The organism is Streptomyces sp. NBC_00207 (assembly GCF_045160965.1).
Taxonomy (GTDB): Bacteria; Actinomycetota; Actinomycetes; order Streptomycetales; family Streptomycetaceae; genus Streptomyces.
Map to the genome: position 1 here is coordinate 393693 of NZ_CP130715.1, position 223422 is coordinate 617114.

225 protein-coding genes, 1 tRNA gene and 17 pseudogenes (1 of these 243 cut by a window edge) are annotated in these 223422 nt (G+C 70.1%); 119 read left to right on the forward strand and 124 right to left on the reverse strand.

Annotated elements, in window-relative coordinates; genetic code table 11:
* Positions 1-17 precede the first annotated feature (17 nt).
* The 3 genes from OG472_RS02025 to OG472_RS02035 are packed head-to-tail and all read left to right on the forward strand — an operon-like array spanning position 18 to position 930.
* On the forward strand, positions 18-269 hold the full coding sequence (locus OG472_RS02025; protein ID WP_405940745.1) for a hypothetical protein: 252 nt from the start codon (positions 18-20) through the stop codon (positions 267-269).
* Positions 266-436 (forward strand): hypothetical protein, encoded by a 171-nt coding sequence (locus OG472_RS02030; RefSeq protein WP_405940746.1) that lies wholly within the window; start codon positions 266-268, stop codon positions 434-436. The genes OG472_RS02025 and OG472_RS02030 overlap by 4 nt, the downstream gene beginning before the upstream one ends.
* Before the next feature lie 2 nt (positions 437-438).
* Positions 439-930, forward strand: coding sequence for a DUF6233 domain-containing protein (locus tag OG472_RS02035; RefSeq protein WP_405940747.1), 492 nt, complete (start codon positions 439-441; stop codon positions 928-930).
* A 7-nt stretch (positions 931-937) separates the two neighbouring features.
* Here OG472_RS02035 and OG472_RS02040 read toward each other — a convergent pair whose 3' ends face one another.
* Both OG472_RS02040 and OG472_RS02045 read right to left on the reverse strand, forming a co-directional pair.
* Positions 938-1468 (reverse strand): hypothetical protein, encoded by a 531-nt coding sequence (locus OG472_RS02040; RefSeq protein WP_405940748.1) that lies wholly within the window; start codon positions 1466-1468, stop codon positions 938-940.
* A 96-nt stretch (positions 1469-1564) separates the two neighbouring features.
* Positions 1565-1858 (reverse strand): hypothetical protein, encoded by a 294-nt coding sequence (locus tag OG472_RS02045; RefSeq protein ID WP_405827280.1) that lies wholly within the window; start codon positions 1856-1858, stop codon positions 1565-1567.
* A gap of 439 nt (positions 1859-2297) precedes the next feature.
* Between OG472_RS02045 and OG472_RS02050 the strand changes: the two genes are divergently transcribed.
* Both OG472_RS02050 and OG472_RS02055 read left to right on the forward strand, forming a co-directional pair.
* Positions 2298-3245, forward strand: coding sequence for a hypothetical protein (locus OG472_RS02050; RefSeq protein WP_405827282.1), 948 nt, complete (start codon positions 2298-2300; stop codon positions 3243-3245).
* A 147-nt stretch (positions 3246-3392) separates the two neighbouring features.
* Positions 3393-3572, forward strand: coding sequence for a hypothetical protein (locus OG472_RS02055; protein WP_405827284.1), 180 nt, complete (start codon positions 3393-3395; stop codon positions 3570-3572).
* On the opposite strand, the gene OG472_RS02060 is transcribed toward OG472_RS02055, so the two are convergent.
* Positions 3569-3973 (reverse strand): hypothetical protein, encoded by a 405-nt coding sequence (locus OG472_RS02060; RefSeq protein ID WP_405827286.1) that lies wholly within the window; start codon positions 3971-3973, stop codon positions 3569-3571. The two genes, OG472_RS02055 and OG472_RS02060, sit on opposite strands and share 4 nt — an antisense overlap.
* A gap of 302 nt (positions 3974-4275) precedes the next feature.
* Here OG472_RS02060 and OG472_RS02065 point away from each other — a divergent pair, with 302 nt between their 5' ends.
* The 3 genes from OG472_RS02065 to OG472_RS02075 all read left to right on the forward strand — a co-directional run bounded on the left by OG472_RS02065 (position 4276) and on the right by OG472_RS02075 (position 8241).
* A complete protein-coding gene (locus OG472_RS02065; RefSeq protein WP_405827288.1) occupies positions 4276-6012 on the forward strand; it encodes a LuxR C-terminal-related transcriptional regulator in 1737 nt (578 codons plus the stop codon).
* Between the two features lie 153 nt (positions 6013-6165).
* Positions 6166-7545 (forward strand): FAD-binding oxidoreductase, encoded by a 1380-nt coding sequence (locus tag OG472_RS02070; protein WP_405827289.1) that lies wholly within the window; start codon positions 6166-6168, stop codon positions 7543-7545.
* Positions 7546-7926: 381 nt separating this feature from the next.
* Positions 7927-8241 (forward strand): hypothetical protein, encoded by a 315-nt coding sequence (locus tag OG472_RS02075; protein ID WP_405827291.1) that lies wholly within the window; start codon positions 7927-7929, stop codon positions 8239-8241.
* 202 nt (positions 8242-8443) lie between these two features.
* Here the strand turns inward: OG472_RS02075 and OG472_RS02080 are convergent, their stop codons facing one another.
* Both OG472_RS02080 and OG472_RS02085 read right to left on the reverse strand, forming a co-directional pair.
* Positions 8444-8995 (reverse strand): hypothetical protein, encoded by a 552-nt coding sequence (locus OG472_RS02080; protein WP_327260190.1) that lies wholly within the window; start codon positions 8993-8995, stop codon positions 8444-8446.
* Positions 8996-9006: 11 nt separating this feature from the next.
* A pseudogene (locus OG472_RS02085) lies at positions 9007-9450 on the reverse strand (IS5 family transposase); the annotation flags it as partial.
* 355 nt (positions 9451-9805) lie between these two features.
* Between OG472_RS02085 and OG472_RS02090 the strand changes: the two are divergent.
* The 3 genes from OG472_RS02090 (at position 9806) to OG472_RS02100 (ending at position 12237) form a co-directional block, all read left to right on the forward strand.
* Positions 9806-10069 (forward strand): hypothetical protein, encoded by a 264-nt coding sequence (locus OG472_RS02090; protein ID WP_405827295.1) that lies wholly within the window; start codon positions 9806-9808, stop codon positions 10067-10069.
* Positions 10066-10431, forward strand: coding sequence for a hypothetical protein (locus OG472_RS02095; RefSeq protein ID WP_405827297.1), 366 nt, complete (start codon positions 10066-10068; stop codon positions 10429-10431). Before OG472_RS02090 ends, OG472_RS02095 begins: the two co-directional genes overlap by 4 nt.
* A gap of 144 nt (positions 10432-10575) precedes the next feature.
* On the forward strand, positions 10576-12237 hold the full coding sequence (locus OG472_RS02100; protein ID WP_405940749.1) for a cytochrome bc complex cytochrome b subunit: 1662 nt from the start codon (positions 10576-10578) through the stop codon (positions 12235-12237).
* 11 nt (positions 12238-12248) lie between these two features.
* On the opposite strand, the gene OG472_RS02105 is transcribed toward OG472_RS02100, so the two are convergent.
* Together OG472_RS02105 and ctaD are read right to left on the reverse strand one after the other, a co-directional pair.
* Complete coding sequence (locus tag OG472_RS02105; protein WP_405827301.1) at positions 12249-12638, reverse strand: cytochrome c oxidase subunit 4; 390 nt, start codon at positions 12636-12638, stop codon at positions 12249-12251.
* Entirely contained in the window at positions 12635-14311 is a 1677-nt protein-coding gene (gene ctaD / locus OG472_RS02110; protein ID WP_405827302.1) for a cytochrome c oxidase subunit I, read from the reverse strand. Before ctaD ends, OG472_RS02105 begins: the two co-directional genes overlap by 4 nt.
* Positions 14312-14618: 307 nt before the next feature.
* Between ctaD and OG472_RS02115 the strand changes: the two genes are divergently transcribed.
* The 3 genes from OG472_RS02115 to ppk2 all read left to right on the forward strand — a co-directional run bounded on the left by OG472_RS02115 (position 14619) and on the right by ppk2 (position 16471).
* On the forward strand, positions 14619-14936 hold the full coding sequence (locus OG472_RS02115) for a hypothetical protein (protein ID WP_405940750.1): 318 nt from the start codon (positions 14619-14621) through the stop codon (positions 14934-14936).
* A 79-nt stretch (positions 14937-15015) separates the two neighbouring features.
* On the forward strand, positions 15016-15318 hold the full coding sequence (locus OG472_RS02120) for a hypothetical protein (protein WP_405940751.1): 303 nt from the start codon (positions 15016-15018) through the stop codon (positions 15316-15318).
* Between the two features lie 199 nt (positions 15319-15517).
* Positions 15518-16471, forward strand: a complete 954-nt coding sequence (ppk2, locus tag OG472_RS02125; protein WP_405943129.1) for a polyphosphate kinase 2 — start codon at positions 15518-15520, stop codon at positions 16469-16471.
* Positions 16472-16615: 144 nt separating this feature from the next.
* On the opposite strand, the gene OG472_RS02130 is transcribed toward ppk2, so the two are convergent.
* Positions 16616-16858: a hypothetical protein gene (locus OG472_RS02130; RefSeq protein WP_405940752.1), complete on the reverse strand. Its 243-nt coding sequence runs from the start codon at positions 16856-16858 to the stop codon at positions 16616-16618.
* Positions 16859-17202: 344 nt separating this feature from the next.
* Entirely contained in the window at positions 17203-17799 is a 597-nt protein-coding gene (locus tag OG472_RS02135) for a hypothetical protein (RefSeq protein WP_405940753.1), read from the reverse strand.
* A gap of 303 nt (positions 17800-18102) precedes the next feature.
* Here OG472_RS02135 and OG472_RS02140 point away from each other — a divergent pair, with 303 nt between their 5' ends.
* Both OG472_RS02140 and OG472_RS02145 read left to right on the forward strand, forming a co-directional pair.
* Positions 18103-18561, forward strand: a complete 459-nt coding sequence (locus OG472_RS02140) for an STAS domain-containing protein (protein ID WP_405940754.1) — start codon at positions 18103-18105, stop codon at positions 18559-18561.
* Entirely contained in the window at positions 18546-18734 is a 189-nt protein-coding gene (locus tag OG472_RS02145) for a hypothetical protein (protein ID WP_405940755.1), read from the forward strand. The genes OG472_RS02140 and OG472_RS02145 overlap by 16 nt, the downstream gene beginning before the upstream one ends.
* A gap of 47 nt (positions 18735-18781) precedes the next feature.
* On the opposite strand, the gene OG472_RS02150 is transcribed toward OG472_RS02145, so the two are convergent.
* A complete protein-coding gene (locus OG472_RS02150) occupies positions 18782-19186 on the reverse strand; it encodes an STAS domain-containing protein (RefSeq protein WP_405940756.1) in 405 nt (134 codons plus the stop codon).
* Positions 19187-19497: 311 nt separating this feature from the next.
* Here OG472_RS02150 and OG472_RS02155 point away from each other — a divergent pair, with 311 nt between their 5' ends.
* Positions 19498-19794, forward strand: coding sequence for a DUF2188 domain-containing protein (locus OG472_RS02155; RefSeq protein ID WP_405940757.1), 297 nt, complete (start codon positions 19498-19500; stop codon positions 19792-19794).
* 91 nt (positions 19795-19885) lie between these two features.
* Here OG472_RS02155 and OG472_RS02160 read toward each other — a convergent pair.
* A pseudogene (locus OG472_RS02160) lies at positions 19886-20410 on the reverse strand (relaxase domain-containing protein); the annotation flags it as partial.
* 385 nt (positions 20411-20795) lie between these two features.
* On the reverse strand, positions 20796-21683 hold the full coding sequence (locus tag OG472_RS02165) for a beta-propeller fold lactonase family protein (RefSeq protein ID WP_405940758.1): 888 nt from the start codon (positions 21681-21683) through the stop codon (positions 20796-20798).
* A 202-nt stretch (positions 21684-21885) separates the two neighbouring features.
* Between OG472_RS02165 and OG472_RS02170 the strand changes: the two genes are divergently transcribed.
* A complete protein-coding gene (locus OG472_RS02170; protein WP_405940759.1) occupies positions 21886-22122 on the forward strand; it encodes a hypothetical protein in 237 nt (78 codons plus the stop codon).
* A gap of 202 nt (positions 22123-22324) precedes the next feature.
* Here OG472_RS02170 and OG472_RS02175 read toward each other — a convergent pair whose 3' ends face one another.
* Together OG472_RS02175 and OG472_RS02180 are read right to left on the reverse strand one after the other, a co-directional pair.
* A complete protein-coding gene (locus OG472_RS02175) occupies positions 22325-22588 on the reverse strand; it encodes a hypothetical protein (protein ID WP_405940760.1) in 264 nt (87 codons plus the stop codon).
* A 92-nt stretch (positions 22589-22680) separates the two neighbouring features.
* Positions 22681-22875 carry a hypothetical protein gene (locus tag OG472_RS02180; RefSeq protein ID WP_405940761.1) on the reverse strand — a complete coding sequence of 65 codons (195 nt, stop codon included), beginning with the start codon at positions 22873-22875 and terminating at the stop codon, positions 22681-22683.
* A gap of 777 nt (positions 22876-23652) precedes the next feature.
* On the opposite strand from OG472_RS02180, the gene OG472_RS02185 reads away from it, so the two are divergent.
* A complete protein-coding gene (locus tag OG472_RS02185) occupies positions 23653-23853 on the forward strand; it encodes a hypothetical protein (protein ID WP_405940762.1) in 201 nt (66 codons plus the stop codon).
* Positions 23854-24027: 174 nt separating this feature from the next.
* On the opposite strand, the gene OG472_RS02190 is transcribed toward OG472_RS02185, so the two are convergent.
* From OG472_RS02190 to OG472_RS02205, 4 genes and pseudogenes are all read right to left on the reverse strand, one after another.
* Entirely contained in the window at positions 24028-25392 is a 1365-nt protein-coding gene (locus OG472_RS02190) for an NAD(P)/FAD-dependent oxidoreductase (RefSeq protein ID WP_405940763.1), read from the reverse strand.
* Positions 25393-25555: 163 nt separating this feature from the next.
* Positions 25556-26425: pseudogene (locus OG472_RS02195) on the reverse strand (iron-containing redox enzyme family protein); the annotation flags it as partial.
* A gap of 263 nt (positions 26426-26688) precedes the next feature.
* Positions 26689-27015, reverse strand: a pseudogene (locus OG472_RS02200) (DUF6766 family protein); the annotation flags it as partial.
* Between the two features lie 90 nt (positions 27016-27105).
* Complete coding sequence (locus OG472_RS02205; RefSeq protein WP_405940764.1) at positions 27106-27561, reverse strand: hypothetical protein; 456 nt, start codon at positions 27559-27561, stop codon at positions 27106-27108.
* 229 nt (positions 27562-27790) lie between these two features.
* On the opposite strand from OG472_RS02205, the gene OG472_RS02210 reads away from it, so the two are divergent.
* Together OG472_RS02210 and OG472_RS02215 are read left to right on the forward strand one after the other, a co-directional pair.
* Positions 27791-28066, forward strand: a complete 276-nt coding sequence (locus tag OG472_RS02210; protein WP_405940765.1) for an isoamylase early set domain-containing protein — start codon at positions 27791-27793, stop codon at positions 28064-28066.
* Between the two features lie 120 nt (positions 28067-28186).
* The gene (locus OG472_RS02215; RefSeq protein WP_405940766.1) at positions 28187-28717 is read left to right on the forward strand and encodes a cofilin family protein; all 531 of its coding nucleotides are present in this window, start codon (positions 28187-28189) and stop codon (positions 28715-28717) included.
* Here the strand turns inward: OG472_RS02215 and OG472_RS02220 are convergent.
* From OG472_RS02220 to OG472_RS02235, 4 genes and pseudogenes are all read right to left on the reverse strand, one after another.
* Positions 28647-28907: an ATP-binding protein gene (locus OG472_RS02220; protein WP_405940767.1), complete on the reverse strand. Its 261-nt coding sequence runs from the start codon at positions 28905-28907 to the stop codon at positions 28647-28649. The genes OG472_RS02215 and OG472_RS02220 overlap by 71 nt on opposite strands.
* Positions 28908-29028: 121 nt before the next feature.
* Positions 29029-29259: pseudogene (locus OG472_RS02225) on the reverse strand (SpoIIE family protein phosphatase); the annotation flags it as partial.
* Positions 29260-29359: 100 nt separating this feature from the next.
* The gene (locus OG472_RS02230; RefSeq protein ID WP_405827322.1) at positions 29360-29587 is read right to left on the reverse strand and encodes a DUF6480 family protein; all 228 of its coding nucleotides are present in this window, start codon (positions 29585-29587) and stop codon (positions 29360-29362) included.
* 594 nt (positions 29588-30181) lie between these two features.
* On the reverse strand, positions 30182-31141 hold the full coding sequence (locus OG472_RS02235) for an alpha/beta hydrolase family protein (protein ID WP_405940768.1): 960 nt from the start codon (positions 31139-31141) through the stop codon (positions 30182-30184).
* Positions 31142-31310: 169 nt separating this feature from the next.
* On the opposite strand from OG472_RS02235, the gene OG472_RS02240 reads away from it, so the two are divergent.
* Together OG472_RS02240 and OG472_RS02245 are read left to right on the forward strand one after the other, a co-directional pair.
* Entirely contained in the window at positions 31311-31907 is a 597-nt protein-coding gene (locus OG472_RS02240; protein WP_405827324.1) for a TetR/AcrR family transcriptional regulator, read from the forward strand.
* A gap of 384 nt (positions 31908-32291) precedes the next feature.
* The gene (locus tag OG472_RS02245; RefSeq protein WP_405940769.1) at positions 32292-33113 is read left to right on the forward strand and encodes a hypothetical protein; all 822 of its coding nucleotides are present in this window, start codon (positions 32292-32294) and stop codon (positions 33111-33113) included.
* Positions 33114-33753: 640 nt separating this feature from the next.
* On the opposite strand, the gene OG472_RS02250 is transcribed toward OG472_RS02245, so the two are convergent.
* Positions 33754-34029 (reverse strand): methyltransferase, encoded by a 276-nt coding sequence (locus OG472_RS02250; protein WP_405940770.1) that lies wholly within the window; start codon positions 34027-34029, stop codon positions 33754-33756.
* Positions 34030-34367: 338 nt separating this feature from the next.
* On the opposite strand from OG472_RS02250, the gene OG472_RS02255 reads away from it, so the two are divergent.
* The gene (locus OG472_RS02255; protein ID WP_405940771.1) at positions 34368-35285 is read left to right on the forward strand and encodes a Ku protein; all 918 of its coding nucleotides are present in this window, start codon (positions 34368-34370) and stop codon (positions 35283-35285) included.
* Between the two features lie 143 nt (positions 35286-35428).
* Here the strand turns inward: OG472_RS02255 and OG472_RS02260 are convergent, their stop codons facing one another.
* From OG472_RS02260 to OG472_RS02270, 3 genes are all read right to left on the reverse strand, one after another.
* Positions 35429-35602 (reverse strand): CsbD family protein, encoded by a 174-nt coding sequence (locus OG472_RS02260; RefSeq protein WP_405827329.1) that lies wholly within the window; start codon positions 35600-35602, stop codon positions 35429-35431.
* A gap of 151 nt (positions 35603-35753) precedes the next feature.
* Positions 35754-36047 (reverse strand): DUF6479 family protein, encoded by a 294-nt coding sequence (locus OG472_RS02265; protein WP_405827331.1) that lies wholly within the window; start codon positions 36045-36047, stop codon positions 35754-35756.
* 215 nt (positions 36048-36262) lie between these two features.
* On the reverse strand, positions 36263-36676 hold the full coding sequence (locus tag OG472_RS02270; protein WP_405827333.1) for a CBS domain-containing protein: 414 nt from the start codon (positions 36674-36676) through the stop codon (positions 36263-36265).
* 202 nt (positions 36677-36878) lie between these two features.
* On the opposite strand from OG472_RS02270, the gene OG472_RS02275 reads away from it, so the two are divergent.
* Positions 36879-37433, forward strand: a complete 555-nt coding sequence (locus OG472_RS02275; protein WP_405827334.1) for a cysteine hydrolase family protein — start codon at positions 36879-36881, stop codon at positions 37431-37433.
* A gap of 324 nt (positions 37434-37757) precedes the next feature.
* On the opposite strand, the gene OG472_RS02280 is transcribed toward OG472_RS02275, so the two are convergent.
* The 3 genes from OG472_RS02280 to OG472_RS02290 are packed head-to-tail and all read right to left on the reverse strand — an operon-like array spanning position 37758 to position 39886.
* Complete coding sequence (locus OG472_RS02280; protein ID WP_405827336.1) at positions 37758-38150, reverse strand: hypothetical protein; 393 nt, start codon at positions 38148-38150, stop codon at positions 37758-37760.
* On the reverse strand, positions 38143-39006 hold the full coding sequence (locus OG472_RS02285) for a heavy metal-binding domain-containing protein (RefSeq protein WP_405940772.1): 864 nt from the start codon (positions 39004-39006) through the stop codon (positions 38143-38145). The genes OG472_RS02280 and OG472_RS02285 overlap by 8 nt, the downstream gene beginning before the upstream one ends.
* Position 39007: 1 nt before the next feature.
* Positions 39008-39886: a heavy metal-binding domain-containing protein gene (locus OG472_RS02290; RefSeq protein WP_405940773.1), complete on the reverse strand. Its 879-nt coding sequence runs from the start codon at positions 39884-39886 to the stop codon at positions 39008-39010.
* Between the two features lie 174 nt (positions 39887-40060).
* Here OG472_RS02290 and OG472_RS02295 point away from each other — a divergent pair.
* Positions 40061-40833 (forward strand): annotated as a pseudogene (locus tag OG472_RS02295) (transcriptional regulator); the annotation flags it as partial.
* Between the two features lie 7 nt (positions 40834-40840).
* Here OG472_RS02295 and OG472_RS02300 read toward each other — a convergent pair.
* Positions 40841-41128: a hypothetical protein gene (locus OG472_RS02300; protein WP_405940774.1), complete on the reverse strand. Its 288-nt coding sequence runs from the start codon at positions 41126-41128 to the stop codon at positions 40841-40843.
* A gap of 507 nt (positions 41129-41635) precedes the next feature.
* Between OG472_RS02300 and OG472_RS02305 the strand changes: the two genes are divergently transcribed.
* Positions 41636-42688 carry a ferritin-like protein gene (locus OG472_RS02305; RefSeq protein ID WP_405940775.1) on the forward strand — a complete coding sequence of 351 codons (1053 nt, stop codon included), beginning with the start codon at positions 41636-41638 and terminating at the stop codon, positions 42686-42688.
* Positions 42689-42750: 62 nt separating this feature from the next.
* Positions 42751-43440, forward strand: a pseudogene (locus OG472_RS02310) (transposase); the annotation flags it as partial.
* A 65-nt stretch (positions 43441-43505) separates the two neighbouring features.
* Here the strand turns inward: OG472_RS02310 and OG472_RS02315 are convergent.
* From OG472_RS02315 to OG472_RS02330, 4 genes are all read right to left on the reverse strand, one after another.
* Complete coding sequence (locus OG472_RS02315; RefSeq protein ID WP_405827344.1) at positions 43506-44429, reverse strand: RNA polymerase sigma-70 factor; 924 nt, start codon at positions 44427-44429, stop codon at positions 43506-43508.
* A 144-nt stretch (positions 44430-44573) separates the two neighbouring features.
* Complete coding sequence (locus OG472_RS02320; protein WP_405827346.1) at positions 44574-45047, reverse strand: carboxymuconolactone decarboxylase family protein; 474 nt, start codon at positions 45045-45047, stop codon at positions 44574-44576.
* 993 nt (positions 45048-46040) lie between these two features.
* Positions 46041-46862 carry a DciA family protein gene (locus OG472_RS02325; RefSeq protein ID WP_405940776.1) on the reverse strand — a complete coding sequence of 274 codons (822 nt, stop codon included), beginning with the start codon at positions 46860-46862 and terminating at the stop codon, positions 46041-46043.
* Complete coding sequence (locus OG472_RS02330) at positions 46859-47263, reverse strand: hypothetical protein (protein WP_405827370.1); 405 nt, start codon at positions 47261-47263, stop codon at positions 46859-46861. The genes OG472_RS02325 and OG472_RS02330 overlap by 4 nt, the downstream gene beginning before the upstream one ends.
* A gap of 103 nt (positions 47264-47366) precedes the next feature.
* On the opposite strand from OG472_RS02330, the pseudogene OG472_RS02335 reads away from it, so the two are divergent.
* The 3 genes and pseudogenes from OG472_RS02335 to OG472_RS02345 form a co-directional block, all read left to right on the forward strand.
* Positions 47367-47531, forward strand: a pseudogene (locus OG472_RS02335) (hypothetical protein); the annotation flags it as partial.
* Between the two features lie 249 nt (positions 47532-47780).
* Positions 47781-49070, forward strand: coding sequence for a YhgE/Pip domain-containing protein (locus OG472_RS02340; protein WP_405943130.1), 1290 nt, complete (start codon positions 47781-47783; stop codon positions 49068-49070).
* A gap of 497 nt (positions 49071-49567) precedes the next feature.
* Positions 49568-50011 carry a nuclear transport factor 2 family protein gene (locus OG472_RS02345; protein WP_405827372.1) on the forward strand — a complete coding sequence of 148 codons (444 nt, stop codon included), beginning with the start codon at positions 49568-49570 and terminating at the stop codon, positions 50009-50011.
* 404 nt (positions 50012-50415) lie between these two features.
* On the opposite strand, the gene OG472_RS02350 is transcribed toward OG472_RS02345, so the two are convergent.
* Entirely contained in the window at positions 50416-50670 is a 255-nt protein-coding gene (locus tag OG472_RS02350) for a hypothetical protein (protein WP_405940777.1), read from the reverse strand.
* Positions 50671-51175: 505 nt separating this feature from the next.
* Between OG472_RS02350 and OG472_RS02355 the strand changes: the two are divergent.
* From OG472_RS02355 to OG472_RS02365, 3 genes and pseudogenes are all read left to right on the forward strand, one after another.
* Positions 51176-51610, forward strand: a pseudogene (locus OG472_RS02355) (transposase); the annotation flags it as partial.
* Between the two features lie 125 nt (positions 51611-51735).
* The gene (locus OG472_RS02360; protein ID WP_405835043.1) at positions 51736-51963 is read left to right on the forward strand and encodes a hypothetical protein; all 228 of its coding nucleotides are present in this window, start codon (positions 51736-51738) and stop codon (positions 51961-51963) included.
* Between the two features lie 15 nt (positions 51964-51978).
* On the forward strand, positions 51979-52353 hold the full coding sequence (locus tag OG472_RS02365; protein ID WP_405834736.1) for a fic family toxin-antitoxin system, toxin component: 375 nt from the start codon (positions 51979-51981) through the stop codon (positions 52351-52353).
* Positions 52354-53522: 1169 nt separating this feature from the next.
* On the opposite strand, the gene OG472_RS02370 is transcribed toward OG472_RS02365, so the two are convergent.
* Positions 53523-54392, reverse strand: coding sequence for a glycosyltransferase family 2 protein (locus tag OG472_RS02370; protein ID WP_405827374.1), 870 nt, complete (start codon positions 54390-54392; stop codon positions 53523-53525).
* A 17-nt stretch (positions 54393-54409) separates the two neighbouring features.
* The gene (locus OG472_RS02375) at positions 54410-55768 is read right to left on the reverse strand and encodes a tetratricopeptide repeat protein (protein ID WP_405940778.1); all 1359 of its coding nucleotides are present in this window, start codon (positions 55766-55768) and stop codon (positions 54410-54412) included.
* A 239-nt stretch (positions 55769-56007) separates the two neighbouring features.
* Between OG472_RS02375 and OG472_RS02380 the strand changes: the two genes are divergently transcribed.
* The 3 genes and pseudogenes from OG472_RS02380 to OG472_RS02390 form a co-directional block, all read left to right on the forward strand.
* Entirely contained in the window at positions 56008-57060 is a 1053-nt protein-coding gene (locus OG472_RS02380) for an NAD-dependent epimerase/dehydratase family protein (protein ID WP_405827377.1), read from the forward strand.
* Between the two features lie 37 nt (positions 57061-57097).
* Complete coding sequence (locus tag OG472_RS02385; RefSeq protein WP_405940779.1) at positions 57098-57790, forward strand: transferase; 693 nt, start codon at positions 57098-57100, stop codon at positions 57788-57790.
* Between the two features lie 898 nt (positions 57791-58688).
* Positions 58689-58808: pseudogene (locus tag OG472_RS02390) on the forward strand (N-acetyltransferase); the annotation flags it as partial.
* Between the two features lie 109 nt (positions 58809-58917).
* Here the strand turns inward: OG472_RS02390 and OG472_RS02395 are convergent.
* The 6 genes from OG472_RS02395 to OG472_RS02420 form a co-directional block, all read right to left on the reverse strand.
* Positions 58918-59292 carry a hypothetical protein gene (locus OG472_RS02395; RefSeq protein ID WP_405827381.1) on the reverse strand — a complete coding sequence of 125 codons (375 nt, stop codon included), beginning with the start codon at positions 59290-59292 and terminating at the stop codon, positions 58918-58920.
* A gap of 158 nt (positions 59293-59450) precedes the next feature.
* Complete coding sequence (locus OG472_RS02400) at positions 59451-60737, reverse strand: TerD family protein (RefSeq protein ID WP_405827382.1); 1287 nt, start codon at positions 60735-60737, stop codon at positions 59451-59453.
* Positions 60738-60830: 93 nt separating this feature from the next.
* Positions 60831-61559 carry a hypothetical protein gene (locus tag OG472_RS02405; protein ID WP_401614615.1) on the reverse strand — a complete coding sequence of 243 codons (729 nt, stop codon included), beginning with the start codon at positions 61557-61559 and terminating at the stop codon, positions 60831-60833.
* A gap of 594 nt (positions 61560-62153) precedes the next feature.
* A complete protein-coding gene (locus OG472_RS02410) occupies positions 62154-62894 on the reverse strand; it encodes a class F sortase (protein WP_401614617.1) in 741 nt (246 codons plus the stop codon).
* Positions 62891-63715, reverse strand: coding sequence for a hypothetical protein (locus OG472_RS02415; protein WP_401614619.1), 825 nt, complete (start codon positions 63713-63715; stop codon positions 62891-62893). Before OG472_RS02415 ends, OG472_RS02410 begins: the two co-directional genes overlap by 4 nt.
* A gap of 153 nt (positions 63716-63868) precedes the next feature.
* Positions 63869-64372, reverse strand: coding sequence for a ribosome-inactivating family protein (locus OG472_RS02420; protein ID WP_405827386.1), 504 nt, complete (start codon positions 64370-64372; stop codon positions 63869-63871).
* A gap of 10 nt (positions 64373-64382) precedes the next feature.
* Here OG472_RS02420 and OG472_RS02425 point away from each other — a divergent pair, with 10 nt between their 5' ends.
* The 3 genes from OG472_RS02425 to lgt all read left to right on the forward strand — a co-directional run bounded on the left by OG472_RS02425 (position 64383) and on the right by lgt (position 67047).
* Complete coding sequence (locus OG472_RS02425; protein WP_383576902.1) at positions 64383-64631, forward strand: hypothetical protein; 249 nt, start codon at positions 64383-64385, stop codon at positions 64629-64631.
* An 855-nt stretch (positions 64632-65486) separates the two neighbouring features.
* A complete protein-coding gene (locus tag OG472_RS02430) occupies positions 65487-66011 on the forward strand; it encodes a TetR/AcrR family transcriptional regulator (RefSeq protein WP_405834737.1) in 525 nt (174 codons plus the stop codon).
* Positions 66012-66054: 43 nt separating this feature from the next.
* Positions 66055-67047, forward strand: coding sequence for a prolipoprotein diacylglyceryl transferase (gene lgt, locus OG472_RS02435; protein ID WP_405940780.1), 993 nt, complete (start codon positions 66055-66057; stop codon positions 67045-67047).
* Here the strand turns inward: lgt and OG472_RS02440 are convergent.
* The gene (locus tag OG472_RS02440; protein ID WP_405940781.1) at positions 67029-70655 is read right to left on the reverse strand and encodes a WD40 repeat domain-containing serine/threonine protein kinase; all 3627 of its coding nucleotides are present in this window, start codon (positions 70653-70655) and stop codon (positions 67029-67031) included. The genes lgt and OG472_RS02440 overlap by 19 nt on opposite strands.
* Before the next feature lie 100 nt (positions 70656-70755).
* A complete protein-coding gene (locus tag OG472_RS02445; protein WP_405940782.1) occupies positions 70756-72195 on the reverse strand; it encodes an MFS transporter in 1440 nt (479 codons plus the stop codon).
* Positions 72196-72295: 100 nt separating this feature from the next.
* Between OG472_RS02445 and OG472_RS02450 the strand changes: the two genes are divergently transcribed.
* From OG472_RS02450 to OG472_RS02460, 3 genes are all read left to right on the forward strand, one after another.
* Positions 72296-73192 carry a helix-turn-helix transcriptional regulator gene (locus OG472_RS02450; protein ID WP_405940783.1) on the forward strand — a complete coding sequence of 299 codons (897 nt, stop codon included), beginning with the start codon at positions 72296-72298 and terminating at the stop codon, positions 73190-73192.
* A 96-nt stretch (positions 73193-73288) separates the two neighbouring features.
* Positions 73289-73588, forward strand: coding sequence for a hypothetical protein (locus OG472_RS02455; protein ID WP_405940784.1), 300 nt, complete (start codon positions 73289-73291; stop codon positions 73586-73588).
* On the forward strand, positions 73585-74184 hold the full coding sequence (locus OG472_RS02460) for a hypothetical protein (RefSeq protein WP_405940785.1): 600 nt from the start codon (positions 73585-73587) through the stop codon (positions 74182-74184). Before OG472_RS02455 ends, OG472_RS02460 begins: the two co-directional genes overlap by 4 nt.
* 22 nt (positions 74185-74206) lie before the next feature.
* On the opposite strand, the gene OG472_RS02465 is transcribed toward OG472_RS02460, so the two are convergent.
* Positions 74207-75064 carry a terpene synthase family protein gene (locus OG472_RS02465; protein WP_405943131.1) on the reverse strand — a complete coding sequence of 286 codons (858 nt, stop codon included), beginning with the start codon at positions 75062-75064 and terminating at the stop codon, positions 74207-74209.
* Positions 75065-75067: 3 nt separating this feature from the next.
* Positions 75068-75310 carry a hypothetical protein gene (locus OG472_RS02470; RefSeq protein WP_405827399.1) on the reverse strand — a complete coding sequence of 81 codons (243 nt, stop codon included), beginning with the start codon at positions 75308-75310 and terminating at the stop codon, positions 75068-75070.
* A 200-nt stretch (positions 75311-75510) separates the two neighbouring features.
* Here OG472_RS02470 and OG472_RS02475 point away from each other — a divergent pair, with 200 nt between their 5' ends.
* Positions 75511-76014, forward strand: a complete 504-nt coding sequence (locus OG472_RS02475) for a GNAT family N-acetyltransferase (RefSeq protein ID WP_405940786.1) — start codon at positions 75511-75513, stop codon at positions 76012-76014.
* Between the two features lie 313 nt (positions 76015-76327).
* Here OG472_RS02475 and OG472_RS02480 read toward each other — a convergent pair whose 3' ends face one another.
* Positions 76328-76534, reverse strand: a complete 207-nt coding sequence (locus OG472_RS02480; protein WP_401614653.1) for a hypothetical protein — start codon at positions 76532-76534, stop codon at positions 76328-76330.
* Between the two features lie 150 nt (positions 76535-76684).
* Entirely contained in the window at positions 76685-77188 is a 504-nt protein-coding gene (locus tag OG472_RS02485) for an N-acetyltransferase (protein ID WP_401614636.1), read from the reverse strand.
* A gap of 316 nt (positions 77189-77504) precedes the next feature.
* Between OG472_RS02485 and OG472_RS02490 the strand changes: the two genes are divergently transcribed.
* Positions 77505-77993 carry a hypothetical protein gene (locus tag OG472_RS02490; protein WP_405940787.1) on the forward strand — a complete coding sequence of 163 codons (489 nt, stop codon included), beginning with the start codon at positions 77505-77507 and terminating at the stop codon, positions 77991-77993.
* Here OG472_RS02490 and OG472_RS02495 read toward each other — a convergent pair.
* The 3 genes and pseudogenes from OG472_RS02495 to OG472_RS02505 all read right to left on the reverse strand — a co-directional run.
* Positions 77968-78270: a transposase gene (locus tag OG472_RS02495; RefSeq protein ID WP_405940788.1), complete on the reverse strand. Its 303-nt coding sequence runs from the start codon at positions 78268-78270 to the stop codon at positions 77968-77970. The genes OG472_RS02490 and OG472_RS02495 overlap by 26 nt on opposite strands.
* 49 nt (positions 78271-78319) lie before the next feature.
* Entirely contained in the window at positions 78320-78826 is a 507-nt protein-coding gene (locus OG472_RS02500; protein ID WP_405940789.1) for an allene oxide cyclase barrel-like domain-containing protein, read from the reverse strand.
* A 159-nt stretch (positions 78827-78985) separates the two neighbouring features.
* A pseudogene (locus OG472_RS02505) lies at positions 78986-79530 on the reverse strand (energy-coupling factor ABC transporter ATP-binding protein); the annotation flags it as partial.
* Here OG472_RS02505 and OG472_RS02510 point away from each other — a divergent pair.
* Positions 79502-79780 carry a hypothetical protein gene (locus OG472_RS02510; RefSeq protein WP_405940790.1) on the forward strand — a complete coding sequence of 93 codons (279 nt, stop codon included), beginning with the start codon at positions 79502-79504 and terminating at the stop codon, positions 79778-79780. The pseudogene OG472_RS02505 and the gene OG472_RS02510 overlap by 29 nt on opposite strands.
* Here the strand turns inward: OG472_RS02510 and OG472_RS02515 are convergent.
* Complete coding sequence (locus OG472_RS02515) at positions 79755-80213, reverse strand: transposase (protein WP_401614643.1); 459 nt, start codon at positions 80211-80213, stop codon at positions 79755-79757. The two genes, OG472_RS02510 and OG472_RS02515, sit on opposite strands and share 26 nt — an antisense overlap.
* A 1-nt stretch (position 80214) precedes the next feature.
* On the opposite strand from OG472_RS02515, the gene OG472_RS02520 reads away from it, so the two are divergent.
* Together OG472_RS02520 and OG472_RS02525 are read left to right on the forward strand one after the other, a co-directional pair.
* The gene (locus tag OG472_RS02520; protein WP_401614645.1) at positions 80215-80628 is read left to right on the forward strand and encodes a hypothetical protein; all 414 of its coding nucleotides are present in this window, start codon (positions 80215-80217) and stop codon (positions 80626-80628) included.
* 53 nt (positions 80629-80681) lie between these two features.
* The gene (locus OG472_RS02525; protein WP_405940791.1) at positions 80682-81842 is read left to right on the forward strand and encodes an IS701 family transposase; all 1161 of its coding nucleotides are present in this window, start codon (positions 80682-80684) and stop codon (positions 81840-81842) included.
* A gap of 276 nt (positions 81843-82118) precedes the next feature.
* Here the strand turns inward: OG472_RS02525 and OG472_RS02530 are convergent, their stop codons facing one another.
* Together OG472_RS02530 and OG472_RS02535 are read right to left on the reverse strand one after the other, a co-directional pair.
* Positions 82119-83402: an AI-2E family transporter gene (locus tag OG472_RS02530; RefSeq protein ID WP_401614138.1), complete on the reverse strand. Its 1284-nt coding sequence runs from the start codon at positions 83400-83402 to the stop codon at positions 82119-82121.
* 324 nt (positions 83403-83726) lie between these two features.
* The gene (locus OG472_RS02535) at positions 83727-84065 is read right to left on the reverse strand and encodes a MerR family transcriptional regulator (RefSeq protein WP_401614140.1); all 339 of its coding nucleotides are present in this window, start codon (positions 84063-84065) and stop codon (positions 83727-83729) included.
* A 1336-nt stretch (positions 84066-85401) separates the two neighbouring features.
* On the opposite strand from OG472_RS02535, the pseudogene OG472_RS02540 reads away from it, so the two are divergent.
* Positions 85402-85842 (forward strand): annotated as a pseudogene (locus OG472_RS02540) (serine/threonine-protein phosphatase); the annotation flags it as partial.
* 552 nt (positions 85843-86394) lie between these two features.
* On the opposite strand, the gene OG472_RS02545 reads toward OG472_RS02540, so the two are convergent.
* A complete protein-coding gene (locus tag OG472_RS02545; RefSeq protein ID WP_405940792.1) occupies positions 86395-88506 on the reverse strand; it encodes an MMPL family transporter in 2112 nt (703 codons plus the stop codon).
* A 73-nt stretch (positions 88507-88579) separates the two neighbouring features.
* Between OG472_RS02545 and OG472_RS02550 the strand changes: the two genes are divergently transcribed.
* Entirely contained in the window at positions 88580-89074 is a 495-nt protein-coding gene (locus OG472_RS02550) for a MarR family winged helix-turn-helix transcriptional regulator (RefSeq protein WP_385809461.1), read from the forward strand.
* A 1502-nt stretch (positions 89075-90576) separates the two neighbouring features.
* Here the strand turns inward: OG472_RS02550 and OG472_RS02555 are convergent.
* From OG472_RS02555 to OG472_RS02575, 5 genes are all read right to left on the reverse strand, one after another.
* Complete coding sequence (locus OG472_RS02555) at positions 90577-90744, reverse strand: hypothetical protein (RefSeq protein ID WP_401614144.1); 168 nt, start codon at positions 90742-90744, stop codon at positions 90577-90579.
* A 206-nt stretch (positions 90745-90950) separates the two neighbouring features.
* Positions 90951-91949, reverse strand: a complete 999-nt coding sequence (locus OG472_RS02560; protein WP_405940793.1) for a barstar family protein — start codon at positions 91947-91949, stop codon at positions 90951-90953.
* 247 nt (positions 91950-92196) lie between these two features.
* A complete protein-coding gene (locus OG472_RS02565; protein WP_401614148.1) occupies positions 92197-93051 on the reverse strand; it encodes a PEP/pyruvate-binding domain-containing protein in 855 nt (284 codons plus the stop codon).
* Positions 93048-94754 carry a PEP-utilizing enzyme gene (locus OG472_RS02570; protein ID WP_405940794.1) on the reverse strand — a complete coding sequence of 569 codons (1707 nt, stop codon included), beginning with the start codon at positions 94752-94754 and terminating at the stop codon, positions 93048-93050. Before OG472_RS02570 ends, OG472_RS02565 begins: the two co-directional genes overlap by 4 nt.
* 18 nt (positions 94755-94772) lie before the next feature.
* A complete protein-coding gene (locus OG472_RS02575; protein WP_401614152.1) occupies positions 94773-95396 on the reverse strand; it encodes a TetR/AcrR family transcriptional regulator in 624 nt (207 codons plus the stop codon).
* An 83-nt stretch (positions 95397-95479) separates the two neighbouring features.
* On the opposite strand from OG472_RS02575, the gene OG472_RS02580 reads away from it, so the two are divergent.
* From OG472_RS02580 to OG472_RS02590, 3 genes are all read left to right on the forward strand, one after another.
* Positions 95480-95791, forward strand: coding sequence for a transposase (locus tag OG472_RS02580; protein ID WP_401614154.1), 312 nt, complete (start codon positions 95480-95482; stop codon positions 95789-95791).
* 147 nt (positions 95792-95938) lie between these two features.
* Positions 95939-96067, forward strand: coding sequence for a hypothetical protein (locus OG472_RS02585; protein ID WP_401614156.1), 129 nt, complete (start codon positions 95939-95941; stop codon positions 96065-96067).
* On the forward strand, positions 96061-96330 hold the full coding sequence (locus OG472_RS02590) for a hypothetical protein (RefSeq protein WP_405827423.1): 270 nt from the start codon (positions 96061-96063) through the stop codon (positions 96328-96330). The genes OG472_RS02585 and OG472_RS02590 overlap by 7 nt, the downstream gene beginning before the upstream one ends.
* Positions 96331-96493: 163 nt before the next feature.
* Here the strand turns inward: OG472_RS02590 and OG472_RS02595 are convergent, their stop codons facing one another.
* The gene (locus OG472_RS02595) at positions 96494-96811 is read right to left on the reverse strand and encodes an isoamylase early set domain-containing protein (RefSeq protein WP_401614158.1); all 318 of its coding nucleotides are present in this window, start codon (positions 96809-96811) and stop codon (positions 96494-96496) included.
* A 321-nt stretch (positions 96812-97132) separates the two neighbouring features.
* Positions 97133-97462: a helix-turn-helix transcriptional regulator gene (locus tag OG472_RS02600; RefSeq protein ID WP_405827425.1), complete on the reverse strand. Its 330-nt coding sequence runs from the start codon at positions 97460-97462 to the stop codon at positions 97133-97135.
* A 127-nt stretch (positions 97463-97589) separates the two neighbouring features.
* Here OG472_RS02600 and OG472_RS02605 point away from each other — a divergent pair, with 127 nt between their 5' ends.
* The 3 genes from OG472_RS02605 to OG472_RS02615 are packed head-to-tail and all read left to right on the forward strand — an operon-like array spanning position 97590 to position 98763.
* Complete coding sequence (locus tag OG472_RS02605) at positions 97590-97943, forward strand: STAS domain-containing protein (protein ID WP_405940795.1); 354 nt, start codon at positions 97590-97592, stop codon at positions 97941-97943.
* Positions 97944-97972: 29 nt separating this feature from the next.
* Complete coding sequence (locus OG472_RS02610; protein ID WP_401614164.1) at positions 97973-98488, forward strand: DUF5133 domain-containing protein; 516 nt, start codon at positions 97973-97975, stop codon at positions 98486-98488.
* Between the two features lie 53 nt (positions 98489-98541).
* Positions 98542-98763, forward strand: a complete 222-nt coding sequence (locus tag OG472_RS02615; RefSeq protein ID WP_405940796.1) for a hypothetical protein — start codon at positions 98542-98544, stop codon at positions 98761-98763.
* A 43-nt stretch (positions 98764-98806) separates the two neighbouring features.
* On the opposite strand, the gene OG472_RS02620 is transcribed toward OG472_RS02615, so the two are convergent.
* Together OG472_RS02620 and OG472_RS02625 are read right to left on the reverse strand one after the other, a co-directional pair.
* Complete coding sequence (locus OG472_RS02620) at positions 98807-99631, reverse strand: ABC transporter permease (protein WP_401614168.1); 825 nt, start codon at positions 99629-99631, stop codon at positions 98807-98809.
* A complete protein-coding gene (locus OG472_RS02625) occupies positions 99628-100548 on the reverse strand; it encodes an ABC transporter ATP-binding protein (protein WP_401614170.1) in 921 nt (306 codons plus the stop codon). The genes OG472_RS02620 and OG472_RS02625 overlap by 4 nt, the downstream gene beginning before the upstream one ends.
* Positions 100549-101187: 639 nt before the next feature.
* Between OG472_RS02625 and OG472_RS02630 the strand changes: the two are divergent.
* Positions 101188-101475 (forward strand): annotated as a pseudogene (locus OG472_RS02630) (histidine kinase); the annotation flags it as partial.
* Between the two features lie 100 nt (positions 101476-101575).
* Here the strand turns inward: OG472_RS02630 and OG472_RS02635 are convergent.
* Positions 101576-102101, reverse strand: a pseudogene (locus OG472_RS02635) (transposase); the annotation flags it as partial.
* A gap of 234 nt (positions 102102-102335) precedes the next feature.
* On the reverse strand, positions 102336-102542 hold the full coding sequence (locus tag OG472_RS02640; RefSeq protein WP_401614172.1) for a hypothetical protein: 207 nt from the start codon (positions 102540-102542) through the stop codon (positions 102336-102338).
* Between the two features lie 1349 nt (positions 102543-103891).
* On the opposite strand from OG472_RS02640, the gene OG472_RS02645 reads away from it, so the two are divergent.
* Positions 103892-104791: a GNAT family N-acetyltransferase gene (locus tag OG472_RS02645; protein ID WP_405940797.1), complete on the forward strand. Its 900-nt coding sequence runs from the start codon at positions 103892-103894 to the stop codon at positions 104789-104791.
* Between the two features lie 161 nt (positions 104792-104952).
* Here OG472_RS02645 and OG472_RS02650 read toward each other — a convergent pair whose 3' ends face one another.
* The 3 genes from OG472_RS02650 to OG472_RS02660 all read right to left on the reverse strand — a co-directional run bounded on the left by OG472_RS02650 (position 104953) and on the right by OG472_RS02660 (position 107213).
* The gene (locus OG472_RS02650) at positions 104953-105195 is read right to left on the reverse strand and encodes a hypothetical protein (protein WP_405940798.1); all 243 of its coding nucleotides are present in this window, start codon (positions 105193-105195) and stop codon (positions 104953-104955) included.
* A 546-nt stretch (positions 105196-105741) separates the two neighbouring features.
* Positions 105742-106899: a caspase domain-containing protein gene (locus tag OG472_RS02655; RefSeq protein WP_405940799.1), complete on the reverse strand. Its 1158-nt coding sequence runs from the start codon at positions 106897-106899 to the stop codon at positions 105742-105744.
* Entirely contained in the window at positions 106899-107213 is a 315-nt protein-coding gene (locus tag OG472_RS02660) for an effector-associated constant component EACC1 (protein WP_401614177.1), read from the reverse strand. The genes OG472_RS02655 and OG472_RS02660 overlap by 1 nt, the downstream gene beginning before the upstream one ends.
* A 285-nt stretch (positions 107214-107498) precedes the next feature.
* Here OG472_RS02660 and OG472_RS02665 point away from each other — a divergent pair, with 285 nt between their 5' ends.
* Positions 107499-107987, forward strand: a complete 489-nt coding sequence (locus tag OG472_RS02665; protein WP_405940800.1) for a hypothetical protein — start codon at positions 107499-107501, stop codon at positions 107985-107987.
* Between the two features lie 316 nt (positions 107988-108303).
* Here the strand turns inward: OG472_RS02665 and OG472_RS02670 are convergent, their stop codons facing one another.
* Positions 108304-108780: a hypothetical protein gene (locus tag OG472_RS02670; protein ID WP_405940801.1), complete on the reverse strand. Its 477-nt coding sequence runs from the start codon at positions 108778-108780 to the stop codon at positions 108304-108306.
* A gap of 734 nt (positions 108781-109514) precedes the next feature.
* Here OG472_RS02670 and OG472_RS02675 point away from each other — a divergent pair.
* Positions 109515-109829, forward strand: a complete 315-nt coding sequence (locus OG472_RS02675) for a hypothetical protein (protein ID WP_401614185.1) — start codon at positions 109515-109517, stop codon at positions 109827-109829.
* 840 nt (positions 109830-110669) lie between these two features.
* On the opposite strand, the gene OG472_RS02680 is transcribed toward OG472_RS02675, so the two are convergent.
* The 4 genes and pseudogenes from OG472_RS02680 to OG472_RS02695 form a co-directional block, all read right to left on the reverse strand.
* Positions 110670-111260 (reverse strand): hypothetical protein, encoded by a 591-nt coding sequence (locus OG472_RS02680; protein ID WP_405940802.1) that lies wholly within the window; start codon positions 111258-111260, stop codon positions 110670-110672.
* Positions 111261-111512: 252 nt separating this feature from the next.
* Positions 111513-111866 (reverse strand): hypothetical protein, encoded by a 354-nt coding sequence (locus OG472_RS02685; RefSeq protein WP_405940803.1) that lies wholly within the window; start codon positions 111864-111866, stop codon positions 111513-111515.
* A 97-nt stretch (positions 111867-111963) separates the two neighbouring features.
* Positions 111964-112116: pseudogene (locus tag OG472_RS02690) on the reverse strand (IS110 family transposase); the annotation flags it as partial.
* A gap of 498 nt (positions 112117-112614) precedes the next feature.
* Positions 112615-112830 (reverse strand): hypothetical protein, encoded by a 216-nt coding sequence (locus tag OG472_RS02695; RefSeq protein ID WP_405940804.1) that lies wholly within the window; start codon positions 112828-112830, stop codon positions 112615-112617.
* Between the two features lie 131 nt (positions 112831-112961).
* Here OG472_RS02695 and OG472_RS02700 point away from each other — a divergent pair, with 131 nt between their 5' ends.
* Both OG472_RS02700 and OG472_RS02705 read left to right on the forward strand, forming a co-directional pair.
* The gene (locus tag OG472_RS02700; protein ID WP_405940805.1) at positions 112962-114290 is read left to right on the forward strand and encodes an AAA family ATPase; all 1329 of its coding nucleotides are present in this window, start codon (positions 112962-112964) and stop codon (positions 114288-114290) included.
* A 3-nt stretch (positions 114291-114293) separates the two neighbouring features.
* The gene (locus OG472_RS02705) at positions 114294-118088 is read left to right on the forward strand and encodes a hypothetical protein (protein WP_405940806.1); all 3795 of its coding nucleotides are present in this window, start codon (positions 114294-114296) and stop codon (positions 118086-118088) included.
* Between the two features lie 59 nt (positions 118089-118147).
* Here OG472_RS02705 and OG472_RS02710 read toward each other — a convergent pair.
* Positions 118148-118246 (reverse strand): annotated as a pseudogene (locus OG472_RS02710) (two-component system response regulator); the annotation flags it as partial.
* 234 nt (positions 118247-118480) lie between these two features.
* On the opposite strand from OG472_RS02710, the gene OG472_RS02715 reads away from it, so the two are divergent.
* The 7 genes from OG472_RS02715 (at position 118481) to OG472_RS02745 (ending at position 122133) form a co-directional block, all read left to right on the forward strand.
* A complete protein-coding gene (locus tag OG472_RS02715) occupies positions 118481-118630 on the forward strand; it encodes a DUF6879 family protein (protein WP_405940807.1) in 150 nt (49 codons plus the stop codon).
* 15 nt (positions 118631-118645) lie between these two features.
* Positions 118646-119494: a helix-turn-helix domain-containing protein gene (locus OG472_RS02720; protein WP_405940808.1), complete on the forward strand. Its 849-nt coding sequence runs from the start codon at positions 118646-118648 to the stop codon at positions 119492-119494.
* Positions 119495-119675: 181 nt separating this feature from the next.
* Positions 119676-119861 (forward strand): hypothetical protein, encoded by a 186-nt coding sequence (locus OG472_RS02725; protein ID WP_405940809.1) that lies wholly within the window; start codon positions 119676-119678, stop codon positions 119859-119861.
* Entirely contained in the window at positions 119858-120067 is a 210-nt protein-coding gene (locus OG472_RS02730; protein ID WP_401614213.1) for a hypothetical protein, read from the forward strand. Before OG472_RS02725 ends, OG472_RS02730 begins: the two co-directional genes overlap by 4 nt.
* A gap of 29 nt (positions 120068-120096) precedes the next feature.
* Positions 120097-121230, forward strand: coding sequence for an NAD(P)-binding domain-containing protein (locus OG472_RS02735; RefSeq protein ID WP_405940810.1), 1134 nt, complete (start codon positions 120097-120099; stop codon positions 121228-121230).
* 139 nt (positions 121231-121369) lie between these two features.
* On the forward strand, positions 121370-121780 hold the full coding sequence (locus tag OG472_RS02740; RefSeq protein WP_401614217.1) for an NUDIX hydrolase: 411 nt from the start codon (positions 121370-121372) through the stop codon (positions 121778-121780).
* Positions 121780-122133, forward strand: a complete 354-nt coding sequence (locus OG472_RS02745) for an ASCH domain-containing protein (RefSeq protein WP_405940811.1) — start codon at positions 121780-121782, stop codon at positions 122131-122133. The genes OG472_RS02740 and OG472_RS02745 overlap by 1 nt, the downstream gene beginning before the upstream one ends.
* 466 nt (positions 122134-122599) lie before the next feature.
* On the opposite strand, the gene OG472_RS02750 is transcribed toward OG472_RS02745, so the two are convergent.
* The 5 genes from OG472_RS02750 to OG472_RS02770 all read right to left on the reverse strand — a co-directional run bounded on the left by OG472_RS02750 (position 122600) and on the right by OG472_RS02770 (position 126908).
* On the reverse strand, positions 122600-123325 hold the full coding sequence (locus OG472_RS02750; RefSeq protein WP_401614221.1) for a DUF4232 domain-containing protein: 726 nt from the start codon (positions 123323-123325) through the stop codon (positions 122600-122602).
* Positions 123326-123627: 302 nt separating this feature from the next.
* Positions 123628-125163 carry a hypothetical protein gene (locus tag OG472_RS02755; RefSeq protein ID WP_405940812.1) on the reverse strand — a complete coding sequence of 512 codons (1536 nt, stop codon included), beginning with the start codon at positions 125161-125163 and terminating at the stop codon, positions 123628-123630.
* 346 nt (positions 125164-125509) lie between these two features.
* Positions 125510-125989: an NUDIX domain-containing protein gene (locus OG472_RS02760; protein WP_405827474.1), complete on the reverse strand. Its 480-nt coding sequence runs from the start codon at positions 125987-125989 to the stop codon at positions 125510-125512.
* Positions 125986-126474 carry an NUDIX hydrolase gene (locus tag OG472_RS02765; RefSeq protein ID WP_405940813.1) on the reverse strand — a complete coding sequence of 163 codons (489 nt, stop codon included), beginning with the start codon at positions 126472-126474 and terminating at the stop codon, positions 125986-125988. Before OG472_RS02765 ends, OG472_RS02760 begins: the two co-directional genes overlap by 4 nt.
* A gap of 44 nt (positions 126475-126518) precedes the next feature.
* Entirely contained in the window at positions 126519-126908 is a 390-nt protein-coding gene (locus OG472_RS02770; protein WP_405940814.1) for a hypothetical protein, read from the reverse strand.
* A gap of 466 nt (positions 126909-127374) precedes the next feature.
* Between OG472_RS02770 and OG472_RS02775 the strand changes: the two genes are divergently transcribed.
* From OG472_RS02775 to OG472_RS02785, 3 genes are all read left to right on the forward strand, one after another.
* Positions 127375-128148, forward strand: a complete 774-nt coding sequence (locus OG472_RS02775) for a hypothetical protein (RefSeq protein ID WP_405940815.1) — start codon at positions 127375-127377, stop codon at positions 128146-128148.
* Positions 128094-128495, forward strand: coding sequence for a hypothetical protein (locus tag OG472_RS02780; protein WP_405940816.1), 402 nt, complete (start codon positions 128094-128096; stop codon positions 128493-128495). The genes OG472_RS02775 and OG472_RS02780 overlap by 55 nt, the downstream gene beginning before the upstream one ends.
* Before the next feature lie 131 nt (positions 128496-128626).
* Positions 128627-130498 (forward strand): serine/threonine protein kinase, encoded by a 1872-nt coding sequence (locus OG472_RS02785; protein ID WP_405940817.1) that lies wholly within the window; start codon positions 128627-128629, stop codon positions 130496-130498.
* 762 nt (positions 130499-131260) lie between these two features.
* Here the strand turns inward: OG472_RS02785 and OG472_RS02790 are convergent.
* A complete protein-coding gene (locus OG472_RS02790) occupies positions 131261-131422 on the reverse strand; it encodes a hypothetical protein (protein ID WP_405940818.1) in 162 nt (53 codons plus the stop codon).
* Positions 131423-132150: 728 nt separating this feature from the next.
* On the opposite strand from OG472_RS02790, the gene OG472_RS02795 reads away from it, so the two are divergent.
* From OG472_RS02795 to OG472_RS02820, 6 genes are all read left to right on the forward strand, one after another.
* Complete coding sequence (locus OG472_RS02795) at positions 132151-132474, forward strand: hypothetical protein (protein ID WP_401614237.1); 324 nt, start codon at positions 132151-132153, stop codon at positions 132472-132474.
* A gap of 100 nt (positions 132475-132574) precedes the next feature.
* Entirely contained in the window at positions 132575-132814 is a 240-nt protein-coding gene (locus OG472_RS02800) for a hypothetical protein (RefSeq protein WP_405940819.1), read from the forward strand.
* Positions 132811-133017: a hypothetical protein gene (locus tag OG472_RS02805; RefSeq protein ID WP_405940820.1), complete on the forward strand. Its 207-nt coding sequence runs from the start codon at positions 132811-132813 to the stop codon at positions 133015-133017. Before OG472_RS02800 ends, OG472_RS02805 begins: the two co-directional genes overlap by 4 nt.
* 108 nt (positions 133018-133125) lie before the next feature.
* Positions 133126-133995: a hypothetical protein gene (locus OG472_RS02810; RefSeq protein ID WP_405827485.1), complete on the forward strand. Its 870-nt coding sequence runs from the start codon at positions 133126-133128 to the stop codon at positions 133993-133995.
* Between the two features lie 78 nt (positions 133996-134073).
* On the forward strand, positions 134074-134202 hold the full coding sequence (locus OG472_RS02815) for a hypothetical protein (protein ID WP_405940821.1): 129 nt from the start codon (positions 134074-134076) through the stop codon (positions 134200-134202).
* Positions 134203-134329: 127 nt separating this feature from the next.
* Entirely contained in the window at positions 134330-134737 is a 408-nt protein-coding gene (locus tag OG472_RS02820; protein WP_405940822.1) for a hypothetical protein, read from the forward strand.
* Between the two features lie 485 nt (positions 134738-135222).
* On the opposite strand, the gene OG472_RS02825 is transcribed toward OG472_RS02820, so the two are convergent.
* The 3 genes from OG472_RS02825 to OG472_RS02835 form a co-directional block, all read right to left on the reverse strand.
* On the reverse strand, positions 135223-136263 hold the full coding sequence (locus OG472_RS02825) for a hypothetical protein (RefSeq protein ID WP_405940823.1): 1041 nt from the start codon (positions 136261-136263) through the stop codon (positions 135223-135225).
* Between the two features lie 513 nt (positions 136264-136776).
* Positions 136777-137580, reverse strand: coding sequence for an MBL fold metallo-hydrolase (locus OG472_RS02830; protein ID WP_405827493.1), 804 nt, complete (start codon positions 137578-137580; stop codon positions 136777-136779).
* 539 nt (positions 137581-138119) lie between these two features.
* Entirely contained in the window at positions 138120-138983 is an 864-nt protein-coding gene (locus tag OG472_RS02835) for a LysR family transcriptional regulator (protein ID WP_405827495.1), read from the reverse strand.
* A 92-nt stretch (positions 138984-139075) separates the two neighbouring features.
* Between OG472_RS02835 and OG472_RS02840 the strand changes: the two genes are divergently transcribed.
* On the forward strand, positions 139076-139813 hold the full coding sequence (locus OG472_RS02840) for an SDR family oxidoreductase (RefSeq protein WP_405940824.1): 738 nt from the start codon (positions 139076-139078) through the stop codon (positions 139811-139813).
* A 713-nt stretch (positions 139814-140526) separates the two neighbouring features.
* On the opposite strand, the gene OG472_RS02845 is transcribed toward OG472_RS02840, so the two are convergent.
* Positions 140527-140943 (reverse strand): IS5 family transposase, encoded by a 417-nt coding sequence (locus tag OG472_RS02845; protein ID WP_405940825.1) that lies wholly within the window; start codon positions 140941-140943, stop codon positions 140527-140529.
* Positions 140944-141161: 218 nt separating this feature from the next.
* On the opposite strand from OG472_RS02845, the gene OG472_RS02850 reads away from it, so the two are divergent.
* Positions 141162-141587, forward strand: a complete 426-nt coding sequence (locus tag OG472_RS02850) for a nuclear transport factor 2 family protein (protein ID WP_405940826.1) — start codon at positions 141162-141164, stop codon at positions 141585-141587.
* A gap of 518 nt (positions 141588-142105) precedes the next feature.
* Here the strand turns inward: OG472_RS02850 and OG472_RS02855 are convergent.
* Positions 142106-143314: an IS701 family transposase gene (locus tag OG472_RS02855; protein WP_405940827.1), complete on the reverse strand. Its 1209-nt coding sequence runs from the start codon at positions 143312-143314 to the stop codon at positions 142106-142108.
* Between the two features lie 449 nt (positions 143315-143763).
* On the opposite strand from OG472_RS02855, the gene OG472_RS02860 reads away from it, so the two are divergent.
* From OG472_RS02860 to OG472_RS02875, 4 genes are all read left to right on the forward strand, one after another.
* Positions 143764-144822, forward strand: a complete 1059-nt coding sequence (locus tag OG472_RS02860; RefSeq protein WP_405940828.1) for an SMI1/KNR4 family protein — start codon at positions 143764-143766, stop codon at positions 144820-144822.
* Between the two features lie 173 nt (positions 144823-144995).
* Entirely contained in the window at positions 144996-145970 is a 975-nt protein-coding gene (locus OG472_RS02865; RefSeq protein ID WP_405940829.1) for a hypothetical protein, read from the forward strand.
* A gap of 134 nt (positions 145971-146104) precedes the next feature.
* Positions 146105-146920: a hypothetical protein gene (locus OG472_RS02870; RefSeq protein ID WP_405940830.1), complete on the forward strand. Its 816-nt coding sequence runs from the start codon at positions 146105-146107 to the stop codon at positions 146918-146920.
* A 7-nt stretch (positions 146921-146927) separates the two neighbouring features.
* On the forward strand, positions 146928-147908 hold the full coding sequence (locus OG472_RS02875; RefSeq protein WP_405940831.1) for an endonuclease domain-containing protein: 981 nt from the start codon (positions 146928-146930) through the stop codon (positions 147906-147908).
* On the opposite strand, the gene OG472_RS02880 is transcribed toward OG472_RS02875, so the two are convergent.
* Complete coding sequence (locus OG472_RS02880; protein ID WP_405940832.1) at positions 147836-148639, reverse strand: hypothetical protein; 804 nt, start codon at positions 148637-148639, stop codon at positions 147836-147838. The genes OG472_RS02875 and OG472_RS02880 overlap by 73 nt on opposite strands.
* Before the next feature lie 587 nt (positions 148640-149226).
* Between OG472_RS02880 and OG472_RS02885 the strand changes: the two genes are divergently transcribed.
* Positions 149227-150099, forward strand: a complete 873-nt coding sequence (locus OG472_RS02885; RefSeq protein ID WP_405940833.1) for an integrase — start codon at positions 149227-149229, stop codon at positions 150097-150099.
* A 205-nt stretch (positions 150100-150304) separates the two neighbouring features.
* On the opposite strand, the gene secD is transcribed toward OG472_RS02885, so the two are convergent.
* The 5 genes from secD to OG472_RS02910 all read right to left on the reverse strand — a co-directional run bounded on the left by secD (position 150305) and on the right by OG472_RS02910 (position 154905).
* On the reverse strand, positions 150305-152653 hold the full coding sequence (secD, locus tag OG472_RS02890) for a protein translocase subunit SecD (RefSeq protein ID WP_405940834.1): 2349 nt from the start codon (positions 152651-152653) through the stop codon (positions 150305-150307).
* Positions 152654-152752: 99 nt separating this feature from the next.
* Complete coding sequence (locus tag OG472_RS02895; protein ID WP_401614272.1) at positions 152753-153130, reverse strand: hypothetical protein; 378 nt, start codon at positions 153128-153130, stop codon at positions 152753-152755.
* A gap of 538 nt (positions 153131-153668) precedes the next feature.
* Positions 153669-154028 carry a hypothetical protein gene (locus OG472_RS02900; protein ID WP_405827513.1) on the reverse strand — a complete coding sequence of 120 codons (360 nt, stop codon included), beginning with the start codon at positions 154026-154028 and terminating at the stop codon, positions 153669-153671.
* A 216-nt stretch (positions 154029-154244) separates the two neighbouring features.
* Positions 154245-154430 carry a hypothetical protein gene (locus tag OG472_RS02905; RefSeq protein ID WP_405940835.1) on the reverse strand — a complete coding sequence of 62 codons (186 nt, stop codon included), beginning with the start codon at positions 154428-154430 and terminating at the stop codon, positions 154245-154247.
* 190 nt (positions 154431-154620) lie between these two features.
* Positions 154621-154905 carry a recombinase family protein gene (locus OG472_RS02910; protein WP_405943132.1) on the reverse strand — a complete coding sequence of 95 codons (285 nt, stop codon included), beginning with the start codon at positions 154903-154905 and terminating at the stop codon, positions 154621-154623.
* Between the two features lie 77 nt (positions 154906-154982).
* On the opposite strand from OG472_RS02910, the gene OG472_RS02915 reads away from it, so the two are divergent.
* Together OG472_RS02915 and OG472_RS02920 are read left to right on the forward strand one after the other, a co-directional pair.
* Positions 154983-156797: a C39 family peptidase gene (locus OG472_RS02915; protein ID WP_405940836.1), complete on the forward strand. Its 1815-nt coding sequence runs from the start codon at positions 154983-154985 to the stop codon at positions 156795-156797.
* A gap of 46 nt (positions 156798-156843) precedes the next feature.
* Positions 156844-157242 (forward strand): hypothetical protein, encoded by a 399-nt coding sequence (locus OG472_RS02920; protein WP_405940837.1) that lies wholly within the window; start codon positions 156844-156846, stop codon positions 157240-157242.
* A gap of 66 nt (positions 157243-157308) precedes the next feature.
* Here OG472_RS02920 and OG472_RS02925 read toward each other — a convergent pair whose 3' ends face one another.
* Both OG472_RS02925 and OG472_RS02930 read right to left on the reverse strand, forming a co-directional pair.
* Positions 157309-158727: a serine/threonine-protein kinase gene (locus OG472_RS02925; RefSeq protein WP_405940838.1), complete on the reverse strand. Its 1419-nt coding sequence runs from the start codon at positions 158725-158727 to the stop codon at positions 157309-157311.
* Positions 158724-159476, reverse strand: a complete 753-nt coding sequence (locus OG472_RS02930) for a serine/threonine protein kinase (protein ID WP_405834752.1) — start codon at positions 159474-159476, stop codon at positions 158724-158726. The genes OG472_RS02925 and OG472_RS02930 overlap by 4 nt, the downstream gene beginning before the upstream one ends.
* 206 nt (positions 159477-159682) lie before the next feature.
* Between OG472_RS02930 and OG472_RS02935 the strand changes: the two genes are divergently transcribed.
* The 4 genes from OG472_RS02935 (at position 159683) to OG472_RS02950 (ending at position 161560) form a co-directional block, all read left to right on the forward strand.
* Positions 159683-159991: a hypothetical protein gene (locus OG472_RS02935; protein WP_405827518.1), complete on the forward strand. Its 309-nt coding sequence runs from the start codon at positions 159683-159685 to the stop codon at positions 159989-159991.
* 203 nt (positions 159992-160194) lie between these two features.
* Positions 160195-160617 carry a DUF4259 domain-containing protein gene (locus OG472_RS02940; protein ID WP_405827520.1) on the forward strand — a complete coding sequence of 141 codons (423 nt, stop codon included), beginning with the start codon at positions 160195-160197 and terminating at the stop codon, positions 160615-160617.
* A 134-nt stretch (positions 160618-160751) separates the two neighbouring features.
* Positions 160752-160994: a transposase family protein gene (locus OG472_RS02945; protein ID WP_405834753.1), complete on the forward strand. Its 243-nt coding sequence runs from the start codon at positions 160752-160754 to the stop codon at positions 160992-160994.
* 269 nt (positions 160995-161263) lie between these two features.
* On the forward strand, positions 161264-161560 hold the full coding sequence (locus OG472_RS02950; RefSeq protein WP_401614288.1) for a zinc-ribbon domain-containing protein: 297 nt from the start codon (positions 161264-161266) through the stop codon (positions 161558-161560).
* A 348-nt stretch (positions 161561-161908) separates the two neighbouring features.
* Here the strand turns inward: OG472_RS02950 and OG472_RS02955 are convergent, their stop codons facing one another.
* Positions 161909-162415: a transposase gene (locus OG472_RS02955; protein WP_405827522.1), complete on the reverse strand. Its 507-nt coding sequence runs from the start codon at positions 162413-162415 to the stop codon at positions 161909-161911.
* 159 nt (positions 162416-162574) lie between these two features.
* Positions 162575-163414, reverse strand: coding sequence for an SDR family oxidoreductase (locus tag OG472_RS02960; RefSeq protein WP_401614451.1), 840 nt, complete (start codon positions 163412-163414; stop codon positions 162575-162577).
* A 92-nt stretch (positions 163415-163506) separates the two neighbouring features.
* Here OG472_RS02960 and OG472_RS02965 point away from each other — a divergent pair, with 92 nt between their 5' ends.
* Positions 163507-163965, forward strand: coding sequence for a winged helix-turn-helix transcriptional regulator (locus tag OG472_RS02965; RefSeq protein ID WP_405827524.1), 459 nt, complete (start codon positions 163507-163509; stop codon positions 163963-163965).
* A gap of 681 nt (positions 163966-164646) precedes the next feature.
* Here the strand turns inward: OG472_RS02965 and OG472_RS02970 are convergent.
* Positions 164647-167127, reverse strand: a complete 2481-nt coding sequence (locus OG472_RS02970) for a glycosyltransferase family 4 protein (protein ID WP_405940839.1) — start codon at positions 167125-167127, stop codon at positions 164647-164649.
* A gap of 52 nt (positions 167128-167179) precedes the next feature.
* Complete coding sequence (locus tag OG472_RS02975) at positions 167180-168436, reverse strand: nucleotide sugar dehydrogenase (RefSeq protein WP_405940840.1); 1257 nt, start codon at positions 168434-168436, stop codon at positions 167180-167182.
* 66 nt (positions 168437-168502) lie between these two features.
* On the opposite strand from OG472_RS02975, the gene OG472_RS02980 reads away from it, so the two are divergent.
* From OG472_RS02980 to OG472_RS02995, 4 genes and pseudogenes are all read left to right on the forward strand, one after another.
* Positions 168503-169276, forward strand: a complete 774-nt coding sequence (locus tag OG472_RS02980) for a glycosyltransferase family 2 protein (RefSeq protein ID WP_405827529.1) — start codon at positions 168503-168505, stop codon at positions 169274-169276.
* Between the two features lie 211 nt (positions 169277-169487).
* Positions 169488-169903 (forward strand): annotated as a pseudogene (locus OG472_RS02985) (transposase); the annotation flags it as partial.
* Between the two features lie 133 nt (positions 169904-170036).
* Positions 170037-170372 carry a hypothetical protein gene (locus OG472_RS02990; RefSeq protein ID WP_401614442.1) on the forward strand — a complete coding sequence of 112 codons (336 nt, stop codon included), beginning with the start codon at positions 170037-170039 and terminating at the stop codon, positions 170370-170372.
* Positions 170373-170906: 534 nt separating this feature from the next.
* Entirely contained in the window at positions 170907-171296 is a 390-nt protein-coding gene (locus OG472_RS02995; protein WP_079403197.1) for a hypothetical protein, read from the forward strand.
* A gap of 814 nt (positions 171297-172110) precedes the next feature.
* Here the strand turns inward: OG472_RS02995 and OG472_RS03000 are convergent.
* Entirely contained in the window at positions 172111-172806 is a 696-nt protein-coding gene (locus OG472_RS03000) for an NADPH-dependent F420 reductase (protein WP_405940841.1), read from the reverse strand.
* Positions 172807-172879: 73 nt separating this feature from the next.
* On the opposite strand from OG472_RS03000, the gene OG472_RS03005 reads away from it, so the two are divergent.
* Positions 172880-173260, forward strand: coding sequence for a winged helix-turn-helix transcriptional regulator (locus OG472_RS03005; RefSeq protein WP_405827535.1), 381 nt, complete (start codon positions 172880-172882; stop codon positions 173258-173260).
* 9 nt (positions 173261-173269) lie between these two features.
* Complete coding sequence (locus OG472_RS03010) at positions 173270-173434, forward strand: hypothetical protein (RefSeq protein ID WP_405827536.1); 165 nt, start codon at positions 173270-173272, stop codon at positions 173432-173434.
* A 71-nt stretch (positions 173435-173505) separates the two neighbouring features.
* On the opposite strand, the gene OG472_RS03015 is transcribed toward OG472_RS03010, so the two are convergent.
* The 3 genes from OG472_RS03015 to OG472_RS03025 all read right to left on the reverse strand — a co-directional run bounded on the left by OG472_RS03015 (position 173506) and on the right by OG472_RS03025 (position 175549).
* Entirely contained in the window at positions 173506-174315 is an 810-nt protein-coding gene (locus OG472_RS03015) for a serine/threonine protein kinase (RefSeq protein ID WP_405827538.1), read from the reverse strand.
* A gap of 436 nt (positions 174316-174751) precedes the next feature.
* Complete coding sequence (locus OG472_RS03020; RefSeq protein ID WP_405940842.1) at positions 174752-174979, reverse strand: hypothetical protein; 228 nt, start codon at positions 174977-174979, stop codon at positions 174752-174754.
* Between the two features lie 132 nt (positions 174980-175111).
* Positions 175112-175549: a hypothetical protein gene (locus OG472_RS03025; protein WP_405940843.1), complete on the reverse strand. Its 438-nt coding sequence runs from the start codon at positions 175547-175549 to the stop codon at positions 175112-175114.
* A 390-nt stretch (positions 175550-175939) separates the two neighbouring features.
* Between OG472_RS03025 and OG472_RS03030 the strand changes: the two genes are divergently transcribed.
* The 4 genes from OG472_RS03030 to OG472_RS03045 all read left to right on the forward strand — a co-directional run bounded on the left by OG472_RS03030 (position 175940) and on the right by OG472_RS03045 (position 179766).
* Positions 175940-176530 carry a hypothetical protein gene (locus tag OG472_RS03030; protein ID WP_405827541.1) on the forward strand — a complete coding sequence of 197 codons (591 nt, stop codon included), beginning with the start codon at positions 175940-175942 and terminating at the stop codon, positions 176528-176530.
* A 324-nt stretch (positions 176531-176854) separates the two neighbouring features.
* Entirely contained in the window at positions 176855-177475 is a 621-nt protein-coding gene (locus tag OG472_RS03035; protein ID WP_405943133.1) for a CHAT domain-containing protein, read from the forward strand.
* Between the two features lie 329 nt (positions 177476-177804).
* A complete protein-coding gene (locus OG472_RS03040) occupies positions 177805-178095 on the forward strand; it encodes a hypothetical protein (RefSeq protein WP_405940844.1) in 291 nt (96 codons plus the stop codon).
* 378 nt (positions 178096-178473) lie between these two features.
* Complete coding sequence (locus OG472_RS03045; RefSeq protein WP_405940845.1) at positions 178474-179766, forward strand: pentapeptide repeat-containing protein; 1293 nt, start codon at positions 178474-178476, stop codon at positions 179764-179766.
* On the opposite strand, the gene OG472_RS03050 is transcribed toward OG472_RS03045, so the two are convergent.
* Positions 179663-180385: a cupin domain-containing protein gene (locus OG472_RS03050; RefSeq protein WP_401614420.1), complete on the reverse strand. Its 723-nt coding sequence runs from the start codon at positions 180383-180385 to the stop codon at positions 179663-179665. The two genes, OG472_RS03045 and OG472_RS03050, sit on opposite strands and share 104 nt — an antisense overlap.
* A gap of 89 nt (positions 180386-180474) precedes the next feature.
* Between OG472_RS03050 and OG472_RS03055 the strand changes: the two genes are divergently transcribed.
* Positions 180475-181599 carry an alcohol dehydrogenase catalytic domain-containing protein gene (locus tag OG472_RS03055; RefSeq protein ID WP_405940846.1) on the forward strand — a complete coding sequence of 375 codons (1125 nt, stop codon included), beginning with the start codon at positions 180475-180477 and terminating at the stop codon, positions 181597-181599.
* A 105-nt stretch (positions 181600-181704) separates the two neighbouring features.
* Here OG472_RS03055 and OG472_RS03060 read toward each other — a convergent pair whose 3' ends face one another.
* Positions 181705-182310, reverse strand: coding sequence for a hypothetical protein (locus OG472_RS03060; protein WP_405827549.1), 606 nt, complete (start codon positions 182308-182310; stop codon positions 181705-181707).
* Positions 182311-183525: 1215 nt separating this feature from the next.
* Here OG472_RS03060 and OG472_RS03065 point away from each other — a divergent pair.
* The 5 genes from OG472_RS03065 (at position 183526) to OG472_RS03085 (ending at position 189135) form a co-directional block, all read left to right on the forward strand.
* Positions 183526-184083, forward strand: a complete 558-nt coding sequence (locus tag OG472_RS03065; protein ID WP_405940847.1) for an NUDIX domain-containing protein — start codon at positions 183526-183528, stop codon at positions 184081-184083.
* Between the two features lie 543 nt (positions 184084-184626).
* Positions 184627-185298, forward strand: a complete 672-nt coding sequence (locus OG472_RS03070; protein ID WP_405827552.1) for a hypothetical protein — start codon at positions 184627-184629, stop codon at positions 185296-185298.
* 439 nt (positions 185299-185737) lie between these two features.
* Complete coding sequence (locus OG472_RS03075) at positions 185738-187174, forward strand: amidohydrolase family protein (RefSeq protein WP_405940848.1); 1437 nt, start codon at positions 185738-185740, stop codon at positions 187172-187174.
* 116 nt (positions 187175-187290) lie between these two features.
* Positions 187291-187366: transfer RNA gene (locus OG472_RS03080), tRNA-Cys, on the forward strand.
* Positions 187366-189135, forward strand: coding sequence for a hypothetical protein (locus tag OG472_RS03085; protein ID WP_405940849.1), 1770 nt, complete (start codon positions 187366-187368; stop codon positions 189133-189135). The genes OG472_RS03080 and OG472_RS03085 overlap by 1 nt, the downstream gene beginning before the upstream one ends.
* A 58-nt stretch (positions 189136-189193) precedes the next feature.
* Here OG472_RS03085 and OG472_RS03090 read toward each other — a convergent pair whose 3' ends face one another.
* Complete coding sequence (locus tag OG472_RS03090) at positions 189194-189565, reverse strand: MerR family transcriptional regulator (RefSeq protein ID WP_405943134.1); 372 nt, start codon at positions 189563-189565, stop codon at positions 189194-189196.
* Positions 189566-189591: 26 nt separating this feature from the next.
* On the reverse strand, positions 189592-190359 hold the full coding sequence (locus OG472_RS03095; RefSeq protein ID WP_401614406.1) for an SDR family NAD(P)-dependent oxidoreductase: 768 nt from the start codon (positions 190357-190359) through the stop codon (positions 189592-189594).
* A gap of 117 nt (positions 190360-190476) precedes the next feature.
* On the opposite strand from OG472_RS03095, the gene OG472_RS03100 reads away from it, so the two are divergent.
* From OG472_RS03100 to OG472_RS03110, 3 genes are all read left to right on the forward strand, one after another.
* Entirely contained in the window at positions 190477-193749 is a 3273-nt protein-coding gene (locus tag OG472_RS03100; RefSeq protein ID WP_405940850.1) for a DEAD/DEAH box helicase, read from the forward strand.
* Positions 193750-193934: 185 nt separating this feature from the next.
* Entirely contained in the window at positions 193935-194963 is a 1029-nt protein-coding gene (locus OG472_RS03105; protein WP_405943135.1) for a S66 peptidase family protein, read from the forward strand.
* A 296-nt stretch (positions 194964-195259) separates the two neighbouring features.
* The gene (locus OG472_RS03110) at positions 195260-195784 is read left to right on the forward strand and encodes a hypothetical protein (protein WP_405940851.1); all 525 of its coding nucleotides are present in this window, start codon (positions 195260-195262) and stop codon (positions 195782-195784) included.
* Between the two features lie 76 nt (positions 195785-195860).
* Here OG472_RS03110 and OG472_RS03115 read toward each other — a convergent pair whose 3' ends face one another.
* On the reverse strand, positions 195861-196709 hold the full coding sequence (locus OG472_RS03115) for an alpha/beta fold hydrolase (protein ID WP_405940852.1): 849 nt from the start codon (positions 196707-196709) through the stop codon (positions 195861-195863).
* Positions 196710-196821: 112 nt separating this feature from the next.
* Between OG472_RS03115 and OG472_RS03120 the strand changes: the two genes are divergently transcribed.
* The 4 genes from OG472_RS03120 to OG472_RS03135 all read left to right on the forward strand — a co-directional run bounded on the left by OG472_RS03120 (position 196822) and on the right by OG472_RS03135 (position 200181).
* Positions 196822-197304 (forward strand): MarR family winged helix-turn-helix transcriptional regulator, encoded by a 483-nt coding sequence (locus tag OG472_RS03120; RefSeq protein ID WP_405827565.1) that lies wholly within the window; start codon positions 196822-196824, stop codon positions 197302-197304.
* A gap of 75 nt (positions 197305-197379) precedes the next feature.
* The gene (locus tag OG472_RS03125) at positions 197380-197931 is read left to right on the forward strand and encodes a hypothetical protein (RefSeq protein ID WP_405827567.1); all 552 of its coding nucleotides are present in this window, start codon (positions 197380-197382) and stop codon (positions 197929-197931) included.
* 95 nt (positions 197932-198026) lie between these two features.
* Positions 198027-199241 (forward strand): hypothetical protein, encoded by a 1215-nt coding sequence (locus OG472_RS03130; protein WP_405940853.1) that lies wholly within the window; start codon positions 198027-198029, stop codon positions 199239-199241.
* 79 nt (positions 199242-199320) lie between these two features.
* Positions 199321-200181 (forward strand): alpha/beta fold hydrolase, encoded by an 861-nt coding sequence (locus OG472_RS03135; protein WP_405827571.1) that lies wholly within the window; start codon positions 199321-199323, stop codon positions 200179-200181.
* Here OG472_RS03135 and OG472_RS03140 read toward each other — a convergent pair.
* On the reverse strand, positions 200178-201683 hold the full coding sequence (locus OG472_RS03140; protein ID WP_401614388.1) for a SpoIIE family protein phosphatase: 1506 nt from the start codon (positions 201681-201683) through the stop codon (positions 200178-200180). The two genes, OG472_RS03135 and OG472_RS03140, sit on opposite strands and share 4 nt — an antisense overlap.
* 224 nt (positions 201684-201907) lie before the next feature.
* Complete coding sequence (locus OG472_RS03145) at positions 201908-202558, reverse strand: HAD family hydrolase (protein ID WP_405827573.1); 651 nt, start codon at positions 202556-202558, stop codon at positions 201908-201910.
* A 139-nt stretch (positions 202559-202697) separates the two neighbouring features.
* Between OG472_RS03145 and OG472_RS03150 the strand changes: the two genes are divergently transcribed.
* The gene (locus OG472_RS03150; RefSeq protein WP_405940854.1) at positions 202698-203795 is read left to right on the forward strand and encodes a DUF5954 family protein; all 1098 of its coding nucleotides are present in this window, start codon (positions 202698-202700) and stop codon (positions 203793-203795) included.
* 12 nt (positions 203796-203807) lie between these two features.
* On the opposite strand, the gene cutA is transcribed toward OG472_RS03150, so the two are convergent.
* Positions 203808-204131 (reverse strand): divalent-cation tolerance protein CutA, encoded by a 324-nt coding sequence (gene cutA / locus OG472_RS03155; protein WP_401614382.1) that lies wholly within the window; start codon positions 204129-204131, stop codon positions 203808-203810.
* Positions 204132-204177: 46 nt separating this feature from the next.
* Positions 204178-206409 (reverse strand): sulfatase-like hydrolase/transferase, encoded by a 2232-nt coding sequence (locus OG472_RS03160; RefSeq protein ID WP_405827577.1) that lies wholly within the window; start codon positions 206407-206409, stop codon positions 204178-204180.
* A 140-nt stretch (positions 206410-206549) separates the two neighbouring features.
* Between OG472_RS03160 and OG472_RS03165 the strand changes: the two genes are divergently transcribed.
* Positions 206550-207461, forward strand: coding sequence for a formylglycine-generating enzyme family protein (locus OG472_RS03165; protein ID WP_405827579.1), 912 nt, complete (start codon positions 206550-206552; stop codon positions 207459-207461).
* Between the two features lie 29 nt (positions 207462-207490).
* Here the strand turns inward: OG472_RS03165 and OG472_RS03170 are convergent, their stop codons facing one another.
* Genes OG472_RS03170 through OG472_RS03185 form a run of 4 tightly spaced genes read right to left on the reverse strand, consistent with a single transcriptional unit; the run spans position 207491 to position 211171 of the window.
* Positions 207491-208600 carry an aryl-sulfate sulfotransferase gene (locus tag OG472_RS03170; RefSeq protein ID WP_405940855.1) on the reverse strand — a complete coding sequence of 370 codons (1110 nt, stop codon included), beginning with the start codon at positions 208598-208600 and terminating at the stop codon, positions 207491-207493.
* 26 nt (positions 208601-208626) lie between these two features.
* A complete protein-coding gene (locus tag OG472_RS03175; RefSeq protein ID WP_401614374.1) occupies positions 208627-209622 on the reverse strand; it encodes an ABC transporter substrate-binding protein in 996 nt (331 codons plus the stop codon).
* A 56-nt stretch (positions 209623-209678) separates the two neighbouring features.
* Positions 209679-210395: an ABC transporter ATP-binding protein gene (locus tag OG472_RS03180; protein ID WP_405827584.1), complete on the reverse strand. Its 717-nt coding sequence runs from the start codon at positions 210393-210395 to the stop codon at positions 209679-209681.
* Positions 210392-211171, reverse strand: coding sequence for an ABC transporter permease (locus tag OG472_RS03185; RefSeq protein ID WP_401614370.1), 780 nt, complete (start codon positions 211169-211171; stop codon positions 210392-210394). The genes OG472_RS03180 and OG472_RS03185 overlap by 4 nt, the downstream gene beginning before the upstream one ends.
* Before the next feature lie 128 nt (positions 211172-211299).
* On the opposite strand from OG472_RS03185, the gene OG472_RS03190 reads away from it, so the two are divergent.
* Both OG472_RS03190 and OG472_RS03195 read left to right on the forward strand, forming a co-directional pair.
* Complete coding sequence (locus OG472_RS03190; RefSeq protein WP_405940856.1) at positions 211300-211869, forward strand: helix-turn-helix domain-containing protein; 570 nt, start codon at positions 211300-211302, stop codon at positions 211867-211869.
* Between the two features lie 62 nt (positions 211870-211931).
* Positions 211932-212471, forward strand: a complete 540-nt coding sequence (locus tag OG472_RS03195; RefSeq protein WP_405827586.1) for a rhodanese-like domain-containing protein — start codon at positions 211932-211934, stop codon at positions 212469-212471.
* A gap of 62 nt (positions 212472-212533) precedes the next feature.
* Here the strand turns inward: OG472_RS03195 and OG472_RS03200 are convergent, their stop codons facing one another.
* The 8 genes from OG472_RS03200 to OG472_RS03235 form a co-directional block, all read right to left on the reverse strand.
* Positions 212534-213820, reverse strand: coding sequence for an extracellular solute-binding protein (locus OG472_RS03200; RefSeq protein ID WP_405827588.1), 1287 nt, complete (start codon positions 213818-213820; stop codon positions 212534-212536).
* Positions 213821-214086: 266 nt separating this feature from the next.
* Positions 214087-215124, reverse strand: coding sequence for an aldo/keto reductase (locus tag OG472_RS03205; protein WP_405827589.1), 1038 nt, complete (start codon positions 215122-215124; stop codon positions 214087-214089).
* Complete coding sequence (locus OG472_RS03210; RefSeq protein WP_405940857.1) at positions 215121-219026, reverse strand: ABC transporter ATP-binding protein; 3906 nt, start codon at positions 219024-219026, stop codon at positions 215121-215123. The genes OG472_RS03205 and OG472_RS03210 overlap by 4 nt, the downstream gene beginning before the upstream one ends.
* The gene (locus OG472_RS03215; RefSeq protein WP_401614358.1) at positions 219023-220408 is read right to left on the reverse strand and encodes an LLM class flavin-dependent oxidoreductase; all 1386 of its coding nucleotides are present in this window, start codon (positions 220406-220408) and stop codon (positions 219023-219025) included. Before OG472_RS03215 ends, OG472_RS03210 begins: the two co-directional genes overlap by 4 nt.
* The gene (locus OG472_RS03220; protein WP_405827594.1) at positions 220392-221213 is read right to left on the reverse strand and encodes an ABC transporter ATP-binding protein; all 822 of its coding nucleotides are present in this window, start codon (positions 221211-221213) and stop codon (positions 220392-220394) included. The genes OG472_RS03215 and OG472_RS03220 overlap by 17 nt, the downstream gene beginning before the upstream one ends.
* Positions 221189-222199, reverse strand: coding sequence for an ABC transporter permease subunit (locus OG472_RS03225; protein ID WP_405827596.1), 1011 nt, complete (start codon positions 222197-222199; stop codon positions 221189-221191). The genes OG472_RS03220 and OG472_RS03225 overlap by 25 nt, the downstream gene beginning before the upstream one ends.
* Positions 222196-223260, reverse strand: coding sequence for an ABC transporter substrate-binding protein (locus tag OG472_RS03230; protein WP_405940858.1), 1065 nt, complete (start codon positions 223258-223260; stop codon positions 222196-222198). The genes OG472_RS03225 and OG472_RS03230 overlap by 4 nt, the downstream gene beginning before the upstream one ends.
* Before the next feature lie 44 nt (positions 223261-223304).
* Positions 223305-223422, reverse strand: the 3' portion of a protein-coding gene (locus OG472_RS03235; protein ID WP_405827599.1) for a flavin reductase family protein. It continues 389 nt past the right edge of the window; only the last 118 of its 507 coding nucleotides appear in the window; the start codon falls outside the window, past its right edge; the stop codon is at positions 223305-223307.

Below are 223422 nucleotides of genomic sequence, written 5' to 3' on the forward strand. Positions count from 1 at the left end.
CATGTTTCACTATCGGTGTGAGACCACCGTTCCGTTTCCCCGAGGACCTGATCATGCTCGAAAGGGCGTGGCAGCAGACGTACGCCGAGCTCGCGCAGGCCGGGGCCGGTACGACCGTGCTGCGGCGCCGGCTGATCGCCCTCTCCGGAACCCTGTGCACCCACCCCTACTGGGCGGCCCCCACCGCCTGGCGGACCGGCAGCGTCGAGCTGCGGCGCGCCGCCCGCACCCACACCTCCGCCCCGGCGGAAGGGGAGGCAGCAGCATGAGCGCGCAGACCACCGCCAAGCCCCGCCCGCAGGTCGTCACCTGGGCTCCCAGCCAGACCGGCCCCTGCGCCCGGTGTCACGCCTCGACGTGCCGCTACGGGGTGGGTGGGAACCCGCTCTGCACGTCGTACCGGCAGGCCCGGCAGGAGCAGTTCGCCCGCCCCTGACCGTGACCGAACCCCCGCCACCACCTGCACCGATCACGCTGCTCCTGCCCGACGGACAGGAAATCGGGCGCGTACTGCTCTACGAGCGACAGCAGCTCGACACCGGGCTGTGGATGTACCGCATCGGCGTCCCCCTGTGGCAGACGGCAGCCGGGGGCGAGGTCGAGCCGGCCGAGTACAGCACCTGGGTCACCTCCGAGCAGCTGCGCCCACTGCCCGGGATCGACCTCGGCCGCATCCCCGCCCACCCCCGTACCCGCACCTCGACGCCGACCCGGTGGGCGTGGCTGCTCGACGGCCGCGCCCACGGGCGGCCCGCCACCGTCCACGCCGAGGGCTGCCAGAACGCCACCGACCGCGCGCATCCCCTGGGCACGATGAAGGCGCTCGACGCACTCGCGCGCCCCGGCACGACGGCCTGCACCGAGTGCGACGCCGCCGAGGTACTGCTGCCGATCCTCGCCCACGGCCAGGACGACGTGCCCGGCGACTGATCACAGGTCAGACGGTCGGGGAGCCGGTGTAGTCGTGGCGTTGGTAGCCGTGTCCGTCACCGTGCCAGTCCAGGAACAGCACCGAGTCCCCCAGCGCTCCGCGGCCGGCTCGGTGGCTGATCGTCGGCGTTCGGTAGTGGCCGTCGTAGTTCGCGTTGGACGTGCTGTCCTCCAGCCGCTCCTCGAGCCCAGGGAAATCACGCTCGACCACCACAGGGTCGGTGCCCTCCCGAGATTGCTTGATCTGCAACCGCAGCTTGGCCCCGTCGAAGATCGTCGGGTCGTCCACCTCACGGAACGCCGGGCCGTCCCAGTTCACCTCGGCGTACGCGTACACGGTGCCGCCGGACCGGGCCGCGCACGTCCGTACCGTCACCTTCCAGTTGTCCGGCCACGGCCCGTCATAGCCGCTGTCGTCAATGTCCTTCGTGCTGCTCGCGCACCGGTAGGTCGGGGCGGCCGTGGCGCTGGGAGCGGCGGGCGCCGCCACCGCCACCACTGCCAGCGCGGCCACCGCCGCGCGCGTGATCGTGGTCATGCCCGGTCAATGCCGGACCCGCAGCTGCGACACGGCCCCGCCTCGAAACCGCCTCGGACGAGCGAACCCGGCGTCGGGCGTCGATCGCACGTCCGGTCAGCGGGAAGCGGGTACCGCTTCGGTCCAGGCGAGTACGTCGCGGCGGCGGTAGTCCTCGCCGAGGATGGCCAGCATGTCCGCCAGGCGGCCCGCGAGGTCGGCGGCCCTCTCCGGGGACTCCTTGCGGAGCAGGTGCCAGCAGGCGTGCGCGTTACGGGCCGTACGGATCGTGTCGGCCTCGGGGCGGTACCGGGCCGCCTGGCAGCGCAGGGCGGTCGTGATGAGCAGCTCCGTGGTCCCGTACCAGTCGGTGCGCTGGCAGAGGGTGAGCCAGGCCCGGGCGGTCAGCACGGTGATGGTGGCGGCGTCCTCGCCGAACCAGCCGGCCAGGGCGGTCTCCAGCTTGTAGGCGAGGGCGACCAGGTCGGGTTGCGCCTGGTTAGACGGGTAGAGGCGTCGCCGGACCCGTGCGACAGCTGTCGTGCACGTATGTGATCTCCCTTCAGCTTGCGGTTCGCTGCTGTGGAAGGGACGCGCTCGGTGAGGGCGGATCGTTTCTCGGTTCCCGGGATCGTGCCTACGAATTTCTGCGAATCGTTCAAGTCATTGGCCCGAATCGGCTCTTGAGGGCTCTTCAACGTTCTGATACACAAGCAGCTTCCTGACCCGCTGGACCTTCGGGGAATAGATGACCTCCGTACCGCCTCCGGTTCCTCCGCCCTTCGGCCCCGTGCCCCCGCCGCAGGCTCTGCCGCCAGCCAGGACGCCATGGTATAAGAATTCGAAGATCATGGCACCGCTGATTGCGGCCCTGATTCCAACCCTCATCTTCGGCACCATCACGGCGTGGCAAAGCGACCGGAATAATGAATCAAACGGCAAGAGCGCAGATAGTGCAGCATCGAGCGAGGCGCGCGAGAAGCGGAAAGAGGATCGGGAGAAATCCATTGCCACCGGTCCACCGGTTGCCATCACCATGGGAGCAACTGACTGGCTCGCGGTACAGTACGCATTCCCCAAGGCTACGCGCGACCTCGGCGCCATGAAGAACAAAGCAGACTTGGATGCGGAATTCGTAAAATGGCTTACGGCAAACGAAGCCAGGCCGATCCATCTTTACTCCGTACGATTCACCATCCGCGCACTGCGTGACGAAACGGCAATCATTCAGGATTTCAAGCTAAAAGATCCTGAATGCCCGAACAGTGTCCACAATACAATCGAAGATGCTCTCAACTCTCCACCGTCGATCCACGGCACTCTGGTTGACCCTCCTCCGATTGGCGGCCCTGGAGAAGACGTGTCAAGGACTGTCATCGGTTTTGAGGTAAGCCAGTACGATACGGTCGCCCGGTCCCTGTGGAGGGGCTACCCCAAGGCCGTCACCGCGGACAGCGGGAAGACGGGGTTCGAGGTCAAGTTTGGCAAGCGGTTTACGGAGCGGCCCATTTCCTTGAATCAGAAGGACGCCCGCACCTTCGATGTCTACTTCGCATCCGGACTCGATTGCACCTTCGGGCTTGAAGTCAACGTGACGAGCGGATCAGATGATCTCTGGATTCCGCTCAAGGTCGGGGCCCTGGGGGAGGAACGCGCATCTATCGCAGGCGCACATACGACGTACGACACGTTCGCGAAGCCCAAATTCAGCGGAGACGGCATGGAGCTGGCGAACCCGAAGGAAGGGTATGTTCCTGAGCTTCATGTGACTGGAGACGACATCTCCGAAGGTTCCTAACGTCGATCATTCGCTGCGGCCCGTCGGCTCGCCCGGCGAACTGCTTCGTCTCTTTCGTTTGACAACGACCACGGCGAGTTTGTCCCACTGCCGCGCCGAAAGTCCACAGGCCGAGCCCCCTCCGCCCAGGTCGTCGACCTCCTGGCCATGCTCGAGAAATCCGTCACCGACGCCAAGGCCGCCCGCGCCGGCATCAAGGACGCAGAGGTGCACGACCTCCCCTCGGCCAAGAGGACCGCGAAGAAGGCCACGAAGCGGGCCCCGGCGAGGAACGTGCCGGCCGCCGCGAAGAAGGCGGCCGCCAAGCGGAAGCCGCGCAGCGCCTAGAACTGGGCCCTGTCCCCGATGTCCTTCACCCTCTCGCAGGCCATGCGGTCGATGTCCTTGAAGCGGACACAGATCTTCGATTCGGCGTCCCACCGGTCGTGGTTCCACGTGTAGCTGAGCGTCTTGCCCACGCGGGTCGCCGTCGCGGGGTTCTTGTCGAAGGCGTACCGCTTGCCGTTCACGTACAAGGACACCTGGCGCGTCTTCACGTGCTTCGGCGGGTTGGTCCAGATCGCGGTCGGGGTGTTCCAGACGTTGGAGCCCTCCAGCCGGATACAGACCTGGGGGCCGGAGAAGTGGTGGGTGCAGGAGCTGGAGTCCGCGGCAGCCGGCCCCGCTGTCGACAGGACCGAGGCGACCGCCAGGACGGCCGCCGTGTTCAGATAAATGATCTTCCGCATGCCTGCCCAACAGGCAGACGCAGCCGACGCGACACGGCTGTGCCGCGAAGTCCACCCCGACGAGCACCCGATCAAGACGGGATGTCCACGGGGCGGGCCCTTCCGCAGGAAAGCCCAAGACACCGCCGTTCCTGCCGCGCCCGTGTTGCGCGCTCTCGAGCCCCTGATCCTGGTCTCACCGCCGGCTTCCGGGCCGCTGGACGATCGGACAAGCCGCCGGGTTCCTGCGTCAGGAACCTGCCGTCGTCGCCGCGTCGCCGCGCGGCGATGCGACCCTCTGCGCCGCTCCTATGCTGGTGAGCGTGGGCAGTCAGCCACGGGCGGCGGCGCCGAAAGCGGCCGCGTACACCGTCCGGCAGGCACAGGACGCGATCGCCCGGGAAGCGTGGGGCGAGGCGTACGCGCTGCTCGACGGCTTGGACCCCGGGCTGCTGGGCCCCGATGACCTCGCCGCGCTCGCCGACGCCGCCTGGTGGACCGGCCGGGTCGAGGAGTCGCTCACGGCGCGGGCCCGCGCGTACGCCGGTTACGCCGCCGCGGGCGCCCCCCGCCAGGCCGGATACTGCGCATGGATGCTCTACTACGAGCACCGGCTCGCCGGACGGTCCGGGTCGGCCGCAGGCTGGCTGCGCCGGGCACGCGAACAGCTCGGCGGCGCACCCGAATGCGCCGAACAGTGTTTGCTGGCCTGGGTCGAGGCGCAGGAGGCCCAGGAGCGCGGCGCCTTCGAGGAGGCGACGGCCTCCGCCCGGCGGATGGCCGCCGTCGCCCGGCGGTGCGGCAGCACCGACCTGTACGCGATGAGCATCCACGCGCAGGCCGCCGTCCTGCTCGCCCAGGGCCGGGTCGCCGACGGCCTCGCGATGCTCGATGAGGCCATGTGCGCCGCTGCGGCCGGCGAGCTCAGCTCCTTCTACACCGGCTGGATCTACTGCCTGGGCCTCCAGCAGTGCATGGCCTGCGCCGACTTCGCGCGGGCCGTCGAGTGGACGGACGCGGCCATGGCCTGGTGCGCCTCCATGCCCCGCGAGAACAACTTCCGCGGGCTGTGCCGGGTCCACCGGGTGGAGGTGCTGGAGCTGCGCGGAGCCTGGCCGCAGGCGCTCGACGAGGCCGAGCTGACCTGCATGGAGCTGCTGCCGAACGAGCCCCGGATCGCCGCCGAGGCCTGCTACCTGACCGCCGAGATCCACCGGCGGTGCGGCGCGTACACCGAGGCGGAGGCTGCCTACGGCCGGGCGCACGAACTCGGCCGCGACCCGCAGCCCGGCCTGGCCCTGCTCCGGCTCGCCCAAGGCAGGGCGGAAGCCGCGGCCGCCGCCCTGTGGCTGCCCACATCCGCAGCCGGCGCGCCCGGTGCCGTCGGCACCACCGGGGCAGGCGAGGCGACCGAGGACCCCGGGGACGGCCGCCTGCTCGAACGGGGCCGACTGCTCGCCGCCCGCACCGAGACGGCCCTCGCCCTCAGCCGGCTCGACAAGGCCCGCACGGCGGCGCGGGAGCTGGCCCGCCTTGCCGACTCCTGGCAGCGGCGGCGCGCGTCCGCCACCACCCCCCTGCACGCGAGCGCCGCGGCAGCGGAAGGCACGGTGGCCTTCGCCGAGGGCGACCTCCCGACAGCGCTGGCCCTGCTGCGCCGGGCGCTGCGGCTCTGGCTGGAGCTGGCGGTCCCGTACGAGGCAGGCCAGGTCAGGATGACCCTGGCCGCTGCCGAACGAGCGGCGGGCGACCTGGACGGTGCCCGTATGGAGCTGCGGGCTGCACGGGCGGCCTTCGACGGACTGGGCGCCGTACCGGACGCGCGCCGGGCGGCCGTCCTCCTCGACGCGATGGCGGAGCGCGGCTCCGGGGAGCTGACCCTGCGGGAGACGGAGGTGCTGCGCCTGGTCGCGCGGGGCGGGACCAACCGGTCCATCGCCGCCGAGCTGGTGATCAGCGAGCACACGGTCGCCCGCCACGTGAACAACATCTACGCCAAGCTGGACGTCTCCTCCCGGGCCGCCGCCACCGCGTACGCGTACACGCACGGCCTGGTCTGAGCCCCCGCCACGGACCCCGGCCGACGTGGGAATGGGCCGTTCCGCCCATGCCCCACCACCGCCGGAATGGGCAGTTCCGGGGATGCGCGGCCGTCGGCGCGGCGCCTACAACGGAAGCAGGACTCCCGGAACGACCGAAGGCAGGTGGCAGCCATGACCACCACTGGCACTGCCCCACCAGTGGAGCGACTGCGTGAGACCGTCCACGGCGGCGTCGCAGCACCCGGCGACCCCGGCTACGACGAGGCCCGCAAGGTCTACAACGCCGTGCACGACAAGCACCCGGCGGTCGTCGTCGGCGCCGCCGATGCGGCAGACGTGATCGAAACGGTCGGCTTCGCCCGCGACGAGGGCCTGACCCTCGCCGTGCGCGGCGGCGGCCACGGCGTCGCGGGCCCCGGTACCTGCGACGACGGCGTCGTCCTGGACCTCGCGCGGATGCGGGGAATCCGAGTCGACCCTCAGACCCGTACCGCCCGCGCCCAGGGCGGCTGCACCTGGGCCGACGTCAACCACGCCACCCACGCCTTCGGCCTGGCCACCACCGGCGGGATGGTTTCCACCACCGGCATCGGCGGCCTCACCACCGGCGGGGGCATGGGCTACCTGGCCCGGTGCTGCGGCCTGGCCTGCGACAACCTGCTCTCGGCCGACGTCGTCACCGCCGACGGCAGCTTCCGCACCTGTGCCGAGGACCGCGAGGCGGACCTGCTGTGGGCGCTGCGCGGCGGAGGCGGCAACTTCGGCGTGGTCACCTCCTTCGAGTACCGGCTGCACCCCGCGGGTGACATCCTCGGCGGGCCGACCTTCTACCCCCTCGACGGCGACGTGATCCGCCGCTACCGGCAGCTGATCGCCGACTCGGCGGAGGAGCTCGGCGCGATCCTCGCGGTGGGGCTCGGCCCGCCCGTCCCGTTCCTGCCCGAACGCTGGCACGGGCGGCCGGTGTGTGGGGTGATCCTGTGCTGGACCGGCCCCGAGGACCAGGACGACCGGGTGCGGGCCATGCTCGCAGAGCTCGGCCCGGTGCTGGGGCAGCACGTGGGCCGGATCCCGTACCCCGTGATCAACACGCTCTTCGACGAGCTGGTGCCGCCGGGCCTGTTCCACTACTGGAAGGGAACGTTCAGTGAGGACCTACCGGACGGCCTGATCGACGCCCACGTCGAGTTCGGGGCAGCCACCCCGTCCATTCAGAGCGTCACCATCGTCTTCCCCATCGACGGCGCGTGCGGGCGGGTCGGCCGTACGGACACGGCATTCTCCTACCGGGACGCCCTGTTCTCGACCGCGCTCAACCTCACCATGACCAACCGGGAGGACATGGAGGCCCAGAAGGACTGGATCCGCGGCTACTACGCGGCGCTGGAGCCGTACTCGGCCGACGGCGGCGGCTACGTGAACTTCATGGACGGCGACGACCAAGGCAAGGTACGCGCCAACTACCGTGAGAATTCGGGTCGGTTGCGTGAGCTCAAGCGCCGCTACGACCCGGGCAACCTGTTCCGGCTCAACCACAACATCGCTCCGTAAGGGGTCCCGGCAGGGCTGTGGCAGACAGCGTACGACCGCATGCGGCTGGCCGCCGCGGGCGATGGTGGTGCCGTGCCAGGCCACCTTTCCGGTTGGCGGCCTGGTCCCGTTTTTCCGGGATGACTGCCTTGATACCGCGTCTGCGCAGGTAGGAGCGATTGCCGCAGGATGAGTAGGCCTATGGACCTTGCTGGTCAGCCCGCCCCGGGACCTGCCAAGCAGGGCCTTCTCGGACGGCGCGTTCACGGGCGGCGCTCTTCGCGTGCTTGTCGGGATGCAGTTTCGGCAGGCCATACTCATGGAGCCCCCGGAGAACCTGGCAACAATCTGAGTCGCCTGGGAGACTCCCGGGTCTGGTTCTCGGGCCGCGACGACTGCTACGTGTTGTTGGAGAGCCGCGACCCCGCCCTGCCGGCCGCGGTCCTGGCGCGGCTGCTGACCCTGGCTGGCTCCGCCCTCGCCGAGGAGTCTTTCTCGCGCGTTCCCGAGCCCGGGCCCTGGCTACCCGAGCAGCTGATCGCCACCGCACCCCACTGGATCGGAGCCCTGGGCAACGTCACCGAGGATCTGGTCCCTATCAGGCTGGCTGCCCTGCCAGGCCCGTGGCGGCTGGGCGTCTCGTTCCCGCAACAGACGGACCTCACCGCGACGCTCGACGTACGTCACGGCACCTGGCAGATCTCGCCCGCGGAGTAACGCGAGAAGCCACCCCGGCGAGGTGCCGAATGTCAGCGATGGCAGTTCACGCAGCCTACGGAGCGGCACCCGGAGGTTGAGCCGGGCCGGGTCCGATCCTTGTCTTCCTGACCGGCCACGGGGTGCCATCGGACTTTGTCTCACTGCCCTGCGGGCCAACCAAATCGCTCAGCCAGGCCAACTTAGACATCGTTTCTCTTGGTCAGCTGTCCTGCCGGCGCCCGAGCAAACGGCCCTGCTCCTGCTTCAGGCCCGCGAACCGGTGCCGCGCGTATGCGGCTATCTCCTCACTGGGGAAGGGCACCACGGACAGGTGCTGGTCATAGCTCCCCTGCTCCCACCGGGCGGCTGTGATCTCATAGCCGGAAACGTGGGCGCACAGCTGAAGCAGAATCGGCGGCATCTCTGGTTCGCTCAAGAGGTCAGCGTGCTTGATGACGAGGTCGCGCATCGCCTGAATGTTCGGGAGGAAGACGGTCCTGACCCACAACCGCCATTCGGCGAGTTCCTCGTCGGAAGGCGGTATCTCATGCACGAAGGGCGACCTGCCGTCAGGACGAGCGTTGCGCTCCATGAACGCGCCGAAGATGCGGCTGTTGGCTTCCGTGAGGGCGAACAGCGGTCCGTAGAAATCGCTGAGCTGCCGATTCAAGCGAGCGAGGCGTTCTTGGCGCTGCGACAGGCGCAAGCCGTTGAGATAGGTGGCTACATAGCCGACGAACGCCAGCGCGATGGTGACGACTACTGTGATCATGAGAGGCGATGCTAGTGAGTATCACCTCCCTTGGTCAGCCTGCGGCAGCAGATCAGGGTCGCCGCGATCCCGGCGAAGGCGAGGAAGTGCTCGGCCTTGCGTTCGTAGCGGCAGTGGAGTCGACGGCAGCCGGCGAGCCAGGAGACGGTCCTCTCGATGACCCAGCGGTGACGGCCCAACCGCTGTAAAGACTCGATGCCCTTGCGGGCGATGCGGTGCCGAATACCTCGCTTGCGCAGCCAGCAGCGGAGATGGTCGTAGTCGTAGCCCTTGTCCGCGTGGAGCTTGCCAGGACGCCGTCGACGAGGTCCTCGGCGGGATCGGATCGGTGGAATGCCACGCACGAGCGGTTCGAGGCCCTGACTGTCGTGCATGTTGGCGTCGGAGGTGCCAAGCGACAGCGGCAGGCCGTTGCGGTCGGTGATCAGGTGGATTTTCGATCCTGACTTCGCGCGGAGAGGACAACTGCTGCCGCTCCCCCACCGCCAGCCTCTTGTCCCGTGGTCTCGGCCCGCCTATCGGCCGGGTTCGGGAGGCAAGGCGGGTTCACCAGGTTGAGACGGGCGGCCGGGTGCGCGGGGCAGCTCGGCTTGTTCGGCGATGGCGAGGATACGGTCGGCCGTCTCCCGGCCAATGGCCTCGACGTCCGCCAGCCGGGGCCCGCCGGGCTCGCAGGCTAGATCGACGGTGAGGGTCAGGTCGTCCACGACAGTCACCCGGGTGGTGTTGCCACCGCTCCGGCGGCGTGGAAGGGAGCCCGTATGCCGTTCTGCTATCCACGGGTACCAGCACCTAGCTATGGTGGTGTGTATGGCAAAGCAGACGAATATCCGACTCGACGAGGCTGTCAAAGCGGCCGCCGAGGACCGGGCCAAGCGCCGTGGACTGAGCCTGCAGGGGTACGTGGCCGACTTGATCGAAGCCGATGTGAACCAGTCACGTGCCGCCTTCATGGCCGGCGCCGCGACATTCCTGGCCGGGTACGCGGACGCTTTCGAGGCGGAGCTCGGTGAAGATCGGTACCCCGGTCTTCCGCAGGGGCAGGCGGACAGCGCGCCGAGGGACGCGGCGTGAATCTCCGCATCGATCTCGCCTGGATCTTGGCAGTGGCGCAGCAGATCCCGGGAGATCCCCAGGTCGTCGACTATGGCGTGCCAGTCGCAGCGGAAGCACGTCATCGGGCGGAAGTCTTGGACCGCGAGGTCTATCCCGACCCCCATCACAAGGCCGCGGCGCTGCTGTGCGAGCTGGCGAGGAACCCTAGCCTGGAGGTGAGGAACCTGCTGTTCGCGGCCACAGTGACCGCGGCCTACCTGTCGGCGTGTGGCCTTCCGGTGAGCCCCGGTCTGGATACGGTTCTCCCCTTGGCCCGCGCGGCCCGGGACGGGCTCCCGGTGCGAGAGGTCGCCGCTCAGATCAAGACCTGGACGAGCTGATCCACAAGCCCACAATCGCCAGATCCACCCAGTACGACAGGGGCCGATCACGTGGTTTCAGGCGGACCGGTCGCGTGCCTCCCCCTGGAGCTCCCGCAGAAGGGCCATGCTCCGCGCAAGGGAACCTGATGCGCGGAGGGTGCGGTGCTGTCGAAGAGGACACGGGTCCGCGCCGCGCGGCGGACGGGCCGGGCGGCGCACCGTTCGTTCAGCGGGCTGGATGAGCGCCTGCCGCTCGCCGAGGCGGCACGGACCACCGTGCGCAAGGTCTTCCCGGACCACTGGTCATTCCTCCTCGGAGAGATCGCCCTCTATGGCCTGCTCGTCCTGCTCCTGACCGGCACCTGGCTCACGTTCTTCTTCCAGCCGTCGATGCAGGACACGGTCTACGCAGGTCCGTACGCCCCGCTGCGCGGGCTGCCGGTCTCCGAGGCGTACGCGTCCACCCTGCGCATCAGCTTCGAGGTGCGCGGCGGCCTGCTGATCCGCCAGATGCACCACTGGGCGGCGCTGCTGTTCGTGTTCGCGATCGGCGCCCACCTGCTGCGCATCTTCCTCACGGGCGCGTTCCGCCGGCCGAGGGAGGCGAACTGGGTCGTCGGGGTGACCATGCTGCTGCTGGCCATGGTGGAGGGCTTCGCCGGTTACTCCCTGCCGGACGACCTGCTGTCGGGTACGGGGCTGCGGACCGCCCAGGGGATCATGCTGTCCGTGCCCGTGGCCGGGACGTATCTGTCCTTCTTCGCCTTCGGCGGCGAGTACCCAGGGCAGGACATCGTCGCGCGCCTGTATCCCGTCCACATCCTCCTGGTGCCCGGTCTGCTCGTGGGGCTGGTCTCCCTGCACCTACTGCTGGTTGTGCACCTGAAGCACACTCAGTGGGCGGGTCCCGGCCGCACCGGCCGCAACGTCGTGGGGAAGCCGTTCTTCCCGCACTACGTCGCGAAGTCCGCCGGGCTGTTCTTCCTGACCTCCGCAGTCCTCGCCGTCCTCGGCGCGCTCGCCCAGATCAACCCGGTCTGGGCGTACGGCCCGTACCGGACGGACGTGGTGTCCACGGGTGCGCAGCCGGACTGGTACGTCGGCTTCCTGGAGGGTGCGCTGCGCCTGATGCCTGGGGTCGAGACCCGGCTGTGGGGGCACACGCTCATGTGGAATCCACTGGTCCCCGGCGTCCTCCTTCCCGGTCTGTTGTTCGCCGGCCTGTACGGGTACCCGTTCTTCGAGCGGTGGATCACCGGCAGCCACGGCGAGCGCCATGTGTGCGACCGGCCCCGGAACCGCCCCGCCCGGACTGCCCTGGGTATCGCCGTCCTCACCTCGTACGCCGTACTGCTCCTGGCCGGTGCTCAGGACATCGCCGCCTTCATCACCGAGATTTCGGTTCAGGCCATCACCTGGACCCTGCGCTGCGCGGTCGTGCTCCTGCCTCCCCTCTCGTTCTGGCTCACCCGTCGCCTGTGCCTCGCGCTTCAGGCCCGCGATGCCGAGCAGCTGGTGCACGGAACGGAGAGCGGCGAGGTGCGCGAGAGCGTGGAAGGCGGCTTCGGGGCCGGGCGCGTACCGCTGCCCACCGAACAGCGCCACGTCAACGCCGTGTACGAAGTGAACACCCCGCTGCCGGGGCAGTCCGCCGCGCCTGCCTCGGCGCGGGGGACGTGGCCGGCCCGTCTGCGCGATGCCCTCAGCCGCTGGTACTACGCCGACCGGTTGCGGTCCCCGCTCAGCACGGAGGACCACCTGCGGGCACAGGACATGATCGCCGGACCGGACGAGCCCGTCCGGGAGCGGGCGGACCGGACCTGAAAGAGCCGGGCTCAGCTGTCCGCACGGCGCGGCCGGAAGACGAACCCGAACACCCCGGGTGCGAGGACGCCGAAGCCGATCAGGGCCAGCCACAGACCCTGCACGACTCCGAGCCCGATCAGCGCGGCTCCCACCGCAGAGACCACGGGGGCGTAACTGCGTGCGGGGAAGAAGAAGCGGCGGTCGCCGCCTCCGGCGACTTCCGCCGTCCCGTCGTCCTCGGGCCGCCGCCCGTCGCGGTAGAACTGCCGCCACATGAAGGCGGCGACGAGGGCGGACATCAGGAGCGAGACCACGAGCGCGGAGATGCCTGCCGGATCGTCGGACAGCGCCGCGTAGATGCCTCCGGTCAGCGCGAAGAACACCGCGACCCCGGTGAACAGCCAGGCTTCCGCTCTCATCGCTGCCTCACCTTCGGGTGGTGCAGATCGAAGGCGGGCGAGTCCGAGCGGATACGGGGCAGCGCGTGGAAGTTGTGCCGGGGCGGCGGAGAGCCGGTCGCCCATTCCAGGGAACGTCCCCACCCCCACGGGTCGTCCGACGTGACAGGGACGCCGTTGCGGGCCGTGCGCCAGACGTTGTAGAGGAAGGGCAGGGTCGAGAGCCCCAGCAGGAACGCCCCGATCGTGGACAGCGTGTTCAGGAGGGTGAATCCGTCGGCCGCGAGGTAGTCGGCGTAGCGTCGGGGCATCCCCTGCTCCCCCAGCCAGTGCTGGACGAGGAAGGTGAGCTGGAAGCCGACGAACAGCGTCCAGAAATGGATCTTCCCCAGGCGTTCGTCGAGCATCCGGCCGGTGAACTTGGGCCACCAGAAGTAGAAGCCGGCGAACGTGGCGAAGACGATCGTGCCGAACAGCACGTAGTGGAGGTGTGCCACGACGAAATAGCTGTCGGTGAGGTGGAAGTCCATCGGCGGGGAGGCGACGAGCACCCCGGTCAGCCCGCCCAGAAGGAAGGTGACGAGGAAGCCGATGCACCACAGCATCGGCGTCTCGAACGACAGCGAGCCGTTCCACATCGTCCCGATCCAGTTGAAGAACTTCACCCCGGTCGGCACGGCGATCAGGAAGGAGAGCAGCGAGAAGAACGGCAGCAGCACCGCCCCCGTGGCGAACATGTGGTGCGCCCACACCGTCGCCGACAACCCCGTGATCGCCATCGTCGCGCCGACCAGCGCGACGTACCCGAAGATCGGCTTCCTGCTGAACACCGGCAGAATCTCGCTGACCACCCCGAAGAACGGCAGCGCGACAATGTAGACCTCCGGATGGCCGAAGAACCAGAACAGGTGCTGCCACAGCAGCGCCCCGCCGTTCGCGGCGTCGAAGACGTGCGCGCCGAACTTCCGATCGGCCTCCAGGGCCAGGAGGGCGGCCGTGAGCACGGGGAAGGCGAGCAGCGCCAGGATGGAGGTGAACAGCACGTTCCAGGTGAAGATCGGCATCCGGAAGAGGGTCATGCCCGGTGCGCGCAGGCACACGATGGTGGTGATGAAGTTGACCGACCCCAGGATGGTGCTCAGTCCGGACACCGCCAGGCCCATGACCCAGAGGTCCGCGCCGACGCCCGGGGAGAAGACGGCTCCGTTAAGGGGCGCGTACGCGAACCAGCCGAAGGCGGCCGAGCCGTTCGCCGTCAGGAATCCGCTGACCACCATGAGCCCGCCGAACAGGTACACCCAGTAGGTGAAGGCGTTCAGGCGCGGGAACGCGACATCGGGGGCACCGATCTGCAGGGGCATCACAGCGTTGGCGAAGCCCGTGAAGGTAGGGGTCGCAAACAGCAGCATCATGATCGTGCCGTGCACCGTGAACAGCTGGTTGTACTGCTCGGCCGAGACGATCTGCAGACCGGGACGCGCCAGTTCCGCCCGCATCAGCAGTGCCAGCACCCCTGCGAACAGGAAGAACCCGAACGCGGTGACGAGGTACATGTATCCGATCACCTTGTGGTCGGTGGTCGACAGCACCTCCTGCACACGGACACCGACGGCCGCCCTACGGTGCCCCTCGTCGGGCCTGGCCGTCCCAGCCACGGACCCCGAGGTCGCCACACCCTCCTCGATCGACACCATGGGCCTCCCCGCAGGACGCACTCCGGCCGCGCCCTCGCAGCCTCTCGCCAACCCTGGCAGCCCGCGACCCCGCCCGGCGGTAGGCCCCCGGCGCGCCGTCCCCGCCGGTGTCCAGGCGCCGGGCAATCGGGTGAGGGAGCCCGGCGTCGTCGAAAAGGGGAAGCGCGGCGGATCCGGTCCGCGCAGGGCGAACCCGGACTCCTTGATCTCCCGCATCCGTTCTTACCTGTGGGAGCCGGACCACCCGCCGGCCGAGCCCGCTCCGCTGGTCGTCGTCTCTCACAGCACCGGAGGATCTGGCAGCAACATGGAGTGGCTGGTACGTCCGCTGCACGAGGCCGGTTTCCGGGTCGTGGCCCTCGACCACCACGGCAACAACTTCGTCGACGGCTACGAACCGCAGGGTTCCTCCACGTGTGGAAACGGCCGCGCGACGCCTCCTTCGTCCTCGACGCGCTCGCATGGCGCGGGCCAACCGCACCCCGCTGATCGCCGCGGCTGCCGCGCTCGTCGTCTTCCTGCTTCTGCGCCGCAGCCGGAGGCACCGGTGAAGGCCGTCAAGGCCGCCGTCGACCGGGCAGGAGCCGCCACGACCAGGCGCCTGACCGGCACCTGGCCCGGCTGAACCCTCCGACGGCGGCGCCGGCCCAGAGCTCGAGGGCCGGCACCGCGGACCCTGTAGCCCGAAACCATGGAGGAACGTCGTGGCCGTGCACCACCGGCTGCCCGCCATCACCGCCGCGGCTCTCGCCACCGCCATGCTGCGCGCCCGCTGGCAGGCAAGCCGCGCGACCCACGACGCACACGGGGCAAGCGCCGCCAAAGCCCCCTGGCGACGCACGGCGCCCCCACCGGCTGCCGCGGGCACCGCTGACGACCGCGTGGCCGACCTGCACACCTCGTACATGGGGCCCGCCCTGCGGGAAACCGACGCCCACCTCGAGCAGCATTGGAACAAGATCAAGTCCCTCTACCCTCATCGCGACAGCGAGCGCCGTCACAGGTAGAACCAGGCACCACACCGCGGCGCGGCATCAAGCGCTCCGGTCACCGCCAGCGCCTCCCCGCGGCCATGAACGACCTGCGCAGAAGGCCCGCCGTCCCGTCCTCCTTCTGGCTGCGACACGGCCCCCGCACCTGCTGCATTGCGGTTGCGGCCATACAGGCGGCCTGCGCGGGTAGGCGCACCGCGTGAACGAAGAGGCATTGCCGCGGACGGAAGCCGAGGATCTACTGACGGGGCTGAGTGTGGATGCCCGGCGGCCGGAGCAGCCCGTGCTGCTGGACTCCGTCGGCGCTCCGATCCGTACCTGGCGGGAAAACTATCCGTATGAGCGCAAGATCCGTCGTGCGGAGTACGAGCGGACCAAGCGGATCCTGCAGATCGAGCTGCTGAAGCTGCAGCGCTGGGTCCGGGAGACCGGGGCGCGGCTGGTGGTGATCTGCGAGGGCCGGGACGCGGCAGGCAAGGGCGGCACGATCCAGCGTTTCACCGAGCGGCTCAACCCTCGCGGGGCACGGATCATCGCCCTGCCCAGGCCGACCGAGCGCGAGACGGGGCAGTGGTACTTCCAGCGGTACGTCGCCCACCTGCCGGCCGCTGGCGAGATCGTCTTCTTCGACCGCTCCTGGTACAACCGCGCGGGCGTCGAGAAGGTCATGGGGTTCTGCACCCAGGAGCAGTACGAGCTGTTCCTGCGGCAGTGCCCCGCCTTCGAGGCCATGCTCACGGAGGACGGGATCCTGCTGATCAAGTTCTGGTTCTCGGTCTCCCGCGCCGAGCAGCGCACCCGTTTCGCGATCCGGCAGGTCGATCCGGTACGGCAGTGGAAACTGTCCCCCACCGACCTTGCCTCCCTGGACCTGTGGGACGCATACACCACCGCGAAGATCGAAATGTTCCGCGCCACCGACACCGACCACGCCCCGTGGACGGTGGTCAAGAGCAACGACAAACGCCGGGGCAGGCTGGAGGCCATGCGGAGCCTGCTGTCGCGCATCGACTACGACCGCAAGGAGGAAACGGCGGTAGGCCGGCCCGACACCCTCATCATCGGCGCCGCCGACACCCTCCTCGAACCCGGCGAAGAACCCACCGACCTCTCGCCCACACCACTGGCCGGACCGCCGGACGGCCCCGGCCTGCACCCCCACCCGTAGCGAACGGACCGCGCTGCCGCAGGGCACCTCCTCTGCCGCCGCCCGGGTTGCCCGGTTCGGCCCGCCAGGGCTGCCCGCCGGCCGAGGCGCGTCCATCCCCCTTCCGGTGCAACCCTGCAGCTGGCGGCGGCACATCGCCCGTGCTCATGAGCCGGTGGTGTCGTCCGCCTCGCGTCGGCTGGCGGGAGACGGCGCGAGGGAGTCGGCGCTGGCGGTGGCCTCCGGGAACGGCGGAAGGAGTGTCACCCGCACCTGCGGCCCGTCCTCGTGGTCGTCCTCGGTGCCGATACGGACCAGGCCGGCTTCCGAGAGCTGGTGCAGGGCCGTACGCACGAGGACGGCCGGCACCCCCAGGGCCCGGGCTGCAGGAGCCAGCGGGAAAGCCACCGACGGAGCGAGGTACACCCTGTGTGGATCAGCGGCGAGATCCACCAGAAGAGCTGCGACCACCTCGCCGTGCGACACGTTCCGGGCGTGGACCGCCCAGCGAAGTGCCCAGCTGTCGAACGGAAACGTTTCCACCTCAGGCCCCTCAGGTAGCACGGCGGCACCAAAAGCACGCCTCACGAATGGTCTCGATCCTCGATGCGTCCCAGGAGATGGGCAACCTCGGCGGGCCGAAACGCCGTAGCCCTGCTGCGGTGAAACGCCTCGTGCACCCAGACCGCGGATCCAAATCGACCTTGATGATCAAACCGTTCGTCATTGCGCAGGTGCGGTCGCCGGGCGTTTCAGTGGATTGGGCTCCAGTGGTGGCTGCGCACCACGTATGGGGCCAGGGCGCGGGCGCGCCGCAACATGCCGTAGAGCTGCTGGGCGGGGCGTTGTTGCTCGCTGTGGAGGGCGTTGAGGACGATCAGCCCGCAGGTCAGGGCCGGCACGGCCCACTGGGCGTAGGACAGGTGGCGTTCGGCCTGTCCGGTGTCGACGGGGATGTGTTCGGCTTTCTCGGCGTCCTGGGAGTCGGCGGAGGAGGCGAGTTCGATCTTCTTGCCGAGGACCCGGGTGTAGGCGGTGGCGGCCAGTGCGACGCCGGTCAGGACGGTCTTGGCCAGGGTGGAGGCGGCGACGCCCTGCTGGGTGACCACCCGCGTGGCGTTGGCCGGGAGCAGACCGGTGGAGCCGACGAGATGCAAGCCGATCGCGGCGGCGCCCATGGGCGCCCACATGGCCCACCCTGTGCTCGCGATCCTGGCACTGTCCTCCCAGCTGTTGCCCTGGGCCTTCGCGGCGCCGTTGAGGCCGACGGCGCCCATCAGGGATCCGCCGAACCAGGCGGCCAACCCTACGTCGTGGAGGCTGCGCAGGACGGTGTTGCGTTCGGACATGGGTGACTCCTCGCGCGCGGGAGTGCCGACAGGCCGCAGGCACTCCCGCCACGGTCACCCCGCGAGCCGGTCCGTGCCAGTGCGGCTGGCCCGATCGGCCCGCGGGCACGGTACGCGCGGCTCACGAAGCTGTTCTCCTCCCTTCCCCTTCCGGCGCAGGGGCTCGGTCTACGGGTCTGGTTCAGGGCCGCACTTGGTGGCCGAGGATCCTTTCAGACCTGCTGGATCCGGCGAGGGCGTCCTGCGCGGTGAGGGTGACACTGCGTCCTTGGCCATCTGGTGGCTACGGGGCATGCTGACCGCATGGACGCCGACGCTCAACCGCCCGTACACCCGCAACCCGCTGTCGTGGTCGTCGCCCAGGGGGACATGGACCTTGACACCAGCGCCCCGCTCGCAGAATCCCTCCTGGCTGCTGCCCACGCCCACCCCGTGGTCGTCCTGGACACCAGCAGCGTCACCTTCGCCGACTCCGCCTTCCTCAACCTTCTCCTCCAGGCCCATGCCCTGGCGGAGCTCCGTATCGCGGCACTCCCGCACCAGCTGCAACGCCTCCTGGAGATGACCGGCGCCGACGCCGTCCTCCACGTCCACCCCACGGTCCAAGCCCCGCCAGCGCCACGCCCCTGCCGGACCGCGAGGCCGGCTGACGGGCGACGACTCCACCGCACGCGCCTGCCTCCGCAGGACCTCACCCGTTCGGGCGCCGACGGGTGCCGCGCGCAGACGGGACCGAGGCTGGGCGCATGGCCGCCAAGTTGATCGTCTACCCGCCGGACGCGATGGGCTGGCGCCGGGTCCGCTACGACGGCACCGCCATCGGGGTCGCCCACCGCCCGTCCGACATCCGCGTCCTCCTCGCCGCGGCCGGCCTCGAAAAGCGCCGAGGACGTGGACCTAACCGACACCGAATTCGTCGAGTGGAGAGGCGCTGACCCTGAGGAGTGGGAACCGTCTATGTGAGGGACGCACTGGGGCCTTGCTAGACGCCGGACAGCCAGCCGGCACCGAAATCCGTGAGATCCCGTGCTCGCTGCGCCCGCTCCTCGATCAGCCGGCGAAAGCCCGCCACGGCGTACCGCTCGCCGGTGGCCAAGCCGCGCCCGCGAATGCCGGCGACATCGGCCATGAACTGCTGGGGCTGGGGCTGCCAGCCGACGACCAGGACACGCAGGCCCAGGCTCTCCGCCCGCCGGTGCAGGGCCAGGAGATGGAGCAGGCCGTCCGCGTCCATGGACATCGCGCCGTGCAGGTCGACCATGAGGTCCCGCTCACCGGAGGTGACGTCGTCCAGCGCCCGCTGGAGCACCGCGCCCGCGTCCTCATCGAGTGCCCCGGTGACGCTGACCAGGACCGTGCCGTGGCGCTGAACGTCCGTGGTGATCAATGCGCTCTCCTCCCGCCCGGGGCGAGAGGGCCCTCGGGGCTCCCCATCCTGGCGGGGCGTTCCCCCGGACGGGTGCGAGGCTCGCCGGCGCTTCCACACCAACCTGGACAGCGGCGGCCGTGACCGGCATCGCATCAAGGTCTCGGCGTCGGCTGCCTCCGAGCTGGTGTTATCAGGAAAGGGGAGGGGAATATTCCCTGCAGGCCAGGGCCGTGCGGACGGTGCCCCGCCGCATAGTCCGGCCTATGTGCGCTCGCGGACAGGCGCTAGAGACCACCCCTGAGCGCGCCTGATGGGCGAGGTGAAGGATCATGGCAGCGAGAATGACCGTCTACCACGTCTCACCGTCCGGTGACCGGGCGGCCGCCGCAGGCGTGAAGTGGCAGGTCGAGGGCAGAGAAGGCCGTCGGCTGTTGCACGAACCGCACCACACCCAGAAGGATGCGATCGACGCAGCCCGCCGACACGCCAAGGAACACGAGCCCTCGCAGATCATCATCCACGCCCGCGACGGTCACATCCGCACCGCGTACACCTACGGCGACGCCCCTGGGGCATCCCCCGACGAGCGTGGCCGCAAGGCAGGGGAACCAGGAGGCCTCTACTGAAGCCTCCCTCCCGGCCACCCCACCTGACCACCACGAGAGAGCACACCGCTCCGTGTCGGCGGCCTCCTGGCGGGCGCGCTGTTCAGGAAGTGAAGACCGCGACTATCAGACCGTCGCGGACCGGGGCGCGATTCTTGCCGCCGCTCTTCCACCGGATCTCCGCGACCGCGTCCTCGAGCCACGCCAGCGTCTCGTCCCGGGCGATGTCCTGGCACAGGTCCAGCACCGGGCGGGTCTCGTCATCCCCGAGCGCCCACGCGATGTGCGCCGTCGACGGCGCCCGGAACACCAGGTCCATCGCCAGCCAGGGCCTCCGCTCCTTGGCATTCTCGGTCTCAGCCGACTGGTTGTACTCGATGTGCCTGCCCATCACCGTCACCCGCCGCGCCTTCGCCGGATCGGCGCCCACCTCCAGGAGCTCGCGTTCTATCCGGTCGGCGTCCGGGTGCCGGCCCTCGCCGAGGAGGAGTTCGGCCTGGCGCTCGGTCACCACGTCCCCGGCCGCCAGACCGACCACGGCCAGGCCCCGGCCCTTCCAGACACCGTGCGGGACACCGGCCTCGTCCTGGGCGGCGCGCAGCGGCCTGCCCGCAGGGCGTTGGCCGTCTCCGACCATCACTCCGCGGAACAGATAGCGCCACCCATCACCCGGACGAACATCTGCTCTACTGATCACCGGGCCATAGAACCCCGCCATTGACCTGCGAAAATGGCCACTCGCTACGACAAGACCGCCACCATCTACCTCGCAGCACTCCACCTCGCCGCCATCTTCATCTGGTCAGCCAGGTGATCCGAAGACACGGCCTAGCTGCAATCCCACATGAACCGGCCTTCGAGATGGTCGGAGCTGAGGAAGAGGAAGCCGCTTCCGTAGCCGAAGTTGAGGAAGAACGGGTCCTCCTCCATCTCGCCCCGGTCCTCGAACTGGCAGAGGAACAGCCAGGAGTCGTCGATACCGGAAGCCTGGAAGGGCGCAACCGAAACTAGCGGCGCCTTGCTCAGGCGAGCTGCACCGGCGCGGTGTTCGGACCTCGGGCCGTGCCCACTTTTCCCTGTGCCGCTGCCACGCCGGTCGGCCCGTCGCCCACGGTCACCGTGTTCGTTACGCGGGCTGTCGAGGTGTCGATGACCGACAAGGTGTCCGAGTCGAAGTTGCTGACGTAGACGAGGGAGCCGTCCGGGCTGACGGCGAGGCCGTTGGGGCCGTCTCCCACGGCGACGGTTTCCGTGACGGCGCGGCCGCGGGTGCTGATCACGGACACGTTGTCGGACCCGATGTTGGCGACGTATACCTGTCGCCCGTCCGGTAGCACCCCGATTCCCGCAGGCTGGTCCCCGACCGGGATGCGGTCCGTTTCCGTGCCGTCGTGGACATCGACCACCGACACGTCGTCCGAGGTCAGGTTGGAGACGTACATGTGGCGGCCGTCGGGGGTGAGTACCAGAGCGGTCGGTCCGCTGCCGACAGGGATGGTGTCGGTGACCGTTCCGGTGGCGGTGCGGACCACTGCGACGGTGCCGGACGCGGCGTTGGCGACGTACAGGGTGCATCCGTCGGGCGCCACCGCCACGCCCAGCGGGGCATCGCCCACCGCGATGGTGTCCGTCACGGCACGTGTGCGGGTGCTGATCACCGACACGTTGTCCGACCCGACATTGGCGACGTAGACGTTCCGGTTGTCGGGAGAGACCGTCACTCTGCTCGGTTCGTCCCCGACAGCGACGGTGGCGATGACCGTCCTGGTACGGGCGTCGATCACCGATACGGTGTCCGACGCGGAATTGGTGACATAGACGCGGGAGCCGTCCGGGCTGACGGCTACGCTGTCCGGTCCGCTCCCGACGGGAACGCTGTCCACGACCATGCCGGTGCCGGCGACCGACACCGTGTCGGAGTGGAGATTGGCGATGTAAACGAGAGCACCAGGCCGCGGGGACAGCCCAACTGCCGTCGTCCCGACGGATGCGCCGGCCAGGGTACCCGGTCCCATTAGCACCGCTGTCACACAGAGCACCACGGCTGCTCGCTGCGCCAGGTCCTGACTCCTCGTCATGGGACCACGCTAAGACTCCGGAGCGGAAAGCCACGTGAGGCTCACGCTCAGGCTCACCGAACGGCTCATCGTGACCGCCGCCTACGCCGATTCCATCTACACCGGCCGCACCCTGGGCAACCCCACCCAGGGCATAACCTCGGACGCTCCCGCGGCGGGCTGCCGCTCCGGCGCCGGGGAATCCGGGCGGTCATCCCGCAGCCGTCCGACCAGATCGCCGTCGCCTACCAGGCGCGCACTCCACCTCGCGGGCATCCTCATCTGGACCTGACGCTGACCAAAGAGCCAGAACCTAGCTTGCGGGGATGCGGACCGCGAAGAGCACGGTGTCGTCCTGGGCCTCCCGCGGACCGACCGCGTCCAGGAGGGACCGCAACAAGGCGGGTCTCGGTGCGGCCGGCTGCCGCACCTGCCCGCGGCGCGACACGAGGACGGGGAGCCGGCGGGGCCAGGGCGGCTCCCCGGTGCAGGCTTCAACAGCCAGCCGTTGCGGCGGAAGGCCCGGTAGAGGGCGCCTGCCGCGATCGCCATGAGACCGATGGCCAACGGGTAGCCGTAGGTCCAGCCGAGTTCCAACATGTGTTCGAAGTCATGCCGTGCACGCCGGCAACCACGTTAGGGATCGCGAAGATCGCCGCCCACGCGGAGATGCGTCGCATGTCGTCGTTCTGCCAGGTGCCCATGCGGGCTTGCTGCGCGCCGAGGACGGAGTCCAGCAGTTCGTCCAGAGTCCGCACCTCGGTGTGCAGGTGATCGGCGATGTCACGGATGTACGGGGCGATCTTCGGCTGGGTGGTCCTTCTCGCCCGGGTCGCCGGACAGGAGGCCCCTAAACCACCGGAACGAGCGGCTGCACGGCATCACGGAACTCGCGGACCTCGCGCTTGAGGGAGTAGACGGTCTCGGTGTGGTCGACGCGGGAAGTCGAGAACACCTCGTCTTCGAGCCGATTGCGCACCCGTCGGGCGGCGTCGCTGTACGCATCGACGGCGACGTCCAGCACGGCGTGCAACACAGGGGCCATGGCGCAGCGTCCGGATCGGTGTCCAGCCGGCGGGCAGCCTCGGTGCAGGGATCGATCGTTCTTCGGCGGGCGCCGTCTGGGCCTTCCCCGGTTCGCCACGACCGGCCTGCGCAGGCGCTCCCTCATCGGCGAGTTCAACAAGACCCGGCTCAGCCCTGGGCCGTTTCCTCGGCCTGGGACTGGAATTGCGGGCGCCCGTGGTGGGAGCTGATCACCTCGCACCCACCGCCCGTTGGACCGCCTCACCACCAGAGGAACACGCCGCCTGGGGGTACGCCCCAGCGCGTACCGCTCCGCGGTTTGGGAACACGCGCAGCCATGCACGGACAACATGCGCGTCCCGCGAGCAATCCGTTCGGCCCGGCACCCGCAGCCCAGACGGCTCCATCTGGCCGAGCCGGCGCCAAACACTCGCGGCGAAGCCGGGTCAGCAGCAGGCTTCGCCGCCGCATCCTGGCGTACCGGGCGATCGACTTCCTGTCCGCCACATCCCGGACCCCTCAGGCTCGGGCGAGGAGTGCCTGCTCCTCGTCCACACCCGTCAGGTCGTCGGCCAGGTCCGCTACAGGATCTGCCCTGACTGCACCCGGGGCCTCATCACCGCGGTCATCATCGACGAGCGCTTCGACAGCTCCGGCCTGGGCACACGGGCGCTTTCACACCTTCGTTCCCGCCACCCGACGACTACCTGGCGCAGCACGGTGACCAGGCGCACCGCACGGGATCTCCTGCGCCGCATACGTCTTCCCGCAATCACCTCCGGCACGGCCTGCGACCATGCCCGCCGACCACTGCTTGACCCGGTGCCGCCCCATTCCTGACCAACAACCTGCCGTCTGTACGAAACTGCTGGACTGGACGGTCACCGCCCTTCTCGCGGGCCTGGTCTTCGAAGCCCTGCGCCGCGGCATTACCACGCCTCTGGAGCGGCTCAACACAGACGCACGCGCCATCGCCGACGGCGACTTACAACGGTGACGCCGACGGCCGGCTCGGCATCGAGCAGTACTCCGCCTCGGCTGGAGTTTCCACCAGCCCTGAAATGCAGGGCTGGTGCGGAGGGGGACGCGTTGTTGTGCTGGGCGGGGCCAGGTCGGGACGACAGCTGCGCCCTTGCCCGGTGTTCGGCTGTCGGCGAGCTCGGCGGAACTGTCAGCCGCCGTCGGCCGCCGTGCGGGCCCGTACCTCCTCTGGGGTGAGGTAGTGGTCCGTGTACTCGAAGTCGCGCAGCGTCCCCGGCTTGTACGTTTGGAAGCCGGTTCGGACGAAGTCGTCGCCGGCCGCGGCGTTCAGGAGCCAGTTCGTCATCACCCGGGTCTTCGCGGCGCCGGTGCGCAGCGCCGCCCAGTGGTAGCCGCGGGCCACGGCCTGGGCAGGCATCCCGCGCAGGCCGATGCCGAGCGGGCGTGAGACGCCGTCGCGGCCGCCGAGGTCCACGACCAGTCCGAGGTCCTTGTGGACGTACGGACGCAGCGGGGTGCCCCGCAGCGTGGCGAGGACGTTGTCGGCGGCGGCCCTGCCCTGGCGCTCGGCGTGCTGTGCGGTGGGCGGGCACACCGCGCCTTCCCCGCCGCCGGCGAGGTCGGGCACGGCGGCCGCGTCACCGAGCGCGAACGCGCCGTCCGCCCCCGGCACCCGCAGGTCCGGAGCGACGACGAGCCGGCCGCTCTTCGCGGTCTCGGCGCCCAATGTGGCGATGAGTGGGCTCGCGGCGACGCCGGCTGTCCAGATGAGCGTGCGGCAGGGCAGCACGCGCCCGTCGGTGAGGGTGACGTCCTCGGGGCCCGCCTTGGCGACGGAGGCGCCGAGCGAGACCTCGATGCCGCGGCGGCGCAGCACGTCGAGGGCTGCCCGGCCCAGCCGGTCGCCGAGCTCGGGCATCAACTTCGGAGCCACGTCCACGAGGTGCCAGCTGATCTCGCGCCGGTCCAGCCGGGGGTAGTGGCCGGCGGCGTTCGTGGTGAGCCGCTCCAGGGAGGCGGCCGTCTCGGTGCCCGCGTAGCCGCCGCCCACCACGACGAAGCCGAGCCGTGATGCCCGTTCCGCCGAGCCTGGTGCGGCGGCGTCGGCGAGGTCGAGCTGGGCGATCACGTGGTCGCGCAGGTGGGCAGCCTCGGCCAGCGTCTTCATGCCGCGGCCGTGCTCCGCCAGGCCGGGGATGTCGAAGGTGCGGGTCACGCTCCCGGGCGCCAGCACCAGATGGTCGTACGGCTGGTCCACCAGCTCCCCGGTGATCTTCCGGATGACGCAGACCTTGGCCCGGGTGTCCACGCCCACGGCCCCGCCGGGCACGATCCGGGTCCGGTGGCGGCGGCTGCGGCGCAGTGACACCGCCACGGACTGGGGGGTGAGCACCCCGGAGGCAACCTGCGGCAGCAGGGGCAGGTACAGCTGGTAGGAGAACGGAGTGATCAGCAGGATCTCCGCCTCCCCGGGTGACAGCGTCCGTTCCAGGCGGCGTACGCAGGAGACGCCGGCGAATCCCGCGCCGACGACCACGATCCTCGGTCGTGCCATGGTGTCCGTCCCTTCTCAGGTGTACGGGTCCCCTGCACGCCTTCCCCGACAGGCCGTTCCATGCACGCGGAAAGCGGGGCGAACGGCTCCGGAGGGCTTGGACGGCCACCGAACGGCCCCGGCTGGCTCCGCCCCAGGGGAATGCCGACCGCTCATGCTCGTGCAGGGGCGTGCGCAGTGCGCTGCGTTCGTGGTCCCTGGCTTCGCGGATGTGGCTCGCAAGACGGTGTTGAAGAGGAGGGTCGCCGCACAGGCGAGCGCAATGTCCTCTTCGAGGTCCGGTTCGTCGACGAGGAGGCCGCCGAGCACTTCGTGGCGGACGACCTGCTCGTGGACGGCGTCGGCCTCGACGTGTTCGGCATAGAAGTGCTCGGCGGCCGGCCCCGCGCCGCAGCGTCGCATGGCCTTGGCCAGGCAGCGGGAGCCGGGACATGCGGTTCACGGTCGCGAGCAGCGGGGCCGGCGCCCGGTCCAGGTACCGGCCGTACGCGGGGTCCAGCCGGAGGTCGGACATGAGGTCGACGAAGAGCTCCACGTGGATGCGCTCGGCGCGGCCGGCGCCGAACTCGTCGTACTCGATGGCGGCCATGGCAGCCTTGGCCCGCCCGGTCAGCCGGGGGATGACCCAGGCGTGCGGATCGGCCGCCTTGAGGTGGTAGAGAGAACGCAGGGCCGCGTACTCGCGCAACTGCCAGAGCTCTCCCTCGGTTTCGAGGTGGTGGCTCAGGCTGTCGGAGAGGTCGACGGGCTCGACGAGGAGCGGGGCGAAGGCGTTCTCGGCCGTCCGGGGTGCATCGGACAGCTCGGTGCGCAGGGCGTCCAGGAAGCGCGCTTCCATTGCCTGGCGTAGTCGCAGCAGGTCCGGGCCCCACTCGCGTGCGTCGTCCACGCCGTCGAGGCCGCGGTAGTGGAGCTCGTAGAGGAGGTAGAGGGCGAGCTGGAGGTCCTCGCCCCACGGGTCGGCCTCCAGTACCGCCCCGGGGCGCACCGCGGTGGTTCCCCGGACCGCAGGGCGTCCGACACGGCGCAGCACAACTCGGCCCGCCCCTCCACCAGATGGGGGCTCCGGTCTGCGACGGTGACCGGGTCCGGGCTGGGAGCCCCCGGCCCCGCGTGGAGGTCCTGGTCCTCGGCGACGAGCTACTCACCGAGGGCCGCGGACAAGCGGCGCGCGGGCTGCACTCCGTCGGCCGGGCACGGACTGGGGTCAGAGGTTCTGGGCACGGATGACCACCAGCTCTTCCCACTCCTCGGCCTCGCTCGCCAGGCCTCTCCGCTCCAGCCAGATCCGCCGGGCGACTCGGTACCGATCTTGTGGAGTTCCTTCGACTCGGGTGAGCCGCGCTGGACCAGCCACACGGTGCCGAAGATGTAGAGGAAGAACTGCAGGAACTCGGACTGCCAGTTCTCGGAGACGTCCACGGCGAAGTCGGAGGTCGTCACGTACTCGCCCAGGCCGATCCGCTGGAGGCCGTCGATGGTGAGCTGGTCGTTGAACTCGGCGTGCCCGGCGACGGCCTGCCCGGCCAGGACCAGCAGGAACGCGATCCCGAACGCCAGGGTGAGGCTGTTGTCCCGCCAGAACCCACTCCGTCGCGGTTTCCCGTGCGTGTCGTCACTCATCGCTGCATCGCCCCGATAGCGATGAAGTAGCCGAGCCCGCCCACCACCACGAGACAGGTCACGAAGAGGAAGCGCATCCTCAGCCGCCTTTCAGCACTGATAGGGCTGCCGCTCCCCCTGCGGGGTGCAACCGGCCGCAACCACCTTCCACCCACCGCCGAACTGCGACAGGAACAGTGTGTCGCCGTCGAGTCTCAGCCATGGCTGCCGCCCGTACACCTCGGTCGTGCGGACCGCCCCGGCCTGCGGCAGCTCCTCCTCCGCCATTGCCTCCCCGCACGCCTTCTTCTGATCCTGTTCCAGCTGCCCTTCCAGCTGCCCCCGCGTTTCGGGCGCCAGCAGGCGGCAGGCGGCCCCGTGGTCCCCGGAGGCCAGAGCTCGCTCGAACCGTTCACCGGCGGCCCGCGCCCCGTCCACCCTGGCTGCTGACGCCCCGCACCCGCTGGGGAGCGCCGCCACGCCACCGGCGCAGAGGACGGCACGAGCGGCCCTTGCCATCGCCGGGCCCAGCAGCGCACCCGCTCGGGGCAGGAGGATCGGTTTCACACGTCTCCTCACGGAGGAATCACGACAGCCGGCTCGGCCATTACTACGGCGGCGACCACAGCTGACCCCAGCCGCCGGCATTGCTTCCGCTGCGGCTACCCCCACGCAGGAGCCGCAGCAGCCACCCGGGTGACCTCCGCTCGGGTTACGGCCCTGCGCTACCGTGCGCGTGCGCGGCAGCGCAAGGATGCACGGACCGGTTCCCCTTCTTCGTGGCTGGAGTCTTTCCGTGCTCGAACGCAAGCAGGTCAAGGGCCGTACCCAGGTCACCTTCGTCCTTCCCGACAACGCTCCGGACGGGCCCGTCAGCGTCGTCGGAGACTTCAACCACTGGAACCCTGCCGCCCACCCGATGGCGTCCCGGGGAGACGGAACCCGCGCCGCGACCGTCGCTCTCCCCGCCAACAGCACCCATTCCTTCCGCTACCTCGCGGTCGGCGACTACTGGTTCGACGACGAACAGGCCGACGGCCACGACGGCGTCAACAGCCGCCTCCGCACCTGATCTGCGGCCTGCCGGATTCCGCCCCAGCCGGGGGCGCGCCTCGCGAAAGCCAGGACCACGGCGCCAGCACGCTCGCCTCCCTGATCGCCGGATCCCGACCAGCACCAAGGTGAGTCCCCCGTGAGCAGCCCGACCGGCCTTTCCGAAGGCTCCCTTGCCGCCCTGCAGCACATGAGGGAGCAGCGTGAGATCAACACCGTGGTCCTTCGCTACGCGGGCACCCAAGGTGTCCTGCTTCCGGAGACGGAGGGAAACCTGACCCATGACGAGCTGGTGGATTCCCTGCCCGCGGACGAGCCGCGGCTGGTCGTCCACGAGTTGGCCTTCGCCAGCCCGGAGGGCACGCGAAGGCACGCACGGCTCCTGATCTTCTGGATGCCGCCGGACGTCGGCGAGCAGGAAGAGGCTTATACGGACGGGTTCACGGCCCTGAAGGAGTTCCTCCCCGACGTTCACGTCCACCTCACGGCCAGGCGTGCGAGCCAGCTCGAGCACCGAAGACTCGTTGCCCTGGCCCGGCTGAGAACCTCGTTTCTGTACTTACGGCAGCGGCGGCCTGACCTACGCCACCGGCCTGGCCCTACCAGGGGGCGCGGACGCAGATGGTCTTGCCGCCGTCGGGGGTGGGTTCAATGTGCACGTCGGTGGTGAGGTGATTGATCAGCTGCCACCCCCACCCGCCGGTTCCGTCGAGGCGAGGCGGGCGCGGCTCGGGCAGGTCGCGGCTGGTGTCGGTGACGCGGATGTCGATGTGGCCACCGTTCAGTTCGAGGTGGAGCGATGCGGGCCCACGGGTGTGACGCATGACGTTGGCGACCAGCTCCCCGACGACCAGGAGCACGGCGTCGTCGCTCCCCGGTTGGGTGGGCGGCCGGATGCGCGCGGCATGGTGGAGGAAGGTGGCTCCCGGGCCAGGCGTCGGCTCAGGTATTCGCGCGGCGGCTTCCGGATGACAGGCCGTATCAGTCCAGGCACAGGACGGTTGCATCGTCCTTCGGCGGCCGGCCGTCGTAGGCGTCGATGACCGCCGCGACCAGCGTGCGCACGACCTCGCGCGGATGCTCGGTCGCCGTCTTGAGGATGAGGCCGGCCAGGTCGACCGCTTCGGCTTCGCGCTCCTGCACACCATCGGTGTAGAGAACGAGGCGGCCGCGGGGGCGCACGTCGCGGACTTGGACCTGGTAGGAGCCTCGGAGGACATGATCATCTCCTTCGCCGCGGTGGGACGGGTGCACGACCACTTACCTGCCCTCATTCGGCCGCGTCAGTTGCCGATGGCTCCGTCGGCACTGCTCAGAGGTCCAGCATGATGGCGTAGGCAAGGAAGAAGAGCGCGCAGACCAGGGCCAGCAAGCAGATCACCAGAAGGGGGCCCTTGGCCCAGCCGCGCGTGAGGGGGCGGTACGGGCCGGCGCCAGAGCCGGTGCTCGACTCGCCGGGCGGAGTCTCGCCCGGCGGTACGCCGCCGCCGTACGGTCGGGTCGCGCTCCGTGCGCCTGGGTCTGGAAGGTGTGCGGACATGTCTGCCTCCTCGCCGCAAAAGCCGGGCCTGTCCTTACGGCAGGTCGGCCGGGGCTGCCCGGCGCCTACCCGCCGCCCGGCGGCCCACTCCTCGGGACGCCCCGTCAGGCCCCGGTCCATTTCGGCGTTCCTCCGCGGCGCGGCAGGGCCTCCGCGATCCGCCAGGTCGTCCTCCAGGCACCAGGACCGGCACGTCCTGGCCATCCTGGGCATGGGCGACCCGGAGCGTCTTGCAGCGAACGTGGCGGCGGGGCGCTCCGGCTGTCCGGAGACGGCCTCGCGCTGCTGGACTCGCTGCACGGGCACCGCCTGACGGCCCGCGGGGACGCCGTAGGGGCCGGATCCGGGGGGCCAATGGGCATCTCACCCTGCCGGGCGCACGAGTTCACCGCAGAACCGATCATGCACCCGGACGGCCTGACCTGGCTCGCGCGGTACGGTCTGGCAGCCAGCGTGTTCGCTGCCCATTCCGAGGTGCGGCACGGGATTCTTGCCGCGCCGCCCGGTTTCGTGGCGCGCGAAGAACTCTGTGGCCCCTCTGCGGCGAGCCGAACGACGACGGCCGGGCCGTCCGATCTGGACGTGGCAGTGGTGCTACTTGGATTCGACTTGTCCTATCGGGTCGAGTCCGGCCGTCAGTGCCTCGCAGGCGGTTTGCCAGGTGGAGGCGCCGGGGTGGAACCGGGTGTGGAGGTAGGCCGCGGTGAGCTGGGCAAGGGCGGCGACTCGCTCGGGGTTTTCGTCGGTGGTCTCCGCGGCGTCGTATCCGGCGATCCCGCCGAGCCCGTGCTCCGCGTCGAACAGGGTGAGCAGGGTTTTGGGGCCGGGGGCGAGGGTGTAGGGGTCGGAGTGCCAGTCCGGCCCCATGTCTGTGAAGTGCCGGGGGTCGTCCTTGTCGCCAGCGACGACCAGCGCGGGTGCGGTCATGGTGGAGAAGTCGACGGCCCCGATGATCGGCCACTGCTCGGCCAGGGGCCCGTTGAGGACGTCGCCACCCCTGCCGGGCGGGGCGAGCAGTACGCCCGCCTTGATCCGGGGCTCGACGAGGTGCACCACGGTCCCGGTGTCGGGGTCGGTGAGCCCGGCACCCAGCAGAAGAGCGGCGGTGAAGCCTCCGAGCGAGTGTCCCGCGAGGGCGATCTTGGTGTGGTCGATCCGTCCGGTGAGCTGCGGCACGGCGTTCTCGATCACGTCGAGCCGGTCGAGGATGTGGGTCATGTCCTCGGCGCGGGAGCGCCAGAAGTCGGGTGCGCCGGGGGCGTCGGCGACCAGGCGGGTCAGTGTGCTGGAGGTGAGGTGGGTGGGCTGGACGACGACGAATCCGTGTGCCGCCCAGAAGTTGGCGAGCGGCGCGTAGCCGTTGAGCGAGGAGAGGTTGTTCGAGGGGCCGTGGCCGTGGGAGAGGAGGATGACGGGGAGGCTGGTTCCGGTCTCGGGTGCGGAGACGCGCACTTGAAGGTCCACGGGACGTCCGGGCACGGACAGGACTACGGGGCTGAAGGACAGGACCGGGACGGCCGTGCCCAAGGCGTCGGCGGTGGTGGCTGTGCGCATCGTGCGGATTCCCTTTCGGTGGCGTCTGCCGCCCGCAGGCCTCTTGCAGCCGGCGGGCGGACAAAGCGGTCAGGGGCGTCCCGTTTCGGCTAAGATGAAACGGAACGTCGCTCCATTTAGTATCCGGAGCATCGCTCCGCTTTGTCAATCGGTGTTGAAGGAGAACGTGATGGCCGCCGAGGGTCCTGCAGGGGATTCGCCGCCCCGAAGCAAGCGGGCCGACGCTCAGCGCAACCGGGAGACGGTGCTCACGGCCGCAGCGGAGGTGTTCGTCACTTCCGGCGTCGACGCGCCGATCCGCCAGATCGCGGCCCAGGCGGGCGTCGGGATGGCCACGATCTACCGCCACTTCCCAACGCGGGCAGATCTCGTCACCGCCGTGTACCAGCACCAGATCGAGGCATGCGCCGAAGCCGGACCGAATCTGCTGGCCATCGCCGCCTCCCCCCTCGACGCACTGCGCCAATGGATCGACCTCTTCGTCGACTTCCTCGTCACCAAACACGGCCTCGCCGACGCCCTGCAGTCAGACAGCGACCGCTTCTCCGCGCTGCACGCCTACTTCCTCGACCGTCTAGTGCCCGTCTGCGCGCAACTGCTCGACGCCGCGGTCGGGGCCGACGAAATCAGGCCCGGCACACAGCCATACGAGCTGATGCGCGGCATCGGCAACCTCTGCATCGGACGCGACAACGACCCCGGCTACGACCCCCGTCGCCTGATCGTCCTCGTCCTCCAGGGACTCGAGCGACCGCAGACGTCCTGATGCCCGTCGCGACCGATCGGGTGGCGTTAGATGCCTCCCTGGTCGATGAGCGGTCGGCGCTGGCCTCGGCACCCCGCACCCACCCGGCCCGCCGGGGCCTCGCCCGTCGCGGTCTCGGAAGACCGCAAGCACCCCGTCGACCCCGGCCCGCACGGCCGGACACTGGGGCGGCGCTGCCCCTCTCCCCCATGCCCGAGCCTGCGTGCGCGCCCCCGACCGGCGCCGTTCCCGAGGCCGGCCGTACTCCCACGCCGGCCCGTCCCGCGCCCGCGGCCAGCGAGGCGTCCGGCGAGACGTGACGCCACGTTCGCCATTTGTCGCGTACATGACCATCGGCATACGGTCGCCGTCGTTCAACGTCATTCACACGGGGACGACATACACATGCGCACCAAGCCACTCATCGCGTCGGCCGCGGCCGTCGCAGCCCTGCTCACCCTCACCGCATGCGGGGGCGGCGACAACCCGACCGTCGGCGGCATCGGCTCCGGGGCCCAGACGGGCACCGGCACGGACGCCAACGGCGGCCCCCACGAGGGCACCCTGGAGAACCCCACGAAGAACGGCGGGGTCGACGGGAACGCGCCGAAGGACGGGACCGCGTTCCAGAAGCTGCCTAAGGCCGGCACCATGGCGGGGGCGGCCCGCTTCATCAACGGCTACACCCCGCGCGACCCCGTCAGCTCTGAGCCCAAGAACGGCGGGCCGAGCGCGGGTCCTGACACGAAATTCGGTCCGGCCTTCTCCGTGACCGAGACCGGATACTGCGGCAGGCGCAGCGTCACCACCATCGTCCTGATCAAGGACCCCAAGGCCTTCCAGACCGCATTCAAGGCGGAGACCGACGCCAAGAAGGGCAGCGGGAACCCCAACCAAGGCATCGTCGTCGGCCAGGACTTCGCCATGGGATCCGAGAGCTCGGTCGCCATGAGCGCCCTGCTCCAGCCGCAGGCCGGCCTGCCCATGCTCAACTACCACCCGGACTTCAACCCGCCCAGCGGCTTCCGCAAGGACCCCGCCCTGGTGAAGGGCTTACCAGGACTGAACACCAGCCGACTCAGCCCGACACGGCGAGGCCACCCGGGGAAAGGGGCTCGGCGACCACCGGCAGCCGCGTTCGCCGGAGCCCCGATCCCGGAACCTGATGGCGCGCCGGACAGGCTAGTGAAGATTTTCGGGACACATCGCTGCAGGTCACACGTGTAGGGCCCAAGGGCCGCTGCGGCGAGTAGGGCGAGCCTCGGACCCTGGGTCCGAGGCTCGCCCTACTCGCCGCAGCCCACCATCCCGCGCTGCCTCACCACCCGACGCCGCGGGGCTGTCCGTTCGGTCCGCGCCCCTGGGCGTGGTGTGCCACGGCGGGCCGCCCGTTGCGGGCTCGCGGCCTCGGTCTCCCTCCGCTCACTGCGGAGCCGCGGCACACCCGGCGGCTCTCCACCGCCGGCAGTCTCAAACCCGATGGGACGTCCGGTCTACGGGGCCGCAGCCGCGCCCTGCTCCTGACCTCACCTGCGGCCTCTTCGATCGGCGGCCGCCCCCAGCTGAGCAGGTGCCGCTGGTGCTCAGTACCCGCGTTCTGGACGCGGCTGGCGCGGATGGCCACCAGCTCTTCCCACTCGTCGGCTTCGCCCACCAGGCCCTGCCGTTCCAGCCAGACCCGCGCGAGCGCAGTACTGGGCCCCACGGCACGAACTTGGTTGCCGTCGCCTCGGCGGCCAGTCCCGCGTGGTAGAGCCGGTCGATGGTGGCCTTGGCCCCGCACTGCCGAGTGCACCATGAGAGGACGCCGCCCGGCCGCAGCCGTATGGCGGCGCTTGAGCAGATCCGATCGATGATCGCCCGCCCGTCAGGCCCCGTGTCCCACGCTCGCTCGGGGCCGTGCGAGGGCAACCGTGTGTGGGCTGGGAACATACGGCGGATTTGCGATGATCAGGTCAAACGATCGCCCGGCAGTGCGGGCGGCGAAGTCTCCGTGGGCGAGTCGCAAGGGCAGCCGCCGGCGCAGCGCGTTCAGGCGGGCAGTAACCACTGCTGGCCAGGAGACGTCGACTGCAGTGACCCTGGCGCCCCTGCTCGCGCCGAGGAGAGCCAGCAGGCCGGTGCCCGTCCCGATCTCCCGCATTTCTGGGGACCGAGGCGCTCGCGGGCGAGCGCCTCGGCGAGGAACCAGGCGTCCGCCTGCGGGCGATAGACACCCGGGAGAGCGATCAGGCCCGGGGGGATGTTCAATCTCCAAGCCGTGCTGGTCACTGCGTACCTCCAGAGACAGACGCCCTGAGCAAGCTGTCTGGCCACCACCTGTGCGACTGCCCCAGCGGAGCACCCCTATCCGGAACTCGGCGATCTTCAGACGATCAGGCAGCCCCACCCCGCGGGGGTGCCTCGTACAGACCCGCACTTCACGCGGCAGGGCCGCGGCGGTGCGACGCTGGACGGAGGGGGCCGTACGTGGAGGTGGAAGTGCGTCCGATCTGGTCCGGTGCGATCTCCTTCGGCCTGGTCACCATCCCAATCAAGGTGGTCCCGGCGACCGAGTCGCACGCCATCAGCCTCCGCCAGATCCACACCGCCGACGGCGGACGGATCCGCTACCGCAAGGTGTGCGAGCTGGACGGGCAGCAGCTGCGCCAGGACGAGATCGTCCGCGGCTACGAGACCGCGACCGGCACCCTCGTCCCCGTCACCGACGAGGACCTCGACAACCTGCCGCTGCCCACCGCGAAGGCGATCGAGATCGTGTCCTTCGTGCCGGCCGCGAGCATCGACCCGATCCAGATCGGCGCCTCCTACTACCTGGCCGCGACCGAGAAGGTGGCCGCGAAACCGTACGAGCTGCTGCGGCAGGCCCTGGAAAGATCCGCGAAGGTGGCCGTGGCCAAGTTCGCGATGCGCGACCGCGAGCGGCTCGGCCTCTTGCGGGTCAAGGACGACGTGATCGTGCTCCACGCGCTGCGGTGGCCCGACGAGATCCGCCCCACCGCCCAGGTCCCCGTCCCCGACGTGGGTGTCACCGACGACGAGGTCGAGGCGGCAGTGCGCCTCGCCGAAACCCTCACCGGCGATGGCATCGGGGAGCTGCGCGACGAGTACCGAGACGCCCTGGAGGAAGTGATCGCCGCGAAGACCGGCACCGGCACCATGCCCGCGCCCGCGCCCGCCGAGGAGGCACCGCCCGCCTCCGCCGAGGTCATCGACCTCATGGCCATGCTGGAGAAGTCCGTCCAGGACGCGAAAGCCACTCGCGGCGAACCTGCCACGGTGCACCCCCTGCCCGCCAAGAAGGAGACGACGGCCAAGAAGACCGGCAACACGGCGGCCGCCGCGAAGAAGACGGCCACCAAGAAGGCCACTTCAAGGAGGAAGCCCCGAAGCGCATGACCGTGGGAGGCCGGGTCCTCGCTCCGTATCGGCGCCGCCGTCCTCCCGGGCCATGAACTCGGCACCCAGGAGACGCGGCTGGGCCCCGACCAAGGGGGAAGAGGTCGGGGCCCAGCCGCTCTGTCAGGTACACGCGGCCGCGGTCAGTGGCGGAAGGCGTCCTTGACGTCTTCCTTGGCGTGACGGGCGTTGCCCTTTGCCTGCTCGGCTTCGCCCTCCGCGGTCATTCGCTCGTTGCCGACGGCCCGCCCGACGGCCTCCTTGACCTTGCCCTTAGCCTGCTCGGCGTGGGCCTTACTCTTCTCCGTGCCCGACATCGGGGACCTCCTCGTTGCTGTACCGGATTGGTCGTGACCGCTCTCCTGCTCCCGATCACCGGCTGCAAACCCACCGGGGCTGCCCCAGTCCCTCGGCCAGGACACCGGCTCCCCACTCCTGCTACCGGCCGTTCCCATTCCTGGAAGCCGTTCAGCGGTCGTCTCCGGAGGCGGGCCGGTTGCCGAAGTTCCCGTACCCCTTGAGCTGGTGAGGATTCAAGCGTTCCCCCGAGTCGGCGTCCGGCATGGGGTCCGTCTCTCTGCCGGAGGTCCCGGCCCCTTCTTCACGTGTGGGCCCCGGGTGGGCGGGGCGGGAAGGCCGTTCCGTATGGAGGGGTCCGCTGTCGCGGGCCTGGATACGCCGCCCACGGGCGAACGCGATCAGCAGGAACACCACTACGGCTACTCCGACCAGCAAAAATATCCAGATCATCGCGCTGTTCATGCCTAGCGTCTACCCAGCAGCGCGTCGTCATGCCAGTCGGCCGCCTGACGCGGGCAGCGGACGACGACGGGCTGAACGGCGGAAGGGTGGCTAGCTGTCGGCCGAAATGGAGCAGGTCTGTCGTGCACTGGTCTTGGCAGTCCTTCTGCTGACCGTGGTCTTCCGAACAAGTGACCTGCCGGTCTTCCGGAGGCGCGACAGCCGCGTGGCAGGTGTCAGCTGGAGATGGCTTCCAGGAGGTCACCGACCTGGGGGTCGGGGAGGGCTCGGGCAACGTCGGCCTGGGCGACGATGCCTACGAGGTCGTGGCCGTCGATCACGGGCAGTCGCCGCACATGGTGCTCGGTCATGGTGTGGAGGATCTCGGAGGCGTCGTCGTCGGCGCCGATCGTGACGGCCTCGCCTTGGGCGAGTTCGCCCGCCTTGCAGGTGGCGGGGTCCTTCCCGGCGGCGAGGACCTTGATGACGATGTCCCGGTCGGTGAGCATGCCCTTCAGCTTGTGGTCGGTGCCGCAGATGGGCAGTGCGCCGACGTCGAGGCGTGCCAGTTTCTGCGCCGCCTCCAGGACGGTTGACTCGGCGTCGATGCATTCGGGTTCCGGAGTCATGATGTCGCGCGCGGTGGTCATCAGAGCCACCTCTCATCTCAGAAGCGAATCCTTCACCCAGCGCCTGCCCCACCTTTTGCCACCCACGCGTTCTTTGGCTGGGCGGGCGCCGGTGGGGGGCGACCCCAGCCCGACGGCTCTCGGCGCAAAGCTGGGCGTCGACCGCCTGGTTGGGCCCGTCCCCGTCCGGGCAGCCGCCCGGTGGAGGGAGAAGGCGATCGTCATGGGCTGTACAGCTCTCATCGTGATCGACATGATCAACACCTATGAGCACGAGGACGCGGACGTGCTCGTCGATTCCGTACGCACTGCACTGCACGGCGTGAACGCGGTCCTGCGCCGGGCCCGGGCCGACGACTCGCCCGTGATCTACGTGAACGACAACTTCGGCCGCTGGCGGTCCCACCACGGGGAGATCCTGCAGGAGGCGCTCGCCGGCAAGCACTCCGAGCTGGTGGAGCCGATCGCGCCCGACAAGAGCTCGCTCTTCGTGGTCAAGGCCCGCCACTCGGCCTTCTTCGAGACCCCGCTGGCCTACCTGCTGGGACAGCTCGGCGCCGAGCGGGTCGTCCTGTGCGGCCAGGTGACCGAGCAGTGCGTCCTCTACTCAGCCCTGGACGCCTACATCCGCCATCTCGACGTCGTGGTAGCGGCGGACGCGGTTGCCCACATCGACCCCGACCTCGCCGAGGCAGCCCTGCGCATGATGGAACGCAACATGGCGGCGGACATCCGGCTGAGCCACCAGATCACCTTCGACGGCCCTCCCGCACGCTGACCCACCCCGCCCACGCGCCGATCCGAAACGTGACGCTCAGATGGACGGCCACACGACCTCGCCGACGAGAGTGCCCCGGGTCAGACGATCGGGGATGCGGCGTAGTCGTGGCGTTAGTGGCCGTCACCGTGCCAGTCCAAAAACAGCACCTCGTCGTGTCGGCAGCGCCAGTTCGCGGCCGCGGCCCGGCCCACTCCGGCGATCCGCACGTAAGGCCACGGCTAAGGTGTCCGCGAGGCCGACGACCGCACCGGGCGGAACGGTATGGGCGCTCCGTAAGGCCCCTAAAGTCCGGTGTGGAGGGCGGGCCCGGGTCGGCAGCGGTCAGGCCAGGAAGCGCTCGACGGCCTCGCGGGCGCGAGCGTTCGAGGCTGCAGCTTCGGCCAGGGACCGGGCGAGGGCATCGATCCACTCGTCCAGGCCCACGGGGCGCCGCGAGAGCACAATGCCCCGTACCTCGTGGCGGATCTCCCCGGCCACCCGGCCACGGTCCATCCGCAGCGAGAGCCGGTGCTCCCCCAGCGCGACGTCCAGTTCGGCGACCGAACCCTCGCGCCCGGCCACCCGTTCCGCGACGGAACGCCTGCGCTTGACCCGTACGGCGCCGGGCGGCAGCGAGTCCGCCAGGTTCGCAGACAGCACGTTGACGTAGAGGTTCAGGTCCGCGCTGTCCCGGCGCAGTGCCGCGGCCAGCAGTTCCACTTCCAGCTCAGGCATCGAGGCCCAGCACCATGGTCGGCCGATGGATGACGTGGTCGTCGCGCAGCGGGCGCACCGCAGTCCCGAGGGCGAAGAACTCCGTGGTGTGCGATCCCCAGCTGTGCGAGTGCTGCCGCAGCTGGACCGCCACGATCCCCTCGGCGTCCAGGGCCTTCCCTTCCGCTTGCATGCGGCTCATCGCCAGCTCGCGCGCGTCGTAGAGTGCCTGGGTGAACGTCTCGATCTCGACGTTGCGGCCCGTGGTGCTCAGCGCTTGGGCGAAGCTCTGGTGCGCCACGTGGTACACGCACGACCCCATGACCATATCCAACGGCGCGTATCCGGCCCGGATCAGCGTCCAGAAGTCCTGGCCGGACAGGTCCGAGGTGAACGGCTTGCCCTTGTTGTTGAGCCAGGTGCCGCCCGTTCCCGGGTCCGCACCGTCCGCCTTCACCGCCGTGCCGACTGCGATGAACTCGGCGAGGTCCGAGCCGAACTCTTTGAACTCGATGTCCAGCCGCACCCCCACGACCCCGTCCGCCCCCAGAGCACTCGCCTCGGCCTCCATCCGGCTCATCGCCAGATCGCGCGCGTGGTACATGGCCTGGGACAGCTTGGTCAGCTCCTGGTTCTTCGACCACCTGCCGAGCTGCACGCCGACGTGGTAGACCGAGGAGCCGAGGACCAGGCCGAGCGGGCGGAAGCCGGCCTCGCGCACGAGCAGGAACTCGTTCACCGTCAGGTCCGAGGTGAAGAACGAGCCCTTCTCCCCCGGCTGGAGCTGCGCGAGCCGCCGCATCGCTTCCTCGGGTATTCCCTCGGCGGCCGGCTGCGGGGCTCCCCCGGCCCGTTCCCGCCCCGTTGTCTCGGTCATGTCAGCCCTCGCGCTCCAGTCTCATGATGGTCAGTGGCCTAGGCCCGGCAGGCCGCGCGGAGCGGCCGAACTGGGTGATGGAGGTGCCGACGAAGACCGCCTCCGCGCTGAAGTCGCACGCGTACCCGAAGCTGGGGCACTCGCTCTCGCGCACCCTCAACTCCACGTCGTCCACCACCACTCCGTCGGCACCGTGCTTCGCGGCATCGAGGGCCAGCTGTTTGCGGGCGTCCTGGCGGACGTGGTTTATCAGCTGGGTGTAGCCGTCGACCTCCTGGTTCCCGGCGGTCCAGTGGATCCGGCGGGAGGTGCGCCAGTCGTCGTGCCGGGCGTCGAGGGCGATACCGAAAGCGAGTCCGGTGGGAACCCACCCGGCGTACAGGAGCTTGGCGAAGTCCTGGCCGCTCAGGTGTGAGGTGAAGGGCACGCGCGGCCGGACGCGCGAGCGGGCCCGCACCGCGGTGCCCACCGCGGTGAACTCCAGCCCCTCCCCCGAGAACTCGACCTCGCGGACCCGCAGCTCCACCCCGACGATCCCGTCTCCGCCGAGCGCACGGCACTCGGCCACCGCGCGGGCCAGTGCCACCCTGCGCGCCTCGTACATCGTCCTCACCAACTGGGAGAAGGACGAAGCCCACGCCGAGGACGGCACCTTCTTGCCGCCCGTGACCGACCACGCACCCGGGCAGCCCCAGAGACCGGTGTACCCGATGGTGAAGACGGCCGTACCAAACACCTGCCCGACCGGCTCGAACCCAACGCCCTTGACCGCCGCGAACTCCTTGACCGACAGCGCCGAGTCCCAGGTACCGTCGGCCCGGGGCTTTGGCGACCCACCGGCAGCGCCCCCCGGCAGACTGGCGTCTCGTTGGTGTGTCATCGGCTCCTGTGCCATCGGCCTCTCGGCTGACCGCGCGGATCGCGTCGCCCTTTTCGGCAGCGTATGTCATCGGCCGGATGAGCGAAACGGAGATCCCGGGCTCCAACGAATCTTGCTGGCACGGCCCTTGGGCGTGGCTTCGTCACCGTGGGGCGTCGCCATGCGGAGACGGTGCCCGCCGCCGAAACCGGCTGGCCGGGCGGCGGAGCGCGCCAGGACGGCGACGGAAGCGCGTAGGGCGTCGACGGCATCGTGCTGGACTGCCCGGCTGGCTCTGTTCCGCAGTTGGTGGAGTGGACCCTGAAGCAGTCTGGGCTCGGTGCGCCACGCCCGAACCGGAACGGCAAGGACTCCCACCCGCTGGTCGTCCTCACCACGGCGGCAGCCGTGAAGCTGGGGCTGCCGGAGCGACTGGAGGGCCACGACCAGCGCCACTCCCTGCGGCTGCCCGACGATCATCCGGTCGTCAAGCAGCTCGCCAAGGCGAAGTGGAAGCTGGCGCAGCGCGGCTTCGGGCAGCGGCAGTGCGTGCAGCTCGCGATCCTGCCGTGGGGCGCGCTCGATGCGCGGTCCTGGCTCGGTGTCGCAAGCATGGGGCCGGCCGAAGTTGCCCGCGTGCTGGGTACTTACGCGGCCCGGTGATCATACCGTGCGGCTCCACCGCCGCCTCCGGGCTGGAGTTCATCACTGTGCTGCGCCCGCCGACCCGCGCCGTGAAGAACGAGACCACCGGTGAGTGGGCGTCCGCCTACAACCCGGGCTCGCTCGGCACCGAGCCGATGGACCCCGCCGCGCAGGGCTGGACCGGCGGCTTCCTCGACGAGGAGGCCTACCAGTGGGTGCGCGAGGTCGAGCTGCTCACGGACGAGGAGTGCCTGCTCCCGTACCCGGTCGGCTTGGACCTCAACACCGCCTTCCTCGCCGCGGCCGCGCGCCTGGTCGTCGGGGCAGCGTTCACCATTCCAGGGTGGCCAACGCCTTGCCTATCTGGCCGGAGACCCTGACGGTACCGTGGTCCTTGAATTCGGCCGCGTGCCATTCGGCGAAAGCCCTGGCTATCCTTTCCGCCTTCGCCTTATCGACTTCGGTTCCCTCGGAATCACGGTTGAGACCGGTAAGTATGCGGGCCGCCACAGGCTGGCTGTCCGGTGCGTCCACCACGTGCATGAAAAGGTCCGTCAGATCTACGTTCGCCTTGTCTTGCTCGAGGTACTTACGGAACGCTTCCGTAGCCGGGTTCATCTCGGACGTCCACGTTGGTGAAGGCTCGCCCTGGGAGCTGTCTTGGCTGCTACAGGACAGCGTCGCGCCAGCTAAAGGACGACGGCCACCGCGCTGAGACAGATCCCGCGACGGCGGCCGGAACGGAGTTTCGGAGCGGCACCGCGAGAGGAGGCGCAGTCACTCTGGTCGTTGAAATTCATACGCTTCCGCTCTTTCGACTGTTCCCCTGTACTGAAGAGACGTGGCATCCCGCCCGCAGGTTCCCCGGCGGGTTGTTGGGGCGTAGAGCCCCGACAACCCGCCGGGGACGGGTCAGCCCTTGTTCCGCCGTTCCCAGTCGATGTACAACACGCCCGCCGTGTCGTTCAGAGAGCACGTGGCCTCCCAAACGCCCTGGTCGCGGGCTTCGAGGTGGCCTGCCCCGATGGGGTGAACCGTCCCGGGGCTCGCCCGCACCTCGCTCTCCCAGCCTGCCGAACGGGATAGCGTTTCATCCTGTCTATATACATATGAGGCAGGTGTGGCATGACCCAGGTCCTTGGGTATGAGAGCAACGCCATCGTCGAGCTGCTGGGTGTTCTCCCGGCGGACCGCGATGCGGAGTGGCTGAAGAACTCCCTTCAGCAGGCGATCATGGTGGAGATCGCGACCATCGGTCCGTACGCGAGCGCCCTGTGGTCGATCAAGGAATCGAATGCGGCGGTTGCCAAGAACATCCGGGAGATCATCTTCGATGAGATGACCCATATGGGACTGGTGTGCAACATGCTCACCACCATCGGGGGGACGCCGGTCCTTGCCGATCCCAAGGTGGTGCCGAAGTACGAGCGCGCGCTGCCGGGGGGCGTGCGGCCTGAACTTATCGTCTTCCTGGAGGGGCTGACCAAGGACTCGGTCGAGATGTTCTCCGAGATCGAGCGCCCGGATCGCCCGGTCGCCCAGTTCGGGACCTTCGCCACCATTGGGGCCTTCTATACCGCGATCGAAGAGGCATTCGAGGCGCACCAGCACCTGATCACCGGCGACCGGCAGATCGACTTCTCCCTTCAGAGCCACGGCCAGGGCAACAAGATCGTTCCGCTCAACAGCATCGAGAAGGTGCGAGCCGCGATCGAGATCATCAAGGAGCAGGGCGAGGGCACCTCCGCCTCACCCGAGAACCCCTTCCCCGGCAAGCCCGGCGAGCTGGCACACTTCTACGTGTTCCGGGAGATGTTCCGCGGCAAGAAGCTGATCAAGATGTCGGAGAATCCGGCCGTCTGGGACTTCAAGGGCGACGATGTCCCGCTGCCCCCGGCCTTCCCCATGGGGCGGGTGCCCGAGGGCGGTTGGGCCAACGGCGGGCTGAACGCGCCCACGCCCGAGGTTCAGCAGGTGCTCGCAGCGTTCAACACACATTTCAGCGAAATGCTGCGGGCCCTGCAGGCAGCCTGGCTGACGGGTGACTCGGACATCCTGTTCCCGGCGATCGGCCACATGGGCGGGATGCGCACCGAGGCGCGGAAGCTCGTTCAGCTGGAGCTGCCCGACGGCAGCGGGAAGACCTACGGGCCGGAGTTCCTGTACGTCGAGGAGTGAGCCTGCTGCCTGCCGGCAGCGACCGGACCCTCTCCGACAGCCCGTTCTGAGCCAGTTCGGCCTTAACTCAACTGCGCCGCGAGGGCGCGGGCGCGCCGGGCCGTGGCCGGCCTTGGAAGCTCCCGCTTCAGGACCGGGTGCTGTTGGTGGCCGCGTACTGGCGCACCAACCTGACGCTGAGGCAACTGGCGCCCCTGTTCGGGGTGTCGAAGTCGGCGGCGAACCGGGTCATCGACCACCTCGGACCAAAGCTCGCGCTCCCGCCGCGGCGCCGCTTCCGCGAGGACGCCGTGCTGATCGTGGTCGGCACCCTGGTGCCGACCCGCGATCACACCGTGGCTGAGCAGTCGAAGAACTATCGGTACTCGACCAACCATCAGGTAGTCGTCGACACCGACACCCGGCTGGTGGTCGTGCTCGGCCGGCCACTGCCGGGCAACCGCAATGACTGCCGGGCCTGGGCCGAGTCCGGCGCGAAGGTCGCCGTCGGGAAGACCGTAACGATCGCCGACGGCGGCTACCGTGGAACGGGACTGGTCATCCCTCACCGCCGTCGCAGCGCGGATGAAGAACTCCCCGGCTGGAAGCAGGCGCACGACAAGAGCCACAGGCAGGTCCGGGCCCGCGTTGAGCACGTCTTTGCCCGCATGAAGACCTGGAAGATCTTGCGCGACTGCCGCCTCCGCGGCGACGGTGTGCACCACGCGATGCGCGGCATAGCCCACCTGCACAACCTCAACCTCGCCGGATAGGCGTCGGCCACCTGGAGGCCGCTGACATGAGCTGCTGGTGAACCCGACCCACGCCACTCCCGAGGTCATTTCGGCTGCGGGCGGGCCTGCTTCACCTCGCGGTCGATAGCCCAGGCGTCAGCGACCGGCCCGAGGTGGCCGAGTTTGTCGGGGTTGATCACCGAGCGGATGGTCTGGATCTGCCCATCGAGCACCTCGAGGGCCAAGGTGTGGAGCACCTTGCCGTCCCGGTCGCGGAAGATCGCTCCGGGCTGGCCGTTGACCTCGTGCGGCTCGAAGGTCACGTCGATCCGGGCCATCCGGGGGAAGACGGAGGCGAGCAGCCGGGCCACGTTCTCGGCGCCGATGACGGCCCTGGCAAGCTGCGGGGCCTTGCCGCCGCCGTCCCCGACCATCGACACGTCGGCGGCGAGTAGATCCCGCAGGCCGACGACATCGCCTTCGCGGAGGGCGTCGAAGAATCGCGCCGCCAGTTCCTGCCGCTCCTGACGGTCCGCTTCGAACCGTGGCCGTCCGGCCTGCATGTGCCGCCGCGCCCGTACCAGCAGCTGCCGGCACGCCGCCTCCGACCGCTCCACCGCCGCGGCGACCTCGTCGAAGCCGAAGCCGAAGACCTCCCGCAGCACGAACACCGACCGCTCCAGCGGACTGAGCCGCTCCAGGAGCAGCAGCGCCGCCATCGACACAGAGTCGGCCAGTTCCGCTGAGCGTGCCGGATCCTGATAGGGATCGGTGAGCAGCGGCTCGGGGAACCACGGCCCGACGTACTCCTCCCGCCTCACCCGTGCGGAGCGCAGCACGTCGATCGAGATCCGCGTCACCGTGGCGGACAAGAAGGCCTTGGTCGACGTGGGCCGGGTCGCCGAGCCGTCGAAGCGCAGCCAGGTCTCCTGTACCGCGTCCTCGGCCTCTCCCACGCTGCCCAGAATCCGGTAGGCGATCGAGAACAGCAGCGGCCGCAGCTCCTCGAACTCCTCGACCTTGCTCACGCCGACTCCCCCTTGCAGTCCGCCCGCCCGGCCGTACTCGTCGGCGCGGGCATCTTCTGGTGATCATCCGGTTCACCGGCGGCGCAGAGCAAGGCCCCCACGGGCCGGGAGCCCAGAGCCCGGGCCCGGGCCGGTTGCCGACGTTCAGTGGAACTGCCCGACCTCGTAGTCGCCGGCCGGCTGCTGCGTGATGATGTTCAGCCGGTTCACCGTGTTCATGAAGGACACCAGGATCACCAGGGCGGTGAGCTGCTCCTCGTCGTAGTGCTCAGCGGCACGCGCCCAGACCTCGTCGCTGACCCCGCCGGCCGCGTCCGCGACCCGGGTCCCCTGCTCCGCCAGCTCCAGCGCGACGCGTTCGGCCTCGGTGAAGACCGTGGCCTCCCGCCACGCCGCCACCAGGTTCAGCCGCACCGGGGCCTCCCCGGCCGCGGCGGCCTCCTTTGCGTGCATGTCGATGCAGACGGCGCAGCCGTTGATCTGGCTCACGCGCAGCGCCACCAACTCCTGCGTCGCGGCCGACAGCGGGGATTCCTTGAGCGCCCTGCCCGCCGACATGAGGTACTTGAGGGCCTTGCCGGGGTTCGGGCTGGCGAAGTAGTTCAGTCGCGCGTCCATCGTGTGCTCCTCTGTGGTCGTCAGTGGCTACACCCCCTGAGACGAGGTAGCCCCACGCCCTGTGACACGGACGCGTGTGACCCACGTCTCCCTGCTGCCGGGTGTTCGGAGATGCACAGGCGGGGTTGCTGTCTCGTCACAGGGGTGCGGGCAATCCTCGATCAAGGAGTTGATGATGAACCTCACGCTGTGGATCACTGCTGGCCGCTGTCTGACTGGTCGGCAGCGCCAGACCACTCAGCTCAGGGCGAGCCGGTTGCCGAAGGCGCCCGGGCCCAGCCCGGTGTATGGACTCCGGAACGGCTCCGGCGCCGTACTCATGCCAGCCACGATCCATGTTCACCGCACCTCAAGATCACTTGCGGGACAGCCCTTAGTCGTGTCTCTCCGCGCGAGCGGAGGTGGTCCGTCGTGCCGATGGTCCGCGCAGGCGGAGGTGGTCCGTGCCACGTGATCTCGGCGGCGCGCAGTGCTTCTCCGCGCGAGCGGAGGTGCTCCGAGAACAACAGCTGCGCGTCCTGACCTCCGACGTCCGGCAGGCCGCGGCGGAGCCACCAGCACTGGCGGAACCCGCGCAGCGTGAGGCTGCCGCGCCGGCACCCGGCACCCGGCACCCGGCACCCGGCAAGGCAGGCTGACGAACCGGTGTACTGGCCGCGCCGGACGCGCCATGAAGCGGCTGCCCCGGGCCGTCTGCCACTAGCTAAAAGAAGGCTCTGCACCCATCCCTGGGCCCGGCCAGGGCTTCACCGACGGGCCGAACCACAGGCGCGTCACGTGCGGCCAGCAGCCCGCTCCACCCGCCCACGATGCGAGCCACGCGGCGATCGACAGGCTTCACCGGCTGCGCTTCCGCAGTCGGGGCACGCCACGGCCAGCACGGCCGGGGAGCCCGGGGACAACGCACTCACACGTCGCCTCTGAGCCTGGGCCGCGCGCGCATCGAGAATGGGCTGCACACGCTCGTCATGAGGGGACGGGCCAGCCGAAGGATCAAGCCGTCGTCCCGACCGGTGCTGGCTGCGGCAGCATGACCGCTGCTCCGGAACGCTGGGCTCGTTCAGCACAGGCCCGGTGGAGAGCGGCGGCCTCGGTCGCCGCGGCCTGGCGGCGGCGCTGCGCACGGGCGGCCTCGATCAGGGCCGACGCATCGTCCGCCACCGCCTCCGGCTCGGGGAACGCCCTGCGGCTCAGCTCCCGCATCTCGGCGCTCTGCCGCTTCACCGCCTCCGCGATGCCCGAGTCCGCCTGGCGCGGCGGCGCGGCCGCACGGTGCGCCTCGATGGCACGTCGGTAGCCCTCCGGTGGGGTCCGTCGCTGCACCAGAGCGGCGGTCGGCGTAACCGGTCCCGCGGCAGCGTCGGCCCAGCCGGGAGCGGGTGCAGCCCCCGGCGGCAGGACCCGCAGGGCGCGCACCACCGTACCGCCGGCCGCGGCGTTGGCGGCCGCGATGACCCGGGACTGTTCCAGGCGCGCCTTCGTCGCCCAGGCCGACGATTCCGGGCACACGGTGAGCCGGCCGGACTCCGGATCGAAGCCCACGGCGGTGACATGCCCGGCGAGGTCGGGGGCGATGGCCGCCCACCACTCGCACAGGGAAGCGCCAGTGGCCGGGAGCGTCCAGGCCCGCTCGGTGACCAGCGCGCCAAGTGCGGCACCGAGGCCCATCGGCTCGCGCCCTTCCCGCCGCACCGTACGGACGACCCGCGGCTTCGACTTCGCCTTCTGGCCACTGTCATTCCTCCGCGCCGCCTCCATCGCGGCCCGCAGCGCGACCCGCGCCAGGTCCACTCTGGACACCTCGCTGCCGCTCATGCCTGCCCCCACGGCGTGTACCCGAGCTCCAAGTGCCCCAGGCCGGACAGGCGCTGCACGGTCGCGACGAACGCCTGGGTGAACAGGCGCTGCGCCGACGTCTCGCCGTACCGGACGATGTGGTCGAGGACGACCTGGTGGTAAACGGCCGCGCGGTCCCGCCGGGCCAGGACCTGCTCCCGGGTGAGGTCCTCGAGGACCAGCTCCTGGTCCTCCTCAACGCCGGAACGGTCCGGGACCGGGGCCCGGGTCGCGGTAGCCGGGCGCGGCGCGGGCATCACGACCGGCGCCACCAGCGCGGCCGGGTCATCGAAGTCCGGCTGCGCGACCGCGGCCTCGGCACGGGCCTGGGCGGCAGCCGCCTGCTGCTCACGGATCTGCGCCCACTGGTAATCACGCATCCACGCCTCGGCGGTTACAGTCTCGTGAAGCTGCCGGTCGGTGGCCGCACGGCGCTTCCGCCTCGGAAGCGCTGGGCATCGAGGCGTCGACGGCGGCAGCGTGGTGGGGATCCGGGTCGCGGCCGCAGGGCGGGCGCCCGGCTCGATGGCCAACCACGCCCTGTTCGTGGCCACCGCGAACCCGCTCGGCCACGACCAGCTCTTCGAACGGTTTCTCTCCGTCCGGCGGCGGTCGCCGTCCGACATCGACGTGGAGTCCGTGCGCCGGGGGGGCTCACCGCTTCGTTCCAGCACTCGAACACGCGGCGGCGGACTTCCGCTGGACCTGGTAGCACCCCGGCGCGTGGGGCATCGCGGGATTGGAGGTGGGCTGTTCCGGTGGTCCGTCGGGCGGGTTCGGGGGCGCTGCGCGAGGTGCGTGGCTGCCTTCACCGGCACGGGAGATTCTGGGATCCCGTGCGGCGCGGCCGCCTCCACCGTCGTTCGAGCCCGGCCCGCCGGGAAGCTACGGAGACCGATGCCCCCGACCGTCGCCCCCGAAGCCACCGCCGCGGCCCTCGTGCGCCGCCCCCAGCTGTGGCTGGTGCCCACGATCCTCACGGGGCTGCTGGCCCTGCTGCTGTCCCTCCTCTACATGGGCGGCATCGTCAATCCCAACGCGGAGCTGCGGGACCTCCCCATCGCCCTGGTCAACGAGGACACGGGCAAGCCGCCGCCGGGGCAGCAGCAGAATCTGGGCGCGCAGATCACCGCCTCCATCGCCGCCGACCCGGCGGGCGGCAAGGCGGACTGGCGTGAGCTGAGCCTCGCGCAGGCGCGGGATCAGTTGGACTCCGGCAAGGTCTACGGCGCGCTGGTGGTCCCCGCCGGGTTCACCGACGCCGTCACGGCGCTGCCCACGGCCGCGGCCACCCGCCTGCCGACGCTGACCGTGCTCACCAACCCCGGCAAGGGCAGCCTCGGATCCTCGCTGGCCGGACAGATCACGACGCAGGCCGCCCACCGCGCGTCCCGCGCGGTCGGCGAACAGCTCACGGCGGCCGCCGGCACCTCCGCCACTCCCACCACGAAGCTGCTGCTCGCCGATCCGGTGGACGTGGTCACACAGGTCGGACACCCGATCGGCACCCACAGCGGACTGGGCCTGACGGCCTTCTACTACACCCTGCTGCTGGTGCTGGCCGGATTCATGGGCGGCAACGTCATCAGCAACAGCGTGGACACCGCCCTCGGCTACGCCGACAACGAAATCGGCCCCTGGCACACGCGCCGCCCGACGGTGCCGAGCGACCGGACACAGACGCTGCTCCTGAAGATGCTGATGACAGCCGGCATCACGCTCGTCAGCACCACGCTGGTGATGGTGGCGTGCGTCGGCATCCTGGGGATGGACGCCTCCCACCTGCCGCTGCTGTGGGTGTACTCGTACTGCGCGGCGCTCGCCGTGGGTCTGGGTGTACAGGCCATCAACGCCGCGTTCGGCGGCATCGGTCAGCTCGTGTCGATGTTCGTGTTCATCGTGCTGGGGCTGCCCTCATCGGGCGCGACGGTCCCGCTGCAGGCCGTCCCGGCTTTCTACCGCTTCCTCTCGCACTTCGAACCGATGCGTCAGCTCAGCGACGGCGTACGGGCCATCCTCTACTTCGACGCGCGCGGCGACGCCGGCCTCACCCACTCCTGGATCATGATCGCTCTCGGTACGGTGCTGGCGCTCCTCTTCGGCTTCGCGATGACCGCCTACTACGACCGCAAGGGCCTCAAAAGGCTCACCCCGCAGCCGCCCCGGCCTCAGCCAGTCCAGGACTGACGGGCTTGCCCAGCCTGCTGAACCTGGCTTGCCTACCGTGTACGCAGGCTTGCCCAGCGATGCACCCAAGGCTTGCCCATGTGGCCGCGAGGCTTTCCCGGGCCGCAAAGTGCCAGTTCAGGAGGCTCGCCCGCAGCTGCGCAGGTCGGCCCCCGAGCGGCAGCCAGCAAATCCTGAAGAGCCCCAACTCGATCCACTACACCCTGCTGACCGGTGCCTGCCTCCTGGTCGCCGGCGACCTCGTCCGCGGGCTGCACATCGACCACGGCCCCAGCACGGCCAACACCTGGGCACAGTGCCTCCTCGTGCTGATCACTCGCCCAGTGGATTCACTTCTACACCCAGGTCAAGGACCAGCTGCCCAGGGCGTGTATCGAAAGTGGATCTTGGTTATGCGCTTGCCTTACTTCAGAGGTAATCGTCTCAGCGTGCCTGCGCTGGCAGGCTTGGTGATCTCCCCGCGTCGGAGGACGCGGACCGGGACGGAGAGGTCAGCCATGTCCATAGCCGAACCTACGAACACGGCAACTGTGGTTGAGGAGTTGCTGCGCAGAATTGGCGAGGGCGACCCCGAGCGCATCGCCGAGCTGTATGCCGAGCAGGGCGATTGGAAGCTCGACTGGCCGGAGGCCGAGCACGGCCGTACTGCCACGCCGTGGATCCGTCACAGGTCCACCCGGGCCGACGCAGCCACCCACTATCGCGAGCTTGCGGAGTACCACGTGCCGGAGTATGTGGCGACTGAGGTCGAGCGCATCCTTATCGACGGAAGCGACGCGGTCGTGCTCGGCGAGATCCGTCAGACCGCCCGGCCCACCGGACGTGCGTATCACGCGCGGTTCGCTCTGCACCTCACCATCGAAGACGGCCTTGTCACCCGGCACCATGTCTACGAGGACAGCCTGGCCGTCGCCCAGGCGTTCGAGGCGGAGAATCGGTGAAGGGCACCAGGTCATTCGCGAAGATGCTGCCCACAGCCACTCGTTGATGGCCGCGACGAGGACGGTCGCCTCGTAGCGGACCGCGAGCTTGTCGTACCTCGTGGCGGCGTCGCAACGGATCATCCCCGCGGACGCGGGGGTGAACTGGGGCGGTCCAGCCAGAACTGGGTCTTCGCGTTGTGCTCTCCGCCGACGCGGGGATGGACCGCCCCCCGTTACCGCCATGAACACGGCAGGCGGGGTGAGGAGCGACAGGACTGTGAGACGACGTCCAGGCCGAGGTCGACGCGATTCTCGCCGGGACAGGCGCCGCTGCTCCCGACCCTGTGGGGACCTTCCCGCTCGCGGCCCGATCTACTGCACGACAGGCTCGGCCCCGGGTGCCGAGTCCACCGTGCGGTGGGTCAGTGCGCGTGTCGCCTGCTTTCGATGGGCGTGGGCTGACGTTCCACACCGGCGACGGTCGCCTCGCTGCCGCCGCGAGGAGTGTTGTCGTCGTCCGCAGCACACGGGCACGGGAGAGCGGCCGGGCGGAGGAAGTAGGCGCGGAAGCCGTCCCACGCGAGAGTGAGGGCGACGATCGCAACAACCGCGACGATCGGCACTGTTCCCTGCACGAGGCCACCCACGATTGGCCCCAGACCTGCGAGGCTGATCACGATCGCACCTGTCCGCCCCATTTTAGGAACTCGTACTATGTAATTTTCATGCATGTCCAGCCCTGTCCTAGTAGTCCGGAATTACCTCCATCGCCTGGCCTGATCGACGCTACCGGCAGCTCCCGACGGCTGAAGGGAGCGTTCACCCGACCGGGTGGCATATTGCATTCAGGCCTTCTGTGGCCGGGGAGTGGCGGTGTAGCGTCCCAGCCCCTTATCTCGCAAGGATGCTTCCTCAATACGTGTGGAAATTCTCTGTTCCGCTTGACGTATCCCTGGCCGACCACGTTGGAACCGGGAGACACGGCGATTCACCCGGGCACGGTCCTTCCTCTCGCCGAGCACCCGCGACCTGCCCGCCTGCGCCGGGGCCGTCTCCACCAGCACCAAGGTGAAGATCCTGCACCTGGGACGACGACGCACAGACCGAGGTCGACGCGATCCTCGCCGAGACCGAAGCCCCGCACTGGACCCCGTCGGGGCGTTTCCCCTCGACGCGCGCCCACAGCCGGCCTCGATCGGTGCCCTGCCGCTGGCCGTGGCCCGGGACATGGGCTGCCCGGTCGCCTACCTCGCGGGTCTGACAATGCGGCGGGTAGCCGACCTCTACCCCGGCAAGGCCAAGACGGACGCGAAGGACGCCTTCATCACATCGACGGCGAGGAGGAGACCATCGCCGAGCTCGAGATGATCGTCGGGTTCGACGACGACCTGCCCGGCGAAGCGACCAGCGTCGCCAACCGGCTCCACGGCCTGCTGACCCAGATCCACCCCTCGCCAAAGCGAGTGCTCGGGCCGCGGTTGCAGCACCCGGCTGTCCTCACTCTGCTGGAGCGGGTTCGGGTCACCGACTCGGATCCGCAAGGCCGGCCGCCGACGCCTGGTCACCCTGTTACGGCCGAAGGCGCCGAGGATGGCCGAGCGCCTGGCCGAGGACCTGCAGCGCAGTTCCGGGCTCCCAGCCGATCGGTGCCCCGCGGTCCGGGTGATTGCGGGGCAATCACCCGGGTCCTGGCCGGGACCGTTCCCCTGCCGTACGGCGCGCCTGACCGCTACGGTGGTGGCATGGCTCGGGAAATCCGTATTGAGATCAGCGACGAGAAGTACGCGCAGCTGGAGCGTGCCGCGGCGGAGAAGCGGCTGCCGGCCGAGGCATACGTCGGCGAGGTGCTGGATGCTGACCTGACGCGAGGCCGTTTCGTGGAGGGCGCGCGGTCCTTCATCGGCCAGCACGCTGAGGGCTTCGCCCAGCGCTTCGGCGGCCCGGCCGACCACAGCGCCACTGCGGCCTGAGCCCGCGGCATGGGCATGTTCCTGCAGATCGATCTGGCCTGGCTGCTCGACATCGCGCACCAGGAGATCCCCGGCGACCCTGAGGTCGTGGACTGGGGAGCCCTCGAAGCCGCCCGGGCACGGCACGGCTTCCGTGTGATGGACACACAGCCGGTCTACGGACAGCCCCACCACCGGGCTGCTGCGCTGCTGCAGCAGCTCGTACGCGTCCCGGCGCTGGAGCACTCGAACGAGCTGTTCGCGGCGGCGGTGGCTGCTGCGTATCTGAATGCTTCCGGGCTGCCGGTCAACGTGACGACCAAGGAGGCCGTCGACCTCGTGGAGCGGGTGGCTGGCGGCCAGGTCGATGTCCGGGAGATCGCGTCTTCTCTTAAGAACTGGACGCGCTAGTGCTATGACCGGAAAGGTTCACCGGGTCACAGCACCAGCTGGCGTGAGCAGGCGCGCGTCCTCCCCGCCGACGCGGGAATGAACCGTTCTTGCGGCCGAGCCGCTCGCGCGGAGAGCACGCCAGGTTGATCAAGGTCCGGAGGATCTCGGACGGACCACCTCCGCTCGCGCGGAGAGCACTCATCGATGGTGTCCTGGCCAAGGTTTTCCTGCTTGAGATCAAGAAGCATCTTGAGCTTTGTGTGCCAGACGATGTGACCCACGATGTGCCCTCCCCTGCCAGGCGGTCCCTGCCTTCACGGTAGGCGGCGGCACTGACATTTCAACAGAGAGCGTTCGCACGAGGCGACATGCTCAGGCACATCGCGGCGTGGCCAGTGCCGACAGCGGCGATCCGGCGAGGCATCGCCCGCCCCGGCCGGCTCGGCTCGGCGCTCGACCATGGGCGAGATCAGGCTGTCGTCCTGACGTCGACCGGTGTTCCGGTGCACCGGCCGATTACGCCGGGCTCGACAGCAGCAGCGCCGGGAATCAGCCCGCGTCGGGACGCTCGCCGAGCAGCTCAACAGTCGGTGCGGGGCGGGACAGCCCGGTGGTACTGCCCCCAGAGCGCTCTGGGCACCGGGCCTGACCCGTACACCCATGCCGGCACGAGCTGCCCCGACCCTATCCGCAGCAGCCCCACCAGAAGCGGGTTCTCCCAAACAGGGGATAAAGAGCCTCGCCGAAGTCAGTGTCGTTTGCCCAGCCAGCGGAACAGCGCCTCGCACCACGGAGGGGAACGGGCGTGGCGGGCTGAAACGGCGACGCCCGACCTCGGAAGCCCTCACGTTGACGACGGCCGGGTCCGGGGTCAGCAGGCCGTCGGGAACGACGACGTCGGTCCTCTCGATACCGCGGCGTCGGAGCCAACCTCTGCTGCGGTCTGCTCCAGCAGGTTGTGCAGACGGTGCGACGCGTTGAACCCCCCGACCGTAGGGTCCGCAGGGCACGCATGACCGCACGCCGGCCGCAGCGGTGGCGGCCGCGATGCCCTGGCCCTACCGCGCCCCCGGGGCCCATGCCCTCTACCCCGATGGCGGCGGGTCCGGCACCCTGCTGCCGGGGGCGAGCTGGAGGGGGCAGGCCGTGGCGATCCGTACGGTGCACGAGCAGTGGGGCGCGCGGCGTCAGATGACCGGGGGTCGGCCCAGCCTGGTCATCCGCCCCACGGTCCGCCACCGCATGGGCCGCCTTGGCGGGCACGGCACCCGTACGCCTTCGAAGAAGCCGGCCCACCAGGCTGCCAGACCGGACAGCGGGGGTCGCTGCGCGATCGTGTAGGCGGCCCAGGTTGCGAGGTAGACCGGGACCAAGACGGCGGGCAGGTGCCGCTTGGCCAGCCAGACCCGGTTCCGGCCGGTGTTGCGGTAGTAGACCGCGTGCCGGGACGCCTCGGTGCGGGGGTGCTGGAGCACCATGTCCGCCCGGTAGTCGATCTCCCAGCCGGCGTCTAGCGCCCGCCAGGCGAAGTCGGTCTCCTCGTGGGCGTAGAAGAACTGGGTGGGGAAGTCGCCCACCTGGTCGATCACGGTCATGCGGATGGCGTGGCCGCCGCCGAGGAACGTGGTCACCAGCCCGGACACCATCGGGTTCTTGCCGCCCAGACGGGGGACGTGCCTGCGCTGACTCTTCCCGGTCTCGTCCGCGATCCGGAAGCCCGCGATCCCCAGGCGGGGCCTGCTGGCGAACGCTTCCCGGACCAGGCGGAAGGTGTCGGTGCGGGGCAACAGGCCGTCGTCGTCCAGGACCACGACGACGTCGACGCCGCCGCGCTCGCGGAGCCAGGCCACGCCGGCGTTCCGGCCGCCGGGGATCCCCAGGTTCTGCGGCAGCTCCACGCCGTCCACGGCGTCCGGGAGGGGCGGGAGCTTCACGCCCTGGCCGAGGACCACGACGGTTGCCGGATCGCCTTCCTGCGCGGTCACCGAGGCCAGCAGGGCTCCCAGTTCGGCGGGCCGGTCGCCCATGGTCAGGACCACAACCCCGATCTTCGGCATTCTGGTGTTCGTTCCTTTCACGCCTGGTTGTTGAGCAGTTCGGTGGCGCGCTGGTTCTGGCTCGCCGCGCCGACCACACCGCGCTTGCGGTACCGGGCCGCCGCCGCCTGGATCTCCCTGACCGCCTGCCGGTTGCGGTCGGAGACCACACCGCCCATGAAGTCCAGGGACCGGGCCCACAGGCCCACGGCTTCCTCGTGCCGGTACTGACCGGCCACCGATCGCCCCAGGTTGGCCATGGTCAGCCCGTGCTTGAGCTGGTAGGTGCCCGGGGTTCGGCCTGCCAGGGATCGCCGGTAGTGCCGTTCGGCCGCGATGTGGTCCTTCATTGCGGTCAGGGTCTTGCCCATGTGCGAGGCGACCGTGGCCGCCACCGGCCCCGAGGCGGCAGCGTAGGCGGTGACCGGGTCGCGGGTGTCCGTCACGGCGTCCTCGGCGGCCAGAAGGGCCCGTGCGGCCCTGGCGCTCTGTCCGCCGGCCCCGTACGCCCTGGCGCACGTCACCAATAGCAGGGCCTCGGTCTGTCGGTCGACCTTCCCCACAGCCCTGCCCAGGGCCGCTTCGGCGAGCTCGGGACATGAGCCGGGGTGGCCCAGGTCAAGGGCTTGATGGGTCAGGGCCCGCATCATCCACGCGGCGTGGCCGTTCGGGTCGGCCTCGCAGGCGAGTTGGTAGCCCAGCAGGTAGTAGCGCTGGGCGGCGCCCTCCCGCCCGAGGTCGTGGTGTTTCCAGCCGACCAGGCAGGCCAGCTGGGCCGCCGCCCCGAACGCCTCGGACCGGACCGTGGCGGAGGGGAACCGGGCGGTGAGCATCGGTGCGACGGTGTCAGTCAGATAGGCGGTGACGGTGGTTAGGCCGTGGCCGCCGCCCAGTCGTTCGTCCGCGCTGCGGAACATCTCGGTGAGCTGCCGTACCGTCGTGACTTCGGTCGGGCCGACGCTTGCGCCGGTCTCGGCCGCCCGGAGCGTCGCGGCGACCGCTTCGTGGTTGTAGGTCAGCGGCAGACTGACGGCAGCAGAGGTGAATGCGGCGCCGAGGAAGTCGCGGCGACGTTGCATGGCGGATCTCCCGAGATCGGCGATGACGGCCAGTGGATCGGTTTCCATGGCCCCGCCGACTTCGCAGCCTAGACCGATCTCGGCGACCGTCACCCGCCGCTTGGTCCGTCTCGTCAAGGCTTCGGCGATGTAGAACGGCGTCTGGCCGGAAGGTGTACCCCCGGCGACCCAGTAGGCGACGGCCGACGGCCCGGTACTCAGTCGATGGCCGGCCTCGGCTGCTACAGAGCGGATCTCCCTGGCCAGCGCGTAGTACGTGGCCCCGGACTCGGCGATCACGTCCGCTAACGCGCTGTTCGGTGTCCGGTCCCCTGCCAACGTCGACCCCCTCCGGAAACGATCTTGAACGGGTTGAACGGGTTGCTGCTTCGCCCACGGTACTCACATTCCGTGTGGGCGAGTTGACTGTTCATCACGCCGCCCGGGGCTACACCGCCGGTCCGTCCGATGGAGCCCACCCCTGCCCCGGGCGGCACCTGCCGGGGAGGCGGTCCCAAGCCGCCCGGTCGTACCCTCCCCACCACCTTGTCCTCCCGCTCGAATCCGAGGAGACCACCGTGAGCCTGACTGACGCCGACCTGTCCGCTGCCCTCACTGGTTCGACCGTGTTGGTCACCGGGGGCGGGGGCCTGGTCGGCTCCCGCATCACCGCCCGGCTTCGCGCGGCCGGGGCCCGCGTGCTCGCCGTGGGCAAGCTCGACGCCTATCCCGCCACCGTCTATGCCGACCTGTTCGGCGTCCACACCACTGACCCCGACACCATCGTGGGCGACATCGCCGACCCCATGCTCATGGACCACGTCGTGAGGGAAGCGGACTACGTGATCCATGCCGCCGCCGTCGCCGACGTGGCCGCCTGCACCCGCAACCCGATGGCCGCGCTCGCCACCAACGTCACCGGCACCCAGGTCCTCCTGGACGCGGTTCGCCGCTGCAACGCCCGCGTACGCCGGTTCGTGTTCGTCTCCTCGGCAGCCGTCTACGGCAACGGCGACCCCGGGCGCCACGACGTGCAGACCTGGCACGAAGACCTGCCCGTGACCCCGCTGTCGGTGTACGCGAACACGAAGGCGTGGGGCGAGGCCCAGACCGCGCTCGTGCTGGGCGAGGCCAACGTCTCTCACACCTCGGTCCGCTACTTCTCCGTCTACGGCGAACCCCAGACCGTCAAGGAGGGATCGCACTCCTGGGTGGTCGCCTGGATGGCGATGCGAGCCAAACTCGGCTTACCCCTGCACCTGAACGGCGGCGGCCGACAGGTCCGCGACTTCGTCCACGTCGAAGACATCGCCGACGCCACCATCCAGGCCATGCTCGCCCGCGGCGCAAACCGGCAAACCCTCAACATCGGCACCGGCGAGGCCGCCTCCATCGCCGACGTCGCCCACCTCATCCGCAACCACTACCCCGACGCCGAGTTCCAGGACCGGCCGCTTCCCGCAGGCGACCCGCTCGGCGGGACCGCTGACACCGCCCGCACGACCGCCGCCCTGGACTGGGAACCCCGCATCACGGTGCCCGAAGGCGTGGCCCGCTACGTCGCCTGGCTCGACAACACCCCCGCCGCCCTGCCCGACTTCCTGCGCCGAGAGGCCGCCGCAGCGGCCTGACCACTCCCACTACCCCGACGACGACCAGGAGAGTCAGGTGCCCGATTCCATCCGTATCGGTGACTACGTCCACAACCCCGCGGCGTCAGGTCTGGAGGCCACCGGCTACGCCAAGATCGGTGAGTTCGAGCTGTCCGACTTCCTTACCCGCTGGGACGCCCTGCACGACGACGCCCTACAGGTCCTGCCCGAGCGGACCCACCCCACCGCGCAGATCCACCCCACCGCGATCATCGGCGAGGATGTCATCATCGGGCCCGGGGTCCGCGTCCACGAGTTCTCGACCGTCCGCAAGCGCTCCGTCCTCGCCGCCGGAGTGTCCGTCGGCTTCGGCTGCGAAGTCACCCACTCCTTCGTCGGGGAGAACACCGTTCTCGGCCACCAGGTCGGCATCGGGCACTCCGTCATCGGGGCCGATGCCCACCTGTCCGCGAACCTCGTGATCGCGGCGATCAGCCTGTGGAACTACGACATGCGCGTTCCCGTCAAGGAGATCGTCCTTCACGGCCCCGGCGGCGAACCGCCCTACCGGTGCACAACATCCCAATTCGGAGGCCTCATCGGAGACCACGTCCAGACCGGCAGCATGATCACCCTCGGCCCCGGCTTCGCCGTGGGCCGACACTCGGCCATCGCCGCGAGCGTCTGCATGGGCAGCAGCGTCGTCCCCGCAGCCAGCGTCGTGCGCTCCGCATCCCCCCAGGCGATCGTCGAACCCCGCCGCATCTGACCACCTCGGCCGCTGATGTGCTCTCCGCCGACGCAAAGCACGCCGCGAAGCGGGAAAGTCTCGAGGAGTGCTCCCCGCTCACACGGGATGATTTCGGTGCGACGCCGGCCTCGCTGCTCTAGCCGCCCTGCTCCCCGCAACCGGGGCCGGTGTGTGCTCCCCGCGCATGCAGGGATGATCTGGACCCTCTCAGCAAGGCCCGTTCGTCCCGGGCCCGGTGCCGGGCAGCAGTCTCGGTGGTGAACTCGCAGCGACGCTGCAGGACGGCACTATCGATCGGCGCTGGCACGTCGGTGAGCTCCTCCGAGTCCGGAACGACCCACCGGCTGCGCTCCCGCATCACAGCGGTCTGCCTCTCCACCGCCTGCGTGATGGCCGGGTCCACCCGGGAGCAGACGCGGCCTGGCGGTGCGCCTCGATCGCACGGCGATAGCCCCCCGGCGGCGCCCTGCGCTCCACCAGCGCGGCAGGAACGGTCGGCTGCGGGACCGGGTCGGCGGCTGCTGCGCGGGCCCGTAAACCCCCGGCCGCGCGAAGGAAGCGGCGTCGGCTGACATGGCAGCGCGGGGCACCGTCAGGGTCCTGTGCGGGGTGGGAACACTCACCGTCGGAGTCAGCGTCGTCGTGTCATCCAGCCCAGCAGAGAGTGCGTCGCTACACCCGGGTCGGGGTCCTGCGCCACGGGCTTTGGTAGAGGCCGCCGCAGTCCTGGCAGCGGGCCGTCAGGAACGCCGACGCCGGGGTGTTCTCCTCGCAGGGCTCAACCACCTCGACCCCATCCGGGAATGCAACGTGCAAGGTCGGGGCCTCGCAGTCACAGGGACCGGACCTGCGGGTGCCGGCGGTCGGCTGTTGGGGGATCGACACGTTCAGCAGGGCCTGCGCTGACGCGGCCGGGGCGGGCGGATTCGTCCGCGAGGGCGTGCTGCGCTCCTCGGCCTGGGTGATGGGCGAGTTCCTCGACGAGGTGCTGCTCGGGCTCCTCGCCCAGGACTGGAAGCCCGACTCGAAGGTCTAGGGCCTGCCACTCGGACAATCGAGGTCGGATCCATGAGCGGATCGCTGCGCCGGTGATCGTGATGTGATCCGGCGCCGGCCTTCGCAGCGCGTGACACCGCCGCGCCGGGTCACCCGCCAGGAGGTTGGGGCGGCGGGGGCTCCGACGGGGGACGGCCGGATCGCTGGCGCGGGACCCACGCTGTGACCGGTGGCGGCGGACCTGGTGCCGAGGCCGCACGCGGCTCGACCGCCGACAGCAGCGGCCCACCCGCGCGCAGGCGTGCAAGGGTCAGCTCATTGCGACGGCGTGCGGGCGGGGCGTCGTCGCGTTCGTAGACGAGCCGGACGCCCGCGAGGCCGAGGTTGTGGACGGTGAGCAGCCGGTAGCCGAACGCGTGGGCGATCTCTTCTATCCGGCGCTGCTTCGCGTCCGTGGTCTGGCCGGGCAACAGCTCGACGCGGCCACGGCCGTCGAAGAGCGAGCATATTTCGTCGTCCTTCACCTGACTCCACCCTCGAGGAAGCGGTCGAACCCGTTCTCCGGCTTCGCGGCGGGCGCGACGAGGAGTTCAGCGTAGACGAACGCCTGCCCGAATCCGCAGTTCCGGGGCAACACCGCCGCCTCCATCGGACTCTGTCCCAGCCGCACCGCTCAGCCCGCTCAGACCGGGCGGAGCTTCATGCGCCACGAGCCCTCGGCGGCGTTGAACAGGAGCAGGAGGGGCCCTTCGGGGAGGGGAGTACTCACCCTGGTGCGGCGGCCGGCCTCGTTGACCAGGAGCGTCTCGGGGGCGGCTTCGATGGTCGCGTGGCCGTCGACCTCGTACCCGTACATCCCGCAGTAGCTGCCGCCGGTCTCGTCGCGGAGCCTGACCTTGAGATCCGCCACCGGCCCCGTGTAGAGCAGTACTTCGGGACCGCGGCCGGTCAGCTCGCGGTCGAACTCGAGCCTGCGGGCGTGGGCGAGCGGCCTGAAGGTCAGCGTCCATCTGCCGTACGCCTGGACACGCAGGCGCAGCCGGCGGCCTTCGGCCCGATCGATGGCCGCGCTGCCGCGGAAGTTCTTCAGCATGGAGTTGAAGACCAGTTGGTCGTCCTTGTTCCGCTCGTCCAGGCTTTCCACGCAGAGGTACTCGTCACCTTCGTACGTCATCTCGACGAGGACGGGACCCTGCGGGACACGGTGGTCCGCGGTGACGACCTGGCTCCCCTTCCCCTCGACGGTGCAGGGCTCGAAGACCGGTCCGAAGGTCCACTCGCCATCGGTATGGGCCCGCGTCGGCGACGCGCTCGGCGCCTGGTCGGCGGATGCGGGTGCGGGCGGCATGAAGGGAGGCGGACCACTGGTCTTCGACACCCCCGCGAGCGGAACGGGGCCCGGTGACACCAGCGCCGGAGGGGGCGTGGCCGGCGCGGGAGGCGTCGCCGAGGCTGCCACCGTGATGCCGAAGTCCGTCATGAGGCCCGCTCGCCCGGAGGCGTAACCCTGGCCCACCGCACGGAACTTCCAGCCGCCCGCGCGGCGGTAGAACTCTCCGAAGACGAACGCGGTCTCCGTCGTCGCGTCGGTGACCGTGTAGCGGACGACCGAGACGCCGTCCGCCGCGAACGCTTCCACGGTCGGTTCCGCCAGGGCCCCGACGGTGCCGCTTTCCGTCGAGCACACGACGAGGACGCGTTCGATCTCCGCCTCGACATGCGGCAGATCCAGTTCGAGCCACTGCTCGGAGACGTCGTGGGCGCCTCCCACGTGCCGTACCGCGGCCGAGGGATGGACCGGCCGGCCCTGGAAGACCACGTCGCCTTCCCCGCGCGCCCTGCCGTGCGCGTCCAGCAGCACAGCGGCGGCTTCGACCAGCGGGGCACCGGGTCGCGGTTCATGGCGCACCGCGACGCGAAGGGCAACGCTGGGGACGTAGGAGTTGGCCCCCTTGGTTATGTGGCTCATGCCGGACATCATGCGGGATGTGCCCAGGGGAAGCGATCACTCCACTTGAGCGCGCGAGGTCGATGACGGCCGTTCCCCTCCGCCGGGGGATGATCAGGCCGGGGCGTCCCAGGCGGTCGTGAGCCCGTCCAGCCACGCGGGCGGCAGGGCTGCGGCGTCCCACTCGTCGCGCAGTTCCTGCGGCGCGGAGACGAGCCGTTCGAGCACGGCGATGCTCGTGGAGGAGTGGAGGAGCGAGTAGCGGCCGTGCAGCGTGATGGCGCTGTCCGGTCCGTAGGCCGCGAACATCCGCTCCAGCCGGTCCCGGTGGGCTGCGGCGAATTCCGTCAGCCGCCCGGCGTACCCGGCCCGCTGCCGGGGGCTCATCGTGCCGAGGACGGCGGCGAGCACCTCGTCGGTCACCTCCGGGTCCAGCTCCGAGACCGCGGTGAACGACAGGTAGAGGGGGGTGACCGCCACCCGCGCCCGTTCCACCTCCACGCGCCCGGCCCGCGGGCGCTCCCCCGCCGGGCCCGGTTGCCCGTCCGCCCCCACGACCTGTACGAGGGTTCGCTCGGCGACGGCTCCGAGCTCGTCGAGGAGGTACCCGGCGCCGTCGAGCCAGCCCGACTCGTACGCCTCGCCCTTGTCCCCCGGAGCGCTCCGGCCGCCGCTCAGCTCCTCGTGCGCGAGGGCCAGGGCGCCCGCCTCCAGGAGCCCGATCAGTTGCCGCGCGTCACCGGAAGGGACCCCCGTCCGCGCGAGGAGCTGCAGCAGCGTCATCCTCGCGTTGTCGACACTGACCTCGTCCGGCCAGCGCCGTCCCTCGTCGGCCGCGCTCATCACGTCCTCCTCATCGCTCGGGTAGTACACAGTGTGTACACCGAATCGCTCCCGTCGATGATCCAACGTCCCACAGTCAGGCTGTGCTCCCCCGCGGCGCGGCCTGCCGGCGGTGGGCCGAATGGACATCTGGGTGTTTTCCCGATGGGGAGGGCAGGCCGTGGCGGCAGCCGCTTCGGGCTTCGGCCGGGGACGCATCGCGGTGCGTGGCCACGTCCCGCTGGACGATGGCGGGTGAGCGGGCCCAGTGCTCGGGCGGAGTCGACGGCACGCTGGAGCACGGCCTCGGCCGCATCGATGACCCGCTGGGGCCGGCGGCGAGTGAGGCGCGGCGGCGGAGCGGAGGAGCGTCATCGCCGTGAACGTCGACGACGACGGCGAGACGCGCGGTTTCTACTTCGTCAAGCAGCGGACCGGGCCGTGCCTGCTCCCGGATCCGCGACGAGGTCCGACAAGGCCGGCAAGGCCGGAAAGGTCACCCAGGCCGCCTGTCCGACCCGCTGACCTGCTTGTCCGAGGGAGCACGGCAGGGTCCGTCAGCCGCAGTGGGGGCCTGCGGCTGACGGACCTCTTCCTCCCGTCCCGGTGTCCTGGCTACGCGGCTCCCGTCATGCGGGCGAACACCACGACGTTGCTGTCGTAGTAGTGCTTCTTGGGGTCGAAGTCACCGCCGCAGGTGACCAGGCGCAGGCCGGCGTGGTCGAGGTTCTTGTAGACCTCCAGTGTGGGGAACTCGGCCTTCGGGTATTCGGCGACCCGGTCCACCGTGAAGGTGACCGTCTTGCCGTCCCGTCGGGTCACCTTGATGGTGTCACCGCCCTTCATCGTCTTCAGCTTCTCGAACACTGCGGATGCTCCGTTCCACGTGACATGGCCGGCGATCACGGCCGGCCCTTGGGAGCCGGGGGTCGGCCCCGGCTCGTACCAGCCCGCGAGCGCGGGGTCCTTGGGGGTCTGCATGGTGCCGTCCGGGTTCTGCCGCAGCGTCTCCAAGGTGCTGGACAGGCCGAGGGAGGGGATCGTGATCTTCTGCGGCTCCGACCGGGCGAGGGCGGGCTCGGCCCGGCCCGCGCCCGTACCGCTCTGGGATCCGTCTGCGGGTGGCGCGGAGTCACCGCCGGCGGGCGCCTTCCCGGTGGGAGCGCCGCCCGCGGCGGCCGGCGCCCCGCCCTGGAGGGCTTGCCCGTCCGAGGCGGGGGGCTTCGCCTCGTTCTGCCCGGAGCACCCCGCGAGGAGCAGCCCGGCGAGGGCGGCGGCCGCCAGGGGGCCCGCGGTCCGGCGGCGGGGCCGCCTGGTGGACCCGGCAGGTGCGGAAAGCGTGGGAGCCGGCTTCACGCGCCGCCTCCGGTGTTCCCCCTGCGCACGGGGACGGCCACGGCCCGCTTCCGCGTGAGGGCCACCGCACCCGCCACCAATGCGAGTACGGTGATCGCCGCACCGTCGCGCACCGTCACCGGCGCCGAGGCGTGTTGCGTCGAGCCGCCGCCGGTCTCGATGCCGCCGACCGGAATGGACCCCACGGCCGCGCCCTTGACCTCTCCGCAGTTGGTCGGAGCCGTGGCCTCCTGGGGCAGCTTCGGGTCGAGTTCGCTCTTGCCGGCGCCCTCGAAGTCGTACTTCTTGTTCTTGTTGCGGTCGATGCCGTGCTGCACGACGTGCAGGTCCTTGATGTGGTCGACCACGTCCTGGCCGACGGCGATCGTCCGCTTGTAGGAGATCTTGCCCTGCTTGTCGGCGACGGGCATCCGGTCCACGGCGAGGCCGCTGGTGGCCTTGGTGTCCCCTGCCGTGGTGAGTGAGATGTTGATGTCGCCGTAGTCATGCGTGGCCTCGGTGTTGCTGAGGACCCCGTCGCCGTCGGTGTCGTCGGTGGCGTCCGGGCATTTGAAGTCGTGCCCCTTGGTCGAACCGTGCAGATGCTGGGCCGACGGCTGTCCGGGCACCATTCCCTTGGATTCGATTTGCACCGTGAGCTGGTTGCCCTTGAGGCTGAGCATGACCGTACCGCTGGAGCCCGATGCGTTCAGCTGCGCCAGGTCGATTTGGTACGCCTTTCCGCCCTCCGCGAGAGCTGGTCCGGAAAGGCCGAGGGTGAGGCACACTGCGGCGGGTACGGCGGCGAGAACCACGAGGCGACCGGCGCGCTTGACTATCACTTTCGCTCCTGTTCCGTGGATCCCCGGAACGGGAATCACAGATCGTACGGGGTTGAAACGGTTTCCTTGAGAGGTGTCTCGCTCCTGGTCTCGGTCTCGCTCCTTCTCCTTCGGTTCCGAACACCTGTGGATCGGTTCCCACGTGAAGATTCTTCAGGCGACTCCCGCATCGGCCGACAGGCGCCCGCCGGTCATCCAGATGCGCGACATCGCATCGGCCAGGGCCGGGTATCGGGCAGCCTCGCAGAGCATTTCCGAGAGGACGAGAATGCCGTGCGCGGTGCATTTCGGGTCGCGGTTCCGATGCAGCCAGACGACCGCGTCACTCAAGGGGCGGCGCCCCAGGGAGATTCCCGAACGGCGCACGTCGGCGGCCGCCTCCAGGTCGAACCGTCCTCCGCCGAAGGGCAGGACTTCCGTTCGGCGGATCCCCGGTGGCGCGACCCAGTCCCGCACGTGGTGGACGTACGCTTCCGGCGGGGCCTGCCAGTTCTCGAAGGTGTTGCGGAATCCGACGATACGAAGGTCGGAATTCTGCAGGCGGAGTTGGATGTAGAGCTCGATGAACAGACCTCGCAGGTGAATGCGCAGGGGGAGGTGAGGCGTTCCCCCCTCCCCATGCCCTGCCCTGCTGAACCAGCCCGGAGCATCTTCCACCCTCGACCTTATGGTCGACGTCAGGAGCCGATACTCGTCCACCGATGCGTACGCCGGGGAAAAACACACTGGTTTCAGCATGGCCACCCCGGATCAGCTGAAGGAGCCGGAACCCGGACTTCTCGGAAGTAATCTGACCGCCGTCGATTCGATCCTGCTGTACTCGCGCACGCAATCCACCGCCTTCGACATCGTTCCGATCGCCGACGGGGTGGCATCAACCCCATCGCCGGGTTCGGTTCCGTTGAGACCTTTGTAGTCCTCCCGGCGGCGACCGGGCGAATAGTTGGCCTCTGATGCTAAGAAATGAGTGCGCGATCCCGGCGACCGAACTGCTGCCGTCGACGCTCAACGAGCCCTGGCGCAGCGTGGATTGGCCCCTCTCGATCGGGGTTCAGAACCTGGGGCCGCTCGGCACTGCCCTCGCCGGCAGGCCGGTTCACCTGGGCCCTTCGCGCTGGATCGGCCCGCCCTCGGACTGCTCCGCATCCTCCGAGCCGACCACGCGCAGGAACTCCGGCACGCCCCTCAGGGCGGGCACCTCCTGACGTCTCCTCAAAACTTCTTCAACGAAGCACGTTTGGGATGGCGCTGCCGGGTCAGACGCGTGACACCGGAAGCACCACCTGCGGGTAGGACTTCCGGAGCGGCCCCAGCCGCATGGCGATCGTCCCCCCGGCGCCATGCGGCCGGGCCGCCCGCACGACGGGCTGCCGCCCGGATCCGTACGGCACCCGGGCGACCCCGCTTCCCGGCCCTCTCCCCCGGCCGGGAACACCGGAGCCGCCCGAAGAAGCCCCCGGCGCCGACGCTCGTACCGCCGCCCCCGGGCAACGGATCCCGACGGCAGCAGCCCGGCAGTCGGCCGGTTCGACGTCCGGCATCCTCCGGGCTTGACGGCCCACACGGGTAGCCATACCGTGACGCCACGCGGCTAACGGTGTTAGCCGGTTCGGTCGGTCACGATGCGAGAGGGCCGCAATGAACACCGGCACCGCCGGCAGCACCCCGTACGGCAGTGTCCCGACCGGCGCTCCCCTCCGAGACGTCGGCCGTTCGGGTGCCCGCTTGCGGATCCGGACGGCCCCCCGTGGCTGACCGCGCGCAGCAGATCATGGCCGCCGCCCGGGACCTGCTCGACGCCGAAGGGCCCGATGCGCTGTCGATGCGGCGCATCGCCGAGCGTGTCGGCATCCGGGCGCCGTCCTTGTACAAGCACTTTCCCGACAAGGCCGCTGTCGAGGCCGGGCTCCAGGCGCAGGGGATGATCCGGTTGGCGGAGGATCTGGAGGCCGCCGAGGCGGCGATCGGCAGCGAGCCGCCCCTGCTTGTTCTCGCCGGCGCCTACCGGCGGCATGCTCTGGCCAGCCCGCACCTCTACCGCATCACCCACAGTCGGCCGCTCGCCCGCGCGGCGCTCCCGGAGGGGCTCGAGGATCGCGCGGCGACGCCGCTGGCCCGCGCGGTGCACGGCGACATCGACATCGCCCGCTCGTTCTGGGCATTCGCGCACGGCATGGTCGTGCTCGAACTCGACGGCCGCTTCCCGACCGGCGCAGACCTGGACGCCGCATGGCGTACGGGCTGCGAGGCGTTCGCCCGGGCCGTCCGGGACAACACCCGGGAAGACACCGCATGACCACCAGCGCCGAGCAGCCTGACCGCGACTTCGACGGAGTGCCATGGACCTCGCCTACCTTCCCAGCCCTTCGACCGGAGTCCTTCACTTAGGCCCGGTTCCTTTGAGGGCGTACGCCTTCTGCATCATCCTCGGCGTGTTCGTGGCCGTCTGGCTCGGCAATCGCCGCTGGGTCGCGAGGGGCGGGGAGCAGGGCGTCATCGCGGACGTCACCATCTGGGCGGTGCCGTTCGGCATCGCCGGCGGTCGGCTGTACCACGTGATCACCAGCTACGACGCGTACTTCGGCGACCGCGGCGAGCCGATCCGGGCCCTGTACGTGTGGGAGGGCGGGCTCGGCATCTGGGGCGCCATCGCCCTGGGCGGGGTCGGCGCGTGGATCGGCTGCCGTCGCCACCGCATCCCCTTCCCCGCCTACGCGGACGCGGTCGCCCCCGGCATAGCCCTGGCCCAGGCGATCGGCCGCTGGGGCAACTGGTTCAACCAGGAACTCTACGGCCGCCCCACCACGCTCCCGTGGGGCCTGGAGATCGACCGCGCGCACCGTCCGTCCGCGATGCCCGACATCGCGACGTACCACCCCACCTTCCTCTACGAGTTCCTCTGGGACCTCGGGGTCGCCGCGCTGGTCCTGTGGGCGGCGCACCGCTTCGCACTCGGCCACGGCAGGACCTTCGCCCTGTACGTCGCCGCCTACACGGTCGGCCGGTTCTGGACGGAGTACCTGCGCATCGACGAGTCCCACACGTTCCTCGGCCTGCGTCTGAACGGCTGGACCTCTGTTGTGGTCTTCGTCGGCGCCGTCGCCTGCCTCGTCGTGTCCGCCCGCCGCCACCCGGGCCTCGACGACACGTCATGGCCAACGGGCGGGGGCGGCGGCGAGAGGGCCGACGAGCCGGTGCCGGCTCTGGTCTCGACAGGGTCCGTGCACACCGACCCCGGCATGGCGCGGCCCGATCACTGCCGGGCCGCCCCGGAAGAGGACCGCGCCATGCCCGTGGTGAGCATTTCCCGGCGTCAGCAGACCGAGCGGTAGGGCAGGTCGGGCACGTTCTGCTCCCACTGTGCGCGGGTGAGGTCCCATCCGACCCGATCGCACAGCGTCCGTGCCACGGCCTTCGGGTCGAGGTCGAATTCGCGGTGCGGGTGGTGCGAGGAGGAGACGTGCAGCCGCCCCCGCGCGTCGAAGGCGAGGGCGCGCAGCAGGCCGGCGGAGCCGCGCAGCGGATCGCCGAGCCGGCGCCGGGCGGGTACGTCCCACAGCTGGACGCGGCTGTCGCCGACGATGGCGGCCAGGGTCTTGCCGTCGTGGGAGAAGCGCAGCCCCGCCACCCGCCCGCCGAAGTCGTCGCCACGGGTGGCCGCCGTGCTCGACAGGCCTCCCAGACGGCGGCGCCCGGCACCGTCCCAGAGCGTGACCGTGCCCTGGAGGAGGCTCACCGCCAGCACCGAGCCGTCGTCGCTGAACTCCAGGTCCTGGATGACACCGGGGCCGAGGACGCCGCGTTCGACGGCGCGGGTGGCGAGGTTGACGCGCTCCCCCGCGGAGGTGACCAGGAGGGAACCGTCGGGACTGATCGCGATGTTGTTCGCACCGGCGTCCGCGATCTCGTACTCCTGGCGGCCGGACCCGAGGTCCCACAGCTGCAGGGCGCGGGTGAGGGAGCCGGACCCGTCGTGCTTGGTGACCGCGACGGCCAGCCGGGAGCCGTCCGGGGTGAAGGCGAACCCGCTGATGCGGACGACGGGTTCGGGCGGGGTGAGCTCGATGCGCAGCCGGTTCTCGCGGACGTCCCACACCGTCACGCGCGGCTTGCGGTCCTCGTGCCAGGAATTCGTGGCGAGGAGCCCCCCGTCGCGCGAGTAGGCGGACGAGCCGTCGTCGTCCTCGTCGTAGGCGTCTTCGGTGACCGGCATGACGGGGTGGTGCGGCAGGTTGCGCACCTGACCGTCGGCCGTGGTCCACACCCTGAAGCGGTCTTCGGCATCGCTGTCCGTGGCCCCCACGGTCGCGAGCGTCGCCGCGTCCGGGGCGAAGACCGCCTCGGGGATCTTCGCCTTGGCGGCCGCGTCCTGGAGTCCGTACGTCAGGTCCAGCGAACGGACCTGGCGGTCCCTGGCCACATACCTCAACAGCCGGCTGTCCGGGTCGAAGGCGACGGAGAGGCTCATGGGCCGGCCGTCCGTGTCCAGCCGGGGATAGCCGAGCAGGACGGACGAGGTCGAAGTCCCCTTGTCGGCCCACACCTTCAGCTGGGTTTCGGTGATCTCGACGGCCATCGAGCCGTCCGGGCTGAGGGCTGCCAGCGAACCCGCGCCGAACTCGCGTACGGCGGTGCGTGAGGACACGTCCCACAGGGTGGAGGTACGGCCGGTCCCGGTGTGGATCAGGCGCCTGCCGTCCGCGCTGAAGGCCAGCCTGTGGGCGTCCTCACAAGCGAGCGTGGGATACGGGGACTCCCGGCGCAGCTCGACCATCCGCCGGGTGGCCGGCGAATACAGCTGTACGGGGCTGCCCGCCGGACAGACGGCGTAGGTCGCGCCGTCCTGGGACAGGGCGACCGGGCCGCTGCCCGGCGTGCGCAGCACCGACTGGCCGGTACGGCCGTCGACGAGGACCACTTCGGCGGGGGTGCTGGTGCTGATCGCGACCAGGGCGGCCTCCCGGGAGACCGCGAGGACCCTGGGCGTCTCCGCGTCCGGCAGGAGCAGTGCGCCGGCCTTGCCGGTCTTGAGGTCGAGCAGCCGGACTCCGCGGCTCATGGTCTGCGCCGCGACGGTACCCGAGGGGTCCACGGCGGCGGGCAGGTCGGGGGTGCGCTCGGGCAGTTCGGCCCGGCCCGTGCGCCGGCCGCTGACCACGTCCCAGATCTCCACGCTCTTCTGGGCGTCGAGTACGGCCAGGGTCCGGCCGTCGAGCAGGAAATCGGCGTGGTCGTCGTAGAAGCCCGTCGAGACCTGGGCGAGGTTGTTGGCGACACCGCGCTCGTCCTGGCCCAGGGATCCGTACAAGGCGGCCCGCGCGTCGTCGACCGGTGCGATCCGCCAGGCCGCGACGCTCAGCAGAGCGGCCATTTCGGGGTCCGAGGTGCGCAGGCTCTCGGCGATGGAGGCCATCGTGCGGGCGGAGGCCTGGCGGGCCCGTTCGTCGCTGACGCTCTTCTGCTGCCAGGCGACCAGGCCCGCCACGAGCGCGAGGGACAGCAGGGCCGCGGCGCCCGCGCGCAGCCGCCGGGTGCGCCTTCGACGCGCTGCGGCCGCCTGGCGGCACGCCTCCAGGAACGCGCCCTCGAGCCGGCTCGCGCGGAGCCAGTCCGGCGCTCCGGCCGCGCAGGCGCGTGCCGCCTCCGGGGCGTTGCCGACCGGAAGGTCCTCGGCCCGCCGGCCCTGCCCGTCCCAGTGCCCGGCGGCCGCGGTGAGCCAGCGCAGCAGGTGCAGGGCTTCGCGATCGTGGTCCACCCAGTCGCGCAGCCGCGGCCAGGCGCGCAGCAGGCCGAGGGAGGCGAGGCGCGCGGCGTCGTCGTCCAGGACGAGGAGCCGGGCGACGGCGAGGGAGTCGAACGCGTCGCGCAGCGCGCCGCGTTCCTCGTACGGGCGGCCGTCGAGCCATTCCGCCGTGGCGGCGGTGCGGAGGGTGTCCTGCGAGCCGTCGGCAGCGGCGCCGGGGACGATCAGGCGGAGCATGATCTCCCGCACGGCTTGCCGGACCGTTTCCGGCAAGCGCTGGTACGTCGCCTCGGCGGCAGCGCCGAGGGCCGGCTCGGCCGCGTCGGCGGCGGCATCGCGCAGCCGCCCGGCATTGTCCCGCCCGGCGGCGAGCAGGGCCGCGTCGGCGGCGTCGGCCGGTCCGCCCAGCATCCGGAGCAGCAGCCCGGTGGCGGTGGGGCGGTCCGCCGGGGATTTGGCCAGCGCCTCGCCCACCAGCCGGCGCAGCGCGGGCGGCAAGGGGGTGAGGTCGGGGTGGTGTTCGGTGACCCGTACGACGATCTCGCCGATGTTCTCTCCGCGGAAGGGATCGCGTCCGGTGGCCGCGAACAGCATCACCGCTCCCCAGGCGAAGACGTCGGCGGCGCCGTCGGCGCGGCGCCCGGTGAGCACCTCGGGTGCCATGTAGCCGGGTGTGCCCATCAGGTGTCCGGTGGCGGTGATCGACATGTCCTCGGTGCGGGCGATGCCGAAGTCGATGACCCGGGGGCCGTCGGGGCCGAGGAGGACGTTGTCCGGTTTGAGGTCGCGGTGGACGACGCCCGCGCGATGGATGGCGGCCAGGGCGGTGGCGGCCCCGGTGGCCAGCCGCACCAGTGCGTCGCCGGTGAGCGGGCCCGAGTCGCGGACGGCCTTGCGCAAGTCCCGGCCGGGGACGAACTCGCTGACGATGTAGGGCCGATCGCCGTCGGTTCCGCTTTCCAGGACCCGTGCCGTGCAGAAGGACTCCACCCGCTGTGCGGCGAGCACCTCCTTGGCGAACCGGCCCGCGATGTCGGGGCGGGCGACGAGTTCCGGGCGCAGCACCTTGACGGCGACGCGTTGCCCGGCCTCGTCGTAGCCCTCGTACACGGTCCCCTGGCCGCCCGCGCCGAGCCGGGCGGCGAGCCAGTACCCCGCTATCCGTTCCGGGTCCTCGTTCGTGAGCAACTCGGCCATTCTTCCCCCTGGTTCAGCAACCCCCGATGCGCGCGCGGAGATTATCAAGGGGTGCGGCCCGGGGGTAGGGGGCTGCGATCCGGGGCTCGGCCCGGGCTGCTCAGCGCATGCGGGGAAGGCGGAGGCTGAGCAGGACGGTCAGGGTGATCAGTGCGAGCTGTACCAGCAAGGTGGCGCCGACCGCATCGCGCAGGCCTGCCGTCGGGGCCAGGGCGAGGAAGAGGCTGCCCAGGGTGGCGACGCCGAGCGCCAGGGCGGACTGCTGCGCGGTGATCATGACGCCGCTGCCCACGCCGGCCCGGTCGGCCGGCACGTCCGACAGCATCAGACGCATCAGCACGGGCAGTTGGAGGCCCTGGCCCAGGCCCGCCAGGAACGCGCCCGGAGCGAGCTCGCCCGGCCCGAGGTCCGGCCATCCGGAGCGCAGGGTGGCCAGCAGGAGGACGATGCCGGCCGCCTGGACGACGCCGCCTACGGTGACGACCCGGCTGCCGAAGCGGGTGACCAGGCGCGGCCCGGCCAGGGAGGCCGCGAAGAAGGCCAGGGCCATCGGGACCAGCGTCAGGCCCGCCGCCACCGGGCCCATTCCCAGGCCTTGTTGGAGGGCCACGGCGAGGACGAACATGAAGCCGCTGATGCCGGTCGAGAACGGCAGCAGCAGGACCAGACCGCGCCGCAGCGACTCCAGTCTCAGCAGGCTCGGCGGCACCAGCGGAGTGCGGCCGCGGCGGTCGGCCCGGCGCTCGACGAGGTAGAACGACGCGGCGGCCACGGGGAACACGCCGAGCGAGAGCCAGGTCCACAGCGGCCAGCCGGCGGCCCTGCCCTCGGTCAGCGGCAGCAGCAGCGAGACCAGCGACAGGGCGAGCAGCAGAGTGCCCGGTACGTCCACGGCCTCGGGCCGGCCTGCGCGGGTGTCGGGGACGGTGCGCACGGCCAGCACCAGCCCCAGGAGCACGACGGGGACGTTGACCAGGAAGACCGCGCGCCAGCCGGTTCCGGCGAGGTCCGCGGCGACCAGGACGCCGCCGAGGATCTGCCCGGCGACCATGGACAGGCCCGCGGTGGCCCCGTACAGACTCATGGCCCGGGCGCGGCGCGGGCCTTCGGTGGTGGCCTGGATGGTGGCGAGCACCTGTGGCAGCATCAGGGCGGAGGCCGCGCCCTGGGCGATCCGGGCGGCGACGAGGCTCCAGGCGTTCGGGGCGAGGCCGCAGGCGAGGGAGGTGACTCCGAAGGCGGCCATGCCGACGAGGAAGAGCCGGCGGCGGCCGAGGCTGTCGCCGACCCGGCCGCCGAGGACCAGCAGGACGGCGTAGGCGACGCCGTACCCGCCGACGACCAGCTCCAGCAGGGCCGGGCCGGCGGAGAGGTCGTGCTCGATCGACGGAAGCGCGACGTTGACGATGAAGAAGTCGATCAGGGGTAGTGCGGCCCCCAGCAGGACGGTGAAGAGTCCCGCGCCGCTCAGGTGAGGGGCGCAGGGACCGGCCGCGGGGGTGTGCGGCGCGGCAGGGGTTCGTACGTGGGTATCGGTCACCTCCAGACGGTCGCCCCGCTGCCGGACGGGTACCAGAGTGTCCTTATCCGGGTACCAGCACTACCTGGCAACGGGATCAGCGGTGCGGCAAGCTGGAAGCATGACCACCGTGGCCCCTGGAAGCGACGTCCGCCGGCACGAGCTGGCGGAGTTCCTGCGCAGCCGCCGCGAGCGGATCACCCCCGAGCAGGTCGGACTGGTGCGCGGGCCGCGTCGACGCACCCCGGGGCTGCGGCGCGAGGAGGTGGCGCACCTGTCGTCGGTGGGCGTGACCTGGTACACGTGGCTGGAACAGGCGCGCGACATCCAGGTGTCGGGGCAGGTGCTGGACGCGGTCGCGCGGGCACTGCTGCTCGACGTGAGCGAACGGGCGCACCTGTTCGCGCTGGCCGGCGGTCAGGACCCGGCACCACCCACGGCGTGCCCCAGCGTGACGCCCGCCATGCGGGCCGTGCTCGACCAGTTGGGGCCCATCCCGGCGTCCGTCCAGAACAGCCGGTACGACATCCTCGCGTACAACGCGACGTACGGACGGCTGCTCGGGGACATGGACGGGTTGCGGCCGGAGGACCGCAACTGCATGTGGCTCGCCTTCACCGATCCGCAGTTCCGGGCGGCCGTGGTCGACCTGCCGGCCACCCACCGGCTCATGGCGGCGAAGTTCCGGGCGGCGATGGCCGAGCACCTGGCGGAGCCCGCCTGGAATGCGCTCCTGGCCCGTCTGGAGGGGGCTTCGGCGGAGTTCCGGGAGGTTTGGGCGCGCCACGAGGTGATCGGGCAGAGCTCGAAGTCGAAGTACATCCGCAACGCGCACGTGGGCCTGCTGCACCTGGAGCACACCACCCTGTGGCTCGGACCGGGAACGGGGCCGCGGCTCGTGTCGTACGTACCGCTGGACCGGGAGACGCGCGAGCGCCTCGAACGGCTGGAGGAACTCGCCGACTTCCGGGACGGGGTTCGCGTGGAGGCCGATGGGTACCGCGTGGCCACGGGCTGAGCCCCGACGTGTCCGCCTCGGGCCGGCGGGCCGGCGAGCACGGGCAGGTGTCAAGAAAATCTTGACACAATGATCATGTCAAGGTTTCCTTGACGCATGCCGATCTTGAACTCCAAGGCGTCCCACGAAGACGCCTCCTCTGCCGACCACTCCCTGGCCCTCCTCATCCCGTTCACCGCACTCCTGCCCGCGCTGACCGCGATGTTCGCCGACCGGTTCAGCACGGTCGGCTGGGTCGTGATGGTCACGGTGGAGCTCGTGCTCATCGCCACCACGAGCGCGCTGGCCGCCCGCGCCGCTGCTCGTACCGCTGCCACTCGGGCCGATGCCGCCCGGGCCGGGCGCGACGCGGCGGTGCTCGACCGGCTGGAGCCCCTCGCCGGGGAACGGCGATGAGCGGCGGGCCGCTGCTGGGACCGCAGGAAACCGTCCGCATCCGGGAGGGGGTCGCGGCCGCCGTCCTCGGCGGCGACGAGGACCTTGCCGCATCGCTGGAGCACGACGCCGACGGGTATCTGCGTCTGGTGGACGCCTCGCGCGTCGGCGCAGAGGAGGCGAGCCGGCTGCTGCGCGAGGCGGTCCAGGGCGCGAGGGCTGCCGGGCACAGCTGGGACACCGTCGGCCGAATCCTGGGCGTGAGCCGGCAGGCAGCCCAGCAGCGCTTCGCGGTCAAGGTGACCGACGCCGTCGGCTCCGAACGGGAAGCGGGGAAAGCGGGCGTGGCCGAGCGACGCATCCTCAGTCCGCTGTCCGCGTTCAACGAGATGGCCGCTCTGGCGGAGGCCGGGCGCGAAGGCTGGCACCTGGTCGGTTACGGCGCGCTCTTCCACGAGGTGGAGGCGTCCGACCACCCGTGGGAACACTGCCGGGTGACCCTCGCCTCCGGCGGCCGCCACCGCCGGATGGAGGAGGAGGGCTGGGTCCCCGTCGGTGCGGGCTGGTTCCCCTGGCGGTACTACAAGCGGCCGCTCGACCTGGCTCAGGAGCACTGACGGGACCACCTCGCCGGTCACGTCACCCCGCCGGGTGGACGCCGGTGTCGGCCCGGCCTGGGGAAGCGTGGGAATCCTGACGCAGCAGGCGGGGAAGGTCCGCGGCTGCCGTGCCCAGGCCGTTGGGGCGGGCCGGGACCGGGGTGGGGTGGGTGCGTTGGTGCTGCCAGGCCTCGGGGCGGTAGCGGGTGGTGTGCTCGTGCCAGGCGTAGTCGCCGGCGAGCCAGTCCTTGAGGCCCTGTAGACAGCGGGCGATGTCGCGGCCCGCGGAGGCTTCGGTGGTGAGGGTTTCCGTGGCGAGGCGGTCGAAGAGTGAAAGCCGTTCCTGCAGGAGCCGACGGGTGAGGACGGCCGCTTCGAGCGCGTGAGTGGTGAGGAAGTGCGCGGTGACGACGACGTGGTTGCTGACGTCCTGCTCGTATTCGGTCTCCCTCCGGTAGGAGACCAGATCGTTGTGCAGATCGACAACGTCCTCGAACGCCTCGTGCAGCCGCTGCATGGCCGGCTGTTCGTGCACGGCGGGCGGCAGGTCGAGATGCAGGGCGCGTTCGACGAGCTGTGCGGCCCAGCCGGCGCCACCGGATCTGCGCCGCATGCCGATGTAGTCCACCGGATCGGGGATCCGGCCGGAAGCCAGGTTGTCGACCTCCCACAGGGCGTCGTCGAACACGTTCGGCAACCACCCCGTCAGCCGCTCCCGCCACGCGGTGTCCCTGCCCGCGCAGGTGCGGCCCATCAGATCGGCCAGCCCTCTCTCCACCGGGTTCGACGGATCCGCGGCCCGCGGGTCGGCGGCGACCCGGCCGAGACGGTCGAGGAAGGCACGCGCCCCGATGGGATCGCGGGAACGCTTGAATCGCTCCACGATCAGGTCGTCCAGATATCAGCTCCACACGCAGGAGTCCGCGAGAAGGTCCAGCTCCGCGCCTCGGGCGTCCGGGTGGGTCAGCGCGGCGAACAGAGCGAAATCCGTCCCCACGAACTCCGCCTCGCCCCACACCCGCCATCGCGCGTCAGGATCGCTCAGGATCCTCATCTCACCGGCCCAGCACAGGGCATGGCGTCGGGCCGCCTCGACATCAGGACTGCACCGCGGCGGGTACGGAGGCACGAGATCACCGAACATGCCCCCACAGTGCTCTACGGCCACCCGCGCCACCATCACACCCAGGAGTGACAACAGCCCCGGCTGCAAGGCCGGCCGACCCGCGGCCGGTGCGGGCCGCGATCGGCCTGGACCTCCTGGTAGTTCTCCGCCGTCGACGGCCTGGGGCACGCCGTGTCCGCAGCACGCGGTCGCATCGGGCCATTGAGATACTTCGCCCCATGGACACCAGTGCGTGGGCGGACGAAATACGGCGGCCGGGCCGTCCCGTGGAATGGGCGCTGCGTTCCGCAGAGCCGGCGGGTGTCGAGGCGATCGCAGAGCTACGGGCAACGGTGATGCGCCCGGACCTGGAGCGGCTGGGACGGTTCGACGAGCATCGGGTCCGGCAGCGGCTGCGGAATTCCTTCTCCCCCCAGCACACGTCGGTCATCGTGGCCGACGGCGCCTTCGCGGGCTGCGTCACTGTGCGCCCGGCCGAGGACGGGCGGTGGCTGGAGCATTTCTATCTCACTCCGGCCCTCCAGGGCCGGGGACTCGGATCGGCTGTACTACGCACGTTGCTGGAACGGATCGATGCAGGCGGCGTGCCCGTTCGCCTGAATGTCCTGCAGGGCAGCCCCGCCCGGCGGCTGTACGAGCGCCACGGCTTCACCGTGGAGGATCAGGATCCGATCGACGTCCACATGGTGCGGCAGCCGGGTGCAGGCGCCCTCGGAACTTGATCGGAAGTTGAAGGGATTGCGATGTTCATGGAGGCTGCCGTCCGCATGGGCCCGTAAGCCCTAGTCCCACTCCGCCTTCACCGGCAACTCCCGACCGCATCTCGGTTATCTGACCGAGGAGTTGGCCACAGCAGCAAGCTGGTTGGTCTCCACCGACCGGGTGCCGGTCACCCCGGTGCACCAGAAGCTGTTGTCTTTCCGGGTGTGATTGGCGTGTTTCCGCTGGTTGCGGATAGTTGCGGTAGACCCGTGGGAGTAGTGGCCTGTCAGGTCGCCGTTCCCCGGGAGGTCTCGAATGCCGTCAGTCGTTGGACTACTGGAACAGCACGAGCTGGTTGCTCGGCGTCGGGTCGATGGCCTGCGTGAGGAGGCCGACCGTATTCAGGCCGAGTTGGCCGCAGCCGAGGAGGAACGGCAGGAGTGGGTGATCGCCCGGCGGCAGGTCGATACGGTCCTGGCTGGACAGCGCCGCTGACGCCAGCGTGTACCCGCGGTGGAGTGCACGGGCATCGGCACGCAAGACTGCGACATCAGGGTCTCCTGATGCTCGGTGATTCGACACCAGCGAGCCGTTCAGGAGGCCCTCCTCGCATGCGCCGAGCACCCGACGGCCACCCAATCGAGACGGCCGTTCGAGCACCGAGCCCCCAGGGCAATACGAAAAAGCTACTTACGCGTCGGGGTGCTCCGGCAGGGCGAGCCAGTCCGACCAGGAGATCTCTCGGCCGAGGAAGCGCGGCTGCTCGAACGGCCAGTCGGCGGCGATCCACCGCGGCACCAGCTCGTCGAGGGCCTGCTCGACCTTGCTGTCCACCAGCTCGTCCACCACCCACCAGGAGATCTCGCCGTCCGCGCCGGCCCTCTCCGGTGGGTCGATGTAGACGCAGCCGAGCAGAGCTGTCTCCGCCGCGTCGAACAGTGCGTAGTTGAAAGACTGGTGTGCGGCGATCTCCTTCTCGTGCCGCAACAGGTCCGCCTGGTCGGCCTCGTAGGTCATGGTGGCCGCGGGCCAGCCCCAGGCTGGGCCGAAGATGGTCCACAGCCGCTCGCGCGAACCCATCACAGCCGGATAGTCGAGCGGGGTGTCCGCCTCACGGATTGGCCGCAGGTGATGACCACTGCCCGGCAGCGGTACCAGGACGGGATGGACGAAGTTATCGGGGAGCCAGCTCATAGCGCCCGACCGTAGCAGCGCGCGACCGTCCGCTCCCCTCGATTTTCCCCGTACTACCGCCAGGTCCCGCTCTCATGCCGGGCAGTGCCGGCGATCACCCGATCGCGACTCCCGTTCGATCGACAGACTCCATGATCAGTATGGCAACGGCTTCTAAGAAGCCGAAGCAGGATGGCCCGCTCAGCTGGGGCCCGCTCTCCGTAGCCGTTGTCTTTCCGGACTTGATCGGTGGGTTTCCGCTGGTCAGGCGTGAACTCCGTGGCATCGAGGAAGAGTCGGGCCGTCACGTCCGTCGGTTATGACACGGAGGTTGTCGATGGCTTCGGTCATGGGCTTGTTGGAAGCGCGCGAGACTGCCGCGCAAGTTCGGGTCGAAGAGCTGGGCGAGGAGGCGGAGCGGGTGCTGGCCGAGCTTGCGAAGGCGGAGGCGGTGCTGGAGCGGCGGGCCATCGCCCGCTTGGAGCTGGCCGAGGCCCTGTCCGAGCCGGAGCCGGAAGCCGACCACCCGCCGGAGTCGGCGCCGGCCGTTGCCGAGGCCCCGGTGGCGGGGTCGGTGGTGCCGCACTGGCGGGTGGGCCTGACGATGGAGGTGCTCGCGCCGGACTACCAGCGGCTGGTGGGCGTGCTGGAGGCGGAGGCGGGCGGGTCCGGGCTGCGGGCGCGGGAGTTGGCCGGGCGGCTGGGCCTGGAGTCGGTGCCGGCGAAGGTCGAGGGGGTGCGGTCGAAGGTGAAGCGGCTGGTGGAGCGGGGCTGGCTGGCCGAGGAGCGTCCCGGGGTGTTCACGCCGAGGCGGGCTGCCGGGTGACGTTTCGGCTCCGGTGGCGGGCGAGGCGGCGTCCCATGAGCATGGTCATCGACCACAGGACGGCGGTTTCGCTGCTTTCGGGCCGGGTCTCGTAGTCCCGGGCAAGGCGCCGCGAGCGCATCAGCCAGCTCAGCGTCCTCTCCACCACCCACCTGCGTGGAAGCACCACGAACCCGCTCATGTCGTCGGTGCGTTGGACGATCTGAAGGGTGAGCCGCCCTGGACGTCCCCTTGACCCACACTTCCTTTCGTACGAAAACCGGCTCCCATGGTGCAACGCGAGGGGAGAAGGCCGGATTCCGGGGTCAGGTGGGCGTCCGGGGCGGTCAGACGAGGTGGATCGTGAAGCGCCTCACGCCCGGTTCGATCGGCTCGGAGTGGACCGAGCCACGAGCCTTTTCGTACTTCCCGGTACCGCCGGTGATCGCGTTGTCGAAGGGCCCCTGGTCGAGGTAGTTGTAGTACATCCCCTGCACGGTGAGCTGGCCGTCCGGGAGGGTGTAGGTCGCGATGCACTGCTCCGCTTCATCGGCGCCGCCCCGGGTGGTGGTGCAGGTGACGTTGGTCTCGCCGATCTTGGTGTGCGCCTCGTCGTGGTAGAGGGAGAGGTCCGAGCGGGCGACGACCTGATCGCCCTGCGAGACGCTGCCGTCGACGACGGGGAAGCGGTGCAGCTCCTTCACATCGGCCCGGAGCGCGATGATCCGGGGTTTGCCCTTGGCGTGGGCGGAACCGGTGTCCGTCGCGGCGGCGCCCGCGACGGGGGCACAGGCGAGGAGGGTGACCAGGGCGGTGGCCGTGCTGAGACAGGCGGCTCTGATGGGGCGCATCATGCGACTCCTGAGGTTGATGTTCGGGAATGACCGGATGGCGAACTTTCATCCGATTCCATTCGATTCCCTTCATAACCCCGGCTCCGCCCCCGCATGGAGCATCCCGACACGACCCACCGGTATATCCAGCCGGTCGGACCAAACCGGGACACTCCCGGATCAGGCGACGGAGCTCGGTACGAAGCCGAACGGCAGCTCCAGGCGGTGCCGGGCCATCAGCTCCTCGTCGGCGAGGATCCCGGCCGTCGGCCCGTCGGCGGCGATGACGCCCTCGCTGAGGATGACCGAGCGCGGGCAGAGCTCCAGGGTACGACTGGTCATGGGTGACCATCAGGACGGTGACGTCCAGGGCACGGAGGATGTCGGCGAGCTCGCGGCGGGAGGGGGGCCAGGTTGGAGGACGGCTCGTCGAGGACGAGGATCTCCGGCTCCATGGCGAGGACGGTCGCGACGGCGACCCGGCGGCGCTGCCCGAAGGAGAGGCGGTGCGGGGGCCGGTCGGCGAACTCCGTCATCCCGACCTTCTCCAGTGCGCGGAGCACGACGGCTTCGAGCTCGGCGCCCCGGACGCCGGCCCCGGCCGGGCCGAAAGCCACGTCCTCGCGGACGGTCGGCATGAACAGCTGGTCGTCGGGGTCCTGGAAGACGATGCCGACCTTCCACCGGATCTCGGCCATGTGCTTCTCGCCGACCGGCAGCCCGGAGCTCCGCGAGGAGGCGGAGCGGGTGCTGGCCGAGCTTGCGAAGGCGGAGGCGGTGCTGGAGCGGCGGGCCATCGCCCGCTTGGAGCTGGCCGAGGCCCTGTCCGCGCCGGAGCCGGAAGCCGACCACCCGCCGGAGTCGGTGCCGGCGAAGGTCGAGGGGGTGCGGTCGAAGGTGAAGCGGCTGGTGGAGCGGGGCTGGCTGGCCGAGGAGCGTCCCGGGGTGTTCACGCCGAGGCGGGCTGCCGGGTGACGTTTCGGCTCCGGTGGCGGGCGAGGCGGCGTCCCATGAGCATGGCCATCGACCACAGGACGGCGGCTTCGCTGCTTTCGGGCCGGGTCTCGTAGTCCCGGGCAAGGCGCCGCGAGCGCATCAGCCAGCTCAGCGTCCTCTCCACCACCCACCTGCGTGGAAGCACCACGAACCCGCTCATGTCGTCGGTGCGTTGGACGATCTGAAGGGTGAGCCGGAGTGTCTCCTTCGCCCAGTCGACCAGGCGGCCGGTGTAGCCGCCGTCGGCCCACACCAGGCGGATCTTCCGGTAGCGGACGCGGAGCCGTTCCAGCATGCCGCAGGCGGCATCCCGGTCGGTCACGTCGGCCGCCGTGACCAGCACCATCAGCAGCAGGCCTAGACAGTCCACGATGACGTGCCGCCTGCGCCCGTTGATCTTCTTGGGTGCCACTGTGACGCCTTCCTCGGCGGCGCGGAACATCACCGCACTCGCCATCGGGACTCCGCAGTCGCTCGACAGCACCTTCAGCGTCAGCTGTGCGCAGCCGGGATCGCACACCTACCGATTCTCCATCCAGCCGCTGACCGTCCGCTTCGGGCCGCGCAACCTTGTCTACGGCGGTACGGGCGGCAGTGCGGAAGTGTACAACAGGGGCCACATCGAGGACGTGGTCGAATGGACCACGACTCCGGTCGAGCGCGTCAGAGACGGCGATCGCGACATGATGCTCCACTTCGCCTCGGCGGCCTCCGGTCTCCAGCGGGCGGACACCGAGGCCTGCGCGAAGGGTTCGTTCACCGACGGCGCCACCGGACGGACCTACCGGTTCTTCGGTTGCGACGCCGTGAGGGTCGTACAGTTCTAGTACTGCAACGGTGTTTGCCGTGACGGTTGGGCAGGTCGGTCGTTGTTCAGTTCATGGGTGGGGAACTTGCAGATGCCCGGTTGTGGGCTGGTGAACTGAAGGCTTTGCATGAGCGGTTCGTGCATCGTTTCTCCAGGTCGGAGCCACGTGAGTCGGCTCTTGCCTATATGCGGGGGCTGATAGCTCCGCTGGAGCGGAAGAACGGCTGGACGCTTGCCGAGGAAGCCGGCCATGGCGGCCCGGACCGGATCCATCGGTTGCTGAACCGGATCGACTGGGACGCGGATGAGGTCTTGGACGACGTGCGGGACTACGTCGTCGAGCATCTCGGCGACCCGGAAGCGGTGCTGATCGTGGACGACACCGGGTTCCTGAAGAAGGGCGTCCGTTCGGCCGGGGTCCAGCGCCAGTACTCCGGAACCGCCGGCCGGACAGAGAACGCCCAGATCGGAGTGTTCCTCGCCTATGCCGACGGCCGGGGCCGCACGTTGATCGACCGCCGCCTGTATCTGCCCACCTCATGGACGGATGACCGGGAACGGTGCCGGGCTGCCGGCATTGAGGACACGGTCGCCTTCGAGACGAAGGTGGTGATGGCCAAGGCCATGGTCCGCCGGGCGATCACAGGCCGGATCCCGTTCCGCTGGGTGACCGCGGGCGCCGCTTACGGCTTCTCCAAGGGCTGGCGCACGGAGCTCGAGCGGGCCGATGTCTTCCATGTCATGGCCACCACCCGGCACGACACCGTCGTCACCCGCTGGGCGATCGACCACCCCGTCCACGACCTCTTTCCCGGGCTGCCAAGGCAGAAATGGAAGCGTCGTTCCTGCGGGAACGGCGCCCACGGCCCGAGAGTCTTCGACTGGGCCAGGGTCGAGGTCCGGCCCTGGCACCGCGAGGACCGCCGGCACTGGGTGATCGCCCGCCGCAGTGTCCGCCGGCCCGAAGAGATCTCCTACTACATCGCCTACTGCCCTGCCGAGACCACACTGGATGAGCTGATCCGTATCGCGGGCAGCCGGTGGGCGGTCGAGGAATGCTTCCAGACCGCGAAGCAGGAGTGCGGCCTGGACGACTACCAGGTCCGCCGCTACGACGGCTGGCACCGCCACATGACCCTGGCTATGGCCGCACACGTCTGCCTCACCGTCCTGCGGGCCCGCGAACTCGACACCGGGAAAGCAGAAACGGATCCTCCCAGCTCATACCCCTGAGCCTGCCCGAAGTCCGACGCCTGATCGGCCGACTCACCCGACCCCGCCCGAGCATCGACCACATCCTGCACTGGTCACACTGGCGCCGGCGACGACAGTTCCAGGCCCGCGTCAGCCACTACAAACGACGCGGCCACACCCCGCCAGAAACTACCCAACCGTCACGGCAAACACCGTTGCAGTACTAGCCCCCGGCAACAGACCCCGGCCGCACCAGCCCGGTGAAGCGGGCTGCGGGCTGCAGGCCGCAGGCGTCCTACGCACCCAGCCTGGGCGTCAGGCGGGTTCCTGGTCCGGCTCCGCGGGCGGATCCGCCCGCTCCTCGTCGACCGCCACGGGCGGCCCATCCGCCGAACCGTCGTCCCCGCCGTTGGCGCGCAGATGCCCGATCACCGTGTTGCCCACGGCGACCAGCGGGACGGCGACGACCGCTCCGCCGATGCCGGCGACCACTCCGCCGGTGGCGACGGCCAGGACCACGGCCAGCGGGTGAACCCGTACGGCCCTCCCGAGGATGAACGGCTGCAGCACGTGCCCCTCGATCTGCTGGACGACGAGCACCACCAACAGGGTCATCAGCGCGGTGAACACCCCCTGAGTGACCAGTGCGATGACCACCGCGAGGGCCCCGGACGCGACGGCGCCCACCAGGGGCACGAACGAGGCCAGGAAGATCACCACGGCGATGGGCACGGCGAGCGGCACGCCCAGGAAGTAGATGCCGAGACCGATGAAGAGTGCGTCGATGAAGGCGACAATCAAGGTTCCGCGGACATAGGCGGTCAGGGTGCCCCAGGCGGCCGGTCCCGCGTCGGCGACATCCGGCCGGGCGGCGGCGGGGACCAGCTTCAGCGTCCACTGCCAGATGCGCCTGCCGTCGTACAGCAGGAAGAGCGTCGAGAACATCGCCAGCAGCATTCCGGTGATGATCTCCACCAGGACGGTCACGCCCCGGAGCCCGGTCGAGGTGATCTCGCTGGTACTGGTGCCGATGGCATCGCTCAGGCTGCCGGCAACATCGTTGATCTGCTGCTCGGTCACGTGGAAGGGGCTGTCGAGGAGCCATCGTTTCAGTTCCTCGATGCCTTCCTGGAGCCGCCCGGACAGATTGTCCAGGTTGTCGAGCACTTGCCAGACGACGAACCAGCCGATCAGCCCCAGGACGACGAACCCGAAGAGCGCGGTCAGGACGGTGGACAGCCCCCGGGAGAGCCCCGCACGGTGCAGCCGGGCGACCGTCGGTTCCAGCAGGGCGGTGATCAGCAGCGCGGCCGCGAAGGCGAGGACGACGAGCCGGACCGAACCGATCACCCGCATGACGACCCACAGGGCGGCCGCGAGGACCAGGAACCGCCAGCCGGCCTCGGCCGCGACCCGTACGCCCCAGGGCACCGCCCGGGCGGGGTCCGGGTTGCGCGGACGGGCCCGGCGGGTCTCTGCGACACGCTGCCGCTCGGCCAGCAGCTCGGCCTCGTGCCGCGCCTGAACCTGTGTACGACGCTCACCGAGCGCCGCGGCGCCGTCTTTCACACGACCGAACCACGTACGGATTCCAGGCATGCGGAACCTCCTCCTCAGCCGGCCGTCTGCCCCGGCTTCGGGGAATCACGCCGGTGCGGCCCGACGCGCTCGGGGAGGGTTCGGACGGACTTCGAGCGAATTTCGGACGTACCGGGGCGTGCGAGGCTGGGAAGGCCGAGCCTGCGGATCTGCGCCCGCTGTGGGACAAGGCCAGCGGTCTGTGTGTGGCGCCACCGCCCAGCCCCGAGGACTACCCCCGGGCCCCACGCACGCTAACCGCCCGTACTCCCGCTCCTCCTGCCCCACCAGCTGAAACCGCCGATACGAACCGAGGGCCCGCCGGTACCGGCGGGCTTCCCTGTGTCAGGCCGAAGTCGTCGGATTCGCTGATTCGGCGGCGCGGCGGTATTCGGCGTTGATGCGCTGGGCTTCTTCGAGCTGGTCTTCGAGGATGACGATGCGGCAGGCGGCCTCGATGGGGGTGCCCTGGTCGACGAGTTCCCGGGCACGGGCTGCGATGCGCAGCTGGTAGCGGGAGTATCGGCGGTGGCCGCCCGCGGAGCGGAGCGGGGTGATCAGGCGGGCTTCGCCGATGGCGCGGAGGAAGCCCTGGGTGGTGCCGAGCATTTCGGCGGCCCGGCCCATCGTGTAGGCGGGGTAGTCGTCGTCGTCGAGACGGCCGAACGAGTCGTCTGCTGTCATGGAACCTCTCTCGTGGAACGCGTGGAGGGGCCCTGGCGCCGTACGGCACCAGGGCCCCGAAGGAACTGCTACACCATCTGCCGGCCCTGATACTGCGCCGACCTTCTGTATCCGCAGACCCGACCGATACGCCATCGGGGGTGCGGGGATCGCGGTTGCTTGACCGGAGACCACCTCACTATCGATGTCCTGCGGTACCCGGACTCAAGAATTCCGCCCGGGCGATCCTGATGGCGCCCAATCCCTCCGTTCTTCCCTCGGTGATCAACTACTTACCAAACGGGAACTGCTTACTGCTGTTACTCGAACTGCTTGTACCGCTACTGCGAACTGCGTGTACCGCTGGTGGCCTCTCACAGCGCCACATCGGCAGCCAGCCCCGTCGCCCGTCCTGCGTCTGCTCTGGCTTAGAACCCCACTGCCGAACTTCCCGGTGCGCGCGCCCGCAGCCGACGCCTTCACCGAGGTACTGCTCACTGATTTCACTGCTGGGTACTGCGACTGCACTTACGGGTACTGCCACTGCGGTTACTGCGGTACTGCTCACGGCGACCCCTGATCACTGCGGGCCACCCGGTCCGGCCGCCAGTCCCGTCGCCGTCCTGCAACAACCCTGGCTTCGGAACTCCACCACCGCACCGTCCTGCGCACTGCAACTGCGGGTACTGCTGCCCGGCAGTTCGTCTCTGCCAGGCCCTGCGGTCTCTCTGGGCTACGAGAAAAACCATAACCACGCCACCACCAAATGTCTACTCTGGCCAACTTAGATTTTCAGATGCCCGCCCCTGAGGTAATCGGGTGCTGTCGGGTTGAACGGCTGTCGGCGGGGGCACCCGGGCAGGCAGAGCCGGACTTCACCATCACGGGACCCGGAGGGCCAGATGCGTCATCAGCCGCACTCCCTCCACACCGGCACCGGGCCGAACCCGAAGGGGCTGAGGCCGGGCCTGCCCGTCGGGAGGCACATGGGCCGGGCGAGCCCCACCCCCGAAAGGCGCCTGCCTCTGCCCCACCAGGGGCCTGCCCGAATCAGCCGGTGCTACGCCGGCGGGCTGAGCACCCCGCGCCCGTCACGCGGTGCGGCGAAATGCTCTCCCGGCCTGAGGTAAGCACCGCAGGGAGCGCAACGGTGAAGGCGCCGATCGCGGTGAACACCGCCACGGCGGCAGCGTAGGACCGACCCGGTTCGACGGACTTGATCGGCCCGACTGCCGCGCCAGCAGGATGACCTGCACTGACACCCACCGCGGTCAGGTCAGTCGTCCCTGACGGGCTGATCCATGTCGCGGTTGTAATTCCGTCGTTTCGCGGGAAAGAGAACTCTGTGGAGGCCGATGTGGCGCGTGAGCGGATCGGACTGGCTGAGGTGCTGGCAGCGGCAGAAGCAGCCGCGCCAGTGGACTCCCTCGATGTCGTGGCGCGCAATCTCCGTGACCGGTTCGGCGCGGGGTACGTGTCGTTCCTGTTCGTCGACATCGTTGGCCGGCGCCTGCTGCGCGTCCACGACACGGCGGCCACGCACCAGGAGGAGCGCGCCGAACAGGTTCCCCTCGCCGGCAGCAGCGTCTACGACGAGGTCCTGGGCAGCCAGAGACTGGTGCTGGAATCGGACGGGGAGCAAGGTCAGCGTGTGCTTGCCCCTGTCACCAACCGCGGCGACACCATCGGTGTCCTGGAGCTGTTCCTGCCACAGGTCACGCGGGATGTGCTGGAGCAGGTGGAGGAGGCGGCGCACGCGCTGGCGTACATCATCGTCACCGACCGCCGCTTCACCGACTCCTGCGTCTTCTGCGTCCTGGCTGGCCGGGACGTCCTGGTGCGCGCCGTACGACTGTGCTGGGCCCTGGGCTTGGACCTGCCCACCTGGTACTTCTCCCGATCCATGATCAAGCCGATGCGGCCCTAGCGTCCGGAATGTCAGTGTCGGCCCCTACGCTGCGCCGCAGCGCGGGGATAGCTCCCCTGCACCGTCGGGTGGGAGATGACGATGACACGCGGCCGTCCACGCAAGGACCCATGGGAGCCGGCGGAAATCATGCGCGCGGCGGGCCTGGAGCCCCTGGTGCCCTACCCGGGCACCGGCGCGCCGTGGCGATCGGCATCTGGCGTGCGGGCGCGAGGTCACCCCGCGCCTGGGCAACATTGCCAAAGGATCCAGGGGTTGCGTGTACTGCGCGGGACTGGCTCGGATCGAACCGGAGGCGGCGGCCGCGGTGATGCGGGCGGCCGGCCTGGAACTGCTGGAACCGTACCCGGGCAGCGCGTTCCCGTGGAAGAGACGAAGACCCTGCCAAGCGACATCTTGGCTCGGGAAAGGTCTTCGCGCCGGTCAAGGGATTCTGGGAATTCGAAGGTCAGCCGGGACAGCAGTCCGTGCCAGTGCGCTGGGCCACCACGCGCGGGGGCCGATGTCGATGACGAGGGCCGGTACGAGCAGTGAGCGTACAACGAGGGTGTCGAGCAGGACGCCGAAGGCCACGATGAAGGCGATCTGGACGAGGAAGGCCAGGGGGATCACCATCAGTGTGGCGAAAGTCGCGGCGAGGACGACGCCGGCGGAGGTGATCACGCCTCCCGTAGTAGTGAGCCCGCGTAGGACGCCCTGGCGGGTGCCCAGGGTGAGGGATTCCTCGCGAACACGGGACATGAGGAAGATGTTGTAGTCGACGCCGAGGGCGACCAGGAACACGAACCCGTAGAGCGGTACGGAGGCATCTGTTCCGCTGAAGCCCAGCAGGTGCTGGAAGACGAGGGCGGACACTCCCAGCGTCGCAAGGAAGTTGAGGGCGACCGTCGCCACCAGCAGGACGGGGACGAGAACGGAGCGCAGGAGTGCGACCAGGATCAGCAGGATGATGCCGAGTACGACCGGAACGATTACGGTACGGTCGCGGGCCGAGGTCTGCTGGGTGTCGAACTGCTGGGCCGTGTAGCCCCCGACCACCGCGTCGGCTCCCCGTACCGCGTGCACCCGCTCGCGCAGCAGCTGGACCGTCTCCTTCGCGGCGTCGCTGTCGGCTGTGGCGTCAAGTGTTGCGTCCAGGCGCACCCGGCCGTCCACGACCAGAGGCGCGCCCGAGCCCGGCCTGCCGCTCACGGTGGCGGGAACGACCGCGGCAACACCGTCCGTGCCCTCGGCGGCCGCACGTACCTCAGCGGCCCGCCCGGCGTCGGTAATGATGACGGCCGGATTGCCCGAGCCGCCGGGGAAGTGCCGGGCAAGGGTCTGCTGGGCGCCGACCGAGGGCGCGTCGTTGACGAAGATTTCGTCCAGGGGCACGCCCGTGGACGACAGGGCGGGAGCGAACCCGGCCAGGACCACGAGCAGGAGTGAGGTGGACACCCACACGCGCCGCGGCGCCCGGTCGATCAGCCCGGCGATCCGGCGCCACACGTGGTGGCCCTCGGCCGTGGCGTCGGCCGGCTTTGGGGTGGCGGGCCAGTACGCGGCGCGGCCCAGCAGGACCAGAGCGACCGGCAGGAAGGTCAGCGAGCTCAACAGGGCGCAGACGATGCCGATCGCCCCGACCGGGCCGAGGGCGCGATTGTTTGTCAGGTCGCTCGCCAGCAGGGCCAGCAGCCCCAGGGCCACGGTTGCCGCACTGGCGGTGACCGCTCCGGCCGACCGGCGCACGGCAGCCAGGGCCGCCTCTGTACGGTCGCCGCGAGCGGCGAGCTCCTCCCGGAACCGCACTGCGACGAGCAGGGCGTAGTCGGTCGCGGCCCCGATCACGAGGATCGACAGGATCCCCTGGACCTGGCCGTCCACGCGGACGGCGCCCCGGTCGGCCAGCACGTAGACCACCGCGCAGGCCAGGCCCAGAGCGAACACCGCGCTGATGATGATCACCAGGGGCAACAGCACGCTGCGGTAGACCAGCAGCAGGATCAGGAGCACTGCTCCGAGCGCCACACCCACCAGCAGGCCGTCGATACCGGAGAACGCGTCGGACAGGTCCGCCTGGCTGGCCGCAGGTCCGGCGATCTGGACCGAGGTGTCCGGAACCCGCTGCGCGGCCTGCCGCACCTCGTCCAGGACTGCCGGGATCTCCTCGCCCAGGTTGGTGGCCAGCGGCACGACGGCTTGGAGTGCCTGGCCGTCGGCAGAAGTGAAGGCGGGGGAGGGCGGAGTGGCGATGCCGGGCTTGCCTGCGAGACCGCCCATGGCCTGCGTGGCAGCCTCCTGCTGTGCGGCGCTGACCTGGTTGCCGTCCGCCGTCCAGACGATGATGGCGGGAATGGAAGGCGACGTTTCGAACGCCTTGCGGGCTTCGAGGACCTGCGTCGACTCGGCGTTGCGCGGCAGGAACGCCGCCTGGTCGTTGGTGGCGACCTCGCCCAGCTTCCCCGCGTACGGTCCGAGAGTTCCGCCGACGCCGAGCCACACGATCAGCAGCGCGAGCGGCACGATCCAGCGCGCCCAGCGTGGTGTGTTCTTCAAGGTGAGCCCCTCACTCATGAGATTAAGTCATCCATAAAGAATGTCAACGATCGAGAGACTATATGCTCTGATCATGCGTGACACCGACAATCCCTCGCCTTCACTTCCGGCCGACGACCCGATCGGGTTGCAGTCCTTCGCCGTCTTGCTGCGCCGGATGAACGCCGAGTTCAATCGCATCGCGCAGGAGTTCGCCCATGCCCAGGGCCTTCACCTCACCGACGTCCAGGCCCTCATCGCCGTGCTGGACGCGGACGACGGCGAAGAGGCCGGCCCCATGACACCGGGCCGGCTCCGCAAGCAGATGAACCTGACATCCGGTGCCATGACCGCATGCCTGGACCGACTGGAGAAGGCTGGCCACATCCGCCGCGTCCGGGCAGCCGACGACCGCCGAGTGGTCCACCTGCACTACGCGAAGGCAGCCAAGCAGGTCGCCCGGGACTACTTCCGCCCCCTGGCTCACGGTACGGACACCGCCCGCGCCCGCTTCAGTGACGCCGAACTCCACGTGGTGGTGCGCTTCCTCGCCGAGATGAACCAGCAGCTAGCCCTCGTAAGGCGATGAACCCCCGCCAGGCTGCGCCAGACACTAGAGCCCGGTGGATTAGGGCAGACCGGACGGTGCCCGACGTGGGAGCTGGGCCGCGAACAAGGGCCATCCCGTGGGGAATCCGAGCATCCCAGAACGACCACGGCTGCGATGGGATGTTCGGGCCTGTCGCGAACGTGCTACCGAGGCCGCTCCCCCGGGCGGCCTCGACCATCGCGGCGGTGACGAGGGTAAAGCCGGCAGGGGCAAGCATGGTCCGGCTGGCCACTTGGCCGCTGCGCACCGCGGTCCCCCTCGGGCGGCTGGGCTGCTGCGGTGCTGAGTCGAGGGCGATCCGGGGGGCCGCGCGAATGCCATTGCCTGGACCGCGCCAGTGATCGCGACGCGTGCCGCCGCGGGGCGGCGTCGGGTTCACCGAAGGCGAATTCTGCGCGAACGTGGATCTTGCACGGTGTGCAGCGGACGGAGCGGACTCGCAGTGCCGGTCCACCCGCCTGGGACGGGTGGACCAGGTGTTCGACGCTCGTGCGGCTGAGTGCGGCCTACCGGCGTGGAGGCGCACAGGGGCAAGAGCACGGTCTCCCGGGGTGGTAAAGGCCGGGACCACCAGCCACACGCCCAGGGCTGCGGTCCCAGAAGCTCAGGCGCGGCGGTGGCCGGCCTTCAGGCGCAGCCGACGAGGACGCCGCAAGGGGCTCCTGGCCCCCAACCTGCCGGTAGATGGGGTTCGAGCGCATGCCACATCAGGAGGCACGACGCCGCAATGATCACGAGTGCGAGGCACCCAGCAGGCAGGCGCTGTGACCATGTCCTCGGGGCCCGCGCGGCGGCCGAGGCAGGCGTTCGGTGGGCCTGTCCAGCCGGGACGGGCGTGTGCTGCCTCACCCGGACAAGTGGAAGCGCGGCCTTCATGCCCGTCAGATGTTCGGTACGAGCGCGAGCGTATGGCCGCGCCAGCCGGGCGTGGGAGGCGTGCAGTACGCGGCTGCTTCCCGGCAGCGATTCGACCGCCGCCTGCCTGGCGATCATGCCTGCCCCCATGGGGCGCTTCGGAGCAGTCGGATCGAGTCGGTTGGACTGGCACGGGGCCGAGGCGCTCGAGCGCTGTGAGGCATCCAATGCGGGCCAACTGCGCAGACTGGTGGGCACCTACGCCGGGGCGAATGAACTTGCGGTCCTGTTTTGGGGCAATCGTGCGGCCGTCCATTGCGCTCGAGGCTGCCCTGGTGGCAAGCCATGCGGAAGCGGTGCTGGACTGCTCTCCTGTGTGCTGGATCTATCTCACCGACTGTGGGGTGCTGATCGAGTTTCAGGATGGCGAGGGGCGGACGGCGGGAGAGGTCCCGCGCTGACGCAGCAGATCCCGGCGCGGAGGAGCACTGCGAGGGCTCTGGGTGGGTAATCGAGGCGAGCAGACCTGCGCCCTGACCCGAGTACAGGGTGGGGAGGGCATCCCGGTCTCGAACTCACGACACCCCAGTAGGGTTAAATCCAACATTTTGGTGGGGTTAATTTTGCTAGGGTTCGGGGTCGAGGTGGGCCATGCCGAGCCAGGAAGAGCTGTTCGAGGCGGTGGACGCACTGCTGGAGGGCGAGCCGCGGCTGCCGTCTCCGGCGGAGCGGGCGCGGCTGCGTGAGGCGGCCGGTGTCACACAGGCCCGGCTCGCGGCCGCGTTGAAGTCCACGCCGCAGACGGTGAAGAACTGGGAGAACGGCCGCTCCGAGCCGCGCCCGCCGCGCCTGCAGGCCTACCTGCGGCTGCTGGACGGCTGGGCCGAGCGGTACCCCGCGCCGGCCGTCGCACCCGCGCCTGCACCGGTTCCGGAGGCGTTCACCGGCCCTGTGGAGCAGCCCGATCAACACGTCGTTGCGTGCCGTGCAACCGTTCTTGTCATCGTCCTTCCAGTGCGGGTACAGCTCCCGCTTGTAGCCGTCCCGGATCTCCTCCGCGATCGGCAACGACGTGATCGCCTCCGTGAGCGTGTACTCGTCGGCATGGGCGGTCGTCGGAGCCAGGACAGCGAAGGCCAGGGAAACCGCGACGACACCGCGGCAAAGACTCGTGATCATGGTCCGGTGATACCGGTCGCATCACTACCAGTACGACCCCGCCACAGGGCATCTCACCCAGCCGGTGGCACAAGTTCACCGAAGAACCGATCATGCACCCGCCCCACCCTCGACCCGGCCGCGTCATGCCCGTCCCGCTCCAGCGGGCCGCGCTGGGCAACCGCTGGACCCGACGAGCAGGCCCGCCAACGGGCGCTTCACCGCATCCGTTTAGGCCGTCTGGGAGCCATGTCCGGCCAGGCGGCCAGACGGGGTCACCGCCCCACGTGTCCTCAGCGGTCAGGGTGAGGACCAGGCGCCCGTCCACCACGGCTGCGGCCACGTCCTCGTCGTCGACGGCGGCCTCGGCGAAATCGGCGGGTGCGACGCGGTCGAGCAGGAAGACGAAGTGCAGGGCGAAGGGTGAGCCGTACGAGTGGGGCTCACCGTCGGCGTCGACCATGAAGTTGGCCCGCCAAGCGCCCGCGCACAGGGTCCACACGAGATCACCGAGGAACTCCGCGCCCAGCAGCGGGTCCGCACCGTCGATCAGCACCGCGACGTCCTGCTTGCCGTGCCCGGGCCCGTGCCAGTCGCCGAGGCAGTCCACCATGGCATCCCAGTTGTGCCCGAAGTAGCCCGGGAACCCCAGCTCACGGGCGAACGCCCGGTACAGACAGCCCCTCTCGTGCAGCTCCTCACCGTCCAGGCGCAGGACGATCCCACCCCGGGCCCGCAGCTCGGCCTCGGCCGCGGCGACCCAGGCGTCGGCGGAGGAGGTGAAGGTGAAGGTGACCCAGGGCGATCGGCGTTCGGTGAGGGTGGGAAGGAAGCTGCTCATGGGGCATGCTCGCACCCCGCCCGCCCCGGGCGCCTTCGGACTACGTCCGCGGCCTGGGGTTCTGGCCCTTTTCCCGTCCGATCTCGCGACCAGCGCAGACGGTGCGGGAACAGCAGCACACTTCACCGCATCCGCTCAGCCGGGCCGAGAGCCCCGACCGGCCGGGGGGGCAGGCTCTGGCCCGCGCGCAGCTCGCGGAGCCCGAGGGCCCGCGCGTCCCGGGCTGAGGTGGGCGGCTACGCAGGGGTCAGTGCGGGGGCACTGCGCCGGTCATCGGTCGGCGCTGGAGCAGACGAAGACGGTCGGCGACGAAAGCCCACTCCAGGTCCTGCGTCCCGCCGAAGACCTGCTCGCAGCGGGCGGTGAGTTCCCGCAGGCTCTCCAACCGCGTCTCGTCGAGGCAGAGTCGGTGAATTCGGTCGGCGGGGACCGGGACCTGGCTCGTTCCGCCGGCCAGCGCGGGCTCCACGGCCAGGTCCTTCATGCCCGCCGTGCACTCGATCACCCGGCCGTCGCGGCGGACCCGGTAGTGATCCGGTACGACCAGGCCGCTGACCACGGCTTCGCCCAGGCCCCAACTCGCCTCGATCACCAGGACGTCGGAGCCGTCGAGGGGGTCTCGGGAGAACAGGACTCCGGCGCACTCGGGTACCACCAACTCCTGTACCACCACTGCCACTCTGGGCCGGCCGGGCAGCCCGAGCCGCTCACGGTAGGCGAGCGCGGCGGCCGAGTGCGCCGAATCTCTCACCGTTCGGACCGCCTCGGCCAGCCCGTCCGGACCCCGTACGTTGAGGCAGGTGAGGTGCTGTCCGGCGAAGCTCGCCCCGGCCGAGTCCTCGCCCAGCGCGGATGAACGCACGGCCAGCCCGCCGCCCTGCAAGTCGGTGGTCGACACGTGCAGGGCAGCGAGCGCCTCGTCGTCGCCTGCTGCGACGACGTCGACGAACAGCCATTCCAGGGCGATTCCTTCCGGTACCGGTAGACCGGCGCGGGCGGCGGCCGCGAGCTGTGAGGCCTTGCCGCCGTACCGGCTCTCGTCGGTGGCCAGGCGGAGCGGCACCGGGGCGGACCACGTGCTCGGCGACAGCGGAGCGGTCATCGGACCACCGCCGCCTCTCCGGCCCGGCCGTCGACCCGCACCCGGGCGCCATCGGGTATCACCGCCGTGGCATCCGTGCATCCGACGACGCCGGGGATGGCGAACTCCCGGGCGACGATGGCGGCGTGGGAGAGCGCCCCACCGCGATCGGTGACGATCGCGCCGAGCAGTGGCAGGACGATGTTGAAGGCCGTGGTGGTTGCGCCGGTGACCAGGACGTCGCCGGGCTGGATGCGGTCGAACTCGGGCACGCCGCTGATCACCCGTGCCGTGCCCTCGTAGATGCCCGGGCTCGCGCCGAGCCCGTGCACGGTCCGCCCCTCGGTCCGCGCTGCCGGGTTGCTGAACATGGCAAGGACGATGGCCCCGAGGGCGCGTTCCAGGCGTGCCGCGGCGGGCGGCAGCCAATCAGGCGGCAGCGGGTCGCCCGGGGGTGGACCCAGCATCGGCGGCGCGTCCGCGTACCGGGCGTGATCGCGGTAGTGCGCCCGGGCGGCGAGTTCCGCGGCGTCGGGCCCGGAGCCCGTACGGACCAGGGCGCGCAGCTCGGCGTAGCCCGCCTCGGCCAGGTGGGCGGGTGCGTAGATCCGGCCCTGCTCGGTGAGCCGTCGGCCGGCCGCCAGGATCGCACGCCGGGTGAGGCCGATGGCCGGCAGGTCCGCGCACGACCCGCGCTCGTCGCGGAGCCGGGAGACCAACCGCGCCTCGGCGAGCAGCTCGTCGAAGCGGGAGCGATGCGGCGCGGGTACGGCGTCGCGAAGGTCGGCTGCCGCGTCGGCGCGCTGGTCGGCGTGGGCGTCCGCCTGGGGCCTCGTCGAGGAGGAGACCGCCGAGCGAATGGCCGCGAGCACGACGGCGGGCAACTCCGCCACGCAGGGATCGCCCACGTCCTCGCCATTGACGGGGCGCCAGCCCGCCGTCTCCAGGTAGTCGGCAAGGGCGGTACCCGTACGTCCCGCGACAGCCCCCAGCGCCGCCAGCAGCTCCTGGGGTCGCGCCGGGGAGGCGAGCAGCTCGCTCGCCCGGGGGTCCGCTGCCACGGCGGCGGCCAGCTCGGCCAGTTCCTCCCGGTCCGCCAGCGGGTCGGGGCTCGATCCTGCCAGCGGGGCCAGGATCTCGCCGGTGGTACGCCCGGTCCACTCCTGACAGTGTGCGAGCAGATCGCCCATCGGCAGCAGTGCCGGCATGTTGAACAGGTGGTGCAGGTAGCCGGCTCGGCGCTGATGCTCCCGGCACCGGTCGAGGTAGGCGAGCAGACTGCCGGTATCGAGGAGACCGGGCTCGACCTGCTGCAGTTCGCGCCGCTCGCGCTGGAGCCCGGGTCTGACCTCCTCGTCCCATCGGCGCAGGTCCTCGCGCCACAGCTTGCGCTCGAAGACGGTCGCGCTGGTCGCGAGCCTGGTGCGGATCTCGGGATGATCGGCGACAAGGCCTTCCCAGACCTCCCTCGGCGGGTGGTCCGTGGCGTCCGGCGGGGCTCCCAGCGGCTGCGGATGGTAGTAGCAGAAACCGTTCACGAAGGCCCAGTCCAGCCGTTCCAGCAGCGACCCGTAGCGGCGGAGGCTCTCTCCGAAGCCGCGATGCATCTCCTCGATGAAGATCTCGGCATGGAACCTGGTCACCGGGCGGGTGAAGTGGGTCGGGTCCAGGAACCAGGTACCCGGCCCCGGCGGAGCGAAAGTGCGTTCCGTGGCGATACTCATGATTCTCCTCCTCGCCGGTCATCCGCTCGGGTGGCGTAGCGGGCCGTCCGGGTCTCGCCGCAGCTCGTCCGTGAGGACCCGCACCGCCCAGGCGGCGGCCATGCCGGCCTCCGCCCCGTCGAGCCCCGCCTGCAGCCGCATGGCCTGCCAGGCCGGGGCGCTCACCAGCATGTAGAGCACGGCGACCGCGCGGCGGCGGGCTACCGGGTCGGCCTCCGCCGTGAGCTCGGCCAGCGCCGCCTCCACCGAGTGGAACCGGTCCCCGCGGCCCTGCTCCCGCAGCGGCCGGGCCGCCTTGGAGTTCAGCATGGCGAGCATCAGTGGCGCGTGCTCGTCGTACGAGCGGTAGAGCTCCGGCGCCACGCGGCGCAGCCCGTCCAAGGTGTCCGGGTAGGACTGGGTGAGCACGTGCAGATTCTCCTGGGCCCACCCGCTCCAGGCCGCGAAGAGCGCCTCCCTGGTCGGGAAGTGCCGGTAGACGGTGCGGACGGCGACGCCTGCGCGCTCCGCCACGAGCGGGATGGTCAGCTCTTGGACGCTTTCGTCGGCGATGGCCTCGGTGAGCGCGGCGAGGATCAGCTGCCGGGTCTGCTCAAGCTGCCCGGCACGCAGCGGACTCTCGTACGCGCGCTTCTCTTTCATGGCACGTCGACAGTACTCCAATTCATGCCAAACTGTCGAGAAACGGTATAAATATTCCCAGAGAGGGATGGAGGCCGAGGGGGATGTTGGACGGACATCCGGCCCTCATCGGCTGCCTGGGAAGGTCGGTGAGCGCGAGGGCCGGGAGGTGGAACCGAGCGCGGGGATCATCGACGCGCACGCAGTCGGTGCGGGCCGCCGCGTCAGTGCCGGCCGCCTCACGCGGCTACGACGGCGGCAAGAAAGTCCCGGGCCGCAAGAATCACGTCATCACTTACACCCTCGGCCTGCTCCTGGTCGTCGCCGTGACCGCCGCTAACGTCGGTGATCGCGACGCGGCCGTGCCCCTGCTTCAGAGGCTGCGGTCGCTGCACCAGGAGATCACCCTGGTCTGAGCCGACGGCGGCGACATCGGCGGCCTCAGTAACTGGGCGAAAGAGAAAATCGCGCTCACCCTGGACGTCGTCAAATGCGCTGACGACATAGAGGGGTTCGCGGTACTGCCCCGTCGTTGGGCGGTAGAGCGCACGTTCGCAGGACTGATGCACTCGCGCCGTCTGCCCCGTGACTACGGGACCCCGACCGCCAACAGCGAGTCGATGATCCTGGCCTCGATGATCGCGCGGATGGGCCGCCGCCTGGCCCAGCCGCCCGCTTCCGGTCGGTGCTGAACATCCCCGATGCCTCCTGGACCAGCCACCCTGGCTCCGCCAGGCGCTCGGCCTTCGACCGCACCACCTCGGTCTTGGGGCTGGCCGGCGCGAAGAAGCGCACCACCAGTTCCCCGGGAACTTCCCGTTCCCGGTCGCTGCAGGCGCTGACCAAGGCCGAGCTCTACGAGAAGGCCACCAAGGCCGGTATCCGCGGCCGATCGGGCATGAGCCACGACGAACTCGCCGACGCCCTCGCCAGCGCCAGCGCCAAGAGCAGCTGACAACCTCATCGCACACTCTGGGCTTAAGCGCTGCGCTTGGAAGTCCGTTGGATGGCAAGGCGCTCGGCCGTCCGCCGGAGGGTGCTCATGGACCATGGGACCGCTCGGGGCAGCAGGCCGGGGGCCCGTTCGGGCGGCGGGGGCGGGGTCGGCGTGTGCTGGATCAGGTGTGGATGCGGCTGTTGGTGCCGTCGTGGTGGTCGGCGTGTTCGTCGTCGAACCAGTAGTCGCCGGCGGCGAGGTAGCGGAAGGAATGGCTGCTGTGTGCGGGGAGCGAGACCTCGGCCGCGCGGGTGCCGTCGCCTCGGGGCTCGAGGGGGTGGGCGGCGGGGTTCCAGTGGTTGAAGTCCCCGACCACGCTGACCGGCCCCTGCGGGGTGTCCTCGGGTAGGACGAAGGTGACCTGGGTACGGCCCTTGAGCCGCTTGCGTTCGAGCACGTAGATCTCCAGCCGTGAGGGGGGTGCGACGGACTGGTGCATCCTCGCCCGTACCCCGGGTCGGCCATTGTGGGACCGGCCGCGTTGTGCGGGCGGGTCACCCGACCGGCAGTGCGAACGGGCGGTCAGGCGCAGGGTGCGCGGGTTTAAGGATTCGGCATCCGTAGCGGGGCCCGGCCGGGGCGGTTGTCTCGTCCGGCCGGGCCCCGCGTGCGTGGACCTCGTATCGCTCTGCCACCGTGCCATGCGCTAGGCCGCACTGCCCGGCGGGGCGCAGGTGGCGTAGGCCGGTCAGGGGTTCCACGGTCCACGCCCCGGGTGTGACGTGTCGTGAGGTCCGCTGGCCTTGGATGGAGGTGCCGGTCAGGCCCGCGGGGGTCTGCGGTGGCTCGTGGGCGGGTCGTCGGCGAACAGGGCGAGGAGCCCTGCGATGTCGCGGCCTGCTTCGGCGGGGTGGCGGAACTGTGCCCCGGGGGTGATGCGGTAGTGATTGCGTCGTCCTTCGCGTACCCGGGTGAGGTATCCCTCCTGCTCCAGGTCCGCGACGATCGCCTGGACGGTCCGCTCGGTGAGCACGCAGGTCTCGGCGACCTCCCGGAGGCGCACTTGGGGGTCGCGGGCGAGGGCGAGCAGGACGCGGGCGTGGCTGGTCAGGAAGGTCCATGACCCGTGAGGAAGGCCTTCATCACCCATGCCTCAAGTTTGCGCCTGTTTTGTATATACGTCCTGTTTTTCACGTTTTTATTGACGTAGGTGGTTCGAATGCCGACGATGCTGTTGGGAAGCAAGAACCAGCCCCAGAACATGTGGGGAGGCAGCCATGACCGCCACAGCGTCCGACCGTCGCCTCTGCTCCCCGAAAGCGACCGGCCTGAAGGTCGGGGTGATGCCCGGTCCGCAGACCGGCCAGGTCCAGGTCGTGGTGAGCGGTGAGATCGACCTCGACAATGTCGCATTCCTCCACGAGGTTCTCCTGACCGCGCTCGTCTCCCCCCGCGCCGCCCTCCTCGTGGATCTGGAGCAGGTGACCTTCTGCGACTGCGCGGGCCTCAACACGCTCCTGGCCGCCCGCCACGCGGCCCTGACGGACGGCCGCGACCTGCACATCACGGCGGCCGGCCCCCGGGTGGAACAGCTCCTGAACCTCACGGCCACCCGCTCGCTCCTCATGTGAAGGTGCGCGCTCGAAGGCAGGTGATCCCCATGACCGCCTCCATCCCCCTCGCCCGGGGCGACGAAGCCCGCCCCCGCAGCGACGAGACCGCCACCGCACAGATGCCCTCCGACCGGGCAGTGCAGTGCGCGGTGGGAACGCTGATGGCGACGACCCCAGCCACGGCCCGCGAGGCCGAGCGCATCCTGTCCGCCGCGGCCGCACGGGCCGGCCTGCCCGAGACCATCCTGGCCGCCGCAGTGCTCGACGCCGCCCGCGGCATACCCGTCCCGGCCCGTGCCGAGCGAGCGCTGCGCCAAGCCATCCGCACGGCCCGCACCCCGGAGCCCACACCGTCCTCGGGCCCGTACCTGCTGCCACTGCGGGAGGACACCGAGAAGGCGCTCGGCCGGTTCTTCGAGACCCGCCTGCGCCTGACCGCAGCCCCCGCGGACCTGGAGGCACGCGGCGCTTTCGAGGACTCCCTGTTCACCCTGTGCGTCCTCATGGGCCGGCCCTGCGCCGCCGAGGCACTGCACGAGGCCGTCCAGTACACCGAAAGCTGACCGTGTGCCCCGAAGCCCAAGGCCGCCCGTCGACAAGGGAGAGTCGGTCGATCATGAACGCCAAGAAGCAGTACCCGGGCCCGAAACTGCTTCCCGACGAGGGCGCAGCCGTGGACGAGCACGGCCGCCCGCCGCGAGCCCCGTCCCGGACCGGTCCCGGCACCGGCCCCGACGCCAGCCGTGTGGAACGTGCAGCCGAGGAAGGGGACGTGCGGGAGACCGGAGCATCTCTGTCGGCGAACCTGGACAAGGGGAAACGCGCGCCTGCCGAATGAAACAGCCGGGGGGGGGCGGGAAGTGCGCGTCCTGGAGGCACGCTCACACGTCGCGGTGCCTGACGACGAGCACGGCGAGTGCGACCATGATCAGCGGCCAGAGCGCGTACACGATCCAGGAGCCGGGGACCGTGGCGGTGTATCCCAGGGATCCAGGATCCGGCTCCCAGCTCTGGACCAAGCGCTTCCAGGCCGCCGACACCATCGCGTGGTTGATGTCCGCCGACCAGCGATCGCTCTCCGAGAACATGGGCGGCAGCATAAGTAGGGTCAAGACGCTGGTGACCATGGTTGCAGCGCTGTGCCGGAGCAGGACGCCGAGGCCCAGACCGATCAGTGCGCAGACCGGGGCCAGCAGCGCGGATGCCACCAGCGCCCGGATCACCCCGGGGTGAGTGAGCGGGACCTCAGTGTGCCGCCCGCTGAGGATGGCCTGGGAGACCAGGAAGGAACCGGTGGAGATGACCGTGCCGACCGCGGTCCACAGCGCGGCGGTGACGGCCGCCTTGGCCAGCACCACCGAGCCGCGGGCGGGGACGGCCACGGTGGTGGTGCGGATCAGGCCGCTGCTGTACTCGCTCACGACGGTGAGGGCGCCCATGCTGCTGGCGACGAGTATCAGCGTCCAGTAGCCGGCTGGCGGATAGGCGTCGTAGGGCAGGAAGTCAGGGGGGCCGGAGCGGGCGGCGTTGTCCGCGAGCGTGGCCACGGCGGAGGACCCGATGACGAACAGGACGGTGAGTGCGATCGTCCACGGTGTGGAGCGCAGGGACCGCATCTTGATCCACTCGGAGGCGAGCAGGTCGCGGAAACGGGCGGGTGGCCCGGTGACCGGGGTGGTCGGGAGGACGGAGGCGAGTGTGGTCATCGGGGCTGTCCTGCCTGGTATTCGACGCTGTCGGCGGTGAGTTCCATGAAGGCCGCCTCCAGTGAGGCGGTGTGGGTGGTCAGCTCGTCCACGCGGATCCGGTTCTCGAAGGCGAGCGCTCCGATTCGGTCCGCCGGGAGCCCGGTCACGGCGAGTTTCCCGACGCCTCCCGGGCCTTCCGGTTCGACCGTGGCGCCCGCCGCGGTCAGCACGGCTGCCAGCTCGGCGGCCTGTGGTGTCCCGACCACGACGCTACGACGGGTGCCGCGGGCCGCGAAGTCTCGTAGCGACTCGGCGGCGATGAGGCGGCCGCGGCCGATGACTACCAGTTGATCGGCGGTGTTCTCCATCTCCGACATCAGGTGGCTGGAGAGGAAGACGGTACGTCCCTCGGCGGCCAGACTCCGGAAGAGTCGGCGTACCCAGAGCACGCCCTCCGGGTCCATGCCGTTGATCGGCTCGTCGAACATGAGCACGGGCGGGTCGCCGAGCAGGGCGGTGGCGATCCCCAGCCGCTGCTTCATGCCGAGGGAGAATCCGCCGATGCGACGGCTCGCCGCCTCGGCCAGCCCCACTTCCTGGAGCACCTCGTCCACCCGGCGCCGCGGGATGCCGTTGCTGCGCGCCAGGGCGGACAGGTGGGCGACGGCGCTGCGTCCGCCGTGGACCTGTCCGGCGTCGAGGAGTGCGCCGACGTGCCGCAGTCCGCGCGGGTGGTCGTGGAACGGGACGCCGCTGACAGTGGCGGAGCCGGTGGTGGGAGTGTCCAGGCCGAGGATCATCCGCAGGGTGGTGGACTTGCCGGCTCCGTTGGGGCCGAGGAATCCGGTGACCTGACCCGGCTGCACGGTGAAGGACAGATGGTCGACAGCCGTCTTGCGGCCATAGTGCTTGGTGAGTTCGTTGACTTCGATCATGGCACCCACACTGCCGGGAGGACGCCGTACGGACATGGGGCTGTGGGAGGCAATCGTGCGGTCGGGTTGGCCCGTGGGCGTACGTCCCGGGGCTAATGCCGCGTGGGCAGCGGGCCGGCTAGTCTCGCAGAGTGGACCTCATAACGATCACCCCGTTGCCTGTGCGTGTCGCGCACCGCGGCCTTGCTCCCGCGACGGGGACACGCCGCCGATGACGAGAACCGAGACCGTGGCCTGGGCGGGGGGTGCCCTCTACCTCCTCATGGTGGGTCTGCTGGTGGGGGCACCCCGCGGGCATCGGGCACGGTCCACGGTGTCGGGTCGCTGCTGGCGGTGAGCCTGCTCGTCGGCGTGGTGCGACGGAGGCCGCTGCCGGCTCTGGCCAAGGCGCTCTTCGGATCCACTACCGTGGTGGTGGGCACTCCAAGCTCCGTCCATGCGGACATGTCGGTGGGTTATCAGGGCCAGTTCCTGTCGTTTCTGGCGGTGGATCTCGTCCTGGGCTTCATCGTCGCCACCTGTACTCGGCGAGCCTCGCTCGCTGCCGTGGCCGTGTCTCTCGCCGTGCAGCTCCTGGTCATCGGCGTCTTCGCGCACGGGGACAACCTGACCGTCAACGTCGTGATCGCCCTTTTGGCGATGGCCGCATCCTGCACGGTCGGTCTGCTGAGTCGCGAGCGCCGCGAACACGCGGTGGCGCTGCGTTCGCAGGAGGTGGCCAAGGCCGTGACCGCCGAAAGGCTACGGATCGCACGGGAACTGCACGACATGGTCGCGCACAGCATCGGCATCATCGCCATCCAGGCCGGTGTGGGCAGCCGGGTCATCCAGACCCAGCCCGCCGAGGCCCGCGAGGCTCTGCGCGCCATCGAGGTCACCAGCAGGGAGACCCTGTCAGGCCTTCGGCGCACGCTGGTGTCGCTCCGTCAGGCCGACCTGGGTGCCGTACCGGAGCAGTCACCACTCGCACCTTCGCCGGGGCTGGCGGACGTCGAACAGCTGGCTGCAGCGACCGCGGATGCGGGGGTACGCGTCGACGTGCGCCGCAGCGGGGAGCAGCGACGTCGTCCTCGGGGCCGAGCCGGACGGCGTCCAGCAGCTGACACCAGGAGGTGCGGCCCGCCTCCAGCGCGGCGACGAACGAGTACGGCCAGCCCGGGATCATCAGGTGCTGGTCCCAGCCCCGGCCGAAGGTGTGGCAGAACAGGCGGCCCGCGCTGCACTCCGCGTCTGGCCGCAGCCAGTTGCTCACGTCCACCGCCAGGACGAGCCGGTCGTCGGCCGCGCGGGGCTGGGGCAGCGCGGCCAGCGCCCGCCGCAGCCGCACCGCGTCGATGCGGCCGCGGTTGAGCGCGTCGTACAGCGCACCGCCCACGACGGTGCTCGGCCAGCAGCGTCAGGTCCATCGGCGACGTCACCGGCCCGTCCGCGCACAGCAACGCGTCCGCAAGCTCGAACAGTTCGTCACGCCGCGCGCTCAGACACGCGAAGAAGGCCTCCCGGAAGTGTGACGCTTCCGCGAACGGCTCCCGCTGGACATCGTGGTACAGCAGAGTCGTTCCCCCACGGCCTTCGTGTTGATCGCGTGTGTCCCTGGTCGGAGCACTGGTCAGACGAAGGCCGTGTCCACGTCCGGCGAACACCCGGATGAGCGATGCCGTTCTATGCATCGTTCGGGGTCGGTGACCCGTCTCACCCGAGGTTTGACCGCACGAGGTTCGGCCCGTTCATCAGCGGTTGAACAGCACGGCTGGTGGCCACGGCAATGAACAGCAACCGTAGCTCCGTCAGACCGCGAGCTGATGGACCTGCCCGGGGTCGAGGTGCAGCTCGTACGGGGTCGAGCAGTCGCTGACCTCCGTGCCCACCGGGGCACCGCACGGGCACCGGCGGTTCATCCCGCCCTGGCCCGACAAGCCGCAACAGCCGACATCGTCGAAGGTCGGGGCACGGGCCGGCTCCAGGCCCGGCGCGTCGCCAGGATGAAGAACCACAGTTCCTCGCGGCCCTGCCGACACCAGGAAGTCGTCGCCGTCCGGATCACAAACGCACGGGCCGCCCGGGAAGATCGCCACCGGGGCCTCGCACGGCACGAACGGTGCGCCCCAAGGCTCCGGTTCCACCGCGAAGCACCCCTGCGGCATGGTGGCGGACGCCGTCCGCGTCCCACCGTCTTTCGAATAGCCCTGGTCCATCGGACGAACGGGGATCTCAGCCAACTCGGTCAACGGTCCCGTGATCGCAGAACCACAGGCCACACACGCGAACACAATCACCCGCAGTTCTTAACACCCCCCGAGGAACCCGCCAACCCAATTAGCCTCCCACCACGGCACTCAGGCCCAGCAGAACGGGCCGAAGGGCAGTGGCCGCCGAGCTCGGCGTCAGCCAGCGCTCCATCGAGCGCTACCGCACCGGTGAACGCAAAACCCCGCCGAAAGCGATCACGGACCGCATCGATGCTGCCGTACGCGCCCGTTGGCAGCCCGTGGTGCGTAGCCACCGTCATCTCGGCATATCGCAAGGTCGTCCTGATGATCGACGTGGATCCGGCGCGTCCCGGTTCCGGTGTCGGAGACAGCTACATCGTTTCGTCTGGATCATCTGCTCCTTGGCCCAAATACACCGTTGGCTGACGTGCAGTGGGCGCGGATCAAGCCGCGGCTACCTGACCGGACGCCGAAGCGGAGTGCGGGGCTCTGGTCGCCAGTTGTGACTCCGGCTCTTCTGTGGAGCCAATCCCTGCGTGCTTGTCCTGGCGTCGAACCTGGCCTGTGACCTGCCAGTTCTCCCAGCTTGTAAGCAAGAGCCGCTGGCCGCCGATGCGGCACCCCAGAAGTCGAGCCAGAACCCGAGTTCTGACGGCACCGAGGTATCGGCCCCGAGAGAATCGGGATGGACCCGGTGAAAGGCCCTGGTCACGCGGCGATCCGACGCGGCCGCACCCCCAGGCCCTCGGACCGGCCCGTCCCCGCGTCCCGCCCGACGGGAAAACCCCGACAAGACGGAGACCGCGAGTCGAAAGTGCCAGGGGTGTGCCGCACACCACCCAGTAACACGGTCTACCAGGCGAACGTTGCTTGATACGGCACTAGCTGGGGCCCCGCGGGCCTTTGAGAGCGCTCTGCGTCGTCCCGCGAACCCCTCCCTCCAAGGGGTGCGGAAATCCGTGGACGGACCCGCGGAAGATCACGTACGGTGTGGCTTCACGCCCAGAGTTGGACGGAAGGAGGCGAGTGCCGTGCAGTTCACAACTTTCCAGCGCTCCCTTTTCCGCTATCCCGGCGTGGTTCGCCAGTTCTGACCGGGAGCGCTCCAAGCAGCCTGTATCCCGGAGGAATCCATGACCGATCTGGTCATCCGCGCGCTCTCCGCGAGCGACGCTCATCTCTTCGACGCACTCCCCGACCCCCTGGGCGCCCGCGAAGTCCACCGGCGCACCCAGTTCCGCCCCGACTGGAAGCGCGTCGCCCTGCGCAACGGCGAGGTCGTCGCACGCGGCGCATGGTGGGGCGGCCCCCGCGACTCGGAGCCCGTCAACATCAACTGGTTCGACGTGGCCGAGGGTGAGGAGGAGGCCGGGGCCGAACTCCTGCGCACCGCTCCCTGGCAGGTCGAACTCGAGATCAACCTGCCCGGCGGCTGGCGGGAAAAGACCGACCTGCGCGCCACCGCCGAGACGCGCTTTGCCGCCGCACGCGCCGCGGGGTACGAACTCCTGGTGGAACGCTTCCTGTACCGCTGGATCCCGGAGCAGGGCCTGCCCGAGCGGCCCGGACGGCTGCGCTTCAGCGCCGAACCCGACGACGCCGTGTTCTTCGACGCGTTGCGCCGCATCCACTCCGTCACCCTGGACGCCCACGCACTCAGGGCCATCGAGGAGGGCGGCCTCGACCGGGCCGCCCAGGAGGAACTCGACTTCTTCCACTGGTGCCCCTCCCCACGGGAGTGGTGGCAGGTCGCGCACACCCCGGAGGGCGACCTGGCCGGCATCCACATCCCGGCCCACAACCCGTCCGGCCCGACCATCGGCTTCATCGGAGTCGTGCCGGAACAGCGCGGCCACGGCTACGCCTACGACCTCCTCGCGGAGTGCACCCACCTCCTTGTCGAGCAGGGCGCGGAGTCCGTCAGCGGAGCCACGGACCGCGGCAACTTCCCCATGGCCGCGAACTTCACCAAGGCCGGCTTCCCCGTCATCAGTGAACGCATCAACTTCCACCCGACGGGCCAAGCGGCCTAGCGAGGAGTAGCACGCGGTGAGTGGTCCGGTCCGAGGACAGGCCCGGACCACTCGCCAGTGCCTGGCGCGTCCCTGGCAACAAATGGGAAGTCTGACCGCTTCTGCGACGCGGGGGTTTAAGGGGACGGCTATTGCCCCAGCCGCCCCTCGTGGGTGAACCCTCAGAAGGCGATGGCCGCAGGACCTGGCCCCGCCCGGCGAGGGTGGAGCGGGGCGCGGGAGATGCAGAGCGCCCGTACGCCACGCGCCGGCCAGCACCACCGCCCGGCCAGCAGGCTCAGGGCCAGTCCGACGGTCCCGTACCCGCACCGGTCGGGCCACCAGCCGCACACGGCCAGCACGGCGGCGCCGGCACGGGGCTGCCCGCCCGTCATCACCACCGCGATCCCCCGTCCAGTTGACACGGCCACCCCCGGCCAGGGCCGGGGCTGCTGCCCGGGCTTGTCAGTCCTGGGGCCTGGGCCTCCAAGGCCCTCGCGGCGTACGAGCGGACCTCGTCCGACTCCGGCACCCGCGGCCCGGGAAGCGTCCCCGAAGAGCCGTCTCCTGACGGTCTGGTGGGGCCGAGGGCCATGCGGACGCAGGTGACCGCGAGGACCACCACGGCGGCGAGGAGCAGCGTCCAGGCGGCCGGGCCGCGTAGGCCGGCGCCGGGGCCGGCTAGCGGGCGCCGTAGTGGTGGACGGCCCAGCCCCCCGGCACTCAGCGCCAAGCCGGACCATCCCCGCGGCCGAAAGGGTCATCCGGGCGCGGTAGGAGGGTTTGGGGCGGCCCGGTGGTACTGCTGCCCCCAGAGCGCTCTGGGCACCGGGCCTCACCCACGCACGCCACATCGGCGTGGGCTGACCACGACCCTAGCTTGATCAGCAGCCCAGTATGAAATATTCGTGGCGCCTATCACCGGTTCCAGAAGAGGGGCAGGAGGCGTAACGTTCAGTTTGCAAGAATGGTCAGAGGCTGGGAAAGAAGAAGTCAAAGAAGAGCCACATGAGCCCTGCCGAAAGGAGAGCAGTCACTATCGCCGTAAACAGTGGCATCTGGATCCATGGAAGCCTCTTCCTTTCACCAGAAAGACGCTGATGATCTTCCTGCCATCGCAACCAGTTATTACTGACCTGTAGCGATATGAGTCCAGTAGACCCAACCATCAGCGGAACGAACCATGTCGGAGAAAGTGCGATCAGGCTTTCCTCGCTCAGCACATCAAACTGGAACGCGTAGATCCACACCGCTATCGCGAGTGAAAGAACAGTAATCGTTGCAAATACCGCCCGGGCTGCCACAATCCTGCGCAACGACGCCATTTGGCCGACATCAGCGCGCACTTGTCGATACTCACGAGGAGACACGGAAAGCGTCGCTTCATGAAGCCGTTTTCGATTTCGAGCGAGGCAGATGCGTCCCGACATGTTCATGTTTCGCTGCTGGGGGAGCGGTCGCCTCTTTGCCTCAAGGCCGAGAAGAAGTGCCTGGTACAGGATCTCCATGTCCAGCAATGAAGAATCAACGTCCACACCTTCACTCAGCACCCGCACAAGTTCACCAGTGAAGGCTGTGTAGGGCTCGCCAATCGGGGCCCAGGCCTGCTGCGTCCCATCCGTGGCAGTGAGCACGCACGCATCGCGCACTCGAGCACGTTTGGCGACATCTTGACGACCTGCCATGCCCCCGGCCAAAGCTCGGCCACTCCAGCAGCAGTCCAGAATCAGTACCCGCCGAGGGCAACGGACACTGCGCCCGATCAGTACGCGACGCAGGTCCTCGAAGCGAAGCGACCTGTCGAGCCGCCCTTCTGCTGGGGAATCAGTGAGAGCGAGATACAACTCGTCGCTGTACGGATCGATCAAACCGTGGCCGGCAAAATACACCACGAGAGTGTCCGTAGCCTGCCTGGAGGCCTTCTCGATAGTGTCCAGGACTTCTGCCGCCGATCCCGGCTGAAGGAGGACGGTGCAATTTTCACCCGTCAGACCCCATACCGACTCATCCATGAAAAGCCCACTGAGCCCCCGCAGGTTATTTTCGACAGCTGGCAGGGCGGCCAGCGCGCGATAGCTGTGAACACCTATCAGCACCGCACGGGAGGCAGCAGGGTCTGAAAGTTCCATCAGCCGCCTGTTTCACCTTCCGATGATTCAGATTCAGAGTCGGTCGCAGGAAATACCAGACTGACTTCGTGGGCTTGCGCTCGCGATGCCCGCCAGTTCGCGATGGCCACGACAAGACTGGAGAGAGCGAGGGTGTTACTGACGACTACATTGATGAGATCGAGGGATGCTCCACTCATGGGCACCGAATCAGACGCCGCGCGCCCTTCCAGGGAAATCTCGGCGTCGCCCGCATCTACATCCCGCATCAACCAGTGATACAGCGAGAGCGTCGCTTCCTTCTCATCCCCCATGATCATGATTTCGAGTCGCATGCACTGCCCCCCGTCAACCCCGCATGGAACTTTGAGCCATTCTTGCGTACTTCGGCCAACCCGGCGGGGTTTTCCGCAAGCTCCCATACCGATCCGTCGACATCCGCTCCGAACCGGCCCTACGCGCGCCAACCAGACCGGGCGGAAGCCGCCGTCCGCGCGGTCGCCGGGCAGGGCGCGCACCCGGGCTGCTCCCTTGCGCCCCGGCGCAACCCGTTGCCACGGAAGGCCCGGGGGCCGACGATCCCGGCACGCGGAGAAGGCTCTTCGTCCCTAGGGGGATCCATGGACTCCAACACGATCATCACCACCTGTGCGACGGCCGTGGCGGTGGGCTCGCTCTGGGCCAGCACCGTCCAAGCCCGGGCGGTAAAGGTGCACAACCGGACGTCCGTCATGCCCCACCTGCAGATCCGGCAGGTGAAGAACTACGAGAACGGCCGCACGGGGCTCCAGATACTCAACGTGGGCCTGGGTCCCGCGCTGGTCACCCGGTCGACGGTGAAGCTGGACGGGGTGCCCGTCGGACAGTGGAACTGGCCGACCTTCCAGACCATGGCCGCGGACTGGCCCCAGATGCCCAACATGTACGCGCTGTTCACCGGAGTCAGCTTCCCCATGGGCGACTGCCAGTACCTCATCCACCTTGACGACTACGACGAGGCCCGGCACGCCTGGTTCTGGGAGCTCGTGGCCCGCCGGCTGTCCATCGAGATCGAGTACGAGTCGTTCTACCGGGGCGACAACCTCAAGGCGGAACCCCCGGCGCTCTAGACCCTGCTCCCCCCAGCTGCCGCTGGGAGGTGCCGACAGACGGCGCCGGACGACGCAGGCTTAACCGGCAAGATCCAAAAGAGACGGCCAGCTAGGCAGTCGAAGCGAGACGCTCCTTCTTCCGCCGGTGGCAGCGCTTCGTCCTGCATGCGGATGAGCAAGTCGGATCGGTCGGTGAGGCGCCCTGTGTGAGTGCGTCCCGTAGACGGCGCAGTTGTCAGGTTGGAAGCCTTGAGGGATCCGGTGACGCAGAGCGCCCCTCCGGAGGGGGGCGCTCTGGTTGTGCGTACCGGTTCGGGCAGGTGGGTCAGGTGCGCTACACCAGGTGGTCGACCGAGAAGAGGAGGTGGTCCTGGCCGTAGTGGAAACGGCTGGCGAGGGCCTCGTAGCGGGTGTATTGCTCCTCAGTGAGCGGCAATTGGAGGACCTCCACTGTGTGCAGGAGCAGACGGAACCCGAGGTCGGGGTCGACCTGGGTGGCGATCTGTTCCAGGGCTTCCATAACCGTGGTGCCTTCCAGGGGGTGGAAGTCGGGGCTGACCGCCGTGCTCGCGGCGAGGGGGGACATGCCCCGGATCTCGCGCAGGACCTCGTCGCCGGTACCGGTGGCCGGCGGCGGGGCCGCCGGGACGAAGGCGGGTGCGACCTCGGTCAGGTGCTCCTCGCACACTTCGGCGACCTGCTCCAGCCACTCCCGGCCGCTGACGCCGAACCGGTCGATGCCGTAGCCACGGTCCGTTGCCGCCAGCCACAACGCGGTGATCGCGTCATCGGACAGGCCTGGGTCGAGCACCGGCGTGTGTCCTCCAGGAGTACGGCTGCCTCCGAGCCCGGAGGGCGCTCGTAGCCGTCGGCCTTCACGGCGGCCGCGACTGCCTCGCGGGGCGTGCGGTAGTGCCAGCCCGCCGTGAACTGCCTGGCGAGTCGGGAGAGCCCGAAGTCCCCGTTGATGCCCTGCCGCGAGGCGGCGCTGACCGGCGGCCAGGTGATCGCGAGGCCGTCGTGAACGGCGCCCGGGGGGGGAACTGCCAGCCGAGGGCCACCAGGCGGTGGTACTGCCCATACGGGACGGGCACGGAGTGCGCCTTGAGCGCGCGGAGCAGCAGGCGCATGCCGAGATCGGCGTCGGCGCCCGTCACCACTTGCTCCAGGCAGTCGACGAGCTTCGGCAGCGGAGAAGCGTCCACCAGGGCCGGGGCCGCGACGCGGAGTTCCGCCACGACCGCCTGGCACAGCCGCGAGTCCCGTACCAGCCGCACCGGTGGCGGCGTGCAGGACGCTTTGTTCTGCCGGAGCCGTGCCGTGGACACCTCCGAGATCCGCTCCAGCCAGGCACGGCAGGTCATGCCGTGGCCGGTCGGGTCGAAGGCGTTCCCGGTGGAGGCCAGCCACCGTGTGAAGGACCCGTAGGCCGGTCAGTCATCGAAGGCGTCGCCTCCTCCGTACGGCCAGAGGAGGCGACGCCTGCTCGGAAGTTGTTGCAGGTGATGGACGACACCCTGCCGTTCCCGGAGCTATGAGCGGTCATTGCGGGACAGCCCTTACCCCCAACACGACGCATACGTCTACGAACCCTCGGCCGATGCGCCTTACGCCACGAGTGCCTACGACGTATGGGGCTACGACGGGTCGACTGCCGGGCCTTTCCTCACCCCTGCGAACGCCGAACCGTCCCTGCCCACCTCGGCCGCCTCGCCCGGGCCTCTCCCCCGCCCGGAAGACAACGACGCGCAGCAGAGGGCCCGGGCCCAGCTGAACCACACGACGCCCCCGCGCCGCAGGGCCGGAGCGGTGCCGACTCTCGCACTGCTCGCCGTCCTCGTCGGCACCCACATCCTGTGAGCTAAGGCGCCCGGCGGGCAGCCGGCGCGGCACGTGGAGCCGGAGCGCAGCGCGCCATCGGCCCGTGCGGTGCCGGAAACGCATCTTGCCCGTAGGGGAGAGTAAGGGGCCCCGACCGGCCCGGGGGAAAGGGCCGGGTCGGGGCCGCGCCCCGACCCGGCGGGGGGGCGGGCGGAGCGGTCAAGGTGTGGGGCGGGAAGGGTGGTCGCCTCACGGCGAAGGATGTAAGCCCTTTCCGAGAAGGCACCCAAGCGACTATCTTGAACGCGTTCAGATTGAATGCGTTCAAGGGGGTTCCGTGTTCTCGGCGGTCGACGTAGTTGCGGTTCTACTCTTCTTCATCGTGCTGGCTCCCATGGGTCTCGCCCTCGTGGTCGCAAACTGCCGGGCGTGCAGGAGAGGCCGACGCGCGCCCTCAGGTGCGGGCCAGGGACCGTCCACTCCCCGCGCCGCAGGACTGGAGCAGCGCTGACTCTCGCACTCCTCGCCGCCTTCGTCGGCTCCCGCGCCCTGTGAGCTGCGGCCCCCGGCGGGGAGCCTGCTCGCCGACACGGCACGTGTAGCCGGAGGCAGCGCGCCATCGACCCGTGCCGTGCCGGAGACGCACCTTGCCCGGGTGGGGGAACCACCCACCCGCCCCGCAAACCGGACATCAGGGTCGGTACGCTCCGGCGCACCACCGGGCGCACTCCTTCGCCGCCCCACCCGCCCGGACCAGTGGATCAAGTAACAACCGTTCTGCGGAATTCTTCACACATCGATCCGGAATCTGCACACATTTCCCGCCCTGCGGCAGGTCTCTCCCCTTGGCCCGCGTACGCCCGATGCCGCCGGGTGCTGTCATCCGTCCTGCGCGGTCAGGAGGAGCATCAGGGCCTTGGAGCGGGTGGTCCCGAGCCCGGTGGCCACCGCCTCGGCCGAGACGCCGTCCTCCGCCAGCGCGCCGGCCGCCTCCCGGCCGACGCGCGCGGCGATCCGCTCCAGCACGCCGACGGCGCGCAGCGCAGCCAGCGGCGCGTCCGCGGTCGTGGCGGTCAGTTGCTCGGTCATCTCGACCAGGAGGGCGGCCAGCGGCTCGGGTAGGGGTGCCGCCTTGTCGCGGACGAGGGACAGGTGGGCGTTCCAGTCCGCGAGCGGCCCGGTCAGATCGACGTCCACCTCGTACAACGGCCGGTCACCGACCGCCGCCCAGTCCAGCGGGTACTCGGCGGCACCGCGCCATCCGCACGCACACACCGCCCGGAGCGCCTCGGCGCGCGGCCGGCGGTGCCGGCCGTCGTGGGCCGACCAATTCCTGGTCGACGGGATGTCCGGGCCGCTCCCGACGTCGAAGTACACCGGGCTCGGCTCGCCACCGCCGACAAGGACACCGACCGCGCCCGCGTGCGCGTCCCCGAACTCCACCGTCCACCAGTCCCACTCCACCAGCACACCACCCTCTCCCGCGCACCCGCCGACGAGCCGACCGGATCCCGTCTGCGACCCTGCCCCACCCGCAGAGCCGCCCACACCCCCTGGCAGCCCAACAACAGACACACTTGGGCGGGCCCCTCGACACATCTCGAAAAAGGCCGGGTGGTCGCGTCCACCCCGGACTGTGGCCGAGCGAGTGACGATGCCGCGGAAGGCCAGCCGTCGGCAGTTGCGCCGGATGCTGGTGGGACGGCGCGGCTCAGGCTGCCGTCACGCGCCATCGGTGGCGCAGCAGCGGCTGCGGCGGGGCCTGCCGTCCTCCCCCGCTAGCTGGCGGTGTCGTCGCAGACGGGCTTCGGGGGGGGCCTTCGCGATCACGCTCCGCCAGTAGTCGGCTTCCCCGGCTGCACCGCGGTGTGCGGGCTGGATCAGTGTGGCAAACGTCGTCGTTCCCGGACGGGCCTCCAGGTCGCCGGGGCCGATCGCAACCGCGTACCGCTCCCTTGGCTTCATGATTACCTCGCGGTTCGAGGTGGCCACCTTGAACGAGCCGGGTGCCCCGCCGGGCTCGACCCGCTGGGACACCCCGATGCTCGGGGCGAACTTCCCCTTCATCATCTCCACGATCCGTACCGGCGTCGTGACGAGCTCGGGGTTCTCGGCGCCGACAGCGCCCGGGTCGTGCGCGGCCTCGCCGTGGACCGCAGCTCCATTGGCGTTGGTCGCGGATGAGGGCCCACAGAACGTCGAGGCGACGGCGGGCGAGCGCGAGAATCGCCTGGTTGTGGCTCTTCCCCTCGGCTCGTTTGCGGTCGTAGAAGGTCTTCAACGTGGGGCAGAAGCGGGCAGCGATCTGGGCGGAGAGGTAGATAGACGCGCAGGAGCCCCCGCGCCCCTGGCAGGGGCAGCCTGTTGCCGGTGGGCGGGTACCGCGGCTTCGGCCAGGGCCGGCTGTCCGGGGACCGCGAGTGCAGGCATGCTGGAGCGGGACCGGGCAGCGGCCGGGGAGCCCCGGAGCCGGGCGGTGCGCCGCACAGCTGGGTGAAACGCGCGTGCGCGCGGCCGACCGGTGAAGGAGCCGGGACCGCGCTCACGTGTCACACGGGAAACGGCAAGAGGCTCCCCGGTGCGCAGGTTCGGATGTCGAGGCGGCCGACCATGCCCGGGAGGACGTCGCGTACATCGACAGAGGCCTCGCGGAGGGCCTCCGCCACTACCTCTTCTGGCTGTCCGAAGGCTGTCCGGCCGACCCCGGCGAACTCTGCCAACCCTCTCCCCGCGCGGGGCCTAAGTACCTTGAACACTTGCTGCGTTGTTCGGCGGAGCTCCGTCCTGCCGCGAACTCACCTCGGCACGGTACCGCCGGCGACGGTCACGACGGAAGGGCCGCACCGAGCGCGATGACGCCGCACAGCAGCGTGAGCGCGACGGCGAAGGCGCCACCAGCGCGCGTGATGGCACCGGGCAGGGTGGCTCCGTCCCAGCGTGCGAGGAATCCGGTGACCACCGCGACGACGAGCGCGGTCAGGACCGCCGCCAGGATCGCGGCCGTCAGCATCCAGACGGCTGCCACATGGTTCGCATCCATCCTTCAATCTCCTTCACACGGACGGGTGTTGGTTGCAGATCACAGTGCCGTCTCCCCTGTACGCTGGCGTTCGGGTGAACACATCGGTACAGGGCAGGTCGGCCGCACGGCCGGTGACCGGGGGTGGTTCGGTGGCAGATCCGAACGGTGGGGAACCAGATCGGCCGGACGACCGCACGGCGGCGGACCGGCTCCGCAGGCTCCTGCGCAACCGACGTGCCGCGCTGCGGTTGACGACGGTCATGCTGGCCGCTCGTACCGACCTGGGCCGCACCACGATCAGCGGGGCGCTGAACGGCCCGGCGCTGCTCTCACTGGACACCCTCGCCGCCCTCGCCAAGGCCATGACCATGGAGTTCGGACCGCTGGAAGAGCTGCACGGCCAGGCGGTGGCGGAGGCCAATCCCGCCAAGCCGCTGTTGAGGGAGTTCTTCGGCAACCTCATCGGGCAGCACACGCGGCTCTTCGCCGGACGGCAAGACGAGCTCGCCCGTATCACGGCGCACATCCGGGACCACGGCTCCGGCTACGTCTTCGTGGAGGGGAAATCCGGCTTCGGCAAGACGTCCCTGCTCGCGAACCTCGTTCACCGGAACCCGGACTACCACTACCACTTCATCAGCCAGTCGTACCGAGGCGGGAGCGGCTTCGACCCCACCAGCCTCGTCCACGTGCTGGACTGCCTGTGCGAGCAGTTGGACCCCGCACACATGCCCGGCCTCGACCCCACCAGCCTGCAACGGCACTTCCGGGGTCTGCTGACGCGCCGGCCCAGGAAGCAGACCGTCATCGTCCTCGATGCCATCGACGAACTGACGGACACCTCCGAGCTGGGCCCCCTGCTGCCGCACCGACTGCCTCCCGGGATGGTGGTCGTGCTGTCCGCCCGGTGGCTTGACGGGAAGTCGTACCTCAACGACATCGGCTTCACGGAGGAACACCTCGGCCTGCGCCTGTCCCTGCCGGGTCTGGACCGCGCCGCGCTCGTGGAACTGCTCGACCTGGCAGGTGGTCGAGCTGCGGCGCTGGCGTCCGACGAGGACTTCGTCTCTCAGATGCATCGGGTCTCTGCGGGCGACCCGTTCTACCTACGGTTCCTGGTCGAGGACGCCGCAGCGGGACGGCTGACGCTCCAGACGGTCACGCACGTGCCCACAGGACTGGAGGCTTACCTCGACCAGCAGTTGGAGCAGCTCTACCGCAGCGCGCACCGGGAGGAGCACGTCCTGATCCTCGCCTACCTGCTGAGAGCCGGCACGCTCAGCGGTAGCGACCTGGTCAGGCTGGTCGCCGGCCTGGACTGGTTGAACTTCGACCCGGTCATCGACCGGATCCACCGCTTCCTCCTGGTCCGCTACCTTGAGGGGCCCCTCGCCGGGCTCAACCGTCGTAGCTACAGCTTCTGCCACGACCGGTTCCGGCAGTACTTCCTTAGCCGTCTTGAGGACGGGGGCACGTAGCCGATGGGCGACTTCCTCGCCGACGTGCTCGCGCGGTTGAACAGCGGCAGGGTCGACGTCGACCTGTCCGACCTCACCCGTGACTGGCGGGCGGACCCCAGCGACTACTCGATCGGCAACGCCGTCCGCTGCGCCGCTGACGAGAACCGGGGCGACGACCTCATCGACACGCTCCTCGACCCGCAGTTCCAGCAGTTGCGGCAGTTGGCAGTCGGTCCGGCGGGACACGTGGAGGGTGTGAACGCCCTCGGGGGCGATCTTCGCATCGCGCGCGACCACTTCCTGAAGAACAGTCCCGATCTGCTCCGCTACCTCCAGGTGGTCCTCGTCCAGCAACACCCGTTCGCCAACTCCGGAAGCGTGGAAGCACAGCGGGCACACTGCCGGGGCTACGCCGAGTTCCTCCAGCTCGATCGGCTGCCGCACGAGCGCGAAGACATCGGGCTGCACCATGTGGTGCAGCGCCTCTTCACCGCCAAGGACCGGTCCCCGTCCGACCTTCGACTGCGCCTCGCCGGCTACGAGCTCGGCCGGTGGACCTGCTCCTGCGGCCAGCTCACCGGCTTGGACCGCCGGTACGACCACCACTGCCCGTGCGGCGAGGTGGCGGGCCACGGCCGGCTGCCACGGCCGGCCCCCGACTGCGGCTCCTGCGGCGCGGCCGTGGGCTACGCCGTCTGCCCCGGCTGCCGCACCAGGGTGACCCTGGCCAACCTGTGGCAGCTGCGACGCGGCGGAACGGGGCCGGACGACTTCCTGGTACCCCTCACACTGGACCTGCGCGTCGACTGCGAGTCCGGGGAACTCTCCCGGGAGCCTGGCCTGCTGCTGACGTGGCTTCCGCTGCCGATCGGTGTGCGCGAGCGCGAGGAGGAGGTCGGGTTCGACCCGCCAGCCGTCTTCTGGGCCAGTGAGCGGGTCGAACAGGAGCGGCGGGACTTGGGTGACCGATTCTTCGCGTTCGAGGACACGATCGAGTACGACAAGCAGGGCGGGTTCCAACCCGCCCTCCTGGCCGCGATGTTGCGGCGCACACTGTTGCGGCACCGCAGCGGTTACGACCGGTTCAACGACATGCTGCTGGGTGTGCTGATGCAGTACGACACCGAAGAACGCGTGCGCCCCGACCTCTACACCCGCGGCTTCTGGAACCGGCTTCGGAAGGTCGCCGTTGCCGACCTCGGCCCCGGTGAGTTGGTGGGTCGGGGAGCAGTCACGTTCCAGTGCACCGTTGCCGCGTCACCGCGCCTGCGGGGAAGGGTCGCGGTGGTCGCCAAGGACCTCGCGACAGCGAACAACCGTGCCGTTCCCGTGCTGCACCAGGTGGGTACCACCCTGGACAAGGACGCGATCCTCACCCCGAGCCCCCCGGGCGTCGCCGCCGAGCTGGCCGCGCACCTCGATGAGTACGGTCTGACCACTCCGGGGCAAAAGGTGCTGCCCGGCCAACCGTTGGTGGGCATCTCCGCGCCCAAGGCCCCGGAGGCTCCCCGCACCCCCGAAGAAGGGCTGCTGGAGTCCATCTTCCCGGGCCTGCTGATGGAGGACCGGTCGCTGCGCATGCCAGGGGACGTACCGGGCCACGTCCTGGACCAGTGCATCGACCTCGGTCTCCTGAAGGATCACCAGGTCCCGGCCGCCGTGGGGCGCCGCTCGAACACCGGGGTCTCGCTGACCACACGCGTGACGGTCACTGTGGCGGTCGACCACCACCTACGGGAGGGCGACGTCCTCGCCAGCGCGGACGGCGCCGACGCCGTGGTGTGCGGCCTGGTGGGGAGCGCCGTGCTCGAACGGCTCGCCGCCAACGGCGCCTCGCCGGACATCGTCGTGGCCCCGGACCATCCGTGGGCACCGCCGGCCGGTGAGAGCGTGCGCACCGTCGTCGTCAGCCTGTCGGCAGGGGAACTGGCGAGCCGCGACACGAGTTCGCACGACGCCGACAGCGGCCACTCCCTCGTGCTCCACCAGCCTCTCCAGGGCGATGGCGGCGCCCAACTGGTCGAGGCCGCGGACTTCCGGTGGCTGGCGGAGCACGGAGCACGCCACCTGGCCATGGAACTCCACGGCCCGCGCAGTGACTGCACAGCCTGGCGTGCGCGCCTGGTCTCCGGGTTGGAGCGGAACGGCCTCGCACCGCTCGGCCCGCCCGACGCCAGCCCCGCGGGGCTGGGCGATGCCGAGGGCCGCGCCCTGCGCAGACTCGATTCGGTGTTGCGGGCCGCCCGGGTCGTCGCCACGTTGGAAGGCGACCGGACCAGCTTCCGACTCATGACCGACAACGACGTGGTGACGCAGTCGCACGGCCAGGTGCAGCAACCGGACGGCATCGATTACCGCACCACCCTCCCGAAACCCGGCGGCATCCACTGCCAGCGGATCTTCGGCCCCGTACGGAACGACGTCTGCCCGTGCGGGGAGCCCCGTTTCCCGAACAGGACCGAGGGCAGTTGCCGGGTCTGCGGCCGGACCGTCGTCCCGGTGAGCGAACGCGCCCGCCGATTCGGCCACGTCGAGCTCCCGGTGTCCGTCGTCCACGGCTGGTACCTGCACGGCCCGGCGTGCACGCGGCTGGCAGCCGCGATCGGTGTGACCGAACGCCAACTCCGTGAGATCGCCGACTGTCTGACCCATGTGGTGACCGAGCCCGGTTCCACCGGTCTGCGGCCCGGACACCTGCTCGACGCCGACGAGCTGGCCCGACACCCCGGCCGTCACGAATTATCGACGGTCACCGGCGGGCAGGCGGTGAAGATCCTGCTGTCCCGCGCATCCACCGCGAACGACCACGGTCCACCGCCGGTCGACACGTCGGTCATCCGGCGGATCCCCGTCCTCCCACCGGATCTGCGACCGCACCTCCGGATGCCCGACGGCTCCTGGGGCACCAGTGACCTCAACACCCTGTACCACTCGGTGCTCACCCGCGCAGCCGTCTACCGCCGCCGTCAGGACGAGGGAGCGGACCCGAAGTTCCTGTACCGCGAGCAGCGTGAACTCCAGCAGGCCGTCACGCGTCTCCTGGCCAACCGGGACTCACCCGACCCCGCGGCCATCCGCGGGGGGCACGTCCTGGTCAGCCTCGCCGACCACCTCACGCCCAGGCCGACCACCACCGGTACGCTGCGCGAAGCCCTGCTGCTCCGGGCCGTCGACCACAGCGCCCGGGCACGCCTGGTGATCAGCCGGTCGTCCTCCCCCGATGTGGACAGTCCCGACACCGTCGTCCTCCCCCAGGACACGGCCCTGCGGCTCCTCCGCCCCTTGGTGGTGCACGCCCTCGTCTCCGCCGGCGCGGCCCCCCGACCGCGGGACGCCCGCACGATGATCCGCGCGCGCTCCGCGGCTGCGCTCGAATCCCTCGAAGCGGTCTGCGCCCGTGCGGTGGTGCTCCTCGGCCTGCCGCACGGGCCCTGGCCGCTGCTCGCCGTCCGCGTCCGGCCCTCGGTCGACACCACCGCATCGGCCGTCGTCGTCCAGCCCGCACTACTCGACCGCATCGGCTGGGAGAACCTGGGCGAGAACGTCCGGGTCCTCAGCGTCCTGTCCCAGGAGGCGCAGCAGGAGGCAACCCGCTTCCTCACCGTCGAGGCGTTGCACCGCCGGCCCGCTCCGCCGAAGGACCAGCCCACTGCGTCCGGCTCGTTCTTCGACCTCCCGTGCAGCTCGCTGACCGGCCGCATCGCCGACACGGCAAGGATGCACGGTTCGATGCCACTGGTGCCGGACGACGCCCTGCTCCTGTGCGACCCCTCCTGGCTCACCGGGCACCAGCCGGATCCGCCGGTCGTTCCCTGATCTGCGCGGCCGTCGCGACCGATCATCGACTCCACGCCGACGACCTCAGGGGCACCTGCTCAGTCGTGCCAGCCGTAGCGGCGCTCCGGGCGGCCGGCGGCGCCGTACCACAGGGTCACCTCGGCTCTGCCGGTGTCGAGGAAGTGTTCGAGGTACTTGAATTCGGCTCGTCAGGGTGAATCTTCACGAAGCTTCTGATGGGTCTGAAGCGGGAGTTGTAGGCCTTGGTGTGTGAGATATGCGGATGGGGGCGGGTTGACCGCCGCGGGACGTGAGCGCCGGGAGTCGGTGCGGATGCAGGCCGCCGAGTTGTTCGAGCAGAGAGTCAAGCCGCCGGAGGTCGCGCGACGACTGCGGGTGAGCCTGAAGTCTTCTGGCTGATCGACGACACGTTGGTCCGCTGGAACCACTTCACCGGAGTCGGCGACTGGGACGACCCGAAGTACTCCGTCTCTGACGACCCCGCCGTGATCAAGCTGTGCGAGACGGCGTTCGAAACGGTGTGGGAGCGCGGCATCCCGCACGACCAGTACACCGTCTGAGCCGCCGGACAGCTCATGCCCACCTCCCCGTCCTCCAGCGCCCAGGCGGCCCGTGAAGCCCTCGCCGTCCGCCTGTCACACCTGCGCAAGGATGCTGGCCTGACCGGGCGTGAGCTGTCCGCCCGGTGCGGCTGGCATCCCGCCAAGACCACACGCATCCAGAAGGGCGAGGCTCCTCCCTCCGACACGGACATCCGCGCCTGGTGCGCTGCCTGCGGCGCCGAGGAGCAGATCGAGAACCTGATCGCCATCGCCCGCGCCGTCGACTCCATGTACGTGGAGTGGCGCCGCCTGCACCGCGACGGCCTGCGCACCATGCAGCAGAACGTCAACAGCCGCCACGAGAAGGCCCGCGTCTGCCGCACCTACGTCTCCAACGTGATCCCCGGCTACCTCCAGACCCCGGCGTACGCCACCGCGCTGCTGACGAGCATCACCACCTTCCAGGGCACCCCCAACGACGTTGCCGAAGCCGTGGCCGCACGCGTCGCCCGCAGCCGCTTCCTGTACGAGGGCGGACACCGGTACGTCGTGCTGATGGAGGAGTCGGTGCTGCGTGCCCGCTTCGGCGGCGCCGACGCCATGGCCGCCCAGCTCCGCCACCTGCTCACCGTGATGCCGCTCGTATCTGTCTCCCTCGGCGTCATCCCGTTCAGCGCCCCGCGTGTCATCTGGCCGCTGGAGGCGTTCTACGTCTACGACGACCGGCACGCCGTGGTCGAGACGCTCACCGCCGAGGTCAACATCACGCAGCCCCGCGAACTCGCCGACTACGCACAAGCGTTCGCCGGTCTTGCGGAGATGGCCGTCCACGGCGACAACGCTCGCGCCCTGATCACGGCCGCGATCGACGCCCTCGGATGAATTTCCGCAATTAGCCGCAACTTCGTTGAGGCCGTCATTGCCTCGTTCCTACGGTGAGGACACGCCGCCTGGGGGTGATCGCGCTACCCCCGGGCAGCTCCCCCGAAGCATCAGGGCACCGGACCGACCCGTGTCGCACGGTGCCCTGCTGCCACCCACACCGGAGCAGGAGTGACGCCCCATGCCCGAGAACCTCCCCCGCCGTCCGCTCGCCCGCCAGACCGAGGACCAGCCCGAGTACGCCCCCTGGGACGACCCGTTCTGTAGTCCCGATCCCAGCCCCGCCCTTCAGGCCCGCGCCGAACGCGGCTGGGAGAAGTTCCTGCGCCTCGCCGGCCGCGCCCTGGCCGAGGACGGTAAGGCATGAGCAGGCGCCCCACCTGGCTCTACGAGGGGGTGAGGATCTTCGATCCCAGCCGGGACCGTGAGGGCGTTGTCCAGTTCATCGGCGAGTGGGAGGACCCCACCACCCTCCGCGTCATCCCGGAAGCGGTGTTCCTGCGCCCCGAGGGCGGCGGTGTGGAATGGGTCATCGCCGACCACCAGGCCCTTCGCCAGGCAGACGCCCGCTGACGCCTCGCACCACCGACGTGAGGAGTGCCGTGGAACCGACCGATCTCGCCCGTCTCACCTCGTACTTCGAGACCGTGGCCCGCGCCTTTGCCTGCGACTCCGCACCGGCGTCGCTGCTGATCACCCATCTGCTGCCCGAGCGTCCCGCGTTCGTCCGCGCCGTCGCCACCGTGACCGGCCTGCGGGCGACCCTGCCGAAGCCGAAGTCCATCAACGCCCGCGCACGCGACCTGGTCGAGCAGACCGCACCCGTGGACCCGCTCACCCGGCAGATGTTCACCGACCCGGACAAGACCCTCGCCTACCTCGAAACCCGGGCCAGCCGTGAGCCGGTGGTCCTCTTCGACATCGGCGGCTATTTCGCACCCGCCCTCGGTGACCTGTGCGACCGCTTCTCCGGCCGCATCCTGGGCGTGATCGAGGACACGGAGAACGGCCACCAGAAGTACGCCGACCTCGACAAGCTGCCCTGCCCCGTCATCTCGGCCGCCCGGTCCCCGCTGAAGGACCCCGAGGACTTCCTCGTCGGGCAGTCCGTGGTGTTCTCCACCGAGGCCCTGACCCGCGGACGCGGGGACATCTTCCACGGCCGCGGCGCCCTGGTCCTCGGCTTCGGCAAGCTCGGAAGCTCCATCGCCCGCCTCCTGCACGCCAAGGGCGTTCACGTCACCGTCTACGACATCGACCCCGTCCGCCGAACCCAGGCCCTCGCCCAGGGCTTCACCGTCGCCCAGGACCGCACCACTGTCATCGGCTCGGCTGGACTGGTGATGTGCGCCACCGGATCGCTGGCCCTTCGCGGGGACGGCTTCCCCCGCCTGCGCTCCGGCGCCTACGTCGCCACCGTCACCACCGTCACCAGCACCGAAGACGAACTCGACCTGAACAGGCTGCCGCCCTGCTACGTCACCAGCGAGGCCGGCGAGCACGTCACCCGGTACGCGTCCGACTCCGGTCACGTGTTCTTCCTGCTCAACGACGGCAACGCCGTCAACTTCCTGCACGGCGCCTCGGTCGGCCCCTTCATCTACCTCGTCCAGGCAGAACTCATCGCCGCAGTACGGATACTCGCCCGCGGTGACCTGGGACCCGGTATCCATGAGATCCCCGATAGCGGCCGCCGCGACATCGCCTCCATCTGGCTCGACCACTACAACCGGTAAGGACCGCACGTGCCCATCAGCCACGCCCACATCCGCACCGTCACGACCGCCTACCTCGACGCCCATCCCGAGGAGAAGCGACCTGGAGCCGGTCTTCGGTCTCCTCGACACCGCCGAAGAGATCACCAGCCGCAAGGAAATGCGCGGGCACGTCACCGCCGGCGCGATCCTCCTCGACGCGGACGGCCGCGTGCTGCACATCCACCACAATGCCCTCGGGAAGTGGCTGCTGCCCGGAGGGCATGTGGAGGACACCGACACCGCCCTGGCCGACGCTGCCCTCCGCGAGCTGATCGAGGAAGCCGGACTCGAAGGCGTCGCGATCTCCCTTGCCCACCCCGATCCCATCCACATCGACATCCACCCCATCCCCGCCAACCCGGCCAAGGGCGAGGGAGACCACCGGCACATCGACTACCGGTTCGTGTTCCGCCTCGACCGTGACGCCGACGTCACCGTCCAGGAGGAAGAGGTCAGCGGCTGCGCCTGGAAAAACGTGGACGTGATCGAGGACGACACCCTCCGGAACCGGGTCCTGGCGTACCTCTGATGAGCGCCGCCCCCGCGCACCGCGTCCACCGCCCCAACCTGTACCGCCAGTACTTCGAGCTGGTGGCCGCCGGCACCAAGACGATCGAGGTCCGGGTGAAATACCCCCACCTGGAGAACCTCAAGGCCGGCGACCGGATCGAATTCCGCATCAAGGACACCGACGAGCAGTGCGCGGTCGAAGTCATCCGCGTCACCGAGTACGCGACCTTCGAGTCCCTCCTGAACGGCGAGGGCCCGGAGAAGGTCAACCCTGCCTCCAGCCGTGAGCTTCAGCTTGACAACATCCGCGCCATCTACGACCCCGAAAAGGAAGCCCTGGGCGCCTTGGCGATCGAGATCAAGCTGATCTGACGACGGAAGGGCGGCCAAAACCGTCCACCGCCTCGACCGAACCGACCTCGGGCGTGGGCCCCGCCAGCGCGACCGGCGGGGCCCCTCCCGCTTTACCGAAAGACATCACCGTGACCAGCGCACCGCACAACTATGAGCACGAGCAGTTCCTCTGGGCACCGTCGCCGAGAGCGCGTGGAAGGACCTCTCCAACAGCGATCCCGTGCTCCGCTGGACCCAGTACACCGACCACCCCGCCGACCCTGGCATGAACATCCTCGGGAACCCGGCAACCGCCCTCGAGATCGGCACCGGCCGGGCCGCGGCCTACCTCGCCGAGCAGGGTGTGAAGGTCACCGCGGTCGACCTGTCCCCGATCGCCGTCGCCAAGGGCAGCCGTTTCCAATGGAAGCGGCGGCTGCTGCTTCTGTGCCCGGGCTGTGCAGGCCATCGCCCACCAGCTGCGGGGCAGCCGTGCCACGCCCGTTCAGAGGGTTTCGAACGAGTCGCGCGCGGTGAAGTGGTAGAGCCCGACCCTCGGCTTGGCGACGGTACCCGTGGTGGTGAGCGGCAGGCTGACGCCGTCGGCGTTCGGCATGTGGCTCGGGTCGGCCAGGATGTTGATCTCGTCGGCCAAGGGACCGCCGCCGCCCGAGGGGTTGAGGTCCACCGCCGCGTACGTCGTCGCCCCGGGCCGCACCGGGTGCGCCGGCGCGCCGCCCAGTCCCTCGGGCGGCGTGGCCTGGATGCCGAGGGCGGAGCCCTTGGCGCTGAAGCCGACGGCAGGGTGGAAGTCGAGGCCGCACGTGGTGGAACCGTTGTTGGTCACCGTGACGACCCGGACGGTCGCCGGGAAGCCCTGCGGCGAGGTGACCTTGACGGTGAGGTTCCTGGCGGAACAGGGGTGGGTGTAGGCGTAGGCGTCCTCGGTGGTCACGTCGGTGCCGCCCGTCGCCTTCCCCTTACCGTCGGGGCCCGTCGGCGTCGGGCCGGCGGCGCCCGCCGGATTACCGGTGCCGCTCGGACCGGCCGCCGTCGGAGTCGCCGACGCCGTACCGGAAGCGGCCGGGGTGCCGGAAGCCACCGGCGTGCCCGTGCCGGCCGTTGGCGCCTTGAGCTCCCCGTCCGTGCCGCCGCCCCCGCAGCCGGTCAGTGCCAGGACGAACCCGACGGCGGTGGCAAGGGCCGCGGCACGGCTCCGGTGGATACGCATGGTGGAACTCCCCGTCTCGTACGTTCGGACGGAAGCCGCCCGACGGTTAACAATATGATCTACGCGGTCCGGTGGGCGGGGAGCGACACCGTACGCCCGGCGACCCTGGGCGACCGATGGTCCATCGAACCGACCGCAGGACCAATCCCCGGACCGACCGCCGCACCACCCACCGGGCAAAGCGACTTCGGCAAACCCAAGGCACTGAAGTGCCCCGCGCTCACCTCAATTGCAGAGCACCCGCCGTCGGTGTCTTGGGTGGTACACCCGATGTGTCTGCTGCTTGACGACTACCTCCGTACTCAGCGAACCGAGCGCCTCAGCCTGGCCACACGAGACGGGTGATAGCCGACAGGAATCTCGCACCGGACTCCGGGAGCAGCGCCGCAGGCCGGACATGCCACCTCGTGAGTGTGCCTCTTCCCTGGCCGCTGCCCTGGTACGAGGGCCGCTTCGCGGTCGACTCCGGCCCCCGACGTCTTGTCAGCGGGGCGGCCGGTCCCGGATGGAGGTCCGTCGAGGCCAGCACGCGTCTTCCATGACTCGACGAGCTCCCGCTCTCGGGTATTGAGGACGCTGTCGGCCTCGTCCGCAGCCTTCAGCAGTCTGCGCACCGAATCCCGCATCACCTCACGCCCCAGCGACCGGCGCCCGGTCGGGAGCCGCCGCAGTGACGACAGCAGCGCACGTACACGCTCCGCTGCCCGCCGGGCCCGCTCAGCCTCCTGCTGAGCTGCCAGGGTTTCCTCCTGCCGCTCCTGTGCATCCGCGGCCAGCAGCGCGCTGGCCCGCTCGGCGATCACGGTCTCGGCCGCCGTGCGGTCATGGCCCGCGGTCCCGTTGGCCATCACCAGCAGGTGGCCGACCGCCACCAGGTTCCCCGCCGTAACGGCCTCCTCCAGGAGCAGGAACAACTTGCGCCGTGTCTCGGCCTGGATCTCCAGCCAGCGCCCCGCATCCACGACCGCGTCCGACAACTGCTCCTGGATCTCTCCTTCTGCCCTCTCTACCGCGGCGATATCGCGGCATATCTGAGCAACGAGGACCACGGACCCCACCCGGCGGGCATCGGCCAGTTTGCGCAGCAGCAGCTGCGCACGCGCCTGCGCATCCGGGGCTTTGCGAACCTTGCTCACACCCCACGTCGAAACAGGGCGGGTGCTGCGGGAACGGACGATGCGTTCCACCGCCGGCGTCGACAGCCCGCGCCCAGTCATCTCGCACTCATCCAGCGCGAACCATGCCACCTCCCGCGCGAACGCCTCCGTGCCGATCCGCACCCGGCGGTGCGTACCCTCGCTGTCCAGACGGATGCGGTGCACGTACCAGCGCCGAACCAGCGTCTTGTCGTCCACCGGCACCGACACCCCCAGCACCGGCTCGACGCCGTCCTCGTCCCACACCGGCGCGACTTCCCCGTCCAGATGCACACGCAGCCCACGGCTCTCGAACCGGACATCCAGGACGGAACCGATCGCGGCACCATTCGGTCGGGCGAAATCGAACTCGGCCTGCTCCCCGCGGTCCCGCAACCAGGCCGCGGTCGCAGCCTTCACGTACAGGTGGTCTGCGCTGGCCACACCCCGGGCGCTGCGCCCGCAGTGCGGCAATCCGTCCGGGCCGGGGTGGTGAGCGAAGTGGCAGACCCGATCGGTGTACAGCTTCGTCGTCAGCCGGCCCCCGCAGCCGCCAAGGAGGAGCCCGCACCAGAACGTGTCGTGCACGTGCCGTCGGCGGAAAGCGTCCAGCTCGATCGCCTCCAGCGGCAGCATCAGCGGATCTTCCGAGTCCGCGCCGCCCATCACCGCCGTCTGAATCTGCCGCGTGTCACCCCGCACGGACCCCCACCTTCCAGCCTAACTCGCCTTGCCACTAGCCATGTTGCTACCGCAAGGCATAACGCCGTACACATGATCACGCCAACGTGAGTCCCTGCAGGCACATCCGCCAACAGCCCGAGGAACACGATTCAGCCTGAGTGGCATCACCACAGCGCGCACGATCGTTTCCCTGGTGAATCCGGCCACCCGGCTGGGTGACGCAGCTGATCTTGGACTGCCCTGCGCGCGATCGGATCGCTAGAACCCGAGCATGATCACCAACCTGTGGTGCCCGCAGGTCTCATCCAGAACCCAGTGCCTCGTCCCACCAGCTCGGTGAGACGAGGCACTTCTCTGCGCCCGGTCAGGCCATGTCGCCCAGGTACCGCATCTGCCACGTACCGGCAGCGGCCTGGGCAACGACGTGAGTGAGCTGGTCGCGCAGGTACAGGGGGATCATCCGCAGCCCTCCGACTTTGTCGAGCGGCACCCACTCGACCCCGGTGTGGGTCGGATCGGGCATGCTCCCGCCCAGCCTGGACGGCTCCGATACGACCTCGCACCAGAACAGCGCATCAACCCGGTGGTTACGGTCGTACGCGATCGGGCCGTCCTCGTGATTGGCGGGGATGTGTTCACGCAGAAACAGCAACTGTCCGGCCCGAACGGTCACCCCGGTCTCCTCCAGCACCTCCCGCTCGACAGCGCGGTGCAAAGGCTCGCCCAGCTTCTGTCCGCCACCGGGCGGCAGCCAGGTATCCGGCTGAGGCCAGTCCCCTTTGACGAGCAGGACGTGGCCGTCTCGGACGACCAGGCCGGTCGCAGCTGTTCGGATGCGGCTCATACGGGCATCCCCTCCTGCAGGTAGACGGCGCGGCCGGCCAGCGCTGCGGCATAAAGCGCGGTGAGCGTCTGACGGTGCGCTGCGAGACAGTTTGGAAGGTCATCGCAATGGTGGAAGGCGTGCTGGTCGTGTTCGGGGCTGAGCTGGATCTGCTGACCGGTGGCAAGCCTCGCGGCGAAGAAGTAGTCCACGACGGGGCCGGTGCCGAGGACATCGGTCCTGTGGTCGATGCCGATGAGGCACGGTTCCGAGCCCAAGATGATGCCGGTCTCCTCGACCATCTCCCGGCGGGCCGCTGGCCACGGGCTCTCGCCCTCATCGAGCATGCCGCCTGGCAGCCACCACGTCCCGCTGGCGCCTTCCTGACCAGGGCCGTACCGGAGTAGAAGCATCCGGTTCTGGTCGTCCAGCAGCATGACGCACGACGCCACGAGCGCCTGGGGCTGCGTCTTCACCCACTCCTCGCGTGGGATCCAGTCACCCACCTACGTCTCCCTTCCTGCGGTCAGCGGGGCGCAGGCCCGGCTTCTCAGGTGAAGAGGCTGCCCCTGTTGGAACTCGGACATCCTTGGGTGAAGTGGCAGACCCGGTCGGTGTAGAGCTTCGCCGCCAGCTGGACACCGCAGCCGCCGAGGAGCAGCCCGCACCAGAACGTGTCGTGCTCGTGCCGCTGGCGGAAGGCATCCAGCTCGATCGCCTCCAGCGGCAGCATCAGCGGCTCCTCCAAGGCGGCACCGCCCATCACCGCCGTCTGGATCTGCCGCCTGTCACCCTTCACGAGCCAGCGGTGCAGCCCGTCGTCCTGCCGGCTGACGGGTCCGTCGCTGGCGGCGTCCATGGCCGAGCAGATCCGCTGGTGGACCAGTTCGTATGCCTGGTGGATCGCCTTCGTCCGGAGGGATTCTTCGGCGTGATCCAAGCCACGCAGGAACGCGTCAGCGGTCCTGGTCCAGTCCTGTGGAGGGATGCTCCTGGAATCTTCCTGGTCAGGACCTATCCGTTGGGGTTCACCTGCTTGGCTTCGGTGACGGCGGCGCCCACGTTCAGGCCGGAGAGGGAGGCGACTCCACCGTGGACGTGCCGATCTCAATCCTGAACTGCTTCCCAGCGCGCTCTTCTTGACCGAAGGTCATCCCCATCGTGTGCGCCCTTCCTCTCCGGCGCCGGTCTCGTGACTGCGGCTGGCGTCCGGCTGTCTGCCGGGCAGGGCCAAGGCCCGGTCAGCGGGCGCTCTCGTAGACGACGGTGGTCGGGGCAGTCCTCGGCGAGACCGAGGAGGGCCTGGCGCTCGGCGTCGTCGGCGGCGAGGCTCCAGCGGAGCTTGGTGCCGACCCAGGTCGCGGCGTACGCGCAGTGCCGGGTCGTTTCCAGACCAGGGAGCCCCCATGAGCGCCATCACCGAACTGCCCGACGGCCTCGTCTACCGCGTGGGCCGGGAGAACGCGGCGAGCCGCCTGCACATCTACCGGCCCGAGACCGAGACCAACTGGTGCCCGGCCAAGGGCTCCAAGATCCCGTCCCCCGCCCACCTCGCCACTCACCAGCCGAAGGTGTGCTCCCGCTGCGAGCGCGCGTTCCTCAAGGCGCAGAGCGAGGCCACGTCCGCACCCGAGCCGGAGCCCGAGAAGCAGGGGGACGCGCAGGGCTCCCTCTTCGAGACGGACCCCGAGCCGGAGCCCGAGATCGAGTTGACGGCGACGCCGGCTGCGGAGGAGAGCCACGGCGATGAGCCCGAGCCGGAGGGGGAGCCCGAAGACGGCTTCGAGGAGCTGCTGCTGGCGAACGGCGAGCCCGGGGAGGAGCTGCTGGCACCGCTGCGGGCGCTCATGGCCCAGGCGATAGAGGGCGGGGAGAAGGTCACGGCCGCCCATGTGGAGGCGGCACAGACGCTGGCCATGCATCAGCTCGCCACGGGCGAGGAGCAGGTGGAGCGGCTGCTGCTGCGGGTTTCGAATTCCGACAATCTGGCGACCTCGCGCCGGGCGATGGTCGAGGCCGTGGTGACCGCTTACGGCGGCTCGATCCTGTCCCGGCCCGTCACAACGAGCGGGAGTCGGCGATCAACTACCTCGACATCCTCATCTGGGCCCCGGCCGAGTCGGTGGTGGCGCTGGAGGTACTGCTGCCCGCGCTCGTCATGCAGGCCGAATTCGCGCTGAGCGCGGCCAGCATCGAGTACCGGGCGAAGCTCCGGGGCTCGATGCCCGAGGACAAGGAGTTCTGGCGGCTGAACGCCGTCTACCGGCGCGAGTTCCTGTACGGCTTCGGCGCAGAACTGGGCGCGCGACTGCGCGAGGAGCGGGCGGCCCTGCTGGGCGAGAAGACCGTGAACGCAGAGGTGGAGCGGTCCCGGCAGATCCGCGACACAGAGCACCCCGAGACCCGCAAGAGCGGCGAGGGCAGGGTCCTGAAGGCCGTCGTCGGAAACGGCCGATACATCCTCACCAGTGGCGCGCTGGTGTCCCGGATCGAGCCGGAGGAGCCCGCCGAGACAGAGGCGGCCTGACCTGATCCCAGCGTTGGCGTCCACCCTTCGGGCGCCCGTGCCGGGAGGGGCAGAGCATCCGCCACAATCCGATCAACGGTTCTGCCGACAATTCGTCGTCCCGCCGACCTCATTTCCGAGAAAGTCCTCACGTGTCCTCACTCCCCGACCGGATAGGCCCCTACCGACCGTTGCAGCGCATCGGCGCGGGTGGCATGGGAACCGTCTACTACGCGTACCACCGGGACAGCGGCCAGCCCCTCGCGGTCAAGGTCCTTCACGAGGATCACGCCGGGGACCGCGATCACCGAAAGCGGTTCGCACGTGAGGCCGCCGCCCTGCGCAAGGTCACCGGCCCCTACCTCGTCCCGCTGATCGATGCAGACCCCGAAGCCGAACGCCCGTGGCTCGCCACCCCGTACGTACCGGGCAACACCCTTCACGAGCACATACGCGACCACGGCAAACTCACGCCCGGGAACCTCCTCACGTTCGCCGCAGCAACCGCCCACGCCCTGGCCTGCATCCATGCGGCGGGCATCGCCCACCGGGACCTGAAGCCGCCGAACGTGATCCTGGCCGCCGACGGCCCGCGCGTCGTGGACTTCGGCATCGCCCACCTGCTGGACGCAACCGCCGTCACCGCCACCCGCGTCACCACCGGCACGAAGGGCTGGATGGCACCCGAACAGCTCCGCACAGGCGTGACGACCACCGCGTCCGACGTGTACGCCTGGGGCGTCCTCGTCGCGTACGCCGCCTCCGGGAAGCACCCCTACGGGCCGCCGACCGGCATCGAATTCCGTATGGAACGCGGCGACGAGTACACGCTGGAAGACATCCCCGACCGGCTGGCCGAACAAGTCCACGCAGCGCTCCAGATGGACCCGGAAGACCGCCCGCTCGCCGCCGACCTCGCGGACACGGTCGCGGGCATGTACGGGCCGCAGGGCACCACCGTGTTCCCCACCATGGAGTTCACGCGGATCGCCAAGTTCGACGCACCGGACTACGAGCTATTCCCGCCCCTGTCGCGGTGGGACATCCTCGCCCCGCCCTGCGACCTGACACGCGACGTCCCGGCCCCGTCCGCTGTAGTCGTCCCGCCCGAGCACCAGCCGGCCCCGCCATCCGCGCAGCGGACCGGTCCGGGAAGCGGCGGAGTCGGCGATCCCTACCGCCCTGCCGACCCGTGGCCCAACCCCTATCCGCCCATCAGTAGCTGGCGTGATCCCAACCCGCCCGTCCCGACAGCATGGGCGCCGGGCGCCGTCCCCAAGCCGAGCCGAGCCCCGAAGCCCGCAGGCGGCAACGGACACCCTGCGCCTTCCCTGAGGAGATTCGCGCTGGCGGCTCTCGCGACGGTGGGTGTGTTGGTCTGGGCGGTGTACGGCCAGGCCAGCGACGGCGACGTGGACACCGCCCTCGCGGAGCCGACCGCTTCCGCGACGTACGACAGGTCGAACAGCAACGACCCGGGGTACGTGTCGCCGTACACCCCCGATCCGAAGCCCAATACGACGCCCAGCCCGACGCCGACTCCATCCCAGACGCCGACGACTTTTCCCCTCGCGCCCGCTCCCTCACCCTCGACAACTGCGGTACAGAGCGGCTATCCGGCCAGCACACCCAAGGACGCCATGCTCGCCGTGGAGAAGGGCCGCGCGAAGACATCGATCCTGTTCGAGCCGAATCCGCAGCCGGGGGAGTTCCACGCCAACCTGTTCTGCGGGCAGGAATACGAGGGCGACATGATCGACTGGCCGCGCCAGTGCTCACTGGGCATCACCAACGGCACGCGGGACACCGTCGCGCTGGTGTGCACGGCCAGCTACCGGGACGACCTGTCGAAGAACGAGGACTTCCGGCAGGGCGACCCGGAGCCCGACACTGGCAAGATCACCTTCTATACGCCGATCGTCCCGCCCCGCTACGACATGGTCGTGAGCGTCAAGCTGCCAGCCGGAAAGCTCCCCAGCCGGGCGGACGGCAGAACGACGGTCTGCCAGTTCGCAAAGCTGTGACCTGGGAAAATACCTACCCTGATCTTGCCTGCGCGCCGAGCTGGTGGGCCAGGGTGTGAAGAGTGCGCTGCTGGAGCGTCACTGCGCGCACCTGGAGCGCGCGACGATCCTGACGATGGGCGCTGACCTGGTCGACGCCCTCTGAGTCGCTGAGAGACGCCCTCCCGCTCGACGAGCGGGAGGGCGTCTTCGCGTGTGCGGGCAGGCCAGGGAGCCGGCAGGTGGTGGTCGGCGGCCTTGGGGGTGGAGCCGGTGGCGGCGGCCTACCGGCTCCCCGCGAGCGCGTCGATAGGGCCAATTCCACAGCCTGCCCACCGGGCCAGGCAGGCCGCCGCTGGCGGCGGCCTCGACCGTGCGCAGGGATCGGCCGGCGCCGCCGCGGATTGCCCGTCAGCCGCAGTTGGCCCGGTGCGGTGCTTCGCACAGCGGGCTCAGCACCCAGCCGGTGGTGAGCCCGCCGGTCTGCTCGACCCTGCCGAGGACGGTGTGGCCGATGTGGCGGCCGAGCTGGGCGACGAGCCCGGCGTGGGTGACCAGCAGCGGCCTGGGCTGCCGGAGGGACCCCAGTCGAGCCGGTGGACCTCCGCTAGGGCTGTGAGGATGTTCGGGTGCCGCTCCAAGCGGTGGCCTGACTCGCGCTACGACTGGCCCTGGTGCCTTGCGTTTGATCACACGGGCCGTGGACGGCGTCCTGGGGGTACTGGAGCGGGTGCACGGCCACGGGCAGGCCATGCACGGTCCTCGGGTGGAACAGCCGCCGCCTCACCGGAGTTCGAAGACCTTGTGGAGGGAGGCGTTCTCGATGTCGGTCGGCGTGCGTTCGCCGTTGCGCCAGCGGGCTACCTGGCGTTCGGACACCTCGATCCCGGCCGTCTTGTAGAGCCGCAGGCAGACCTTGAGGGGGCTCCGCTTCTCCTGCTCCATGGACTCGCGTAGCTCCTCGGGGGTCCACAGCGGCGGAGGCGTTGACTCCTTGGGGGGGCTCGGGCGGTGCGCCGAACGTCTTGTGCAGAAGAGCGGCCTGGGCCTTGGTGGGTTCTCCCGCGCCGTCGCGCCACCGTGACACCGACATAACCGAGGCCAAGATGGAAGTCGCCTCGACCCTCCTGGCCGCGCTCGTCGGCGGAGTCGGCGACAAACCGCATCAAGGGCCTGCTCCTTGCCGCCGTCACCTTCATCGAGGGCGACCGGGACACCTTCGGCGAGGACGTCCAGCAGCTCTCCCGCGCCCTGGATGGGTCCGGCCTGCGCGACGACCAGGACGCGCACTTCGAAGCCCTGGCCATGGCCGTCGAGAACGCGGAGATCACGAGCTTCTGACGGCCTGCCGGGCGGGCGTTGATGCGGCCGCCCGGAGATCCTCGGCGCCGCCGGCCAACCCCTCCCAGGGCGTGAGACGGCCCTTCAGGTGTCGCCAATACCTCGTTAGCATCCACCAGCCGTTACCCAAGGTAGGGACCGGCGGGCGCACCACCCACATGCCCGCCCCGCCACGGGCTGCACCCAGCCTGAAAGGCCCCCACCATGCGTATCTCGTACCGGCTCCTGCCGAAGTTCGCCCCGAAGATCACCATCACCCCGCGCGGTGTCCGCGTACGGCTGTTCCTCAAGCCGTACGCCCACCTCCGCGCCCGCCGATGACGAGGAGCACCATGACCAGCGCCACCTTCTATCTGAAGCCCGACGGCACCGGCACCGTCTCCCGCGCCGAGATCGCCCTTGCCGCAGCCGACTTGCCGCTCGACGCGATTGGCCCCAAGAAGTCGCTCCAGTACTGGGCGCAGGTAGGAGGCGGCATGTACGAGGCTCAGTCGCTGATCCGCGCCGCCACCGGCCTCGACCCGGCCAACGTCCAGGAGGCGGTCAAGGCTCTGCGCGCCCTGGGCTTCGCCACGTTCCAGCGTGTTCGTTTCAACAAGGGGAATGAGGTCGTCGCATTGGACCGCAAGACGCGTTACGAGGACACCAGCCTCTGACCTCGGGCAGCCCTGCTCCTATCCGCGGCGATGCCGGCCACGACGCCGGACGAGCATCAACGAGACTCGCGCCCGACCGCACCCAAAGAGAGACAAGCCCTTGAAGACCCGCACCATCGCCGCCACATTCGCCGCGATAGCCGCTCTGGCCCTGACCGCCACCGCCTGCTCCGAAACGAAGAACCCGAACGCCCCCAAGGCCGTCGAGGAGATCAAGCAGGAGCCCGCCGCCCAGCTCGACACCGGAGCCATCAAGGTCGAGCGGCTGACCGACGACGAGAAGCGGTACTCCGCCGCCCTCCTCGCATCCGCGACCCGCAACGGCATGGGTTCGCGGTGAAGATGCTGGAAGACCGTTCCGCGACCGAGGTCCAGGCCGACATGGTGTCCCGCCGCAACAAGTGCGGCACCCCCAAGGAGACCACCTCCGAAGAGGACATCAAGAAGATGACCGAGCTCATGTCGAACGTCCCCGAGGCCAGCCTCCGCGCCTACGCCGCCGACGCCGACAAGGCCACCAAGCAGTTCATCTGCAAGAAGTAGCCACGACCCGGCCCCGCACGAATCGGGGCCGGACCGCTCCCGACTCGACACCCTCAGACAAGGACCGATCCTGTGACCACCCCGCCGATACCACCGCAGCCCCCGTACATGCCCGCCCCTCAGCCTGAGCCCCGTACGCGACCGGCCTGGCTCATCCCGGTCATCGCCACCACCGTCGTCGTCGGCCTCACCGCCGCCACGGCCGGTTACCTCCTCGCCAGCGGCAACAAGACCGACAACGCGGCGCCGGGCACGAGCGCCAGCCCGTCGTCGGCCATCACGCCCGACCCTCCCAAGCCCAGCCCGACGCCGACGCCCAAGGTGATGTCCATAGCGCTGGGCCTGAAGAACTCCCCCTATGAGAGCGCCGTCGAGAAGCTGACAGCAGCCGGGATAGCGAAGGAGAACATCTCCTGGGTGTCGGTGTTCTCCGACCAGCCCAAGCCCGCCGACCCGTCAGGGATGACCGTCTGCTTCATTCCCAAGGGCACCGACGACCCGATCTCCCCGGTGACGAAGGTCGAACTGTCGCTCATCGAGAAGGGCAGCACCTGCCCGGACAACCACAACAAGCCGAAGCCGAAGCCGTCCTGCACCGAGAGCGGCGAGTACAAGAAGGTCTCCGACCGCGAATTCAAGCAGATGACGCGCAACACGGTCGGCTCCATCATGAGCTGCTACGTCATATACGGGGAGATCGTCCAGGCCGACTCGGCGACCGGCACCACGTCGGTGCGGGCGAACACGTGCGGGGAGAAGAAGTACCCCAAGTACGGGTTCCTGTCGGACTGTGACACCAACAGCATCCTGACCGAGCTGGTCCCCTCCGGGAAGCTCAACGGCGTCGTCAAGGGCGACATCTTCGAGGCGAAGGTCCAGGTCGGCCTCGACACGACCTACCAGACCACCCTGGGCGGCTCCATGACCGCGCCGACGTTCTACGTCCAGGAAATCAAGACGTACGCCAGCAGCGACTGACCCAGCCGACTGGCACTGCCGCCCCGTCGCCGTCCGTCCACGGCGACGCCGGCCAGCACCAATCTCTTGAGGAGCCCTGTGAACACCCGCCACCTGATACCCGCCGCCGCAGCTCTTGCCCTGCTGACCGGCTGTGCTGACACCACCGGCACCACCTTGCCCAAGTCGGGCCTCGGTAAGGCCGTGCCCCCGTACTCCGAGGGCTAGCAGTACGGCAAGGACCAGCTCCTGGACATCTTCAAGGGCGACAAGCTGGCGGCCATCGAGGAGTCCTTCGAGCTGTGTCAGGAGGCGCAGCAGTTCCGGCTGGACCAGCTCCATCGAGCACGGCATCATGAAGCCGGTCGGCGGGACCGTCGCCGAGCAGAACCGCGCCTACGACAAGTTGACCCGGGCCGTCGGCGAGAGCCCCATCGAGGCGCTGCGCGGCTACGACGCCGGATGTCATGACGGGGTGACTGGTGAGATGTCCCTCGCCCCGGTCTACAGCCCCGAGGACGCGCTCTTGGAGAACGCCCGCACGGTGGGCCGCGCGTACGCGCAAAAGATCAAGAGCCAGGCCACCGTTCCCGACAAGCCCAGAGCCGCCGTAGTCAACTGCAAGATCAAGGTGCTCCACTCTCTGGGAGCCAAGTACCCGGTGGGTTCCGGCAGCGATGAGATCGGGCGTCACGTGGACACGGCGTGGGCGACGGCGACCCCCAACCAGGCGCAGAAGGATTTCGTGGAGGGCTGCGAATAAGGCGTCAAGAACTGACGCCGTATCGACCGCCTGGCGCTCGCCGTCCGCACACGGCGACGCCGGCCAGCATCTAGCCGGAGCTGCCGAAGGCGCGGGCTCGGAGCTGGGCGGCGTAGGCGGCGCGCGGCTTCTTGGTGCGGCCGAGGCGGCGCAGGGTCTGCTCGCTGGGCGGCAGGACCGTCGGGGCGGAAGGCGGCGATCACTTGCTCGGCGACGCGGCGGCTTGGAAATGTTGCCATTCGTGGGCCGGGGGCCTGCTGCCGCTTGGGGGGCGACGTGGGGCCAGCGGGCGGCGGCCTGATCGGTCGGGGCGGCGCTGGGCACGGTGTAGTAGCGGCGCGGCTCATTCGACTCACCGCGGAGCGATCACCCATCTGCTGGCTCTGCCGGGCGGTCATCTCGTGGCGACCGGCAGCCCCGACGCCGGCATCAAAGAAGACGGGCACCTCTACGCCAGGGGGAGCTCGTTCCAAGCCCCGTACCGATCAGTCCTCCCAGTCCTCGTCGTCGCCGCCACGCATGGTGCGCCATCCCTTGAGGTCTTCCAGCGCCTTCCACGCCAACTGGGCGTACTGCACCGGGCACTCCCACAGCTCGCGGTCCGAGAACTCGGCGGGCACAGGGGTATCAGGGTGATCGTCCGGCGCGTACAGGTGGACCACCGCGCGGTACCGGGACTGCACGGTGGAATCGGCTGTGGACCAGGGGTGCTGCGGATGCTCGCAAGAGACGTCCAGGTCGATGGTGGCAAGCGCGGCGGCCAGGTCACGCGCGTACGAAGGCGGCAGACCCCCATACGTCTGAGCTATGCCCATCCACAAGCACAGGAACAGGCCGATCCGCTCCTCGTCCCGCACCTGCCCGGTGAGCCAGCGACGGGCGGACCACAGGGCGACCGGGCCAGTGTTGTCCTCCCAGCTACGGCGGATCGCCGCCTGCATGGCGACGACGTCGAGGCGGCCGTCGTCCCGGACGAACTGCGCGTCCAGATGGGAGACGTCAATGCCGCCGAAGAGCTCCTGGTACGCCTCGTGCAAGCGGCCCAGGGCCTCATCGGCGAGGTCCGCGAGAAACCCCTCGCAGTCGATCGCCGCCAGTTCCTCCTGGTCGAGAGCGTAGTCCTCAGCGAATGCGGCCCGGCCGGCCTCGGTCAGCATGCTCACCCCGGCCTCGACCTGGTACTCGGAGTCCAGATCCGCGGGGTGAGCGCCGGCAGGGCAGGTGCACGAGGCCCGGTCCAACTGCGCACGGAACCCGTCCAGGGCCCGTGTGTACGACGCGAACAAGGACTTGCTGAAGATACGTGCGGAGACGTACCAGCAGGTGGCATTCAGGAGGATCGTGTACCCGGTCCGCTCCCACCGGCCCTCCGGGGTGGCCTCGCGGCCAAGCGCCTCCGCCGCGTCGTCGGCGAGGACGGCGAGGGCCGATTCAGGATCTGTGTAGGGGTAGTCGCTGACAATCCCGGACAGGTCGGAGATCAGTTCACGGTGGTCGGCATGCAGCGTGGGCGTCTCTTCAATCACATCCGTAACCGACGATTACACAGGTCGGACGGTTCCTCGGCGCACGTGTCCGATGGTCGGTCGGCCCCGTCCCGAGTCCGGAGGGCCGGGAAGCAAACGACGATCTACAAACTGGCAATGCGAGCCCCCCGACCGGCCGAACGCGTTCCGAACTGCACTCACCAACCTGTGGCCGTTGCCCGGCGCGGAGCCCGAGCTCACCCTCGAGTACTGCGATGGCAAGTTTGCGGTACGCGCGCCCGGCCCGCCCGGCACCCGGACTGCCTGCGACCACCCGCACCATCCCTCTAGCCACGGCCAGCGCATAACACGCCTCTATCAGCGGCCGAAGCGGCCGCCCCCGCTGAACCAGCCGACCCTGCGGCACGCGTTCCGATCCCTCGGACCACGCCCCTCGACGCTCTACGAGCGGCAGCGCGCACCGTGTACCTCTCGGCGTATCCGGGCCGGGCACGGCATCTCCCACCTGAAGAACTGGCGTGCTCCGCCCCGCCACCTCGGCCGCCTGGTGGGTCAGCGGGTGATGAACGGCTCGGTCAGGTGCGGGGTCGCGAGGTAGAGAGTGTCGGCGGCCCAGCTCTGGAGCACCTGCTCCCTTGAGGCCCTTGCCTGCCCAGGGTCCATTTCGTGAGCGTAGGCGAGTTCGGGGTGGAGCACCTGGATCGCGTGCACGAGCAGGTCACCGGTGACGGCGACCAGTTCGCGACCCGACGCGACGAGCACGCTCTGGTGTCCGGGTGTGTGACCGGGCGTGGCGAACACGCGCTCGCCGCTACGCAGCGGGGTGTCGCCGTCGAGCAGCCGTAGCTGACCGGCCCTTTGGAGCGGGTCGATCACCGTGGACCGCAACTGCGGGTTGATCTCCTCGAGCGCGTTGAGTTCGGCCTGCTGCAACAGGTATGCGGCGTTCGGGAAGAACGGCCGAGTCTGCTCGCCGCCGACGACGGCCCAGCCCACGTGGTCGGTGTGGAGGTGCGTGAGCACCACCGTGTCCACTTCGGACGGTTCGATACCCGCAGCAGCCAACGAGGCCGGGAGTGCGCCGGGCACGGGCGCCCACGAGGCCGCCAGGCTGTCGGCCGGACCGATCCCCGCGTCAACCAGCGTCACGCCTTGGTCGCTGCGGATCGCGAACGCGCGGAACTGGAGCCGCCAGCGCCCATCGGCGTCGAGCGCGCCGGGATCAAGCCGGTCGGCCGCCGCCCACTGCTCCGTAGTGGCGTCAGGGAACGCCTCCGACCTGGGGGTGAAGAAGGGGCCCACGCCGTCGGCAAGCGCAATGACGGTGTACGGACCGACCTGAAGGGAAGGGGACATCCCGCAGATGGTGCCACCGGATGGCGGCCCACGACCAGGCGGGTCGCCCCAGAGTCCGCTCCAGGTCGTGGGCGCCTCGTGGAACCGGCAGACCTAGACCCCGTGCACGGCCCAGGCATCAGCCGCCTTCGTCTCAGGAGGGCCGCACGCGAAAATTCCCGTGTGGCCCCCTCTCACCTCCCCCGGGGCTCACCGTCTGCACCGACCGACGGCTGAGCGAGACACGGCGAGCCGGGCGGGGACCGTCTCCTGGAAGACCCTTCCGTCGTAGGTGTCGGCGAACGCCGAGATCCTGTATAGGCGGCGGACGCCCGGGTGGGCACCGGGTTTCCCGACAGTGCCCGCCTACAGCGACACCGCAAGCTGGCCATAGTTCTGCCCGGGGTTGTCGCCTCATCCAGCCCCGCCCACGACCTGCCCCGATCACCGGTTTAGCGCTACCGCTGTACCGCTGTGCCTACCAGTCTCACGGCCGGGTCCCACCGGCCCTGGTGGCGTCTGAGTTGTCCCGGGTGGTGGCCGATGGGGGCAGGACCTGGTCATAGACGTGCGGCCGTGCGGACCAGGCCGGCCAGGGCGAGGGAGCGGCTGTGCGCGGGCCAGGCGATGTGGGTCACGACGGGAGGTGCGTCGGTCAAGGGGACGGCCGTGTGCTCGGCCCACAGCCAGGATCGGGCGGAGTCGGGGACGACCGCCACGGTGCGTCCGAGGGCGATCAACTGAGCCAGTTGCGTCTGGTTGTGGATCTCCGGGCCCGGGCCGGGTGCGTAGGTGCCGTGGGTGGGCCAGCGGGCGAGCGGCAGATCGGGGACATTCCTGACATCAGCCAGGGACAAGGTCTCGCGGGCGGCGAGCGGGTGCCCGGCAGGCAGGACGGCGACCTGTCCCTCGGTCGTCAGTGCCTCGCTGTCGAACCCTGCGAGGGAGTTCCACGGCGCGTGCATGAGCGCGACATCAGCACGTCCGTCGCGCAGCAACTCCTCCTGCTCGCACATACCGCACAGCAGCACCTCGATCTCGGCACTGCCGGGCTCGGCCGCGTAGGCGTCGAGAAGCTTCCGCAGCAGTTCGTGCGACGCGGCGGCCTTCACCGCAAGGACCAGCCGACCGCGGGAGCCTCCAGGGCTGTCGGCACCGCCGGCGCGCCGGGTGCGGCGAGCAGCGGCAGCGGTCGCGTCGAGGGCCGCCCGGCCCTCGTGCAACAGCACCTCTCCGGCACCGGTCAGGCGGACCCCACGGCGGTTGCGCTGCAGCAGGCAGACCCCAAGGCGCCGTTCGAGCTGCTGGATCGCCCGCGACAGCGGCGGCTGCGCCATGCCGAGGCGCTCGGCGGCGCGCCCGAAGTGCAGTTCCTCGGCGACCGCCACGAAGTACCTCAACTCGCGGGTCTCCAGGGTGTCCACGGCCGCAGCATACGCGGTGATACCTGGCAGGTATGACAGAACACCGTATCGGTGTTGGCCGCGCCACTCGTCCGCGAGCCAACATCATCAGCATGAGCGAAACGATGATCGCGCTGGTGACCGGCGCGAACAAGGGCATCGGGTACGAGATCGCGGCCGGCCTGGGCCGCCTCGGGTACCGCGTGGGCGTGGGAGCCCGCGACGCCACCCGACGCGAAACCGCCGTCGGGAAGCTGCGCGCCGGCGGCGTGGACGCGTTCGGGGTACCGCTGGACGTGACCGACGACCAGAGCGTCACTGATGCTGTGGAACTGATCGAACGGCTGGCCGGGCGCCTGGACGCCCTGGTCAACAATGCCGGTATCTCGGGCGAGATGGACCCGGGGTGGGTGCAGGACCCGACCGCGCTCGACCTGAAGGTGCTCCGCACCGTCGTGGATACCAACGTCATGGGTGTCGTCCGGGTCACCAACGCGATGCTGCCACTGCTGCGGCGCTCGGCCTCGCCACGCATCGTCAACGTCTCCAGTAGCGTCGGCTCCCTGACCCGGCAGTCGGACCCGGACATCGAGATCGGCCCGATCATGGCGGCCTACGCGCCGTCGAAGTCGTTCCTCAACGCCCTCACCGTGCAGTACGCCCGGCAGTTCGCCGGTACGAACATCCTGATCAACGCCGCCTGCCCGGGCCTGGTCGCGACCGACTTCACAGGCTTCCAAGGGCCCCGCACTCCTGAACAGGGCGCGACCACGGCGATCCGGCTCGCCACCCTCCCCGACGGCGGCCCGACCGGTTTGTTCTTTGAGGACGACGGCGTCGTCCCCTGGTGATCACGAACCCGCCAACGCACACATCTCGGCGACCAGTGATCAGCTCCCCGCGAACCCACCCACCATCCGCTACCGAGAGCTGGACCCCACCTGGAACTTCGACTCGATGACCACGACGAAATGACTCGCCGACTGCCCGCTTGGCAGCTCTCTACCTGGAGTAAGCGAAAGATCGCAGTCGCAAAACCAGGTCAACAGCAGAGAGCAAGACTCCCGAACTCACTGTCCGTCACTCCACCAGGCCATGAACACGCTTCGGCTGACGAATACGCGTCACCTCAACACGCGCGCCTACCAGTCCAAGGCCGCACACGATGGTGACCCTGGCTTTCGGCGTCTGCGGGTCCCATGATGAACCGAACAGCATCCACCCAAATCGCCCCTTGGTAGGCGCGCCGTTCAGCGGTTGACGACGTGGTCGAGGCCGTCGGTGTTCGGGCGGACGGCCAGGGCAGGACAAAGACCCGCGCCCGGCCGGCCTCCGCGCTCCACGCAACGGAGCCCCCGCACCTTTGCGGTGCGGGGGCTCCGCCCCCCCTCGGCAGGCAGGCTGCGCGGCAGCCGGAGCACGGTGCTCAGCGCGGAGCACGTGAAGGACATGGCGTCGCGGCGCCCGCATACCCGGCTCACTGAACTCCGCGCCGGACACACCGTCCACGAGACCGCCTCGGGAGAGTTCGCCGCAGCTGTCAGCGGCGCCTCGTCCCGGTCGACTATCGAGGCGTTTTGCCCCTTTGGAGAAGCCCCTTTTCCTCGGCCACGGCGTTCTCCAGCGTCTCCAGCAGTTCCGGGTCCAGCATCATCCCAGCGGCGTGGTGGTGAGCCCGGGCAGACGTGGAGTCCACGCTCACCAGCCCGAGCTCCGCCTGCCCCCGGGCGGCCGCCTCAGCGATCACCGCTTCCATCAGCGCCTGGAAGACCCCCGCACCGGCCCACAGGTGGAACCGCCCGTAGACGGTGGACCAGGACCCGTATTGCCGGGGCATGTCCCGCCACGGACTGCCCGTACGGAAGCGCCACATCACGCCGTTCACCAGTCGCCGCAGGTCAGGAATCGGACCGCGCTCGCCCAGCGGCAGCAACGGCTCAATCACCGCCCACTCGTCGTCCGTGAGATCACCCCGAGCCATCCCGCCTGTCTACCGCCCCGGATCCAGCCAGGGCAGCAGAACGTCCAGACTCGTGATCCCGGTAAACGCCTAAGAGTGCGCGCGGACCCACAGCTGCCTATCCTGAATCTGCGGTGTCTTCCTCGCGTCCAGAAGAAGGGGATGCGGCGCAATGGGCAGCGGCGTATGGCTATCCCGAGACACCCGCGCAGCCGAGACGCCTACTGTCAGGAGCGGGCATGGCTGATCGCGCAACGATGGAGCGTATCTGGGAAGCCCACACCGCCGGCGAGTTCGTGGCGCAGGACGTGGAGGCTACGATGGACGACGACCCCATCGTCGTCCATGTGCCGACCGCCATGGGCGGTAGTGGGTACGACGGCGTCAAGGACTTCTACGCACGCTGGTTCATTGGACGGAACCCGGACGATTTCACTGTGCGTTCGATATCCCGCACGGTGGGAGACGACAGCCTCGTAGACGAAATGATCGTGTCGTTCACCCACGACATCGAGGTGCCCTGGGTTCTGCCTGGATTGGCACCCACCGGGCAGCAGGTCCGTATACCCGTCATCGCCGTCGTGGACTTCCGAGGCCCGCGTGTGCGGAGCGAGCGCATCTACTGGGATCAAACGGCGGTGCTCGCGCGCAGACGCAGTTGCTGAACGACGACATCGTCCGGCGCCTGCCCGTGATCACCGCACCGTTGGACGTACTGGACGGCAGGGTCCCCCTCAACCAGCTGGCGTCGCCCCGCCTCGATGTCGAACCGTGAAGGTCAATCCTCTCGAACCCGGAACCGGTCGTAGATCGTCGACCAGCATCCGTACCGGCGCGGAACGTCGCGCCGGGGCTCCCCGAACGGAACCTCCACATCACCGCATTAAAGTAGGTAGCTGGGCAGGTCAGGGATCGGCCCACGTTCGCCCAACGGCAGATGCGGCTCGATCAACTCCCATCGGCATCAGTCACATCACCACGCGTCACAGATCGTTCCTGCAGCAGCCGGAAGCCTCCCGGGAGCCGAAGCAACCCACCAGTGATCTGAACTCAGAACAGGCCCTAGTAGTGCTTTGTTAGGCGGTGTCGTAGGACTGCCATGGGACGGTTTGTCGGCAGGTGGGGCAGGTGCCGGTCCAGGTGGCGATGGAGTGTTGGAGGAGGTCCAGGGCCTGGTAGAGAGTCAGGCCCTGGCAGGGGCTTTTGGGCAGGTCCGCTGTTCGGTGAGGAACAGATGGGCGGCGGTGACGAGGGTGACGTGCCGGTGCCAGCCGGTGAACGAGCGGCCCTCGAAGTGGTCCAGGCCCAGAGCGGTTTTCAGCTCGCGGTAGTCGTGCTCGATCCGCCACCGGGCTTTCGCCAGGCGGACAAGATCCTTGGCGGGGATGTCGGCGGGCAGGTTCGAGATCCAGTACTTCACCGGTTCTGCCTCGCCCTCGGGCCACTGCGCGATCAGCCAGGACAGCGGGATCGTGCCGTCGGCGGCCGGCTTGGGACGACGGCCGGCAAGCCGAACCCTGAGCAGCACGAAGTGCGAGCTCATGGCCGCTTTCGAGCCCCTGCGCCAGGTCAGGGTGCGGCCGCTGCCGCGGCCTGCGGCCAGCACGTGCTCGCGTAAGGAGACGGGGCGGGTGCGGTAACGGGGCAGCGCTCGGGGCCCGAGTCCGCCGTATTCGGGCTGGTGCGGCACCGCGTGCCGGCCGTGGGCGGTCATTTCGCCCTTGACCTGCAGCACCCAGGCCAGACCACGATCGTCCAGGCCGTGGCGGAAGTCGGCGTTCGCGCCGTAGCCGGTGTCCGCGACCAGTACGGCCGGCCGCAGACCGATCCCGTCGAGTTCGTCGAGCATGTCCAGCGCGAGCTGCCACTTCGGGCGGTGGTGCTCGTCATCGGGGATCCGGCAGGCTGTCCGGCGTGCGGAGGCCTGGGGTCCATCCCAGCTTGCGGGCAGGAACAGCCGCCAGGACAGCGGGCAGCTAGCCGTGTCCGAGGCGGCGTGGACGCTGACACCGATCTGGCAGTTGCCGACCTTGCCCAACGTGCCGGAGTACTGGCGGGCCACCCCGGGCGAGGACTTGCCGTCCTTGGGGAAACCGGTGTCGTCCACGACCCACACCTCAGGGCGGACCACAGCCACCGCCCGCCAGGCCAGCCGGGTCCGCACGGCGGTGACCGGCCAGGTCGAGGACGTCATGAACTGCTGCAACCGCTGATGGTCCACCCCGAGACGCTCGGCCATCGGCTGCATCGACTTGCGCCGGCCGTCCAGCAACAGGCCCCGCAGATACAACTGACCCTTCTCCAGCCAGTCCTGCCGCACCAACGGTGCGAACACCTCGGAAGCGAACTCCTCCAGCCGAACCCGCACCGCCGCAAGCTCCCCAGCCCTCATACAGCCAGAGAACTACCGGACACCCGACGTGACAAGACCGGCTAACAAAGCACTACTAGTTGGCCGGTGTTCGCGTCGTGGGTGGCCTGTCGGCAAGCGGCGGCCCGGGCGCTGCCATTGTCATTGGCTCCGCGTACGGTCTGCACATGTTTGATCAGAGACCCCCCTTGTCATCGGTATCCGATTTCGCGACCTGGGAGCCCGTGCTGCGGCTCATGCTGACCGGCGATAGGGATTGGCGTGCTGGCCGGTTGGCCCGTGTCGCAGGACGCATCAGCCAAACAGGCTGGAGCCTGGCCCATCGGGGATCTATGTCGTCGACAACGCGTATCGCGGTGGAGGACATACAGAGGGCACTCGCGCGCGGCAGAGTCCGGGAGATCGCCTTCAGAGCGGAGATCCAACCGGACGGAAGGACCACTCTCGGACTGGTCTGGCCGAGCCCGGTCGTGGAGCCGGCTATCGGCTACCCGGACCTGGGGGTGCTCGTCCTGGCCGATGGCTCCCTTCCCGAGCCCTGGCTCCGCCGTCCCGCTCCGGTGCCCGAGGCGGTGCCGGCGCCATCGGCGGATCCGGAGTTGCTGGAGCGGACGCTGCGCGAGCGGTTGCCCGGAGCCGTCGGAGCGACGGAGGAGGAGATCGCTGCCGCCGAAGCGCGCCTTGGTCTCACACTGTCCGATGAGCTCAAGGTGCTGTACCGGGTGACACGGGTGTACTCGGGCGACGGCTTCGATTTCGAGGAGGCGGACCGCGCCGGCGAGGTGGTCGGCTGCGAGCTCTCCGGCCTGGAGCACCTTTACACCGTCGATGCGGCAGTGCGTCACCCCGGCTGGGATCACGGCGCGACGCGTGCGGTCAGCACTGCGCCCGACGCCGCGGTGCAGGGCCTGGCCGGCTCACCGGGCTGGATCGGTTTCGGGAGCAACGGCGGCGACACATTCGCCGTCGACCTGACCCCCGGCCCCGCCGGACACTTCGGACAGGTCATCCTGGTCGACCACGAGCAGAGCCTCGGCGCCGAGCTCGTGGCCGAATCCCTCACCGATTTCGTTCTGGGCCGGGTGCGGGAGGAACGCCGTGACCGCCGCGGAGACAAACTTCCGGCCGTGGCCCGGGTCGGCCCCGGTTGTCTTGAGACCGTCCAGGCCGCCGCCCATCCCGCCCTGGAAGTCCTGTCCATCGGCGCCTGGGACGGCATACCGCTCAGCCTCGCGCCTGTCGCCGGACTACCCCGCCTGCGCACTCTCACAGCCTTGCCCGGCACTCTGGCCGACCCCCTGGAGGTCGCTGGGCTCACCGGACTGGAGTTCCTGGAACTCGGCGCCCAGGAATGGCGCGTCCTCCTGAACGCCGGAGCCGTCCCGCGCACCCTGAAGGCGGCAGCCATCAAGGTGCGGGACCAGGACCACCTGCCCGTCGTGGGCATCGCCAACGAGATCCTGGCCCTCTGGGACCGGCCCCAGATCGTACAAACGCTCCTCGATGGAGACCTCGGCCCCGCGCTCTAGCCAGCGGGGCCGTACAAGGCGACGTGCAATTCACGCCCCACAGGAGCTGAGCGCTGTAGTTGGCCCTTTAGCGTCGTAGTTGGCCCCTGAGCGTTGTAGCTGGCCCGCGCCTACCCTCGGGCGCACGCCACCCCGGAGCTTGAGCAGCCTGACCTGGGCGTTAGCCTCAGCGGATGATTCCTGAGCCGTCACCGAAGGTCATCACGCGTCTCCGCGACGGGCGGATCCACGCCTACGTCGTGGGCGCTGGCGTCTACGGGACGCTGGAGCCCGCAGCGGTTTTCCAGCCGAGGGATGGCGACGAGGTCGTAGCGTCCGTGGTCCGGCACGATCTGGAGCGGGTCGTGTACACGACGCTGAACGAAATCGTCTGCCTCACGCGTGCCGGCGACCTCATGTGGGCCTCGGCCTTCGAGCCGCATTCTGACGTAAGCCATGGCCACCAGCCGGGCTGTGCTCTGTCTCTGGACGGTCGGACGGTGTGGGTCTACCGGCCGGACGCGATGGCGGGACGCGGGGGCGGGGACCAGTGGGTCGTGCACGACGCCGATAGCGGTATGGTTCTCGCCCGACGGGAGCTGGATACGGTCGGGCACGGCGCCTTCCACCACGTGCATCCCGTGGACGGCAGCGTCTACCTCGACATCGGTGAGGGCCAGGACGGCTCCGTCATTCTCCGCGGTACGGGCGGGGCAGACAGCGAGCCGGAGTTCGTGACGTACCCGTGGTCGGACCGCTGCCTGATCGACCTGGCTCCGTCCGGGCAGCAGTTCATGACCGTGGACCACGGGCAGGCGGACGTCGCCTTCCACGACCATCCCAACGGGGACGTGCTCTTCACCCTCCCCGTCGAAGCCTTCGGGTACGACCCGGAGGAGTCCTTCGTGGAATGGAGCGGCGGCTACCTGACCGAGGACACGGCCATCGTCACCCTGGGCGGTGAAAGCCAGGAAGAGGAGGAGTGGTTCCGCTACCACCTGGTGGACGTGCGCACAGCCACACTCAGCGGCGAATTCACCGTCGAGGTGAGCAACCCATACGAGCTGGTACCCCTGGGCGACGGCTCCTGGCTCACCGGCGGCCCCGGCGCCCATCCCGTCCGTTGGTCCTGCCCTCCGAAACAGTGCGTACCCCGCATGCCGCTGTGACGTGCAGTGCACCGGTTCTGCGCATCAGAGTTGGTTCTGACCGCTCTTCCGTGACGACTACGCCGGAAGGACAGCCGCGTCCAGACCGGGCAGGCGCTTGAGCAGCACCGCATCTGCGCTCATATCCTGAGCTGATGTACGAGACCTCCGCCGCTCTGGCGACCGCCCGCTGGCCGCTCGCCGCGTCCGCGGAGACTGACTGGCTGAGGGAACTGGCCGCCGAGGACGGGCTCACCGGGTTCATGCCGCCGGCGCTGCCCGACGCGGCCTGGGTACTCCATGCCATGTACGAACACGGACTCGGGCCCTTCGACATGTCGTACTTCGAGTACCTGCGGGCCTTCCTGAACAGGAACAGCGCCAGTCCCGAGATCATCCCGGGTCTCGACCCCGCGGACGTGTTCACCGATCCCTCGGACCCCTTCGCCAAGTCCACGGGCGAGCACCCTGGACCACGCTATCGCCGCCTGCGCTGGGCAGAGCTCGCCCGGCGGACCGGCGATCCCGTGGCCGCCGAGGGGTGTCTGCCCGACCACACATCCTTCCCTTCGCTCCGCGAGTCGGGCGGGTGGCCGGTCGGCATCTCGGGTCCGTCCGAGGGCAGCCTGGACCGCTCCGACTGGAACCGGCTGGTCGAGATCCTCATCGAGCACAGCCCGCAGGGCGCGGACACCCGCTGCCTGGCCTACTACACCCCGCTTGTGCTCGGGGCAGAGGACTTCGACAACCTGCACGTCCGGGCAGGCCAGCTCGCAGACGCGAAGGCCCTATACGACCACCCCGAAGAAGACTCGTGGAGCCCGTCCAACCTCTGGGCTCACGACCGGTCCTGGGTCCTGTGCACGGACTACGACTTGTGGGCCACCAAGGTCGCCGGCCCGGCCCCGCTCGTCGAGGCCCTCCTCAACGACTCGGAGATCGAGGCCGTACGACTGCCTTGGGCGCCCTGATCCACAGGTGACAGAGGAACTCGTCGGCCGGGCCCGGATCTGCAGCCACTGCCGGGCCCAGGGCCCACGGTCGGGGGCCTGGCGCACACCGAGCCCCCTCGGCTACGTCACCCTGTGCCCGCCGTGCTCGGGCGCCACCTTCCAGCAGTACACCGGTCACCTGCACGGGGTGCTCTACGCGTCGGCCCGCACGCGCAGCACCCGTGCCGACGGCTACCTGTGCCGCATGTGCGCGGAGACGCGGGCGTCGGTGTGGGACCACTGCCACGACCACGGCTATGTGCGCGGCCCGTTGTGCGCCAGCGGCAACACCTACGAGGGCAAGAGCAGCGCCCACTCCTTCCTGCGGGACCAGGAGGGCTCCGCTCTTCACCTGCTCCAGTGCCGCGGCTGCCTGGAGCGGCGCACCCTGCCCGCTCGCTACCACGCCGCCCTCGCGCGGATGCATCTGGAGGCGACCGAGCGTCACAGCATCCGTTCCCGCCGATGCAGGCGCGAACCGTACGTCGAGGACGTCGAACTCGACCGCGGTGCGTACCGATTCGAGCTGTCCTGCTGGTGGCACGACGCACGGTGCCGGCCCCGCGTGCGGCATCGGACACGCCGTCCCCTGCATGACCGCGGGAAACGAAGCGAGCCCGGACCGACGGTTGTGACTGAGCACTTCAGTTGGCGCGCTGAGCAGTCGGCGGTTCGTGCACTGTTTCAGCAGCTCGAGGCCACGGGAATCGGCCCTGGCCCATTGGGTCTGATCGCTTCGCGGCGCAAGAAGGGGTGGGCCTTGGCCGAGGAGGGCAGTAATGAGGGCCCAGAATGGGCGGATGCTGAACCGGATCGACCGGGACGCAGCTCGGCCTTTGACGTGCAGTCGCGGCTGCACGTCAAAGGCCGAGCTGGGCACGGCGCTCCATGGCATCAGAAGTCGGGGGTTAGCGTGCCGTCGGTCTTCCAGTGCTCGGTGGCCGCATTGCTGCCCGTGACGACGTAGTGGCCCTTCTCGGGGATCCGCGTCGTGTGGCCTTCCTCCGCGCCCACTGCCCATTCCACGACAACACTCCACGCGCATCGGTGCGAGCCGGCGTGGACAGAGAGGCCGACCTCTTCCTTGTCCTTGTCCGTCACTTGATACTTCGGAGCTTTGATTTTCTTGCCGTTTTTGTCTAGGAATTCAATCTCTGGAGGGTTGCCGTCGGCCTTCAGAATGGTCGAGTTGGAAGGAATAATGGACAAGTGCAGGGCGTCATAGACGTGGACTCCTTTGATGCTGGGATCGCAGCTCACTTCCGGCACGAGTTTCGTTACGTCCACGGCCTTGTCGGATCTTCCGCCAAGAGTGAACCAGAGACTCTGCGAAACTGCTGTGCCCCCGTTCTTTTGCGCCCAGGACTCCAGGTTCTGGCGTTCGACTTGTATCGGCGCAGGCACAAGGTCGGCATACGCCTTCCCTTCAAAAACCCATCCGGCCCGGTCGCTCGCTACGGCCTCTTCGCCGGTGATGATCAGACCGTGTTGTTCACTGCCGGAAAGCAACCGAATGAGGGCAGCCACACCCGGCACCAGTCCGTTGGTCACGGCGAAGACGGCGACACCGCCGATCACAGAGAAGATGAGGCCTTTGACACCGATCGACTGACGCTCCCACCACCGCTTGGCCTTCACACGAAGACGAGCGCGACGGGTAGCTGGCGAGGGAGCCTGGACAGGATCCTCCTGAGTCATACGGCCACGCTAGGGCCGGGACCCGTACTCTATGGAGCTCGACACGGGCCCCTCTCCATCTGTGACGGTGCGGAGCGCCGGAGAGGCGCACCGGCGCGTCAGCATCGTCACCGCCGCCCACCTGTTCCTCACTAGAGTTTTCGAAGGCGTGGAAGGGCCTGCGCAACGCTGGCACGTTACGAGCGCAGCTGAGCACACAAGGTTCGCCACATCGGCCGCTCACTCGCCAACTGAAGCGCTCAGTCACAACGGTCCAGGCTCGCTCTCGTTCGGGGTACGGCCCTACAAGCCGAACTCCAGGTCCAGCACGTCGTTGATCTCGACTTCCTCGAGGGAGCCGGCGCGGCGGGCCGCCCACCCCGGTTCAACCTCGCCGACTGGCAGGGGGAGGCCGGGTCAGGACCGCGGTGGTGAGCCATGGTGCTGCCGGATCGCCGACGACACCGGGCCCGAACGGTGAGGGTGCTGGGCCCCGACCACCCCCACACCCTCACCACCCGGCACAACCTCGCCGACTGGCAGGGGAAGGCCGGGGACCCGGAGCACGGAGACACAACACCCTGGACACCTACACGAAGTCGTGGCGGGTGTGGACCCGGTTCTGCGCGGCCGCCGGCCTGCCCGAGCGGGAGGGATCCCGCGGCGCCCTGGTCGCCTTCGTGGCCTGGATGCTGCGCGAGGGCCGGCAGAACGGGACGGGCTACGCCCCGAGCTCCGCCGACACCCACCTTGCCGCCGTTGTCATCGGCCTGCGCCAGCGCGGGGTGGCGGTCAGCGGCGACGACCAGGCCGCAGCCCGCAAGGCGCTGGCCGGGCTGGAGGTCAGGCTCCTGCAGGCCGGGGAGCGGCGCGGCCGCGGCCAGGCGGTCGGCGCCGACATCGACGGGCTGTACGCCATCGCCCGCTCCTGCCCCGACACCCTCGCCGGTGACCGGGACAAGGCGCTCGACTTCACCGGCTTCCACTACGCCTCGCGCTCCCAGGACCCCGCCGGCCTCCAGAGCGGCGACGTCACCCTGCACCCGCGCGGCCTGGTCGTGGCCGTGCTCACCGGCAAGACCAAGTACTCCGTCCGCAACGCCAAGATCGACTACGCCCAGGACCCGGAAATCTGCCCGGTCCGCGCCTACACCGCCTACCGCGAGCGCCTGGTCGCCGAGCACGGCCCGCGGTGGGCCGGCCCCTCCACCCCGGCCTTCGTCGGCATCGACCAGCACGGCCACATCACCGGCGGCCTGGTCCCCTACAGCGTCACCCGCGCCGTCAAGCGCATCTCAACCCGCGCCGGCGTGCCGATCTCCTGGACCGGTCACTCTCTGCGCATCGGCCTCGCCTCCACCGGCCGCAAGAAGGGCAAGGACGCCATCGCCATCGCCGACCAGGGCGGCCGGGCCCGCCATTCGCGCTCCATGCAGCGCGAGGACGGCTGGGACGACAACGCCTCCGTCGGCCTGACCTGACCGAGCCCCTCCGAGAACACAGTTCAGTCGGGGTCGGACCTGTTGGGACTATCAGGTTCGACCCCGGCTGATGGTGGTTCTACGACCCGCCTAGCGGTCGTAGCCGACGCGGAACGGGGGCAGCGCTCGCAGCGCCGCCCGGAGGTCGACGATCCCGTTCTGCAGGTACCGGGCTGCCCTCGGCCTCAGGGCCGTCCTTGCGGGCTCAGACGACCGCCCCCGTCCCCCTCTCCTTCTTCCTCCGCGCCTCCGACGGGCTGTACCCGTCAGGGACTTCCTTCGCGGCGCGGCGGTCCCGTGCCGGTGGGGGTGTCGGGTTGCGGTGTTCCAGGGCGATCGCGATCGGGACCGCGGTGAAGATGGTCGAGGCGATGCCGACCAGGACGCCCGCGATCAGCGCCACGGAGAAGTCCGCCAGCGAGTCGCCGCCCAGTACCGCCAATGCGGTCAGGATGAACAGGGCTCCCATACCCGTGTTCACCGTGCGCGGGAGTGTCTGGACCACCGCGTGGTTGGCCGTTTTCTCCAGGTCGCCAAGGGGGTCTCGGCGGCGCGCTTCGCGGACGCGGTCGAAGACGACCACCGTGTCGTTCACGGAGTAGCCGATCACCGTGAGCAGCGCAGCCAGGAAGACGCTGTCCACCGGCCTGCCCAGCCAGGCGAACAGGCCCACCACGAGGAGGACGTCGTGGACCATTGCAGAGACTGCCGCTGCCGCCAGGGTCCAGCGGAACCGTACGCTGAGGTAGATCAGCTGGGCGGCCACCGCGATGCCCAGGGCCAGGAGCGCCTTCTGGCGCAGTTCACTGCCGAGGCTCGGGCCGATCTGTTCGTCACGCTCCACCGCGACGGTTCCGCCGGGCTCCTCCAAGGCCGCCTTGACGCGCTGCTGTTCGTCGTCGGTGAGCCTCTCCGTGCGTACGGTGATGTCGCCGTCGCCGGACTCCTGCACCACCGCGCGCGGGAACCCCGCGTCCGACACGGCGTTCCGGGCCGTGTCCGCGTCGACGGACCTGCTGGTGCTGTACTCGACGAGGCGGCCGCCTGTGAACTCCACGCCGAAGTCCAGGCCGCGGATGAGGATTCCTGCGACGGCCACCGCCACCAGGAGTGCGCTCGCGCCGAGCCAGCGGCGACGGTGGCGGACCAGGTTCGGGTTGCGGCGGGACAGCCATGTGCGGACTCGGCCCGTCGAGGCGATGCCCGTCAGACCGGGGCGCTTGCGTACGAAGCTGCGGGCGACGGCGAAGTCCGCGAGCGCGCGGGTGATCACGAGCGCCGTGAGCATCGATGCCAGGACGCCGATGCACAGGGTGACCCCGAAGCCCTTGACCGGGCCCGTGGCGAAGAAGAACAGCAATCCCGCGGCGAGCAGCGTCGTCACGTTCGAGTCGATCACCGCGCTCCACGCCTTCGCGAAGCCGGTCTTCACGGGCTTCGCCAAGTCCTTGGAACGGACGCCCAGATACTCCTCCCTGGCCCGTTCGAAGACCAGGACGTTCGCGTCCACCGCCATGCCGATCGCCAGGACGAACCCGGCGAGCCCCGGCAGCGTGAGCGTCGCGCCGAGCGCCACCAGAGCGGCGTACGAGATGAGGCCGTACAGCGCGAGGGCCAAGGCGGCGAGCGCGCCAAGGAGCCGGTAGACGACGGTGATGAACAGTGCGGTCAGGGCGATGCCGATGAGCGCGGCCTTGGTGCTCGCCTCGATTGCGTCGGCGCCGAGTGTCGGGCCGACCGTGCGCTGCTCCACGACGTCGAGGGGCACCGGCAGCGCGCCGCCCTTCACGAGCGCCGCCAGCTCGCGCGCCTCGGCCCGGCCGAAGCCGCCGCTGATCTGCGTGGAGCCGCCGGTGATACCGGTCCCGCACACCACGTCCGCGGTGACGCCGGGCGCCGAGATGATCTTGTTGTCGAGGGTGATGACGACGCGGCGTTCCGGAGCGCCCTGAGGCGCGCAAGCTGCGTCCGAGGTGATCTTCGCCCAGGTGTCGCCCGCGCCCTTGCGGAAGTCGAGGGAGACCATCCAACCGCTGAGCGACTGCTGGTCCAGGACCGCCTCGGCGTCCTCGACCCCCTCGCCGGTGAGGGCGGTGGGGCCCAGCTTCAGGTGGTTGCCCGGCTGGTCCGGGTCGGGCAGAGTGCGCGATCCGTCGGCCTCGGGCGTCGCGGAGCCCTTGTCGGCCGTCGCCCCCGTCACCGGGTGGACCGTGAGCTGTGCGGTGCGGCCGATGACCTCGGCGGCCTTGCGTGGGTCCTGCACTCCAGGCAGTTCGACGATGATCCGTTTCTCGCCGGAGCGGGCGATGCCGGGTTCGGAGACGCCGAGGGCGTCGACGCGCTGCCTGAGGACCTCCAGAGCCCGGTCGGTGGATGCGGCGTCGGCCTTGACGGTGGGTGAGTCCCGGGTCTCCAGGACGATCTGGGTGCCGCCGCGCAGATCGAGGCCGAGGCGGGCGGATTGGGTGAGGGCGATGCAGAGGGACAGCGCGACGGCTGCCAGCGCGATGATCGCCCTCCACAAGGGTGGGCGGGACAAGGGTGCGCGAGACATGCGTACTCCACGATGAGGGCAGGACGGAGGGACGCGTGACCGGCCCCGCGCGGTGTGCGCCGGGTCAAAAGGGTCAGGCGTCGATGACGGTCTGCGTGCTCATCGGTGGGGCGGGCCGCGCGGGGCGGCGGACTCGGCCGGCCTGCGCGGCGGCGCGAGTGCGGTGGCGGGGCCCGTGTCGGGCCCGCCCAGTGCGCGGTGCGGGGCCGTGTCGACGGCCGTACGCGCGGGGCCCGCAGGCTGCGGGCCCGGGATGTGGGCGTCAGGTCGGTTCGTGACCGCGAGATGCAGCGCGGGGACGTCGTCCGGTCCTGCCCCTTGTCCTGCGTGCCCCGCCACCGTGTGGTGGGCGAGCGGCCTGTCGGCGGGCATGAGCATGCCCTGCGCCCCGGCCGCCTGGACGAACAGCGCGAGGACGGTGACGACGAGGGTCAGCGCGGACGCGGCCAGGCGCGTGGAGCGGCTCCGTTGCGGCACGCGTCCCCCATCCCTTCGGTGCTCGTCGGGTGCGCACGGTGTGGCCCCGCCCTGCTCAACGTATGGGGCGCCCCGGTCCGTTCCGTGTTTCTCGGCAGTTCTTCGGAAGCCGAAGAACTGCAGCAACAGTGCGAAGCCCAGCCGGTTCGCCGCCCCCGACTTGCTCCGAAGCCGCTCCTGGTCCTCCTCCAAACAGCGTCCAGACCTCGATCAAGTCCTCCGGCTCCCACTCCTGCCGCACTCCGCACTCCCTCCGGTCTTCGTGACCGGCCAACGTCGCCGAGCGGCTTCTCAAGGATCCGGAAAGATCGAAAACCCGGACAAGCCCACCCCGGATTGCTACAGAGAGCTACTTGTCACTTCGTGGCAGCTTCGGGAGGACAGGGCCGGCAACTGGCCGGGGTAATCGTCGCTGTGATGACCTTGGGCAAGGCGGTACTGGTGGGGTGGAGTCTTACCCTCGGGCGATCAACTCATTGCCCCATTGGCGCGTATCTCGGCTGGACCCCGTGTACGACCGCGGGTGAGTGGTGCGTGCTCAGCGACCGGCGGCCGGTGCGTGGCGGACCGGCCATGCCGGCTTCGGGAGCCTGGGCGCGCGGCGCCTGTGGGCTTCGAAGGCGAGCCAGGCGGCTCCTGAGGCAACCGTCGTGAGGAACGGCAGCACCCAAGCGGCCAGCTGCCAGACGGCCGCGACGTCCAGGGTGCTCACCAGCGCCGCCGCCGGAGCGGCGGCAAGGGTCAGCAGCAGCGTGATCCTGGCCCAGAGCGGCAGCCTGCGGCTCACCGCGGCGGTCGCGAGGCCCAGGCCCGCGCTCGCCGTGAGGATCACGGCCAGGGCCACAAGGGCGACGGCGAGGGCGACTATCAGGGCGAGGAGTAGCAGGATCAGGCCCATGTCGTGCCCACCTCCGGTCTCGTGGCGACCCGTCGCGAGGACAGGCGGATCCGACTCCGCTGCTTCGGCAGGTTCACCGGAAGCCATTCTGTCAGAGGTGTTGAACGTGTTCAACACCTCTTCCGGTGTCACCCGTAGGCCCTGGTGTCGGCGGCGGGGCCCGGCGATGGGGGCGTGGCACGATCGCGGGATGCAGTACCGGTACGCCACCGAGGCCTACGGCGTGGTCGGCTGCGTCTGCATCTCGGCATCGGCGGCCATTTGGTCGTCGTGGTCCCGGAGCATCCGAAGGCCGGTCGCGGGACTGGGGTGCTGCCCCTTCTTCTCGCCCCTGGTGATGACGAGCCGGGGGCGATGTCCCACAAGGCTCAGCTTCTCGGCGTCCCGCAGGTGCAGGGCCATGGCGAGCATCGTGGGTCGGACACCCTTGCGCCGCCGATCGCCTTGCCCCGCCGGCGGGCCGACTCCTGGCCGTCCAGCGTCTTCTCCCGGATGTACTCGCGCTCCATGCCGGACAGCGCGGCCAGCACCGCGAACACCGGGCCGTGCGGATCGTGGGAACCCTGCAGCTCGCCGGTCAAGAACTCCAGCTCTACGTCGTGCTCCCGCGGCCGAGCCGCTTGTGCTCGTGGATGACGAGGGTGACGCGGACCCCGCCGGCGCGCAGCTCGCACGCGAGGGCGATGGCCTTCTCCAACTCCGGGCGGGCCTTCACCCGGGTGCTGATCTTCTCGGAGAACACCCGGGCGATCCCGGCCGCGGCGAACGCGTCGAGCTGGGTGTCCAGCGACTGGCGGGCAGTCGAGGCCCGGGCGTACGCGATACGGACATGCCCGTTCGGCTGGTCATGGCACGGTCGAAAGGAGCACTCTCGCAGCCGCCCCTATGAGGTCGTAGGTTCCCCGTACAACTTAGGCTCGGTAGACCTGTCCCCACAGACAAGGGAGACAGGCCATGCGTCGTACCTCCGTCGTCAGGCTCTTCCGCCTGGCGATGATGATCTTTCTGACCGCTGCCCTCACCTATGCAGCAACCTTGAACGCGCATGCCGAGGACGACGGCGGCGGCAGCGGAGGAAGCAGCACCAAGGTCTCTGCATACATCGACGGCGATTGGTTCGGGGAGGAGAAGCCGTATTACTGCGGGCCGGCAGCAGTTCAGACCGCGCTACAGCGCCGCCTGAAGACCGTTCCCCCCAGCCAGAACCAGATCGCTTCCGTACTGACCACGAACACCGGTGGAACGGACTCGTCCCGCCAGATCATGTGGGGTCTCAACAGCTTCGGCAACACCGACTGGTACCACGCCATGACCATCAGCGAGCAGATCACGCCGTACGAGCGGGAGTCCTGGCGCAACGACGTGGTCTACAACATCGACCACGGCTATCCGGTGGTCGTGAACCTCATCGGGCGCAGCGGCGCGCACCCGCCGAAGTGGCCGGACCGCCTCGTCTACCACTACGTGACCGTGGTTGGCTACCTCGACAACGGACGCCAGCTCCGCGTAGTCGACAGCGCCGCCGGGGGCGGGGGTGGACTGAGCAGCGATTGGGCTCAGGTGGACAAGGAGTGGACCGCTCCCACCGATGACGTCGCGCGCTGGATGCAGGGCAAGGGCTACGCAGCGCACCCGGCTCCCGGATCGGCTGCGGGCCGTGGTCCGGAGACGGGGCCCGTGCTGCCTTCCGCCGGCAGCTACGTGATGTGGGGCGACAGCGCCAATGTCCGCAAGGCCCCCGGGACCGGCGGGGCCGTCGTGACCACGCTGCGGCGCGACACCATCGTGCGGGTCCAGTGCCAGCGGCACGCCCAGTTGGTGTCCGCAGAGGGCACCAGCAACGATGCCTGGTCCTACCTCCCGGAGTACCAGGGCTGGATCACGAACATCTACCTCTACGGTCCGGCGTGGCTTCCAGGCGTGTCCGAATGCCCTCCGTCGATGGGAGGCGGCGGAGGCAGTACCTACCGGTCGTGGGACACGGTCAATGTCCGCACGGCTCCCGGCTCGTGGGGCTCCGTCGTGAGGACCCTACCCGGCGGGACGACGCTGAAGATCCAGTGTCAGAAGCACGCTCAGCTGGTGCCCGCGGAGGGAATTAGCAATGACGCCTGGTCCTACCTCCCCGACCACGGCGGCTGGATCACCAACATCTACGTCGAAGGCCCCGCCTGGCTGCCAGGCGTGGCCGAATGCGGCGCGGACGTGGGAGGCGGAGCCGGCGGCACCGTACGCACATGGGGCTCGGGCACCAACGTCCGCTCGCAGCCGAGCACCGCGAGCAATGTGCTGCGCACCCTGTCCGGCGGGGTCAGACTGAACGTCCAGTGCCAGAAGCACGGGCAGTCGGTCTCCGCTGAGGGAACGGTCAACGACGCCTGGTCATACCTGCCGGAACACGGCGGCTGGATCAGCAACATCTACATCGAAGGTCCGGCCTGGATCCCCGGCATCCCCGAGTGCGCCGGAGCAATCGGCGGACCCAGCGGCGGCAGCTACCGCACATGGGGCGACGGCGCCAACGTCCGTACGCAGCCTTCCTCGGCTGGCGGCCTCGTGAAGAGCGTCCCGGGCGGTACGACCCTGTTCGTCGCCTGCCAGGTCCACGGCCAGTCGGTGACCTCGGAAGGGACGACCAACGACGCCTGGTCATACCTGCCGGAACACGGCGGCTGGATCACCAACATCTACATCGAGGGTCCTGCCTGGATCCCCGGGGTCCCGGACTGCGACACCCTCGCGGTCAACAAGCTAGAACCCCGCCCGTGAGACCCCTTCTCGACCGACCTCTTACACAAACCCCATGGAGGAACCGATGGACCGACAGAGCATCATCCGCAGAAGCCCCCGCAGCAAGGCTGCGCTGGCCCTCGCCCTGCTGGGCCTCGCCTCGGCGCTGACCATGGTGGTGCCGACGACGCCCGCGCAGGCGGCAGGCTGCGGGGTGAGCGGCGGAACGCTCTGGTGCGGCAACCGTGAGGTCGCGATGCACTTCGGCCCGGGCTACAACAGTGAGGTCGGCGACTGGCTGACCTCCACCTACAGCTGGTTCAGCTGCTGGACGTACGGAGGGAACCACGAGGGAGGGAACAACACCTGGTACGGGACCCAGGGCGACGCCGTCGGCATGTTCGGCTACGTCCCCGCCGTGGCACTCAACACCAGCTCCCAGTTCGACGCGAACCCCGGAAACTACGGGCTTCCCCACTGCTGAGTCGAACGCAGGCGCCCGAGCCATGGTCTCTTGGCTCGGGCGCCTGCCCGTCCCACCAGTCCTGAACTAGGGAGAAGAAGCGTCCGTGCAGACAGGCACCTTCGGATCGTCCCGTGTCCGGACAGCTGGCAGCCAGGCGCGCCCATCCGGGGTCGAATCGAAGCGGACGCGGTACCAGCGAGGCGTTCCGATGCCCAGCTCGTCCTCCACCCGGTCGCCGTCATTGACGACGCAGTCGGTCCTCAGCACGTCACCGTGCCAAACCCTTTGAGAGACCACGTTGTCGGCGTCGTACTTGCGGTGAGGGTCGCGTGCGAGCCCGAGACTGCATGCACGCAGCCGCTCCGTCTGCTCTTTGCACTTGCCGTCGATGTTGAACACGTGGATCTCGACGCCGGCGGGCCGGCCCGGATCACCGTGCCAAGGCCAGCCGAAAACCGCGGGGCCCAGAACTGCGGCGGAGACCGTCGCGGCGGCCACCGCCGCCACCGCCATCCTCCGCCGGGGACGGAGGCGTACGGGCGCCGTCGCCTCGCCGGCCGCTCGGATACGTGGAAGCAGCGCCCGCATCGTTGTGGCCGCACGAGTCTCGGGATCGGCTGCCAGACACGCTGTGACGATCTCCTGCCAGGCCGGTGCCAGGTCCGAAGCCAGGCGCAGCCGGCTGCGACCGGCAGCGTACTCGTGGACTGCCGCTGCGCGGGAGGCTGGTGTGGAGCCCGGAAAGGGGAAGGTACCGCCGGTGAGCATCTGGTGCGTGGTGACGCCGAAGGCCCAGATGTCGGTGGCAGGCCGGGTGATGACACCCCGTTCACCCAGCTGTTCGGTCCGGCGTTCGGGCGGCAGATAGTCGGGGGAGCCGAGCGGGGGCGCGTAGCCGTGGGTGCCCTCCATCTGCGAGACGAGCCCGAAATCTGCCAGGCGTGCGGTTCCGTCCGCCATCAGGAGGATGTTGCCGGGTTTGAGGTCGCCGTGCACCCAGCCGGCCTCATGGAGGTAGGTGAGCGCCTCCGCGACCTGGAGCAACAGGCCGCCGAGCACGGCCTGGCCGGCCGCGTTTGCGTCCGCGCCGGAACTCCCCGACAAGACGTCCAGCAGGCTGCGGGACGCTCGCTCCATGACGAGGGCGACGGCGCCGTCGAGTGCGGGCAAGCCCGGATCGGAGACGACTGCCGTATCCAGCAGGCGAATGAGGTACGGGTGGTCGGTCGCGTGGCTGAACTCGACTTCGCGACGGGCGGTCTCCGCGAGTTCCCTGGCCTGGCGCGGGGCGAGACCAGCCGTGGACATGAACTTCACGGCGGCCTCGACCGGTTCACCGCCGTCCTCCGGTCCCGCGAGCCGGGCCAGGTACACACTTCCCCAGCTGCCCGCGGCGAGGAATCCTCCGATCTCCCACTCCCCCACCCGGTACCCCGCAGGAACGGGTACGTCACCCACCGGGAGGGGCCTGCCCTCGGGCTGGTGCGGCCCGACGCCGGTCACAGCCCACCTGCGCTTTGAGAGGCACGGGAGGACAGCAGGCTCAGGTGTTCCTCACGCACGAGTCCGAACCTGAGGGCGAGGGACACGAGAGCATCCCGCTTCCCGTCCATCCGAAGGCCATCTGAAGCAGGCTGACGGACACGAAGCTTCTTCCGGGCCAGATAGTCGATGTGAAAGGCGATCCCGGCCTCGGTGATGTCCTGGCACATGGGATGGCCACGTAGGCGTTCGATCAACTGCCGTGTCGTGGGGATCGCGGAAACCGACACGTCGCGCAGCCGCGGTTCGCACAGCGCTATCAGAACCAGGAAATACGTGGAGCTCGTGTCGAGCGGAAATGCCGTGAGCGTCGCCGCCCCGGCAGGCGAGGTCGGAGCCGCATCGCAATACATGTGGGCAGGGGCGAATACCTGAAAGCTCTGAGCACTCCCTTGGGTCGGCAACACCACCCGCGCGAACTCGAAGGGGACGGGCGCACCGAGACGCCGGGGGGCGACACGAAAATATTCTCCGGCGCCTTCGGGATTCTCGACGATGTAACTCGCTGAACTGCTGAAATTGCTGATCTGCCAGTGATCGTCGCATGCCAGTATCTCTCCGGCCAATCGCGGAACAGCGGAATCCACCAGCATGATCTCAACTGGCTGATCCACCGCACCGCGACCAAAACGTGCGACTGCTCCCGGTCCCAGCTCCAGGGTGACGGGAGCATCCTTTTCGCCCGGAACGTGCACAAGAATACTATTCACCCATGTCCCCCAAAAAACTTGCGAAATGCGGTGGTCGGCCCGCTGGGCTCCAGGCTCCTGGAGCGCCTCTAGAATCAACATCGCAACAGGAGATGGCAAGCTGATGCACGTTCGCGCAGGGCGGCGGCCCCGACTTCTCCCTGTTCGCCAGGGACCAGATCGGTGACTAGCAGCCCGGCGACGTCTACGCGCAGGGTGCCAAGGAGGTGCTCGCCGCCTGGCAGGGCGAGGGGGCGCTGGAGCGGCAGATGCCGCTGCCCGGCGGCGGCATGGGTCCCCGGATCGTGGACCTTCACCTGCTGGAGGCCGTCCTGCACGGCTGGGACCTGGCCACCGCCACGGGCCAGGACCGCACCGGCGACTCCGACGCCGTCCAGGCCGCCTTCGCCGGCTGGTACGGGAAATTCCCCGACGAGGTCCGCCCCGCCACCGGTATGTTCGGCCCCTCCAAGCCCGCCGCTGGCAACGCCCCGACGGCGGACCGGCTCGCTGCGTACTTCGGCCGGACCGTCTGACCCGCGCGTCAGCGGACAGGAACTGAACTGAGCGTCGTAGCTGGCCGGCGGGGCCAACTACGAGGTTCTGACCGCTGTTCCGTGATGCCTACGCCATCCGCGGGATGGTGCCAGCCGGCGAGCGTTGCCAGGTACCGCTGCTCCGCGGTGTCAGAGCGTGCTGAGATGCTTGCGCCACCGAGTCCTGAGTGCGGGAGTAGTGCATGGGAGCGTGGGGGACCGGTCCGGTCGACAGCGATATGGCCGCAGACTTCGTCGACGGGCTTGCCGGGATGTCGACTGAGCAGGTCATCGAGGCGATGACGAGGACCTTCCAGAGGGTGGTGGACTCCGGCTCGCGCGTGGACGGCGGGGACGGGGCCGAAGTCGTTGCCGCTGCCGCTGCCGCTGCCGCCCTCATCGCCTGCCAGATCCCGGGCAGCCAAGTAGTGATCGATCCTGATGACGGTCCCGCTGAGCCGTTGCCCGTCTTGCCGATCTCGCTCCGGCCCGAGGCCGGGAGGGCGCTTCGTCGTGTCCTGGAGGACGGTTCAGAGCTGGCCGAGGGCTGGGTCGAGACCACTGATGCAGAAGAGTGGCGAGCGATGGTCCAGACGATCACTCGCGCCTTGGGAATCGCTCCCTGACTGCAGGCGCTCGAAAGGCTGGACTGCAGGACCGTTCCTCCAGGGGATGACGTCGTCATGGAGACGGAATCGCTTCGAAACGTCCGGTTCTGAACGTCGTAGTGCGCCAGGCCACGGTCGTGGATGACAACGTGATGGTCGACGCGGCATGCTGCGGACCGCCAGGGCCATGTCCCATGTGTCACCATCCCGCGGCACGCGGTCACAGCCGGTACTGGCGTCACATTGCCGGGCTGCCCGCCAGCGGCCGGCAGATGATCGCCCGTCTCCGCGTGCGTCGGTTCTTCTGTGACCAGAGCCAGTGCCGGCGCCGGACATACGTGGAACAGGTGCCCGGCCTGACCGAGCCGAGAACTTCGTACCTCGACGGCACATGATCAAGGTTCGTTGACACAGGCAGTGGTGTGACCGGCATCCGGCGCTACCCGGCGAGGACTGTGGCTGCCCCACACCGCAACCGCTCCGGCCACCCGGCCTGGCCCGGACCGTCCCCGCCGGTCTTCGTCACGGCTTTGTCAAGCCACGTGATTCCGGGCCATGACCCAGACCACCACCCAGGGCGTAATGGAATCACCACACGGTACGGAGAGCGGGCACCCGCCGCCTCATCCCAGCCTCCTCCGCCTCACTTTCAAGGACTCCACTCATGATCATCTTCGGCACCGCTGGATACCTGTATCAGCTCGCGATACTCATGCTGACGTGCCGCCACTGCGGCACCCCTGCCGCGCACACTGTCAGGAAGTACGTCACCAAGTTCACGCTGTTCTTCGTACCGCTGTTCCCCATCTCAACGAAATTTGCGACTCAGTGCACGTTCTGTGGCATGGAGCAGGAGGTACCCAAGGAGTGGGCCGAGCAGTCGCAGGCACAAGCCGCAGGCGCTCCCGGCGGCGAGGCGTACAGGCAGGCACAGCAGCCGCACCAGCACCGTGGAGCCTGATTTGGTCGCCCCCCCGGCCAGGCGTGATCACACTTCGATGACACGAAGCCGCGCCCGTCTGGCATGCGATCAAGGTTCGGTGACACAGGACACAGGTGCTGTGACTGTGCGCGACAGTTGGCCCCGACGGACAACTGCGATGCACAGAACGCGGGCAGATGCGCGGGCGACGTGGTCGAGGGCCTGGCCGCTTGGCGCTCAGGCGAGGGCCCAGCAATCAGGGGGCTGCACGCCGCAGACCATCGTGAACCGAGAAACCCCCAGCTCAGCGTGCGCCTGCCACCTCGCGCGGGCCATCTATCGCGCACAAGGGCCAAGTAGCGGGTTCTGACCGCTCTTCCGTGATGCCTACGGCTGGAGGAGGACGCGGGCTCTGAGCAGAGCGAATGAGGCTCGACCGTACATTTGCCGCTTGATCGTTTTGATTCTGTTGACGTGTCCTTCGACGATGCCGGAGCTGTAGGACAGGGTGAGGCCTGCCGTGACGGCGTGGAGATCCTGGCGGATGGAGTCGGCGAAGATACCAACGGCGTCGGGGCCGCCCAGCTCGGCCTTCTGAATCCAGTCCTCGAGTAGGTGGACGCGACGGTGGCGAAGCATGTTCGTGAACTCCCGCGCAAGGTCACAGGCCAAAGCGATCTCCGGGCAAGCGTTCCGGACCGTTTCCAGCTGGGCGACGTCCGCGGGGCTGAGAGTCTCCTCGGGTTGCATGATCCATGAGGTGATGTCCCGAGGGCGAGGAGCCACGGAGCGTGCAGGGACCGCAATGCCCTTCCGGATTGCCATCACGTAGCGGTTCACGACGTGGTATCCGCCGGTGTAGCCGAGGGCGAGCAACTCGCGATAGAGCTGCATCGAGCTGGTGCAGCCCGCCTGGAAGCAGTGCTGCACGTGCTCGATGAACGGGCCGAGGACACCGTGCCCGCGGTCCTGCGCTGAGGCGAGAAGCCCTCGGGTCGCCCCGTGCGGCCGTAGTCGCACGAGGCTGCCCGGGCGCTTCAGCTGAATGGTGCCTCAGCGAAAAGCGGCGATGCTACGGGCGACCCAGTTGTTGAAGGGGCGCGGAGCGCGACCGAGGACTCGTTCCACGTCCGAGCTGATCCGCAGTTCGGCGGGGTTCGGGGCGGAGATGATGTCCAGGGTGTCGTCGGCGAGCTCCGGCGGCACGAACTGGGTCATCGCGGCTTTGGCCTCCTCGCGGGTGAGTTCGTGGAATCGCACCGGCGAGCCGAGCACGGCGGCGATGGCCTCCGACTGCTGACGGGGCGTGATCACCTCAGGCCCGGTCAGCTCGAAGATTCCGCCGGTGTGCCGGTCGTCCAGCAGGCAGGCCGCCGCGACTTCGGCGATGTCCGCCGGGTCAACGATCGGAACACCGACATCGCCGAAGGGTGCGGCGACCATCCCGTGCGTGCGGACGGACTCCGCCCAGGCCAAGGCGTTGGAGGCAAAGCCGCCCGGTCGTAGGACGGCCCAGTCCAGGCCGGACTCTCTCAACGCGTCCTCCACCGCGCGCATCGCGATCCGCGACGGGCCGAGCGGCCTGGTCGCCACGCCCTGCGAAGACAGCAGGACGACTCGGCGGACCCCGCTGGCAGCAGCCAAGTCGATAATGTCGGTCGCCCTGGCTTCGGGGGCATGCAGATCGCCGGACAGCAGGAGGAACAGCGCCTTCGCCCCGCCCAAAGCGGGGGTGAGGCCCTGCGGCTCGGCCAAGTCAGCCGGCACATACCGGACCCCGTCCGGCATTGCCGCCGCGTGCCGTGACACCGCCGTCACACGCTCGCCCGCCTTGGCCAGGGCCTGCGTCAAAGGCTGGCCCACATTCCCGGTAGCCCCGGTCACCACGATCATGTTCAGCTCCTAGTCCGTTGTGCACTACGGCAATTGACGCTAGGAGGCATGCTTACTTTTCGTAAGGACATACCCAGAGGTAAGCTCCGGGCATGAGAGAAGGTGCGCAGCTGACGCAGGCCGAGGCGGGCAATCGGTATGAGGTGTTTCACACTGACTGCCCCGCGCGCGACGTGGTCGACCACGTGACCAGCAGGTGGGGTATCTGGGTGCTGATCTCCTTGCGGAGCACCGACCTTCGGTTTTACGAGCTGCGCGACAGCATCCAAGGCATCAGCGAGAAGATGCTCGCTCAGACACTGCGCGCACTGGTCCAGGACGACTTGGTCTGGCGGAAGGTCGAGCCGACGACGCCACCCCAAGTCACCTACGGGCTGACTGAGTTCGGCCAGGACGTCGGTGCGCCGCTGACGGACTTGTTCGACCGGATCACACAGCGGCTGGCAGCCAGCGGGGCGTCCGCCACGGAGCGGCTGAGCGCAACAGGTCAAGCGAAGCAGCTGACCGCCCCAGGCCCTCAACAGCTTCATCATCTCGACGACGAACACTGACCGTGATAGCAGAAGGGTTCGTTCGTACCCCCAGCACGGACCAGTGGCAGAAAGGCCGCGCCACCAAGACACTGTCCATGGAGGATCTGTCCCACGTGTGGCTCACTCCGACGAGTGAGCAGGCTGCCCAGCCAGTCTAAGTAAGTTCCGTTGCCGGTCGGCCACGGAATGGCCTCCGGCCGTGAGATTCCGCCAGCCAAGCTGACATCCCATACGATCCCTTGGAATCGATCATCTAGTCCGGGTCCTCGACCCAGACGCCCTCCTCCGGACTCACCTCCGCTTGCGCGGAGAGCACCCTTTGTGACCTGCGGTTCAGGAGAGCGTTCGCCCGTCCTTTGCCTTCGAACGTCGTCGAGTTACTGCCGTGGGCTGACGCTACACCCGCTCCCCTCGGTGGAGAGAACGAGTCGTTTGGTCGGTGTCCTGATTCACCCGAGGGCCCGGCGCACCGCCGCGGCCTCCGTCGCCGAGGCCTGACCGCAAGGCGTGACCGCCTCCGGAAGCGGGTTTCGCCGCCCCAGATGCCTGCCGGCTCGTTCCAGCCCCCGGTGGAAGCGCCGAGGCGAGCAGCCCGGCCGGGGCCATCGCCGGAGCAGCTCCGCTCGCGTGGAGAGGATCTGCTCTGCCCGGACCTGACCGGCGCTCTGCTACGACCGCACCGCGATCAGGCCTCGGTGGCTAGGAGGCAGCGCGCAGCGTCAGTTCGCGAAGCTGACGGCCGGTGGTGGTGACGTCGTATCGGCGCGCGTTATCGAGAGCCGCTTTGGCCAGCACCTTGCGCCGGTGGGCGTCCCGGCCCATCTCGTCTAGGGCCACGGCCAGCGAGCGCGGGTCGCCAGGAGTGTAGGGAATGCCAGCGCTTCCGAGGGTTTCCCTCATACCGGGGAGATCGGAGTAGGCAACCGGAAGTCCGTGGGCTTGTGCCTCAATGAGGACGAGCCCGAAGGCCTCCAGGCCCCTGGCCGTGAAGACGAAGGCGTCGAAGTTCGGCAGGCGGCGCCACAGTTCGTCGCGGGGCAGGAACGGATCAAATTGAACCCGGTCTCGGAGCCCGAGTTCAATGGCTTGCTGTTCCAGGTGCTCTCGTAGAGTTCCTTGTCCGATCACGGTCAGGTGGTGTGGCTGCTCGGTCAGGGAGAGGGCTTTGATGGCGGTGATCGTGGACTTGTTGTCGTCCAGCCGACCGGCGTGGACGAGAGACAGTGGTCCGGTTCCGTCAGGCGGTTGGTTGCGTCCCCGGACGTGGCTCAAGGGGATGCCCCACTGGATGACGGTGAGCCGATCGGTGAATCGGCGTCTGGTGAGACGGTCGATGCGGTCAGCGAGAGCGGAGGTCGGGGCTGCGATCGCGGCGCTTGCGGCGGCAACTTCATGCAGGGTTTCGCATTCCCGCTCGTTGCGCTCGGCCGCCATCACCTCGGGGCCGTGGGCGATGGAAATGATCGGGATGCTGCCGGCAGTTCGTGCGAAGGCCAGGCTGAGAGCGAAACCGAGGTACTGGGCGTGGATGGCATCCGGCCTGGTCTTCTCGATGAGCGCACCGACCTCACGCGTCAGCTCGTCGACGTAGGGGCCGAAGCCCGGGCCTTGGAGTCGTTTGGGCGTGGAGAGGGCGATCAGCTGATCAAACGCCGCGCTCCATGCCTGCTCGACCGGTTCTCTGCCTGGGAAGGTCGTGTGGTCGGGCATCGCGCGGTAGAGGTCGCTGGCGAGGATCATGCTCCCGGACGAGGGTTCGGAGGTGCGGTTGATGCCGGTCAGGATGTTCAGGAGCTTGGTGGTCATGCGGGTACCCCGTCCACGGGTGACCGTCGGGTGGGGATCGGTGGGTCGGGCTAACGGGGCCAGCTCGACTCGTGATTCGTCGGTGGCGTTGTGCGTCTCACGCTGGCGGGATGGTGCCCACCACGATGCAAGGTGCGGGGTGAGGACGGCGGCGATCTCCTCGTCCGGGTGCAGGTAGCCCTTGCTGTCTTGTTGTGCCGTCCATACTCGGACTGCCGATCGGGGGTAGGCAGGATTGATCCCTATTTCTCCCTTGGGGATGACTCCGTTGAAGGGGGTGGGGATTCCTTCGTTGTTCCAGTAGTCCCATGCCTCAAGGGCCCTGGCTTTCTCGAAGCAGTGGTACAGCTGCCCGTAACGGGTCATGTATCGGATCTCGCGGAATGCCATCTGGCCGATCAGTCCAGGCGCGGCTTTCTGGAGGGTACCGAGATCGGCGCCCTGAAAGGTGACGGCTGACGCGTCCTGGGACGGGTCCAGTGCGGTCCGGGCGAGCAGGTGGGACAGCCTTCGCCGGACGTACTCGGCGACTCCCGGGCCAAGATCCGGTTCCAGGCCTTCGATGAGCTGGATGAGCCGGTGATGGCGCGGGTTGAAACGGGTCAGGTCGAACAGCTTGTCCATGCCGTCCACGGCGGCGAAGGCGAGCCGTTTGCAGATCCAGTTGTTCAGCTCCCCCGCCGCGGCGTAGGTCTTGGTCTCCGGGGTGGTGGAGTGGAGCATCAGGTACTCGGACAGCACCTCGAAGTACAGGTAGCCGAGGAACGGCACGTGGGCCACGGCGTTGGACAGCTGGTCGATGAAGTCGGGTGCCGGCGTGGCGTGGCCGGTGGCGTTGCGCAGGGCGACGTCGAGGAACGCGGCTGCGGCGCGCAGGCCGGCCAGGACGGCGTCGTCGAGCTGGTCGGTCTCGGCCGGGGTGAGGTAGCTCTGGTAGCGCAGGTGGATGGCGCCGAGATGCAGGTAGTCGATCCCCTTGGGCTGGGTCGGGGCATCCGGGGTGACCTCGAAGATCAGGGGCGTGGTGGACGGCTTCGTCCGCATCAGGTAAGCGCCGAGGTTGTGTGGGCGCAGTCCCTCGCGCTGGCTCGCGAGAGGCGCGCAGTACAGGGCTCCGACCAGGCAGCCGGCGGAAACGTGTATCTCCCGGCTGGCGCGGATGGCGTCGATGCCCCTGGTGACGTGCAGCAGGTGCATCGGCTTGCCGCTGACGAGCGTCTCGGTCATGGCGCTGTTCCGGATCAGCCAGCCGTTGGGGGTCGAGTGGTCCAGATAGTCGCGCCAGTCGCCCTCGCTGTCGGTCAGCGAGGCAGGGCTGCGACGCTGCGCGGGCACGGTGTAGTCCGTGTGGGCGTGCTCCCATTCGTCGCGCAAGAGAACTCCTGGGGATGGAGAGGCGGGCCCGGTCCGGGGAAGTCGCGAGTGGTTAGAGGGCCTCGACGTTCGCGCCGGACATGCGGTTTCGGCAGTCGAGAACCCAGACCGCGTGCTGCTGGATCATCGCGAGGTCGAATCGAGCGTGGTCCATGAGGAGCACCACGGCGTCGGCGGCCGCGACCTCCTCCGGGGTCGCCTCCACGCGGCGAACGGTCAGCTCGGTGCCGACGCCGTCGGGGATGTTGGGTTCGGCGCCGCGGACGTCAGCGCCGAGGCCGGTCAGGAGCTCGGCGACCCGTGCCGACGGTGAGTTGCGGAGGTCGGTGGCGTTGATCTTGTAGGTCAGGCCGAGCAGCAGGATCCGAGCTCCGGGCACGGCGACCTCACGGTTGTCGAGTGCTGCCACGACACGCTGGACGACGTAGTCGGGCATGTGCCGGTTCACATCGTCGGCGAGTTCCACAAACCGGAAGGGGACGCCGAGGTGGTCCCGGATCTTCCACGCGAGGAACAGCGGGTCGACGGGCAGGCAGTGCCCGCCGACTCCCGGCCCCGGGGTGAACCGCGTGAAGCCGAACGGTTTGGTGTCGGCAGCGTCGATCGCCTCCCAGATGTTCACGCCGAGGCCGTCGGTCAGCATCGCCAGCTCGTTGATCAAGGAGATGTTGACGAGCCGGAAGGTGTTCTCGATCAGCTTGGCCAGCTCGGCGATCTTGGGCCTGGACACCGGCAACGTGGTGTGAAAGATGCCGTCGTAGAACTCCTTGATCATTTCGAGTGACGTGGGGTCGATTCCGGACACCAGTTTCGGTGTTCCCTCGAACGGCCACCGCTTGCTCCCGGGGGCGATGCGCTCGGGGCTGAACCCGACCCGGAAGTCCACCCCGCCCTTGAGGCCCGACGTCTCCTCCAGGATCGGCAGCAGCAGTTCCTCGGTGGTGCCGGGATACGTCGTGGACTCCAGGACCACGGTCGCGCCGAGCCGCAGATGTTCGCCGAGGGTCCGGGCGCAGGTCTCGATGTAGGTCAGATCGGGCACGCCTTCCCGCAGCGGGGTCGGCACCGTGATCACCGCGATGTCGTAGCCGGCCAGCGCACCGGCGTCGGCGGTCGCGCAGTACGCACCGGTGTCCAGCACCGCGCGGAGCCGCGTGGAGGCCACGTCCCCCACGTACGAATCGCCGGCGGCGAGCTGCTCGACGCGGTGCGGATCCACGTCGTAGCCGACGACCCGGTGACCCACCTCTGCGGCACGTACGGCCAGCGGAAGCCCTACGTAGCCCTGACCAGCGACAACAATCTGCATGGCAGCTCCTGCTCAATTGCGGTGCTTGAATGGACCGTCATTTCTGGTCTGGCAAGGAGAAGCGCTGTGCCCTTGGTGTCTGTCGTGATGCCCGTGTACAACTCGGCAGCGACGTTGAGCGCAGCGGTCCGGTCGGTGCTCACGCAGACCCACAGCGACCTGGAGCTGCTGATCACCGACGATCAGTCCTCCGATGGCTCCATGGACCTGCTCCGCGAGTTCGCGGCGCAGGACGAGCGTGTCCTGCCGGAGTCGGCCCCCGAACGGGGCGGTGCGGGCCGGGCCCGCAACCTCGCGATCAAGCGAGCCCGCGGGAACTACATCGCCTTTCTCGACAGCGACGACATGTGGCTGCCGGAGAAGACCGAACGCCAGCTCGCCTTCGCCGCGGAGGCCGAGGCGCCATTGACCTTCACCTCGTACTACAAGATGGACGCCGACTACGACGGTGAAAGCACCGGCTGGGTCCCGAACGGCCGGGTGGTCCCCGCGCGGGAGCACGTGGACTACCGCGCGATGCTGCTCCAGGACCACATCGGTGCTCTCACCGCCATGTACGACCGCAATGTCCTGGGCACGAGACTGATGCCGGAAATGCGCAAGCGCCAGGACTACGCCCTCTGGCTGTCGATCATGCGGGACGGCTTCGACGCCCGAGGCCTGGCCGAGCCGCTCGCGGTGTACAGAGCCCACCAGACGGGATCGCTGTCCTCCAACAAGCTGTCGCTCGTGCCATACAACTGGGCCCTGTACCGCGAGCACGAGCATCTGTCGTTCCCGCGGGCGACGCGGGCGCTGGCCGGCGCCGTGTGGCAGTCGCTGCGCAACTCGCGCATCTAGTTCCGTGCACGGGGCCCGGCGGCCCCGCTGCGCGGACGTTCTCCGGGCGGTGGCCGAACCGGCCCAGCCGTGCCGCGCGCTCGGCGGCTGGACCCGGAGACGGGACGCGGTGACTCAACAAGGGTGCCGTCGGTCGGCTATGCGGCCGGGCCGGCGCTGATCGGCGCGCGCAGGAACAGCTGGAGCAGCAGCCGCCTCTCGGCGACAGGGACTCGCCTTCATCCTGACCGCCGGACAGGCCGCGGACAGCCCGCAATTCATCCCAGTGCTCAAGAAGGTGCGGATCCGTCTGCCCGTCGGCTGCACCCGGCCCGGCGCGGTCGCCGCGGACAAGGCCTACTCATCCCGCGGCAACCGCGCCTACCTGCACAAACGCGGTATCAAGGTAGTCATCCCGGAGACCAGGCCGCCAACCGGAAGAAGAAGGGCCCACGAGGCGGCCGGCCCGTCAGCCACGACACCGCTCTCTGCAAGGAACGAAACATCGTCGAGCGCCTGATCAACAAACTGAAGGCCTGGCGAGGCATCGCCACACGCTACGACAAGGCACCCGAAAGCTACCTCGCCGGCCTCCACCTCCGCGCCTCAATGATCTGGATCGACGACCTCCTGAAGGTGGCCTACTGATCACAACATCACACAGGCCCTAGCCCTGCAGACATCCCCGATAGTCCACGCCCCCGCGCCCCGCCCGGAGACCCTTCCCGGCGGGGCGTCGCACTGTCCTGCCCAAAACCTCAGCCTCCAGGAGACAAAGCCCGTGCGCCGCTACGTCTACCGCTGCACCGTCTGCCGTACCACCAGCCCCGTCGTCCATCAGCTTGACGACCTGGCCGCCGTGGGCGACGCCCACCGCCTCGCGCTTCACGACGCGCACATACCCGACGACGAAGCTGCTGGCCAGGTCGACCGCCTCGGCCGCTGGTACGCCGCCCTGGGCCCGCTGATCGCGATGCACGCGCGCATCGCGGACGGACTCAGCGACCTTCGCGGCCCCAAGGGCACGGGGCACCCCTTCTGGGCCTCGGCCGGCGCCGCCCTCGTCCTCGGTAGCGCGGCCGCCCTCGTCCTCGGCGTCCTCTCCGCTGCCCTCTGACCCCAGCTCCGACCGCCCTGCCTTGCCACCGGCCCGAGCGCCCCGCATTCGGGCGGCCGGGCCGGTGCCCGGACAGGCCGACCGGCCTACACGCTCAACCCGCGCCCGCCGCCCCGTACCTGAGGGGCGGCGGGCGCATCCACGTGCACTCCACCGACGCGGAAGGGTTCATCGTGCTCGTTCCCCGCCCCCGCCCCCGCCCCCGCCCCCGCCCCCGCCCCCGCCCCCGCCGCAGGATCGGCCGCCCGCGCCCCACCATTCCCGGCTCCCGCCACCCGCTGCCCCAGCGCAGGCTTCCCGTACCTGGAGCAGGTGATGGCGCGGGCGCGACGGAAGCGGCGCCGCGAGTCCGGTGCCATTAGCTGCGGGTTGCGCCACGTCCAGGACCAGCTCACCACCTAGCCCCACCGCCCGGTGTGCCAGCGCCTCCACCTGGACAGTGGTCGTAGCCGGCCCGGCTCCCGCCTCGGATACCGTGTTCCTCTACGGGGTGCCATAACGGATGTGACGCCCCCCACCGGAGGTAGTCAGCGTATGAGTTCAAAGCGCAGCAAGAATCCAGCCCTGCCCGTACTTGATGACGCATTCCGACTCGCGTCGGTCAAGGACGCCGAAGAGTCCACCCGTGACTTGGCCGCGCGGCTGGCCACCACCGAGCTGCGCCGCGTTTCCCACCCGGGCCGGGTCACCTGGGAGCCCACCGATCAGGCCGAGCCCGTACCGGTCCCGCCGACTGTGGTCGACGGTGACGGGGACCTGTGGCTGCGGGACCGGGGCACTGGCACCTGGACCATGCCCGAGTTCAACCCGAAGGAGTTCCCGGCCCGCTGTGGCGAGGTTCTGACGTGGAACCAGCTTGCCCGCGAGTTCGGCCCGCTTACCGCACTGGCCGACGACCGCCGCATCGGCGGCGGCCGGCGCTGACCGCGCAGCCTTCTGGGATGACCGCGCCCAACGCGGAGCCCGGCAGGGCCTACGCGACCTACACGACCATCTTCTGGACCGCCAGCAAGACCGCCACCATGGCCAACAAGAGCCCCTGGCTGAAGCTGCCATAAACGCCACCCGGACCAGGACGACGCGGTACGGGCCCGCCATCGGGCTCGTCCCGCGTGGCTCCCGGAGCGGGATACGGCCCGGCGCATCCGCCCTGGGCCATGATCCGGCTCATCACCACCGACCGGGCCGGTCCTCGCCCTGTCATCGGCGGAACCTAGGCTCCCGTTCATGAGCCGCACCACTGCGCCCTGCCCGGTCGACGTCACCGCACACTCCCCCGAGCTCACACCGATGGCTCGCGTGGCTGCACGACTCCCCCGCGCCCGCGAACCGACTGCGGCACAGAGTTCCATAGGCCGGCCGTACGCTCCGGTCCTCCCCCGTCCGCGCGGCTGCGAGACTAGGCATCATGACTGACCGTCGACCTCTCTCGCTGCCTACCTTCTCCGACCCTGCCGCTGACGCTCCCGTGCCTGCCCACTCCGGCGGCCGCCAGCCGCTGCCGCTCGCGCAGGGGGCCGACTTCCGCCAGCCGCCCGGCGAGACCGTAGCCGCACCTGCTCCGGCCCGGCGCCCGCTCACTGCGGGCGTCCTGACGTTTTCTCACCCGGACCGGCAGATCTGACCGGCTCCGCCGCCGCACGTGGCTGTTGACCGGTAGGCCCGCATGTTCCTGAGCCGCGCTTCGGAAACCCCACGAGTCCCCGCTCAAGCGGCGTCCAAGCACATGTCGTCTCCCTTAGAAGCCCTCACGAAATGCCTTCGTGCCGCCCCCGGCTTCCTGGTGCCTCGGTCCGGCCGCGTAGGCCAGCGGAGGTGCGATTGCTTGCGCATCCGCTCCCTCGACGACCCACAGTGCGATGAACAGCGCGGCGGTCGCTTCCAGGAGTCCCGCACGTGCGAGACTGCCGCCGGCCACGGGTTCACAGCCCACGTCCTGCACCAACGCGTGTACCCGCGCCAGGGCCGTCGCGTCGTCCCCGCAGACGGGTACGGCGAGCGGTCGCCCGTCGAAGACGGGCGGACTCATGCGCCACACGTCCTCGTGGCAGAGGTTGAAAGCCTTGACGACGTGCGCTCCCGGAGCCGCCACAGCCAGTCGCTGCGCGGCTGAGGGGCCTCCTTCCGTCAGGAGACGGAAGCCCGGCCCGACCGGGTTGGAGCAGTCGAGCAGCACCTTGCCTTCCAGGGATGCGCGCAGTTCTCGTGCCACGTCTGCTCCCGCCTCGAAGGGCAGTGCGGCCAGCACCACCTCCTGACCGGACTCGGCCGCTGCGCGCAGACTGGCAGGCTTCGCGCTGCCTCCAATGCGCGTCGCGAGCTGCTCCGCCTTGTGGGCGTCCCGTCCCCCGATGGTCACTTCGTGCCCCGCCCGTACCCAGTGGGTGGCGAGCGCGTCGGCCATGTTGCCTGTTCCCAGTACGCCGATTCTCATCACACGGCCCCTCTCCATGCCTGTCTTGCCTTTCACACCGACGCTAGAAGCCGGTTGGGGCACCATTTGGTACGTGACGACCGACGCCCCTCTCGCCGACTGCCGCGCCCGCCTCGCCTTCGACCTGCTCTCCAATACCTGGAACGCCGTGGTGCTCTGGGCGCTGCGCGACGGACCCAGGCGGCCGGTCGAACTACGGGAGCGGATCGGGGGCATCAGTTCCAAGGTCCTTACCGAGACGCTGCGCCGGCTGCAGTTCAACGGACTGGTCGACCGGCAGGCTCATCCCGACGCGCCATCGCGGGTCGAGTACCAACTCACCCCACTTGGGCAGACCTTGCTTGCTCCCATCGACGCCATCGGCGCATGGGCCTTCGAGCACGGCGATGAGGTCATGACCGCCCAGGAAGCAGCAGGCACTCCCGCTCCGCAGCTCCCTCCTCCCGCTCGCTAGACCGTGAGGGTGCTCGGAGAGGAGCTTGCCGACGTCGTCCTCTTCGTCGCCACCGTCGCCGAGATGACCGGCATCGACCTCGCCACCGAAGTCGAGCCGCAGCTCCTGCAGGACAGCGCACGGACCTATGAACCCAACTCCCATGGCGCCTTGGTCCGCGTCTTCGGAGAGTGATCCAGCCACCTACCAGAGCGCTCACGACCTGCCAGTCCCGCCACGGCCCGAGAGCCGTGGCGGGACTGGCATCAGCCTGCTGCTCTCCACTCCTGCGCAAGGGCGCGCACGCTCGGGTAGCGGTCGACCGGGTTCGGGACGGTCGCTGTGGCGATCACGGCCAGCTGGGCGGCGGTGCCCCGCCAATCCTGCTCTGCGTCGCCGCCATCGAGGAGCAGCCGCAGCGTACGGCCGAGGCTGAACACGGTTGTGCGCTGGTCGATGACGGCTCCCCGTTGGAACTCCTCCGGTGCCATGTACCGGGTGGAACCGGGCAACCTGTCGGCTTCAAGAACGAACGGGCCGGGACGGTATTCGTCCAGATCGCACAGCCGCATGGTGCTCGTCGCGAAGTCGTACAAGGTGCAGCCGTCGTAGAAGTCGACGGCGACGAGATCCGCGTCGGCGACGGCGAGATGGACATCGAGGACCACGGCGAGGGCCTCGAGGACTTCCCCCAGAGGCAATCGGCGGAAGCGCGCAATGGCACTGTTCGGGTGGTTCCGGCCGCCGTTGCGGGCGCGGGTGGGGTGATAGAGAACCTCGCCTTCGGCCCACGGGTAGACGAGCGCGAGCCCGTCGTCCGTGGTGAAGCTGTGCACGATCGGAATGAGACCGGGATGGGCAACCACCTCGTGCACGGCGAGAGCCCGGCGCAGTGAGGCGACGGTGCCGGCCGTGGCTGCGGTCTTCACGAAGAAGCGCTCACCGTCGATCTCGACACCGTACGAGACACAGCCGGAGTCCTGATCAGCGAAGGTACGAAAGACGGTCCCCGTGGCGCCTAAGAACGGCTCGAGGGAAGGTAGATGCTGGGCGGTAAGGAGCTGAGGCCTCGGCATTCTCTTGATGCTGTCAGACCCGACACTGGGTAGGGGCCTGAATTCGCTGCGCAACCCGGGCGGATAGGTCGTCAGTGAACACATCAGGGGCCCAGGGTTGGCTCGCCGCTGCCGGCCATCGTAGTCGCCGATCAGCGGAACCCGCGACTTCCGGCCCCACCCTCGGCGACTCGGGTACTGTCCGCGCCGCCTTAAGAATTGTCAATTCCTATGGACGGTGAGGCCGGGGAGATGGTGGTCACGGATCGGTGAGGAGGTCGGGCACGGCAGCGGGCCTCGCGGAAGGACGCCGGTGATCAAGCGGGCAATAGGTCCCGTCAGTTGCATGGAGAGAGACTGGACGGACAACGCGGTGGCCCCGGCCCGAAGGTGCGACCCGGCGGTGCAGGATGTCGATCCCGCTGGGTCGCGCCGAGCCCGAGGATGCGAGTGAAGGTCAGGCGCCCTTGTTGAGGCGATCGGTGACGTCGGCGCCCAGCGCGGGGGTGATCGAGCCGTTGGCGAGTGTCAGGGAGAAGGCGGCCGCCAGGGCCGGCTGGTGGGTGTCGACGGCGGACTCGACGAGCTCGGCGAAGACGTCGATCGCCGAGCGCAGGCGCACCGCGGCCGTGGCGTACTCCGCCGCGCCGATGAGCAGGGATGGCCACCAGAACGGGCCCAACACCAGGTAGAGCAGGCCCCAGCCGGCCAGGGCCGTGGCTGCGGTGTATGCCTGGGCGGACGACTGGATCGGGGCCCGGACGTCCGGGGACAGCAGCAGCCACAGTCGCGGCCAGAGCAGGGCGGCGCGCAGCCCCTATTCAGCGTCCAGCCGCTCGTCGATGAGCCTGACGCGGTCGGCGGCAGCGGTCGGGCAGGCGGGCCGGTAGCGTTCCAGACCGTTCGGGACGCGGCGTCTGCGGCGCTCGGTGAGCCGGGGCGTCAGCGGGGCGAGCGGCCGCGGCCACGGCCCAAGGCACGCACGTCCGACGAGGATCGCGACGAACCGCGCCAGCACCCCGAGCCCGGCGACAGCCAGCAGGACCAGGACCACCAGGACGGCCACCGCGTACGGCCTGCCGTTGTAGGTCTTCAGATAATCCTTGGCGTGGTCGGCGAGCAGCCCCTTGTCGAGGCCGTTTTCGTAGGGCAGCCAGGCCGCGCAGAGCACAGCTGCCCCGTAGAGCAGGGCGGGCAGCAGCGACAGCCATCGCTCGGCGATCTTGCCGCCCAGGCCGGTGAGGAACGCGGCCATGCCCCGGTCCTCAGCGTCAGCCTGGTCTCGGATATCCGGCAGACCGGCACCCGGCCGTCCTCAGTTCTGCCCTCCGACCGGCCACAGCGGCCTGTCGGACATCGGTAGACCCCGGTGGGGACCTCCGGCCGGGGCAGGGCGGGGAAACCGGCGTCGCGGCGGGTCCCGGTTGAATCCGAGCGTCCGGAACGCGTCCGACGCGGGCCCGCCCGCCGCGGCGTCTTCGAGTTCGGGCAGGAGCTGGCACCAGCGGGCGAGTTGCTCGGCCTCGTCGGGAACGGCGGACTGCGGAACGTCAGTCATTTCACCATCTTGAAGGGTCGGGGTGGGACTACGGACTACGGACAGGGTTCCGAAATGCGATGGTTCGGGCGGCGCGCAGGACGCGAAGTGGACGAGTTGCAACGACGGGTGCTCGCGTGGGTCCAGCACGGTGACGCGGGCCGAATCCTGGACCGCGGCGCCGAGCAGTGCGCCGCCCGGGTTCGCGCCGGTATTCACGAGGGCGCCGACGCGATGCACGTGCTGGGGGCAGTGGTCGCCCTGGCCTCCTGGCGGTGGCACCGGCACCGGTGCCTCCTGATCGTGGCCGCTCTCACCGCCGATGCAGCCGCTCTCGGCGTGGTGGCGGAGGAACTCGAGCTCTCCCTCGGCTACTTCCAGGTCATCCAGGCAACGACGCCAGGCCTCGTCCCTGACGAGGTGTTGCCCCAGCTGGAGCGCCGCGCCGCCGAGGAGCCTTCTCCGGAGGTCGTGGAACTGCTGGAGATCCTCAGGCCCGCCGCGCGGATCGTCGAGGGAATCGAGAGTGAGCGCCGGACGAGTACGGAGTATCCCCGGGAGGTCCTGAAGCCGCTGCGGGCCGCGGTACGGATCGTGGAGAAGCTCGACCGCGGCGGCATCGACCGCATCGATGAGGCCGCCGACCTCCTCGAACGGGCGTCGAACAGCTGGGCGACCACGGCCTCGTCGTGCTGCTGAACGTCAGCCGGTGGCGGTGCGACGCCCTGATCGTCGATCGCGCCGAGATCCGCGCCGTGCCTCTGCCGGACCTCACCAGTGGCGAGGCCGCACGCTGGGCCGACGAGCACCTCAAGTCGATGAGGGCGCTCGACGCAGCCTCCGGCAACCCGCTCCTGGTGATCAACGCGGAGCGGCGGCTGGCGGCCCTGCTGCGCCGGCTCTCCGAGACCGTCACCGGGCCGGTCCTGGACTCCATCCCCGAACGGCCCCGCCGGATCTGGTGGTGCCCGACAGGCCCGCTCACCATGCTGCCCCTGCACACCGCATCCGGCGACACCGATCCTGCCCTCGCTCCGGGCTCTGGCGCAGGCCCGAGAGACGGCCCCCGCCCCACCTGGCAACCTGCTGATCATCGCGGTGCCGAAGGCTCCGGACGCGGCCCCGCTGCCCAACGTCGATGCCGAGCGAGCGTTCCTGACCAGAGAGTTCCCCCGCCACACCCTGCTCCATGACGCCCGTCGGGAATCTGCACGCGACGCCCTCAGCCGCCACACGCGGGTCCACTTCGCCTGCCATGCCACGCAGAACCTCGTCGCTCCGTCCGAGGCGGGGTTCGTACTCCAGGACGGGTTGCTGTCACTCACTGACCTGCTGGCCCAGCCGCCGTCCCAGGGAGAGCTGGCCGTCCTCAGCGCCTGCCAGACCGCGACGGGCGGCATCACTCACCTCGACGAGGTCATGACCCTCGCCAACGCCCTCCACCACACCGGATGGCGGCACGTCATCGCCACCCAGTTCTCCGTGTGGGATGACGCGGCTGCCAGGTTCACCGAGCTCCTCTACCCCCTGCTGTCGGAGCAGGCCGACCCGGCCGAGGCTGTCCACGCCGCCGTCCGGATCCTCCGCGACGCCTACCCGAACAGCCCGTCCCGCTGGGCCCCCTATTTGCACACCGGTCCCTGACGGCCTATCGCTGCCACGTGTAGGTGGCGGCGATAGGCCGTTCCCCCTCCCCATCCCCGCGGCCGGGCTTTTCGGGCCCTGGAAGCGCCGCAGGACCTGGCGGAGCAGGTGCTCCAGCAGCCGCCAGGCTTCGGCTGTGACAGCCCGACGCCGCATGAAGCCGCTGTGGGAAGCCGGTCTGATCCCGGTTCCCGGCGCGCTCCTCGATCGGCGCGCCAGCCAGCAGGTCGACGGTCTGGCTGAACTGCCCCTGCCTGCTGTGCGACAGGCCCACACCGATGCCCTCCCACTGTGGCGAGTCGCGTACAGAGCGTGTGCTAAGGACTGGATTGCCGCGAGCCTCAACGAGGTTCGCCTCCGAGGTCCAGGCCAAGGGCCGGCGCGACAACGACCACGCCTCACCGCCTCCGCCCCGAGGCCCCGAGGCCCCGATGGACATCCCGCAGCACGACTCCGACCAAGCCCTGGCCTGCCCCGAACCCGCATCACACCCCAGCTGGCACCGGCACGGGCCGAAGCCCGCCCGCCCTACCCGCGGACAGCAGCAACGCAACCAGGAGCTGCTGCTCTGGGGCCTGCGGACCGACCACACCCACCACAGGCGGGCGGAGGCAATCTGATGGACGCCATACCCCTCGCGATCGACGGCTACCTCGACGGTGTCCCCACCCCCGGCGACTCGGGCACCACCGCCCGGTTCCGCCTGATCGTCTGTGCTGTGACCAGAAACCCTTGCCGGGTTCAGGAGGGGAGCACGGACTACACCTACGCGCTGATAGGCATCGGCCGTTTTTGTGCTGGGTGTGTACGTGGCGACCTCAGGCCTCCGGACTGGTCCTGACCGCCAACCTCAGGGGGCTAGGGACGGAGGAGGACGGCCTGCGTCTTGCCGCGGCCATGCTCATGGCCCACGCGCCCGCTGGCCTGCCTGACACCGGCCAGTACACCCTTGGCCAAGCCATCTCAACGCTGGCCGGCCCCGCCACCTCCCTTCTGGCATGGCCTTCCGAGCGGGCGGCTTCCAGTCGGGTGTTCTTCGGTGTGGCTTCCCAGCCGCCGTGGCGGTGGGGTGTGGCATAGGTCAGGTGACCGGGACACACAACAACGGACGGCTCCGCCGGATTGCGGATCGACGTGTCGTCAGGCAGCAGCTGAGGAGGCGCCGGTTCGGGACGCGTGCTGATGCGGGAAGCAACCGCCAGGAGAGGCTCTCCCTACTGATCCTCAGTCTGCCAGGGCTGGCAGCCTTTGCGGCGCTGCTCTTCACCTGGATACAGGTCAATCAGACCAGTAGAGAACTACAGATCAGCGAGCAGGGACAGGTCACCAGCCGGTTCAACACCGCTGTCGTCAACCTCGCATCAGACTCGATTGACTTGCGACTGGCTGCCATCTATGCGCTGGAACGCATCATGCACGACTCCCCCCGCGACCAGCCCACAATTGTCTCCCTTCTGTCTGCCTACGCACGTCGTCGTGCTCCCGCGCCGACGAGCACCACGTCTGCGACGGGGCCACCATCTGCCGACATCGAAGCGGTGATGAATGCCTTGGCCGGACGTCTACCCGTCCACGACAAGGGAGTGACGATCAACTTGAGTCAAACCATCCTGAGCGGATGGTCTCGCCCGTCCTCCCGGCCGCCCGTGACTGGCGTCAACCTGGACAGTGCGAACCTCGCAGGAACCGACTTCAGCGGGGCCGTCCTCACAGATGCACAGCTTCGCAAAGCCTTCCTCTCGGGTGCGAACCTCTACCATACGGATCTGCTTGGAGCCGACCTGAGTAAGGCAACTCTCACCGGGGCGGACCTCCGTGAGGCAGTGCTTTTTGAAGCGAACCTCACAGACGCATGGTTCTGCGGCGGCGACCGTAGGCGTGGCCCCGACCCAGGCCCTTGTCCTGACATGACCGGCGCCAAACTGCACAACGCGAATCTGACCCGTGCCGTGCTCGTCGGCGCAAACCTCGCCAAGCATAAGTTCTGTGCAGGCCCCTACTGGGAAGAAACTGAGACCGGAATGCACCGGCGCCCCGGGGGGTGCGCTCGCCTGACTGATGCGGACCTCTCCCGCGCAAACCTCTCGGGGGCGGGCCTTGCCGGGGTAGATCTGAGCAATGCCGACCTGACCGGTGCTGATCTCTCGAAGGCCAACCTCAGCAAGGCCAACCTCAGCGGCGCGGTCCTCACCGGAGCGAAGCTGGACGGCGCCAGACTGGATGGCGCCCGTGGCCTGCCGCCGTCTTTGCTCCGCGAGCGTGGCCGTCAGGACAACTCGCCGCCAGGCTAGTGCTGTGACCAGGACGGATTGTTTGTCTAGCTTGGGAAATCAGGCTGCGGCTGGTAGTGGTCTGCCGCCCCAGCTTCGGATGCGTCGCTGGGCGGCCAGGGTGGCGGGCGTTCTGGTTGCGCCAGTGCAGGTAGGCGTGCAAGGCCCTGGCCTGGACGGTGTGGTTCTCGGGATGGCGGTGCGGGTGTGCCGGCAGGCGGATGAGATCCGGGAGGGTCAGCAGCAGCGGGTGGCTGCGAGACGGGTCGAGCTGGTAGGCCCCGCAGAGCACCACGGTGACCGGGCCGCCGTCTCCGCTCCGGTCGACACTGTCCGAGGCGTAGGCGTTGTACGGCTCGTGGTCGTCGGGGCCGCAGGCGGCCGCTGTCATCAGGCGTTCGGGGCTGTTGGCCAGGGTGTGCCCGGTGCCGTGGGGCAGGAACACCACGTCGCCCTCTATCAGCTGGACAGGCTCCGTGTGCGGGGGCAGGAGCCAGCAGGAACCTTGCAGGACCACCTGGAAGCCCGCCGAGCCCGGTACGGAGGAGAACTCCTGTCCCCACGGGGCATGCCAGCGCACATGCACCGACCGGGGCCGGCCACTCCGCGTCACCGCGACCACGTCGCTGAGCACATCCATGCGCCGTGAATACGGGCACGAGACGAACACGCATGAACTGGGCAGTCTGACGCATGGATCGTCTCCGTGTGCAGTCCTAGATTCGAGGCATGACGATGATGCAGGCAGCACGTATCCACGAGTACGGCGATACCTCCGTGATCCGCTACGAAGCCGTTCCCCGTCCACGACCCTCCTTCGGCGAAGTACTCATCCATGTCGCCGGGACTTCCTTCAATCCCACCGAAGCTGATCTCCGCGCCGGGCTGCTGCAGGCGTTCTTCGCCGTGGACCTGCCCTACGTGCCCGGCTGGGACGTCGCTGGCACCGTGGCCGAGATCGGCGCGGGGGCCGAGGGCTTCGCCGTTGGCGACCGGGTCATCGGGCGGCTCGACAGCGGGGGCGTAACTGCCGAGTACGTCCGTGCGCCTGCCGCCGTACTGGTCGCGGCGCCGACCTCCATCCCTCTCGCGACGGCGGGGGCCCTTCCCGTGGCTGGCCTGACGGCCTGGCAGGCGGTCTTCGAGCACGGGAAGGTAGCCGCCGGTCAGCAGGTGCTGGTCAACGGTGCAGGTGGCGGCGTTGGAGGCTTCGTGGTGCAGCTTGCCAAGCACGCGGGGGCCGAGGTGATTGCCACGGCCAGTCCTCGGAGCACCGCGGCGGTCCTGTGGCAGGGGGCGGACCAAGTGATCGACTACACCGCCAAGCCGGTAGGTGTCGCCCTCGACGGTCCGATGGACACTCTGCTCAATCTGGTCCCGCTGAGCCCGCCGGATGTCACGGCTCTGGCCCCTCTGGTGCGGCCGGGCGGGAGGATCATCTCGATCGCAACACCGATCGAGCCGGCTGCCGAATCCGGGGTGAGCGCGATGCACATGGTTGCCCGCAATGACGTCGGGCATCTTGCATCGACATCAGCGAGTCACGTCCACTGGCCGACGTCGCGGGCGTCCACCACCTCAGCGAATCCGGACGGACCCGAGGCAAGGTCGTCCTCATCCCTTGAGCCCGGACGGCGATCTCGAGTCCCGCGCCAGCCGGTCACTGGGCACGTTCGCGTGTACCTGGCTGAGCACTTTGACGAGCACGCCGACACAGGGCCGCCGGGGCCGTCAGGACCGCATACGCAGCCGAGCGGTCCACCGATCAGACGGCTGAGAGCGATTGCGCAGCACCCCGTCTGCCGCGGGCTGTACGCCGATCACGCCGACTATCGCGAAGAGTGGCGCCCCTGATCGGCATCGGCGAGGCCCACCGCGCAAGTCACCTCGCGAGGCGCCGACCGCTCCGCCCGCCGGGGCGACCCGCCGCAAGCCCGACCTCAATCGCGGACCGTGTCGTCAGTACGGGCCGCCACGGAAGAGCCGGCTGCCGTGGTGGCGCGGGCGGTCGCCGCGTTCGTGGGCTGCGTCGGAGCGGTCGGCGGGAGCCGAGAGTTGGGCGAGGGCCCGGAGAGTCGCCAAGCCGGCCAGCACCTCGGAACGCCGCTCCGCGGACTTCATCCAGACCGGCAGACGGGCGAACATCGCCCTCGTCGGTGAGGCGTGCCGCTCACGGAGCTGTGCGCCCACGTAGGCGGCGAGGGCGTCGACGTGCTCCTCGTCGTACGCCCACAGAATGCGCCCCGCGCAGCGGGTCTGAAGCCACAGTGGCCGCCGGAAGAAGGGGTCCTCGGTGCCTCCCGGCACCGCTCCGACCAGACCGCCGCCGCGCTCCTCTGCCGCCCAGTCGGCGACCGCGCCACACCCCGCGCACGCAAGGCGGCGGGGCCGGAAGAGCAGGTCGCTGAAGTACTTCGGCGCCACGAGATCTGGCCGAGGCACGACGAGAGCGCGGCCGCCACACCTCGGGCAGACCACGAGCATCCGGCTGGTGAACTGGACGAGCCATGTGCCGTGGTCGTGATGGCGGACGGGTGTGGGGTGTGGCGCGGGCTCGGAGCTCATGGGATCCACGATGCCAGGCTCGCAGAGAACGGTCGAACTCATTGCGCCGCGCCTGGGCGGCGGTCGACCGGAGGTTCCAGGTCGGTCTCCACGATCCGCAGGCCGCCCGCGTCCATCCCGCGAAGGGATGCAGACCGACGGGTTGCTGGTGCCCCATGTGCTGTGCGGTGGCGTCCCCGTGCACGTAGGCGGGCAGGTTCGCATCCCGGACGCGACCTCCCGTAGGCGCGTCCGGTTCCGGGCCTGACAGCGTGCCGTTGCCCAGTGGGCTACGTCATCAGCCGGCGACGCGCCGCCCAGTCGCTCCGAGGCCCCAACGAGGCAGACCTCGATCTGCTCCCACACCCCACCGTCGATCCGGAAGCCGCTGCCATCTGGTGCGTCTGGACCGGGGTCCTCCGCCACCGGGGTCCTCCCCCACCGTGGGCATCGCCCTCTGCAGAGGGCTGAGCACGTCCGCGCCGGGCTCAGACCCTGTCCAGGGTCAAGGGGATCCCCCGTCTTCGGTGAGCCGAAAGTGCCGGCTCCCCTTGCCCGGCGGCCACCGCGGACTTCCGCCAAGAGCCGGCCGCCGAGCGGAACGCCATGTACCGAAGGACCCGGTCCCACGAATCGAACGCGAGAGTGGCCGCGGTCTGTGGTGGTGGCGGATGCAGAACGTGTCGAGATCCATGGTGGTAATCCGCGGCTGGGAGTCGACCGCGGGTTCGGTCGCCCATGTGACGCCAAACAACTCGCTCTGCGGCGCCCAGCCGGCGTGATCGAATGCCCAAGTCCCGTCCGTGGCGTAGACGTGGCCGGGGTCCTTCGCTTCCTGTGGCCGGAGACTGACGGTTTGGAACCGGCCGCCTCCGGATGGTGTCCATGAACGCATACGTGAGGATGCGGCACGCTCCGGCGGCGAAGTACGACATATCTCCTCGGTTCCACGGGAGCATCTGGCCGTTGCGCTCCGCGGTCGTGCGCATGAAGCGGGCGCTGGGTCGATACACGCTGTCAGCGTACGGAACCGGCGCGAGCGCAGTGGTGCCCGGTGACATGGCGGAAGGGCCGGACGGCTCGTAGGAGTTTCGGGATGCAGCGCGCGGCGAACCGACCTCCCGAGTACGAAAAGCCGGCGCCTCAGCCCTGAGATCGTACGCGGCACGTCATCCCCACCGGGGAACAGGCGCCAAGATCCACGGCGTTGGCCTCACCGCCGCGATACTGGCAACCATGACAAGCACCCCTGCCACGCCCACCCCAACCGTCGCGCCCGCCCCCTTCTCACGGATCAAGATCCGGACCGCGGCATTGGTGTTCTGCGGTCATGACGTCGCACTCATCCGGCGCGACCGCGCCGATTCCACCCACTACACCCCGCCCGGCGGCAACGTCGAAGACGGCGAAGACCTTCGTGAAGCCCTCCGCCGCGAACTCGCCGAAGAGCTCGACCTGGACATCGACCAAGCCGAGGGCGGAGAACTCCTGTGGGTCGTCGACCAGCGCGTCACCCGGCCCGGACCCACCCCGCCACCGCGCAAGCTCCACCTGATCCACCGCTTCCACATCACCCCCGAGCTCCGCGATGCTCTGGCCGAGCAGGAACTGGACGAACTGCCCGACGGCAGTCACGAGGTCGGCGTGATCGAGTGGGTCGACTACCGCAAGGCGGCCGGGCTGCCGATCTTCCCGCCCATCGGCCCCGCCCTCGCCGCCCTCACCGACCCCCACGCAACGATCACCGACGCCGCCCTGGACGCCGTCACCGACGAGACTTACACCTGGGTGTGAGCCCGGACCCGCCCAAGCCAAACCGGCAGCGCCCCCGCCGAACTCGGCATCCGCTGCGCGTAACGCAACGCCCAGCCGGTCGTTGAACCGGGCGGTCAAGCGAAGTGCACAGCGAGGCCCCGGGATCCGCGTCCCGGGGCCTCGCATCGTCGGCACTCCAGCACTTCTTCACGCGGCACTCCTGCACACCTAGTCCGGCCGGACCGCCCTCGAGCCGGTGGGCCCCGGCGCCCACCGGCCCGCTCGCGCGGGTCGGTCCGCCCAGACCGCGGCCTCGCGCAAACCCGCTGATACGGTGACGGTGTCCGGTTGATCTCGAACCTGACCCACAGACAGGGACGCACTCCGCAAGGGTGGTCCGCCGGTTCGCCCAGCACGGCCCGGCCCGCCCCATCCACCAGGTGGCCGCCCGGAACCGGCCGGCCGGCCGGGAACCGTCGCGGTGCCCCCTCCGGTCTGCACGGCCGCCCCCTGGGCCGCCCGACACGGCGCGCCCATGCCCGGTGCGGCCGCCCGTTACCACCACTGCCGAAGGAACAGCGCATGACCGACCAGACGCCCACCGCCACCCCGGACGCCGCCGCAGACCCGCTGCGCAACGTCTACCTGCGGCTGGCCGCCGCCGAGTCCATACCGGCCGAGGCGGCCCACCAGTTCGGCTACCTGCGGCCCGTTGCCACCGACCTGCTGGAGGGCATCGCGTACGACACCCCCGACAGCGTCCGCCTCCTGGACGACCAGGACATCGCCCGCGTGGACCGCGACGTGCTGTACGCGGCCGCGCGCCGCAACCTGCTCGCCGAACCGGTGGGGTACGACACGATCGAGCGCCCCGGCGGCGCCGTCCTCCACATCATCGGCGGCGACTCCGTCTACGCCGCCAGCAAGGCGCTCGTCTTCGAGGAGGCGGTCCGCGCCGCGGGCGGCCCCGAACTCCCCGCCGAGGGAGTGCTGCTGACCGTCCCGAACCGGCACAACCTCGTCTTCTACCCGCTCGCCGACCGCCACGTGGGCGAGGCCGTCAACGACCTCGCCCAGTTCGGCCTCGGCGCCTACGAGGACGGCCCCGGACGTCTCTCGCCGCGGGTCTTCTGGTGGCGGGCGGGCAGCCTGACCACGATCACCGTCTTCGACGACGAGACCAAGACGATGAGCATCGCTCCGCCGCCCGAGCTCATGGACACGATGCGCCGCCTCGCCGGCTCCGGGGCCTGACCTTCCGGGGGCCGCACACGTACCCCCGGGACGGCGGCCCGCCCCAGTGGCCCCGCGTGCCTCTTCGCTGGGTTGGCCGGTCGTCCGGTAGGGGTGCGTTGTGAGTGATCGCTGATCCACTGCGGGACCGGATCGAGCCGCCGCCGTCGCCGTCGGCCGGTCCGATCCGGTCCGGTCCGGTCCGGTCCGGTCCGGTCCGGTCCGCGGGCCTACCGCTGCGGCGCCCCTGCCGGGACCTGCGGTGGGGGTGCTTCCGTTTTCCGGAGCGCCAACGGCGAAATGGCCGGGACATGACTCAAACGGAAAATGTTTTCCGCTGACGCCTATCGAAAGGCCGCCCGCTGGGCATGCTGCGGATAATCTCCCGCCCCTGCTCGACGCTCGCCACGGCGTCGCCCGGGCGGGCCTTCCGTTCTGAGTCCTCGGGAGGTAACACGCCATGCAGTCAGCCCCCACCCCGCCCTCGGCTCCCAGCCGACGCGCTCTCCTCACCGGCCTCGGTCTGGCCGCCGCCGCCCCGCTCGCCCTCGGCGTCACCGCCCGCCCCGCACCCCTCAGCCAGCCCGGCCAGCCCGGCCAGCCGGTCCAGGTCGGCCGGACGGTCCTGCTCCGCGGGGCCTCCCTCGTGCTCACCATGGACCCCTCCTTAGGCAGCGGCCCCCTCGGTGCCGTCGAGAACGCCGACGTCCTGATGCAGAACGGCGCCATCGCCGCCGTGGGCCCGGCCCTCCAGGCGCCGCGCGGTGCCTGGGTGGTGGACGCCTCGGGCAAGCTGGCCATGCCGGGGTTCGTCGACACCCACACCCACCTCTGGCAGGCGGTGATCCGCGGCGGGTGTACCGACCGCGACCTGTTCGGCTGGTTCCAGGGGTGTACCGACCCCCAGCGCGGCCGGCTCACGCCTGCGGCCCTGCACAGCTTCGTGCGGCTCGCCGCCCTCGACGCCGTCCAGTCGGGTGTGACCACGCTGGTGGACTGGGTGGACATCTTCGCGTACGACCTCATCGAGAGCTACGTACGGGCCCTGGCGGGCACCGGGGTGCGGTTCGCCTACGCGATGTTCCCGCCCAAGCCCGACGCGGTGCTGGTCACGAAGGTGAAGAAGGAGCTCGTCGACCCGGTGCCGCTCGGTTCCTTCCAGGTCGCCACGCATGCGGCCCGCGCCGTCCAGGACCTCAACCGCGCGCACTGGGAAGCCGCGCAGGACATGGGGGTCATGCTCAACTCCCACGTCCTGGAACGCCCCGAGCAGCGCGCCGACGACCCCATCGGGGTCCTCACCGACATCGGCGCGCTGGGTCCGCGGCTCCTGATCAACCACGCGATCCACCTGACCGACGCCGAGATCGCCGCCGTCGCCGAACACGACGTACGGGCGGCCCACTGCCCGCTGAGCAACATGCGGTTGGCCTCGGGCATCATGCGACTGTCCGAGTTCAGACGGCGGGGCGTCAAGGTCGGGCTGGGGCTGGACGGCGGGACCAACGACAGCTCGGACTTCCACGCGCTGATGAAGACGGCCATCGGCCTGCAGCGCGCCCGTGCCACGGACGCCGGGGTCTACCCGCAGGTGCACGACGTCCTGCGGATGGCCACCCTGGGCGGCGCCGAGGCCCTCGGCATCGCCGACCGGGTGGGCTCCCTGACCCCCGGCAAGCGGGCCGACCTCGTCGTCATCGACCCGGCCGCCCTGAACTTCGCACCGCGCTTCGACTGGGTCGGCCAGATCGTCTTCAACGGGCGCCCCGAGAACGTCGACGCCGTGTTCGTCGACGGCCGGGCACTGAAGCTCGGCGGCCGGCTGGTCGATGTCGACACGGACCGCGTCGTACGCGAGGCCGAGGCGGCCGCGACCCGCCTCCGCGCGACCGCATAGGCCGCTCTGCAGGCGGCATCCACACTGTCGTGGCCGGGCCTGAACCGCATGCCCTCTCCCCACCGACCCGGGGCCCTTGTGCGGGCGCTGTTCGGGCGTCTACGTTTCCCCTACAGCGGCGTGTAGCTCAGCAGCCAGAGCACCGACCTGCACAGTCGGAGGGCGCAGGGGCGGGACCTGCCACGCCGGCCATGAACGAGAACGATCAGCACCTGAATCCCCTCGCGGGCATGTCCCCGGGCGAGGCCTTCGCTCACTGTCTCACCGACGAAGGCCTCGCGTGGCTGCGGTCCTTGCTGGACAGCGGGCGGTACGCGTTGCGCGCCCCCGAGGAGGCCGCGCTGCTCACCGTGGCCTGGCTGCTGCGCGACGGGGACACCCGGGCGGCGTGGGAACTCGTCGAGGAACTGCGGCCCTCCGCCGGCGAAGTCAGGTTCGCACCACACCCCTGCGACCTGCCTTCCCCGGACGCAGGCGCCGTGCACCGCCGTACCGTCGGCGAGGCCGCCGCCCTGCTGTCCCGCCGCAAGGCCAACCCGGACGTCGAGGCCCAGCGCGAGGCGCTCGCCGTCTGGCGGCCCTTCGAGGACGAGCTGCTTGTCCACCGGCTGCGCGCGGACGCACACAGCGCGCCGTGGCGGGCCGACGGCGCCGCCCTGCTGACGCGGTACCGGTCGCTCGCGGCCGCCCACACCCGCTGCACCAGGCACCTCGATCCCCGGTCGAACGCGTCGGTCCTGCGCCGGGCGCTGGAGGAGGACGTGGCGGGGCGCGAACTGCCGCCCCGGGAGGCAGGGCTGGTGCGGCGGGCCGTCACGGCGGCGGCCGCCAAGCGCGGGCGGAACCGGCAGCCGGACCGGCCCACGCACCACGAGCTGACCGCGCTGGTGCTGCGCCGGCTTTCCGCGTTCCCCGCGGACCGGGGCGTCCCGGACGTCGGACCGCTGATCGCTCCGGTGACCGTCGGGGAGGCCGGGGAGAGCGGACTGCCCGCAGGGACGGCGATCCCGGCGCCGGTGGTTGCGGTGGTCGCCGGCACCCACGACGCGCAACTGGGCGTGCTGCTGTCTCGGGGGACGATCCCTTCCGCCGAGGTCCTCGCGGAGGTGGCACCGCAGTTGCTCATCACGCATACCGCACAGGGCTACGCGGACGGGTCCCTGCGCACCCTGATGGCAGCCATGCACCGGGCCCGGCGGGGGAACCTGTACTGGTGGGACGCGGAACAGCACGCGCGGCTCACGGCGTCGCCCTGGGTCCGCGCCCTCGGCCACCGCAACCCGGATCCGAAGACGACGGCCGGGGCGGCCCTGCGGACGCTGGGCGAACTCACGCTCCGGTACTTCCCGGGGGCGGGACTGCCCAACCTGCTCGTCCTGATGCTGTCCAGGCTCGCTCCGTCGGCGGAACTGCCCGTGCCGTTCCTCGCCGAGCCCTTCGCCGACTCCTACAGCGGGGCGGTCTCCAAGGACCTGCCCATGGCCGCGCGGACCGCCGCCGAGCTGCTGCACGGCACGGTGTACGAGCGCTACTACGGCATCGACTACGCAGAGGTTCGGGACCTGGCGATCGCCCAGGACCCGGACGGAATCGCGAAGTTGTGCGCCGTGCGCGCCGGGCGCGTCGGCCGGCCGCTTGCCTCCGACCCCGCGGTCATCGAACAGGCGAAGATCCTCACCACCTTCAACCTCGCGCTCCTGGTCCGGTACGGGGGCGTCGCCCCGCAGGCCGGCTGGGGAAGCCTCGCCCGGGGCGCCTTCACCGCCGCGACCCGTCCGGGGGCCACCGCCAAGCGCTCCGCATGTGCCTGGCGGCAGCTGTTGTTCTTCCTCTCGCTCTGCCACGCGGAGGAGCAGGCCGCCGTGCTGGCCTGGATCGACGCGCAGGCCGGCCGGCTCCCGGCGCGCAGCGCCGCCCGGGTCGCGCTGCCCCTCGCCGGGCTCCGGTTCGCCGCGGCCTGAGCGGGCGGGGACACGGGGGTGAGGCGTCGCGGTACGGGTGTTCCGGGTGGGGCACCGGTCAGGGCGCCGGGCGGGTTCGATCGTCGGTCTTGTCCCGGAGTGCGGTGCGCAGTCGGTCGCGGGTCTGCATCTGGGCGGCGATCCGTTCGTCGAGGACCGCCAGCCGTTCCCGTGCGACCCGCAGACCCTTGTCGGACGGTGGTGCGGCGGCCACATCGCCGTCCAGGCACGGCAGGAACACGCGTACGTCGTCCAGGGTGAGCCCGACGGCCAGCAAGGAGCGGATGTTGCGGACCCGCACCACCGCCGTCTCGTCGTAGACGCGGTATCCGTTGGAGGCCCGCTCGGAGGAGATCAGCCCGGCCTGCTCGTAGTGCCGCAGCGCACGGGCGGTCGTGCCCGTCGCCCTGGCCAGCTCACCGATCCGCACCCGTCCCACCTCCGGGACCACTCCTATCACGCGACTACTGCCCCTCCGTCGACCGGGAGTACCACGCCGGTGACGAACGACGCGGCCGGTGAGGCAAGCCGGGTGATCGCCCAGGCGACCTCCTCGGGGCGGCCGATCCGGGCCAGCGGCGTGTGCGCCAGCTGCCACTCCCGCACTGCGGCCATCCGCTCCGGCGTCAGGCCCTGGTGCTCTCCGATCGGGGTGTCGATGGCGCCGGGGGCCACCGCCACCACCCGGATGCCGCGGGGTGCCAACTCGACGGCCCAGCTGCGGGTGAGGAGTTCCAGGGCGCTCTTGGTCGCGGCGTAGACCGAGCTTCCGGGCCAGGCCCGCTGCCCGACGGACGTACTGACGTTGACGATCACCCCGCCCGACGTCTCGAGGGGCGGCAGCGCGGCCTGGGCCAGCAGGACGGGGGCGACGAGGTTGGTGGCGAGCTGATCCTCGATCACCTCCGGCGTCAGGGTGCCGAGGGCGCCACCGCGCACAATGCCGGCGTTGTTGACGAGCACGTCCAGTCGGCCGTGTTTCTTCAGCACCTCCTGGATGATCCGGTCGGGCTCCCCCTCGACGGTGATGTCCGCTGCCAGCGGCGTCACCCGGTCGTACCCGGCGGCAGTCTCCTCCAGCGGTTCGGCCCGCCGCCCGATAGCGGCCACGCGGGCGCCCTCGGCGGCGAAGGCGCGGGCGGTGGCCCGGCCGATTCCGGTACCCGCTCCGGTGACGAGGACGACCCTGCCGCTCTGCGATGCGATGCTGTTCATGCCGCTCATCGTGCAACCCTGCCGCCAACGGCAGGGTCAACAGCCGGACATCGCAACGGCCTGACCTACCCGCCCCGGCACCCTAAGGTGCCTCGTAGCGGTGATCATCGAGGACGGGGAGTGGGCGTGGGTGCAGCGGGGGGCGAGCGCCGGCGGCGGAGCGGGATCGTCGGGTACTGGCGGGCGGTCGAGCTGTTCAGCCCGCAGAAGGTACCGGCCTTGTCCGTCCGGGAGCGCGTGTACGCGGCGGAGCCGGACGGTCCCATGCCCTGGGAGGCCGGGCACCCGGTGCGGTCCGTCCCGCTGGAGGCCGGGTACGGATGGCAGCACGTCGTCTACGGCGGGGCCTTCGCCCTCAGCGCCGTACGCGACACCCTGCTCCGCGTCTTCGGTGGGAGCGGTGAGGACCACGACGGCCGGATGGACGGCGAGAGCGCGCTGTTCGCCCTGACCGTCACCGACGAGGGCCGGCTGCTGCTCGACTCCCCCGTCTTCTCCTCGTGCGCCTGGGCCACGGGCCGCGCGGTGACGCCCGGCCCCGGCAGCCGTGGCTGGCTCGACGGGTTCGAGGAAGAGGCCGGCGCGTGGGGCGGCCGGGCCGCCGCGCTCGGCGGGCTCGCCGCCACGCCGTCGTCCCCTGGGGAGCATCCAGGGGAAGAGGAGGAGGAATCCCCCGTCGGCCAGGGCGTGGTCACGGCCGGGCGTCTCCTGGAGTTCATGGACGAGCTGGCCGAGGCCTGGGGCGTCTCCGTCGCGCTCGGCCCCGCCGGGCTGCGTGTCCGCAGCATCCCCGTACGGCTGGATCACGCGGGCGACGCCGACCGGCAGGACTTCCTCAACAGCTTCATCGCCGCCGATCTCGACCGGGTGGCCGACGCACTCGCCCGGAGCGATCCCGGCCCGGGGCTCGCCTCCTATCTCACTCCCGACGCCGCGTTCGACAAGACGTGCCGCGTCGACCTGCGCCTGAACCCCGCGGCCGCGCTCGCCGGCGTGGCCCCCACCCGTACCCCCGCGGGGCGATGGCCGGCGGAGGCCGAGCACCCGCTCGCGCTGAGCCAGCAGTTCGCCGTCAACGCCGTCCACACCGAACTCGCCCCCACTGCCGGGATCTTCGCCGTCAACGGCCCGCCCGGCACCGGCAAGACGACCATGCTGCGCGACTGCTTCGCCGCGACGGTCGTCGAGCGGGCCCGCCGGCTGGCCGCCCTGCGCCTGCCGTCCGAAGCCTTTGCCAAGCAGGCCCCGTACGTGTGGAAGAGCGGCGACTACACCCGGACGGTCACTCCGCTGCGGCCGGAGTTCACGGGCTTCGAGATGGTCGTCGCCTCCGCCAACAACGGCGCGGTGGAGAACATCTCCACCGAGATCCCCGCCCGTGAGGCGCTCGGCGAGCAGTGGCGGGAGGGGGCCGACTACTTCGCCGAGCAGGCCACTCGTCTTCTCAAGGGCGAGCCGGCGTGGGGCGCCGTGGCGGCGCGCCTGGGGAGCAAGAGGAACCGTCTGGAGTTCGTCAACCGGTTCTGGCACGGCAAGTACCGCCGGAGCGACGTAGGCGCCCCTCCCCCGCCGCCCGTGCCGTCGCAGGCCGACGGCGGGCGCCGCCGACCGCGCAACGCGTGGATCGACAGCGGCAGCGGGCTGTCCCACCTGCTGCGGCAGTGGCGCGACACCCCGCAGACGGGTGTGTGGCGCGAGGCGAAGCTGCGGTTCGAGACGGCCCTGGCCGAGGTCGAGCGGCTGCGCGACGAGCGGGCCGGCGCCGCCGCGGCGTACGCGGATCAGACAGGGGCGTACGAGGCCCTGCTGCGGGCCCAGTTGGCCGCGGTGCAGCACACGGCGCAGCTGGCCCGCGTGCGGGAGGCGCTCCCGCCCGCCGAGGCTGCGCTCGCCCGGGCGCAGCAGGAGCTGGCGGAGGCCGAGCGTACGCATCAGGCGCATCTGGCCCGCCGGCCCGGCTTCACGGTGAGCCTGTTCACGCTGGGGCGGGCCGCGCGCGACTGGCACGCGGACGAGGCCGGTGCCGCCGGACTGGCTGCCGCCGCGCGAGGGGCGCGGGGTGCGGCGCAGGCGCACGCGGACGGCGTACGGGCAACCGTGGGCGCGGTGGCGGCGGGCCTGCGCGCCCTGGAGGAGGCACAGGAGTCGGCGCGTGCCCGTGTCGAGCGCACGGAGGTGGCGCTGGCGGCGGCGCGGGGCCGCTGGGAAGGGTTCGTGCCCGAGGATTCCTGGCTCACCCAGGACGCGGCGCGCGAGCTGGCGGCGCCCTGGTCCGATCCGGAGATCACGAGGGCCCGGACGGAGGTGTTCCTCGCGGCCCTCGGCCTCCACGAGGCCTTCCTGCGGTGCACGGCCCGCACGATGTACGCCAACCTCATGGCCGGTATGGACGCCGTCACGGGGGCCGTGCCCGAGACCGTGCCCGAGGCGCACTTACGGGCGGCATGGCAGAGCGTGTTCGTGGTGGTCCCGGTCGTGTCGACGACGTTCGCCTCGCTGGACCGGGTCTTCGGGCGGCTGGGGCCGGAGGCGCTGGGCTGGCTGTTCGTCGACGAAGCCGGGCAGGCGACTCCGCAGATGGCGGTCGGCGGCCTGTGGCGGGCGCGGCGCACGGTCGTGGTCGGCGATCCGCTGCAGCTGGAGCCGGTCGTGGTGCTCCCGTGGACGGCGCAGCGTGCCCTGCGCGACGACTTCGGCGCCGCGGAGGAGTGGGCGCCGGGGCGCACGTCGGTGCAGCAGCTCGCCGACCGGTCCAACCGCTACGGAACGCTGCTGCCCGCCGAACTCCCGGACGGCGGCCACGAGGTGTGGGTCGGCTCGCCGCTGCGGGTGCACCGGCGGTGCGACGACCCGATGTTCTCCATCAGCAACGCGGTCGCCTACGACGGCCTGATGGTCCAGGGGACGGCGGAACGTGAGCCGTACGTCCACCGGCCGGCGAGCAGCTGGGTGAACGTGACGGGGGCGGAGGCGGACGGGCACTGGATCCCGGAGGAGGGGCGGGCCCTGCAGCGCGTGCTGGAGCGGCTGCGCGACGAGGGGGGTGTGGACCTGGGCCGGGACGTGTTCGTGATCAGCCCGTTCCGGCAGGTCGTGGCCGGTGCGAGGCGGGTGTGCCGGGACCTGATGCCGACCGAGCGGGTCGGTACGGTGCACACGACCCAGGGCAAGGAGGCGGACGTCGTCATCCTGGTCCTGGGCACGGACCCGGGCCGGGCGGGCGCCCGTGCCTGGGCGGCGTCCCGGCCGAACCTCCTCAACGTCGCGGTCAGCCGCGCCAAGCGGCGCCTCTTCGTGATCGGGAACCTCGACGCGTGGCGCGACCAGCGCTTCTTCACCACCCTGGCGGAGGCCCTCCCGGCACACACCTGGCATCCGCCCGCAGGCCGGCGGCTCTAGGGGGCGGCGTGCGCAGGGGCGGTGTCCGCTGCTCCCGCAAGGTCGCCGACGTGGTGGGCGCGTACGGCGCGCTCGACGCAGCGGGCAAGGACTGCGTCGACGTCCGGCTCGTGGAGGCAACTGGTCGTTCGGGGTGTGCCAAAACCGGTTGGGGCACGGCCGGCACGTCGGACAGAATTCGACGCATGTCAGTTCGATATCCACGCCCTCTGCGCCGCGGTGACACCGTCGGCATCACTTCCCCTTCGAGCGGAGTCGCCAAGGAGCTGCGCGAGCGTCTCCACGTGGCGATTCGCGATGTCGAGACCCGGGGATACAAGGTAGAAGTCGGCCGTTGCATGGACGGCAGCGGTCACGTCAGCGCTCCTGCGGCCGACCGGGCCGAGGAACTGATGGCCATGCTGACGGATCCCCGCATCAGGGCCGTGGTGCCGCCCTGGGGCGGGGAGACCGCCATCGACCTGCTGCCCCTGCTCGACTGGGACCGGCTGCGTGACGCCGAGCCGACCTGGCTGGTCGGGTTCTCCGACATGTCGACCGTCATCACGCCGCTCACCCTTCTCACCGGATCGGCGACCATCCACGGCAACAACCTCATGGACACGCCCTACCGCGTGCCCGAGGGGCTGTTGTCGTGGCTCGACATCGCCGCCGCCCCGCAGGGCCACCGGTTCACGCAGACCCCGCCCGACCGCCACCGCACCGCGGGCTGGGACGACTACTGCGCCCAGCCCGGGGTACGCGAACTCACGCTCGACACGCCCGGCAGGTGGACCAGGCTCGACGGCGACGCGGACGTGGAGGTCGAAGGGCGTCTGATCGGGGGCTGCATCGAGACGCTCTGCAACCTCACGGGAACGCCGTACCTGGACACTTCAGCCTTCGCGCGAGCCGACTCCCCGGAGGGTCTCCTCGTCTATGTCGAAGCGGCCGGCGACGACGCCTTCACCATTTGCAGGAACCTGCACGGGATGCGGCTGGCCGGGTTCTTCGACGCGGCGAACGCGATCCTCGTCGGTCGGACCTCGGCACCTGACAACGGGTCGCTCACACAGCACCAAGCCGTTCTCGATGCACTCGGCTCCTTGAACGTCCCGATCATCGCCGATGTCGAGTGCGGGCACGTGCCGCCGTACCTGCCCATCGTCAACGGGGCCCACGGCCGCCTCGTCCACACCTCAAGCCGCAGCGAACTGACCCAGACACTGGCCTGACGCCGCCACCGGGCTGGAGCCCCCGAACACCGCCCTGTGGCACCAAGGGCGCCAAGCGTCGGGCTGAATCGCATCGGTTTGCGCCCGCCGTACCGGCCTTGGCTTCCCACGCCATGTCGCTGACCTGCATCTTCACAACTTGCCCCATGTCCGGCGCCATCGCTGGCACACGTGGTGCCATGTATGGCTCGCCTTGGCGCCACACGTGTGCCATGATGGCGTCGTGGACGGCACTCCCCTCGGCCTCGCACGGCGAGGGGAGTGCCATGGAGTGAGCCGTCGGAGGGGTCGGGATCATGGAGACAGCGCAGAGCCAGGAGCAGGCGACCACCGGCCCGTTCACCGCCTTCGCCCGCTTCGTGCTCTGCGGGGGCGGGGTGGGGGTCGCCTCCAGCTTCGCCGTGGCGGGCCTCGGCTCCTGGGTTCCGTGGGCCCTGGCCAACGCCCTCGTCACCGTGGGCTCCACGCTCCTCTCCACCGAGCTGCACGCCCGCTTCACCTTCGGTGCGGGCGGGCGGGTCACCTGGCGCCAGCACGCACAGTCGGCCGGGTCCGCGGCGGCCGCGTACGCGGTCACCTGCATGGCGATGCTCGTCCTGCAGCAACTGACGGCGGCGCCCGGCGCGGTGCTCGAGCAGGTCGTATACCTGTCCGCCTCCGCACTCGCCGGTGTCGCGCGGTTCGCGGTGCTGCGCCTGGTCGTCTTCGCCCGGAACCGCTCGCAGGCCGCGGCCACCTTCCACGGCGCCCGCCCCGTGCACGCGACCGTGGCCCGCACTGCGGCCCCGGCCGGCTCCGCGGCGCTCTGCCAGGCCGCCTGACCGTTCCGCCGGGTGGTGATGGCGGCCGTTCGCGGGCCGGCGGACGCCGCGTCCTTCGTGCGTCCGCCCGCCCGGGTCACCCGCCGAGCACGTCCTTCAGCACCTGCGCCGTCGCGCGGGGGAACGCGGCGTTGCCGTTGTGCCCGCCCGGGAACTGGACTGCCTCCGTGTTCAGTTGCGCGGCGAGGGCCAGTGCGCAGCGGTACGTGTGCACCGTCCGCCGGGTGGTCCGTCCCGTCGCCGGGACGATGCGCGTCCCGGCCCGTCCCGCGGCCCGTACCAGCCGCTCCGGGCGGAGTTCGTCCGTGGTGACGGCCGTGAACTCCGTCCCGATGAAGTACTCGAAGTTGGCCTTGCGGCGGGGTGTCAGCGGCTGGGGGGTGAGGCCTTCCTCGGTCGTGTCGTGAGCCGGGTCGATGCCCAGGTGCCGGGCGATCGCCGGGAACGCCTCCGCCAGGCCACCGGAGGTGAACGCAGCCTGGATGGCGGACAGTTCCGCCACGTGCTCCGCACGGCCCGCCTCGGGCAGCAGGTTCGGCATCACGGGCTCGTGCGCGATCAGGGTGCCCAGCACGCCCGGGTGGCGGACCACGGTGTGGAGGCCGATGGCGGCACCCATGCTGAACCCGGCCATCAGTGCCGGCCCGTCGGCGACCTCGGCGAGCAGCCGTGCGACGTCGTCCGCGTGGTCGGCCATGGTGACGGGGCGGGCGGGGTCGTCGAGCGTGCTGCGCGAGAGGCCCCGGCGGTCGTAGGTGACGACCGTGAAGGTGTCGGCCAGGCGCGGGACGAGGTCCACCGTGCGGTCCGCGTCGCCCTCGCCGCTCTGGGAGAGGAGGAGGACGGGGCCGCGCCCCTCGGTCTGGTAGTGGAGGGTGGCTCCCGGGACGGAGAGCGTGTGCAGGGTGGTGGCGGTCGTGGGCATGGCGGATCCCCCTGTGACGGTGTGGTCGGCCTCGGTGGCTGACAACACGAGCATAATCCATCGAAAGAGATGCATCAATGTCGATGCATCTCTTTCGATGTACTCTCTGCTCATGAACGGAGTCGAGCTGTTCCTCCTCGGTCGCACCCTCATGAAGATCGGCGAGCAGGCGATGCCCCGGGTGGAGTCCGGTTCACCGGGGTCGACCCGCTCGGTGCTGGTCGTCCTCGGCGACCTCGTCTCCCACCCCGGAACGACGGTCGGTGAAATCGCCGCACGGACGGGCCTGCCACAGAGTCAGGTGTCCACCGCGGTCGCCCGGTTGGAGGAAGCCGGCTCGGTCGACACCGAGCCCGATCCGGCGGACCGGCGCCGCCGGCTCATCCGCCCCACCGCGCAGCCGTCCGACCGGGTCGCCGAGGTCCGCGCCGCGACCATCGAGGACGCCCTTGCCGCGGCCCTCGCCGACCCGGACGGCACCGCCCCGGATCCGGGCGTCGTTCGCGAGGTCTCCCAGGCCCTGGACGTCCTGGCCCGGCGGTTGACCCCGTCGGTCGCGGCCCGCGCCCGCGACCTCGATGCCCCTTCGGACTGACGCCGCGCACATGAGATGACGACCTACCCTGTACCGCGGCGGGTGTGCGGAGGAGGGGGCACGTCAGTGTGCACGGTGGATCACGATGCGGCGGCAGCGGCCGCGATCGCTGCACTGACGGCGGCGCACCCACACCTGACGCAGGGACCTTCGTCGCACCCCGCGCTGGCAGGGTGCGAGGAGGTCGGGCGGACGGCGATTCCCGGCTGCCCCGAGGGGGTTCCGGTCGTGCTGCGCGGCCTGGTCGACCCCCGCGCGGCCGAGGAGGCATCACGGGCGCTGAGCTGGCTGGTGATGTCGGGGCCGCTGCGCATCAGCACCGTCATGCCGGCGGTCGTGCCCTTCCTCCTGCGCCTGGCGGCCGACCCCTCGGTACCCCGCCGGGGCGAGTTGTTCGACCTCGTCCTGATGGCCGCCGCCCTCTCCGAGCCGGCCGACCCCGGCAGCGCGTGGGATCTGGCGATCAGCGGCCCCGAGGAAGACCACCCCGAACGGGCCCTGTGCCGGGCATCGTTCGCAGCGGACGCGGCGTGGGTGCGGCGGCTGCTGGCCGACGAGGGACTGCCGGTGGGCAGTCCGCTGTCCGACGACGAGCGCGCGAGCCTGCTCGGGGCCGCCGGGCTGTGACGACAGCGGCCGAGGCGCGTCGTGCCGCCGGCGGTCCGGGCGGGACCCGGGTAATCCGCTTCGGCGCACGCCGGGGTGCGCAGTAGCATCCCCGGATGCCGAACATCGAGACCCTCACGCCCGCGGCGGGCCAGGCCGACGCTGCCGGGCTGCGGGCGTACGACGCCGATCTCCTCGTGCGGTGCGCCGTCGACCGTGAGCAGCCCTGGTGGCGCCGCACGGCCTGCGTGGACGCGCTGACCGGCCGGGTGCCCGAAGCGCGGGCCGGTGAACTGCTCGCGTGCGTACGCGACACCGAGGACTCCGGGACGGTCCGCAAGGCCCTGCTGGGCCTCCTCTCCGACCGGGCCGAGCTCCTCCCCTGGCTGCGGCACGAGGACCGGCGGCGCAAGGACGCGTACGGCATGCCGGAGGCGGTCCTCCAGGCGCGCGGGGCCCTCGGCGACCGAACGGCGGCTGCCGAGTTGGCGACCCTCGCGTTCAGCCACTGGCGGACGAAGCGGGCGATCGGGGAGGCCGGGCTGGACGCGCTCGTGGAGCGGCACGGGGTGGAGGCGGTCCTCTCCGCCCTCGAAGGCGGGCGGCCGGAGGACCGAGCCGTCTCCGTGCGCATGCGCCACCGCGCCGGTGGGGACGTCACCGACGCGCTCGCCGACCCCGACCCGCAGGTGGCCCACCTCGCGGAGTCGCTGCTGACCTGCCCGGACCGGGTCCGTGCCTATCTCGCCGAGGCTCCGACGCCCGACGCCGCGCTGTGGGCCGCGTACGCGCTGCACCGGCTGACGGGTGACGCGGCGCAGACCCGGGCCGCGTACGAGGCGCTGGGGCGCCCCCGGGTGGAGGTCGAGGGGCTGGACGAGGAGGTCCGGCGGGCGATCGTGCACGAGTACGGGCACGACTGCGCGAAGCAGAGCGACCCGCGCTGGCGGATCGAGGCCCTGTGCACCGAGCCGCCGCAGCCACCGGACGAGGAGCGGCAACTGGCCCTGGCCACGGCCGCGCTGGCAGGGGCGGGGCTGGCTCCCCGTGCCCCGCTCTCCTGCGGCGAGGCCCACCGCCAGGGCGGCGGTACGTACCACGTCATCAGGTACGGGGAGGGCGGCCGGAGCGAGGTCTTCATCAGCACGCTGGGACGGTTCGCCGGCGACCACGAGGACGACCCCGCCGTCCGCGCCGCTCTCGAAGCGGCCGGATTCCGCTGGATCGGCGGGTCCACCGGGTCGATCCGCGTCACCGGCCTCGGCGTCTACTACTTCGGGGCGCGCGACCCGCTCGACATCCACACGCTGCTGTTCTACTGGCAGGACTGAGGGGAGCCCCCGATCGGGCCCGTCGGACGGTCCTTAATCCGATGTTCGACATGCGGTGCGCCGCCTACAGTGACGGCCGATGACACTCTTACACGCACATGACCACGGGGGCGACGGCCCCCAACTCGTTCTCCTGCACGGATACGGACGGTCGCTCGCCGACTGGGACGCATCGGCCGCCCTCCTCACCGCCGGGCACCGTGTTCTCGCCGTCGACCTTCCCGGACACGGCCGCTCTCCCTCCCTCTCCCCCTGGACCATCCCCGCCGTGGTGCGGCACATCGCGGACACGCTCGACGCGCACGGCGTGCCGGAGGCCGTTGTGGTGGGCCATTCCCTGGGCGGAGTCGTCGCGGTCGAGTACGCCCGGGCGAACCCGGTCCGCGCCCGTGCCCGCGCCGCCGTGAATCTCGACGGCTTCTGGTGGGGACGCGAGTACCCCGGCGCCGACCGGGTGGGTGAGGGGCTGCTGGCGTCGGCCGGGATCATCGCGTCCCGCGAGTACGTCGCGGAGAAGATCAGCAGCTCCGCCCCGTTCGGGATCCCCGCCGACCGTGCGGAGGCGACTGCCCGTGCGGCCGCACGGCCGTTGCCCGACGGCACGTGGCAGACGCTGCCGGAACGGGTGCAGGCGCTGGAGCTCTTCGGTGAACTCCACAGGATCTTCGAGCACGGTGTCACCCCCTGGCTGGACGGGGTCGACCACCCGCTGCTGGTCGTACAGGCCGGCCGGCAGCTGCCCCCCGCGCCCGGCATGGAGTGGTTCGCTGAATTCAGCGCCCGGTTCGCCCAAGGGGTCTCCGATGAGCTGGCCGCGCTCTCCAGCACCCGGCCGACGATCGGCGTCGACCGGATCGACGCCACCCATCTCATGAACCTGGAGGCTCCGGAAGCGGTGGCGGCACTGGTCGCCGCGTTCGTCCGGGGCCTGCCCGGCTAGCGAATCCGCCCGGCCGTCGGCGTGGCCCTGGCGATGAGCAGGGCCACGTCGTCATGGTCTCCCGGGTGCCGCATGGTGTGCAGAAGCAGGTCGCAGGTCTCGTCCAGCGACCGGCCGGGGTCATCGAGGACCTCCAGGAGAACCGCGAGGCGTGTGTCGATCGGATCGTCTCGGGTCTCGACCAGGCCGTCGGTGTAGAGGACGAGCTGGTCACCCACGTCGATCGCGAGGCTGGTGGTGCGGAAGGCGACACCACAGCCGCCCAGCGGCGCACCGGTGGGCAGGTCGAGGAGCTCGCGCCCGCCGTCCCGACGGAGGAGGACGGGCGGCAGGTGCCCGGCCAGCGCCAGGTGACACTGCGCCGTGTGGGGGTCGTAGACGGCATAGACACAGGTCGCGATGGTGTCGAGACCCTCGGTGACGTGATCGAGGTGGTGCAGGACCTGGGCGGGGTCCAGATCCAGATCGGCCAGCGTCCGGGTGGCGGTGCGCAGCTGGCCCATGCTGGCTGCGGCTCCTACGCCGCTGCCCATGACGTCGCCGACGACGAGTGCGGTCTTGTCGCCGCTCAGGGGGATCACGTCGAACCAGTCGCCGCCGATCTCCATGGTGGCCTGGGCGGGGCGGTAGCGGGTGGCGACCTCCAGGCCCGGTCGCCGGGGTGGCGTGTGGGGCAGCAGGCTGCGCTGGAGGGTCAGGGCGGTGTGGCGCTGTTCCTCGACCGCCCGGTGGCGCTCGGTGACGTCCACGCTGGAGGTGGCGACTCCCAGCACGGTCCCGTTGGGGGCTTCGAGCCGGTAGAACGAGATCGACCAGGCGTGATCGTGATCCGGGTCGGCCGCAGTACGGCCGACGGTGTACTGGTCCACGATGGGCACACCGGTGGCCAGAACCTCACGCATCGCGGCTTCGAAGGACGGGTCCACGGCCGGCAGCACCTCGTGAACGTGGCGGCCGATGTGCTCGGCCGCCGGCACCCCGTTGAGGCGCTCCTCTGCCGGATTGACGGAGACGTACCGCAGGTCCGTGTCCAGCACGCCGAGTCCGACCGGTGACTGGGCCACCAGCCTGGCGGACAGTGCCAGGTCCCGTTCGACCTGCCGTACCGTCGCCTGGTCCGCGGCCAGGCCCAGGGCGTAGTACTCCTGCTGGGAGTCGAGCAGACGCATGTTGCGGAACTCCACCATGCGGGTGCTGCCGTCCTTGTGCCGGACGGGGAACGCTCCCACCCAGCTGCCCCCGCCTTCCATGACCTGGGCGAACATGCCCATCACGAGCGGCAGCTGCTCCTCGTGGACCAGCAGGCGGCCCGCGAACGCGCCGAGGGCCTCCTCGGCGGTGTATCCGAACAGGTCCTCGGCCTGCGGGCTCCACAGATCGATCCTGCCGTCGGCGTCCAGGAGAACGGCGGCCACCTTGAGCACGTCGAGCAGGCCGCCCGGCCCGGACGCGGCGGCCCGCTCCCCGTCGGGTCCGCCCCCCAAGGGCTCGATTGCACCCATCTCCGGGCTCTCCTTCCGGCCGCCGAGGCTGTGCCCCTGGCTGCGGCGCCGTGCCGGGCCGTGATCACGTACCGGCGTGTGTGCTCCCGGCCATCTCATCGTCCCCCGCCACGGGATGCACGTGCACGCCACGCCGTCGGGGGAGTGACCCTTGCGCCTGCCGGGTCGGGCCGCAGCTGCCGGGCGGCTCCTCTGGATGGTCCGGCGCGGCGGGCAGCGGGGGGTTACCGGGCGGTTATGAGGGTCGGGAGCGTGCGCATGTCGTGGAAGACGGTGGTGCCGGGGCCCTCGAGCCGTTCGGCCGGGGTCAGGCCGCCGGCGTAACCGAAGGCGCGCATGCCGGCCGCGCGGGCGGCCTGGACGCCGGGCCGGCTGTCCTCGACCACCACGCAGGCTGCGGGATCAACTCCCAGCTGCCGGGCGGCGTGCAGGAACAGGTCGGGGGCGGGCTTGCCGCGGGAGACTTCGGTGGCGCTGTAGATGCGGCCCGCGAAGCGTCCGTACAGGCCGGTGCGGCCCAGGGTGTGGCGCATCTTGTCGTGGGATCCGCTGGAGGCCACACAGGTCGGCAAGGTGATCGCGTCGAGTGCCGCGGGCAGTCCCTCGACGGGGGCGAGGTCGGCGTCCACGGCTTCGCGGTGGAGCTGCTCGAACCGGTCCGACCAGATCGCGGCCGTCTCCTCGCCGAGCCGAGCGGCGACCTGCTCGCGAATGGAGGCGTGCGAACGCCCGATGAACCGGTCGACGACCTCGTCCATGGTGAGAGGCCAGCCGAGCTCGGCGCCCAGGGTGACCTGGACGCGTGCCGCGATGCGTTCGCTGTCGACCAGTACACCGTCGCAGTCGAATATGACGAGTTCAATCGGCTTGATCATCCCGGCAGCATAGGCGCCGCCGGCGTCCGGGCCGGCAAGGCCTGGGGTGCCGATCCCTCATACGCCATCGCGCCCCCTCGGGGTGAGGGGAATGAGCGAATCAGGGGCGGTGTCGTGTCGTGGTCGGCAGGATGGAGGCATGGACCGTGGGGATGTGGGGGCGGGCTGGTCCCGGCCGATGGTGGTGCGGGTTCCCGTGGAGCCGGTGGAGGCCGCGGTGGAAGCCGATGCGGTGGACGCCGTGGCGCGTACCGCCGATGTCGTGGTGCGCGGCCCCCTGTTCGGGGTGGCGGCGCAGTACGCGGGGGAATCGCGGTGGCGGGTGGTGCTCGCGGTGACGGACGGTTGCCCGCAGCAGGCGCGCGACGGGCTGAACTCCCGGTTGTGGTTCCGTGCGAAGGACGATGCGCGCGATCGGGCCGAGCGGCGCGCGCTGCTGGCGGCGGTCGCCCGGCTGGAGAGCGAGCGCGTCGACGAACTCGACGTGGCGGGGACCCGGTACCGGGTCGTGCGGGCCGAGGAGTACGCGGGGGCGGGACCGGGCGGCATCGAGCAGCCGCGGCCCACCGACCCCGAGCCCCTCTCCCCCGACTGGCACCGTGCCGCCAAGGGGCCGGGGGTCGACGAGGGCCTCGTCCTGGACCCGGATGCGCCGGTCACCCCCACCCAGGCCCTTGAACGGCTGGCCCTTCGGGGCCTGTGCTACACCGGGGAGCGCTTCCCCGAGGACGTTCGCGCCGACGCGCGGCAGGCGCTGGACACCCACCCGGACGTCCTCCTGTTGCCCGCGACCTTCACGGTCGTGGAGCAGACCGCGAGCGGCTGGACTCCGGTCACCGGTCCGCACGTGAGCGCGCACGAAGCCCGCAGGTCATTGGAGTTCGCCCTGACGTGGATGTGGCCGCGGATGCACGGCCACATCCCCCAGGACGCCGGCCCTCACGCCGATGCCCGCACCTGGCCGGAAGACCGCGGGGCGGGCGGGTCGACGGACGGCCCGCGGTCCGCGGAGCTGGCCGCGTACGCCGAGGCCGCCGACGCCCTCCGGGCCGGGCGCGTCAATCAGCTGGAGTTCCGGGGCACCGTGTACCAGATCGTCCGCACCCGCCGCCTGCTGCGCTGGGGCCCCGACGGGCCCGAGGGCCCGCGCCCGTCCGACGTCGACAGCCAGGACCCTTCCCGCATCCACCTTCCGCTCGACGAGGACGGCGCCGGCCTCGTCCTGCCCGGAGACTGACCTGCGGCCGTGCTACCCGGCGGTGGTCTCCTTCACCGCCCACGCCAGGTACTCCTCCGAGGCTTCGGCGATCGGCAGCACGATCCACTGCGGCACGGCGTGCGGGTGCTGTTCGAGCACCCACGCCTTCAAGGCGGCTGCCTTCTCCGTGGTCGTCTGGAATGAGAGCCGGTACTCCCGCTCGTGGCGTATGGCGCCCTTCTCCCAGGAGAAGGTGGTCATCCGCGCGTCGATGTGCACGCCGGCCGTCAGCCGGGCCTCCACCGCAGCCCGCCCCATCTCGTACGCCTTCCCCTCGTCGTTCACCGTCGTCTGTGCGATCACGATGCCCGCCACGCTGGTCCTCCTCGATCGGGTTCACCCGACCCTACCCACGGCCGGTTCAGACCACGGTCACCCGGGCGAGGGCCCAGGAGGTGTGGTCGAAGGCCGTATTGGCGTTGGCGTCCTCGACGACCAGGTGCAGCAGCTTCACCCCGCGCACGTCGATGTCCACCTGCACGGGACCGCCCGCGCCGGTCAGTTTGCCGCTGGTGAACAGCACCTTCCCGTCGCCCCTCACCGAGGCCTTCGTCGCGCCGGTGGCGGCCTGGTTCTTCGAGAAGTCGTCGATGCCGACGAGTGCGGTGAAGCGGTCCGCCGCTCCGCCGAGGTGGTAGACGATCTCGGAGGGTGCATGGACGCCGAGGCCCTTCGCGTACGTCACTCCGCCGAACGAGATCGGCGTACCGTCCCCGGCCGCGCTGCGCCCGTTGGACCGGTCCCGCTCCACCGGCCCCCAGCCGTTGGTGGCCGACACCCACGCGAGATCGCTCAGATAGGCGTCGGCAGCCGGCGCCGGCGGGACCGTGGAAACCCGTTCCGTGGCGGAGTAGCGCAGGGGCCCGGTCGGTGACTCGGCGGTGCCGTCGACGGTCAGCGGCCACTGCGTGCCGGCGGCGGCCGTCGCCGGCGGCCTGACCTTCCAGGTCGTGGTCAGCGTGGCACCGGCGGCCAGCAGGTCCTGGCCGGTCGCGGCGGTCGCCCGGACCTGCCAGCCCGCGGGAGCCCTCAGCGCGAGGAGTGCGCGGGTCCAGGGCTTGCCCGACCCGTTGCCCAGGGTCGCGGTGACCGTGAATTCCTCACCGGACACGGCCGGCCCCTGGATCTGCGCGCGGACTCCGTACGGCTTGCGGACGTACGTGTCCACCCACGAGGAGCGCATGAGGGTGACCAGGCCGGCCGCAACCGACGGGTTGGCGTCGGCGACGTTGCGCTGCTCGCCGAGGTCGGAGGCGAGGTCGTACAGCTCGACCTGCCACTGCGCGTCGGGCAGCGCGTGGTCCCTGACGGGCGCGAACCGTACGGCCTTCCAGTCGTCCTTGCGCACGGCCTCGGCGAGCCAGGTGGCGCGGCCGCCGTCCTCGGTGTCGGCGCGGCTGGTGACGCCGCGTTCGTCGCGGTACCAGTACAGGTGGTTGTGGCGTGCGGCGGCCGGGCCCCCGGCGAGCAGCGGGGCGGCCGACAGTCCGTCGATGTCCGTGGGTGCGGGTGCGCCGCCCAGCTCCGCCAGGGTGGGGAGCACATCGGTGAGCGGGGTGGGACGGTCGCTGGTGCGGCCGGCTCCGATCCGGCCCGGGGACCAGGCGATCAGGGGGACGCGGATGCCGCCCTCGTAGAGGTTGCGCTTGTAGCCGCGCAGCGGGCCGTTCGCGTTGAACAGGTCGGGGTTGACCCCGCCTTCCTCGTGCGGGCCGTTGTCGCTGGTGACGAGGACGACGGTGTTCTCGGCGATGCCGAGCGCGCGCAGCCGGTCGGTGACCTTGCCGACGAGCGTGTCGAAGTAGGTGATCTGGGCGGCGTGGCCCTTGTTCTGCTGGCTCCAGGTACGGGAGGCGTACGCGCCGACGTCGGGGATGTCGCTCGGTGCGTGCGGCACGGTCGGTGTGAGGAAGAGCAGGAAGGGCTCGGCGGCGTGGTCGCCGATGAAGTCGAGCGCGCGCTGTTCGATGAGCTGGGGTGCGTAGGCGCCCTTCGCGCCGCCCGCATTGGCGGCGATCGTCTCCTTGGCGCCGTTGTGCCACAGGTACTGCGGGTAGTACTCGTGGGCGTGCCCGTGGTCGATGTATCCGTAGAACTCCTCGAAACCACGGGAGTTGGGGTGGCTGGGCTGGTCGCCCTCCTCCGGCCCGAAGCCCCACTTCCCGATCACCGCGGTCCGGTAGCCGCGGGCGCGCAGCACTTCGGCGAAGGTGGTGTCACCGGTCTTCAGCGCGCCGGGGGCGCCGCCCGGATTGGCCCGGACGGCTGAGTGGCCCGTGTGCAGGCCGGTCAGCAGGGAGCAGCGGGACGGTGCGCAGACCGCGGCCGTCGAGTAGGCGTCGGTGAACCTCAGGCCCTCGGCGGCGAGCTGGTCGATCCGCGGTGTGGTGATCAGCTTCTGGCCGTACGCACCGAGGTCGCCGTAGCCGAGGTCGTCGGCGAGGATCACGACGAGGTTCGGAGTCGGCGGCGCGACGGCCGTTGCCGCCGGGGTCGACTGGGCTGACGGGGCCGCCTCGGCCTCTGCGGCGGAGAGCGCGCCGAGGCCGAGGGCGGCCGCGGACCCGGCGAGGAAGTGGCGGCGGGTGGGCATCGGGGGCTCCTTGGCTCTCACGGACGGAATGCGATCATGCGGAGAACACCGGCCCGATGGCCATGCACATGGCATTAAAAGCGTGTGACAGCCCTTGTCCCGGCGTGTGCGGCGGAACCGCGATCGTGCAGAGTGACGGCATGTCATCCCAGGTCAGGGCCTGCTGTGCGGCTTCGCGCGGGCCGGTTCCCACGCTCTCGGTCCTCCCCCCGCCGGCGGTCCGCTCTCCCGTCTCCTCCTCCCCGCTCTCCCGGGAGGGCATGGCGCTGGTGCCCGGCGGCGCCTTCCGGATGGGCAACGAAGACGAGGCCGCCAACGCCCAGGACGGCGAGGGGCCGGTGCGCGAAGTCGTCGTGACCCCCTTCCACATCGACGAACGGGCGGTATCCCACGCCCAGTTCGCCGCGTTCGTGGACGCCGTCGGGTACCGGACGATCGCCGAGCGGCTCGGCTGGTCGTACGTGTTCGCGGGCCTGCTCGCACCGGAGACGGTGCTCGCTTCCCCCGCCCCGCCGGGCACGCCGTGGTGGCGCGGCGTGGCGGGCGCGTCGTGGCGCGAGCCGTACGGACCCGGCTCTGCGCCCGAGGACGGACATCCGGTGGTGCACGTGGCCTGGTACGACGCGGTGGCGTACGCCGCGTGGGCGGGCAAGCGGCTGCCGACGGAAGCCGAATGGGAGTACGCGGCCCGTGGCGGGCTGGATCAGGCACGCTACCCCTGGGGCGATGAGCTCACCCCCGGCGGGCAGTGGCGGTGCAACATCTGGCAGGGCGAGTTCCCCCTGGTGACGACCAAGGAGGACGGCTGGGTGGGCACGGTGCCCGTCGACGCGCACGAGCCGAACGGCCACGGCCTCTACAACACCGTCGGCAACGTGTGGGAGTGGTCGGCCGACGCGTTCGCACCGGGCAGCGGCACCCGCGCGATGCGCGGCGGTTCGTACCTCTGCCACGACTCGTACTGCAACCGGTACCGGGTGGCCGCGCGCACCGGCAACACCCCGGAGAGCAGCAGTGGGAACATCGGTTTCCGCTGCGCGGCCGACGCATAGCGTGGCCGCGCAGCCGGAACCGGTGCCGTTCAGAGCCAGGGGAACCGGTCTGCGGAGTAGCGGTAGGCGCGGAAGACTGAGTTCTGGGCGCCGGCCGAGGACTCCAGGCCCACGCCTTCGCCGAAGGAGCGGAACTGCGGGACCACGAACTCCCACACCACGTCACCGTCGGGCGTCACCTCGAAGAGCCGTCCGAAGGAGCCTTCGGCGATGAAGGTGTTGCCGTTCGGCAGGCGCTGGGCGCTGGACATGTACGGGCTGAAGAAGTTCTGCGGCGGGTTGTCCTCGTACGCCCACACCTCCTTGCCGGTGTGCGGGTCGAGCTCCAGCACCCGTGAGTACGGAACCGAAGTGGTGTCACGGTAGGTGCCGTTGTCGAAGACGAGGATGGTGCCGCCCGCCAGCTCGTGCGGATGGTGCTGCTGGGCCAGGACGTCCGGGCCGATGCGCCACCGGACGGACCCGTCGGCGCGGTCGACGGCCACGGTGGTGGACGCGCTGCGGAAGCCCACCACGATCGAGCCGTCGGCGCTCTCGTTGACGGTGTTGGCCATCGGCCAGTGGTTGCGGGCGAAGTGCGGGTTCAGCGGCACCTCCTCCGGGTCCAGGTGCTCGATGGCGGCCCAGCGCCACACGATCTCCCCGTCCCAGGTCAGTTCGTACACCACGTCCCCGTAGATCACCCCGCCGGGCGCCTCGGATCCGGGGATGCCGCCCCGGATCCGGGCCGCGTCGGCCGGGTCCAGCGGCTCGACGGCCCCGATGATCAGGTTGCCGTTGCGCAGGATCGAGGCGTCGTGGTGGTGGAAGGGATGCCTGACCTCGCGGATCACCGTGGAGTCGGGCGCCAGTTCCTGGAAGATGCCGCCGTGGTAGACGTCCCAGATGGGGAAGAGGGTGGGGCTGCTGGTGTCCTTGGCCGCGTAGAAGAGGTTCCCGTTGGGGAGGAGCTGCGCCTGGCGGCCGGGCGGGTGCGGGGAGTTCCAGGTGTGGACGGACCGGCCCTCGATGTCGACGAGGTGGATCTCGCCGGCGCTGGTGATCGGGGTGTAGAGGGTGTGGCCGCCGTAGCTGCGCTCGGCGTCGTGGGCGATCAGGCCGACGCCGCGGCGGCGCAGGGTGTTCTGGTCGACGGTCATGAGGATCTCCTCGAGTGGGGTGTGGTTCAGCGGACGGTGACGGCGGCGGGGTCGACGGCCGTCAGGGGGCCGGGGTTCAGGTAGCGCAGCAGTGCGGTGCGGTCGGCGGCGCCCGGCAGGTTCTGGGCGGCCTTGGCCCAGGCGGCCTCCTCCTCCAACTGCGCGAGCAGCTCGGGGGTGAGGCTCGCGCCGTAGGTGTAGCGGGGCTGGTAGCCGTCGACGTAGCCGGCTTGGAGGGCGCCCTTGGACTGGGCCACCACGGCCTGTCGGGCGCCGGCCGGGTCGTCGCCGATTCCGCGCTGGGCGCGCACCAGGGTGCGGAGCACGGCGGCTGTGGTCTCCTCGCTCGCCTTGGGGCCCGCGATGAGCAGGGTCCGCGCCGTGTAGCCGGTGAACGGGAGCTCGGCGTACCGCTCGCCGAGCGTGGTGCGCGCGGCGTCGTAGAAGCTGGGGAAGGTGACGCCGGCGTCGATGTCGCCCCGGGCCAGCGCCGGAGTGACCTGGTTCGGGGCGAGGTTCACCACGGTCACGTCCGCGGCCGTCAGCTGTACGGAGCCGAGCATCCGCGACAGCGCGTACTCGACGTTCGTACCCTGCGGGACTCCGATCTTGCGGCCCTTCAGCGCGGCGAAGCCGGTGATCTGCCGGTCCGTCCGGGTGAGTATGCGCCAGTCGGAGAAGCGGGACAGGTCGGCGACGATCCGCAGGTCCCGCCCTCCGAGCGCGGCCGTGACCGCGGGCAGGTCCCCCACGACGCCGAGCTGCGCCTGGCCGCCCAGCACGGCGTTCAGGGCGTCGCGCCCGGTCGGCTGGGTGGTCACGGTGGCGTCGATGCCCTCGGCGGACCAGAGTCCGCGCTCCTGGGCCACGTAGACGGGCGCCCCGCCGAGGTAGTCGCTGGCGGCGAGGGAGACGGCCGGGCGGCCGGCTTCCGTGGGGCCGGGGCCGCCGGCGCAGCCGGAGGTGAGGGCGCTGAGCAGCGCCGCCGTCAGTACGGCGGCCACCGCGCGGGGTCTGAGCATGGGGAAGTCCTTCCGGGGACGGGGGTGAAGCGGGCAGGAGAGGGGATGGAGGGGCCTCAGTCGGAGCCGAGGTGGCGGGCGATCAGTGAGCGCAGGTCCGGGTCGGGGGGTCCGTCGGGCACCGGGTGGTCGGCCAGCACCCGCCCGGGGGACCCGCCGAGGACGACGACCCGCTGGGCGAGGGCCAGTGCCTCGTCGATGTCGTGGGTGACGAACAGCACGGTGGTGCCCCTGCGCTGCCACAGCTCCCGCAGCAGGCGCTGCATACGGGTCCGGGTCAGGGCGTCCAGGGCGCCGAACGGCTCGTCCATCAGGAGCACTTCGGGCTCGGCGGCCAGGGCGCGGGCCAGCGCGACGCGTTGCTGCATGCCGCCCGAGAGCTGCGCGGGGTACTTGTCGGTGCCGTCCGCGAGGCCGACCTCGGCGAGCGCCTCCAGGGCGCGCCGGCGGCGTTCCGCACGCGGCAGCCCGAGCCGTTTGAGCGCGAACTCGACGTTGCCGCGGGCCGTGCGCCAGGGGAAGAGCGCGTAGTGCTGGAAGACCACGCCGCGGTCGGGTCCCGGTCCGCGCACGGGGCGGGAGCCCGCCGTCACCCTGCCCGTGGCGGGCGGTACGAACCCGGCCACGGCGCCCAGCACCGTCGACTTGCCGCATCCGCTCGGCCCGAGCAGGGCGGTGAACGAGCCCGCGGGCAGTTCCAGGTCCGTCCGCTCCAGCACGGGGGCGGCGCCGTAACCCACGGACAGCCCCTCCAGACGTACGGCCCGGCTCATGACGTGCTCCAGTGCACGAACCGGCGGCCGATCGCGGCCAGTACGAGGTCGACGGCCACGCCGAGCAGCCCGAGCACGAGCAGCCCGGCGAACATCCGGTCCACCCGCAGGAACTGGCCGTCCACCTGGAGCCGGTAGGCCAGACCGCTGTCCGCGCCGCCCAGTTCCGCGGCCACCAGGGCGAGCAGCGCGACCGAAGCCCCGTAGCGCAGCGCCGCGAGCAGGGCGGGCGCGGCGGCGGGCAGCAGCACCTCGATGAACCGCCGGTGCAGCGGTGCCCCCAGCGACCGGGCCGCCCGCAGGTGGGAGACCGGGACCCGGGACACCCCGTCGTGCACGTAGAGCCATACGGCGAGCAGTACGGCGTACGCGATCAGGAGGCGCTTGGCGGTCTCCCCGATGCCGAACCAGGCGGTGGCGAGCGGTACCAGGGCGATGGCCGGGATCGGGCGCAGGAAGGAGACGACCGGGGTGACGGCGGCGGAGAGCTTGGGCAGGTAGCCGGTGGCGAAGCCCAGGGCGCTGCCGACGAGGGCGCCCAGGGCGAAGCCCTGCCCGGCGCGGGCCAGGCTGGCTCCGAGATCGGCCGCCAGGATGCCGCTGCCGGCGCTGTCCGCGAGCGCGGCCAGGGTCTGGGCGGGCGTGGGGAGGAGTCCCGGAGCCACCGCGCCGGACCAGGCGAGCAGGTACCACAGCGCGAGCACGGCGCCTGCCGCGCCCAGGGCCGGGCCCAGTCGGCCGAGTGTCCGGCCGGGCGGTGAGTGGGTGGCTTGCACGGGGCGTCTCCTCCGTCGTCGATAAGTGAGGTCAATAATTGACCACGCTTATGACGGGAGTGTTGCGGCAGTGCGAAACCTCGCCGGGGCGCCGGACCCCTGATCGGTGATGCGGTACGTTCACCTGCGTGTCTCGACCCGAACCCACGCCCGAGGCGATCGAGGTCGGACGGGTGATCCGGAGCTGTCGCAAACAGCGCGGCGTCTCCATGGCCGTCCTCGCCGCCCGCTCGGGCCTCTCCCAGCCCTTCCTCAGCCAGCTCGAACGCGGCCTCGCCACGCCCAGCCTCAGCTCGATCTACCGGATCGCCGAGGCGCTCGACGTCACGCCGGGAACCTTCCTCCGGCCGCCCGGCCGTCCCGGCGCGGTCAGCCACGAGAGCGACCCTCAGGTGATCCGGGTGACCGAGACCGCGGGGCAGGTCGCACAGGTGCTCATCCCCGGGGGCCGCAGCGCGCTGATGGAGGCGTACGAGCACCACTTCGAGCCCGGCCAGGGCGAGCGCAGCTGGTTCGAGCACCCCGGCGAGGACTTCCTCTACGTCCTGGAGGGCGAGCTGGTCCTGGAGCTCGAGGGCGAGGCGCCGCTGACCCTGCGCGCCGGCCAGAGCGCCCACCACCGGGGCGAAGTCCCGCACCGATGTCGCCTGTCGGGCCCGACCCCCGCCCGCACCCTCCTCGTCATCGCGAACGCCTAGGCCGGCCACACTGCGCCGCCCGCGCGTGCGCGCCCCCTCCCCCGCCAAGGATCTGATCCGCCATGAGTGATTCCGCCGCCACACTGAGCGTCGACCAGGCGCAGCCCCGCCTCGACGAGCTGACCGTCGTCGATGTCCGCACTCCCGCCGAGTTCGCGTCCGGCCACCTGCCGGACGCCGTCAACATCCCGCTCGACCGCATCGGGCGGGCGCTGCCGGAGCTCCGGGAGGCCGCCGGACGCAAGCCGCTCCTCCTGGTGTGCTCCTCGGGCACCCGCTCGGACAACGCCACCGCGACCCTGGCCTCCCACGGCATCCCCGCGTCGAGCCTGAGCGGGGGCACCACGGCGTGGGCCGCCGAGGGCCACGGACTGCAGTACGCGGCCGGCCGCCCACGGGCCGTCTGGGCGATGGAGCGCCAGGTCCGCTTCACCGCGGGCGCCCTCGTGCTTCTGGGCCTGGCCCTGGGCCTGTTCGTCCATCCGGCGTTCCGGCTGCTGTCCGCCGGGATCGCGGCCGGGCTGGTGTTCTCCGCCCTCACCAACACCTGCGGCATGGCGGTCGTGCTCGGCAGACTGCCGTTCAACCGGCGGGTGAAGTAGCCCCTGAAGCCCTCGACGCCCCGGAAGCCGTGAGCACCGCGTCGATGGTCCGCCGGGGGGTGTCAGCCCGTCTTGCCGGCCTCCACCGCCTTGTCCGCGATGTCCTCCAGGACGGCTTTCGGGTCACCGCCCGGTTCCACCGCGCGCCCGATGTTGCGCTTGATCGTGTCGCTGACCGTCACCCACGACGGGTCGTTCACCGGGTAGAGCCGGGCGGTCCGCAGCGCGATCAGGAAGTCCTCGTCGGTCTGGCTGAGGCCGCCGCCGGCCGGGGTGCGCGCGGCGGAGGCGGTGGACGGCAGCAGGTGGTAGCGGCCGGCGAAATCCGACAGGTTCTTGTCCTGGTAGACGAACTCCAGGAACTTTCCTATCTCGGCGCGCCTGTCGTTCTGCTTGAAGGCCACCATCCAGTCGGCCACGCCCACGGTCGGCGGGCTCTCCCCCGCGCCGAGCGAGTCCGACACCGGCATGGCGACGGCGCCGACGTCGATGCCCTTCTCGGCCGCCTGGTGGGCGAGCGAGGGATAGCCGTTGAGCATGCCGACCTCGCCGCGCAGGAAGGCGGCGAAGGCGTCTGCGCGGTTGAGCCGGGAGGGCGGGGTGGGCCCGACCAGACCGGGGGTGACCAGGCTGTCCTTGACCCACTGCCAGGTCCTGATGTTCTGCTCGGAGTCGAGGCTGTACTTGCCGCTGCTGTCCGCGTAGCCACCGCCGTTGCTGAGCTCCCAGATCAACGCCTCGGCGTGCGCCTCCTCCGGGCCCAGGGGCATGGCGTACGGGTACTTCACGTCCTTGTCCTTGAGCGCCTTGGCGGCGGCCTTCAGGTCGGACCACGTCTTGGGGGCCTTCTTGACGCCGGCCTTGGCGAAGAGCGCCTGGTTGTAGAAGAGGAGACGGCTGCTCGCCACGAAGGGCAGTCCGTAGAGACGGCTGTTGACGGTCCCCGCCTCGGCGAGCGGCTGCAGGAAGTTCGCCTCGGCTCCGACCGAGAGGAGCTCCTCCGCGGAATAGAGCTTCCCCTGGGCGGCGAAGTCCGAGTAGGAGCCCATGAGCGCCACGTCGGGCGCCTTGCCCGCCTTCACCATCCGGGAGACCTCGCGGTCGATGTCGGCCCACGGCAGCAGCCGGACCTCGACCTTGATACCGGGGTTGGCGGCGGTGAAGTTGCCGGTCACCTTGTCCCAGTAGGCCTTGGAACTGGTGGCCGGGGTGTCGCCGTACTCGGCGGCCACCAGGCGGAGCGTTCCGCCGTCATCCCCGCCGTCGTCCGAACTGCCGCAGCCGGACAGTGGTATCAGCAAGCCGAGCACGACCGCGGTGGCGGCCGCGCCGAAGATCTTTCGTCGCACGGGTGTATTCCCCTGATGTCGCTTGGATGTCGCTGCTCATGGCACACCCGGCCGAGGGTGGCTGCCCTGCGGCCCGGTGGCCGGAATCATCCCCCGATGTGGGAGTGATTGATTCCGCTCTCGGAGCAGGTGTGGCCGATGATCCAGTCAAGGGCTTTCGCTCTTGTGTCTTCCGACATGCCGCGAGCCGTTCCTACGCGCGTAGAGGCGCCGAAGGCCGGGCGGCCGCCGTCTGTGCCGAGGGCGAGGACGGCGGCCGGGCGCGGTCAGACGCGGGGGCGGCGGCGCAGCAGCGGGTCGGACAGCGCGGGCGGCACGTATCCGGCGTCCCGGGCGGACAGGTTGGTGCCCGGCGGCACGATCTTGTCGATGCGGTCCAGTACGTCCGTGCTCAGCCGTACCCGGTCGGCGCCCAGCTGGCTCTCCAACTGCTCGAAGGTGCGGGGTCCGATGATGGCCGAGGTGACTGCGGGGTGCTCCAGGACGAAGGCCAGGGCCAGTTGGACCAGGGTCAGTCCCGCTTCCTCGGCGAGCTGGGCCAGCGCCTCGGCGGCGTCCAGTTTGGCCGCGTTCTCGGGGTCGGCGATGTCGAAGCGCGCGGCCTGCCGGTCGATGCGGCTGGAGGCGGGCTGTTCGCCGCCCTTGCGGTACCGGCCGGACAGCCAGCCGCCGGCGAGGGGGCTCCAGGTGAGCACGCCGAGTCCGTACCGCTGGGCCACGGGCAGGACCTCGCGCTCGACGCCGCGCGCGAGCAGCGAGTACGGGGGCTGCTCGGCCACCACGCGTTCGCGGCCGCGGCGCTCGGCGAGCCACTGGCCCTCGACGATCGCGGAGGGCTCGAAGGTGGAGGTGCCGATGTAGCGGATCTTGCCCTGGTGGACGAGGTCGCTGAGCGCGCCCAGCGTCTCGTCGAAGTCGGTCTCCGGTTCGGGCCGGTGGACCTGGTAGAGGTCGATCCAGTCGGTACCGAGCCGGCGCAGGCTGTTCTCCACCTCGCGGATGATCCAACGACGGCTGTTCCCCTGATCGTTGGGGTCGCCGCCGAGGCTGCCGTGGAACTTGGTGGCCAGCACCACCCCGTCCCGTCGGCCGCCGGCGAGCGCCTTGCCGACGATGGTCTCCGACTCCCCCGCCGAGTACACGTCCGCCGTGTCGACGAAGTTGATGCCGGAGTCGAGGGCCCGGTGGATGATGCGGACGCTGTCGGCGTGCTCGGTGTTGCCGCGGGCCCCGAACATCATGGTGCCCAGACAGAGCGGGCTCACCCTGACGCCGGTGCGTCCGAGCAGGCGGTGGTCGGTCATCGTGCACTCCCGTTGACGAGTTGATCGGTAGGGGTGCCGGCCGGAACCGGACCCTGCGGACGGAGGGCGGCGGCGCCCTGCCGGTAGGCGTCCCACAGGCGCCGGTACGGGCCCTGGGCGGCGAGCAGTTGGGCGTGGGTGCCCGTCTCGACGACGGTCCCGGCGTCGAGGACCACCACGCGGTCCGCGCGGGCGGCCGTGGTGAGGCGGTGGGCCACCACGACGGTGGTGCGCCGCCGGGTGAGGGCCTCGACGGCCGCGGTGACCCGCCGTTCGGTGGCGAGGTCGAGTGATGCGGTGGCCTCGTCGAGCAACAGGATGTCGGGGTCGACCAGTTCGGCCCTCGCGAGGGCGAGCAGCTGGCGCTGGCCCGAGGAGAGGCCGCGGCCGCGTTCCCCGATCCGGGTGAGATAGCCGTGCGCGAGCGTGGCCACCATCTCGTGGGCTCCGACGGCCCGTGCGGCGGCCTCCACCTCCGCGTCGGTCGCGTCCGGCCGTCCGTAGGCGATGGCGTCGCGGACGCTGCCGCCGAAGAGGTGCGGCTCCTGCGGGACGATGCCAAGTCGGCGCCGATAGCCCGTCAGGTCGAGTTCGCGCAGGTCGTGGCCGTCGACGCGGACGGCTCCGGAGGCCGGGTCGTAGAAGCGGGCGAGGAGCTTGACCACGGTCGACTTGCCCGCGCCCGTGGTGCCGACGAGGGCGACGGTCTCGCCCGGGGCGATGCGCAGCCTGATGCCGTGCAGCACGTCCCGGTCCGATCCGCCCGCGTAGTGGAACGACACGTCGTCGAACTCGATCTCCCCGCGCAGGGTCCCGACGGGCCGCGGCGCGGACGCCGGCGGTGTGCCGACGGGGGTGCGCATCAGGGTGCGCAGACGGCTCATGCCGATGACCGCCTGCTGGTACCCGTCGAAGACGGGGGACAGCTGCTGGATGGGGGCGAAGAACAGCTCGACGCAGAGCAGGAACGCGATCAGGGTGCCCGCGGTCAGCCCGCCGGAGACCACCTGTCCGGCTCCGACGGCGAGGACGGCGGCCGTGGACAGCGTGCCGAGGAACTCGACGAAGGGGAAGAAGGTGCCCATGTACCGCTGCGCCCGCAGCCGGGACTCTCCGAACGCCCGCGCGAGGGCGGCGAAGTCGTCGGCGTTGCGCTGTTCCCGGCGGAAGGCCTGGGTGATCCGCAGGGCCCCGACGTTCTCCTGGAGGCAGGCGTTGACCGTGCTGATCTGCTCGCGGGCCTCCAGATAGGCGGGGACCGAGTAGTGCCGGAAGAGGGCGGTCGCCACGATCAGCGGCGGCAGCGCGGCGAGCAGGACCAGCGCCAGCTGCGCGTCGATGACCAGCAGGGACACCAGGACTCCGAGGACCGTCAGCAGGCTGACGACCGCCGTGATGAGGCCGGTCTGGAGGAAGTTCGACACGGCGTCCACGTCGGTGGTCATCCGGGTCATGATCCGGCCCGCGAGTTCCCGTTCGTAGTAGTCGAGGCCGAGGCGCTGCAGTTGGGCGTACGTCTTGACCCTCAGGGTGTAGAGGAGCCGCTCGCCGGTGCGCCCGGTGGTGCGGACCTGGGCGACGCCGAGCAGCCAGTTGACGGCGACGACCGCGGCAGCCGCGGCGGCGGCCGCCAGCAGGACCCCCCTCGCCTGGCCGGTGACCCCGCTGTCGACGCCGTGCCGGACGAGTACGGGTACGGCGATCTGGGCGAGTGCGTCCACGGCCACCAGCAGGAGCCCGCCGAGCAGCGGGATCCTGAAGGGGCGCAGCAGGGAGCCGAGGCGGAAGGCCGGGTCGCCCGCCACAGCCTGTGCGAGCGGGACGCCGGGCTCGGCGGCGGGCAGCGGGATCCTGGCCAGCGCGGCCAGCAGCTCGGGGGCGGGCGGGGCGGAGCCGAGCACCCCGCTGCCGGGTCCGCCGCGGCCGGGGCCGGAGGCGGCTGCTTGCGCGAGTGCGTTCGCGGCGCGGACCGCGGTGCCCTCGTGGTGGGCGGCAGCTGCCCCGGCAGGGTGTCTCCACAGCTCCTCGGTGACGCCGCCGACCGGAACGCCGGAGGCGCGCGCGGTCCCGGCGGCCGCGTCGGGGGCGTCGGCGCGGTCAGGTCCGTCGGGACGGGCCGGGGTGGACAGCAGGGACCGGAAGAGGGCCGAGCGGGCGCGCAGTTCGTCCGGCGTGCCGATGTCGGTGATCCGGCCGCCGTCCATCAGCGCGACGCGGTCCGCGAGCTCCAGGGTCGATTCGCGGTGGGCGACGATGAGGGTGGTGCGACGGCGGTCCGCCTCCTTGAGGCCGGCGTGGATCTCCGACTCGACACGGGCGTCCAGGGCGGAGGTGGCGTCGTCCAGGACGAGGACGGCGGGGTCGATCAGCAGGGCGCGGGCGAGCGCGACCCGCTGGCGCTGGCCGCCGGAGAGGGTGAGTCCCTGTTCGCCGACGATCGTGTCGTATCCGTCGGGGAGGCGGTCGATGAACTCGTCCGCCCGGGCGAGCCGGGCCGCCTCGCGGACCTGGGCGTCGGTCGCGTCCTGGATCCCGTACGCGATGTTGGCCCGGATCGAGTCCGAGAGGAGGAGGCTCTCCTCGAAGACGAAGCCGATCCGGGAGCGCAGGGAGGCCAGGGTGAGGTTCCGTACGTCGTGGCCGCCGACGGACACGCTGCCGGACCGGGTGTCGTAGAAGCGCGGCAGGAGCGCGGCGACGGTCGACTTGCCGCAGCCGGCCGGCCCGACGAGGGCGAGCGTCTCCCCCGGGCGCACGTCCAGGGTGAAGCCGGACAGCAGTGGGGCGGCCTCGCCGTAGCCGAAGGTCACCTCGTGCCAGGCCAGGGCCGGTGCGGCGGGTCCGAGGTCGCGTGCGCCGGGCGCGTCGGCGATCACGGGTGCCTCGTCGACGACCTCCAGGACGCGTTCGGCGCCCGCGCGGGCCTGCTGCCAGACGGTGAGGAGGGTGGCGACCTGGCGCACCGGCGTGACGAGGGCGCCGAGGTAGGCGGTGAAGGCGAGGAACGTGCCGAGGGAGAGCTGTCCGTCGATGGCGAGCCAGCCGCCGAGGGCGAGGACCGCCACCTGTCCGAGCGCCGGTACGGCTTGCAGCGCCGGGTTGTAGCGGCTGGTGAAGTCGACCACCCGCAGCCGGGAGGCGAAGAGCGCGCGGACGCGTTCCTCGAGGCCGCGCAGTTCACGGTGTTCCTGGCCGAAGCCCTTGACGACGCGCACCCCGGTGACGGTGGCCTCGACGGCGGACGCCACCTCGGCCGCCTCCTGCTGGGCGTGCCAGTTGGCGGGGAAGAGGGTACGGCGGCTGTGCAGGGCGATCATCCACAGGGCGGGCCCGACGACCAGGGCGACCACGGTGAGGAGCGGCGAGAGCCACGCCATGAAGACGAGGGAGACGCCGAACATCAGCACGTTGCCCGTGAGGTTGGGCAGGAACTGGAGCAGGGTCTGGATGAGGGTGATATCCGAGATGGACCTGCTCACGACCTCCCCGGTGCGCAGGCTGTCCTGCTGGGGGCCGCCGAACCGCAGGAGGGCGGCGAAGGCATCGTTGCGCAGGTCGTACTGGACTCCGAGGGAGAGCCGTCCCGAGCGGTAGCGGCGGACGAAGGACGCGCCGAAGCGGACCGCCCCGAGGCAGACCAGGAGCACGATCCAGGGTACGAGGGCGGCGCCGTCCGCGGCGGCGACGTCGTCCACCACGTGGCGCAGCACGAGGGGCAGTGCGGCGGCGGCGACCGCCGCCACCGCGGCGGCTCCGAAGGCCAGCACGACGTCGGTGCGGTGGCGCAGGCTGTAGCCGACGAGCCTGCGTGCCCAGCTTCCGGCCGGCGGTCCGCCGGCGGGGCCGGCCGCCGCGTCGTGCGCGGTGGCCGGCCCCGTCGTGGGGGTGGGACAGCCCGTCATCGGGCCTCCACCAGGCTGGTGCCGGGGTGGCCGGCGCCCGGGGCGGGGGCGTCGAACAGGCGGTTGGCGGGGCGCGGGAGGCCATAGTGCTCGCGCAGGGTCGTGCCGGTGTACTCGGTGCGGAACAGGCCGCGTTCCTGGAGGATCGGGACCACTTGGTCGACGAAGCGCTCCAGCCCCGAGGGCAGTACGGCGGGCATGATGTTGAAGCCGTCGGCGGCTCCGCTCTCGTACCAGTGCTCGATGCTGTCGGCGACCTGCTCCGCGGTGCCGGCGAAGGTGCGGTGCCCGCGGCCTCCGCCGAGCCGCCCGATCAGCTGGCGTACGGTCAGCCGTTCGCGGCGGGCCAGGTCCACGACGAGGGTGTAGCGGCTCTTGGCTCCTTCGATCTCGTCCTCGGTGGGGATGTCGTCGGGCAGTTCGGAGTCGAGGTCCAGGGCGTCCGGGGCGATGCCGAGCCGCTGGGCGAGCTGCCGCTTGGCGTATTCGGGGACGATGAGCCGGTCGAGTTCGGCGTCCAGTTCGCGGGCCTGCGCCTCGGTGTCGCCGATGACGGGGACGATGCCGGGCAGGATCTTGATGCCGTCCGGGTCGCGGCCGAGGGCGAGGGCCCGCCGCTTGACGTCCTTGTAGAAGGCGATGCCCTCGTCGAGGGTCTGCTGCGCGGTGAACACCGCCTCGGCGTAGCGTGCCGCGAAGTCCTTGCCGTCCTCGCTGGAGCCCGCCTGGACGAGGAGGGGGTGCCCTTGGGGGGAGCGTTCCACGTTGAGCGGGCCGTCGACGCGGAAGAACTCGCCTCGGTGGTCGATGGGGCGGACCCGGTCGGCGAGGGTGTGGACGCCGGCCTCCTTGTCCGCGACGACGGCGTCGTCGGCCCAGCTGTCCCAGAGCTTGGTCGCGACGTCGACGAACTCGGCGGCGCGCCGGTAGCGCTCGTGGTGCAGGGGGGTGTCGTCGAGGCCGAAGTTCCGTGCGGCCTCGGCGCCGGCCGTCGTGACGATGTTCCATCCGGCCCGGCCGTTCGAGACGTGGTCGAGGGAGGCGAATCTCCGGGCCAGGTTGAAGGGTTCGTTGTAGCTGGTGGAGGCCGTGGCGATGAGTCCGATCCGGCTGGTGGCCGCCGCGAGCGCGGTCAGCAGCACGGTCGGCTCCAGCTTGCTGGAGGGCCGCCGACCGGGGTCGTTGTAGAGAACGGGGCTGTCGGCGAGGAACACCGAGTCCAGCAGGCCACGTTCGGCGATGCGGGCGAGGTTCTGGTAGTGCGCGAGGCCGGTGCCGCCGTCGGCGGGGCTCTCGGGGAGCCGCCAGGACGCCTCGTGGTGGCCGACCGACATGAGGAAGGCGTTGAGGTGGAGGTGCTTGCGCTCAGGCGTTCGCGACATCGGGGTCGTCCTTCCGGAGGTCATGGTGGTGGTCGGTGGGTGCGGGGTGCTCCGACACGCCGAGGGCGGCGAGCAGGGTGTCCCGGTACTCCTGGAAGCGCGGGTGGCGCCGGCTCCGGGGGGTGGGCAGCTCGACGGCGAGGTCGACGGAGATGCGGCCCTCGTCCAGGACGAGCACGCGGTCGGCGAGCTCCACCGCCTCGTCGACGTCGTGGGTGACGAGGAGGACCGCGGGGCGGTGCCGTTCGTAGAGTTCGCGCAGCAGCCCGTGCATGCGGATGCGGGTCAGGGCGTCCAGCGCGCCGAACGGCTCGTCCGCCAGGAGCAGTTCCGGGTCGCTCACCAGGGCGCGGGCCAGGGCGGCACGCTGCTGTTCGCCGCCGGACAGCTCGTGGGACCAGGCACGCTCCCGGCCCTCCAGGCCGACCTCGGCGAGGGCCCGTACTCCGCGTTCGCGGACGCCGGGTCCGTGCAGTCCGAGGGTGACGTTGTCCAGGACCCGCAGCCAGGGCAGCAGGCGGGAGTCCTGGAAGGAGAGGGAGACCCGTTCGGGGACGGTCAGCCCGCCCGATCCCTCGACGTCGTGGTCGAGGCCGGCCACGGCGCGCAGCAGGGTCGACTTCCCGGAGCCGCTGCGGCCCAGCAGCGCGGTGAACTCACCTGCTCCGATGGTCAGATCGAGTTCCTTGAGGACGGTCCGGTCGCCGAAGCGGCGGACCAGCCCGCTGGTGCGCACCGCGGCCGGGGCGTGGTCCCGTACCCGGGTGCCGGGGTCGGCGGTCAGCCCGCCAGCGTGCGTCGCCACGACAGGGCCCTCCTTTCGATCGCGCGCACCAGTGCGTCGGAGGAGAAGCCGAAGATCCCGTAGGCCACCAGGCCGACGATGATCACGTCGGACTGTGCGTACTGCTGGGCCTGGAACATCATGTAGCCGATGCCGCTGGTGGCGTTGATCTGCTCGACGACGATCAGGCCCAGCCAGGCCGAGGTCACGCCGAGCCGCAGGCCGACGAAGAATCCGGGCAGGGAGCCGGGGAGGACCACCTTGCGCAGGAAGCGCCACCGGCTCAGGCCGAGCACTTCGGCGAGTTCGACGTGGCGGCTGTCGATGCTGGTGAGCGAGGCGTACGTGTTGATGTACATGTTGACCGCGACGCCCAGGGCGATGACCGTGACCTTCATCTGCTCGCCGATGCCCAGCCAGAGGATGAGCAGGGGCAGCATGGCCAGCGACGGAATGGCGCGCTTGATCTGGAGCGGCCCGTCGACCAGGTACTCGCCCGTGCGGCTGAGTCCGGCGAGCACGGCGGCCGCGACTCCGGTCACGACACCGAACAGCAGGCCGAGACCGGCGCGCTGGAGCGAGATCAGCACGTTGCCCTGGAGGCGGCCGTCCGCCACGAGATCGCCCGCGGTGGCGATCACGGTGCCGGGACCGGAGAGGATGCGCGGGTCGAGGACGCCTGCGGCGGACGCCGCCCACCAGACGGCGATGAGCAGGGCGGGCCCCAGGAGCCGGCCGAAGGGGACGCCGCGCCCGGGTCCCAGCCGCCGGGCCTTGCGGGCCGCGGGGCGCCGGCGTCCGGTGTACGGGCCGGAGGGCTCCACGGCGGTGCCGGGCCGGCCGGTCACGGCTGCGGGTGCCGGGGCTTCGGGCCGGTCCGTCACGGCCCCGGGCGTCACCCCCTCGGGCCGGTCCGTCGCAGCCCCGGGCGTCACCGCATCGGGCCGGTCCGTCACGGCCTCGGGTGCCGGGGGCTGTACGCGCAGACCCGTCAGTGCCTCGCTCATGCGCCCTCCCGGTATCCGGCCGGCACGGCGGCGGCCGCGAGGCCCTCGAACCGGCGGTCGAACAGCGTCTTGACGTCGACCTTCGGTACGAAGCCGCCCTCGGCCATCAGGTCCGCGGTCTCCTGCTCCCACGCGATGGCCTTGTCCCAGTTCGCCGGGAACCGGGGTTTCGCGAGGGAGTCGACGATGCGCCGGCCGTCGGCCGCGCTGACGCCCTGGTCCTTGACGTAGTACGCCTCGATCCACTGGTCGGCGTTCTCCCACGCCCAGGCCACGCCCTGCGCCCAGAGGGTGACGTAGCTGCGTACGGCTGCCGCCTTCGCCGGGTCGTTCAGGACCTCCAGGGGCGCCCACAGGACGGTGAGCAGGTCGACCACGTCGGTCGGTACGCCGCGGGCGCCGTCCTTGCCGTACTGGCTCAGGTACTTGGTCAGCGTCGGCTCGCCGAGGGGCGCGACGTCGACCTGCTTCGACTGGAGCGCGGTGAGGAACTGCGTGCTCGGCAGCGCCACCAGCTGGACATCGGAGTTGGCGAGTCCGGCCTTCTTCAGGGCCCGCAGGACGACCACGCCCTGGGCCTGTCCCTGGGAGAAGGCGATCTTCTTGCCCTTGAAGTCCTCGGCGGTCCTGATGGACGAGCCGGGCGCCGTGGCGAAGGTGTACGTGGGGTGGTGGCGTTCCTGCACAGCGACGATCCGGGCCTTCACACCGATGGCTTCGGCCTGGATCGGCGGAATTCCGGCATTGCTCGCGATGTCGATCGAGCGCGCCCGGAATCCCTGGATGATGTCGGGGCCCGCATTGAGGTTGATCCAGGAGGAGACGTTGAAGGGGAGGTTCTTGTCGAGTCCGGAGGTGGCCAGTTGGATCTGCGAGGTCCGCACGGCCACGGCCAGGGACGTACCGGCGGGCGGCGGCCCGGTGGGCAGTTCGCCCACGGGCCCGGAATGGGCCGCGTTCGTTGTCTGGGGGGCACATCCGGCGGCAGCCAGGAAAGCGCCGCCGGCGAGGGTGAGGAATCCTCTGCGCCCCAATCGGGGGGAGGAAGTGCGGGAGGGCATGGATGTTCCTGTTCTCATGACGGGGATTCGCCGGTCGCCGGAGTTCACAGGGAGTGGTAGGCGCCGTTGTGGAAGAGCAGGGGCCGGCCGCCCTCTGCCTGCCAGGCCTCTGCGACGCGCGCCACGACGATGTGGGCGTCTCCCGCGGGAACGAGCTGTTCG

Excerpts from the sequence above, each read along its gene's own strand:
- OG472_RS02030 (WP_405940746.1), top strand. The coding sequence starts at position 266 with ATGAGCGCGCAGACCACCGCCAAGCCCCGCCCGCAGGTCGTCACCTGG.
- OG472_RS02040 (WP_405940748.1), bottom strand. The coding sequence starts at position 1,468 with ATGACCACGATCACGCGCGCGGCGGTGGCCGCGCTGGCAGTGGTGGCG.
- OG472_RS02050 (WP_405827282.1), top strand. The coding sequence starts at position 2,298 with ATGGCACCGCTGATTGCGGCCCTGATTCCAACCCTCATCTTCGGCACC.
- OG472_RS02055 (WP_405827284.1), top strand. The coding sequence starts at position 3,393 with ATGCTCGAGAAATCCGTCACCGACGCCAAGGCCGCCCGCGCCGGCATC.
- OG472_RS02060 (WP_405827286.1), bottom strand. The coding sequence starts at position 3,973 with ATGCGGAAGATCATTTATCTGAACACGGCGGCCGTCCTGGCGGTCGCC.
- OG472_RS02070 (WP_405827289.1), top strand. The coding sequence starts at position 6,166 with ATGACCACCACTGGCACTGCCCCACCAGTGGAGCGACTGCGTGAGACC.
- OG472_RS02080 (WP_327260190.1), bottom strand. The coding sequence starts at position 8,995 with ATGATCACAGTAGTCGTCACCATCGCGCTGGCGTTCGTCGGCTATGTA.
- OG472_RS02090 (WP_405827295.1), top strand. The coding sequence starts at position 9,806 with ATGGCAAAGCAGACGAATATCCGACTCGACGAGGCTGTCAAAGCGGCC.
- OG472_RS02105 (WP_405827301.1), bottom strand. The coding sequence starts at position 12,638 with ATGAGAGCGGAAGCCTGGCTGTTCACCGGGGTCGCGGTGTTCTTCGCG.
- ctaD (WP_405827302.1), bottom strand. The coding sequence starts at position 14,311 with ATGGTGTCGATCGAGGAGGGTGTGGCGACCTCGGGGTCCGTGGCTGGG.
- OG472_RS02115 (WP_405940750.1), top strand. The coding sequence starts at position 14,619 with ATGGAGTGGCTGGTACGTCCGCTGCACGAGGCCGGTTTCCGGGTCGTG.
- OG472_RS02135 (WP_405940753.1), bottom strand. The coding sequence starts at position 17,799 with ATGTCCGAACGCAACACCGTCCTGCGCAGCCTCCACGACGTAGGGTTG.
- OG472_RS02140 (WP_405940754.1), top strand. The coding sequence starts at position 18,103 with ATGGACGCCGACGCTCAACCGCCCGTACACCCGCAACCCGCTGTCGTG.
- OG472_RS02145 (WP_405940755.1), top strand. The coding sequence starts at position 18,546 with ATGGCCGCCAAGTTGATCGTCTACCCGCCGGACGCGATGGGCTGGCGC.
- OG472_RS02155 (WP_405940757.1), top strand. The coding sequence starts at position 19,498 with ATGGCAGCGAGAATGACCGTCTACCACGTCTCACCGTCCGGTGACCGG.
- OG472_RS02180 (WP_405940761.1), bottom strand. The coding sequence starts at position 22,875 with ATGGCCCCTGTGTTGCACGCCGTGCTGGACGTCGCCGTCGATGCGTAC.
- OG472_RS02185 (WP_405940762.1), top strand. The coding sequence starts at position 23,653 with ATGCCCGCCGACCACTGCTTGACCCGGTGCCGCCCCATTCCTGACCAA.
- OG472_RS02190 (WP_405940763.1), bottom strand. The coding sequence starts at position 25,392 with ATGGCACGACCGAGGATCGTGGTCGTCGGCGCGGGATTCGCCGGCGTC.
- OG472_RS02230 (WP_405827322.1), bottom strand. The coding sequence starts at position 29,587 with ATGTCCGCACACCTTCCAGACCCAGGCGCACGGAGCGCGACCCGACCG.
- OG472_RS02235 (WP_405940768.1), bottom strand. The coding sequence starts at position 31,141 with ATGCGCACAGCCACCACCGCCGACGCCTTGGGCACGGCCGTCCCGGTC.
- OG472_RS02240 (WP_405827324.1), top strand. The coding sequence starts at position 31,311 with ATGGCCGCCGAGGGTCCTGCAGGGGATTCGCCGCCCCGAAGCAAGCGG.
- OG472_RS02245 (WP_405940769.1), top strand. The coding sequence starts at position 32,292 with ATGCGCACCAAGCCACTCATCGCGTCGGCCGCGGCCGTCGCAGCCCTG.
- OG472_RS02250 (WP_405940770.1), bottom strand. The coding sequence starts at position 34,029 with ATGCGGGAGATCGGGACGGGCACCGGCCTGCTGGCTCTCCTCGGCGCG.
- OG472_RS02260 (WP_405827329.1), bottom strand. The coding sequence starts at position 35,602 with ATGTCGGGCACGGAGAAGAGTAAGGCCCACGCCGAGCAGGCTAAGGGC.
- OG472_RS02265 (WP_405827331.1), bottom strand. The coding sequence starts at position 36,047 with ATGAACAGCGCGATGATCTGGATATTTTTGCTGGTCGGAGTAGCCGTA.
- OG472_RS02270 (WP_405827333.1), bottom strand. The coding sequence starts at position 36,676 with ATGACCACCGCGCGCGACATCATGACTCCGGAACCCGAATGCATCGAC.
- OG472_RS02275 (WP_405827334.1), top strand. The coding sequence starts at position 36,879 with ATGGGCTGTACAGCTCTCATCGTGATCGACATGATCAACACCTATGAG.
- OG472_RS02280 (WP_405827336.1), bottom strand. The coding sequence starts at position 38,150 with ATGCCTGAGCTGGAAGTGGAACTGCTGGCCGCGGCACTGCGCCGGGAC.
- OG472_RS02285 (WP_405940772.1), bottom strand. The coding sequence starts at position 39,006 with ATGACCGAGACAACGGGGCGGGAACGGGCCGGGGGAGCCCCGCAGCCG.
- OG472_RS02290 (WP_405940773.1), bottom strand. The coding sequence starts at position 39,886 with ATGACACACCAACGAGACGCCAGTCTGCCGGGGGGCGCTGCCGGTGGG.
- OG472_RS02300 (WP_405940774.1), bottom strand. The coding sequence starts at position 41,128 with ATGAACCCGGCTACGGAAGCGTTCCGTAAGTACCTCGAGCAAGACAAG.
- OG472_RS02305 (WP_405940775.1), top strand. The coding sequence starts at position 41,636 with ATGACCCAGGTCCTTGGGTATGAGAGCAACGCCATCGTCGAGCTGCTG.
- OG472_RS02320 (WP_405827346.1), bottom strand. The coding sequence starts at position 45,047 with ATGGACGCGCGACTGAACTACTTCGCCAGCCCGAACCCCGGCAAGGCC.
- OG472_RS02325 (WP_405940776.1), bottom strand. The coding sequence starts at position 46,862 with ATGAGCGGCAGCGAGGTGTCCAGAGTGGACCTGGCGCGGGTCGCGCTG.
- OG472_RS02330 (WP_405827370.1), bottom strand. The coding sequence starts at position 47,263 with ATGCGTGATTACCAGTGGGCGCAGATCCGTGAGCAGCAGGCGGCTGCC.
- OG472_RS02340 (WP_405943130.1), top strand. The coding sequence starts at position 47,781 with ATGCCCCCGACCGTCGCCCCCGAAGCCACCGCCGCGGCCCTCGTGCGC.
- OG472_RS02345 (WP_405827372.1), top strand. The coding sequence starts at position 49,568 with ATGTCCATAGCCGAACCTACGAACACGGCAACTGTGGTTGAGGAGTTG.
- OG472_RS02360 (WP_405835043.1), top strand. The coding sequence starts at position 51,736 with ATGGCTCGGGAAATCCGTATTGAGATCAGCGACGAGAAGTACGCGCAG.
- OG472_RS02365 (WP_405834736.1), top strand. The coding sequence starts at position 51,979 with ATGTTCCTGCAGATCGATCTGGCCTGGCTGCTCGACATCGCGCACCAG.
- OG472_RS02370 (WP_405827374.1), bottom strand. The coding sequence starts at position 54,392 with ATGCCGAAGATCGGGGTTGTGGTCCTGACCATGGGCGACCGGCCCGCC.
- OG472_RS02400 (WP_405827382.1), bottom strand. The coding sequence starts at position 60,737 with ATGAGCCACATAACCAAGGGGGCCAACTCCTACGTCCCCAGCGTTGCC.
- OG472_RS02405 (WP_401614615.1), bottom strand. The coding sequence starts at position 61,559 with ATGAGCGCGGCCGACGAGGGACGGCGCTGGCCGGACGAGGTCAGTGTC.
- OG472_RS02425 (WP_383576902.1), top strand. The coding sequence starts at position 64,383 with ATGGTCGACGTCAGGAGCCGATACTCGTCCACCGATGCGTACGCCGGG.
- OG472_RS02430 (WP_405834737.1), top strand. The coding sequence starts at position 65,487 with ATGGCCGCCGCCCGGGACCTGCTCGACGCCGAAGGGCCCGATGCGCTG.
- lgt (WP_405940780.1), top strand. The coding sequence starts at position 66,055 with ATGGACCTCGCCTACCTTCCCAGCCCTTCGACCGGAGTCCTTCACTTA.
- OG472_RS02440 (WP_405940781.1), bottom strand. The coding sequence starts at position 70,655 with ATGGCCGAGTTGCTCACGAACGAGGACCCGGAACGGATAGCGGGGTAC.
- OG472_RS02450 (WP_405940783.1), top strand. The coding sequence starts at position 72,296 with ATGACCACCGTGGCCCCTGGAAGCGACGTCCGCCGGCACGAGCTGGCG.
- OG472_RS02455 (WP_405940784.1), top strand. The coding sequence starts at position 73,289 with ATGCCGATCTTGAACTCCAAGGCGTCCCACGAAGACGCCTCCTCTGCC.
- OG472_RS02460 (WP_405940785.1), top strand. The coding sequence starts at position 73,585 with ATGAGCGGCGGGCCGCTGCTGGGACCGCAGGAAACCGTCCGCATCCGG.
- OG472_RS02470 (WP_405827399.1), bottom strand. The coding sequence starts at position 75,310 with ATGTTCGGTGATCTCGTGCCTCCGTACCCGCCGCGGTGCAGTCCTGAT.
- OG472_RS02475 (WP_405940786.1), top strand. The coding sequence starts at position 75,511 with ATGGACACCAGTGCGTGGGCGGACGAAATACGGCGGCCGGGCCGTCCC.
- OG472_RS02485 (WP_401614636.1), bottom strand. The coding sequence starts at position 77,188 with ATGAGCTGGCTCCCCGATAACTTCGTCCATCCCGTCCTGGTACCGCTG.
- OG472_RS02490 (WP_405940787.1), top strand. The coding sequence starts at position 77,505 with ATGGCTTCGGTCATGGGCTTGTTGGAAGCGCGCGAGACTGCCGCGCAA.
- OG472_RS02500 (WP_405940789.1), bottom strand. The coding sequence starts at position 78,826 with ATGATGCGCCCCATCAGAGCCGCCTGTCTCAGCACGGCCACCGCCCTG.
- OG472_RS02510 (WP_405940790.1), top strand. The coding sequence starts at position 79,502 with ATGTGCTTCTCGCCGACCGGCAGCCCGGAGCTCCGCGAGGAGGCGGAG.
- OG472_RS02525 (WP_405940791.1), top strand. The coding sequence starts at position 80,682 with ATGGGTGGGGAACTTGCAGATGCCCGGTTGTGGGCTGGTGAACTGAAG.
- OG472_RS02530 (WP_401614138.1), bottom strand. The coding sequence starts at position 83,402 with ATGCCTGGAATCCGTACGTGGTTCGGTCGTGTGAAAGACGGCGCCGCG.
- OG472_RS02535 (WP_401614140.1), bottom strand. The coding sequence starts at position 84,065 with ATGACAGCAGACGACTCGTTCGGCCGTCTCGACGACGACGACTACCCC.
- OG472_RS02550 (WP_385809461.1), top strand. The coding sequence starts at position 88,580 with ATGCGTGACACCGACAATCCCTCGCCTTCACTTCCGGCCGACGACCCG.
- OG472_RS02560 (WP_405940793.1), bottom strand. The coding sequence starts at position 91,949 with ATGAGCAGCTTCCTTCCCACCCTCACCGAACGCCGATCGCCCTGGGTC.
- OG472_RS02565 (WP_401614148.1), bottom strand. The coding sequence starts at position 93,051 with ATGACCGCTCCGCTGTCGCCGAGCACGTGGTCCGCCCCGGTGCCGCTC.
- OG472_RS02570 (WP_405940794.1), bottom strand. The coding sequence starts at position 94,754 with ATGAGTATCGCCACGGAACGCACTTTCGCTCCGCCGGGGCCGGGTACC.
- OG472_RS02575 (WP_401614152.1), bottom strand. The coding sequence starts at position 95,396 with ATGAAAGAGAAGCGCGCGTACGAGAGTCCGCTGCGTGCCGGGCAGCTT.
- OG472_RS02580 (WP_401614154.1), top strand. The coding sequence starts at position 95,480 with ATGTTGGACGGACATCCGGCCCTCATCGGCTGCCTGGGAAGGTCGGTG.
- OG472_RS02585 (WP_401614156.1), top strand. The coding sequence starts at position 95,939 with ATGCACTCGCGCCGTCTGCCCCGTGACTACGGGACCCCGACCGCCAAC.
- OG472_RS02595 (WP_401614158.1), bottom strand. The coding sequence starts at position 96,811 with ATGCACCAGTCCGTCGCACCCCCCTCACGGCTGGAGATCTACGTGCTC.
- OG472_RS02600 (WP_405827425.1), bottom strand. The coding sequence starts at position 97,462 with ATGGGTGATGAAGGCCTTCCTCACGGGTCATGGACCTTCCTGACCAGC.
- OG472_RS02605 (WP_405940795.1), top strand. The coding sequence starts at position 97,590 with ATGACCGCCACAGCGTCCGACCGTCGCCTCTGCTCCCCGAAAGCGACC.
- OG472_RS02610 (WP_401614164.1), top strand. The coding sequence starts at position 97,973 with ATGACCGCCTCCATCCCCCTCGCCCGGGGCGACGAAGCCCGCCCCCGC.
- OG472_RS02615 (WP_405940796.1), top strand. The coding sequence starts at position 98,542 with ATGAACGCCAAGAAGCAGTACCCGGGCCCGAAACTGCTTCCCGACGAG.
- OG472_RS02620 (WP_401614168.1), bottom strand. The coding sequence starts at position 99,631 with ATGACCACACTCGCCTCCGTCCTCCCGACCACCCCGGTCACCGGGCCA.
- OG472_RS02625 (WP_401614170.1), bottom strand. The coding sequence starts at position 100,548 with ATGATCGAAGTCAACGAACTCACCAAGCACTATGGCCGCAAGACGGCT.
- OG472_RS02645 (WP_405940797.1), top strand. The coding sequence starts at position 103,892 with ATGACCGATCTGGTCATCCGCGCGCTCTCCGCGAGCGACGCTCATCTC.
- OG472_RS02655 (WP_405940799.1), bottom strand. The coding sequence starts at position 106,899 with ATGGAACTTTCAGACCCTGCTGCCTCCCGTGCGGTGCTGATAGGTGTT.
- OG472_RS02660 (WP_401614177.1), bottom strand. The coding sequence starts at position 107,213 with ATGCGACTCGAAATCATGATCATGGGGGATGAGAAGGAAGCGACGCTC.
- OG472_RS02665 (WP_405940800.1), top strand. The coding sequence starts at position 107,499 with ATGGACTCCAACACGATCATCACCACCTGTGCGACGGCCGTGGCGGTG.
- OG472_RS02695 (WP_405940804.1), bottom strand. The coding sequence starts at position 112,830 with ATGGATGCGAACCATGTGGCAGCCGTCTGGATGCTGACGGCCGCGATC.
- OG472_RS02705 (WP_405940806.1), top strand. The coding sequence starts at position 114,294 with ATGGGCGACTTCCTCGCCGACGTGCTCGCGCGGTTGAACAGCGGCAGG.
- OG472_RS02720 (WP_405940808.1), top strand. The coding sequence starts at position 118,646 with ATGCCCACCTCCCCGTCCTCCAGCGCCCAGGCGGCCCGTGAAGCCCTC.
- OG472_RS02725 (WP_405940809.1), top strand. The coding sequence starts at position 119,676 with ATGCCCGAGAACCTCCCCCGCCGTCCGCTCGCCCGCCAGACCGAGGAC.
- OG472_RS02730 (WP_401614213.1), top strand. The coding sequence starts at position 119,858 with ATGAGCAGGCGCCCCACCTGGCTCTACGAGGGGGTGAGGATCTTCGAT.
- OG472_RS02740 (WP_401614217.1), top strand. The coding sequence starts at position 121,370 with ATGCGCGGGCACGTCACCGCCGGCGCGATCCTCCTCGACGCGGACGGC.
- OG472_RS02745 (WP_405940811.1), top strand. The coding sequence starts at position 121,780 with ATGAGCGCCGCCCCCGCGCACCGCGTCCACCGCCCCAACCTGTACCGC.
- OG472_RS02750 (WP_401614221.1), bottom strand. The coding sequence starts at position 123,325 with ATGCGTATCCACCGGAGCCGTGCCGCGGCCCTTGCCACCGCCGTCGGG.
- OG472_RS02760 (WP_405827474.1), bottom strand. The coding sequence starts at position 125,989 with ATGAGCCGCATCCGAACAGCTGCGACCGGCCTGGTCGTCCGAGACGGC.
- OG472_RS02775 (WP_405940815.1), top strand. The coding sequence starts at position 127,375 with ATGAGCGCCATCACCGAACTGCCCGACGGCCTCGTCTACCGCGTGGGC.
- OG472_RS02790 (WP_405940818.1), bottom strand. The coding sequence starts at position 131,422 with ATGGAGCAGGAGAAGCGGAGCCCCCTCAAGGTCTGCCTGCGGCTCTAC.
- OG472_RS02795 (WP_401614237.1), top strand. The coding sequence starts at position 132,151 with ATGACCAGCGCCACCTTCTATCTGAAGCCCGACGGCACCGGCACCGTC.
- OG472_RS02810 (WP_405827485.1), top strand. The coding sequence starts at position 133,126 with ATGCCCGCCCCTCAGCCTGAGCCCCGTACGCGACCGGCCTGGCTCATC.
- OG472_RS02820 (WP_405940822.1), top strand. The coding sequence starts at position 134,330 with ATGAAGCCGGTCGGCGGGACCGTCGCCGAGCAGAACCGCGCCTACGAC.
- OG472_RS02830 (WP_405827493.1), bottom strand. The coding sequence starts at position 137,580 with ATGTCCCCTTCCCTTCAGGTCGGTCCGTACACCGTCATTGCGCTTGCC.
- OG472_RS02840 (WP_405940824.1), top strand. The coding sequence starts at position 139,076 with ATGAGCGAAACGATGATCGCGCTGGTGACCGGCGCGAACAAGGGCATC.
- OG472_RS02845 (WP_405940825.1), bottom strand. The coding sequence starts at position 140,943 with ATGGCTCGGGGTGATCTCACGGACGACGAGTGGGCGGTGATTGAGCCG.
- OG472_RS02850 (WP_405940826.1), top strand. The coding sequence starts at position 141,162 with ATGGCTGATCGCGCAACGATGGAGCGTATCTGGGAAGCCCACACCGCC.
- OG472_RS02855 (WP_405940827.1), bottom strand. The coding sequence starts at position 143,314 with ATGAGGGCTGGGGAGCTTGCGGCGGTGCGGGTTCGGCTGGAGGAGTTC.
- OG472_RS02865 (WP_405940829.1), top strand. The coding sequence starts at position 144,996 with ATGATTCCTGAGCCGTCACCGAAGGTCATCACGCGTCTCCGCGACGGG.
- OG472_RS02870 (WP_405940830.1), top strand. The coding sequence starts at position 146,105 with ATGTACGAGACCTCCGCCGCTCTGGCGACCGCCCGCTGGCCGCTCGCC.
- OG472_RS02880 (WP_405940832.1), bottom strand. The coding sequence starts at position 148,639 with ATGACTCAGGAGGATCCTGTCCAGGCTCCCTCGCCAGCTACCCGTCGC.
- secD (WP_405940834.1), bottom strand. The coding sequence starts at position 152,653 with ATGTCTCGCGCACCCTTGTCCCGCCCACCCTTGTGGAGGGCGATCATC.
- OG472_RS02900 (WP_405827513.1), bottom strand. The coding sequence starts at position 154,028 with ATGGGCCTGATCCTGCTACTCCTCGCCCTGATAGTCGCCCTCGCCGTC.
- OG472_RS02905 (WP_405940835.1), bottom strand. The coding sequence starts at position 154,430 with ATGGCCCTGCACCTGCGGGACGCCGAGAAGCTGAGCCTTGTGGGACAT.
- OG472_RS02915 (WP_405940836.1), top strand. The coding sequence starts at position 154,983 with ATGCGTCGTACCTCCGTCGTCAGGCTCTTCCGCCTGGCGATGATGATC.
- OG472_RS02920 (WP_405940837.1), top strand. The coding sequence starts at position 156,844 with ATGGACCGACAGAGCATCATCCGCAGAAGCCCCCGCAGCAAGGCTGCG.
- OG472_RS02940 (WP_405827520.1), top strand. The coding sequence starts at position 160,195 with ATGGGAGCGTGGGGGACCGGTCCGGTCGACAGCGATATGGCCGCAGAC.
- OG472_RS02945 (WP_405834753.1), top strand. The coding sequence starts at position 160,752 with ATGGTCGACGCGGCATGCTGCGGACCGCCAGGGCCATGTCCCATGTGT.
- OG472_RS02950 (WP_401614288.1), top strand. The coding sequence starts at position 161,264 with ATGATCATCTTCGGCACCGCTGGATACCTGTATCAGCTCGCGATACTC.
- OG472_RS02955 (WP_405827522.1), bottom strand. The coding sequence starts at position 162,415 with ATGCAGCTCTATCGCGAGTTGCTCGCCCTCGGCTACACCGGCGGATAC.
- OG472_RS02960 (WP_401614451.1), bottom strand. The coding sequence starts at position 163,414 with ATGATCGTGGTGACCGGGGCTACCGGGAATGTGGGCCAGCCTTTGACG.
- OG472_RS02965 (WP_405827524.1), top strand. The coding sequence starts at position 163,507 with ATGAGAGAAGGTGCGCAGCTGACGCAGGCCGAGGCGGGCAATCGGTAT.
- OG472_RS02975 (WP_405940840.1), bottom strand. The coding sequence starts at position 168,436 with ATGCAGATTGTTGTCGCTGGTCAGGGCTACGTAGGGCTTCCGCTGGCC.
- OG472_RS02995 (WP_079403197.1), top strand. The coding sequence starts at position 170,907 with ATGAGTTCAAAGCGCAGCAAGAATCCAGCCCTGCCCGTACTTGATGAC.
- OG472_RS03000 (WP_405940841.1), bottom strand. The coding sequence starts at position 172,806 with ATGAGAATCGGCGTACTGGGAACAGGCAACATGGCCGACGCGCTCGCC.
- OG472_RS03015 (WP_405827538.1), bottom strand. The coding sequence starts at position 174,315 with ATGCCGAGGCCTCAGCTCCTTACCGCCCAGCATCTACCTTCCCTCGAG.
- OG472_RS03025 (WP_405940843.1), bottom strand. The coding sequence starts at position 175,549 with ATGGCCGCGTTCCTCACCGGCCTGGGCGGCAAGATCGCCGAGCGATGG.
- OG472_RS03045 (WP_405940845.1), top strand. The coding sequence starts at position 178,474 with ATGGCCTTCCGAGCGGGCGGCTTCCAGTCGGGTGTTCTTCGGTGTGGC.
- OG472_RS03050 (WP_401614420.1), bottom strand. The coding sequence starts at position 180,385 with ATGGATGTGCTCAGCGACGTGGTCGCGGTGACGCGGAGTGGCCGGCCC.
- OG472_RS03055 (WP_405940846.1), top strand. The coding sequence starts at position 180,475 with ATGACGATGATGCAGGCAGCACGTATCCACGAGTACGGCGATACCTCC.
- OG472_RS03060 (WP_405827549.1), bottom strand. The coding sequence starts at position 182,310 with ATGAGCTCCGAGCCCGCGCCACACCCCACACCCGTCCGCCATCACGAC.
- OG472_RS03065 (WP_405940847.1), top strand. The coding sequence starts at position 183,526 with ATGACAAGCACCCCTGCCACGCCCACCCCAACCGTCGCGCCCGCCCCC.
- OG472_RS03070 (WP_405827552.1), top strand. The coding sequence starts at position 184,627 with ATGACCGACCAGACGCCCACCGCCACCCCGGACGCCGCCGCAGACCCG.
- OG472_RS03075 (WP_405940848.1), top strand. The coding sequence starts at position 185,738 with ATGCAGTCAGCCCCCACCCCGCCCTCGGCTCCCAGCCGACGCGCTCTC.
- OG472_RS03085 (WP_405940849.1), top strand. The coding sequence starts at position 187,366 with ATGAACGAGAACGATCAGCACCTGAATCCCCTCGCGGGCATGTCCCCG.
- OG472_RS03095 (WP_401614406.1), bottom strand. The coding sequence starts at position 190,359 with ATGAGCGGCATGAACAGCATCGCATCGCAGAGCGGCAGGGTCGTCCTC.
- OG472_RS03105 (WP_405943135.1), top strand. The coding sequence starts at position 193,935 with ATGTCAGTTCGATATCCACGCCCTCTGCGCCGCGGTGACACCGTCGGC.
- OG472_RS03110 (WP_405940851.1), top strand. The coding sequence starts at position 195,260 with ATGGAGACAGCGCAGAGCCAGGAGCAGGCGACCACCGGCCCGTTCACC.
- OG472_RS03115 (WP_405940852.1), bottom strand. The coding sequence starts at position 196,709 with ATGCCCACGACCGCCACCACCCTGCACACGCTCTCCGTCCCGGGAGCC.
- OG472_RS03120 (WP_405827565.1), top strand. The coding sequence starts at position 196,822 with ATGAACGGAGTCGAGCTGTTCCTCCTCGGTCGCACCCTCATGAAGATC.
- OG472_RS03130 (WP_405940853.1), top strand. The coding sequence starts at position 198,027 with ATGCCGAACATCGAGACCCTCACGCCCGCGGCGGGCCAGGCCGACGCT.
- OG472_RS03135 (WP_405827571.1), top strand. The coding sequence starts at position 199,321 with ATGACACTCTTACACGCACATGACCACGGGGGCGACGGCCCCCAACTC.
- OG472_RS03140 (WP_401614388.1), bottom strand. The coding sequence starts at position 201,683 with ATGGGTGCAATCGAGCCCTTGGGGGGCGGACCCGACGGGGAGCGGGCC.
- OG472_RS03145 (WP_405827573.1), bottom strand. The coding sequence starts at position 202,558 with ATGATCAAGCCGATTGAACTCGTCATATTCGACTGCGACGGTGTACTG.
- OG472_RS03150 (WP_405940854.1), top strand. The coding sequence starts at position 202,698 with ATGGACCGTGGGGATGTGGGGGCGGGCTGGTCCCGGCCGATGGTGGTG.
- OG472_RS03160 (WP_405827577.1), bottom strand. The coding sequence starts at position 206,409 with ATGCCCACCCGCCGCCACTTCCTCGCCGGGTCCGCGGCCGCCCTCGGC.
- OG472_RS03165 (WP_405827579.1), top strand. The coding sequence starts at position 206,550 with ATGTCATCCCAGGTCAGGGCCTGCTGTGCGGCTTCGCGCGGGCCGGTT.
- OG472_RS03170 (WP_405940855.1), bottom strand. The coding sequence starts at position 208,600 with ATGACCGTCGACCAGAACACCCTGCGCCGCCGCGGCGTCGGCCTGATC.
- OG472_RS03175 (WP_401614374.1), bottom strand. The coding sequence starts at position 209,622 with ATGCTCAGACCCCGCGCGGTGGCCGCCGTACTGACGGCGGCGCTGCTC.
- OG472_RS03180 (WP_405827584.1), bottom strand. The coding sequence starts at position 210,395 with ATGAGCCGGGCCGTACGTCTGGAGGGGCTGTCCGTGGGTTACGGCGCC.
- OG472_RS03195 (WP_405827586.1), top strand. The coding sequence starts at position 211,932 with ATGAGTGATTCCGCCGCCACACTGAGCGTCGACCAGGCGCAGCCCCGC.
- OG472_RS03205 (WP_405827589.1), bottom strand. The coding sequence starts at position 215,124 with ATGACCGACCACCGCCTGCTCGGACGCACCGGCGTCAGGGTGAGCCCG.
- OG472_RS03210 (WP_405940857.1), bottom strand. The coding sequence starts at position 219,026 with ATGACGGGCTGTCCCACCCCCACGACGGGGCCGGCCACCGCGCACGAC.
- OG472_RS03215 (WP_401614358.1), bottom strand. The coding sequence starts at position 220,408 with ATGTCGCGAACGCCTGAGCGCAAGCACCTCCACCTCAACGCCTTCCTC.
- OG472_RS03225 (WP_405827596.1), bottom strand. The coding sequence starts at position 222,199 with ATGAGCGAGGCACTGACGGGTCTGCGCGTACAGCCCCCGGCACCCGAG.
- OG472_RS03230 (WP_405940858.1), bottom strand. The coding sequence starts at position 223,260 with ATGCCCTCCCGCACTTCCTCCCCCCGATTGGGGCGCAGAGGATTCCTC.